Here is a 230686-nt window from a genome sequence, read left to right as displayed (position 1 = left end):
GCGCACGCCACCATTCAGGTGGAGCGTGCCGCACACGCAGGCCATGAGGGGCCGCAAAATGTCTGCTAAGGGCTCGGAAAACTGTTCACAATAGCGGCAAGTCTAGGATATAGGCTTACCTTGTTTAGGTAACCCTAAATCGGGTAGTGTCTGGGGAATGATGAATTCTCGAAAATCCCTGCGCGGCTCCCTCCGACGCGCCCTTGCCCTCATAGTCGCGACGATTCTAGGAGCCACAACTTTGGTTGCATGCGGTTCCGGTGGCACCAACGATAACGGCGCAAAAGATGGCGAGTTGCGGGTCGTTGCTCTGGACTGGCGCTATGAGGAAATCCTCGAGGCTCTGGGCGTAAAACCGGTAGGAATTGTCGAGATCGGCAAGTCATCCGGGCCGAAAACCCTGGAGGGCAAGCTCGAGGGCATCGATTCGGTCGGCCAGGCTAAGCAGCCAAACCTGGAGGTTATTCAGTCTCTTGAGCCCGATTTGATCCTCGCTAGCCCAACGCGTCAGGAATCGATCATGCCCCAGCTGGAGGAAATCGCGGAGACAAAGTCCTATAGCGACGCCAGCTACACAGACGTCCTCGATGCCATGGATGACATCGCAAAGAAGCTGGGCAAAGAAGACAAGGCAAAGGAGATCCGCGAGCGTATTGAAGGCAAAGTCTCAGAGGCAAAGAAGCTCGTTAAGCCGGACACTCGTGCTGCACTGGTTGGATGGTCGAAGGGCACTCTCTATGCGTGGATCAAGGATTCCTTCGCAGGATCCCTTCTTTCTGACGCCGGCTACGTCTACGGCTACGACGGTTCCCGCACCGCGATCGAATCCAAGACTGACGTTGCTGAAATGACAGGCGATAAGCTCCCGGCGATGAAGCTGGATCGAATGTACTTGTACAACGACATTGAAGGCTTTAAGTCCAGCCCATACAAGGACGTGGTCAAGGACATCGTGGACGTGGAGCAGGACACGTGGTCCCGATCTCGAGGTCCACTGGCCGCAGAAGCAATGCTGGATCAGATCATCGAAACGGAAAACGCTCGTAAATAAACGCACCTTCGAGCGTCAGCGACCGAGGGAAGTGAAGTGCAAAGAGAGCTACAACCACGCCGTACAACGCAGTGGATCCTGCTGGCGCTGGGGTTGGCCGTTATTCTCGCGACGTGGGTTTGGCGCATGAACAGTGTGGAAGTGCCTCCGAACGCGCCAGAACTGGCAGGGGAGGTGCACGCCGTCATGCGCGACCGGCTTTTGGCGGCGACAGTGATCGGCCTGGCCTTGGGTGCCGCGGGTGTGTTGCTGCGCACCGCTACTCGCAATCCACTAGCGGATCCGGAAATCACAGGCGTGAACGCTGGGGCTGCGTTTGGCGCGGTTCTGTGCACGACGATAACGGGATCGGTGTCCGGCGCCGCGGTGCTGCCGGGTGCACTGTGTGGTGCGGCGCTTGGAGCGCTGATAACGGTGGGCATTGGAATGCGTGTAACAGTAGGAGATCCGACCGGTGCTCAGTCGGTACAGAGGATGATTCTGCTGGGCATAGCTGTTTCTGCACTATTCTCAGCATGCACTGCGATCACTTTGGTGATCGATGAGGCCCAGCTTTCGACTGTCCTGTCGTGGCTTTCGGGCCGCTTGGGTGGGGTGCGTTTCGGGGACTCAATACCCAGCATGATTGCTGTTGCGGTGGTGTTGCCTCTCGCGATTGCTGTTGGTCGGGGGCTAGATACTCTCTTTGCTGGTGACGCCCTTTCGTCCTCCGTCGGAGCTAACCCCCACCGGCTACGAATATTTGCGGTCGTGGGTGCCGTGCTTCTGATCGCTCCGGCGGTTGCAGCTGCCGGACCGATCGGTTTTCTTGGCCTGATGGCAGCGGTTGTGGCGCATCGGGCGGCAGGTCCGCGACACCGGGCGGGGCTGGTAATTGCTCCCGTGGTGGGTGCAGCGGTTCTGTTGGTGGCGGATTCCGTGGCGCAGGCGCTGTGGGCTCCCGCGGAGACTCCGGTGGGCGTGGTAACTGCCATTGCCGGTGTGCCACTGCTGTTATGGGGGATTAATCGACTTCAACCGGGCGGTGCGCGCCGATGAACGACAGGAGGAATAGCAGGTTGAATCGCACGCTAATCTCTCGGCGTGGCTCCGGCTTCAAGGCGACTCGCGTTGTAGCGGTGTACATAGCTCTCCTGGGTCTGCTGGCGTTTGCAATAGTCTTGGGGCTCAGCGTCGGGGCTGTTATGAAGCCTCCAGCGGACACGATCCACGACCTTTTCACGGGCGGGAAACTTATTTGGCGCTATCGCATGCCCCGCGTGCTTGTAGGTATCCTCGCTGGCGCGGCCATGGCTGTCTCCGGTGCGCTATTACAGCTTGCATTGCGTAATCCGCTGGCAGCGCCGGATACTGTGGGCGTCACCGCGGGTGGCGGTCTTGCCGCCGTAGCGGCTCTGTTAAGTGTCGGAGCATTGCCGGCGCAGGCGCTTACTCCAGTGGCGTTCGTTGGTGCACTGGTAGGTGCAGGCCTGGTGTTACTGCTTGCCGGGCGGGGAGCAACTGATCCGGTACGGCTCACTCTCACAGGAGTGGCGGTCTCTGTTGGTTTGGGCGCGCTTACTCAGCTGCTACTGGTGAAAGCTGCCCCGGAAGCCGGTGCGGCAATGACGTGGCTCAAAGGCTCGCTTTACGCCCGTACTCTCGCAGATGCACAAGTCGTAGGCCCCGTGGTGCTGGTGGTCATCGCAGTAGCAGTCGTGCTCTCTAGGCATCTGGACATGCTGAACCTGGACTCTTCGGCAATGGCAGGAGTAGGTGTTAACGAGCGCACATGGCGTACGGTGGCAGTGTTGTTTGCGATTCTGCTGGGGGCTGCCGCGGTGGCCGCGGCGGGGGTACTGGGGTTTGCAGGATTGATCGTTCCGCATGCTGCGCGCTTGCTTGTCGGCGGGGTGGGAAGGCGAGTGTTGCCTGTATCCGCTTTGGCAGGTGCGGGACTTGTCGTTCTGTGTGACGCTCTCGGCCGCTGGGTATTCGCTCCCACCGAAATCCCTGTGGGGGCGTTGATCTCCATTGTCGGCGCCCCATATTTCATTTATCTCTTGTTACGTATGTCGCGAAGTCCAGCGGGCGCTTCCGCAATGCCCACCACGGATGAAAGGAGTTCCTGATGAGCGAGACTGCCTTGCGTACTGAAAACATCACGGTGGGTTACGGTGGCCCCGATGTCTTGAAAGATGTTTCCCTCCAGGTTCCGGAGGGGAAGATTACCGCCCTTATTGGCCCGAACGGCTGCGGAAAATCTACGCTGCTGCGAGCGTTGGGGCGTCAACAACCAATCGCAAAGGGGCAGGTCTACCTTGGTGATCGCACTATCCAAGAGATGAGCGCCCGAGAGTTTGCCCGGCATGTATCCTTCCTGCCGCAGCAACCCATTACTCCTGAAGGAGTGAGCGTCCGGGAGGTTATTGCTTATGGTCGATACCCATACACCGGTGCTTTTGCCTCGTTGAAGGCGGAGGATCACCGCGCGGTAGAGGAAGCGGCAGAGCGTGCTGGGGTTACCGCTCTCCTTGATGTACCAGCAACGGATCTGTCGGGTGGGCAACGCCAACGTGTATGGGTGGCGATGACGGTGGCCCAGCAAACTCCCGTGCTGCTCCTCGACGAGCCGACGACCTATTTGGACCCCGCGCACCAGATTGCAATTCTGGACTTGGTACGGGATCTCAATGCCGCCGGCCGGACTGTCGTGATGGTTGTGCACGACATGACGCACGCGGCTCGCTTCGCTGATTCCATCGTCGCTATGTACGACGGCAAGGTACTCGCGGCGGGGGAGACGGAAGAAGTTATGTCTGCAGGGCTCGTTGAAAAACTCTTTGGGATTTCCTGTTTGGAAGTGCGGGATCCGGAAACGGGTCGAGTGTTGCCAATCCCGTATCGTTAACCGCGACACACCCCTAATGAAAACGGATTCCAATAACGTGTAGTATCCCTACGCATGAGACACCTGCATAGCCATATTCACGATCACCCGACCGCAAGCGACCCAGAGGTGAGCAGCACACCGGTTACGGTTCTGTCCGGATTCCTCGGCTCAGGTAAAACCACACTGCTGAACGACCTGCTGGCCAATCGCGGGGGTCGCCGGATCGCGGTGATCGTCAACGATTTCTCGGAAATCAACATCGACGCCGCCCTGATCGCTGGCGAAGGTCATCTGACCCGCGGCGAGGACCGCTTCGTCGAACTCACCAACGGCTGCATTTGCTGCACACTTCGTGAGGATCTGGTGGAATCCGTAGGCACACTCGCACGCAGCGGTGACTTCGACCATATAGTCATCGAATCCACCGGCATCTCTGAACCCATGCCCGTCGCAGCGACCTTCGAATGGCGTTGGGAGGACGGCACTCGTCTTGCAGACGTTGCGCCGATCGACACAATGGTCACTCTTGTCGACGCCGCCCAGTTCCTGCAGCAAATAGGGCAGAAGAAGCTGCTCACAGAGGCAGACTTGCAGGCGACTGAGGAAGATGAGCGGACGATTGCGGATCTATTGGTCGATCAGGTCGAGTTCGCGGACATTATCTACGTCACCAAGGCGGACCTAGTTAGCGAGGAACACTATCGCGCTACCGTCGCCCTGTTGCGCAGGATGAACCCGCGGGCGCGTATCGAAAAGCTCATCCACGGCCGCATCGTCACCGCTGGATTGCTGGGCGGGAACGGGACCCCTGGTGGCTTGTCAGGCAGCGCGGCTGAGGTGACGGATACTGCGGACGGCGCCGGGCGGTCGGCCGTCGACGATATCCTCGGCGCCCAGCTTTATGACGAGGCCACAGCCCGCGCCTACGAGGGCTACCTCGATGAGTTGGAAAACCCCCACACCCCAGAAACTGAGGAATACGGCATCAGTTCCGTGGTCTTCCGCGGGGATCGCCCCTTCGATCGGGGTAGGTTGATCGAGGCTCTTCGCTCCACGACCGGATTGGTGCGCTCCAAGGGCTACTGCTGGATTGCCGACCGTCCCGAGCTAGCCCAGGTCTGGCATCAAGCTGGTCCCGACCTGCGGATTCAGCCCGTCGGTGGATGGCGGCAGGTCGGGCTCACCCCCTCCAGCGAAGTGGTGCTTATCGGCGTCAATTTCGATGCAGACAGAGCAGTACAGCGTTTCCGGAAGGCAATGCTGAGTGACGCAGAGGTAAAGGATATGCTGTAAGGGTCGCACGTCACATTTGGATGGCGTGGTCCCTTCCCGCGTCGGCGCGGTCGTTTCGGCGCGGGCGAGGCAACGCACGCACCTCAGGAGAAACATTCGTGAGTAACAACCGTCCGGTAGTCCTCATCGCCGATAAGCTGTCCCAGTCCACCGTCGACGCCCTTGGTGATTCCGTCGAGGTTCGCTGGGTCGATGGCCCGAACCGCCCAGAACTGCTGAAGGCAGTCGCAGACGCAGACGCGCTGCTGGTCCGCTCCGCAACCACCGTTGACGCCGAGGTGCTCGAGGCAGCACCGAAGCTGCAGATCGTCGGCCGTGCAGGCGTGGGCCTGGACAACGTCGACATCGAGACCGCTACCTCCCGTGGCGTGATGGTTGCCAACGCTCCGACCTCCAACATCCACTCCGCCTGCGAGCACGCCATCAGCCTGTTGCTATCCACCGCCCGTCAGATCCCGGCGGCGGACAAGACCCTGCGCGACGGAGAGTGGAAGCGCTCCTCCTTCAAGGGCGTGGAGATCCTGGGCAAGACCATCGGCATCGTCGGCTTCGGCCACATCGGCCAGCTGTTTGCGCAGCGCCTGGCCGCCTTCGAGACCGAAATCATCGCCTACGACCCGTACGCGAACCCCGCCCGCGCCGCACAGCTGGGCGTGGAGCTGGTGGAGCTGGAGGAGCTGATGGGCCGCTCCGACTTCGTGACGATCCACCTGCCGAAGACCAAGGAAACCGCGGGTATGTTCAACGCGGACCTGCTGGCTAAGTCCAAGAAGGGGCAGATCATCATCAACGCCGCCCGTGGCGGCCTGGTGGACGAGGCCGCCCTGGCAGAGGCCATCAAGTCCGGCCACATCCGCGGCGCGGGCTTCGACGTTTACGCTTCCGAGCCTTGCACCGACTCTCCGCTGTTCGAGCTGGAAGAAGTCGTTGTTACGCCGCACCTGGGCGCTTCCACTGTAGAGGCTCAGGACCGCGCCGGCACCGACGTTGCCGCATCCGTCTTGAAGGCTCTGTCCGGCGACTTCGTGCCTGACGCTGTGAATGTTTCCGGTGGCAAGGTTTCTGAAGAGGTTGCCCTGTGGCTGAACCTGGCCACCAACCTGGGGCGCGTGGCCGGCGAGCTGCTGAACGGCGCTCCGAGCACCGTGACTGTCACCGCCCGAGGTGAGCTGTCCACCGAGTCCGTTGACGCACTGGGCCTGGCTGGCCTGCGTGGCGTGTTCTCCGGTGTGATCGACGAGCAGGTCACCTTTGTTAACGCTCCGCAGATCGCCGAAGAGCGCGGCGTGGAGCTGGATGTACAGACCCACGACGAGTCCGTCAGCCACCGCTCCGTCCTGGAAGTTAAGGTTGTCGGCACTGATGGCGCTACCGCCTCCGTCGCAGGTGCGCTGACCGGCCTGCAGCACGTGGAGAAGATCGTTCGCATCAACGACCGCGGCCTGGATCTGCGCGCCACAGGCACCAACCTGTTCCTGGTTTACCCGGACCAGCCGGGAGCGCTGGGCAAGGTCGGTACGCTGCTAGGCGGCAAGGGCATCAACATCGACGCCGCCGCACTGTCCCCGACCAACGATGAGTCGCAGGCTACGCTGGTTCTGCGTGTCGCCCAGGATCTGGATCAAGAGCTGGTCGACGAGGTCAAGGCAGAGCTGAGCGCCTCCAACGCGTTCGTGCTGAACTTCTAATGGTTTAAGCGATAGTTGTTATCGCGTCAGGCCGGGCAGGATCTGCCCGGCCTTTTCTATTGACGCCCCACGCCGCGCAGCTACAGGTAGTGCTGTACCTTCTGCGCGATGTCCGGCCAGTGTAGATCGAGCTGACGGGAGGCGCGGCGGTTTAAGATCCAGGCGACGCCGATGATGATGACCCCGTGGAGCAGTACGCCTGCCCAGCTCAGAAGTGGGATGTCGGCAATGCTGTCGCTGTTGCCAGCGGAGGTCTCCAGTGGGATGAGCGTTAGAAGCGCACCCGGCAGGATGGATAGGCTCAAGGTCAGCATGATCACGAATGCGGAGATGATAGCGCTGGAACCACCGTTACGCTGCTTAAAGGCGTTGGTTCCCGGTGCAGTGGTCTGGGAGGGGAAGTAGGCGGCGCTGAAGTTCGCCATGGCGGAGGCGATAAAGACGGTCCCCAGCGTCAAGGCGCTGGCTAGAAGCCAGGCGGCGCTGAAGCTCTTGAAAGCTCCCGCGGCGATGCAAATAATCAGCCATATTGGGAGCAATACCGTCACGGTGGAAAGGGTGCGGCTGGTGACGATCTGCTTGCCGCGCACACCGGCGACCATGTGCACCCAGTTGGACGGCCCGTCCATGCCCAGGGAGTTGCCCGCCACCTGTTGGGGGCCAAGGGATACAAAGAACATCGCGAACCACAGCATCCAGCCACTGTCGCTATTGGTCATTCCCATCAGCATGTAAAAAGCGCAGAAGACGACCACGAACGTCAGGCTCATCACGAAGCGGTTATCGCGGCGCCAATAGCGAATCTCGCGGGAGTACAGTGCGCCAACGGGGGATGCGGGGACTCGCGGCAGTAGTAGGCTGTCTCCCTTCGCTGCCCGGGTGGCATGCTGAGGAGGGAGGGGATTGTTCAGGTCGTGCTTGACGGCCACGCGCAGCACAACAGTGACTGCAAGGATTGAAACGAGGCAGATCACACCCTTGGCGATGCCCGTATTGACGCCACCATTTCCGATGTCGGTCAAGTCAGCGGCAGCGCCAGCGGCGGCGGCGAAGGGAGTCCAGGACATGATCGTGGAGCTGGTCTCCACGGCGGCGGTGGGATCCGAGCCATCGGAAAGCAACTGTGGAGAGAGATACAGCGCCAAAAAGCCGAAAGTGACGACGAAACCGGCGACATTGCCCCAGAGTTCGCTGAACTTGGTGGCAATGCTGCTGAGCGCAGCCGCGAGAGCTTCTCCCGCCAGGAGGGTGAATACTAGTTGGAGTACGCACCCGAGGATCCACAGCGCACCGGCGCCGGGGGAAGCCATCTTCGCAAAGGCAAGGTAACCGAGCACAGACATGATGATCGTGTTGACCAGCGAGATCGCGGCGCGGGAGTTGAGGAACATTGCCGTGACCATGCCTGGCAGGAGGTCACGGTCGGATAGTGGCAACGAGCTAAACATGCGTGGATCTAGCATGCGTTCCTCGCTGGGAAAGATGGCTGATAGCGCGAGGTAGAGCACGCTGCCGAGCCCCATCGTCAGCACGAACATGGCCGGGTTGCCGTCGGACACGAGGATTCCGTAGCTGGTAAAGGCCAGACCAACACAGCCCATCACTGCGAAAATGGTGATGGCTACGGACGAAATGATCATCTGGATATTGCCTGTAAAGGCGTGTGCCCAGAGTGTGCAGTGGAGTTTGAGAAGGGTCTTGGTTTTCGACACTGGTCCTACCCTTCGTGGTGGTGGGCGGGCAGGTCGTGTCCGCTGTGCCCGGCTTGTCCACCGCGCAGCCAGCCGAAGGATTGCGTATCCAGCTGCTTGCCGCCCACGGCCTCCACGAAACGTTCGGAGAGGGACTTGCCCGCGCGCACCTGCTCGGTGGTACCGGCGGCAACGACGGTGCCCTGGTTGATGATTGCCACATGGTCGCAGAGTCCCTCGACCAGCTCCATCACGTGCGAGCTCATGATGACCGTGCCGCCCGCGCCGACATAGCGTCGCAGGATAGTGCGGATGACTTCGCCGGAAACGGGATCCACGGCCTCAAAAGGTTCGTCGAGGATGAGCACCTCCGGGCTGTGCAAAAGGGCACCGGCCAGCAGGATTTTCTTCTTCATGCCCGCGGAGTAGTCGGCGATGTACTTCTTTCCGGCATCCTCTAGATCGAGTGCCTGCAGCAGGTCTGCAATGCGCTGCTGCAGTTCGTCGCCGGGGATGTCGCGGAGGTACCCCAGATACTCGAGGTATTCCTTGCCGCTGAGGCGCTCGAAAACGGGAAGGCCGTCCACTAGCAGACCGTAACTACGCTTTGCCGCCAGTACTTCCTCTTCGGGTTGGGTGTTCTCGAGGTCGCTCCACAATGGGTGGCCGGCGATCCAGGAATTACCGCCATCGGGGCGAATAATGCCCGTAGCTGCGAGGATGGCGGTGGTTTTACCGGCGCCGTTAGGGCCGACAATTCCGTAGAAGCTGCCCTTTGGCACGGTGAGGCTGAGATTATTTACTGCCACCTTGCCAGGGAAGTTCTTATATAGATTGCGGATGACCAGCGCTGCGTCGCTGACCTCCGGATTTGTAGTTGTATGTGAGGGATATGGCTCGTAGGTCATGTCTTTCACACTAACAGCGGCGTCTGTTTACAGGTGTTAAGGAATGTTTTTATTGCCTCGGGTGCGTAAGCGCCTTGGATGTAATCCGTTTTTAGGTTGTTAGGCAAGTGCTGTCCGGGTGTCGTGCTATGGTCTTAATTGACCAGATAGTGAGACAAAGGAGTTCATATAATGAAACTCGCAGTGATTGCCGGCGATGGCATCGGCACCGAAGTAACCGCCGAGGCCCTGAAGGTTCTGCACGCTCTGCGTGACGACGTGGAGACCACCGAATACGACCTCGGAGCCCGCCGCTACCTGCGCAATGGTGAACTCCTGACCGACGCAGATCTGGAATCCCTGCGCGAACACGACACGATCCTGCTGGGGGCCATCGGGGATCCCCGCACCGTACCCGCTGGAGTGCTGGAGCGAGGTTTGCTGCTGCCACTGCGCTTCAAGCTGGACCACGCGGTGAACCTCCGACCGTCCAAGCTGTATCCCGGATCTTCCAGCCCGCTGGCGAACCCGGGTGATATTGACTTCGTCGTCGTGCGAGAGGGAACCGAAGGCCTCTACTGCGGCAACGGCGGCACTCTGCGCGAGGGTACTGACCACGAGGTGGCGTCCGAAGTATCCCAAAACACCTACTTCGGTGTGGAGCGCGTGGTGCGCGATGCTTTCGAGCGCGCACAGAGCCGACGCAAGAAGCTGACATGGGTGCACAAGACGAATGTGCTGGTGAATGCCGGTGGCCTGTGGCAGCGCGCGATCGAGACAGTGGGGCAGGAGTACCCCGAAGTTCAGGTGGATTACAACCACATCGATGCCGCGACGATCTACATGGTCACCAAACCACAGGAATACGACGTCATTGTGACGGACAACCTCTTTGGAGACATCCTCACCGACCTGGCGGGCGCAGTCACCGGCGGCATCGGCCTGGCAGCCTCGGGCAACATCGACCCCTCGCGAAAGAACCCCTCCATGTTCGAGCCGGTCCACGGCTCCGCACCGGACATCGCGGGCCAGGGGATTGCGGACCCCTGCGCGGCGATCCTGTCCGTCGCGCTCATGCTGCGCCATTTGGGCGATGACGCCAACGCAGAAGCCATCGAGGCCGCCGTCCTGGCGGAGGCAAGCTCACGCGACGGCGGCTCCGTCAAGACCGCGGAGGTTGGCGACCGCGTCGTCGCAAACCTGAAATAGGCAAAACAGCCAACCCGGTACTTAGGCCGGGCGGGTGCGCCGTGGTTTGCCGTCCTGCGCTGTGCTCTACTGTGCGCGCAGCGTCTTCGACCACAACTCCTTGCCACGGGTGGTGAACAGCCGGACGGTGAGATCCTTCGAACCACCGTCGATATCCACCTCTCCGAAGTGCTGGAAATCATCCAGTGGCGAGGAGTTTTGCTTATCCTTCGCCGGTGCGTGCACGTAAACAACCTCCGGGCCGAAGGTGCCGTCCATTTTGTTCGGGCCGAATCCGCCGGCGTTCAACGGGCCAGAGACGAACTCCCAGAACGGTGCGAAATCCTGGAAGTCCGCGCGATCCGGCGAGTAGTGGTGCGCAGCGGTGTAGTGCACGTCGGCGGTGAGCCACACAACATTGCGCACATCCTTGATGCCACTGAGGACGCGACCGATCTCCGCCTCGCGACCCACAGCCTTGCCACCCGCGCCATTTGATACGCCCTCCTGGTCATCCCCATCCGGCACGACGATGCCCAGCGGAAGGTCATTGGCGATGATCTTCCACGTAGCGGTGGAATTCTTAACTCCGTCGATCAGCCACTTTTCCTGCTTCGGCCCCAGAATGTGCCCCGGCTTGGTGGCAGACGCTCCGGCATCCGGGTTGCGATCCTTGTAGCTGCGCATATCCAGTACGAAGATATCCAGCAGCGAGCCGTAGGAAATCTTGCGGTAAACGCGACCATCCACCGCCATCTTCCGATCGAGTGGCTGCCACTCGTGGAAGGCCTGGAAGCCGCGCTGCGCAAGGAGGTTTACATCCTTGACCTGGTACTTGTCGTCTTCCAGGATCTCGCCTGGGTACCAGTTGTTCGTCGTCTCGTGGTCATCCCACTGCACCAGCTGTGCGACCTTGGAGTTGAACAGCTTGTAGTTCTCGTCCATCAGGTTATAGGCGTGCTGGCCGCGGAACTCCTCCAGAGTTTCGGCCACCTTGTTTTTATACGGGCTGGTGAGGTTCTTAAACACGCGACCGTCGTCTAGCTTGTGGTTCGCCTCGATCGGACCGTCGGCGTAGACCGTATCGCCGGAGTGGATAAACAGATCCGGGTTGCGATCCGCCATTGTCTTCCAGCAGTACATGCCACCGATGTCCGGGTTGATGCCGTAGCCCTGACCCGCCACATCGCCGGACCAGTGCAGGCGAATGTTCTTCGGCGCCTGGCTGGTGGAGGGCGCGGTGGTGAAGCTGCCGATCACCGGCACGGAACGCGCCGTAGTGTGCTGATCCTCCATGGTTACGCGATAGTGGATCTTCTGGCCGGGCTCCATGCCGATCAGGCGCAGCCGCCCAGTGCCGTCGCTATCCGGGGTGAGCGTGGCGCCGCGGAAAGTCTTGGTCTTGTGTCGCGGGAACGCTGGGTTCGTCGATGCTTCTACGACCATGCGCGCCGGTCGATCGACGCGCGCCCAGACGAGGCCGCCGTCGGGCCGTACATCGCCGGTAGCGACGCCATGAGTGATCACCGGCCGGGAGCGCTGCAACCCAACTGAGCCGATCGCCCCGCTGGAACCCACTGAGGATCCGGCGGCGGAGCCAGCCACACTGCCGGCGTGCGAGCCGAGAGCGTGCGCCACGCCCGTGCCCAGTAGGGCAGCGCCGGTGGCGCTGGCGCCGGCCAGGAACGTGCGGCGGGTGGTGCTGCGGGAGTTGGAAGGGGTTGAGGAATTAGGGAGTTGTGGATTAACGCTGCGATTCGTCATAGTGGCCAGGCTAACGGCTAAAACTGTCGCAGCCGTGGCAAGCGCGTAAACCGCGGATTACGTGAAAACAAATTCATGGTTAATGGTCGGGGAGCAGGCTGCGTCATAAAGAAGAACAAGGACAAGACCGCAAAGAAGGGGCATAGCAAGAGGTAGAAGGGGTAATGGAGTAGGGTATGGAAACATGCGTATTGCTCGAATTGCACACCCCGAGGGCATGGCCTTCGCGATCGTGGAAGGCGGCCAGCCGGACGGCACCGGCGCTACCCTCCGCGAGATCGCAGGCCACCCGTTCGGACAGCCCGAATTCACCGGAAAATCCTGGCCTATCGAAGACGTTCGACTGCTGGCACCGATCCTGCCGTCGAAGGTTATCGCCGTCGGGCGCAACTACGCTGACCACGTCGAGGAGGTGTTCAACAAGAGCGCCGAGCACCTGCCGCCGACGATCTTCCTGAAGCCCCCGACAGCCGTCGTTGGCCCCGAGGCTCCCATCCGCATCCCCGAATGGGCCACGCGCGTGGAGTTCGAAGGCGAGATGGCGATCGTTATCGGCCGCCCGTGCAAGGACGTCAACCGGAACAACTGGAAGGACGTAGTGCTGGGGTTCACCGTCGTCAACGACGTTTCCTCTCGCGACCTGCAGTTCCAGGACGGTCAGTGGTCCCGTGCGAAGGGGCTGGATTCCTTCTGCCCGCTGGGCCCATGGATCGAAACGGCTGTGGACAGCATCGACATCGACAATCAGCCGATCCTGGCGCACCTCACCCACGAGGGCAAGACGGAAACCAAGCAGGATTCCAACTCCAACCAGATGATCAAGTCCATCCCGGAGATCGTCGAGTGGGTTTCCTCCGCATTCACGCTGCTGCCGGGCGATGTGATCTGCACCGGCTCGCCCGCCGGCACCGCAGAGATGGTTCCGGGCGACCGGATTGAGGTGGAGATTCCGGGGCTAGGCAAGCTGGCCAACCCGGTTCAGGCCTACGGCAAATAAGCCCGCGAAACTTCCGGCTCCGCGCTAGATCTTCCGCAGCGCTGCAGGCACGTTAAGTGCCCGCAGCGCTGTTTGCAGCTTTGCGGACGTTTCCTCCGCCTCCATGGCGGGAATTGAATCCACGACAATTCCGCCGCCGGCCCAGGCGCGTGCAGTGTTGTCCTCCACGATGGCGCAGCGGATAGAGACCATAAACTCCCCGTCGCCGCTGGAATCGCACCAGCCCACGGCGCCGGAGTAGAACTCGCGCGGGGACTTCTCCTGCGCAATAACCCCCAGCGCATCGTCCGTCGGGGTGCCGCCGATAGCCGGGGTGGGGTGCAGCATCAAGGCCAGATCCAGTGCGGAATACTCGTCATCCTTCAGCGTGCCCGCGATCTGAGTTCCCAGGTGGATCATCTCGTTGGTCTCGTGGATTTCCGGGGTGGCGGGGATGTCCAGCGTCTCGCACAATGGCTCCAGCACACGACGGTAGTGCTCCACTACAAAGCGGTGCTCGCGTAAATCCTTGTCGGAACTTCCGAGTTCGCGGGCTGTGGCGTCATCAATAGAAAGACTTCCGGTGCGCGGTGCGGAACCGGCCAGGGGGAAGGCCGAGATCTCGCGACCATCGCGACGAATCAGCATCTCCGGTGAACTGCCGACGAACATCGCGCCCTGGTACTCGTCACGGCCGGTGGCAGAAAGATCCACGGCGAAGCCATCACGGTAAGCGGACAGGTCGATCAGGCGGGCGGCAATCAACAGCGGGTCCACGGTCTCGGCGTAGGTGATGTCCACGGCACGGGCCAGCACCACCTTCTCTAGACGGGACTGCTGGATTGTGGCGACGGCGGCGGCGACCATCGCAGTGTGTTCCTCTGTGGTGGTCTGTGGCTCCACGGATTCCACGGTGAGGTGGCGGGCGGCACCCTTGCCGCGAAAGAACGCGGGTGGCTCTAGCGGGCCTTCGGCACGGGTGACGGTCTCCGGTTCCATGAGCGCTGCACGGAGGGAAGTGTCGAAGGGGAAGGCGCCCACAATCAAGTCTGCATCCTTGTTTCGGAGTGCTGTGGATGCTTCAAAAGGATCCGGGAAGGTCGCTTTACGCCCCTGGGTGCGGATACTGCGATCTGGTCGGGAAAGCAGGAAATCCGGGGCGGTTGCCGGTCGCTGCTCGTGGGTCATGGCTGCCATTTTACTGCTTGTGGTTTTGGCAGGCCGCCTCGGTATGGGGTCGGCGCTACGGGGCGGAGGGGTAAGTTTGTCGTTGCATGTGGAGCACCGTGGGGTGCCAGCAGTGCTTTTGTGAATTCTGGATTGGACCACTCGCATGAAATGATGGTGCTTATGAATACAGAATCAGGTGCACAGTCGACATCGGATGCACAGTCTGTCGAGTTTGCCACGGCAATGAACTACTCTCTTGGGGCACACAGCGGTGCCGAGGCTCTTGAGGCTGTCGCGAATTCTCCCTTCGACAAGGTGGAACTGTGGTGGCCATGGGATACGCCGCACCCTTCTGAGCAGCAGATGCGCCAGCTCGTGGAAGCGCTAGCCAAGGGACGCCAGGAGAATCCGCGCCAGCTTGTCGCTTTGAACCTGTGGGCCGGTGACCTGGCCGCCGGCGATCGGGGAGTGCTGCACTTGGTCGGTTCGGAGGATCCTGAAGATGAGGGCGACTCCGCCATTACTGAGGAGCTCATCGAGCACCTCAATGTGATTGAGTATCTGCACCGTCTCACAGGTGTGCGTCGCTTTAATGTGCTTGTGGGGCGTGGCGGACGCGTGTTGCAACGCCGTCAGGTGCGGGCCTTCGCTGCGGTGGCGAAGCGCTTGGCTAGATTCGGCGGTATCGCGCTTATCGAGCCGCTTAGTGGCATTGAGAACTACCCTGTGACCAGTATTAAGGAGGCAGCGCCCCTCGTTGCTGCAGGTGGTCGCCTTCTTCTTGACGCCTACCACCTGGCCGCTAACGGTGAGGACTGGACTTGGCTTGCCGACCGTGGGCCGGGGTATGAATTGTGGCCGGAGCATATTCAAATCGCGGACTTCCCAGGTCGCGGTGTGCCGGGGAGTGGGGATACCCCGCTAGGCGAGTGGGTCAATGCGCTGCGTGAAGCTGGCTATGAGGGTGAGGTCGTCCTCGAGCACGTTTAGTGCGTGGCAAGGCTGTGTGTAGTGGGAACCTGATGAAGCTATAAGAGAATCGGCGTGTCACGAGAGTGATGGAGAGCTCATTGCCTCTACTGTTACTCTTGTGACTCATGTGACTTCTGTTAGAAATGTGAAAGCTGCGCGGTTTGCTGTTCTCGTGGCCGTTTCCATCGCAATGGCCGTGACGATGCTTGCTGCCATGCTTGTCGGGGGAGGGGGTGTGGCGCAGGCACAGCCGGCGCCAGCTCCCAAACCTGCTCCTGCGCCCGCTCCAGCACCAGCGCCTAAGCCCGCGCCAGCTCCAGCTGCCAAGCCTGCGCCCGCTCCTGCACTGGCTCCCAAGCCTGCACCGGCACTGGCGGGAAAGAAGGCGTCCACAATAGAAAAGGCGCAACCGGGACGACCAGAGAATATTGAGTTCACCCGTCCTGACGGCAGTGTCCGCAGTGCGATCGTGAGCGTTACCTCGAACTATGACCCGGCCAAACCTGTTCCGGTTCTCTTAGGTTTTGGAGGGCGCGACGATACGCCGGAGAATTACCGCAACTACTCGCGGTTCTCGAACACGGGAGCGGCCAATGAGGCGATTGTCGTGTACCCGCGCGGGGTAAACAATGCCTGGGAAGGTGCACCCTACGCCACGACGAAGCGTGGCCAGGATGTGGATTTCGTACGGCAGATCGTCCATGAGCTGGGTACGAAATTCAATATCGACCGCAACCGCATCTACGCTGCGGGCATGTCCAACGGTGGTGGGTTCGTGATGAACCTGGCTTGCCAGGCGCCCGACCTGGTTGCGGGTGTGGTGAGCGTGTCTGGAGCTTTCTATAACCCGGTGAACGAGGGTTGTGTGCCAGGGTCGGTGCCGACGTTCATGATTCATGGGCAGCAGGATGAGCTAACCCACTATGACGGTGGGATGCTGCACGATGCTCCGTATCTTCCTGCGCCAAGGCTGATTCACTCGCGTGCGATGCGCAATGGGTGCGCTCCGCAGCCGGTAGTGGAGCAGAAGCCCAGCAATGTTACCCAGTTTGGTTACCCTGGCTGCCGGGATGAAGCTGTCTTCTGGCGCATTAATGACCAGGGGCACAACTGGCACTTCGCGCCAGATGTTGCAAACGAGGCGTGGAACTTCCTTGCGCGTCAGAACAAAGCGTTGCCGCGAGCCGCTGGCTAGGGGGGATTGGTACCCCCGAAACGCCTCGCATGGGTCACACAAGTAGTCAACTTTTGATTTGTTTAACATGGGGTACACCCACTTTAAGTGTTTTGTAAGTAAAACTTTCTGATTTTTCGGATCAACGTGTATGTTTGAACGGTGCTTTTCAACTACATGCGTTCGAGTCTGACTAGCTCCGCAACAACCCACAGTAAAACCCACTCAACTGCAGCGACCCACAGTGGATCCGGCTCATTCAACCCGGCGTCCCGTCGCTCCAGTCGCTTCCGCAAGGCCACTCTCTCCCTGGCGGTAGCCCTTGGCCTCGGTATGGGCACCCTGGCAGGTCCAGCTTTGGACACAGTTGCCGGTACGGAAACTGCAACGCCCCAGGCTAGTGCCGCCCCGAACCTCGTCAGCAGACTTTCTGCCGGTTTTAGCGGCCTCGCAGGCTCGCTCTCCCCACGTCCGGCGAATAAATACCAGACCTTCAATGTCAAGGGAAAGACTCGCACCGCGATCGTCGACGTCCCTGCACACTCGGCGAACCGCAAGAAGCCAATCCTGTTCATGTTCGGCGGCCTCGGTGTCAACGCTGCTGCGACTAAGAGCCAGTCTCGCCTGAATGCCATCGCGGGCAAAAACGCGATTATCGTTCACCCGCAAGGAATCGACAACGCCTGGGAGGGTGCGCCGTACTCCAAGACCCGCCGCGGCGAAGACGTTGCTTTCGTCCGTGAGATGGTGCGTTCCCTGTCCAAGCGCTACAACGTTGACACTCATCGCGTGTATGCAGCCGGCATGTCCAACGGCGGCGGTATGGCAATGAACTTGGCCTGCCAGGCTCCCGATCTGGTCGCCGGTGTCGTATCTGTTTCTGGTGCTTACTATGACGCCACCATGAATGACTGCTCGGGGCGGAACGTACCGACCATGCTGATCCACGGCGCACACGATGACGTGGTCCGCTACGGCGGGGGTGTCCGCCACGGCATGCACTACTACGGTGCTCGCGCTGCCTTCGACAACGCGGCGCGCCGTAACTCTTGCAACATGCGTACGCTCCATGGGGTGCGCGCTCACGCATTGACCGCTGGGTTCACCTACGACGGCTGCCGTGCCTCCACCGTGCTGTGGCGTGCATATGCCGGTGGCCACAACTGGAATGCTTTTGCCCCGGACGCTCCAAAGGCTGCATGGCACTTCCTTTCCCGCCAACGTCACCTCTAGGCTTCAAGCCCTTTTGGTTTTTAGGTCTTTAGGCCTTTAGCTCCTTAATGGATCCGCACCCAGTGTGTGGCTGAACCCCCGCCTAACCCGCGGGGGTTTCTTTATACCGTCAGCAGATTCAGTTCTCTTCGCACCCGGCGCCCTAGCGACCGCGAAGCGCTGAACACGAAAAGGTACAGTTAAAGACCATGAGTGAAGTTAGCGAAGTTCGCGTTCGATTCTGCCCGTCACCGACTGGTACCCCGCACGTCGGCATGGTCCGCACGGCACTGTTCAACTGGGCTTATGCCCGCCACACTGGCGGCAAGCTCATCTTCCGCATCGAGGACACCGATGCGAAGCGAGACTCCGAAGAGTCCTACCAGGCCATCATCGACTCCCTGAAGTGGCTGAACCTCAGCTGGGATGAGGGCATCGAGGTTGGCGGCCCGCACGAACCTTATCGCCAGTCCCAGCGCATGGACATCTACGCCGATGTCCTAGAAAAGCTAAAGGAATCTGGCGACGTCTACCCGGCCTACTCCACCAATGAGGAGGTTCAAGCTCGCCACAAGGCCGCAGGTCGCGACCCGCAGCTGGGATACGATAACTTCGACCGCGACCTCACGGAAGAGCAGATCGCGCAGTTCCAGGCCGAAGGCCGCGAGCCGGTGTGGCGCCTGCGGATGCCCGATGATCGTATCTACGAGTGGCATGACCTGGTCCGCGGCGATATGAGCGTCGACGGCAAGACCGTCCCGGACTTTGTGGTTGCCCGCTCCAATGGCCAGCCGCTGTACACGCTTGTGAACCCGGTGGATGATGCGCTGATGGAAATCACGCACGTCCTGCGAGGTGAAGACCTGCTGCCGTCCACGCCACGACAGATCGCACTGTACGAGGCTCTGGTACGAGTAGGCGTCGCTAAACAAGTACCTACATTCGGCCACCTGCCGTTCGTGATGGGCGAGGGCAACAAGAAGCTTTCGAAGCGCGACCCGGAGTCGAACCTGTTTAACCACCGCGACAACGGCATCATCCCCGAGGGCATGCTGAACTATCTGTCGCTGCTGGGCTGGTCGCTATCTGCGGACGAGGATATCTTCACGATGCAGCAGCTCATCGACAACTTCGACGTGGCGGACGTGAAGCCCAACCCGGCACGCTTCGACCAGAAGAAGCTGGAGGCTATCAACGCCGACCACATTCGCCTGCTGGAGCTCGGCGACTTCACCCAGCGCCTGCGCGCCTACCTGGAGGAGTACAAGGACTTCCCCGCGGATTATCCTGCGGACAAGTTCGCGTTCGCCGCGGAGCTGGTGCAGACGCGCATCAAGACTCTTTCGGACGCCGACGGTCTGCTGCGCTTCCTCATTACTTCTGACGCCGATTTGTCCCTGGATGAGAAGGCTGCGAAGAAGAACCTGAAGGAGGACGCGGTGGAGGTTCTCGAGGTTGCCATCGCGCAGCTGGAGGCCATCGCGGACGGGGAGTTTAAGACTGACGTCATTGAGAAGGCTCTGCAGTCGAAGTTGATCGAGGAGATGGAGCTGAAGCCGCGTAAGGCCTATGGTGCCCTGCGTGTGGCCATCAGTGGCGCGGCTGTGTCTCCGCCGCTGTTTGAGTCCATGGAGCTTTTGGGTAAGGAGTCCACGCTGGCGCGCCTGCGATCCGCCCGCGAACAGACCCCGTTTGTGCCCTCGCAGCAGTAGGCGGTTACCCGCGCGGCGGGGAAGTGGCTGGCTGGAACCGAAAGCGGGTGGGCTGCCGCCAGGAGGGGTCGGTTGTCGCCGAAACGCGGTCGGTCACTGCCGGAAAAGTTGCGCTGAGCAGCTGATTTGCTTGTAATTCACTGTTCTGGTTATAGTATTCCTCGTTGCGAACGAGGTTCGCTGCGTTAAATGCTCTGCATTCAAAGGGTGTGTGACGTGCGAGTTTTGTTCGACGAACGATGGCCTATGGTGTAATTGGCAACACTACGGTTTCTGGTACCGTCATTCTAGGTTCGAGTCCTGGTAGGCCAGCGCCCCGTTCGTCTAGCGGCCTAGGACGCCGGCCTCTCACGCCGGTAACACGGGTTCAAATCCCGTACGGGGTACAAAATGGGACGCCCTCGGAGAAATCCGAGGGCGTTTTTGCGTTCGCCGGGAGAGGGGCTGTGGAGGATGCGGGGGATGGGGTGTGGCCAGGGGGCTGGAGCGAGTGTAAAGACTTCCCGCGGCGGGCGAAATGTCCAAAATTCCATATCTTAGAATATAACTATTCTATTCCTGCAGGTCACAGCGTCGCGAAAAAAGCTTCAGGTATGCTACTTTCATTAACTCGATAATTTTGGACAACGGCAGGGGACCGGGCAGGATTCGCCCGGTAATCGAGGCACTAAATCAGCATTGAACCGCGGCTGCTTACATGCAGAGCTTGCCCATCCCGAAGCAGTACAAGCTTCCATTCCTTGCCATACTTTTCCACTGTTTGGCTGATGATCTCAATGGGATACGAGCCAGTCGTGCCCTGGGCGTGGGGGACAATGACAAATTCAGTGAGGTTGAGGCCAGAATAGTCCGTGAGATGCGGAGCCACAGTCGGGTCGTCCATTACCGATGCCGGTTCGATGGATGGCCCAGCAATAATTGCGCCCGCGGAACTGCCTGCATAGGGCTTTCCGTTCCGCACCGCTTCAACGAGCAGCCGGTCAGCCCCGGTGGACTTCAATCCGTAGAGCAGGCGGAAGGATTCGCCTCCGGCCACGTAGATGCAGCCCGCAGCATCCAGTTCATCGAGGAAAGCAGCGGAGCTTGTCGCCGCTACCGTGATGGGAACCACCGTGTCGGCGACGTCCCTGATGGCATTGAGTTCTTCCTGTGCGAACGGGGCCTGCCGCATCTCGGAAGCGGCATCGTCAATATACAGAACCTTGCCGGACAAGAAGTCGCCAATGTTGGGGTGCAGAAATGAAGCGAGTAGAAGATCCATAATCTCCAGGTTACGGCCTTACACGGCGCCGAGTCCCGCTTCGCTACTTCAGCTTGCCCAGGCGCAGGAAGACGGTCTCGCCGGTGGCATCATCCAGCGCGTCGTTATCCGTCACCGCGTACATCTGGCCATCTGCCGCGATAGTGAAGCCCTCCAGCTTCTCCTGCGTCCAGCCGTTGGTGGCACGCAGTTTCGGCAGTACGTCCACGGCCAGCTCCTTCTTCACCATCGGCAGCGCGTTTTCGCCAGCGCCCGCACCCTCCGGCAGCGTCACCTTCATCACGCGCTTGACCTTCGCATCCGGGCCGTTCAGCTTGTCGCGCTCGATCACCAGCAGGTGCTTATCATCCAACGCGGTGATCTCCGACAGGCCCATCCAGTCGCCCTTGCCAGCGGGCTTCTCCAGCTCGTAGCCGAACCACTGCCACTGCTTGGTCTTCGTGTCGTACTTGCCGATGCGCGTGGTGTTCTCGCCTTCCAGCGCCTCGAGCTTCTTCGCCTCCGGGTCCTTCCACAGCGGTCGTTGCACGGCGACGTATAGCTGTTCCACGCCGTGGGCGTCCTTTGTGGAAGTGACGCCCTCTAGCCCCCACTTGCCGATGTGCTCAGCAACGTCGGCAGGTAGTTCGACCGTAGAGGTGATGTTGAGGTCTTTATCGGTGTGGAACAGGCGGTTATCCTTGCCCTTCTTGCCCTCGGAGGCAATCCAGAAGCCACCGTCGGCGGCTACGGAAATGCCCTCGATGTCCAGGCCTTCGGCCGGAGCACCGTCGCGCTTCACGGCGCGGCGTTCGGTGATCACGGCAGGCTGCTTGGAGGCGTCGATGGTGTACACCCAGCCGTTGGCGAATGCGGAATCGGAGGCTGCGTACAGGCGGTTGGCGTCCTTCGGATCGGCGGCCAGAGCACCCAGTGCGCCCCAGCCGATCGGCGCGTCGCCCTCATCGGCAGACACAATGGAAGGCTGAGATTCCTTGCCACCCAGGCGGTACAGCGTCACTGCGCTGCGCACACCGTTTTCCGGCTCGTCCACCTCACTGGATACAGCGAGCATGTTGCGCTCCGGGATTGGCAGGATGCCCTCGGGACCGTTGGTGGTGAACAGCATCTGCACGAACTGCGGGTTCGCCGGATCGTTGACGTTGTACACGGTAACGAAGTTGGAGCGTTCGGAGCCGACGAACGCATAAGTGGTGCCATTCATCTTGGCCGTGGCGATACCTTCGATCTCCACGCCCTTCTTCTTGGCGCGCTTGTTGTTGTGCAGGCCGTGGCGGATGGCCAGGTTCTCCACGGAGTTTCCGGCATCCCAGGTGATCTTGCCGTTCGTGTCGAAGACGGTCCAGCCGCGGGTGCCGCCCTTCCAATCGCCCTCGTTGGCCGTGGCCACGTGGTTATCGTCGATCCACGAGATGGCATCCGGCTCGCGCGGAGTCTCTGGCAGGGAATCGGTGGGGTTGATGATCTTGTCGGACTGCGTGTCCACGCCCTTAACCTCGGCGCTGCCCGCGCTGAACACGTTAGTGATGCGGTTGGTCTGAAGGTCGATGATGGCCACACCGTTGTTTTCTTGCAATGTGACGGCTAGCTGGTTCTTGCCGTTGATGCTGACGTACTCCGGTTCCAGATCCTCCGGGGTATCCAGTCCGGCCTTCTTCACGATGTCCAGCAGTTGGCCGCTTTCGTCCTCGAAGCGAATCGGGGTGGCCTTCCAACCCTTTGGCTCGCCGGATAGGTCAATGGTCTGCACAAAGCCGGTAGGCAGCTGCGGAAGGTTGCCGTCATTGAGCTCTTCATTGCGCTGGTTCTCCATGGCAATAGCAGCCTTGGGAGTGCCGGATGCGCCAGCGGGGGAGATAGCGATGGAGTCAGGCTGTCCCTTCAAATCGATGGAGGAAACACGGGTGCGGTCGGAGACTCGCACGATGTCTACGCGTCCCTTCGGATTGGCGAAGTCGCCTCCCGTCTCGTCGATGACCACCAGCAGGTAGTCGCCGTACACAGCTACGGAGGTCGGCTCGTCCTTGGCATGGCCCTGCGCCTTGAGGTCCAGGGTGCCGAGACCCTGTGGCGCGTTCGGGTTGCTGATGTCAATGAATCCGATGCGCTGCGCCAGCGCGTCGGTGTGGATCAGCGTCTTGCCGTCCTTCGACACAGTGGAGATCTCGGCAACGGTCGGGGTGGACTTGTCTTCGCCGTCAGGGCGGTTTTCGTACACAGGGAAAGTCGCGGTGCGCTCGAACGTGGAAGCGGCCCCCGGGGTTCCGGGCTGAGAAGAGCCAGGAAGAGAAGAACCAGGCAGGGAGGAGCCAGGAAGAGAAGAACCAGGTAGGGATGAGCCGACAGTAGACCCCGCAGAAGATCCAGCCGAGGAGCCGAAGCTGGAGGATCCCAGGGTAGAGCCGACCACGGTCTGCGAGCCGACCGTCGCGTTAGCTGCGGGAACCGCGCTGAAGGGAACTACCGCCAGAGCCAGCGAGATACCTGCGATCTTTCGCTTACCAGCCGAGTTAAAAGACTTCTTGCCGTTGGACTTAACGCTGTTGAGTTGCATGGAGCGCCTTACACCTATCTGTTCTTATAAATTACGAATAACCGAACAGATTTTTCCACGTAGTTTTTGCCGCAGGTTTAAGACAACATGGCGTTCAGGTGAACTCACAGCACCAAGCGGTAGCCGATTCCCGTCTCGGTCGTAAAGTACTGCGGGTTCGCCGGGTCGGCCTCCAACTTCTGCCGCAGCTGGGAGATGTAAACCCGTAGGTAGTTCGTCTCTTTCTTGTACGCCTGACCCCACACGGCCTGCAGCAACTCCACCTTCGTAACCAACGTCCCGCGGCGACGGATCATGTGTTCGGCAATGCCCCATTCGCGCGGGGTGAGGTGCACGTCCTCACCGTCCACTGTGACGCGCTTTTCAGGCAGATCAAACTTCACCCGCCCGTCGGAGGTCTCAACCACCGGCTCCTCGGGGATGCTCTCGCCGGGCGCCCTGCGCAACGCCGCCCGCAGGCGTGCCAGCAACTCGCCGACGGAAAAAGGTTTGGTCACGTAGTCGTCCGCCCCCTCGTCGAGCGCGTTGATCTTGCCCGATTCGTCGTGGCGCGCGGACACCACCAGCACCGGAATATCCGTCCAATTCCGCAGCGAGCGCAGGACCTCCAGGCCACTCAGGTCCGGCAACCCGAGGTCTAGCAGCACTGCCTGCGGGTGCCACTTCGAGGCCTTTTGAATCGCCGCCGTCGCGGTCGTGGCTACCTGTACGTCGTAGCCACGCGCCCGCAGGGTGACGAGCACCGCGTTTGCCAGGGCGACGTCGTCTTCTACCATCAAAATTTTCTCGCCGCTCATGGGGCTAGCTGTTCTCCTTCTTCTTTCTTTGTGACGCCAGGCGCCTCCCCGTCCTCCAGGGCTCCCGTTGCCTTCGGCAGGGATAGAACCAGTGTGGCGCCTCCACCTGGGGTTTCTCGGGCTTCAAGTGTTCCGTTCATGGCTTCGGCAAACCCGCGCGCAACTGCCAGGCCAAGCCCAAGGCCATTGTTGTTGGCAGTTTGATCGCCGAGGCGCTGGAATGGGGTGAAAATGTCGTTTAAGTGTTCCGAGGGGAATCCCGGACCGTGGTCGATAATGGCCAACTGCACAGTGCCATCAGCGCCAGCTGTGCCAGCGGTGCCACCAGCGCCAGCGGTCTCCTCAGCGCGCAGTTCAATGCGAGAGTGGGGAGCGTAGGTGCGGGCATTAATCACAATGTTTGCAATGATGCGCTGCACCAAACCTGCATCGCCCAAAACCGGCGGGACTGAGGCGTCGATAAAAGAGTCGATGTGCTGTGTGGCCTCCGGCAGTTCGGCGCGGACGGCCTCGACCACATTGGTGTAGAGCACCGGGGAATTGTGCACGGCGACGGCATTGGAGTTCACACGGCTCATATCCAGCAGGTTGCCGATGACGGTTTCCAATCGGTCGGTACTGGTCTCGATGGTGTCCAGCAGTAGAGCGCGGGAATCATCATCCAGCTGCATGTCATCCATGTTCAGAGCACTGACCGCGGCTTTGATACCGGCCAGCGGAGTGCGCAGGTCGTGCGAGACGGCCGTAAGCAGCGCGGTGCCCACCCGGTTGCCGGCCTCCAAAGCGGCGGTGGCTCGGCGCATTGCGTCGATCTGCTCACGGTCAATGATGGCGGTGATACGGGCGCCGTGCGCCTCGATCATCGCACTTTCGGCAGGGGAGAGATCGCGGCCGCCGAGCACGAAGCGCATGCCATCGCCCGCTCCCACGTGAGCCGGAGCCTTCTTGCTATTCCACGGTTCACCGATACCACCGGGGTCGGTGGTCTCCATCGTGAACCACTTCTTGCGTTCCTTCGAATATTGCTGCAGATCCACGCGGCGCAGATTAAAGGTCTCGCGCAGGCGCTCCAGCAGGCTACGGATATCGTCGCCCTCGTCCAGAGCACCGCGGGCCAAATCGGAGAGCACCACGGCCTGCCCCAGGCGCCGATTGGCGATGGCGCGCCGCCTTTCCGCAATATCCACCACCACGGCCACAGCCGCGGAGATCACAAAGAACAGGATAATCTGCACCACGTTGGCAGGTTCCGTGACAGTGAGCGTGTGGAAGGGGTGGGTAAAGAACCAGTTCGCCATCACCGAGCCGATGATCACCGCCACGATCGCCGGACCGAACCCACCAGCCAGAGCTGCGAACACCGCAATGGTCAGGTAGCCCAGCAGGATGGATCCCAAGGCACCGTCTTCGCGGTCGAAGGGCAGCATGGCGAAAGTCAGCAGCACAGGCCCTGCTATCGCTAACAGCCAACCGAGTAATCGGCGCGCCGGGCTGAGCTGCTTCGAGGTATCCAGACCCGACTTGCGCGCTCGCGACAGGCTAAAGAGCCTGGGTTTTTTGGCATCGGCAGACTTAGTAGACGCGCTGGACGTGGACACGATGTGCACATCGATACGCCCGGAACCGTCGATGATCTTGTGGCTGGTCGAGCTGAACAGGCGGCTCATTCGCGTGCCCAGACCAATCACCAACTGCGAGGCATTGACCGTGCGGGCGAACTCCAGCAGCGTATCCGCCACGTCATCACCCTCGATCACCCGCCACTGGCCGTCGAGGGATTCGGTAAGCTCCTGCAGCCGCCGCAGCCGCTGGGGCAGATCAGCCCCCAGCGCTTCGTCTGCGCCGGAGACATAAACCACCAGCATCTCGCGACCTGCCACGCGCCCGGTGATGCGCGCCCCGCGGCGGATCAGCGCCTCGGAAACCTCGTCGCCCTGTACAGCCACCACCACGCGCTCGCGGGTGGGCCAGTTTTCCTTGATCTTCTTGTCTTCGCGGTACTTTTCCAGTCCCTCGTCGACCTTGTCCGCCAGCCACAGCAGACTCAGTTCGCGGAGCGCCGTGAGGTTACCTACCCGGAAGTAGTTATTCAGCGCAGTTTCCGCCTGCTGTTGGCGGTAGACCTCACCGCGGGCGAGGCGGATACGCAGCGCGTCGGGGGAGAGGTCCACCAGCTCGATCTCGTCGGCGTCACGCAGCACCTGATCCGGCACCGTCTCAAGCTGGCGCGTACCGGTGACAGCAGAGACCACGTCGTTGAGCGACTCCAGGTGCTGGATGTTCATAGTGGAGATGACGTCGATGCCGGCATCCAGCAGCGCGTACACATCGTGCCAGCGCTTTGCTGTCTCGGCAGTGCGGGTACTGTCCGCGGCTTGCTCACCCACCACGGTGTGCGCCAGCTCGTCGACAAGGATGATCTCCGGGTGCGCCTCCAGCGCCGCTTCAAGGTCCAGTTCCGAGTAATTGCCGCCCCGGTGCGGAACCGTTTTGCGGGGCAACGTCGGCAGTCCCTTGGTGAGCTTACGGGTACGTTCGCGCCCGTGGTCCTCCACGATGCCAACCAGTACGTCGCGCCCGCGGTCATACAGGTCGTGCGCTTCGTTGAGCATGGCACACGTCTTGCCCACGCCAGGGGCGAAGCCGAGGTAGACCTTCAGCGTGCCACGCTTTGTCATCGTTGCTTGTGCTCCTTGCTTTCTTGCTGCACCCTGTTCGCGGTGCATATGTGGGTGACGCCACGTCTCCCAGCGTTAATTACTTTTTACACCGCCAGGCAGACCACGCTGGGACTTTTCCCAGCGCTACTGCTCGCTGAGTGCCTTGTTGAGCTTCACCACATTAACCGGTGCTCCGTCGGCGCTTCCGGTGTAGTTGCCCTCGGTAGCGTCATTGACAAGCTGTTCTACCTTCTGCTGGTCCAGGCCGCGTTCCTTCGCTACGCGCGGAGTCTGTAGCTTGGCGTAGGCAGTGGAGATGTGCGGGTCTAGGCCAGAACCGGAAGAGGTCACGGCGTCCACCGGAACATCCTCAGGCGAGACTCCTTCGCGCTGGGCGATTTCGTCTCGCTTTTCAGCGATAGCCTCCTGGTACTCCTTGCTATAGGGGGAGAGGTTGGTCGCGGAGGACGCCATGGCGTCATAACCATTGTCTCCCGCAGCAGAAGGGCGCGGGAAGAAGAAGCCCGGCTTGGTGACTTCCTGAGCGATCAGGGTGGAACCGGCGGGCTGGCCTGACGCATTGGTGATCATCGAACCGTCCGCCTTGGCGGGCATAATCCGCCCCACACCCACCATGAACGCAGGGTAAACGATGCCCAGGATCAGCGTGAGCAGGAAGAAAATGCGCACTGTTGTAGAGGCCAGACGCAGGCCATTGCCAGATGTTGCGCGTGCCATGGGATTACTGTGTTTCCTTTCAACAGGGGCCGGCAAAAGCAGACCCGCAGGGTTAGAGTCCGAAGACTCCGGAGATAATCAGGTCGATGATCTTGATGCCGATGAACGGCACGATCACACCACCGAGGCCGAAGATGGTCAGGTTTCGCGAGAGCAGGGAGGCTGCGGAACCCGCGCGATACTTCACGCCCTTCAAGGCCAGCGGGATCAGCGCGATAATCACCAGCGCGTTGAAGATCACGGCGGACAGGATCGCGGACTCGGGGGAGTGCAGACGCATGACGTTCAGCGCGGACAGGCCGGGGAAGGCAACCACAAACATCGCCGGGATGATGGCGAAGTATTTCGCAATATCGTTGGCGATACTGAAGGTGGTCAGCGCACCACGGGTAATCAGCAGCTGCTTGCCGATGGCCACCACGTCGATCAGTTTCGTCGGGTCAGAATCCAGATCCACCATGTTGCCGGCCTCCTTGGCGGCGGTGGTGCCGGTGTTCATGGCCACGCCCACGTCGGCTTGAGCCAGGGCAGGAGCGTCGTTAGTGCCGTCGCCGGTCATAGCTACTAGGCGACCTTTAGCTTGTTCCTTGCGGATCAGCTCTAGTTTCTGCTCCGGGGTGGCTTCCGCCAGCACGTCGTCCACACCGGCCTCGGCAGCGATGGCCTTCGCGGTCAGCGCATTATCGCCGGTGACCATGACGGTGCGAATGCCCATCTTGCGTAGCTGCTCGAAGCGCTCGGTCATGCCGGGCTTTACTACGTCTTTCAGGTGAATGACGCCCAAAACTCGGCCGGTGAGGTCTTCACCCTGGGAACCAAGGGCGATTTCGGCGACAACCAGCGCGGTGCCACCACTGTTGGAGATGTCGTTGACGACGTCGGTGATGGAAGGCGGGACGTCACCGCCCAGGTTGGTGACGAGCTTGGCAACCTCGGACGCAGCACCCTTAACGATCCTGCGGCTCGTGGCATTGCTGCGGGCGGACCATTCCGTGTGCTCCCCAGCGCCAGCGGGTAGCTGAATGCCACTCATGCGGGTCTGAGCGGTGAAGGGGATGAACTCGGCCTCGCGGAAGGTTTCTTCGGGAATGACAAATCCAGATTGCTTCTCGGCGAGCTGCACGATGGAGCGGCCTTCTGGAGTTTCGTCGGCCAGCGAGGACAACTGGCAGGCGTAGACGAGCTCTTTCTGGTCGATGCCTTCCATGGCGACGAACTCGCTGGCCTGGCGGTCACCGATGGTGATGGTGCCGGTCTTATCCAACAGCAGGGTGGCAACGTCACCTGCTGCCTCGACGGCTCGGCCGGACATGGCCAGCACATTGTGCTGCACCAGGCGGTCCATACCTGCGATGCCGATGGCGGATAGCAGCGCACCGATGGTGGTGGGGATGAGGCAGACAAGCAGGGCAACCAGCACCACCGGGGACTGTTCTGCGCCGTTGAAAGCAGCCATAGGAGCAAGCGCCAGAACCACGATCATGAAGATGATGGTCAGCACGATCAGCAGGGTGCCCAGAGCCAATTCGTTCGGAGTCTTCTTGCGCTCTGCGCCTTCGACGAGGCCGATCATGCGATCCATAAAGGACTCGCCCGGCTTGCTGGTGACGCGGATAGCGATGGCATCGGAGAGCACGCGGGTACCACCGGTCACGGCGGAGCGGTCACCGCCGGATTCCCGGATAACGGGTGCGGATTCGCCGGTAACAGCGGACTCGTCGACGCTGGCGGCGCCCATGATGACGTCGCCGTCGGCAGGGATCACGTTACCTGCGTTCACCAGAACAATATCGCCCGGCAAGAGGGACTCGCTGGAGACCTCTTCGCTGACGTCTTTAATGCCTGCGCCGGAGTCCTCGAGTGCGCGAGCCAGATGGGGGTCGTTGACGTCGGAACCGCCGAACTTAAGTGCATTGGATTGGGTGCGAGTGGAACGAAGGGCGTCCGCCTGTGCCTTACCGCGGCCTTCGGCAACGGCTTCGGCGAGGGTGGCGAACAACACGGTCAGCCACAGCCACACTGTGATTGACCAGGTAAACAGTGAGGGGTGCGCGATCGCCAAAATGAGGGTGAAAAGCGCGCCGACTTCTACCAGGAACATCACTGGAGTCTTGTACAGCAGGCGCGGGTCCATCTTCTTCAGCGCCAGCGGCAGAGCCTGCTTTAGCTGGGCTGCGGAGAACGCACCTTCGTTCTTCTTGTTGTGCTTGGCTGGAGCCGAGGCACGCTTCGCGGTGGAGCGGGAAGGGGCATTGAGGGTTGTCATGACAGGGCCTCCGTCAACGGGCCGAGAACCAGGGTGGGCAGGAAGGTCAGGGCACCAACGATGATGGCGATGCCGACCATCACTCCCACGAACTGCGGGCGGTGGGTGGGTAGGGTACCGGCGTTTTCAGCAGCCGGCTTTTGCTTAGCGAAGTCTCCTGCCAAGGCCAGAGCCATCACGATCGGCAGGAAGCGTCCCAGCAACATGCACAGACCCAGGGTGATGTTGAACCACGGGGTATCGGCACCGAAGCCGGCGAATGCGGAACCGTTGTTGTTGGAGGCTGATGTGTAGGCATAAACAATGTCGCTAAAGCCGTGCGGTCCATCGGCAGAAACCGATTCGCGGGTGTCCGGCAGCATGGCGGAAATACCTACGCCTGCCAGCACCAACGTTGGCATAACCAGGATGTACAGGCTCACCTTGGTGATCTCGGAAACGCCGATGCGCTTGCCCAGATACTCCGGGGTACGGCCGACCATCAGGCCGGCGACGAACACGCTGAGCAGGGCGATCATGAGCATGCCGTAGAGGCCGGTGCCCACGCCGCCGGGGGAGATCTCGCCCAGCATCATGTCCAGGATCAGCATGCCGCCCGCGAGTGGGTGGTAACTCGAGTGGAAGGAGTCCACAGCGCCTGTGGACGTCATCGTGGTGGTGACCGCGAAGAAGGAGGAAGGCAGCACGCCCAGGCGGTATTCCTTACCTTCCATACCGCCACCCTGGAATGCGGCCAGGGAGGTTTCGCTGGACATCACGACTGCCAGGGAAGAGAAGTACAGCACAGCCATGGCTGCGAGAACGGCCCAGCCCTGACGAGTGTCGTTCACCATCTTGCCGAAGGTGCGGGTCAGGCTGACCGGGATCACCAGGATGAGGAAGATCTCCAGCATGTTGGTCCATGCATTCGGGTTCTCAAACGGGTGGGCGGAGTTGGCGTTGAAGTAGCCACCACCGTTGGTGCCCAGCTCCTTAATGACCTCCTGCGATGCCACTGCACCGCCCGGGATGGTCTGTTGGCCACCCGTAATCGTCTCGACGGTGGTCGGGGCGTGGAAGTTCTGGATCGCACCCTGGGAGATCAGCAGGATCGCACCGATGATTGCCATCGGCAGCAGGATGCGGAACACAGCACGGGTCAGATCCACCCAGAAGTTGCCGATCTGGCCGTTGCCCATGCGGTTGGCCAGGCCACGAATCAGTGCGATAGCCACGGTAATGCCCACCGCGGCGGAAACGAAGTTCTGTACAGCCAGGCCAGCCATCTGGGTGAGGATGGTCATGGCCTCCTCACCGGAGTAAGACTGCCAGTTGGTGTTAGTCGTGAAGGAAACAGCGGTGTTCCATGCCTGGTCCCAGTGCACGGGTTCCTTACCGTGGTTCAGGGGAAGCCACTGCTGCACGCGCTGCAACAGGTAGACGAACACGACGCTGATAGCGGAGAAAGCCAGCAGGCTTGCACAGTAGCGAGTCCACTTCTGCTGGCCGTCGGGGTTTACACCGATGAGTCGGTAGAAGCCACGCTCGAAGCCATTGTGCTTCTTAGCAGTGAACGTGGTGGCCATGTAGTTGCCCAGCGGCACATAGAACGCTGCGAGGGCAATAATGACCGTGATGACAGGGATCCACCCTGTGATGCTGCCGCTCATGAGAACTTCTCCGGGTTCAACAGGGCAACCAAAAGGTAGATGATGGCAAGGATCCCCAGGACCCCACCGACGATCAGTTCCCAGCTCATAGCTTATCCACCGCCTTCAAGGCGGCACCCATTGCGCCGAACAGCGCGCAGGTTACTGCAACCATTACAAAGTCAAAAAGCATGGGAATATAACAACACCGTTGTCACCCCATGCTTATGACTCTTTACGCTTTCTTAACGCCCCTCCTTAACACCGCCTTTTGACGCCCCGACCTGCGCCGGTGCAGGCGGATGATTATTCGCCATCGATCGGCGTTGGCTGCAGCTTCCAGACCTCAGTGGCGTAGTCGCGGATCGTCCGGTCAGAGGAGAACCGTCCCGATTCGCAGATGTTCACCCATGCCTTCTGTGCCCAACCCTGTGGGTTCGCAGCGTAGTCAGCGGCCATGCGGTCGCGGACATCGCGGTAGTCTGCGAAGTCGCCCAGCACGTAATAGGTATCGGATGCGTCCTCGCCGAAGCCGTGGATCAGCGACTGCTTCAGATCGTAGAACCATCCCGTGTAGTCATCGTGCAGGGTGCCGTTATCCAGCGCATCGAGGGTGCGCTTCAGCCCCGGCACGGACTCGTAGAGCTCATAGGGCTTGTATTCAGCGCGCAGGGACGGCAGCTCCTCTTCGCGGGCGCCGAAAATGTAGGCGTTTTCTTCACCGACCGAGTCCACGATCTCCACGTTCGCGCCGTCCATGGTGCCCAGCGTCAGCGCACCGTTCATCATGAACTTCATATTGGAGGTGCCGGAGGCCTCCTTACCCGCTGTAGAAATCTGCTCCGACACATCGGAGGCCGGCAGGATGTGCTCGGCGGGGGAGACATTGTAGTTCTCGACGAACACGACCTTCAGCAGCGGGGAGACCACCGGGTCGTTGTTCACAAGATCTGCGATCGCGTTGATGAGCTTGATGATCGCCTTCGCCCGCGTATAACCCGGCGCGGCCTTCGCACCGAAGATCACCGTGCGCGGCGGTAGGTCGCGCTGGTGATCCTCCTTGATGCGGAAGTACAGATCCAGCACGTACAGGGCGTTGAGGAGCTGGCGCTTGTATTCGTGCAGGCGCTTGATCTGTACATCGAAGATGGAATCCGGGTCGATGACCACGCCCTGGCGCTCGGCGATCCACTCGGCGAAGTCGTGCTTGTTGGCAGCCTTGATCTCACGGAGCTCCTGCATGACCGCCGGGTCGGAGGAGTAGCTGCGCAGTTCCTTGAGCTTGTCGAGGTCGGTGACCCAGGCGCCACTACCCGAAAGGCGAGTAAGCAGCGCAGACAGGCGCGGGTTAATCATCCGCAGCCAGCGACGCGGTGTTACACCATTGGTCTTGTTGTTGAACTTCTCCGGCCACAGTGCAAACCAATCGCCGAGGGTTTCGCGCTTGATGATCTCCGTGTGGAGTGCGGCCACGCCGTTGATGGAATACGCGGCGTAGCAGGCGATCCACGCCATGTGCACCACACCGTGTTGGATGGGGGCCATTCTTTGGATGGTGACGCTATCCATTCCCTCCGCCGAGCGCTCGATGCGGAAGCGACGGTCGATCTCGGCGATGATCTCCCACACACGCCAGAACAACTGTTGGAAGATCTGCTGATCCCACTGCTCCAGAGCCTCGGTGAGGACGGTGTGGTTGGTGTAGGCGAAGGTGTTGGAAACGATCTCCCAGGATTCCTCCCAGCCCATGCCGTGCTCGTCCATCAGCAGACGCATGAGCTCCGGAATGGCCAGCACCGGGTGAGTGTCGTTGAGCTGCACGGAGTGGAAATCTGCGAAGTTCTTCAGGTCACCGTGCTGAGCCAGGTGGCTGCGAATCATCGCCTGCAGGGAGGCAGAGGTGAAGAAGTATTGCTGGCGCACGCGCAGCTTCTTGCCCTCGTAGGTGGTGTCGTTCGGGTACAGCACGCGGCAGATATCGCTGACGCGTTCGCGCTCGATGATGGCATCGGTGAAGCGCTGGGAGTTGAAAGCGTCGTAATCGAACTCCTCCCACGGCTCAGACTTCCACAAGCGCAGGGTGCCGACGTTGCGAGTGCCGTAGCCGGTGATGGGCATGTCATAGGGAATCGCGCGGACCTTCATATCATCGAAGTGCACGACCAACTGGTCGGAGGCACGGCGGATGGTGAAGGGATACTCTTCCTCACGCCATGGATCCGGGCGCTCGACCTGGAAGCCATTGTCGAAGGACTGGCGGAACAGGCCGAAGCGGTAGAGGATGCCGTAGCCGGTGACGGGGTAATCCTGGGTGACGGCGGAATCCAGGAAACAGGCCGCCAGGCGACCCAAGCCACCGTTTCCTAGTGCTGCGTCGTTTTCTACCTCCAGCACGTCAGCCAGTTCGTGGCCCAGCTCACGGGTGGCGGCCTGTGCTTCCTCCACCAGGCCTAAGTTGGTGAGGTTATTTAACAGCGCGCGGCCCATCAGGAACTCGGCGGAGAAGTAGTGCTGCTGGCGGGTTGCGGCATAGGCAGAGCGGGTACGCTCCCAATCGTCGGCGATGCGCTCCTGGATGCTGCGGGAGAGTCCCGTCCAGAACTTGCGGGTGGATGCTTGCTGGGGCGGTGTACCTGCGGCAGCGCGGACGTGGCCGCCAATGGCAGTGGAGTTTAGTTCGTGGCTCATAGGTACTGATTCTATGGTGCCGGTTGGGAACTCGCTGGTCGGGAATAGGGCAGGGGGCTAGTGCTCCAGGAACTTCCGCGCATCTTGCCGAAGCGAGTCCTGCAGCCGGTTGAACCCATCCACCGATTCGTCCGATGTCGGGGGAGCCTGGATAATCTCGCTGGAATCTAGCCCAGCTTGCAGCTCACGGGCGCGCGTGATCTCCGCATCCAGCTTCAACCCCATCAGCAGCAGGGTATTGGCCACGATCAACCCTAGGAACCCTGCGATGAGGCCACCCAAAGCGCCATACATGCCGAAGTGCATAAAGCCATTCAGGTACAGCTTTACGACCAGCGCCACCAGGATGATTCCAACAAAGGCGAACACCGAGCCGACTGTGAGCCAGCGGAAGCGCCCATAGCTCACGTTGGGCGCCACGTGGTAGAGCGCGGCGATGAGGAAGGTCGACAGTATGGCGATCACCGGCCACCGAAGGTAGCCCCAGATCGGAAGGAAGTCCTGGACAATAAAACGCTCCAGCCACTTCAGGTGTAGGGGTTCGGCAAAGCGGTCGAAGAGTGGCGTCAATAGGTCACCGCGGAAGAAGAAAGCCACCGCAACAAGTACGAGTCCCAGAATCAGAAGAAACGTCAGGCCCCACATGGCCAGCCACGTGCGCACGATATTGCGGCCCTCTCGCCGTCCGTAGAGGCCGTTGGCACTGCGCGAAAATGCGCGGACATAGGCCGAGGAGGAGAATAGGGCGATGATCACACTCACCGTCAGTGTGACAACTGATTGTTGGGTGGAACCGATAATGACGTCCACGATTGTGCGCGCGTTGTCGGCGAAAGTTTCGGGGACGTTCTCGTCGATGAATTGGTCGGTGAGGTCAGTAACCTGTTTGCGGTTCTGATCCAGCACCAGGGTGGTGATGGAGTAGAACGCGGTGAGGGTCGGGATCGCCGTCAGCAACGTAAAGAAGCTCAAGACCGCACCCCGATCCATCAAGGCGCGGAAGAAAAACTCGAAGTACAGGCGCTTGGCGATAAGCGGCCACGCCTTCGGGCCGACAAACCGGTTCTTGCTGGTGACCTTTTCGCGGTACTCCGCCCGGCTCAGCGCCACGATGCCCTCGCCACCTTCGGCGTTGACGATGCGTCGCGGGGTGTGTTTCTTTTCCCGCACCTTCTTAATGACGCCACCCGCGCCGTCCGTGCGCTCAGCGTCCGCGCGCGGGGTATCGCCGAGCACGTTGGCGGGGAAGTGCGAAGGTGTGGGTGAAGAGTTCATCAACGAACAAACTAGCAGGTGAAATTAGGGATTAGGTGGATTGGCACTGCGTTGTGTAGAGTTCTCCCTACTGCTTGAAGAAGCACGCGTGCCAGTTTTTGTGGCACACGCGCCCCGTTCGTCTAGCGGCCTAGGACGCCGGCCTCTCACGCCGGTAACACGGGTTCAAATCCCGTACGGGGTACAACATCAGCACGGCATACGGGTCGTGCTTTTTCCTTTTGCGGGTCGGCGGGCGGTAAAACCGTTTTGGCGCAGCAATCTTCCCCAAATTTTTTGCCGATGGCTTCGTTAATCCGCAGTGTATGTGATGGAATTAACGAATGACCTCTCAATCGAATACGGAGGATTCCCCCGCACCTAACGGGGCCTCCACAGCAACCGCGCAATCATCTAGCGCGAACCAGAACGAACGGACGTTCTTCGGCCACCCCTTCGGTCTAGCCAACCTCTCGGGCGTGGAGATGTGGGAGCGCTTCAGCTTCTACGGCCTCCAGGCGCTGCTGGCGTACTACCTGTACTACACCGTTGCTGACGGTGGTCTGGGGATGGAAAAGTCCACCGCCCTCTCTATCGTCGGCGCCTACGGTGGCTTGGTGTACCTGACCGGCGTGGCGGGCGCCTGGGTGGCCGACCGCATCCTCTCCGCGGAGCGCACTCTGTTCTACTCCGCAGTGCTAGTGATGCTGGGCCACATCAGCTTGGCGCTATTGCCGGGCTATGTCGGTGTGACCCTTGGCCTGGTGTTCATCGCCATTGGCTCCGGTGCTCTTAAGACGACCTCCCAGGTGGTCCTCGGTTCTCTGTACTCGCACGACGATCCCCGTCGTGACGGTGGCTTCTCTATCTACTACATGGGCGTGAACATCGGTGGCCTGCTCGGCCCGCTGATCACCAACGCGCTGTGGGGCTGGAAGGGCTTCCACTGGGGCTTTGGTGCCGCCGCCGTGATGATGGCCATCGGCTTGATCCAGTACACCGCTCTGCGTAAGCAGACCATCCGCGATGCGGGCCACGAGGTTGTGAACCCGCTGCCGCACAAGAAGTACCTCCCGGTCTTCCTCGGTGCTGTTGTAGCGGTGGCTGCTTTCGTTCTGTTGTTCGTCACGGGAGTGCTGAAGGTAGCGCAGCTGTCCAACATTGCAGCTCTACTGGCCGCGGTGATCGCCATTGTCCTGTGGATTCAGATGTACCGTTCCCCGCTGACCACGGATATTGAACGTTCCCGCCTCGTTGGTTTTGTCCCCATGTTCGTGGCATCCGTCGCGTTCTGGTCGCTGTTCCAGCAGCAGTTCACCGTGATTGCGCTGTACTCCGACGAGCGCCTGAACCGTAACCTGTTCGGCATCGAGGTTCCTCCGGGCATGGTGCAGTCCATCAACCCGCTATTCATTATTTTGTTCGCCGCCGTGTTTGGCGCTTTGTGGACGAAGCTGGGGGACAAGCAGCCTTCCTACGCAGTGAAGTTCTCCATGGCCCTTGGCTTGATCGGCGTGGCGCTGCTGCTGTTCATCCCGTTTGCCGGTGGTGGCGCGAACTCCACGCCGATGTGGGTGATGGTGCTGATTCTGTTCCTGTTCACCATGGGCGAGCTGATGCTCAGCCCGGTGGGTAACTCCATGGCCACCCGTTTGGCGCCGAAGGCGTTCCCCACCCGTATGTTCGGCCTGTGGCTGCTATCTATCAGCCTGGGTACTGCTCTTTCGGGCAGCCTGGCGGGTTTCTACAACCCGAACGACGCCTCCGCGGAGCGCACCTACTTCCTCGCGATGTTCGCGGTCATGATTGCCCTCGGCGCGCTCATCTTCCTGGCACGGAAGTGGATCGTTAAGAAGTTCGTGGACGTCCACTAACTTCCAACTAGGATTCCCTCTCACCCCACGCGCACTAGCTCGTGGGGTGTTTTGTTGATGGGCTCTACGTTTTTGGACGCCACAATCACAATGTCTTCGATGCGTGCGCCCCACTTACCGGGGATGTAGATGCCGGGTTCGATGGAGAAGGCCATGCCCTCCTCAATCACAAAGTCGTTGCCGGCGATGATGAAGGGTTCCTCGTGGCAGGACAGTCCGATGCCGTGGCCCGTGCGGTGAATGTAGTACTCGCCGTAGCCGGCCTCGTCGATAATGTCGCGGACGACCTTGTCCACCTCGCCGGCGGTGACGCCAGGCTTGGCGAACTCCAGCCCGGCTTCCTGGGCACGCTGCAGGATGTCGTAAATCTGCTGCTGCTCATCCGTGGGCTCGCCGACTACATAGGTGCGGGTGCAGTCGGAGTGGTAGCCGCTGGCCAGGGTGCCGCCGATGTCGACAACCACCACGTCGCCATCTTCGATGACGCGATCGGAATGGTCGTGGTGCGGGTCGGCGCCGTGGGGGCCGGAGCCGACGATGATGAAGTCCACCACCTCGTGCTCTTCGAGAATGAGGCGTTCCAGTTCCTTGGCCACGTTGTTTTCGGTCACGCCTGCGCGCAGCAGGTTTGGAACCTGGCGGTGAACCTCGTCGATGGCGGCACTTGCCCGGCGCAGCTCGGCAAGCTCTTCGTCGTCCTTGCGGATGAACGCCTGGGCCAGTACCTGGGTGGCGTTGACGGTGGAGATGCCGCGGGACTGCAGTTCCAGCAGGTGGTCGGCGGTCATGGCCGCGCTGACGGCGTAGGAGCCTTCGGCGATGTAGCCGTAGGGATCTTGGCCGTCGTTCCACCCGATGATCTCGATGCCGAGCTTGCCAGCGACGGACTTCTTCAGGTCAGCGACATCCACGCCGGGAACGATGATGCGGGTGGCGTCCTTAGTAAGAACCAGAGCCGTGAACCGCTCGTGGGTGCTGATCTTCGACGAGATCAGGTACTCCATGTCGGGGCCGGGCGTGGCGATGACGCCGTCCAGGCCGGCTTGCGCGGCGATGTCGCGGACGGTGGCGAGGCGCTTGCTAAACGTTTCGACTGGGAAGAATTCACTCATAGAATCCAGGGTACGCGCCTGGGTTTTGGCGGAGTGGTGGGGTGGCTGAGATCGAGAACGGTGTCAGTTTATGTGGCTAAAATCAAAATTATTCTGAGATTGTTAGGCGCGAATAAAAGATGTTAAGCGTGTAGAGTAAAAGCAGCATTGATTTAAGTCAATATTTTTCTAAATAAGAAGTAGGTTCCACTATTTTCTTTGTAAATGACTGGGAAGGTTATGATATGAAAGATGTTTTCGCAAAGATACTTTCAGAGTATCAGGACGCTAAAAAAGAAAAATTTGGAGGTCATCCCCTCGCTAAGTTCATGCGTGAAGCGGCGGTGAATACCATAATCAGCGAGGCAAGTATTGAAACGGATGTCTACAAGGTAGCGGGATCTCCTGGTCAAGGCGCCTGGGCGCAAATCCCGTGGTTGTCGGTATTAGATAAGTCTGTTACTCTGACGCCGACTCACGGTTACGACATTATCTACCTTTTTAGGGCTGATATGAGTGGCGTGTATCTGTCGCTTAACCAAGGCTGGACATACTTTAAAAATACGTATGGACCTATGCGTGGTGGAAAATATATCGAAGAAATTGCAAAATATTGGAGAGAAGAACTTTCGTCATCATTAAGTGATTTTGAAACCGAAGAGATTAATCTTATGGCGGGGGATAAAGGCCTACCGCGCGGATACGAACTTGGTCATATCTGTGGCGTATTTTATCCCGCAGGTAATCTACCGGATGCTGCGAAGATGACTAGCGATCTCCGTAACTTTATTGGGGTCTTCCGTGAACTCAAGGGAAAGATCGGCACGCAAGGATTCGATAAGAAGAATGCTGAGATCATAGCAAACAGCTTGATTGACTCGGAGGCTGGATCGGAGAACAATGAACTTCTAATAACGGAGAGTAACTCTAAAAAAGAAACTGAAGCGGGTGGCGGTGCTTTAGATGACCGTCTGAATGAAAGAGTACTTGCTGGAGTGCCAGCAGGTTTGAAGCTGCAGGAGCCTCCGGCTAGTTTGCGTCCCGTGCAGAAGGCTAGGGACCGAGTCGCGCGAAAGATTGATTTTGAGTCGAAGCAACGTCGTCAAAAGAAAATTGGATTGCTGGGTGAGGAAGCTGTCGTGGCCTATGAGCGGCGGAGGTTAACGATGGCGAATCGACCGGATCTGGCGCAGAAGGTCGTTCATGAATCTTCGGAGCACGGGGATGGTTCAGGTTACGACGTTCTTTCGTTCACGGTAGAGGGAGAGAAGCTCTTTATTGAAGTAAAGGCTACAACCGGATCAATTCAGGAAAGGTTTTTCCTTAGTAGCAACGAAGTAGATTTCTCTAGGGAAAATGCAGATAATTACGCTCTCTATAGAGTCTATGACCTATCTGTCGACACCGACGATTGGGGTCTATATGTTATCTACGGATCTATTGAAGATACTCTTGAATTAGCGCCAACCAGTTTCTTGGCTTCTGGTTCAATAAGCGCCAAAAGCTAACTTCATACACTGTTGCGACTAGCGCATTTTAATTTAACGTTTTACCGAAAACCGGTGAAAGATTTAGAAAATGTCAAAATATTGGACGTAAGATTCCGTGCTCATAACCGGATGGGCGGCATAGCGCCCGTCGTGTTGTCGCTACAGTAATCATTCGGCATCTTACGCAGAACGTTCTAGGTCAACGCAGCGCTTGTCCTTATAATCGCTCATAGATTCACCCTACGTCAGGAGGCTCCCATTCTCTCCCCATATCGCGTAAACCTGGACTGGCTCTGGGGCACCCCGCCCGGCAACGACGGCACGCCCGCCACGGTTCGCGCCGTTCTTTTTGGTGTGGACGCCCACACGTCAGCCGAAGCCTGGCTCCGTACCCTTTCGGCGGACGAGGACGGTCGGCGTGGGGAGGGCGGCTGGGGCGCCGAGCTCGCCAACGCTGGCGCGGCGGATGAATCGGCGATGGTGGACATCACCTCCGCGGGCGAGGATGTCGCCGATGGCATCGAGGACGGCACGGAAAACCTTTACAACTTCCTGGCCGCCCGTGTCGACGAGCTGGATTCCGAGCTGACGGTGGAGTGGCGGGAGCTGCCGCGTACCTAGTGCACGGCTAGTTGTCGTCTCCCTCCAGCGGGCCGAGCTCCGCCACCAGCACCTCCTGGGCAACCTTCATGGCCGACAGTGCCGCGGGTGCGCCGCAGTAGCCGGAGGCATGGATGATCGCCTCCGTGATCTCCGTGCGAGTCAGACCATTTTCCAACGCACCGCGGACGTGCCCGCGCAGCTCCTCAGTCGCGCGCAATGCCACCAGCATGCCGATGTTCAACAGGCTGCGGTCGCGGCGGGCCAGGCCGTCGCGCGTCCACACAGAACCCCAGACGGTTTCGGTGACATGCTTCTGCAGTGCCTCGCCATCAGAGCCCGCGTTGCGTTCCAGGGCGGCATCGACGAAGGCATCACCCATGACCTCCCGGCGGACTTGAATGCCTGCGTCGTAACGCTTGTCGTTTGTGGCAGGGTTTGTGCTTGCAGAATTGTCGCTGGTCATGGCGCAAGTTTCTCCTTAAATGTGCGGGCGACTGTGTTGTCCAAAAATTTTTGCTGGCAGCCGATGGCTACTTTCGCAGTAGGTCCTCCAGCAAACGAGCAGCTTCCTTGAGATCCGCGCCGAATTTCTTAGCCGGGTGTTCGCCCATGCGGGCGACGGGGCCAGAAATGGAAAGGGAGGCAATGACAGTGCGATTGTGTGCATCCGCTCCAAAGATGGGGACGGAGGCGGAAGCGAGGGAGGGGTCGCGCTCGGCGGAGGATTCCGCAATGCCATCGGCAGCGATCTGCTCTAGATCCTTGCGGGAGTAGGCGGCATGGGGGAGTACTTGGTTCTGGAATGCCTCCGGCGCATAGGCAACCAACAGCTTGGCTGCAGAGCCCGCGTTCAACGTCATCCGGTGGCCCACCGGAACCGTGTCCCGCAGACCTGTGGCGGGTTCGGCGTTGGCGATGCACACGCGTTCCATTCCGGAAAGGCGATATAGCTGCACGGACTCGCCAGTCTTTGCCATGAGGTCGGGGAGGATGAACTCTGCGGCGTCCTCCAAACGAGAAGAGGTAGACGGCGCCATCTCGGCCAAGGCTGGGCCAGTGACCCACGCACCGTCCACCCCGCGCTCGATCAACCTGTGCTTCTCCAGCGCGACGGCGATACGGTGCGCCGTGGCGCGTGGCAAGCCGGTGATGGCGCACAGATCGGAAAGGTTGCGAGGTTCTGCTGCGATGACCGTTAGAATGAAGATCGCACGGTCCAAAACTTGAATGCCGCTTGTTGCGGGAATTTCCGTATTGTGTCCCATGATTTGATACTATACATTCCATCCAGTGGAACTGTATAGCGGACACAGAGGAGAGACCGTGACGAACCAACCCTTAACCCTCGCGGAGAAAGTCTGGCGCGACCACATCGTTGCAGCCGGAGAAAACGGCGGCCCCGACCTGCTGTACATCGACCTGCACCTGGTACACGAAGTTACCTCGCCCCAGGCATTCGACGGCCTGCGCCAGGCCGGCCGCAAAGTCCACCGCCCGGACCTGACCATTGCCACCGAGGACCACAACGTCCCCACCGTCGGCGTGAAGACCGGCGACCTGCAGGAAATCCAGGAGCCCACCAGCCGCCTGCAAGTATCCACCCTGCGCGACAACGCCAAGGAATTCGGCATTCGCCTGCACTCCATGGGCGACATCGAACAGGGCATCGTCCACACCGTCGGCCCGCAGCTGGGCCTGACCCAGCCTGGCATGACCGTCGTCTGCGGTGACTCGCACACCTCCACCCACGGCGCCTTCGGCTCCATCGCCATGGGCATCGGCACCAGCGAGGTCGAGCACGTGCTGGCCACCCAGACCCTGCCGCTGAAGCCCTTCAAGACCATGGCCATCGAGGTCTCCGGCGAACTGCAGCCGGGCGTGACCTCCAAGGATCTGATCCTGGCCATCATCGCCAAGATCGGCACCGGTGGCGGCCAGGGTCACATCATCGAATACCGCGGCGAGGCTATCGAAAAGCTGTCCATGGAAGCCCGCATGACCATGTGCAACATGTCCATCGAGGCCGGCGCCCGCGCCGGCATGATCGCCCCCGATCAGACCACCTTCGACTACCTCGAAGGCCGCCCGCACGCGCCGAAGGGCGAGGACTGGGACGCAGCCGTGGAGTACTGGAAGTCTCTGCGTACCGACGACGACGCGCAGTTCGATACCGTCGTCCACATCGACGGCTCCGCGCTGACTCCCTTTGTCACCTGGGGCACCAACCCCGGTCAGGGCTTGCCACTGGCGGAATCCATCCCACAGCTGGAGGACTTCACCAACGACAACGACCGCCTCGCCGCCGAGCGTGCCATGGAGTACATGGATCTCAAGCCCGGCACCCCGCTGCGCGACATCAAGATCGACACGGTCTTCCTGGGCTCCTGCACCAACTCCCGCATCGAAGACCTGCGCGCCGCCGCGGAAGTCATCAAAGGCCGCACAGTTGCCGACGGCACGCGCATGATCGTTGTGCCTTCCTCCACGCGAGTGAAGATGCAAGCAGAAGATGAAGGCCTCGACCAGATCTTTATCGACGCCGGGGCGGAATGGCGCACCGCAGGTTGTTCCATGTGCCTTGGAATGAACCCCGACCAACTCGCTCCCGGCGAGCGCTCGGCCTCCACGTCCAACCGAAACTTCGAAGGCCGCCAGGGTAAGGGCGGGCGCACGCACTTGGTCTCCCCACCAGTTGCTGCCGCCACCGCCGTGACGGGCCACCTCGCAGGCCCAGCGGATCTGTAAACCGACCGCTAGATACCCGCACAAGACCTGCCCAAAAATTTTTTCGAGCCTCCCCGCCAGCGACCTAGACAGCAGGTGGGGGAGCAGAAAGCAGAGAAGAGCACTATGGAAAAGTTCAACACTCACACTGGCGTGGCGGCCCCCCTGAACCGCTCGAACGTCGACACCGACCAGATCATCCCCGCCGTCTACCTGAAGCGCGTGACCCGCACCGGCTTCGAGGACGTCCTGTTCGCCGGCTGGCGCAAGGATCCAGAGTTTATTCTGAACCAGGAGCCCTACAAGAACGCCTCCATCCTGGTGGCAGGCCCCGACTTCGGCACTGGCTCCTCCCGCGAGCACGCCGTCTGGGCGCTGATGGATTACGGTTTCCGCGTGGTTCTATCCTCCCGCTTCGCGGACATTTTCCGCGGCAACTCCGGCAAGGCGGGCCTGCTGGCCGCCCAGATGGAACAGAGCGACATCGAGCTGATCTGGAAGCTCCTGGAACAGCAGCCGGGCGCGGAAATCACCGTGAACCTGGAAGACCGCACAGTCACTCTGGGCACCCACACCTTCGGCTTCGACGTAGACGACTACACCCGCTGGCGCCTGATGGAAGGCCTGGACGACATCGGCCTGACCCTGCGCAACGAAGAGGCCATTGAGGCTTTCGAATCCCAGCGCGCCAGCTTCAAGCCACGCACCCTGCCCGCCAGCTAGCGCTTACTTCACAGCCAACGGGCTGGCCAAGTAGTCCAGCCCCAGCAGCTTATCGCCGGCGAAGTGCAGCACCCACGTGCTGGACTTCTTCACCCGCATATCCTCGATCTCCACGCCGTGCTCGCCCGCAACGCGGGCCAGCACACCCGGGATCACAGTCCCCTGGCCAACAACCATCGACACAGGCGCGGTCGTGGCGGCGTGGAACGCATCCACCGCTGCATCCGAATCGGCAGCCCAACCGGCATCGCCCAGGTTGGCGTCAGAAGTAACATCCAGCCCCAAGTCCTCAGCAATAGGCGCAGCCGTGTGCTCACAACGCACCGGCACGGCAGAGGAAATCGCCTCCGGGCGGTAACCCGACAACCCGGAAACCAGCAGCTCCGCTTGGCGACGGCCCTTCTTGCTCAAAGGACGCAGATCATCGTCACCAGCCCACCCCTCACGCGCATGCGCCTTCGCATGGCGGACATACAGCACTCGGCGATCGCAGCCCAACTTCAGCAGACCCAAAGCCGCATCCACGACCTTCAGATCCGCCTCATAGCTCAGCAGCTCCTTCGCCTCGGCGGGGGAAACCCAACGCAGCTCATCGGACTCATCATTGGCCTCGAACTCACCGGAAAGGTGCTGGGCAGTCCAGTAATAAACCACCTTCGTGCGGGAACCCACGGGGTAGTGGACATAGCCCAACAGCCAGCCCAAACGCACCTCAAAGCCAGTCTCCTCCAAAATCTCGCGCATGGCGGTACCCGGCAGATTCTCACCCGGATCAACCTTGCCCTTCGGCAACGACCAGTCGTCGTAGCGAGGACGGTGAATCAGCGCGATCTCCACGTCCGTGGACTCGGGGGCGGAAGGAGTGGAGTCTGCGGCGTCACCAGAAAAGCGCCAAATAACCGCGCCGGCGGCAAAGGTAGGGCGAGCGAACTCTTCGCTGGGACGGGATCCGATGCGGGTCACATGCCCCTGATCGTGCCGCGACATGGCCAGGGACGTAGAAAGATCGCCAGTTCCTGTGTGAGTGATCACTTTTAAAGGGATCCCTTTCGATAGACTATTGCCGACAATCGTATAACGAACCCAAAAATTATTTCGAACTGAAGCCACAGCAGACGGGAAGGCAACAAAGCGACATGGTGCAAGTAGCGGTGATGGGTGCGGGATCCTGGGGCACGACTGTTGCCAAAGTTTTTGCCGACGCCGGCAACGAAGTCCGTCTCTGGGCACGGCGCGACGAAGTCGCAGACGACGTGCGCAACAACCACCGCAACAGTGCCTACCTGGGGGACATTGAGCTGCCTGACTCGCTGACCGGCACGAGTGACCCCGCCGAGGCGCTCGACGGCGCGGAGATCGTGGTGCTGGGCGTGCCCTCACAGTCCCTGCGCGGGAACCTGCAGAAATGGAAAGAGCAGGATCTCATCGGCGCGGATGCCTCCCTGGTGAGCCTGGCCAAAGGCATCGAGCACTCCAGCGGGCTGCGCATGAGCCAGCTGATCTCCGAGGTGGCGAACGTGCCCGGCGAACGCGTGGCTGTGCTGACTGGTCCGAACCTGGCGCGCGAAGTTGCCGAACAACAACCCGCTGCGACCGTAGTGGCATGTTCGGATATGGACCGCGCGAAGTTGATCCAGGCCGCCGTGGCGGCGCCGTACTTCCGCCCGTACACCAACACGGACGTCATCGGCTGTGAAATCGCCGGCACGTGCAAGAACGTCATCGCTCTGGCGGCGGGCATTGCCGCTGGTATGGGATTCGGCGATAACACCGCCGCCACCGTGATCACTCGCGGCCTGGCGGAGACCACCCGTTTAGCGCTGGAAGTCGGCGCCGACGCGCGCACGCTCAGCGGCCTGGCGGGCATGGGCGACCTGGTGGCCACGTGTACATCGAAGCTCTCGCGCAACCGCAGCTTCGGCGAGCGTCTCGGCAAGGGCGAAAGCCTCGAAGAGGCCGCCAAAGCCACCAAGGGACAAGTCGCTGAAGGCGTGGTCAGTAGTCAGTCCGTGTTCGAGCTGGCGGGGAAAGTCGGCGTGGAAATGCCGATCACCGAAGCCGTGGTGGGAGTGTGCCACGAAGGCGCAGACGTGCAGCAGGTGATGATGGGGTTGCTCGGCCGCAGCCGGAAGGCCGAGTAAGTCACAGGCAGACTGGCAGTCGGGTCGAAGTGGCGGGGCGGTGGGAATGCGGCGTCAGAAAAACAGCTAAGGTAAAACACCGTGAGTAACCAAGCCAAGAAGCACGCACGTACCACTGTCGCCGTACTGTACGGAGGGCAATCGACTGAGCACTCCGTCTCCTGCATTAGCGCGGGCGCGGTGATCGACCACCTGGATCCGGAGATTTACGAGGTCGTGCCGGTGGGGATCACTGAGGCGGGCGCGTGGGTGCCGGGGACGACCGATACTTCCCGGCTGCGAGCCAATGGGCGCGAGATGCCACGCGTAGAGGATTCCGGCGTACACGTGCAGCTGACATTCGGTGGGGCTGGCTCGGCTGCGGCGGGGGAGATGCGCTACGTGACCGGCCCGCAGGCTGGCGAGGTATTTGCGCACGTAGATGTGGTGTTCCCGGTACTGCACGGCCAAAATGGCGAAGACGGAACCGTGCAGGGCGTGCTGGATCTGGCGGGCGTGCGGTACGTCGGCAATGGCGTGCTAGCTTCCGCTGCGGGCATGGATAAGGACTTCACCAAGCGGCTGGCACGCGAAGCTGGGATTCCGGTGGGCGAGGAGCTGATTCTATTCCAGCCACGCGATCTGACCGCTGAAGAAAAGCAGCGGCTCGGGCTGCCGGTGTTTGTGAAGCCGGCGCGCGGCGGGTCGAGCATCGGCATTTCCAAGGTGGATAGCTGGGAAGAACTAGGCGCGGCTATTGACCTGGCCTTTTCCCATGACAACAAAGTGATTGTGGAGGCGATGATTCACGGCGCCGAGGTTGAGTGCGGTGTGCTGCAATATGCGGATGGCTCGATCGTCTCGTCGGTTCCTGCCATGCTGAACGGCACCGAGGATGGAGCCGAAGGGTTCTATGGTTTTGACGCCAAGTATGTCGATTCGACCGTCTCCGCCACCATCCCGGCGCCGCTACCTGCGGACGTTGTGACGGAGGTGCGCAAACTGGCGATTCGCACGTTCAATGCGCTGGGGTGTGATGGCATCGCGCGCGTGGACTTCTTTGCCACGGAGAACGGGCCCGTGCTGAACGAAATCAACACCATGCCTGGATTTACGCCGATCTCGATGTATCCGAAGATGTTCGCGGCTGAGGGGATCAGCTTCGGCGACCTGGTCAGCGCGCTGATTGCCCGGGCGCTGGCTTAGGCCTGGGGAACCTTGTGGCGGGCTCCTTTTAACCTGCTCACGAGTCCCGAATGTCGCTAGATCGGGAATCTGTTACCGGTAATGGTTGTCTATAAAACAAAAGCCCAGGTCAGGGGCTTGCAGTTTGGTGGGCTACTTATCGGCGCGTGGGCACTTTCCCGTTTTAGCGACATCCCCCTGGGGCACCCACTCCTGAGGGGCCGGTGTCGCTGAAAGGGAAAGAGGTTAGCGCGACTGAGCAGAGCTCCCAGCCTTCTCCGTATTCTTCAGGGATGTAGAGATCGCACTTGAAACGGAAGAGATCACCTCGTTGCCAGCAGATTGCGGCATGGCTAGGCCGATGACCTGCTCGTGGCCCAGGGCAAACCAACGCCCCATGGTCGACCCGCGGGAAAGAGATGGATCAGAGAACCAGGGAACCTTGTTTACCTGCGTTAATTGTGCACCCGGGGCATAGGACTTAGGCATAGCCAGGCCACAGCGAATCACCACAGGTTCTTGCTCCTCGGCGAGATAGGTAGCCGATCCGCTGGGAGCCTTCTCCAACACAGACCGGTCCAGTCCATCGGGAAGGAGATCAGGCTTCACCAGGGCAGTACCCTGCTTGTCCTGGTCAGCACCCTTTTCCGATCCTCCAGCGGATCTGTGGACCAAACGCCAGTCGCCCAGTGCCTCCGGCAGAGATCCCAGGAACTTATGGCATGCAGGGGACTCGGTCGCGCCGCCGGAAGTGGGACCGCCGGCCTCGCGGGATCCGGAACCGCCAGCCACCGCAGCATCGGACAGTGGGTAGGGGGCGGGCTTTGCTGGAGAGTTGGCGTCATAAACAGAGGAAAGAGCAGACCCCACCGCACCGAGGGCATCGCCGACATCCGCCGACGCAGTCACCGCAACCGCAGGCGAACCGCCGACCGCGTACCACGTCCGCAGGTCAGACCCAGGAGTAGCATCCGAGACGGCGGTCCAGCGCGTATCGCCTTCCGACACCACGGGCGACAACTCCGAGTACTGGTCGGGCACGTTCACCCCACAGCGCACAGAAAGCTCCGAACCCGAAGAATCGCGGTACGCCGCCGTGCCGTCCGGCCTAGGATCCCGCACCTCAACGGCACGGAAGCGATCCATTTCCTCCGGCAACCCAGCCACAAAATCGGCGCAGACCTGCGACGACGCCTCCGGCGCATCCACCGGCCCCAGCGCCACCGGCGCGTACACCTTCCGATCCACCGTGATCTTCGCTGCGGTGATCACCGCAATAATCAGCACCACGGCAAGCACCGTCGACAGAATGATCAGGTACCGCGGGGTGGAGACGGGGGAGGAGGCTTCGTCACTCATAGCGCACCATCTTAATTAGACTAAGCGCGGGAACCCAAGCATTGGAACCCAAGCATCACCGCAACCACGGAAAGGTTCGCATGCGTACTCAACTTACTGTCGCCGAGGCAGGCGAGGCCGCTACCATCGCGGCGATCCGCAACGCCGCGCCGAGTTCTCTTAATGGCGATGACGCCGCAGTGTTGGAGCCAACAGGCACAAATTCACGCCACGTGTGCTCGACGGACATCCTCGTGCAGGGCCGACACTTCACTTTCGACTACTCAACTCCGTGGGAGGTCGGGGTGAAAGCGGTGACGCAGAACTTCGCAGATATTCAGGCGATGGGGGCACGCCCCACTGCGATCCTCATGGCTATTGCCACTCCGGGGGATCTGCCGTTGCAGACGGTTGCGGATATTGCCCGCGGCATCGACGAGGCGGCGTCGCCATGGGCTGCCGAACTCGTCGGTGGTGACGTGGTGACCAGCAAGGATCTGGTGATTTCTATTACCGCGCTGGGGGAGATCTCTGGCCCTGCCGATGCGTTGACGCTGGATGGCGCGGGCGTGGGCCAGCGCGTGATCGCCAGTGGGCCAATCGGCTACAGCGCGGCGGGGCTGGCAATCCTGCGCCACTATGGCTCGCGTAAGGCGATCCCTGTCGATGATCCGATCTTGCAGGAGCTGGCCAATTGGCACTGTGCCCCGCGCCTGCAGCCGGGGCGCGGCTCCGTCGCTAGGGCCACGGGCGCTAGTGCGATGACGGATAACTCCGACGGGCTGATCGTGGACCTCACCGATATCGCGGAGCGTTCCGGGGTGTGCTTGGACCTCGACAGCGCCGCCCTGGTGCCGGATGAAAAGCTACGCCATGCTGCGCAGATGACGGGCAAGAACCCGTTGGAATGGATCTACACCGGCGGTGAGGACCATACTCTCCTTGGAACTACGGACGCCCGCATGCCCAGTGGCTACCGCCGCATCGGGACTGTTCGCAGCCTCTCGGATGAGGTTGGGGAGGACTCGCCTGGCGGGGTGGACTACGTGCTGGTCGACGGCGGCCGCCCGCCGTTTTCATCTGGCTGGCAGTCGGTGTAAGGAGCAGGCATGAATTCCGTACGAGAACAAGCGCACCAGCTGATCGAGCGCATCCACCCGGCGTGGTACCTGCCGGGGCTGCAGTCGGTGCTGGAGGGTGCGCTGGCTGAGGGGCAGCTGGTGGCCCAGCAGGTGCAGGCGGGACAACGAGCGCAGGTCCTGCCCGCGCCCGAAAAAATTTTGCGGGCTTTCGAGTCCGACCCTACCCAGGTGAAAGTGCTGATCGTTGGGCAGGATCCGTACCCCACGCCCGGACATTCCGTGGGGCTGGCGTTCTCTGCGGAGCTGCCCGCGGGCGAGCCACTGCCGAAGTCGCTGAAGAATATCTACACCGAGTACACAGACGACCTCGGCCTGCCAGCCCCCTCCAACGGGGATCTTTCCCCGTGGGCCGACCGTGGGGTGCTGCTGCTTAACCGCGTGCTCACTGTGCAGGCGGGCAATGCCGGTAGCCACCGCGGTCGCGGCTGGGAGGCCATCACCGAGGCCGCTGTCCGCCAGGTTGCCGCCAACCCGCACTTCGCCGCCATCCTGTGGGGCAAGCAGGCCCAGCAGCTCGCTCCGCTGATCGGCGCGGAGCGCTGCGTGATGTCCCCGCATCCCTCGCCGCTGTCCGCCTATCGAGGCTTCTTTGGTTCGCGTCCCTTCAGCAGGGCAAATGCGATCCTCCAGGCTTCCGGCGGCGCGCCCGTCGACTGGCGGCTCTAGCGACGATGGCCGGGTCCGTTCGCTTCTTTGTCGGATTGTGCGGCCTCGAGTTTTCCGAGGAGTTCTTCCAAGTTGGTCAACTCTCTATGGGTGAGTCCCTGGAAAAATGAGTCACGTCCTTGACGTAGGGCAGGCTGAACATCGTCCCACCACTGCTGGCCAGCGGGTGTCAAACAGAGGAGTCGTGATCTCGCATCGGCGGGGTTTGATCGAGCTTGAACCCACCCCACCGCCGTGAGCTTTTTGATTGTGGCGCCGATGTTTCGCGGGTCAACGGCTGTAACCATTGCTACGTCGTTTTGCGTTCGTTCGCCTTCCGCGATCGCCGCCATGGCTGTGAACTGCGCGGTGGTAATTCCCTGCTCTGTGAGGAGAGCTGCCCATGCTCTCTCGGCGCGGCGTCCAAGTGTGGCCAACAGGAAACTAGCGCCTTGGCGGTACTTGACTTTGCTCGAATTATTCATATTTTATGTATACATGACTTCGTTGAAAATCCCGACTGGACACAACACAGTAAATCCCTTCGCTATCGTCCCCGACTCCGTGAGCTTCATCCACTTCGTGGAAACAGTTTTCGATGGTCGAGAAGCAGCGCATGTTCGCACGCCGGATCGAGATGGTTCGATCATCCATGCGGAAGTAATGGTTGGAGATGCCACAATCATGCTTTGTGATCGAAAGCAAGATTGGCCGTTCACGCCAGCCCTCCTGCAGGTCTACGTTCCTGACGCCCAGGCGTGCCTTGATAGGGCTGTAAAGGAAGGAGGCCGCGTCGTCACTCCAACTAGCGATTTCTACGGTGGCTATCGTCTCGCAAGACTTCTTGATCCGTGGCAAAACCTCTGGTGGCTCTACGAGCCGACGGCTCAACCGCAAAACCAGGACGAGCGCGACAGTGACACCGAGTGGCACGATAGCGAGCCGAGTGCCGTCTACAGCACTCTCATGGAGACTATGTGCTCTCTGGGTGAACGATAAACAAGTCAACCCCCCCCACCTGGATTCGCGTTGGATGCGGGAGATCTACATCACTGGCACGGAAGGAATAACGCGCCACGATCCCGTAAACCGCCCTGCTGTCCGGCTGGTTCGCTAGGGTAGTGGGAGTGAAATCCAGGAAGGCAGAGGCGCAACCGGTGGCAGAAGCACAACCGGCCAATCAGGCGCCCGCTCAGCTCGACGCGCGCATTGTCGCCCAGTGGGCTCGCCTTTCGGCCAGCCGGCTGCGCGAGCAGAGCCAGGCAATCAACGCCCTGAACGTCTTCCCAATCCCGGATTCCGATACTGGCTCCAACATGGCGCACACCATGACCACCGCAGTTTCGGCGGTCGATGCGCTGGAGGAAGGCGCAAGCCTCCCCGAGGTCACCATCGCCCTGGCCACCGGCGCGGTTCGTGGCGCCCGTGGAAACTCCGGCCTGGTGCTCAGTCAGGTATTGCGCGCGCTCGCCGAAGCAGCTTCGCAGGGGCACATCGATGGTCCCGCCGTGGCGGACACCCTTTCGCAGTCGGTGGGCTTCGTCCGCGCGGCGATTTCCTCGCCCGTCGAGGGCACCGTCATCACCGTCCTCGATGCCGCCGCAGCCGCCGCCCACAATGGTGATCCGCAGCTTTCCGCCGTAGCTTCCCGCGCGCTGCACGCCGCCGAGCAGGCCCTGGCCGATACCCCCAACCAGCTGCCCGTCCTCGCTGAGGCCGGTGTTGTCGACGCGGGCGGCCGAGGCCTGGTGGTGATCCTGCAGGCCCTGGTCGATGTGCTGGACGGTGCTGGTTTTACTGAGGACGCCCCCACGCCCGACCACGACCGAACCCAGCAAGAAGTCGAGGTGATGTTCTTCTTCGAGGGGAACCTGGATGCCCTGCGGGAACTCCTGGAGACCTACGGCAACTCCGTGATCGTTGGTCCGTTGAGCCCGGAAGCGGGCACTGCGCACGTGCACACTGACCAGGCCGGGGAAGTGATTGAGAAGGCCTTCGGGCTGGGCGCCGTCACCGAGCTGCGCATCGAGGTGCTCCCCGCAGCAGGGGAACCTGCCGCTTCGGGAACACAGAGCACACCAGCCCAGGCTCCCCGCCAGCACTCGACGGATAACCGCGCGCCGTCCATCGTGGCGCTCACGCCCACCGGTGGGGTTGCGCAGTTGTTTGAAGCTGCAGGTGCGGTGGCTGTGGCGTCACCAAACAGCACAACCTTGAAAGACGCGATGGATCAGCTAGGCAACGGCCCGGTGGCAGTGCTGACCAATGGGCAGGACGTCGCGGCGCTGCAGGGCCTCGACGGAACGCGGGAAATCGATATTATTGACACGAAATCGCTGGTCGGAGGGTTGGCAGCGCTGGCGGTCAACGATCCCACCGTGGATTGGGATGACAACGTCGAAGAGATGATCGACGCGGTCGACGCGCAGCGCTACGCCAATTGTCCGCCCGAGAGCATGGTTGAGACCTTGAGTGACATGCTGGCCGATGGCGGTGAACTAGTCACCCTGCTGTGGAGCCGCCCTGCCACCGACCAAGAAACCATCGACCACCTGAAAGCCACCTTCGCGGAGCTCTACCCGGACGTGCAGATCGACGATCACCGCATCGAGCTGCTGGGAAGCGACAGCGACCCGCGCCTGGTGCAGATCGGGGTGGAATAGCCCATGCTGGGGTGGCAGGATTCGCGTCCGCTTTCCGTGGCGATCTCCAACGACCGCGCCAAACGGCTGGCGGATAAGCCGGGCATCAAGACGATCTCCGATGCAGTACTGAATTTCCCCACAACGTACGCGCGCCTCGGCTCACCTCAAGGGCTGGATGAGTTGCGAGTGGGGGAGAAGTACACCTGCGCTGGGGAGATCCTCAGCGTGGAGGAAAGGGACAACCACTCCGGGCGCGGGCCGCGCAAATACCTGGCCTTTACCTTTACCGACGGCAGCAGGCATTTCCGCTCTGCACTATTTGGGAACGTGGCCTACCACCGCAGCCGCATAAAAAATGGTTCGATGCTGCTCCTGCACGGCAAGCTCTCCGAGTTCAATGGCCAGTGGGAGCTGAAAAACCCCAGCTATGTCTCCATCCTCCCTGCGATGGATGCCGAATTCGGCATGTTTGGACCGCTGAAGACCATCGTGGATGTCATGGGTTCCGAAACCGCTGCACAGGAGCTCTTGGCCAAGCCGTGGATGCCGGGCTACAAGCGTCGCCCCGGTACGTCCACCGCAGAGATGTTGGGGGTGATGGATCACGTGCTGCGGGTGATGGACGAACCCGGCGAATTCCTGCCGCTGCCACGCCGTAACCCCGGCGCGCCTGCCTGGCCCGTCGACGGAAAGGGGCGCCCGCTGATTAGCTTCGCGGATGCGCTCCGGCAGATTCACCAACCCAGTGAGGCCGGCCCCGCACCTGCCCGGAGAAGGTTGAAGTTCAACGAGGCGCTGGAACTGCAGCTGGTCATGGCTCTACGGCGCAATGACGCCACCAAGCGCACCGGCATGGCGCTCGCGCCGGGCGAGAACGTGAAAAAGCTGATTGCAGGGCTGCCATTTGACCTCAGTGCGGGACAGAAAATGGCGCTGGAGGATATCGGCTCCCGCCTTGGCGGAACCACCCCGGCAAACCTGCTACTGCACGGAGAGGTCGGTTCCGGCAAAACAATGGTGGCGCTGATCAGCATGCTGTGGGCGGTGGATTCCGGCTATCAGTGCGCCTTCGTTGCCCCGACGGAAATTCTGGCCGTGCAGCATGCCCGCAACCTGGTGAAGATGCTGGAGAACACCGATGTGCGAGTATCCGTGTTGGTTGGCTCCCAGAAGCAGGCCGATAAACAACGCACTTTGCTGGACCTGGTTTCGGGGCAAACGGACATTGTGGTCGGTACCCATGCGGTGATTCAGGACTCCGTGGAGTTTTATCGGCTTGGCATGGTCGTGGTGGATGAGCAACATCGCTTCGGCGTGCAGCAGCGCAACAAACTGCGGGAATCAGCGCCGGTGGATGCGACTCCACACATGATGGTGATGACCGCGACTCCGATTCCGCGGTCGGTGGGTATGACGATGTTCGGCGACCTGACTCCCATTACCTTGGTGGGCAAACCCGGTGGTCGGGGTGATATTGAAACCGTGGTGGTGCCCGCTGACAAAGCGCGCTGGGTGCGTCGCGCCTGGGAGCGCATGGGGGAGGAAATCCAAGCCGGAGGACAGGCCTATGTAGTGGCACCCCGAATCGACGGCTACTCCGGCGTGGAACAGTGGTGCGAGCGCATCGCTACGCAAGAGCTGCCTGGCTGCAGCGTGGCAATGCTGCACGGCAAAATGGACGCGGCCGACAAGGACGAGGTCATGCAGGACTTCGCTGCCGGGAAGATCGACGTTCTGGTTGCTACCACAGTCATTGAAGTCGGCGTGGACGTGCCCAATGCCTCCATGATGATGATTCTGGAGGCCGAGAACTTCGGCTTCTCCCAACTCCACCAGCTACGCGGGCGAATCGGCCGTGGACGGCGGGATTCGCTGTGCTTGCTGCACACCACCGCCGCACCGGATAGTCCTTCCTTCCATCGCCTCCAGGTGGTGGCCGACAGTAATGATGGATTCCGCCTTGCCGAAGAGGACCTCAAGATGCGCACCGAGGGGGATATCCTCGGCCAGGATCAGTCGGGACGCTCGGCGCGGAGGGCGCGTCTGCTAGACCTCAGCACCGACGGCGAGGTGATTGAGTCGGCCCGCGACTACGCCGAAGCATTGGTGGCTTACGACGAACAATTAGCGCGCTCCTTGGTGGTGGACATCGAGATCGACGATCAGGACTTCATCGAAAGGAACTAGTCACCCCAATTGCTAGACTCTGGGGCATGGAAATCTGTGCCCCATTTGCGGGAGTCGTGCACTTCCTCGTCGCCGACGGTGATGCCGTCGCCACGGGTGATGTTTTGTGCACGGTGGAATCGCTAAAGCTGGAAGCGCCCGTCCTCGCGCCGGGGCCTGGCGTGGTGCGCAGAAGCAACTCGCAGGACTATGTGGACGTGCACGGCGGGGACGTCCTGTTAAGGGTTGAAGCGCCAGAAGACACAGCAGTAAACAAATAGGCAGGTTGAACGCAAAGCAATGACACGCATCATCTCTGGAACGGCTCGCGGACGCAGTATCAAGGTTCCTCCGGCGGGCACGCGCCCCACCTCCGACCGCGCCCGCGAAGGATTGTTTTCCTCCCTGCAGGTTCGCTTCGGCTTTGTTGATGAAGTGGTGCTGGATCTTTTCGCCGGTTCCGGTGCCCTGGGTTTGGAGGCTGCCAGCCGTGGAGCCAGGGAGGTCACGCTGGTGGATAGTAGCGCCGTGGCGATCAAGGTGATTAGGGACAATGCGCACGTCGTGCCTGAGGCGAAGCTGCAGGTAGTGGAGGCGAAGGCGTCATCCTTCCTAGCCGCAGCACCGCGCAATCACTACACCATGGTGCTGGCCGACCCGCCCTACGAGCTCGCCGATGAGGCTGTTGCCGAGATGGTGGAAGCTCTCATTCCGGTTCTTACGAAGGACGCCGTGGTGGTGGTCGAACGCAATAGTGCCTCACCGGAGACCGCGTGGCCGGAGGGCTTTGAGCCGACTGGGCAGAAGTTGAAGAAGCGTACCTATGGCATCGCCCGCTTCGACATGGCGATTTGGCGGGGCGAGGGTTAGGTTAGGTGCCATGCGAGTAGTTTGCCCTGGATCTTTCGACCCCATCACGCTGGGTCACCTGGATATCTTCACCCGTGCTGCGGCCAACTGGGAAGAGGTCGTTGTTCTGGTGACATATAACCCGAACAAGAATGGCCTGTTCACCGCTGAAGAGCGTATCGAGTTGATCGAAAAATCGATCTCCGCTATCCCGAACGGCCCGCAGAACATCACTGTGGATACCTGGGACAAACTGCTGGTGGATTACCTAAAGGAAAACAATATTCAGGCGATGGTCAAGGGGCTGCGCAGCTCCCTGGATTACGAGTACGAGCTGCCGATGGCGCAGATGAACCAGCGCCTTTCTGGGGCGGAGACGTACTTCCTGCTGACCTCCCCGGAGTATGGGTATGTTTCGTCCACCTTGTGCAAGGAAGTGGCGAAGTACGGCGGTGATGTTTCCGGTCTGCTGCCCGAGCCGGTGGTTTCTGCGGTGGAGGAGAAGTTCCGCGGCTAACGCACGCAAAGCCGTGTCTAAACCTGTACTTGAGGTCAAGTGATGGCACAGTGGAGGCCATGTACAAGACATTCCAGGGTATGGATGACCTACAGCAAATGGTGGAGCAGGCCTATGGCGTGCCCATGACCTCTAACTGCATGGTTCCGCGCCGCGAGGTGCTGGACATTCTCGACGAAATGCGCAACGCAATCCCCATCGAAATGGATGATGCGCAGGACGTCCTAGACCACCGCGATGACATCATCGCCGACGCCCGCGACCAAGCCGATGCGACTATCGCCGACGCCAACTCCGAAGCTAATGCCATCGTCCAGGACTCCCAGGATCAGGCTGATCAGATTCTCAACGACGCCCAGACGCGCGCTACCAACACCGTCGCGCAGGCTGAGGATCAGGCAGATCGCCTTGTCAGCGATGCCCGTCGCGAGTATGACCAGGTAACCAGCCGTGCCGCCGACGAGGCCGAGCGCCTGGTCAGCGAAGGTAACGCCAGCTACCAACGCTCCGTCGACGAAGGCCTGGCCGAGCAGCGTCGCTTGGTTTCCGAGTCGGAAGTCGTGCGCAATGCACAGGCCGAAGCCAAGCGCATCATTGAATCCGCCCACGCGGACTCCGACCGCCTGCGCACCGAATGCGACCGCTACGTCGATTCCACCCTGGCAGACTTCGAGGAGACCCTCACCACCACACTGCGCACCGTCAATCGTGACCGCTCCGCCTTGCGCAAGGGCGCCGGCGCCTCCGGTTATCAGAACGACGGCGACCCCCACGGTTACCGTCAACAGCTTTAGACGGGTAGAAATAGGGGTATGAGTAACCCCTTCGTTCTTGCAGTCGGCGACATCCCAACTGGACTCAGCGAGCCGGTCGACGCCCAGGGGGCGTCACCAGTACCGTGGGGCGGCAACATGCTGGGCGTAGCCGAGGGCGCGCCCGTCGAAGTTCATGGAACCCTGGCGAACTTGGGCGAGGCGATTATGGCCACCTTGCAGGTAAGCGGTGAAGCCACGGGCACGTGCTCCCGTTGCCTGCAGAAGCTTTCCACCACCCTGGAATATTCCATCAGCGATGTGTTCGGCCTGACCCCGGACTTCATCACCACCGACGACAGCTCCGATGATGAGGACGACGTCGACGAACCGCTGTTGGTGCACGACAATGCCATCGATATCTCTCAGCTGGTGATCGACGAAGCCGGCCTGAATGCACCCTTTAGCCCCGTGTGCACGGACTTTGGCGCCGAATGCCGCGAGGATACCCCGGCACCGGATGGCATCAGCGAGGAAGCTGAGGAAGAGGACCGGCCGGACCCGCGCTGGGCCGGGCTGGAAAAATTCAAGAACCTCTAAAGCATCGAGAAAGGCAATCTAAAACCACATGGCTCGTAAACGCCGACTAACCGGCGAAGCCGCCCTCAACGCCGCCTACGGCAAGTCCGACCACACCCCGCTGCTTGCAGCCTGGGGTGTAGATCTTCCGGATGACCTTTTGTGCCTGGCGCTGACGCACCGTTCCTTCGCCAACGAAAACGGTAACCTGCCCAACAATGAGCGTCTGGAATTCTTGGGCGATGCCGTGCTTGGCCTGGCCGTTGCGGAGCAGCTGTACCGTCAGTTCCCCGATCGCTCGGAATCCGACATCTCCAAGATGCGCTCCGGAGTGGTCAACATGTACGCCTTGGCCGGTGTGGCCCGCCGCCTGGGAATGGGTGAGTACATCCTGCTCGGACGAGGCGAAATGCTGACCGGAGGAAAGGACAAGCACTCCATTTTGGCGGACTCCGTAGAGTCCATGCTCGGCGCGATCTACCTGCACCACGGCTTCGAAGTCGCCCGCGCCACAGTGCTGCGTATTTTCTCCGACATGATTACCGAGGCCCCCACGACTGGCCTGAACATGGACTGGAAGACCGTGCTGCTGGAGAAGCTCTCCGACATGAAGCTGCCCCTGCCCACCTACGAGGTGCGTGGCGAAGGCCCGGAGCACGACAAGACCTTCTTCGCCACCGTCACCATCGACGACCTGGTTGCCCACGGCGAAGGCCACACCAAGAAGGTCGCCGAGCACGCCGCCGCCAAGCAGGCCGTGCAGAAGCTTAAAGAGCGTGCCTGAGCTACCCGAGGTTGAGGTCGTCCGCCGCGGCCTCGAAGAGCACCTCGTCGACCGTCGCTTTACCGACGTCGAGGTCTGTCACCCGCGCGCCGTTCGCTCCGGCGACCCGGATGTGCTTGTTTCTTTTCTTCGTGACGCCACCTGTACCGCCGTTCACCGCCGCGGAAAATTTTTGTGGCTGGATTTTGGCCAAGATCTCCTCGTGCAAGTGCACCTGGGTATGAGCGGCCAGATGCTCGTGGCCGAACCCGGCCAGGTGCAGTCCCGACATGTGCGCATTCGGGCCGGACTTTCGGACGGCCGCGAGCTATGTTTCGTGGACCAGCGCACTTTCGGCGAGTGGCGGCTGGAAAAGGCCGTGCCAGACCCGTGGGCAAAGGAGACCGAGGGGGCGTCAAAAAAATTTTTACCCCGCAATGTCCAGCACATTGCCGCAGATCCTTTGGAACCTGCGTTCGATGCCGCGCTGGCGGCGGAACGGATGAAGGCTAAACGCGCGGCTATTAAGACGGTGTTGCTTAACCAAGAGGTCGTCTCGGGAATCGGCAATATCTACGCGGACGAGGCGCTGTTTCTGGCTGGGGTGCGGCCCCGACGCAGTGCCGCGCTGCTTAGCCGACCGACACTGCACCGCATTCTCAATGCAGCAGCAGAAGTGATGGAACGTGCCCTTGAACAGGGCGGAACCAGCTTTGATGCGCTGTATGTGAACGTTAACGGTGCGTCGGGGTACTTTTCGCGCTCATTGAATGTCTATGGCCGCGGCGGTAAACCGTGCAGGAAGTGTGGGGCGCCGATCAAGCGCGTGGTCGTCGGTGGGCGTTCCACACACTATTGTGCGGCATGTCAGAGCTAGGGGAGTGACGAAACTTAGAACTTCCTGAACTGCGGTGATGGGTGGAAAAGTAGGCGCGTGCATTTATTTTTGGCACTCGTTTCAGGTAAATTTCTCGCCATGGAAACAATTGAAAATTTCGTGGCGAATACGCTCAACGAAAATGTGTGGAAGATCATCCCCGTCTTCCTCCTCGCAGCCGGCGCGTACTTCGGCATCCGCACTCTGGTAGTGCAAATCCGCATGGTTCCGGACATGTTCCGCTCAGTCAAGGAACCTGCGGTGGGCAAGAGTGGAGAGAACATCTCTGCTTTCCAGGCATTCAGTATCTCTGCGGCGTCTCGCGTGGGTACAGGCAATGTGGTGGGTGTGGCCATCGCGATTACCCTCGGCGGACCAGGTGCAGTGTTCTGGATGTGGATAGTCGCCCTGGTCGGCGGCGCAACCGCTTTTGTTGAGGCCACTTTGGCTCAGCTGTGGAAGTCCCGCGACAAGGAGGGGTATGTCGGTGGCCCGGCGTACTACATGACGAAGGGACTGGGAGCGAAGCCGCTGGCGCTGATCTTCGGCATCGCCATCACCATCACCTACGGCTTTGTGTACAACGCGGTGCAGACCAACTCCATCGCAGAGGCCGCGGGCTCCTCGCTGCACTCCCTGAACCCGAGTATCGCCGCTGACGCTACCTGGCTCAAGGTGACCGTTGGCCTGGTGGTTGCAGCACTGACCGCCATGGTGATCTTCGGTGGTGTGAAGCGTATCGCCAACGCCACCCAGGTGATCGTTCCGCTGATGGCTACTGCTTACATTCTGCTGGGTGTGGTGGTGCTGTCCATGAATATCACTGAGGTTCCGGGCATGTTCGGAACGATCGTCGAGCACGCGTTGGGCATCAAGGAGATCGCCGGTGCCACCCTGGGGGCGGCCTTCATGAACGGCATGCGTCGTGGTCTGTTCTCCAATGAGGCCGGCCAGGGCTCCGCCCCGAATGCAGCCGCCACCGCAGCGGTATCGCACCCGGTCAAGCAAGGCCTGGTGCAGACCCTGGGCGTATATTTCGACACTCTGGTGGTTTGTACCATCACGGCCTTCATCATTCTGCTGTCCAACCCGGCCTATGGCGAGGGCGTGCAGACGGCCAACTTGACCCAGAGTGCACTGTCCGCCGAGGTAGGCGAGTGGGGTACTCACTTCATCACGATCATTCTGTTCTTCCTGGCGTTTTCCTCTGTGCTGGGCAACTACTACCTTGCCCAGGCCAACGTGGAGTACTTCACCAAGTCCAAGGCGAAGCTGAATACCTTCCGTGTGCTTGTTGTCCTCTGTGTCTTCGGCGGTGCCATCGGCACGGTGCCGCTGGTGTGGTCCTTGGCTGACACTTTTGCGGCCACGATGGTCCTGATTAACCTCTGCGCAATCGTTCCGCTGGGCGGTGTGGCCATCAAGCTGCTGCGCGACTTCTCGCAGCAGAAGGCGGCAGGCCTGGATCCGATCTTCCACCGCGACAGCCTGCCGGAGCTTAAGAACGTCGAGTGCTGGGATGGTACGGACCCGGAGTGCCAGCGCGCCGAGGCTCATAACGGAGCAACCGCCTAGCGCTCTGATAGCATCAAGCAATGCACTTAAAGTCGTTGACGCTCAAAGGATTCAAGTCCTTCGCGTCCGCGACGACCCTGAAACTAGAGCCAGGCATTTGCGCCGTGGTGGGGCCAAATGGCTCCGGAAAATCCAATGTCGTGGATGCCTTGGCATGGGTCATGGGGGAGCAGGGGGCGAAGACCCTGCGCGGCGGGAAGATGGAAGACGTCATCTTCGCTGGAACGGGGGACCGCAAACCACTGGGGCGCGCGGAAGTCACGCTGACTATCGACAACTCCGATGGCAAGCTGCCTATCGAATATTCGGAGGTCTCAATCACCCGTCGCATGTTCCGCGACGGGGCCTCGGAGTATGAGATCAACGGAGCTAAAGCCCGTTTGATGGACATCCAGGAGCTACTCAGCGATTCCGGTATCGGCCGAGAAATGCACGTGATTGTCGGACAAGGCCGACTATCGCAGATCCTAGAATCCCGCCCTGAAGAGCGCCGTGCCTTCATCGAGGAGGCCGCGGGTGTGCTGAAGCATCGGCGTCGAAAAGAAAAGGCGCAGCGCAAGCTCGTTAACATGCAGGCCAACCTCGACCGCCTGCACGACCTGACCGATGAGCTGCGCAAACAGCTCGGGCCACTCGCGCGGCAGGCAGAAGCTGCGCAGAAGGCGTCTGCGGTACAGGCCACCATCCGCAGTACGCGCGTGCAGCTGGCCGCGCATAACGTCAAGCAGCTATCAGAGGAACTCAACGATTCCACGCGCCGCAGTGAGCTACTGGCCGAACAGCGCGCCGAAGTACAGGCGGAGCTGGAGGAACACAGCGAAACACTCGCCGTGACGGAAGAGGAACTACGCACAGCCCTGGAGGAAGCCGAGGCGGCGAAAAACCTCTGGTACCGGCTGTCCGCAGTGCAGGAGAAGAACTCCGCCACCTTGCGCATCGCCACCGACCGTGCGGAACAGGCACAGGTCGCCGAATGGTCCGGCCCAGACCCGCAAGAGCTGCTGGAACGCGCCGAGCGCGCCGCCGAGGAGCAGTCGGAACTGGAAGAAAACGTGGAGATCGCCGCCGAGAAGCTGGAGACGATCGCCGAGCAGGTCGCCGAGGCAGAGGAGGCCGCCCGCGCCGCCGAACAGGAACACTTCGCCCAGGTCCGTGCTATTGCCGACCGGCGCGAGGGCGTGGTGCGCCTGCTGGCCCAGCACGAGGCTGCCGCCACCCAGCGCGACAACGCCGCCGCGGAGGTCGAGCGCCTGCAAGAAAATGCCACCGAACAGCAGGAAGCCCTCGACGGCCTGCTGGAGGACATCACCGAGGCAGAGGAAGCCTTGCGCGAGACCGAAGCCTCCGGTGGTGACCTGGAGGAAACCCGCGCCCAGGCCGACCGCGAGGCCGCAGGCGCGGAGGAGCGCGCCGAACAGTTGCGCGCCGAACAGCTGCAGCTGGAGCGCGACATCGCCACCGCCGAGGCCACCATTGCCGCCTGGCAGGACCGACTGACCCCCACTGACGGTGCTGCGGTGGTCGTCCGCGCCGCCGACAAGGCGGGCATTGCCACCCGCCGCCTAGCCGAGCAGCTGCATATTCGCGACGGATGGGGCGCCGCCGCGGCCGCAGTGTTGGGCGATGCGGCGAGCTCGGGAATTGTTGCCCCTCTTTCTGACGCCCTCATCTCCGCTCTCACTGATGCCCGCGAAGGCCGCGCGGTGCTGTTGGACCCGACGGCTCCGGAAGGGGATGCGAGCGCGACGTTCCGCCTGGATACGGACGTTTCTGCGGGTAAGTGGCTGCTGGACTTGATGGACGTGCCCGCCGACTTGCTGCGCCCCCTGACCGCCCTGCTGGTGGACGTTGTGGCCGTGGACAGTGCGGCGGAAGCCAGGAAGGTCGTGGCCGCGGACCCGCGCCTGCGAGCCGTGACGAAGGACGGTTCCGTCTACGGCGCCGGCTGGGTCGCCAGCGGCTCCGGCGGCACGACCCCTGTCGAGTTGGCCGATAGAATCGCGGCGGAAACAGAGGGCGTCACCAAGAAAAAGAAGGAACTAGACGACCTGCAGGCAGCGCTGTCTGGCGCACTCGATGCGGCAAGTGATTTACGTACTGCCGCGGCTGCGGCGCGCGCGGCGGAGCAGGAACACCGGGCTCTGCGCGACGCGGCAGCCAAGCGCCTGGGCGCGCTGCAAAAGCAGGGCGACGCGGCACAGAGGCAACTCGAGCGCAGTACCGCCGAACAGCAATCGGCCGAGCAGCGCTTGGCGAAGGCCACCGAGGAACTCGACGAGCTGGCCGACCGCGTGGCGCGCGTGGACGACGAGGAACACACCACCGAACCCTCGTCGGCCGAGCGCGATGCCGCAGCGCTTCACCTATCCCAGGTCAAGGCCATGGAAATGGAAGCTCGCCTGGCGCAGCGCACCGCCGAGGAACGCGCACAATCCACCCGCGGCAAGGCCGAGAACCTGCGCCGACAGGCTCGGGCGGAAGAAGCCGCGCGTAAACACCACCAGCAGCAACAAGCCCGTCGCGCCGCCGCCCGGGAAATGGCGACCTGCGTGCGCGAACAATCCCAGCGCATCGCCGACCGCATCGCCGACGCGCTGGCCACCGCCGAAGCCAACCGCTCGCAGACCGAGCACGCACACAAGCAGTGGCAGACCACGATGGCGCAGCAGCGCGACAAGGTCTCTGCCCTGACCGCGCAGCTGGGGCGAATGAACGACAACGCGCACACCGCCGAGCTGGCGCGCACTCAGGCGCAGGTGAAGATCGAGCAAGCCGTGGCGGGTGCAATGGAGCAGCTGGGGCTTACCGCCGAGCAGCTACTGGCCGAAGAACTGCCAGAAGATTTCGACGCGACCGCCACCAAGGCCGAGCTAAAGAAGGCGGAGAAGGCGCTGAACTCGCTGGGCAAGGTGAACCCCCTGGCACTAGAGGAGTTCAAGGCATTGGAGGAACGCTACAACTTCCTCGCCCAGCAGCTAGATGACGTCGAGCGTGCCCGCAACGATCTGCACGAGGTGATCGCAGATGTCGATGCGACCATTCTGCAACTGTTCACCGAAGCATGGAACGACGTTGAGGTGGCCTTCCCGCAGGTATTCAGCACCCTGTTCCCGGGTGGCGCAGGCCGGTTAGTGCTGACCGACCCGGATGACATGCTGACTACCGGCATCGAGGTCGAAGCCCGTCCGCCGGGCAAGAAGGTCAAGCGACTATCGCTTCTCTCCGGCGGTGAGAAGTCTCTGACGGCACTGGCGATGTTGGTGGCCATCTTCAAGGCGCGTCCGAGCCCGTTCTATGTGATGGATGAGGTCGAGGCCGCCCTGGATGACGTGAACTTGCGCCGTTTGATCGCGCTGTTCGAGGAGCTGCGGAAGGATTCGCAGCTGATTGTCATTACCCACCAAAAGCCCACCATGGATGTGGCGAATGTTCTCTATGGTGTGACCATGCGCGGTGACGGTGTGACCAGGGTGATTTCGCAGAGGATGGCTCCCGAGAAGACCGGCTGAGCCCTCGCGTAGGATGGTCGCGTGAGTTCCAGTGAGAAGATTCCAGCCAGTCCAATCTCCGACCTACAAGATTCCCTCTTGCCATGGGCCTCGTCTACCGAGGCGGCTCTCGCCGGGAAGCTGGCGGAGGTGGAACTCTTCGTAGAACTGGATATCGACGGCGACGAGCTGGAGCGACTGAGTCGCTTCTTTGGCACGTTTATCGCCCGCCAGGTCGCTGCTGGTTCCACCGAAGAGGCTTTGCTGCAGGCATGTCCCGCGCTGACGATTGCCACGTTGCTGTCCCGCGCCGCGCGGTTCAATGAGGTCTCGGAGCTGCCCGCGGAGTACTGGTACGGCCTTGGTTTGGAGCCGACGCCCACACGTACCCAACTGATCGAGGGACGCTTCGCGGAGCTGCTTTCCGCCGCCGGGCTGGATCCGATGGATGCCGTATCCGGAGGGCCAGATGGCGAACTCGGACGTTTGTTCGCTCACGTTGGCATCGCCTCGGACTGGGTGCCCGAGTTGATCGAGCTGGTGGAAACTCGACGGGCAGAAGACACCGATGCAACCCCTTCCAGCATCGCCGAGGGGATCGTCGCTGAGTTGGCTGACGAACCCCGCCAAGTTGGTCCACTGTGCGCTACGCTGCCTCAGACCGCAGAGAAACTGATCGCTCCGATCGTGGAGATCGTCTCCCATGCCGCTGCCCACCCCGATACTTGGGAATACACCCTCCCGCCGGTGGAGTTACCGGCACTCATCCAGGAGGATGTAATTGAGGAGCTGCGGGAAAGGCCGGTAGGCACGCAGGATCGGCGTCATAGCGTGGGAGTGGCGCACCGCGAAGATCAGCCGCGCCTACAGCTAGACACACTTCGACAGCGCGTTGTGCTGCGACTTCCCGCACAGTCCCTGGAAACCGGGGGACAGGTACACACTGAGGTGCGTTGGCGAGTCGACTTCGATGGTGCGCCAGCGGCGTTCCGCACGATGCACGCCGACAATGCCGGGAGGGCGGTTTCCGAGATCCTGGATATTCCCGTCCGCCAGCCGCTGCGTAAGGTGAGCGTTCGCAACGCCAACGACGGCCAGCACTGGCAGCTGCCGCTGGTCGATACCGAAGATCCAGTACTGGTATTCACCATTCGCGGCGCGGACCTGACAGGGCGCGTGTCCCTGCACCACCAACAGGTCTATGTAGTCGTGCCCGCCGAGACCACGGCGGTGGATCCGGTGACCGGGGCGGACATCCCGGTATTGGAAGAACAACCCATGAAGAGTTGGAGCGGCTGGGTTATTCGCCTGCTGGACCTCAGCGAATGCCTGAGCCTGCACATCGCTAAGCCCGGTGAACATAGCCCCTCCATGGCTGGAGTGCGTGCGGTGGATCCGCGCCAGCGCGCCCAGTTCGTGGAGCCCGATGACGTGGTCGGTGGCGTGGAGACCACTAGCGGTAAGGTCATCCACTCCGAAAGCCTGCAAGTAGAGTTCCCACCGACAATCTCCGGTGCGGAGGAGATCTGGTACCTGTCGGTATCGTCTTATGCGGGACCAGGCGAAACCGGCGAGGCGGTGTCTGAGGAAGAACCGCTGGAAGTGCCAGCGGAAGGCGGCGTATTCGACGTCTTCGACCCCGAGGCGTGGGATAGCCCTTGGGTGGGCGAGTACCTGGTGCGTCTGCGTGGCCCCCGCAACGAATCCTTCCGTCACGAATACGCCCTGGTGGAGGGGCTTTCCCTGGAGATGGAGTTTGGCGGCCCCAGCACCCAAACCCGCCTGCCCATGGCGGGAGGCTTAAGCCCCGTGACGGTGCGCTTGATGCCAGGGGAAAAGCCCTTCGAGAAAATTTCGCCGCAGAAACTCGGCCCCACGGATCGCTTTAGCACGACCGTCGTGGAGACCGAGGCTGGCGATGCGTTGCCCGTCATCGTGAAGCCTTCCCGACTGCGCTACCAACTGACGATGCGGGGCGAAGCTCCGATGTGGCGCACCGATCCCATTGAAATCTCCGCCCGTGCGATCGACACCCAAACCCGGTTCCGCGTGCGCCCCGGGTTGCGCCCAGGTATGGGTTCGAAGGCGGAAAACCTGGCTCTCATGGGGGACGCACGCGTAGTGATCCGCAACCACCACGGCGCGCCGGTGCGCACCCTGAAACTACAAACCATCGACGAGGTGACCTGGTTCGTAGACCTCGCCAGTGCAGAAGCCTCCCTAGCCACGATGGCCTCTGGATCCATCGAGCTGGAGTTTGTCGAAGACCGTCGCGTGAGTGTGCGTTTGGCGCGCATCGTGCCTGCCTTTGACTACACAGCCGACGTCGATGGCTCCACGCTGCGTATTCTGAGTGATTCCGAGGACGTGCCCGTGCAATTCGGCGCCCCAGGTTCCGGAGCTTGGGTATGGCCAAACACCGCCCCCTGGCAAGCGGCATCCTTCGTGGAATTGACTGCCGCCCCCAAGGGGAGCGCGGCCATCGCACACGGCGAGCTTCCCGCAGATCTAGTGGGCGCAGGTCCTTTGAGCGTGCAGCTATTCGGCCGGGATCGCTTTAACTACCTTCGCGCACCCGTCGCCGCCGGCCCGCACAGTGCAGTTGCCGAGGCCGAGGGCTACTACGGTGCTGGCGCCGAAGGCAGTGGACTAGATGGCGAAACTGATCCGTGGGTGCAGCTCTCTGCCTTCCTGGCGGGGGAGTCCGACCAGCTTCCCTGCGACGCAGCCACCTTGTCCACACTGTGGGACGTACAGGCCGGCTGGCTGCGCGGACGCTTCGACGTGCTGGATAAGCTGCGTACGGCGCTGACGAATAATCCCCGCGAGTCCGTCCACGCCATGTCCCAATCCCTCGTGTCCGCGGCGGATCGTCCCGCCCAGTTCATCCTGTCCGGGCTAGTTCACTCCACCTTGGTGGGAGCCGACGTAGAACGCTCGAACACCCCGTGGATCGCAGCCCTTGAGGTTTTGGGCGACCTATCGCTGGTGGATACCGAGGGGGCGTCAGAAGAGAAAGAACAAGACAAGCGCCTAAAAGAAGAGCTTAAGAAGATCGCCGGGCAACCTGTAGTGCAAACGGTGGATACCGGCCGCGATGTGTCCCTGGATACAGCCTGCATCGACAACACGACCGTGCAGATCGCGCACATGGACCCCGCGCAGCAAAAGGCCGTGCTGGATATGTTCTTCGGTAAGGCCGGTGTGGTGCCTGGAGCTTTGAGTGAAGAAAATAGTCGCCTGATCGCTGTGTTTGAGACTTTCAATAAGCGGCAGGAGCTCTCCGAGCTGCTGGGTGACCCGGAGCTCATGAAGACCGCCGTAACCCTGCTGCGCAAGGTCAAGGCAGCCAACCGCCAGCTGTACTTGTCTGCACGCGTGCGCTTCGACAAACTCGACGGGGTAGATACCGACAACCCGGAAAACCGTTGGGCATTGGCTCCCGTGATTTCCATGGTGTTCGCTCTGGCTACGCGCATGTACGCACACAAGAAGATGTCCAGCCTCGGCAAGCTGCTCAGTGCCTACCCCGGGTGGGCCGCCATGGCGCGCTTGGTTCCGGACCTGGTAACCGGAGATATTGTGATGGCAGATGCGATGGTTCGCGGCGTGTTTGGCCCAACCGTATAGGTGGAAGTGCATAATTCGTTGAGTGAATGTTTATCGCAGAAACGCTCAATGGAGAAGCGATAGAACACAGGTTGACGCAGCAACCCCGGAGTTCTTCCCGCGTTTTATCGGCACCATCCTGTGCGCCTATGCCCTGATAGCACTGGTGCTCAGCATATCCACAGCAGCGCGCGTGCACGTCCGCCACCTGCTGGTGGTGATGGACAACGTCTTTCTCCCCGTACCAGTGCCATCCGTCGCATGGTCTGCTGCACTATTTGTGCTGGGAGTCGGGCTATACAAAGCAAAGCGCGCCGCCTGGGTGGTGGCGGTTGCCGCGCTGCTGGTTCTCAACGTTAGTAACGTCATCCTCCTGTGCCTGCCGCAGTACTTCGACGAAGGCCCGCAGTGGGCGCACTCGCTGTTTATTACTGGCATGGGCGTGCAGCTCCTGCTGCTAATTTTGATGCTGCGGCAGCGCAGGGACTTCTACACCCACACCGTGAAGGGAGCAATCCTCACTGCGTTCCTGGTGTGGCTTGGAGGCACCGTTGCGGTATTCCTTATTGCCCTGGTGCTGGTGCACTTCTTCCACGGCGACCTAGCACCGGAATGGAGCGCCCTGTGGGCTTTGAACCACTCCGCCGGTTTCTCCCTGTTTAACCACACCTACGTAGTCGGGCATCCGCCGAAGCTCGTGAGCTTCCTCGTTTCCGCCCTCGCGGCACTGGTGTTGCTGGTGGCCGGGCTGCTGTTGCTGCGCTCGCACCGCGACGAGTTCGGTATCAGCGCCGAGGATGAAAAAGCCATACGCGCCCTCATTCGACGCTTCAACGCCAACGACTCCCTTGCATACTTCGCTACCCGGCGTGACAAGTCAGTTGTGTATGAGCCAAAAGGTCGGGCAGCGGTGACGTACCGCATCGAGGCTGGCGTCTGCTTGGCGTCAGCCGACCCGATTGGCGATCCGAGGTACTGGAATGAGGCAATCGTCGCCTGGCTGGAACGCGCACGGTCATTTGGATGGGTGCCCGCTGTGATGGGGGCGTCCGAACCAGGAACCAGAGCCTACGAAAGACACGGGCTGAGCTCGATCCACCTGGGGGACGAGGCCGTCATCGATACGCAGCACTTCCACCTATCCGAACTGCGTGAGGTTCGGCAAGCGCGGGCGCACGCGCACAAGGCTGGGGTGCGCGTGCGGATTCGCCGCCACGGCGAGCTCAGCACCGAAGAGATGCAGCACGTCGAAGAACTTGCCGACAAATGGCGCGACACCACCGACGAACGTGGTTTCTCTATGGCGCTGGGAAGGTTAGGCGATCCGCAGGATAAAGACTGCTTGCTGGCTGAAGCGCTGGTGGGTGAAGAAACAGTGGCGGTGCTTTCGTTTATCCCGTGGGGTCTAAGCGGTGCCTCTCTGGACCTTATGCGCCGCAGTCCTAAGGCACCGAATGGCACGGTCGAGGCAATGATCGTCGCGCTGTGTACAGAGGCGAACCTGCAGAAGCTCTCTCTTAACTTTGCTGTTTTCCGTGAGCTGTTCGCCAGCGAAGATGCCGTGGCCGTGGGGCCGATTCGCAGGCAGGCGCGCCGGGTGCTGTCCTATTTGTCGAAGTGGTGGCAGATGGAAACGCTGTACCGCTCTAACCAGAAGTACAAACCCGTCTGGATTCCGCGTTATGTGTGCTATCCGGATTCGCTGTCGATGGCGCGCGTCGGTTTCGCCTCCGGCATTGCCGAGGGCTTCGTGCCGACGGTGGGTGCACTCTTTGGCCGCGATGAAGAGACACACCGTGAGCAGACGGCCACCGGCCAACCGGAGGCTGCCCAGGCGTTGAACTACGTGGAGCAGCTCACGGATGCCAATAAAAAGTCCGCCAGTGAGCAAACTGCGGTGCGTATCAGGAAGGCCATGGCGCTGCGGGTGGCAGGCGCGGAGCCGTGGCCTGTCGCGGAGCGGGCCGATGATGGTTCTGCCCTTGCCCTTACTCAGTGTGTCGAGGTTGCCGAGGGTAGTGACGCCACCGGTGCCGGGGAATTGCGGGTGGCAGGAAGGATCGTGGCGAAGCGCGACTTCGGTGCGCTGACGTTTATTGACCTCCGTGATGCGTCGGGGAAGTGCCAGATCATTGTGGAGGCGCCGGAGGAGAAACTCAGCGCACGTGTCCGGGCACTGGATTTAGGTGACCTGATTGCGGCGACGGGTACTCGCGGGCAGTCGCGTTCCAGTGAGCCTTCGCTGCTGGTGCGCAGTATCGACATTGAGGCAAAGGGGCTGCACCCCTTGCAGCGCCGGGGCGCTGGCATTGTGGAAGTCAATGAGCGTCTGGGTGCTCGCAGCGTGGTGAATGCCGCGATCCGCAGTACCTTGGATGAGCTGGGTTTTGTGGAGGTGGAAACACCGATCCTGCAGCGTGTCCACGGTGGCGCCAATGCGCGACCTTTTAAGACTCGTAGTAATGCGGCCAACCAGGATCTTTATCTGCGCATTGCACCGGAGTTGTACTTGAAGCGGTTGCTGACCCAGGGAGCGGAGCGGGTATACGAGCTGGGGCGCGTGTTCCGTAACGAAGGGGTGGATGCAACGCACAACCCGGAGTTCACCACGGTGGAGGCGTATGAGGCGCACGGTGACTATGAGACGATGCGGGTGGTGGCCCAGCGGATCATCCAAGCCGCCGCGACTGCCTACCGGGGCGAGCCAGTGGTGATGGATCCGCAGGGCAATGTGGTGAGTATCGCTGGGGACTTCCCAGTGAAGACTGTCTACGGGGCTATTAGCGAAAAAGTCGGCCAGGCTGTCACCCCGGATACTGAGTTCGAGACGCTGTTGGAGCTCTGCGCGGCCCATGGCATTGCCACCCAACCGGGGTGGGATGCAGGCGAAATTGTGCAGGAAATCTATGAACAGTTGGTGGAGTGCACAACCACAACGCCCACGTTTTACACGGATTTTCCGACGAGTGTATCCCCATTGACTCGCCAGCACCGCAGCCAGCCTGGCGTGGCCGAGCGCTGGGATTTGGTGGCCTGGGGAGTGGAACTTGGCACAGCGTATTCGGAGCTCACCGACCCGCTGGAACAACGCGATCGCCTGGAAGCTCAGTCATTGAAGGCAGCAGGTGGCGACCCGGAGGCGATGGAAGTCGATGAGGCCTTCCTGGATGCCCTGGAAAACGGCATGCCACCAACTGGTGGCCTGGGCCTGGGCGTGGACCGGCTCATCATGCTGCTGACCGGCCGCCCGATCCGCGGAGTGCTTAGCTTTCCAGCCCACCCCGGCGGACAATAAACGGAAAGGCTAGTTTGAGGCCGGATCGCCAGGTCTTGAAGTTATGCCCGCCGTCGACCTCGCTGTAGCTCGCTTTCATTCCCGCGTTCACTGCCACTTTGTGAAGGTGCTTGAGGTCGCTGGTGGCCTCCGAGTCGGCGCGCCCGGCAATAAACATGCCCGCGGTGCGCGGGTACTTGCGTTTCTTCATGAGGTCCTCGGGGTTGTGCGCCTTGAACTTCACTTCCGATCCACCGAAGAAGTCCTGCACAGTGGAGTCGTGTCCGATCCCGTCGTCGGGAGTCCGCTCGCCGGAGATGTCGACGAAACTGCCGTAGACATCCGGGTGGTTTGTTATGACCTGCAATGAGCAGGTTCCCCCGTAGGAAAGCCCACCGAGGGTCCAGGTGTGCTGGTCGGGGTTGGGGGAGAGGTTCTGTTGGATCCAGTGGGGCAGATCCACCGTCAGGTAGGTTTGCACTTTGCCCTTGTTCGAGTCGGTGCACACTGGATTTTCCCATGTTCCACCCGTCGCATCGGCAGAAATGATGATCGGTGCCACACCATCGTGCTGCTGTTGGTATTTGCGGGCGACGGTGTTGGCGTCACCGGTGTCGAACCATTGGTCGGGATCTCCTGGAATGCCCGCCAGCAGCACGAGCACAGGCAGTTGCGGCCGCGGGGAGCTGAACCAGGCCGGTGGCAGGTACACGCGCATGTCGCGTGCGTGAAACTGAGATTTTTCCTTCGGCGCCGAGACGTTGAGCATGCTGCCCTCCGTAGGGAGGTTGTCATGCCTTGCCTTGAGCCATTCCTTCAGCGGGATTGACTGCGCTTTCGGGAGTTCGTCCACGCTATTAAAGGTTCGCAGCTCGACTGGGTCTACCTCTCCGACGTCTGGATAGAGTTCATAGGACTGATTTGCCACTGCCGCGCCGCCGACGGCGAGTACCGCGACGAGCAGTAGCGTCCAGATCTTTTTTATTGACGCCTTTACGCACCATGCGGCCATGTTTCCAGCAAGGATGATGGCGGCTGCGCCTAGCACGAGGCGTATTCCTATTTCTGACCACGGAGTGGTGGTGCCCCACAGTAACGCCGCGAGGCCGCCACAGGTCAGAACTACGGTCACGATAATGGACCAGATAATTGCCCTCTTGCGGCGCCCCGGGGGATCGTCGGGAAGCGAAAAGTGAAGCGCAATGAGGGTACTGAGAATCAGGAACCAAGTGACTACTTCCGGCCAGGTTCCGGTGAGGGGGATGCTGCGAACATACTCAGGCACGAAGTCACATCTTAGACCGAAAGTGGAAAAACAAGATATGAGTCGGCATCGATGCTGAAGTTCTGATTCACTGGAGGCTATGAATACTGTTGTGATGTGGGTCCTTATTGGACTTTTGGTTCTTGCCATTATCGTGGCGATTCTCGTTGTTCTGGGGCTACGCCGGAAGAAGGCGAAGCAGGTCTCCTTTGAAAAGAAGGAGGAGATCGAGCAGAAGAAGCCAAGCAGCGGCGATTACAAGGCGCAGGGTGGCTTCAACTTCACCGCTGGTGGTGGGGAAGCCAAGCAGCCGGAGTTGCGGCCTGACCAGGAGCTGAAGCAGTCGGCACCAACTCCGGCACCAACCCCCGAACCGGCACCAACCCCAGAACCTGAGCCAACCCCAGAACCGGAAGCTCCGAAGTCGGTGCCCACCCCGGCACCTGTGGCAGAACCTGAGCCAACTGAAGAGCCGGAGCCCACTAAGGAACCAGAACCCACTGAGGAACCAGTAGAAACGCCCGAGCCGGAACCGGTTCCAGAACCGGAACCGGTGGAAGAAACCACACCAGAAGAGCCCGCACCAGAAGAGCCCGCACCAGCGGAGCAGCGCGAGGAGATCGCCCCAGTGCAGGGGCGCCTGGGCAAGCTGCGTGGCCGCATGTCCAAGTCCCAGAACGTCATCGGTCGTGGCGTGCTGGGTATCTTGAGCGCCGGTGACCTAGACGAAGACGCATGGGAGGAAATTGAAGACACCCTCCTTATGGCCGACTTGGGTACCCCGACGACCATGAAGGTTGTTGACGACCTCCGCGAGCGCATCGCAATCAATGGCGTATCCAGCGAGCAGGAAGCTCGCGCTATGCTCCGTGAAGCGCTCATTGATGCCTGCAAGCCGGACATGGATCGCTCCATTAAGGCCATGCCCTACGACGGCAAACCAGCTGTGATCATGGTGGTGGGCGTCAACGGAACTGGCAAGACCACCACCACAGGCAAGCTGTCGCGTGTGCTCATCGGTATGGGACACAAGGTGCTTCTGGGTGCGGCCGATACGTTCCGTGCGGCTGCAGCTGATCAGCTAGAGACCTGGGGGCGTCGAGTAGGGGCAGAAACAGTCCGTGGCGCCGAGGGCGCAGACCCCGCATCCGTGGCCTTCGACGCAGTGGCGAAGGGCATCGACGCGGGCGTAGACGTCGTACTTGTCGATACCGCCGGTCGCCTGCACACCAGCGTCGGCCTGATGGATCAGCTGGGCAAGGTCAAGCGCGTGGTGGAAAAGAAGGCCAAGGTCGACGAAGTACTGCTGGTGCTGGATGCAACTGTCGGCCAGAACGGCCTCATGCAGGCGCGCACGTTCCGCGAGGTTGTGGACATCTCCGGCGTGGTTCTCACCAAGCTCGATGGCACTGCCAAGGGCGGCATTGTCTTCCAGGTGCAAGAAGAGCTCGGCGTGCCCGTGAAGATGGTGGGCCTTGGCGAGGGCGCGGACGACCTTGCCCCCTTCGAAGTGGAAAGCTTCGTGGACGCACTCTTGGGCTAGAACCTTTATGGGCTAGAACCCCGCTGGGGTAGAAAATCCACCCCGCCGGGCAGCTTCCATACAAAAAATTTTTTAAGTCAACCCCGCATGTGTGACGCGTGCGGGGTTGATTGCGTTTTTGGGTCAGAAAACCAGTGATCTGCGTCTCAAAAAATTTTTAAGCTACCGAATGCGTCATCGGGACTGCTTAGTCTTGTGCTTCACAAGTGCTGAGACTCACAGATATGGATGAAACCATGACCCCAGACCAACTTGTACTTTCCTCCGGCAATTCAGCGTGGATGCTCATCAGCGCGTCGCTGGTGCTGCTCATGACCCCCGGACTCGCATTGTTCTACGGCGGAATGACGGGACGCCGCCAAGTCCTGAACATGATGATGATGTCCTTCGGCGTGATGGCCCTCGTCCCCGTCCTGTACGTACTGTGGGGCTGGTCGATGTCTTACGCGGGCGAGGACATCGCGGGGTTGTTCGGTAACCCCTTCACCGCATTCGGACTTTCTGGCCAATTTTTTGACGCCGCGGGCCAGCCCATCGAAGGTGCGAACGGCTACCCGAATGCCATCGACATTGGCTTCCAAGTAACCTTCGCCATCATTTCCACTGCAATCATCTCCGGTGCGCTAGCGGGGCGCGTGAAGTTCGCCGCTTGGTTGGCCTTCGCAGGCGCCTGGGTCACGTTGGTGTACTTCCCTCTGGCCCACATGGTGTGGGGCGGTGGCCTGCTTGGCGATGGTGAGCGTTCCATCGCCGCATGGATGTTCGGCACGACCGAAGGGGAGGCCACTATCGCCCCGATCGACTTCGCCGGTGGCACTGTAGTGCACATTTCCGCGGGTACGGCAGCGTTCGTTTTGGCGCTGATCGTCGGTAAACGAGCCGGCTTCCCAACGAAGGTGGGGCGCCCTCACAATCTGCCGATGGTGATGCTCGGCACGGCGCTGCTGTGGTTCGGATGGTACGGCTTTAACGGTGGCTCGGCGTTCGCCGCGGATGGTATTGCGGGGATTTCCTGGGTGAACACTACTGTCGCGGCCTCAGCTGCGATGCTCGGATGGATGTGCTGTGAGACGATCCGCGACCGCGCCGCAACGTCGCTGGGCATCGCCTCTGGCGCCGTCGCAGGCTTGGTCTCGATCACTCCGGCAGCGGGAACGTTGACGCCGCTGACCTCCATCATTCTCGGATTCGTAGGTGGCGTCATCGCATGTATGGCTATCGGTCTTAAATACCGCTTCGGGTACGACGATTCCCTCGATGTCGTCGGCGTACACCTAGCCGCCGGACTGTGGGGAACCGTTGGGTTGGCACTATTGTCCAAGGACAATGGGCTGCTCACCGGCGGTGGGAAGGATGGCCTCAAGCTACTGGCTGTGCAGATCGTGATCGCTGTCGTGGCGATGGTAGTTTCCAGTGTGATTACGTATCTGCTGGCGCTGCTTATTAAGGCCACCATCGGCTGGAGGGTCGACGACGGAGATGAGGATACGGGCATCGACTTGGTGGAGCACCGCGAGTCCGCCTACGACCTCAAAGTCACATCCAGTTCGCACATCCGTAGTCTGTACAACGCCCCGCGCAAGGGAGAAGAAGAATGAAACTCATCACTGCAGTGATTAAGCCTTTCACACTGCCTGATATCCGGCAGGCACTCGAGTCCATAGAAATCCACGGGTTGACCGTCAGCGAAACTCAAGGCTTTGGCCGTCAGCGCGGACACAGCGAGGTATATCGCGGCGCTGAGTTTGCGTCGGACTTCGTGCCGAAAGTCAAGCTAGAGATCGTCGCGGCAGACGCGTCAGTGGATCGCATCGTCGACGCGATCGTCGGCGCGGCCTGCACCGGAAAAATTGGCGATGGCAAGATCTGGGTCACACCGGTAGACGAGGTGATCCGCGTACGCACCGGCGAGCGCGGGGAGGCCGCACTGTAACATGGCCGGCTGAATGTGACTGTTCCGTTGGCCTCTGGCTAAGCTGGGAGAGTTAAAAGCCACCTTTCGATACCTACAAGGGAGCACTCACTAGTGTTTGAGTCTTTGTCAGACCGCTTGCAATCTGCCATGAAGGGCCTTCGTGGCAAGGGCAAGTTGTCCGAGGCTGATATCAATGCCACCGCTCGCGAGATCCGCCTTGCGCTGTTGGAGGCAGACGTATCCCTACCGGTGGTGCGTGCCTTTATTAAGCGCATTAAGGAACGCGCCGCGGGGGCAGAGGTATCCGAGGCTCTCAACCCCGCCCAGCAGGTCATCAAGATCGTCAACGAGGAGCTCAAGGAGATCCTAGGCGGCGAAACCCGTCGCTTGAACCTGGCCAAGCACCCGCCGACAGTCATTATGCTGGCGGGTCTGCAGGGCGCTGGTAAGACGACCCTGGCCGGTAAGCTAGCTCTGCACCTAGCCAAGCAGGGCCACACTCCGATGCTTGTGGCTTGTGACCTGCAGCGTCCAGGTGCGGTGCAGCAGCTGCAGATCGTCGGTGAGCGCGCCGGAGTAAAGACTTTCGCCCCGGATCCGGGAACCAGCTTGGATTCTCACGAGCACGAGATGGGCACCAGCCACGGCGATCCCGTCGACGTTGCCCAGCGCGGTATCGAAGAGGCTTATCGCAGCCAGCACGACATCGTCATCATCGATACCGCGGGTCGCTTGGGCATTGACGAGGAGCTCATGCGCCAGGCGCGCAATATTCGCGATGCGGTGGAGCCCGACGAGGTGCTCTTTGTTATTGACGCCATGATCGGCCAGGATGCCGTTACGACGGCCGAGGCATTCCGCGACGGCGTGGACTTCACGGGTGTCGTCCTGACGAAGCTGGACGGTGACGCCCGCGGTGGTGCCGCCCTGTCTATCCGCGAGGTCACCGGCAAGCCGATCCTGTTCGCCTCCACCGGCGAGAAGCAGGAAGACTTCGACGTCTTCCACCCGGACCGCATGGCCAACCGCATCCTCGGCATGGGTGACGTGCTCACCCTGATTGAGCAGGCCGAGCAGGTATTGGACGCCGAAAAGGCCGAAGACTCTGCCATGCGCATGGCCTCCGGCGACCTGACGCTCGAGGACTTCCTCGAGCAAATGTTGATGATCCGCAAGATGGGTCCCTTGGGCAACATCCTGAAGATGATGCCCGGTGGCTCCCAGATGTCGAAGATGGCCGACATGGTGGATGAAAAGGAACTGGACCGCATCCAGGCCATCATCCGCGGCATGACCCCGGCCGAGCGCCAGGACCCGAAGATCCTGAACGCCTCCCGCCGTAAGCGCATCGCCAACGGTTCTGGCGTGAGCGTTTCCGACGTGAACAAGCTGGTGGAGCGCTTCTTTGAGGCCAAGAAGATGATGGGCAAAATGGCTGGCCAGTTCGGCATGGGCGGCCGGTCTGCAACCAAGAAGCAAAAGGTGCACCGCAAGGGCAAAAAGGGCAAGAACGCCAAAAAGAAGAAGCAGAACATGCGCAAGGGCATGGGCGGCGGAATGCCTGGAATGCCGGGAATGGGTGGAATGCCGGGTATGGGTGGCGGCATGCCCAGCATGAAGGATCTGGAAAAGATGCAGGAGCAGCTGCCCCCAGGCTTCGAGGGGATCGATCTGTCGAAGATGAACTTCCCCAAGAAGTAGCGGTTCATTAGCCCGGTGGGATATCGCCTAAGTCGGTAACTTGGGCTACATGGAATTTGAGCTTCATTTCATCCGGCCCCCTTCGCGCATCGCCAACAACCACGAAGTTCAGGCGGCGTTGTTGCAGGACGCAGATCTCGAGGAACTGCGACGCACGCCGGATCCAGCAATGAAGCACTTTGCCCAGGATTTGGGGGACATCCTGGAAGCAGACTTCCCAGCCCGCCGGGTGATCAGCGCCACCGTAGATACCGAACATCCATTCGCGGTACACGACATTCGACTCGCAGCGGTTAAGCACCGCGTAAATGCCTATGTGGGTACCAGAGATCTTCTCGTCGACGCCAGCGGTATCAACGGTGCAATTGCTCCAGAGTTTTATCTGACGAACTCCCTGGGCACGGTGTGGACTCAGATCAGCGAGCACACCGTGGATCGTGCTTTCGCAGATGCGTTGCGTGCCAGCACCACCGAGGGGGTATGGGTGAGAGTCACCAGTTATGAGCCCCGCCCCGATGAATTCGGGCATTCGATGCGTTTTCACCTGCTGGAAAACGGCGAGATCGAAGTGGTATGGGCAAAAACCAGCAGTGAGCTTGTTGATGTGCAATGGCGTCGGGCTGGCGGGTATGTGGATGCGCGCGCGATGCTCCTCGCCTTCGCGGATCGCTGCCCGACAATTCTCCAGCATTACTGGTCGGTTCCTTCGCAGCGATTGAGGAGTGTGCTGAGACCTGAACTATGTATTGCGACATGCGACCTTAAGCAGCGCATGCAATACAGACTGCGACGGCTCGGGGCATTCCGCGATCTTCCCGAAAAATCCATGCTGTGTCTTCATGACCAGCCCGAGTTTTCGCTGGAGCTGGGAAGAGCCCCTGAAGGAAAATGGCGTGCGGCTCTGAAACGGTCTACGTCAGGTGGCTTGGAAAAGACCTTTGATAACTCCGAAACTTTGTTGGAGATCGCGGAGGCCTATACCCGCAATGAGCGAGGCATGTTCCTTGACTACTTTCCAGAGACCGCCGAGATACCTGAACCGCCGATGCACACTGTGAGTGCGGTGGTTCTTCCAGAACGTGATGAGCCGTGGACCAACTCCTCAGTCTGCAGAATCCATGAGTTTGCGATGAGCCGTAGCTTTCAAGCTGTCGGCTCCGTGGAGAGTTTTCTGCAGGAGATAATGCGGGACTTTGCTTCGTGGTTTGAAGTCATCGACCCAGAAACTGCAGAGCGTGGGCAGATCATGATGAAGGTTCCACAAGAGGAATCGGCTCGTACCTTCGACCTTCTGACGGCCGTCGCCATGCGGCACGGTGTTTCTCTGGTTGTTGATGGGAATTGGGTATTGCTCAATCCGTCCGGACGGCGCGGTGAAGGGGAGTGGCGAAGTACAGCAGAACTTTTCGGGTCGAGCCAGTGCCGAAACCGGTGGGAAATCGCCACACTGCAGGCGATGGAAGAAGCAATGACACTGAGCTACTCGGATTGGCAACTGCGGCTAACCTACACATCCGAAGAACACCCTGGGTGTCGGCAAATTCTCATTGTTGAGCCGGACAGCCAGATTCTCGACAACTTCAGCATTAAGGCCTATACATCCGAGATTGTAGAGGAAGGGCGTTTTCATGGCTGGTCTTTGAAGGAAGCTAAAAAGCTGTCGCAAGGACAAGTCCTCGACCTTTTCGAGCAGGTAACGAAGCAACCGCTAGAGCTTGACGAGTTCATTGACTGGGACATACATTCCGGGGATATAAGGAGTGCTAGTAACCTTCCATTCGAGATCAGCACCCCGACCCTGAACCACCCCATCCGCTTGGATGACCGAAAGTTCTCTCAGTCGCTTAAAGAGTTTGCGTCTAATGACCCAGGCGGCTGGATCGAGATAACGGATGTGCGCACTCCCGGAGACTTCCTAAGGATCGAGCATGCCGATAACCCCGGCTGGGTCATGACGACATGGGGTTACAACAACGGCGAAACCGAACGCGGCGCTGTCTACGCCAGCGATGTCGACGAGACCACCCAGATCTACAAGGAGTTCGTCGGCGATCACTGGACAATGCTGGAAAAGAGGAAAATTCGGGTAGAGCCTAGGAGGGCACAAACCCCGCTTTTTGTCTATCTCCCCAAGCCCCAGACACACAAAAATCACCACGAGCTTGTCCAAGAGTTCAATGCCAACGATCAAATGGATCTGCGTGTTCCGCCATCAGAGATGGAGGACATTTGCCGAGATCTCGAAGAGCTCTTTAAACAGAAGTTTGTGTCACAGCTACGAGTAGAGGTTCCGGTAGATCCGCTTGATACGGAACGTATCCGAGGCATCTGCAAAATCGCATTGAAGCACCATGCGCTTGTATTCGATGCCGATGGAGGACTACTTGCTAATGGTGTCGGCTCCGACATTCAGGTCGGAAGTGGAGCAAGATTAACGAACTCGCTCGGCAGTTACTGGCGTGAGGTCTCGCCAAGAACCTTGGACATAGCTTTTGAAGATGCCCTGCGGAGCCCCCATCTGAATGACGCATGGCTGAGAGTTGAAATCGGGCGGAGTTTCTTCCGTCCTAGTCAAGCGTTGTCCGCCCAGCTCCAGCACGACGGCAGTTGGTTGCTAAAGTGGCAGTTTGCGAAGCCCGTCCTTGGCGACCCTAAAAAGAACCTCGAGCTTCGTGCCCGGAACTTTGACGAAGCACAAGAGCTGTTGCTCGCATTCGCGGATCGCAGCCCATACCTCGGTCAGCTCCCTTGGCGTGAGGACGAAGCAGTAGGCGCGATGGAGAAAGTAACTCTAGAAAAGCGACAGGCTTTGCCGCTTCGCCGCTTCGACGCCGTGATCGAACTTCCGCGGGGAACCATGATGCCACTGCAGGATAAGCCTGGGGAGCGCTTGACATTCGGCCAAACCCATCAGGGTCAATGGCTCGCCACATTGAGCCGGGACAACGGTTTTGCTGCGACTCGAACATTCACTAGTGGACAGGAAACAGTCGAGTTTGCCCGTTGGTACGTGGCTGCCGATGCAGCCGCAGTGAATAGTGCCTTCCAGGCATTCGTGCCGTCCATGGAGGAGCGTTTTGCTCCACAAGGCGTGGCTGAGGTGAGCCTCTTGGTGCTACCGGAACGCGAAGCACCCTGGGCAGATTCGACCGTTCTGCACTTTCAGAGGTGGCTAGCGCAGAACAATCATTTAACGTCCGGCGACATGGAGGCATTTGTCTATGCCCTGCAGGCAGAGCGGTCTGACAGCGTGCGATTCTCAGGGCCGCAGGGCGCCGCTTTAGAGTCGTTTGCCGTGACGCGCGTGTGGGTGGAGCGGGCGGTGTTTGTCGGAACCTTTGCCACGATTCTGCACCTTGCAATGAAGTACGGGATATCCGTCGTTCTTAACGGCAGGCATGTCTTCTTGAATCATGCTCGAACCGGGACAGATTCCTTGGAATACAGCATGATGATGAAATCGAACCATAGCTCCGTTACCCAGATTTGGGTACAACCATCGGGCGCGGCGTTCGCGGAATCAGTAAGGAACCTGGCACTCGACGAAGTGGTGGAGGTGAGCAAGCACATCCAAATGGCGGCAGGAACGCCAGCTGTAGAGGCCAACGCCGCGCTTCAAGAATTTGCACTTACCGTGAAGAAAAGTAGAAAAGGGTACCGGCTGACTTATGAGGTGCCGGGTGGAATGAACTACGCGGTGAATGGTCTGACGGATGGAGAGACTTGTGCGGCCTTTGAGATCTTTATCCAAGCGCCGTCGGCACTTCTAGGCTCTGTGAAATGGCATGGCTTTGGCCAATCCCCGGTACCGTGGCAGGGGAACACGCGTTTCGAAATGCAGTCGAACCTCTTCGAGCCTGTTCCCCTTGGCCCAGAGAACCTTCACGTTCTGCGGGCTGTGAAGCTGCGAAAGAACGGCGATTTTATCCAGGTGCTCGATTCGCAGGTAGAGGGCGATTACATTCGAGTTTACAACGACGGTGGAAGGTTTCGTACCAGCTTTATTGTCGGATGGGGCCACGATTTCGGACAGATCGAAAACTTTCAGCGGAAGACCAAGAGCCTCGACGAAGCACTGAGACTGGTCGAGCACTATGTCGCTGGAGATCGCCGGGAGTTTATCGCACTCGGCTGGAAGAAGCAGACAGTAAAGGGGCACTAGACGGATTTGGTTCCAGTCGGTAACCGCTACTACACTTATCCAGGTTGTCTGTGTAACACTGTCCCCGACCACGGTCGGCCGGTGGTCACGCGCAGCAAAAATACCAAGGGTTGAACCGGCTCCGTTGACATTGACGGAGTGTCTGAACTGCCCAGTGACCAACTAGAAGAAAAGGAGCCATCACATGGCCGTCAAGATTAAGCTGCAGCGCCTGGGTAAGATCCGTACCCCGGAGTACCGCGTCGTTGTTCAGGATTCCCGCACCAAGCGTTCCGGCAAGGTTATTGAGAACCTGGGCATCTACCAGCCGACCCAGGAGCCTTCCCTGATCCGCATCGACTCCGAGCGTGCACAGTACTGGCTGGGCGTTGGTGCTCAGCCGACCGAGCCTGTTCTGGCTCTGCTGAAGGTCACCGGTGATTGGCAGAAGTTCAAGGGCATCGAGGGTGCAGAGGGCACCCTGAAGGTGGCCGAGGAGAAGAAGTCCAAGCTGGATCTATTCAACGAGGCTCTGGCTGAGGCTGCCGATGGCCCGACCGCAGAGGCTATCACCGAGAAGAAGCGCAAGGCTAAGGAAGAAGCAGAGGCCAAGGCTGCTGCCGAGGCTGCCGCTGCTGAAGAGGCTGCTGCTAAGGAAGCTGAGGAGGCCGAGAAGGCTGAGGCTGAGGCTGCTGACTCCGAGGGCGAAGCTGAGGCTGAGTCCGCAGAGTAAAAGCGCAGGCGATTCTGCCGCCAATCGCTTTTTCACCCCCAGGTATGAGCATTCATTGCTCGCCTGGGGTTTTCTCTTGGGCTTTTCTTTGATCTTGGCCGAAGGTAGTGCCCCCATAACTACCGCTTGAATGTGTTGTCGGTCATGGGGAGTAGACTCAATGACTGTCATCACAGAAACGGCTGCAAGCCCGGATGTGGAGTTTTCGCTAGAGGCAAAGAAGGCATCCCTCAATGAACGTCGAAGAAACCGTCAGTGGTTACTACCAGCAGATCATCCAGCGCAACGCTGGTGAACCCGAATTTCACCAGGCTGTCGCCGAGGTGCTAGACAGCCTGACGTATGTGCTGAAGAAGGACGACCACTACGCTGACTACGCGCTGATTGAGCGCATGTGCGAGCCAGAGCGCCAGGTCATCTTCCGCGTGCCGTGGATCACCGACGAGGGTGAAGTTCGCGTCAACCGCGGCTTCCGCGTGCAGTTTAACTCCGTGCTGGGGCCCTACAAGGGCGGCCTGCGGTTTCACCCGTCTGTAAACCTGGGCATCATCAAGTTCCTGGGATTCGAGCAAATCTTTAAGAACTCCCTCACCGGACTGCCCATCGGTGGCGGCAAGGGCGGTTCCGACTTCGACCCGAAGGGAAAGTCGAACCGCGAGATCATGTCGTTCTGCCAGTCCTTTATGACGGAGTTGCACAATCATATCGGCGAAGAAGTGGACGTTCCTGCCGGCGATATCGGCGTGGGCGGCCGGGAAATCGGCTACCTGTTTGGCCAATACCGTCGCATGACGAACCGTCACGAGTCCGGCGTACTCACCGGCAAGGGGCTGACTTGGGGTGGATCCCTCGTGCGTACTGAAGCTACCGGCTTCGGCACCGTGTACTTCACTCAGGAGATGATGGGTGCCCACGGTGATCGCTTCGACGGTGCGAAGGTGATTGTTTCCGGTTCCGGTAATGTTGCGATCTACGCAGCTCAGAAGGCTCAGGAGCTTGGTGCGACCGTCGTGGCTATGTCCGATTCCTCTGGATATGTATTCACCCCGGAGGGCGTGGACATCGAGCTGCTGAAGGACGTGAAGGAGGTTCGTCGCGCCCGCTTGTCCGATTACGCCAAGGAGACCGATGGCGTGACCTACCACGCTGGCGGCAATATCTGGGAGGTCGAGGCAGACGTAGCCCTACCATGTGCCACCCAGAATGAGCTGGACGGTGAAGCCGCAAAGATACTGGCGGACAACGGCTGCCGCTATGTTGCCGAGGGCGCAAACATGCCCTGCACTCCGGAAGCCATTGAGGTATTCCGCAAGCGCAAGATCTTTTTTGCCCCGGGCAAGGCAGCCAACGCTGGTGGTGTCGCAACCTCCGCACTGGAGATGCAGCAGAACGCCTCCCGCGATTCCTGGAGTTTCGACTACACGGATAAGCGACTACGCGACATCATGCGCGGCATCTTCAAGTCCTGCGACATCACAGCCAAGGAATACGACAAGGAAGACGACTACATCATCGGCGCTAACATTGCTGGCTTCCGTAAGGTGGCAGACGCTATGCTCGCCCAGGGCGTCATCTAGCCAATGGAGCTGCAGATCGGTCGGGTAATTAAACCCCATGGAGTGCGTGGAGAGGTCGTTGTCGATCCCACGACGGACACTCCGGCTCAGCGTTTCGCCACCGGCGAGGTCCTCACAGGTAAGCAGGCGGGTAAAGAGCTGAAGCTCACCGTGCGCGCCTATCGCCCTCACCAGGGGCGCCTCCTGGTCACGTTCGAGGAAATCACTGACCGCACCACCGCCGAATCGCTACGCGGCGTACGCTTCTTTGCCGCTCCGATCCACGACGAGGATGATGACGGTTTCTACGACCACGAACTCGAGGGTTTGAACGCCTATCTTCTCGCGCCCGGCACGGATGCCGAAGGAGACGCGATCGAGCTCGGGGATCTGGTCGGCGAGGTCGTCGGCGTCGAGCACACCCCAGCCGGGCAGTTGCTCGCTATTCTTATTGACGCCGAATCCCAGCTGCCCACAGCTGGAAAGCAAGTACTAGTGCCCTTCCGTCATGAGATCGTCCCGGTGGTGGATCTGGAAGAAGAAGTAATCGTACTGACCCCGCCAGAGGGGCTTTTGGAGCTGAGCTAGCTGTGCGCCTGGATGTTGTAACGATCTTCCCCGAGTACCTCGAACCTCTGCGCCATGCTCTGCTGGGCAAGGCCATCGAGCAGGGAATCTTAAGCGTCGGCGTGCACAACCTGCGAGCCTGGACCAACGACGTACACCAGTCGGTGGATTCCACCCCCTGCGGCGGTGGTCCGGGCATGGTGATGAAGCCCGAGGTGTGGGGGCCAGCACTTGATGATGTGGCGGCGGGAACCGGTCCGGCAGCTGCCACAGCCGACCTGGAAACCTCCGCGGAACACAAACGCAACCTGCTGTCCGCAACCCCCGAGACCGATGCTGGGGTGGCAGGCGGGGGAACAGGTGGCGTCACAAAACCGCTGCTTATCGTGCCCACACCGGCAGGGCGACCGTTTACCCAAGACATGGCTGAACGGTGGAGTAGGGAAGAGCATGTCGTGTTTGCCTGCGGCCGCTATGAGGGCATTGACCAGCGCGTAGTGGAGGATGCACAGAACCGCTATCGCGTGGAGGAAGTCAGCATCGGTGACTATGTACTGATTGGCGGCGAGGTAGCGGTGCTCGTCATGGCGGAAGCCATGGTGAGGCTGATCCCTGGCGTGTTGGGTAACCAAGCTAGCCACCAGGAGGATTCCTTCCAAGATGGTCTCTTAGAAGGGCCTAGCTACACGCGTCCCAGGCAGTGGCGTGGTCTGGACGTGCCCGACGTATTGTTTAGCGGCAACCATGCCAAGATCGCCCAATGGCGCCGGGAGCAATCCCTCGCCAGGACCAAAAAAATACGCCCTGACTTGCTGGGTAGCGTGGAGCTATCCGAAGCAGACCGGGCGTACCTTGACGGCCTAGAAGGCTAAACGCTCCTAGTGGTCAGCGCCGGGGATGGCGTTGACGTGGTCGCGAACCTTCTCGCCTTCCGCGTACAGCGGCATGTCCTGCTTGGCGCGGTAGAAGGGAGCGTCGATCGGATCCAGTGGCTTTTCACCCTTGATCAGGTCGGCAGCCTTTTCCGCCAACATGACGACAGGAGCGTAGATGTTGCCGTTGGTAATGATCGGCATGACCGATGCATCGGCAATGTACAGGCCGTCAACGCCGTGCACCTGCATGGTCTCCGGGTCGACAACGGCCATCTCGTCGTCTGCCGGGCCCATCTTGGCGGTACAGGAGGGGTGCAGGGCAGTCTCTGCGTCATTGCGAACCCACTCCAGGATCTCCTCATCGGTCTGCACAGCAGCGCCGGGGGAGATCTCGCCGTCGGTGAACTCCTTCATTGCCGGGGTATCAAGCAGCTTGCGGGAGGTACGCACTGCCTCGACCCACTCGCGGCGATCTTGCTCGGTGGCCAGGTAGTTAAACAGGATCTCCGGCTTTTCCTTCGGGTCATTGGACTTGATGTGTACGTGCCCCAGGGTATCGGAGTACATCGGGCCGACGTGGAACTGGAAGCCGTGCTCGCCTTCCGGCTGGGAGCCGTCGTAGCGGATCGCCATCGGCAGGAAGTGGAACATCAGATTCGGGTAGGCCTCGTCGTCGTTGGAGCGGGCGAAGCCACCGGCCTCGAAGTGGGAGGAAGCAACCGGGCCACGGCGGGTCAGCAGCCACTGCAGACCGATGAACGGGCGGTTGATCATCTTGTAGTAGGGCTGGGAGCTGACCGGCTGGGTGCAGTTGTACTGCACGTAGACCTCGAGGTGGTCCTGCAGGTTGTTACCCACACCGGGCAGGTGCTTCTTGACCTCGACGCCTGCCTTCTCCAGCACTGCGCGGTCGCCGATGCCGGATAGCTCAAGTAGCTGCGGGGTGTTGAAGGCGCCGCCGCAAAGGATGACCTTGTCGGCGAAGACACGGTGGGTCTGACCCTTCCACTGGTATTCCACGCCCACGGCCTTGCCGTTTTCAATGATTACTTGGGTGGTGAATGCGCGGGTGCGCACGTCGAGGTTCTTGCGGTTCATTACCGGGTGCAGGTACGCACGAGCCGCGGAGAGGCGCTTGCCCTCGAAGATGTTGCGGTCGAAGGGTGCGAAGCCCTCCTGTCGGTAGCCATTTACATCGTTGGTCAGGTTGTAGCCGGCTTCCTGGACGGACTTAAAGAAGGCCTGGAATAGTGGGCTGGTTGCCGGGCCACGGGTCAGCTTCAGCGGACCGTTGTGGCCACGACGTGGGTCATCAGGGTCAGCGGCCAGCGCGGTTTCCATCTTGTTGAAGTAGGGCAGGACGTGGCTCCAGCCCCAGTTGGACATGCCTGGCAGGTTGCCCCACTTTTCGTAATCCATCGGGTTGCCGCGCTGGAAGATCATGCCGTTGATGGAGGAGGAGCCACCCAGCACCTTGCCGCGGGCGTGGTAGATACGGCGACCGTTCATCTCTGGCTCCGGCTCGGACTCGTACTCCCAGTCGTAGTGCTTGTCGCCGATAGGGAAGGAGAATGCGGCGGGCATATGGATGAACAGATCCCACAGGGAGTCGGGGCGTCCGGCCTCTAGAACCATGACGTCCTTGGTGGAGTCTTCGGAAAGTCGGTTGGCCAAAACCGAACCTGCGGATCCGCCGCCGACGATGACAATATCGCGACGACGATCTTCGACGACCTGGCCTTCGGTGTCGTTCTTCTTACCTGGAATCAGCTTGTCGATGAAGCCCATCTATTCACTTACCTCCTAGTTAAATGACTGAACAAAATCTAGTATGCCAGTTTCTTAATAGGATTTCTAGGCAGCAGGTAAAGCCTAATTTTGGCACACCTCGCTAGTGAGGTGAGAATGGCACCTATATGAGGGGTTCGGCTGGCATATTAGAAATAGCTGTGTAGTCTAGAAAATTGTATTTCTTAGAAAATGAACTCCCTTTGGCGGGAAGTAATCGAGGAGAATTACATGACCAATTCCGACAACGACTCCCGGCCCGAATCGACTGACGGTGCCACAAGCACCGGGCCGCCTGCACAAAACGACCTCAAAGCCCGGCGCATCGTGGGAAGGAAGAAGGCCTCCGGTCCGCGTGTCATTGTCGGCTCTTTTGATGTTAATGACCGCGATAGCTATTCGCCCGGTGAAGTAACGCCCCCTAAGACCAATTGGCCTGTGTTCATCATCTCCGCCTTGGGCATCCTCGCAGTTGCGCTCTATGCCTTCGTGGGGCGGGAGCAAGCCAAGGACACTTTGGCGTCGGTGACTGGCTGGATCTCCACCAACCTCGGCTGGTTTTACATCGTCACCGCAACAGTCGCTGTGATCTTCGTCCTCGTGGTCGCCTTTTCCAAGTCCGGTTCGATCCGCCTTGGGCCAGACCACTCTCGCCCGCAATTCCGCCTATTCTCCTGGTCGGCGATGCTCTTCGCCGCTGGTATCGGTGTAGACCTGATGTTTTTCGCCGTAGCCGAGCCTGTCACTCAGTACATGGCTCCGCCCGTCGGCGATGGACAAACCCGGGAAGCTGCCGAGCAAGCCGTCGTGTGGGCTCTCTTCCACTACGGCATCACCGGTTGGGCTCTCTACGCCCTGATGGGCATGGCCTTCGGCTACTACGCCTACCGCCTGAACATGCCTCTAGCTATCCGTAGCGCCCTGTACCCGTTGATCGGCAAGCGCATCCACGGTCCCATCGGAGGTGCGGTGGACATTGCCGCAGTTCTGGGCACCGTCTTCGGCATCGCCGCCTCTCTCGGTATCGGCGTGGTGCAGCTGACCTATGGCCTGCACCTCATCTTCGGCTGGGACGAAGGTGTCGCCGTACAATCCGGCCTGATCATTTTCGCCGTCGGCGTGGCCACTCTCTCTGCGGTCTCTGGCGTGGACAAGGGCATCAAGCGACTGAGCGAAATCAATGTGTTGCTCGCCATTGGCTTGGTCGTTTACGTCACGGTGACCGGCCAGACTGCCTTCCTTCTTGACGCCCTCGTCATGAATATCGGTTACTATGTCTCGTCATTCCCAGGCATGACCATGGACACGTTTGCTTTCTCCGAGGATCCGGAATCCACCAAGGCCTGGATGGGCGCCTGGACCCTGTTCTTCTGGGCCTGGTGGGTGGCATGGGCTCCCTTTGTCGGTCTATTCCTGGCCCGCATCTCCCGTGGCCGCACCCTGCGACAGTTCGTCGTCGGCGTGCTGACCATTCCCTTCCTATTCATCCTGCTGTGGACGAGCCTGTTTGGTAATACCGCTTTGCGTCGCGTTATCAGCGGAGATATGGACTTCGCCAACAACACGATGGAGTATCCGGAACAAGGTTTCTATGCCTTGCTGCAGGACATGGGTGGCGGCACGGTACTGATCGTTCTCTCCACACTGATCGGCCTGCTGCTGTACATCACCTCTGCCGACTCCGGCGCTCTAGTGACCGCCAACTTCACCTCCAAGATCGAAGATTCCCGCCAGGACGGGGCGAAGTGGTCCCGCATTTTCTGGGCTGTATTGGTCGGTGTACTGACGCTTGTCATGTTGCAAGTTAATGGCGTCGAAACAGTGCAGTACGCAACCATCGTGATGGGGCTTCCGTTCACCATCGTGATCTACCTCATCATGCTTGGACTATGGCGCTCGCTGCGCCTGGAGAGCTACGCGACAGAAGCCCGCAGCGTTTCCCTGCACAGCGCCATGTCCGGCCGCTCGAGTGGATCTGGGGACAATCAGTCTTGGCGCAAGCGCCTCTCGCGAGCCTCCACGTGGCCCAGCGCTTCCAAGGCCAATGAATATCTGGTCAACGTCGCCCAGCCCGCTTTGGCATCCGTCGCCCGCGAACTGAATGACAAGGGAATCGAGACTACGCTGGTGGCTGCCGAAGTGCCCAACCTGCCGGTAAACCAGCTGGATCTCACCCTGCACCTGGGCGAAGAACAAGATTTCCGCTACCAGATCTACCCAATGGAACATCCGGTGCCGAGCTTTACTCGCAGCACTAGCAATGGGGAGAACTACTACCGCTTGGAGGTCTTCGATAACACGGGCTCCCTCGGCTACGACATTTACGGCTACACGACCGAGCAATTGATCGATAACGTCCTGGATCTCTACGAGCGTCACCTAGAGTTCCTGCACATGCAGCGCGACTTGCCAGGTACCTCGGACATGTCCGACGGTGCCGACCCCGTGCGTGCCTGGACCGAAGACTAAAACCTTTCACTCGACTGTAAGAACAATCGGAAAGCGAGAACCTCAAATATGAACGCTGCACTCTTCGACCCGACTACCTGCGATCTGCTGGCCGGGGTACACCACAATGAAGGCGCCCCCGCTTCGCTGTTTATCAACGGCAAGTGGGTGCCAGCCAACAACGGTGAGACCCGCACCATCATCAACCCCGCTGATAACACCACGGTAGGAGTGGTCTCCGAGGCCTCCGACGAAGATACGAACAAGGCCATCGCTGCCGCCCGCGCTGCCTTCGATTCCGGTGTATGGGCGGATGTTCCCGCTGTCGAGCGTGGCAAGTTGCTGCTGAAGGTCGCTGAGAAGATCCGCGAGAACAAAGATGACTTCGCCCGTGCAGAAGCAGCCGACACCGGCAAGCGCCTGGCCGAAGCAGAGATCGACATGGATGACATTGCCAACTCTTTTGAGTTCTTTGGCACTCTCGTCCAGCACCAGGCGGGTCGTGTGGTCGATCCGGGTGATGCGAATGTTCGCTCTCGTATCGACGCCGAACCCGTCGGCGTGTGCGGCCTGATCACTCCGTGGAACTATCCACTGCTGCAGGTGGCCTGGAAGGTTGCACCGGCATTGGCGGCGGGTAACTCCTTTGTGCTGAAGCAGGCGGAACTGACGCCACACACCGCGATGATGCTGATGACAGTTCTGAATCAGGTGGGACTGCCCGCAGGCGTGGCGAACCTGATCACCGGCGCGGGCGCCAATTGCGGCAACCCCCTCTCGCAAAGCCCGGACGTGGACATGGTCAGCTTCACCGGTGGCCTTGTTACCGGCAAGCTAATCGCCCGGAATGCGGCGGAGACCGTCAAGCGCGTGGCTTTGGAGCTGGGCGGCAAGAACCCGAATGTCATTTTTGCCGACTCAGACTTCGACGCGGCAGTGGATAACGCGCTCAACGGTGCATTCGTGCACTCGGGCCAGGTGTGCTCCGCGGGTTCTCGCATCGTGGTGGAGGAGTCCATCCACGACGAATTCGTCAAGGCACTCGTGGCCAAGGCTGAGCAGATCAAGATCGGTGGCCCGCTGGATGAGGCTGCCGAGACCGGCGCCTTGATTTCTGCCGACCACCGGGACAAGGTCGCCGCTTACGTCGATCATGCACGTGAGCAGGGCGCCAACATTCTCTGCGGTGGCCGGATCCCGACTGCTGAGGACAACGAGGGTAGCCACGCGACGGGCAACACCGACCTGACCAAGGGCGTGTTCTACCTGCCGACGATCATTGATGGCTGCACTCAGGAGATGGACTGCGTTCACGATGAAGCCTTCGGCCCCACCGTGACCATCGAGACCTTCACCACTGAGGACGAGGCCGTCGCCATTGCCAATGACACGGAGTACGGCCTGGCTGGCGCCGTGTGGACCACGGATGGCGGAAAGGCTGAACGGGTCGCGCGCAAGCTGCGTCACGGTACCATTTGGATTAATGATTTCCACCCCTACCTGCCCCAGGCAGAGTGGGGCGGAATGAAGCAGTCCGGCAATGGCCGAGAACTTGGCCCCACCGGACTGGCCGAGTACCAAGAGCACAAGCACGTTTACACGAATATCGCCCCTGCGGTAACGGGGTGGTTTAAAGGATAGGGTCTGCAGCCGGAGCTGACTGAGTTCACCAACGACGCCCCGGAGTGGGGCGAGGACTTCGGCAAGCAGTAGCCCCTCTAGAATGTGGGGAATGACCGATAGCATCGCTAGCAGCATTGCCCACGAACTTGGGGCGGAAGTTTCTCGCGTCCAAGCGACCATCGATTTGCTCGACGGTGGGGCGACCGTGCCTTTCATCGCCCGCTACCGTAAGGAAATCACCGGTGGCATGGATGATGGCCAGTTGCGCCAGCTTGAGCAGCGCCTCGATTACCTGCGCGAGCTGGCCGCGCGCAAGGAAACAGTTCTGAAGAGCATTGACGAGCAGGGCAAGCTGACCGATGAGCTGCGGCAAAAAATTTTGGAAGTGGACACGAAAGCAAGACTCGAGGACCTCTACCTGCCGTTCAAGAAGTCCCGTCGCACCAAGGCCGCCATCGCGCGGGAGGCGGGGCTTGGGGAACTGGTCGAAAAGCTCCTCACCGGCGGTAGTCCCGAACTGGCGGAAAGCTATGTTCAAGAAGGTTTTGATGACACCGCCGCAGTGATGGCGGGCGCCAGAGCCATCGTGGTTGAGGACATTTCCACCGACGCCGATGTGGTGGGGGAGATTCGCGAGGAGTACTTCCGCCGGGGCCGCGCTGAATCCGCGGTCATCGAGGGCAAGGAGGAGGAAGGCCAGAAGTACCGCGATTACTTTGAGTTCAACGAGCCTTTCGGGGATTTGCCAAGCCACCGCGTGCTAGCACTGCTGCGCGGCGAAAACGAGGGCGTGCTGCGTGTTAACTTCGCCCCGGGGGAGAGCGACGAGTTCTACCAGGGAATCATCGCTGACCGCACTGGGTTGGGGGCGCAGGGGGACGCGGCGGATAAGTTCCGTGCAGAGTGTGTTCGCTTCGGCTGGCGCACCAAGCTGGCCGTGAGCTCTGCGGTGGATGCGCGGATGCGCCTTAAGGAAAAAGCAGACGAAGCGGCAGTCAATGTTTTTTCCAAGAACCTGAAGGATCTGCTCTTGGCGGCACCTGCTGGCCACCGCGCGACCTTAGGGCTCGATCCGGGCTATCGCAATGGAGTGAAATGCGCCGTCGTGGACAGCACCGGCAAGGTTTTAGATACGGTTGTGGTCTATCCACACTCCGGACAGTGGGATAAAGCTCGCACCATTTTGAGCGCCCTCGTGAACAAGCACGGCGTGGAACTGCTAGCCGTGGGCAATGGCACTGCCAGCCGCGAAACCGAGAAATTGGCAAAGGAAATTGCCGGGCTGGCCGAGGGAACGAAGCCCCAGACGGTCGTCATCTCCGAAGCCGGCGCATCGGTGTACTCCGCCTCAGAGGTGGCCGCACAGGAGTTCCCCGATATGGATGTCTCCCTCCGTGGGGCTGTCTCCATCGCTCGACGTCTGCAGGATCCCTTGGCGGAATTGGTGAAGATCGACCCGAAGTCGATCGGTGTCGGGCAGTACCAGCACGATGTGAACCAGGCTCTGCTGGCCGCCGGGTTGGATAGCGTGGTGGAGGATGCAGTGAACTCCGTGGGTGTGGATGTCAACCTTGCCAGCGCCCCGTTGCTCAGCCGAGTCGCAGGTGTTACGCCCACATTGGCCGAAAATATTGTGGCCTACAGGGACGAATACGGGGCGTTTAAGTCCCGCAAGGAGTTGCTGAAGGTTCCCCGTCTGGGGCCGAAGGCTTTCGAGCAGGCCGCGGGCTTCCTCCGCATCAATGGTGCGGCTGATCCGCTGGATGGGTCGGCAGTCCACCCAGAGGCTTATCCATTGGTTCGGCGCATTGTTGAATCCACGGGCGTGCAGGTGCCACAGCTTGTGGGCAACACCGCCGTGCTAGGCAAACTGCGCGCCAAAGACTTCGCCGATGACACATTCGGAATTCCCACAATCACGGACGTTTTAGCGGAATTGGACAAGCCCGGGCGCGATCCACGCCCGACGTTTAAGACCGCCACGCTGGCCGAAGGGATTGAGACCATCAAGGATCTACGCCCCGGCATGGTGCTGGAAGGCACCGTGACGAATGTTGCCGCCTTCGGTGCATTCGTGGATGTCGGCGTCCACCAGGATGGCCTTGTCCACGTCTCCGCAATGAGCAATCAATTCGTCAAGGATCCACACGACGTGGTGAGCTCTGGCGAGGTTGTAAAGGTGCGCGTGGTCGACGTGGATGTGCCCCGCAACCGCATCGGGCTTTCCCTACGCTTGCAGGATGAGCCAAAGGCCAGCGGCAAGCAGGGCAGAAAGAAGCGCCAGCCACAGGGCAGCATGGCCGCTGCACTAAAAAACGCCGGATTTGGTAAACGCCGCTGATCGATGGCATACTACTCAAGTTAATTTCTGTTGTGGGTACGAACCCGTAGGCGCGTGGAACAAGCGAAAAGCCGCGAGGATCCTCTATCCAGACGAGCAAAAGGATTTTATCCATGCACATTCTTGACAAGGTTGACGCAGCTCAGCTGCGCGATGACATTCCTGATTTCCGCCCTGGCGACACCCTGGACGTTCACGTCAAGGTTATCGAGGGCAGCAAGTCCCGTCTGCAGGTTTTCCGCGGCGTTGTAATCCGTCGTCAGAACTCCGGCATCCGCGAGACCTTCACCATCCGTAAGATCTCCTTCGGCATTGGTGTGGAGCGTACCTTCCCGGTTCACTCCCCGAACATCGACCACATCGACGTTCTGTCCCGCGGTAAGGTTCGCCGTGCGAAGCTGTACTACCTGCGCGAGCGTCGCGGCAAGGCAGCCCGCATCAAGGAGCGCCGCTAGTACTTACCCTCTAAGTGCTAACTACCCAGCCACAGTTTCGTGGCTGGGTTTTTTGCTTTTCCTGCCACTGGTATCCTGGCTATTTGTGACTCATCGACAGGAACCGAACGATCCCCAGCAGCTCCCTGGCCAGCCGGGCGAGTACCCCACCCAGCGCCCAGCCCCGGAAGACGCCAATGGTGAACCGAAGGCCGCTGCGCAGCCGGAGGATGGGGCGTCACCTAACAAAAAGAAGAAAGAGAAGCAGAAGAAGACCTACCCATGGTGGGTCGAAATGCCGATCATCATCCTGGTGACGATGCTAGTGCTAGGAGCGTTCAACAACTTCGTTGGCCGCATGTACTTGATTCCTTCCGAGTCGATGGAACCCACTCTCCACGGCTGTCAGGGATGTACGCCCGACCGCATCTTCGTCAACAAACTGGCTTATCGTGGCAACAAGATGCCCGATCCGGGCGACGTAATTGTCTTCGTGGGCACCGAGTCGTGGAATGAAGAATACACTTCCCGTCGCAGTTCCAATGGTGTCGTGCGTGGCCTGCAGAACCTCGGCGCCACCATCGGCATTGTCGCTCCCGATGAAAATACCCTGGTCAAGCGCGTAATTGCCACCGGTGGGCAGACGGTGCAGTGCCAGGAGGGCGACCCGGGAATCATGGTCAACGGTAAGAAGGTCGATGATTCTTACACGATGGATCCGCCCGTCAACCCGATCGACCCCACCATGGGATCTAAGGAATGCCAGGGTAACTACTTCGGCCCGGTTACCGTGCCAGACGATGCCGTCTGGGTCATGGGCGATAACCGCACCAACTCCCTGGATTCTCGCGCGCACATGGGGGATGAGCACCAGGGCACCATCCCGGTGGAAAACATCGTCGGCGAGGTCGAGTCCATTCTGTTGCCAGTTAACCGTATCGGTGGCGTGGACTCCCTGCCGATCCAGGGCTAAAGCTCCTTGGAACGCGAGTTAGAAGCCGCGGGGCTGGGGCCCGTAGCGGGGGTGGACGAGGCCGGTCGTGGCGCCTGCTGCGGGCCGATCTCCATTGCGGCGTGCATCCTCCCCGCTGATTTAGACGGTGCGGGGCTGGAGCGGCTCACCGATTCGAAGAAGCTGACTGAGAAGACCCGCGAGCGCCTCTTTGAGGTCATCAAGGACGTCGCCGTGGCGTATTCGATCATCCACATCAGCGCTGCGGATATCGACAGTTTTGGTATCCAGCACGCCAATGTTTCCGGTATGCGTCGCGCAGTCGCGGCATTGGACGTTCAGCCGGGGTATGTGTTGACCGACGCGGTCAAGGTGCCGGGACTTCCTATGCCACACCTGCCAGTGATCAAAGGCGACCAGATGGCGAAATGCATTAGTGCGGCAAGCGTGCTGGCAAAGGTTTCCAGGGATCGAGTGTTGCGAACCCTCGACGAAGAGTTCCCGGGGTATGGTTTGGCTAGTCACAAGGGCTATGGCACCAAGGCACACATGAACGCGGTGAGTCTGCATGGTGGCACCCCTTATCACCGCTACAGTTACAAGAACGTGGCCGCTGCGCATCGGCAGTGGCTAGAGGGAAAGGATCGAGGGTAAGTCCGTGAGCGCTGAGGAACTAGACGACTACGAAGCTAACGTCGAACTGTCGATGTACCGCGAGTACCGCGACGTGGTCAGCCAGTTTTCCTATGTGGTGGAAACCGAGCGCCGCTTCTACCTGGCCAACGCCGTCGAGCTGATTCCCCGTAACTCCGGCGGCGAGGTGTACTACGAAGTCCGCATGTCCGATGCCTGGGTGTGGGATATGTACCGGCCTGCCCGCTTTGTCCGTTATGTTCGCGTCATCACCTACAAGGACGTCAACATCGAGGAACTCGACAAGCCCGAGCTGCAACTGCCGGACTAACCGTTAACATTCCCTTCTTATTCACAGCCCAGAGGTTATCCACAGACCCCTGGGCTTTTGCTTTTCCCTTCTTGTTTGGCGACGCCCCCTCGCGTGGATAATGCTCCACACTTGTGAACCAGGTGCTGGCCGTGAAAGAGCCGGTGCCGATTGAAAAGGTAGGGGACGCGAGGAAGTGAGGGGAAGCGACAGTGCCAACGGTGAACAAGCGGCGGGTGGGTAACGCAGGGGAAAACCTAGCCGCGGAGTATCTGCAGCGGGCGGGATATGAGGTACTGCAACGCAATTTCCATACTCGTTACGGGGAGTTGGATATAGTTGCACGCACGCCTGAGGGCGATCTCGCCTTTATCGAGGTGAAGTATCGCACCTCGGACTCCGATGGGGGCGGAGTGGCAGCAGTCGGTCCGCGGAAGCTGCGGCGGATACGCACCGTGGCTGGCCTGTGGCTGGAACAGAATCGCGAGGGGGTGCGCTTTTCCGGGGGAATGCGCGTGGATGTGATCGACGTTGGTCCGCAGGGCGTGCGGGAGCATGTCCAGGGGGTGTGGTGACCGATGGCCGTAGGGCATGCGCAAGCGCTGGCGTTGGAGGGGACGCGGCGGACGGTTATTACCGTCGAATGTGATGTGAGCAGGGGGCTTCCCGGCATCTCGATTGTGGGTATGGGGGATACCGCGGTGGTGCAGGCGAAGGATCGCATCCGCTCGGCGTTAAAGAACTCGGGCGTGGCGTGGCCGGGGTCGAGGACGGTGATGAGTCTGTCACCAGCTGGGTTGCCGAAGCAGGGGGCGGGATACGACCTGGCGATGGTGTGTGCGATGCTCTCCGCGGTTGCGGAGGACGCAGTGGTGGCTGGCAGACTGTCTGCAACTGTCCTAGTGGGGGAGCTGGGACTCGATGGGCAGATTCGCCCAGTACAAGGGGTGTTTGCTCTCGTATTGGCCGCGGCGATGGAGAGATTTTCCACGGTTGTGGTTCCGGCGGGCAATGAGGCAGAGGCTGCCGCTGCGGCGGAGGCAGCGGAGTCAGCGGAGTCGGTGGTAACGGTGCGGATAGCCCGCAATCTCGCTAGCGTTATCGAGTGGTTAAGAGGCGGAGACTTACCGGAAGCACAACCAGGGCAACAGGTGCCTCCCCGTGAGGTGGGGGATCTGGCGGAGGTGTTGGGACAACCGGCGGCACGCCGGGCAGTAGAGGTTGCTGCGGCAGGCGGACATAACCTGTTGCTTATTGGACCTCCGGGAAGCGGCAAATCCATGCTGGCTGAGCGGTTGCCAGGAATCTTGCCGCCAATGAGCGATAGCGAGCGGGTGGAGGCTGCCATCGTGCATTCTTTAGCGGGGGTCAAGGGGAATCTTTCGGAGGTGCTTGCCGGTCGAAGGCCTTTCATCGCCCCGCACCATTCTGTGACTCCAGCGGCATTGATTGGTGGAGGACGTGTGCCAGTTCCCGGAGCGGTGAGTCTCGCACACCACGGTGTTCTATTTCTCGATGAGGTCAGTGAGGCGCGCCGGGACTGCCTCGACACTCTGCGCGTGCCCATGGAGCTGCGCCGGGTAGAGCTTGTGCGTGCACAACGGATTTCGACTTTTCCCGCGGATTTCCAGCTGGTATTAGCCGCGAATCCCTGTCCGTGCGGGGCAGAGCTGGCCATTGACTGCACATGTCCTTCCGGAACCCGGCTCAGATATCAGGCGAAGCTTTCTGGCCCGCTTCGCGATCGGGTGGACGTGTTTGCCCGCACTACGGGGCGACCGCAGATAGCGGGGCTTAAAAACTCGTCTGAGTCCACCGCGGTGGTGGCAGAGCGGGTAGCTGCAGCGCGGGATCGTGCGCGTCAGCGGTGGGGCACAGCCAGCAACGCCCTGGTACCCGGAAAGGATTTGCGGGAGGTGGGAGTAGATGAAGCCGGTGAGTTGCTGCTCGAGGACATGCTTCGAACAGGCACTATCACCCAGCGGGGTGTTGACCGCACCATCCGTGTGGCGTGGACACTCGCGGATTTGGAGTCTGCACCCGCGCCACATCTGGGGCATATCAGCGACGCGGTGGAGCTCTTCGGCGCAGACCAGGAACTAACGGAGGTGGCATAAGCCATGACAACCACTGACAATCTCTATGAGTGGGCCTATCTGCGACGCGTCGTAGAAGCTTCCCGGACTGATGTGCTGGACTTGCTCTGGCCGGAAGGATGGGAAAAGGCTGGGGCGTCGCAGGTTAAAGCGGTCGCCGAGGCATTGGCGCGCCGGGGTGGCAGACTGCCCGATGAACTGGCCGACGCGACTTCACAGCGATATGAACAGGATCCATCAAAGGACATTGAGCTGGCTGCTGCGCGCGGCTGGCGACTTGTCACACCCGAGGACGATGAATGGCCGGAGGAACTTAGCGCCAGCTTCATGCGCATGGCCAATTCAGGTGCAGACCATGATTCTTCCGTGCGCGGACAGGCCGCCGCGCCGTTTGCGCTGTGGGTGCGTGGAGATATTCGCCTGGATGTTGCCGTGCGACGCTCCGTCACCGTCGTAGGCACACGCGCGGCGACGCGCTACGGCGAGCAGGTCACGCAGTCTTTCACTGGAGATCTGGCCGATGCGGGTTTTAGCCTGATCTCCGGGGGTGCGGTGGGAATCGATGCACTTGTCCACCGGGCGGCTCTGCAGTCTAAAGCGCCTACGGTGGCGGTGATGGCCTGCGGTTTGGATATTCCTTATCCCAAGGCTCACACAGAGCTATTCGAGCACATCATTGCCGCAGGGGGACTGGTGATCAGTGAGTATCCTCCTGGCACTCCGCCTGCGCGCCACCGTTTCCTTACTCGTAACCGCATCGCCGCAGCACTTGGCCAGGCGACTTTGGTGGTGGAGGCGCCCCTTAGGAGCGGGGCGCTCAACACCTTGAACTGGGCGGAGGCCTTCGTTAAACCAACTTTCGCGGTGCCTGGGCCGGTGACCTCGCATGCGTCGTTGGGGTGCCTCGACCGTATTCGCACCTCGCGGGCCACGCTGGCAGTCAGCGCCCGAGACCTGATTGAAGACCTAAGCCCCCTGGGGGAGCAGATGAGTCTGGGGTTTGCCGAAGAAGATCGCTCGTCTCTTCTGAGCTGGGAGCAGACAGCCATTTTTGACGCCGCAGGTTTGCCCTCCGGCCGGGGGAGTGAAGGTCGGCTGTCTCAATTGGTGGAGGCCACCGGTTTGCCAGCTCGTACGGTGATCCGCTGCCTACGCGACTTGGAAGCGATGGGCAGGCTTCGCAGAGAGGCGGATTGCTGGATTAGGGTTGAGTGACCGGCTACATTAGTCACATGAGCAACTCCCGTCCCGTCGGCAACAAGGCATCGTTGAGTGCCGCACTGGACGATTATGAACAGCACCTCCGCCATGTGGTGGGGCGCAGCGAAAACACCATTCGCGCGTATCGCCGAGACCTTGATAACGCCCTGGAGGGGCAGGAGCGGATCGAGGAGTTTGATCTCGACCGAGCTCGTGATGTTCTCGGCTGGGCGGTAGACAGCGGGGCAAGTCGAGCAAGCCTTTCCCGTCTCGCTTCCAGTATGCGGGGCTTTGGAGCCTTCCTGGCACACCGTGGGTTCGTTAGCGCCAATCCCGTTGCCGCACTTAAAGCCCCGAAACCGCAGCGCACGCTCCCGCGAGTTTTGCGCGCCGACCAGGCCTCCGAGCTGCTCGACGGGCTGCGCGCCGAGCCGGAAGATGCCACACCTACCGGCATTCGCGACTGGGCCATGGTCGAGCTCCTCTACGCCACGGGTATCCGCGTCTCTGAGCTGACAGGGTGTGATGTCGACGACGTTGACTTTTCCAACAACCTCCTGCGTGTCACGGGTAAGGGAAAAAAGACGCGGGTCGTTCCTTTCGGAGCCACAGTGGTGTCAGCGCTGGAGCAGTGGCTATCCGTGCGCAAAGAAATGGCAAAAGAAACTTCGGCGCTCTTCGTCGGAGTGCGCGGCAAGCGCATCGACCCCCGTCAGGTTCGCAATGTGGTGAACAGGGTCACTCAGGCAGGACCCGGTCCGAAACTTTCCCCCCACGGTCTGCGACATTCTGCAGCCACTGCAATCCTTGAAGGCGGAGCTGATCTGCGCGTCGTCCAAGAACTGTTGGGGCATGCGAATATGTCCACCACGCAGATTTACACCCACGTAGGTACCGAACGTTTGAAGGCTGTTTTTAACCAGGCACATCCCAGAGCCTGACGCGCACACTGCCGAGCAGCGTCATCGGGTCTATATACTTTCGCTCCTTGCCCTCAATACGCGCGCCCCACGACAGTCCTGGTGATGTACGGGCATAGTCCGGCAGGGCTGTGGCATCCGCAAGCACGCCGATGGGCTCACCCCGGTGTACCTGTTGTCCTGCTTTTACCCGAGCCAGCACCGGTTCATACGTCGTGCGGATACCGTCCGAGTGACTAATGGAAACCACAGGAGTGCCTGCCACCACGCCGGCAAAGGCTACAATGCCGCCCCGGCTCGCCACGATGACTTGCCCGGGAGTCGCCTGGAGATCCACACCCCGGTGCCCGGGCTTCCACGCCTGATCGGGTATGTCCGCAGTACGGAGAACCGTCGCATCCTTGGAAGTGGGTAGACGATGAGAACGCACAATCTGGGTGGAATGCTCCGGAAATGAAGCACTGGGGACGGCAGGAGACAGGGGAGCGGCATACAACAGGGAAACCGTTGCAAAAGCGCTGTACAGAACACGTGAGAACCAAGGGGTCATGGTTAGAAATGATGCGTGGGGGCGTCACCAAAAAGAAAGAGTAAGCGAACGAGTTTGTGGATAAGTCAAAGTTGTCCACAGATTGCGTGCGACGCGCGGTGTAGTGGACTTGTTTTAGCTGCGTGAGAGGGGGTAGTGTTGCAAGCGCAGTATGTCCGGATTCGTCTCTGCACCGCTCAAGGAAGTGCAAGTGGTTTCGCGAAGACCGCGGGGTGAAGTAAGGCTACTGACTACGCGTAGATAATTCGCACCCCACATAATGGCTCACCAGCACGGTCCCGTAAGCGGGCGAACATGGCGAGCCACAGCTACATCGGGGAATATCTGCCAGGATGGTGCATAAGCCACCCACGTACAGTGAGTGTCGAGTGCATCGTGAAGAAAACCGTCAAACCCTAAACTTTGAAAGCGAGGAAGGGGCGGCGCCGGCCACATGGTCGGCTAGAAGAAGATACGCCCCTGTAACACCATGGCTGTTGTTACTATGCGCGAGCTGCTGGACGCTGGTGTCCACTTCGGTCACCAGACCCGTCGTTGGAACCCGAAGATGAAGCGCTTCATCTTCACCGACCGCAACGGCATCTACATCATCGACCTGCAGCAGACCCTGACCTACATCGACGAGGCATACGAGTTCGTCAAGGAGACCGTTGCCCACGGCGGCAACATCCTGTACGTCGGCACCAAGAAGCAGGCTCAGGAAGCCGTTGCTAACGAGGCAGAGCGCGTGGGCATGCCTTATGTCAACCACCGCTGGCTCGGCGGTATGCTCACCAACTTCCAGACTGTTGCTAAGCGTCTGCACCGCCTCAAGGAGCTGCAGGCAATGGACGCAGCTGAGGACGGCTACAAGGGCCGCACCAAGAAGGAAGTTCTGATGCTGACCCGCGAGCGCAACAAGCTGGAGCGCGTTCTGGGCGGTATCGCGGACATGACCAAGACCCCGTCCGCACTGTGGATCGTCGACACCAACAAGGAGCACATCGCTGTCTCCGAGGCACAGAAGCTGAACATCCCGGTTGTTGCCATCCTGGACACCAACTGCGACCCGGACGTTGTCGACTACCCGATCCCGGGCAACGACGATGCAATCCGTTCCGCAACTTTGCTGACCAGCATCATCTCCTCCGCTGTTGAAGCTGGCCGCCAGGCCCGCGCTGAGCGCCAGGAGGCTGCTGCTAAGGAAGCCGCTGGCGACGCTGAGAAGGCACCGGCCGAGGCTACCGAGGCAGAGGCTGAGAAGACCGAGTCTTCCGAGGCATAGGCTGCTTTTGGCCAGCGAATAGCGCCCACCCCCGTATGGGACACAGTTTTAGACCCGTGTCCGACGGGCGTGGGCGTTACTTGTAACCTAGGCTGGAAAACAGGACTGATTTTAAAAACTGTTATTTCAGCCACTATGAAACACTTCCACCAGAAGGAGGATCGCCCCACATGGCGAACTACACCGCTGCAGACGTAAAGAAGCTCCGCGAGATCACCGGCGCCGGCATGATGGACTGCAAGAAGGCCCTGGAAGAAGCCGCAGGCGACTTCGACAAGGCCATCGAGATCCTGCGCATCAAGGGTGCTAAGGACGTCGGCAAGCGCGCAGAGCGCTCCGCTTCCGAGGGTCTGATTGCCGTTTCCGGCAACACCATGATCGAGGTTAACGCTGAGACCGACTTCGTCGCTAAGAACTCCGAGTTCATCGAGTTCGCCGACAAGGTCGCGGCCGCCGCTGCAGAGGCTAAGGCTAACTCCCGCGAAGAGCTCGAGGCAGTCGAGGTTGATGGCCAGAAGGCAATCGACGCCCTGCAGCAGCTGTCCGCAAAGATCGGCGAGAAGCTGGAGCTGAAGCGCGCCACCACCATCGAGGGTGACAAGGTTGCCGTCTACATGCACCACCGTTCCGCAGACCTGCCGCCGGCAGTCGGCGTACTGGTCTCCTACGAGGGCGATGACGAGGGCGCAGCTAAGGCTGCCGCTATGCAGGTTGCCGCTCTGAAGGCTAAGTTCCTGAGCAACGACGAAGTTCCGGCCGAGACTGTCGCCAAGGAGCGCGAGATCGCCGAGGCTACCGCTCGCGAGGAGGGCAAGCCGGAGAAGGCTCTGCCGAACATCATCGAGGGTCGCCTGAAGGGCTACTTCAAGGACGTTTGCCTGCTGGATCAGCCGTCTGTCACCGAGTCCAAGAAGTCTGTTAAGCAGGTTATGGACGAGGCTGGCGTGACCCTGAAGGGCTTCAAGCGCTTCGAGGTTGGCCAGGCTTAAATAGCCACCAGGCTTAGCTACAAAAGTCCCCGCACCGATAGGGTGCCGGGGACTTTTTCTGTTGTAGAGGTGGGGTAAACTGGCCACCAGTTTGAACCACGTCGAAAAATCGAAACTGTCGAAACTAAGGAGCAACTACGGTGACTACAGCCGAAAACCGTGAAGGCTACAAGCGCGTCATGCTGAAGCTGGGAGGTGAGATGTTCGGCGGTGGCAAGGTCGGCATCGATCCCGATGTTGTGCAGAATGTCGCGCGTCAGATCGCCGAGGTCTCCAAGTCCGGCGTGGAAGTAGCGGTGGTAATCGGCGGTGGCAACTTCTTCCGTGGCGCTGAATTGCAGCAGCGGGGTCTGGATCGTTCCCGCTCCGATTACATGGGCATGCTCGGCACGGTCATGAACTGCCTGGCTCTGCAGGATTTCCTGGAGCAAGAAGGCGTGGACTGCCGCGTACAGACCGCTATCCAGATGACGCAGGTGGCGGAGCCGTACCTCCCGTTGCGCGCATCTCGTCACCTGGAGAAGGGGCGCGTTGTTATCTTCGGTGCAGGTATGGGTATGCCGTACTTTTCCACTGACACCACCGCTGCTCAGCGTGCCTTGGAGATCGGTTGTGAGGTGCTGCTTATGGCTAAGGCCGTCGACGGCGTATACAGCGACGATCCGCGCACGAACCCGGATGCGGAGTTGTTCCACGAGATCACTCCGTGGGAGGTTATCGAGAAGAGCCTAAAGGTTGCCGACGCCACCGCGTTTTCCCTTTGCATGGACAACAAGATGCCGATTCTGGTGTTCAATCTGCTGACCGAGGGCAATATTGCCCGTGCCGTCGCCGGCGAGCGTATCGGCACCCTCGTCGACAGCAATGTCAGCACAAGCTAGTGCCAACACGACCCCGACACCTCAACACTTTCCCCACTATAGGCTGGTAAATTCTTAAACATGATTGACGATATTCTGCTTGAGTCCGAAGAGCGCATGACCAGCTCTGTGGAGCACGCCCGCGAAGACCTGACGACCATTCGTACCGGTCGCGCGAACCCGTCTATGTTCAACGGCGTGGTAGCTGAGTACTACGGGGTTCCCACTCCGATCACCCAGATGGCTACCATTAGTGTGCCGGAGCCGCGCATGCTGCTGATCAAGCCCTACGAGCAGTCCACCATGGGAGAGATCGAGAACGCTATCCGCAACTCCGACTTGGGCGTCAACCCCACCAACGATGGCCAGGTGCTGCGGGTGACCATTCCGCAGCTTACCGAGGAGCGTCGTAAGGACATGGTTAAGATGGCTAAGTCTAAGGGCGAGGATGCAAAGATCGCCATCCGTAATATCCGCCGCAAGGGCATGGAACAGCTGGGGAAGATCCAGAAGGACGGCGAGGCCGGCGAAGACGAGGTTCGCGCAGCCGAGAAGGATCTGGAGAAGATCACTCACAGCTACGTCGAGCGCGTCGATGAGCTGGTTGAGGCTAAGGAAAAGGAACTGCTGGAGGTTTAGCTCTCCTGCACTCTTTTGTGCCCGCGCAAGAAAGGCTCTGTACCCATCTCTGCTCGCCCGAAACCAAAGAACGGTCCCGGCCGTGACCTCAAGCAGGCTATAGCCGTTGGAGTTTTTCTAGGGGCCATTGCCATCGCGGGGTTGTTCACTCCCTTTGCGTGGTACCCCCTGGTCGCCCTTGCCATGTCGCTGGCCGTCTACGAAGTATGGCGACGTCTGTACGAGGGCGGGTATGTACTGAACCTTCCTGTGCTCTTCCTAGGCGCGCAGGTGATCGTGTGGCTATCCTGGCCTTTCGGACCAACGGGAGCCCTGGCGGGCTTTGTTATCAGTGTGCTGATGGTAATGGTCACGCGTCTTTTCCACTATGGGCGCTCCTCACCACCGCATAACTACCTGCGGGATACCGCGGTCGGCATTTTCGTTCTGACCTGGATCCCGCTGTTCGGCAGCTTCGCCGCGATGCTCTCGAGAATGCAGCGCGATCACATTGACGGTTGGGCTTTCATTGTCACATTCATGCTGTGCGTTGTCGGCTCCGACGTGGGTGGATATATCGCTGGTGTGCTCTTCGGATCCCACCCAATGGCGCCTGCCGTCAGTCCGAAGAAGTCCTGGGAGGGCTTCGTCGGTTCGCTTATTCTATCCACCGCCATTGGCGTGGCGTGTGTGACCTTGCTTCTTTCCGGCCCGTTCTGGATCGGCTTGTTACTCGGGCCCGGCCTTGCCTGCTGCGCCACGCTCGGTGACCTCGTGGAGTCGCAGTTCAAGCGCGATCTCGGCATCAAGGACATGTCAGGAATGCTGCCGGGACACGGTGGCCTCATGGATCGCCTGGATGGCATGCTGCCATCGGCGATGATCACCTGGGTCGTGCTGAATATGCTCAGCGGTGTGTAGAAGGCGGAAGTGTAGTTACTCCCGAACCTGCTTTCGTAGCTGTACGATGCGCACGCCTCCAACCAGCGCCATAATCAGTGCTCCGATGATCGCTGCGATCAGCATGCCCACGCCAATTGGGAAGGTCATCGTCCATGCAAAGAGCTGCAGCTCGGCGGATTCTTGATTCTGGAGGATGAAAACGAGCAACACAATCAGCAGCAGCACACCGACGATCAATCCGACCCACGTGGTGCCCGCCAGGGATTTCTTAACCTCGCGATGCTCTGGCTTTTGTACCGGTGCTGGAGTTGGTGTTGGAGTTGGTGTTGGAGTTGGTGTTGGGGTCGGTGCCGACGTTGGTCGTTGTACCGGTTCTGGCGTCTTTTCTGGTGACGCCGACTGCGGTGTCGGCTCGGGCTGCTGATTTAGGTTCTCGTTCATACCCACCATTCAACGGCAAAAGCACCCTGGGTTCAGATTTCGGCGATGTGAGGGTTACCCCCGGCCCGTGCAATAATGGGGCGCATAATGGCTACACCAGTGAAACTTCAGTTTGCAGCACCCAAAAGGGGAATGCCGCCGGCGCATATGGCGGATTTTGATTCGGAGACCTTGCAGCAGAAGGTCCAGGAGCTCGGTTTGCCGAAGTTCCGGGCAGATCAGATTCGGCGTCAATACTTCGGCCGCCTGCAGGGCGACCCGATGAAGATGACGGATCTGCCCGAGGCGAAGCGCGCAGCGGTGAAGGAGGCGCTGTTCCCAGAGCTTATGCAGCCCATCCGCAACATGGAGGCCGACGACGGGGAGACGCGGAAGACCTTGTGGCGCTTGCACGATGGCACGATGCTGGAAAGCGTTCTCATGCGCTACCCGGATCGGGCGACGTTGTGCATTTCCTCTCAGGCCGGCTGCGGTATGGCCTGTCCCTTCTGTGCGACGGGGCAGGGAGGACTGGACCGTAACCTATCCATCGGTGAAATGGTGGAACAGGCTCGCGCAGCTGCTGAGGTAATGCAGGACGAGGGCGGGCGCCTCTCCAATATTGTTTTTATGGGTATGGGTGAGCCGCTGGCGAACTATAAGCGCGTGGTGGAGACGATCCACAAGATCTCCGCTCCAGCTCCGGATGGCTTTGGCATTTCCCAGCGCAACATCACTGTCTCGACGGTGGGGCTGGCCCCGGCGATTCGCAAATTGGCGGACGAGCAGATGAAGGTTCGTCTGGCGGTTTCCCTTCACACTCCGGACGACGAGCTGCGCGATGAACTCGTTCCCGTCAACAACCGTTGGTCGGTGGAGGAGGTACTGGATGCTGCCCGTTATTACGCCGACATCTCCGGGCGCCGCGTTTCCATCGAGTACGCCTTGATCCGCGATATGAACGATCAGCCTTGGCGCGCCGACCTACTGGGCAAGAAATTGCGTGGGGCGCTGGGCACGAAGGTGCATGTGAACGTTATTCCACTGAACCCAACTCCAGGCTCGAAGTGGGATGCCTCGCCAAAGGAAAGGCAGGATGAGTTCGTCCGCCGTGTGGAGGCTCAAGGTGTGCCCTGTACGGTGCGTGACACCAAGGGGCAGGAAATCGCCGCTGCCTGTGGCCAGCTAGCGGCAGAAGAACGGTAAAAAAACTGCGCAGGCTGTTGGGAGCCTGCGCAGTGTAAGGGGGGAGCTAAAACTAGCGGGTTACCGATGCCGGATCGATGTTCTGTGCACGCAGCTCATCGTCGGACAGGTTGGAGTATGCGCCCGTGAGGTTCAGCTGGTCAGCGGACCATACCGGCTCTACGTGACCCTCAGGCTTGTTGCGAGCGGTCACAGTCTTGCTGGGCTTGCCCAAAGACGGACGAGCAGCCCACAGACCCACACCGAGAAAGACCGCAACTGCCAGGGCGATCAGCCAGATGTTTTCCACATTGCCCTTGTGGTTGCCGAACAGCATGCCCAGCAAGAACAGGCCGCCGATAACACCGGCGGTGATGATTCCGCGACGCGGAAGCTCGCTCCAGCCCCAAGCCGCAGACGGAACGTCCGCGGTGGATACGCCGTTGTAAACTTCAGCTTCCTTAGAGTGGTGCGCCACCGTTTCCTCCTGAAGGTCAAAAAAATCTATCTCTCGTATTTTGACACATCGCGCCCGGTTTTTCCCTATCCGGACGTGTGCGTGCCCAGGAAAGTACCCAATTTAGGTGTGGAGGCGGGGCGTCCAGAAGAAAAGAAATAGAATAGGCCGCGTGAAAAAGCGAGTAATAGTCCTTGGCAGCACCGGTTCCATCGGCACACAGGCACTAGAGGTCATAGCGGATAACCCGGAGCGATTCGAGCTTGTAGGCATCTCCGCACACGGCTCCAAACCCGACGTGTTGGCGCAGCAGGTGCGCGAGTTTGGCCTGGACCTGCAATGCGTTGCTGTGGCCTCGGCGCGCACGGCGGATTGGTTGGACGGGGAATTCGGCAGCCGTTGCATCCGCGGGAAGGACTCCGCCCGCATGCTGGTCGAGGAAATCGGCCCGACGCTGGGGGAGAGCGACGTCATCCTTAATGCCCTCGTCGGCTCTTTGGGGCTTGACGCCACGTTGGCGACACTCGGCACGCAGGCCAAACTCGCCCTTGCTAACAAAGAATCGCTCGTCGCTGGCGGCCAGCTCGTGTTGAAAGCCGCGGACTCGGATCAGTTGATTCCCGTGGATTCTGAACACTCTGCAATGGCTCAGTGCCTCCGTTCAGGGCGGGTAGATGAAGTGGACTCCCTAGTTCTGACAGCTTCCGGCGGCCCGTTCCGTGGCTATACGCGTGCGCAGTTGGAGGACGTCACTCCGCTGCAGGCCGCCAACCATCCCACCTGGTCTATGGGGCAAATGAATACTCTGAACTCGGCCACCATGGTGAACAAGGGCCTGGAGCTCATTGAAGCAAGCCTGCTGTTCGGTATTCCCGCGGAAAAGATCGAAGTGACCGTTCACCCGCAGTCGATCGTGCACTCCATGGTTACTTTCATCGATGGTGCGACCATCGCTCAGGCCTCCCCACCATCGATGAAGCTGCCGATCTCGCTAGCTCTCGGCTGGCCGGATCGAATTGCCGACGCCCAACCCAAGCTGGACTTTTCCGGTGCCACCGACTGGCACTTCGAGCCCTTGGACGATGATGTCTTCCCGGCCGTGATGTTGGCGCGCCAGGCAGTCACTTCCGGCGGCACCATGCCTGCGGTCTATAATGCAGCGAACGAGGAAGCTGCTGTCGAGTTCCTAAACGGCAGGCTTAGCTTCCCCCGCATCGTGGATACGGTCGCAGCAACCATGGAGGCCTGCCAGCACCTGTCCGCCGAACCCAATGACTTGGAGGATGTGCTGGCCGCGGAGCGCGAAGCTCGGGCGAAGGCACACGAAAGGATGGCCACGTGGCTTTCGGACTAGGGGTACTTCTCTTCGCTCTAGGCATTGCCCTTTCCATCGCCCTGCACGAGGCAGGGCACCTTATCGCTGCCCGTATGTCCGGCATGCGGGTGAGGCGCTACTTCATCGGCTTTGGCCCGACGCTCTTTAGCTTCCGCAAGGGACACACTGAGTACGGGCTGAAAGCCATACCCCTCGGCGGCTTTTGTGACATCGCCGGCATGACGAAGCTGGATGAAATGACCGACGAGGAGCGCCCGTACGCCATGTACGACAAACCGGCGCACCGTCGCATCTTCGTGATGCTCGGCGGCATCATCATGAACATCCTTCTGGCACTGGGAATTCTCTATGGAGTGGCTCTGGCCTGGGGACTGCCGGATCGCAGTGTGGTCTTCACCCCCACCGTCGAATCCACCCAGTGCGCCCCGGCAAAGCAAAATGCGGACGGCACATTGCAGAAGTGTACGGGTGACGGTCCGGCGGCGGAGTCGGGCGTCAAGACCGGCGATACATTCCTTTCCGTCAACGGCGAAGAGACAGAAGATTTCCAAGCCTTCACCAAGGCCATTGCTACCGAGGCCGAGCGCGCAAGCGACGACGGCAAGAAGGTCGGGGATCGCATTACCGTCCCCGCAGTCGTCGATCGCGGTGGTCAGCACAAGAATTTGGATCTCCAGATTCAACTTGTTGAGCGAGTAAACTCCGCGGGCAACACCATGACCTCAGGTGCTGTCGGCATTCGGGCGAAGCGTCCACAGCTCGTGATGAATCACTACAATCCCGCCAGCGCAGTCGGCGGAACCCTGGCCTTTACCGGGGGAATGGTCAATGACACTTTCCACGGACTCATTGAGCTGCCACAGCGCGTGCCCGGCGTGGTCGAATCCATCTTCGGTGGCCACCGTGCCGATGATTCTCCCATGAGTGTGGTGGGTGCTTCTCGCGTTGGTGGAGAGTTGGTGCAGTACCAGCAGTGGATGAGCTTCCTTTTGACCTTGGCGAGCCTGAATCTCTTCCTCGCCGCCTTTAACCTGGTGCCGCTGCCCCCGCTGGACGGCGGTCATATTGCCGTAGTGATCTACGAAAAGATTCGGGATTTCTTCCGCCGTTTGCGCGGTAAGCAGCCGGGTGGTCCTGCTGACTACACCAAGCTCATGCCCCTGACCTATGCGGCCACAGCGGTTTTGTTGGTATTCGGCATCATTGTCATCATCGCCGATGTAGTGAACCCAATCCGGATCTTCTAGATTCTCGCGGTAGAATCGGAAGGCAGTTTAACGGCATTCACGACTGAAAGGTTGTCTTCGTTCATGTCTGGTATTTCCCTGGGTATCCCCGACGGTCCGCCTCCGGTTTTGGCGCCGCGCCGCAAGACGCGCCAACTGATGGTCGGCGGGGTAGGGGTCGGCAGCGATCACCCTATCTCGGTGCAGTCGATGACCACGACGAAGACGCACGACGTCAACGCAACACTGCAGCAGATCGCTCAGCTGACCGCTTCCGGTTGCGATATTGTTCGCGTGGCGTGCCCGAAGACCGTCGACGCTGAGGCTCTGCCCGCTATTGCTAAGAAGTCCCCGATCCCGGTGATTGCGGATATTCACTTCCAGCCGAAGTACATCTTCAGCGCTATCGACGCTGGTTGTGCTGCGGTGCGCGTGAACCCGGGCAATATCAAGGAATTTGACGGTCGAGTTAAGGAAGTTGCCAAGGCTGCTGGGGACGCTGGCATTCCGATTCGCATTGGCGTTAACGCCGGCTCGCTGGACAAGCGCATCATGGAAAAGTACGGAAAGGCCACGCCCGAGGCTCTTGTGGAGTCTGCACTGTGGGAGGCCAGCCTGTTTGAGGAGCACGGTTTCGGCGATATCGCGATTTCCGTCAAGCACAACGACCCGGTCGTGATGGTGGAGGCCTACCGCCAGCTTGCCGCTAAGTCGGATTACCCGCTGCACTTGGGAGTCACGGAAGCAGGCCCGGCTTTCCAAGGAACTATCAAGTCCTCCGTGGCTTTCGGTGCGCTGCTGGCCGAGGGTATCGGCGATACGATCCGCGTGTCTCTCTCCGCCGACCCTGTGGAGGAGATCAAGGTGGGCGACCAGATCCTGCAGTCGCTCAACCTGCGCCCCCGCAAACTGGAGATCGTGTCCTGCCCGTCCTGTGGCCGCGCCCAGGTGGATGTGTACAAGTTGGCCGACGAGGTCACTGCGGGCCTCGAGGGCATGGAGTTCCCGCTGCGTGTGGCCGTTATGGGCTGCGTCGTGAATGGCCCGGGCGAGGCCCGTGACGCCGACCTGGGCGTGGCCTCCGGCAACGGTAAGGGACAAATTTTCGTCAAGGGCGAGGTCATTAAGACCGTGCCCGAGGATCAGATTGTGGAAACCCTCATCGAGGAAGCTATGCGCATCGCCGATGAGGAGGGCCTTGAGGCTGTCGAAGGCCAGAAGGCCGATGTACGAGTGACTAAATAGTCGCTATTTCTACCTCGCGGACCTTGCCGTCGACTAGCTCGATGCGGCGGTTCAGCGTGGCCAGCTGCTCCCGATCGTGGGAGACATAGAGCACAGGCGTGTTTCGCTCGCGCGCCAGATCCACGATCAATTCGGTGACTCGCTGTGCATTGGTGGTATCCAGGGCCGCGGTCGGCTCATCAACCAGCAGCAGGGAGGGGTCATTCATTAGCGCGCGAGCCAGGTTTACACGAGCTTGCTGGCCGCCGGAAAGCTCGGAGACTTTCCCATCCTCGCGCCCTTCCAGGCCCACTTCCTTCAGCAAACGCTCGGCCTTTTCTTCCTGTTGACGCCACCTTTTCCCGCTGATACCGAATGGCTTATCCAGACGGTTCATCACCATGAGCTGTTCCTTAGCCGTCAGCGACGGCAGCAGGTTTGGCTGCTGGAACACGATGCCGAGGTGGCGACGACGGATTTCCGCAGCCTGGCGCCCCGCGACGGTGCCAAGTTCCAAAGTGGTTTCACCATGCAGAACGGCGGAGCCGGAGGTAGCGGTTTCCAGGCAGCCGATGATGGACAGCAGGGTAGATTTACCGGAGCCGGAGGGGCCGGTGATGCCTACGACCTCACCGGGGTCAACGTTGAAAGAAACGTCCGTGAGTAGGTTGCGCTTTGTGGTGCCGTCGGTGATCTCGAGGGAGATGTTCTTTACTTCAAGTGCTGGGAAGATCATGAGTTCATTGCCTTTCGCGGATCGACCTTCATGACGGGGATGATGGATAGGCCGGCGCCGAGCAGACCCGCAAGCAGCAGGATGGCAGCCGGAATAAGAGTGGTGTTGGTGGAGACATCCATGGGGATTCCCTCCAAGAACCCACCGACACCGACGGTGAGCAGGGTGCCCGCGGAAATGCCGACGATAAGGACGACCAATGCTTGGCCGACGGCGTCGGTCAGGATGCTGGAGCGGGTACCACCCAGGGCGATGGTGATCGCTACGCCGCGTAGGCGCTGCATTGTCCACACCGTGAAGAATGCGCCAAGCACCAGTGCGGAGATGACATAGAGCAGTACGATCATCAGATTCAGGGAGGACTGCTCGCCCTTGTATGAAGCGCTGGCATTCAGCGCCTCCTTGCCCTTCAACATGACCGTGCCGGTGATTGGCTCCGCGTCGCTGGAGACCACGCCAAAGGTGGAGCTGCCGGGCAGCTTTTCTACCTCTTCGGTGCTCATCCAGTGGATGGGCTGGTGCTCTAGGTAAAGCTCTTCGCTGGGCTTGTTGCCGTTATCGGACATGGCGATGAATGACTGACCATCTGCATCTTTCGAGCGAGCCATAGCGACAACCTCGCCGTCGCGGCTTTCAACCTCGCGGGCTTGGGCGTCACTAAGTGAACCAGTGCTGAGGGAAACAGTGCCGCCAGCATCGTTGAGCACGAGCTGTTGGTTGCTACCGACCTTGTACTCCAGTGCAGAGGCGGATTGGAAGCTCAGACCTGCGGACAGGGAGCTCAGCAGAGTGACCATAGCGGTGATCAGCAAAACGGTGGTGATGATGAGCGCCGTCTTGCCGCGGGAACCGCGCAGTTCGCGTATCCCTTGGAACATGAATCCCCGGGTTGGGGTTAACGACTTATTGCTTAACATGCTTCTAATTCTGCGCGGGCAATAAGAAAAGCACATCGGGCAAAGTAGTAGTCCTCGACTCATACTTTAGGTGGAGGCGGGCTACACCCTGCGCTCGCTAAACTTAGAAGCGATTATGATTCACCAAGCTAAATCGAACAAGGTCGTAGCGCTGAATCGTGCGTGGTCCTACCTGGGGGTGGGCATACATCTGCTGATGGTGCTGCTGATGGCCGTGACGGTCATTAGGGACGGCTGGTCGTGGAATGCCGCCGCCCTGTGTTTTATTTATGTGATGGGTCTGTGGCTGCGCCCCACTTGGCTGTGGCTGACTTTGGTTATCGCCACCTGGGCGTGCCTACTACTAGTTGCTCCGAGCGCGGCATTTATGGCGTTTGCGCTGTTCTTCCTATGCGTTGGTGTGCTACCAATGTGGCCAGCAATCGTCTGCAATGTAGTGGTGACGTTCCTGTCTATCTACCAGAGTGGCGAGGCCCTGGGGCCTATCGTTGCCGCAGTGGTGGCCACTGTCGTTGGCCTGGGCTTTAAGGAATTGCGCGACGAGGCCAGTGCCCGGGAGGCTGCGAGCCGACATGCCGGGGAGATGGGTGAGCGCACGCGCCTGGCAGGGGAGATCCACGATACGGTCGCACAAGGCCTAAGCTCCATTCACATGATTCTGCAGGCCGTAGAAAAGCGGGTGGAAGATCCGGAGATCCTGGAAGATCTTCGCCTCGCCCGCACAACTGCCGAGGACAACCTGGCGGAAACTCGGCGCATTATCGCAGCCCTGCAGCCCGGCCCGCTGGTCGGCGGTGACCTGCCTATCGCATTGGCTCGAGTGTGCTCCGGCACGCCGATGGGGGAATCCCTAAGCTTTGAGGTCGAGGGGGCGCCCTACGATCTGGATGAAAAGGCTGAACAGGAGCTGACGCGTATTACGCAATCGCTGGTTTCCAATGTGGTGAAGCACTCCGAGGCCACGCAGGCGCGAGTGACCTTGACCTACCAGGAGGATCTGCTGAGCCTGGATGTTGTCGACAATGGTCGTGGCATGGATGAGGAGCAGGTTCGCAAGATCGCCGCTGAAAAGCTGAGCCTCTCGCCGGTAGGTCTAGCCGGTGTACGCCGCCGCGCTAACCTCATCGGTGCGACCATGCATGTAGAAAGCGCGCCCGACGCCGGCTGCGGCGTGTCTATCCAAATGCCGATCCGTTAGGAGTAGAGGATGCCCGGAAATCTTCGCGTTCTGATCTGCGATGATCACCCGGTTGTTCGCGCTGGGATCGAGGCTATGCTGCGGGGAGCGAGCGATGTGGAGATCATCGGCTCTGTCGGTGAACCCGAGCAAGCCGTCGCAATTGCTGCCGCAGAGCAGCCCGATGTTGTGCTGATGGATCTGCGTTTTGGCGAAGGCCCCGGCAGTGAGGGCGCCGAGTCCGGGGGAGTGTGGGCAACCCGTGCAATCCGCAAGAATAGACCTGCCCCGCAGGTGTTGATTCTGACCAACTACTCCACGGACAGTGACGTGCTCGGCGCTATTTCCGCTGGCGCAGTTGGTTACCTCCTTAAGGACTGTGCCCCAGAAGAACTGGCCGAGGGAATCCGCCAGGCCGCTGGCGGACAAACAGTGATGAACAATAACATCATCGGCAAGCTTCGGGGTCGCCTGGCCAATCCCTTTGAGTCCCTGACGAACCGCGAGCAGGAGGTCCTTACGCTTGCTAGCCAAGGCCTGTCGAACCGCGCAATTGCGAAGAGCTTGATCCTCACCGAGGCAACGGTGAAGTCCCACATGGCGCATGTCTTCTCCAAACTCAACGTAAAAAATAGGACAGCTGCGGTTGCTGTGGCGAGGGAGCGCGGAATTATCGATTAGCCCTGTTAATCTCTGGGGCTATGCGCACCACCTCTTGGACTCCTCGCCGCGCCATCACCGCCGCCGTCACGACGGCTGGGCTCGCTCTGGGCGTTGCTGCCTGCACCCCGAAACCCGATGTTGCTGATGACGCCGCACAGGCCTTCCTAGCGGCTCTTTCCAATCCCGGCGAGGCTTCCTCCGCGGGAGGGGAGACCGATAACCCCGACAAGGCCATGCAAGCTATCTCACAGGCGTGGTCGTCTCTGCAGGCCGAAGGCCTGCAGACCGAACTGAAGGGCGTCAATACCCAGGACAATCAGGCAACCGCACAGTACGAACTGCGCTGGGACCTGCCCGGCGGACGTAAGTTCGCCTATGAGTCCTCCATGACTCTTACTCGCACGGGGAACGATTGGTTCGTACGCTGGCAGCCGGCGGTTCTCCACCCGGAGCTGGGTGCGAACCAACACCTGGAGCTGCGTAGCGTGCCGGCGAAAGTGGCAAATGTCGTAGGGTCCGATGGTGCGGTGCTGTTGGAACCTGGTACGCAGTACCGCATTCTTGTCGACAAGGACAAGGTAGCCGATGTTCTCGGAACTATGCGGCGCATTGCCGGCGAGCTCGACGCTTTGCGTGGTGCCGATAAGTCGGTTCCGAGTATCGACCCGGTGAAGAAGGCCGACGAGGCCGAAGACGTAGATGGTGAGTACTCGGTACTGACGGTTAATCAGACCCAAGGCAAGCGTTTGCAGGGTGCCCTTGGTGGCGTTGAGGGCGTGCGGATGAACGAAGAGCCTTCCCTGGTGCGCCCGGATCCATCCTTTGCGCCGGACATCATGGCCCGCGTGCGCAGCGTTGTTGAAGAAGACCTGCAGGGAGAAAATGGCTGGAAGGTAGTCGCTGCTACCAGCGAGGGGAATGAAGTTGCGAAGGTCGGGGGAGAGGACCCGAAGGCTTCTCCGAGCGTGCACGTCTCTCTGTCGCGCAAGGTGCAGGAAGCAGCGCAGAAGGCAGTGGATACTCGCGCCGATTCGAAGACGATGATGGTTGTCATGCGTCCTTCCACCGGCGAGGTGTTGGCCGTCGCGCAGTCGGAGAAGGCCGACGAAGATGGAAACGTCGCCCTCATGGGACAGTATCCTCCGGGCTCGACGTTCAAGATGCTCACGGCCTATGCGGGTCTGCAGAAGCAGGGCCTGACCCCGGATTCCATTGTCGGCTGCCCCGGCACTCAGGATATTGGCGGGCGTATCGTGACGAACTACAACAGTTTCTCTCTGGGAAGCACGCCACTGGAAAATGCTTTCGCTAAATCGTGCAACACTACCTTCGCGGATATCTCTACCAAGCTGAAGCCTGGCGAACTGAAGGACGTTGCCTCGCAGTTTGGCCTGGGAGCCGATTACGACATTGAGGGGCTAGATACCATCACCGGTTCCGTGCCCGAGGGCGAAAAGATGCTCGACCGTACTGAGGCGGGGTACGGTCAGGGTCTCGACCTGGCAAGCCCGTTTGGTATGGCCATGGTGGCCTCCAGCGTGGCTGCGGGACGGGCTCCGACCCCTTATCTGATCAGCGGTGAGAACCATCACACGAAGGCTCAGAACGAAGAGGCCAAGAAGGATGCTAAGAAGAAGCTGGATCCCAAGGTCATTGAACAGCTGCGGCGGATGATGCGCGCCGTGGTCACGAACGGCTCTGGATCTGGCGTAGCCGATGCCGGCGAGGTGTACGCCAAGACTGGTGAGGCGGAAATCAATGGGGGTTCGCACAGTTGGCTTGCCGGTTATCGCGGTGACCTGGCTTTCGCCACTCTGGTTGTGCTGGGCGGCGGGTCCGAACATGCCACGGCGGTAACGTCCAACTTCTTCAAGAACCTCGACGGGTCAGGAGCCAAGCGCCCGGAGTAGAATGGTGCGACATGACTCGAGCACCATTGACCCCTGGAAAGCCCACCCCCATCCGCAGCGTGCCGGCCAATATTGAGCGCCCGGAGTACGCATGGAAGGACAGCGTTCAAGAAAACATTGGTGAGCCGTGGGTGCAGACGCCCGAGACCATTGAGAAAATGCGCGAGGCGAGCCGCATCGCCGCCGATGCCCTGCAGGCAGCCGGCGCTGCTGTAGCTCCGGGCGTCACAACCGACGAGATCGACCGCGTGGCCCACGAGTACATGTGTGACCACGGTGCGTATCCTTCTACCTTGGGCTACCGGCACTTCCCGAAGTCCAGTTGCGTGAGCCTCAACGAGATTATCTGCCACGGCATTCCCGACAGCACCGTCATCCAAGACGGCGATATCGTCAACATCGACGTCACCGCCTACAAGAACGGCGTGCACGGCGATACCAACGCCACTTTCCTTGCCGGCGACGTCTCCGAGGAGCACCGCCTGCTGGTTGAGCGCACGGAGAAGGCAATGTGGCGTGGAATCAAGGCCGTGAAGCCGGGGCGCCAGATCAACATCATTGGCCGTGTTATCGAAAGCTATGCCAAGCGTTTCGGCTACAACGTCGTAGAGGACTTCACCGGTCACGGCGTCGGTACCACCTTCCACAATGGCCTTGTTGTGCTGCACTACGACCGCCCAACCATGTACACCGACCTGCTGGAACCGGGCATGACCCTGACAATCGAGCCGATGATCAACCTCGGCGGCCTTGACTACGAAGTCTGGGACGACGACTGGACCGTCCAGACCAAGGACCGCCAGTGGACCGCGCAGTTCGAGCACACCCTGCTGGTCACCGAGGACGGCTACGAGGTTCTCACAATTCCCAGCGAGTCCTAGCCCGACCGACTAACCTCCCAGAAGTATGGGAGACAAAACTACACCTCTGGGGCCCGGCCCTGTATCGCGTAAGCAGCACCTGCGCCGCCTCGGCCCGTTCGGCGCCTTCGCCACGCGCATCGGGGCCCGCGTAACCAAGAAGAAGAACCTCGGAGTGTTCGCCACCATCGGCCGCGCCCCGCGGTTGTTCTTCTTCTGGCTGCTCTACGGCGGCTCGATGATGCCCTTCGGCTACCTTTCGCGCGTCGAAACCGAAATGATCATCCTCCGCGTCGCCTACCTGCGCGGCAGCGCCTACGAAGCCGACCAGCACCGTGCCCTCGCGGCGAGGGTTGGGGTTAAGGATATTGACGCCCTGTTCCAGCCCGACCACGGCTTCACCGGCCGCCATGGCACCCTACTGGACGCCGCCGAGCAGCTAGTCCGCGACCGTGGACTGACCGCCGACATGGCCCAGCGCGTGCGGGATCTGCTGAACGAGCGGGAGCAGGTTGCGTTCGTCATGCTAGTCACCAACTATGACGGTCTGGCCACGGCGCTGGATGTTATGGGAGTCCCAGTCGATGAGCCGCGCTAGGCTGCCCGTCGACGATTCTCCGCTCGCTGGGCGAAGGTTTCTCGCCCCAGTGGCCCGTTGGGAGCCGTCATCACCGTGTGCCCGTCGCCGTGGCTTGTCCAGGTCTCGTTGCCGTCGGGGTGGATGGTGACGTCCCAGGAGCCAGTCGTCTTCGCGTTGTGGTGCTTGGCGCACAGACAATGCAGGTTTGACGTCGCCGTTGGCCCTCCGTCCTGCGGGTTTTCGTGGTCGTAGCGCTTCACATGGTCCAGCTGGCACTTGTGCGCGGGAACCGAACATCCTGGGAACCGGCAGGTTCCGTCACGCCCCTCCACGCTTGCTCGCACCAATGGTGTGGGGGAATAGCCCTCGTTGCTCGCGGCACCGGGGAACTGGACGTGCGTGACGCGGTTCATCCACTTCTGTGTTGTCTGCGAGCCGACCCAGCCACCTGCGGCCCAAATCTGCGCGTCCGGTTCGTCCATACTGCGATACAGGTTCAGTGTGATGTCTGCCGTGGTCTGCCTGCGTACTAAGCGCATTAGCGCTTCGGCGCGGGAACAGGAGTTGTTGTTCACCACGTTGTTGAGTGTCCGTTGAAGTTCTAGCCCTTCGAGCTTGGGTAGCGTCAAGAAGAAAACAGTGGTGGTATCCGGGCGATCGTCGATTTCTAGGCGCTTGTTGGAGCCGTCTTCGGTGTCGGCCGAGTCTTCCGGGAGTGCAAGGGGGTCGTACTTGCGAATGATTCTTTCTAGCCGGCTGCGGATCGTGGCCCTGGCTAGCATTGCCTGGTTGGGCACGGTGGGGGAGATCGCTTGAAAAATTTTTTCCTCGAAGATTTCAGGGATGTTCTGGCTGACCGGGCTGAGGCATTCGGCCATGCATCGAAGCAGGTCAAGAGAGTAAGCGCCCGTATTTGCTGCCTCACGGATAGTGGGGAATCGGCGGAACATGTGGCCGATCTCAACCAGAGTGAGTGCCCTGTATTCCGTTAAACCCAAGCGCACTGCGAGGCGTGTGGAAACGTCGATAACGCACTCGTCTATCTCGGGAGTGCAGGCCACGGCGAGTTTGACGTGGCCGCGGTTGATTTCGCATGTTGCGGCACTCAATGGATCGCACGGATCGGTGACGCGCCAGCAGGGTGTGGTGGTGGAATGCTCGAACACGGTATTGCCCCTTTTTGCCTGTTCGCAGGTGGTGTGGTGGTGTTGCCAAAAAATTTTTCTTGGCTTGTGTGGGCAGTATATAAACCGCTCCGGACAACCCCTTTGCGTAGAGGAGTAATTAATCGAACAGCGAACTAGAAATTTTTTTGTATTACCCGTAGTAACACAGTGTGTGTTAGTATATGTAATACAGATTCTGAAGGAGGCTTTCCGCACCGTGTATCTCACAGTGGATCCTGACTCGCCTGTACCGATCGCCCAGCAGATCCACGACGGTATCGTGGCGGGGCTCGTCTCCGGCGAACTGCAGGACGGGCAACCTTTGCTTTCGGTGAGACGGCTGGCGGTGGAATATGGCGTCAATCCCGCAACCGTGAAGAAAGCATATGACCAGCTACAAGAAGACGGATTAGTACGCACGGCCGCGCGATCAGGCACTGTGATTACGCGCCCTGAGCAGCCGAGTGTGCAACAACGCGAACGGTTGCGCGAGGATTTGCGAGCTACTGTACGGCGAGCACTCGCGCAAGGGTTCAACGTAGGCGACATTTGCGCGACGGTTGACGACCTCACGGTGGAGTGGGAATAGGAGAACCATCATGATTGCATTCGATCCATTCCTTGCAGGAGTGTTCTGCGTGACAACGCTGCTTGTGGGGCTGATCCTGGTGTACACGCCGAAGCTGTCGTCGCCGAGTGTACGGTTGGGCGTGCGCGTGCCGGAGACACATTGGGGCGACGATGTTGTGCGGCGACAAGAGGGTACGTTCCTTAAACGCCAGGTTGCAGCGACTGTGGTTTCTGCACTGCTGGCGATACCAGCCGCTGTGGTGCCAGTGGTTGGCGCAGTGCTGACCCTCGTGCCGGTGGGTTTCTTTATGTGGAACCTCAACCAGGCTGGGCAGCCAATACGCGAGGCCAAGCAGCGGGAAGGCTGGTTCGACGGCGTGCGCACGGTCGTGGCCGGGGAGATCACGCCGGTAGAGGACACATCTCCGCAGCGTGCATGGGCCTTCACCTGGGCAGCACTGGCTGTGCTTGCTGTCGCGGCCGGGTACGTGGCCGCGCGGTGGGGTGATATTCCGGAGCGCTTCGCCACTCATTTCGGCAGTGGCTTCGAACCAGATAGTTGGGATAACAAGTCTGTGGGTTCGGTGTTCTTCCCGACGTTCTTTGGTGTGGGAATGGTGCTGCTTTTTGCGCTGATTACGGTCGTATTGTTGCGCGTTAGCGTGCCGGCCCGAGCTGATACGTCGCTGCGGGGGAAGGTCTCGCAGAAGATCATTTGGCGTCATACGGCGATGTGGCTGGCGGTGATGAACGTTGCGGGGGCCATCATGCTCGCTAGCCTGCAGGTTGTGACCGTGCTGCACACGGACTGGGTGGCTCCGGCCATAATCGGTTCGCTCGTGCTCGTGTTTGCGGTTTGTCTGGCCATGGTCGTGGCTCTGGCGAGGAAGCAGTCCGCGCTAGCGAACACGAGTGGCGAGGGGCGGGACAACGACGAGCACTACAAGTGGGGCATGTTTTACCACAACCCGGAGGATCCGGCCGTGATGGTCGACAAGCGCTTCGGGGTCGGCATGGACTTCAACTACGCCCACTGGCAGGGCAAGGCGTTCCTCGCTTTTATTGCGCTCGTGTTGCTCGCCTCGATCTCGTTGCCGTTCTTACTTTGACGCCCATCGGAACCCAGCGTTAAGCGCCTTCATCGCGCCCTTGTAGGCCCAGGGGGCGTTTACTTGCGCCCACCGGGCTACAGGGATGTCCCCGCTGGTGTTGATTAGGTACTTACCCTTGTCCACGCCCTTCAAAATTTTTTGAGCGGCCTTGGCAGGGGTTACGGCGTGGCCCTGGAACACGGCCGTTGCCTTCTGGATGCGCTTCTTGGAGCGGTCCACGCCGTGGATGTCGATGGTGCGAACCAGGGGAGTGTCCACCGCGCCCGGGGCGACGGCGTGCACGTCCACGCCATAGGGGGCTAGGTCGAAGCGCAGCACCTCGCACATGCCGAGCACGCCACCCTTAGAAGCAGAATAGGCCGCGTGCCACGGCAAGCCGATAATGCCCGCGGCGGAGGAGACGAATACGAGCTTCCGGCGGTCGCGGCGGCGACGGCGAACCGGCTGGCTCTCCATGAGCTTCGGCGCGAAGGCTTCCACCATGTGCACAGACCCCATGAGGTTCACGTCGATCACCCGCTGCCACTTCTCGTGTGGCATTTCCCGCACATCACCCCAGATGGCGATGCCCGCCACGTGATGCACCTGGTCAGGCGTTCCATGGGTGGCGATGATGTCCTCCGCCCAGGCCTTTACAGCGTCCACGTCCGTGACGTCGACAGTGCGTTGATCGGCGACGGTGCCACCACGAGTGGAGATGTCACTGGCGGTGGAGGCGAGTCCTTTCTCGTCGCGGTCGCTGATGGCGACTGCATAGCCCCGTTCTGCCAGTTGCAGTGCTACCTCCCGACCGATTCCCGAGGCGGCTCCAGTGACGACTGCGAACATGGCGAAGGCTCCTTCATTAGTTTTCGAGATCTAACCCCAGCAGGGCGTTCTCGACCAATTCTGTCAGAGCAGGGTGGGGCCAATACTGCTTTTCGGCGAAATCGCGTGCAGTGATGCCAAAGGTCATGGCGGTGACAAAGCTTTGGATCAACGAGCTGGCCTCTGGCCCCATTATGTGTGCGCCGAGGATCTCGCCGGTGGTGCGGTCGGCAATGACCTTGCAGAAACCAGTGGTGTCTTCCATTGCCCAGCCGTAGGCCACGTCGCCGTACTTTTGGATCTTGACGCTAATAGGGCGACCAGTTTCACGCGCTTCGGCCTCGGTCATGCCCACCACGCCGATCTGCGGATGTGTGAACACACCGCTTGGAACCACCTCGTGATTGAACTTCCGCAGGTCGTCGGGGTGTGCGAGATTGTGCGCCACCACGCGTGCCTCGGCGTTGGCGACGTGCTTGAGCTCGAAGTCGTTGCACGCATCGCCTAGCGCCCACACACCCTCGGCGCTGGTTCGCCCGTTTTCGTCGACCATGATGCGGCCGTTCTCGGTGGTATTGACGCCACCCTTTTCACAATCCAACGTGTCCGAATTATTGACCCGACCCATCGCTACAAGAACCTCCTCGCCAGTGACGATGGTTCCATCGTCCAGGGTGAGAGAGACCTGCCCGTCGGCGGTTTCCTCGGCGGCGGTAATGGTGCGCCCGAGGTGGTTAGTCCACTGAGAGTCTGCCTGAGTTGTAAATGCCTCGGAGATGTCGGCGTCCAACTTCCGCAACAGCTTGTCCGAGCGATTGATAAGCGTGACTTGGGTGCCGAGGCCAGAAAACATCGCTGCGAACTCGACGGCGACGATGCCACCGCCGACGATGATGAGGGACTTAGGCAGTTCGGCGAGACGCATGATGTCCTCGTTCGTGCGGTAACGCACATTGGCTAGCGCGGGGTGGGGGCGTGGGCGACCACCGGTGGCGAGAACGATATTGGTGCCCGTGATGGTGGGGCCATCGTCGATCTGCAGAGTGCGTGGGCCGACGAAACGGGCAGTGCCTTCGAAGAGGGTAATATTTGGGGTTTCGTTCCCTGCGCGGTACTCCGCACCGGCATGGCTAATGGGATCAATGCGGTCGCCGAAGACGCGCTGCTGGATACCCTTCCAATCGACGTGCTCGAGCGAGCCGGTGAGGCTTAGGCGGGATGCCTCGGAGAAACCGCGGGCGACGTCGGCGGTGTGGACGAACATCTTGGTAGGGATGCAACCGACGTTGATGCAAGTGCCGCCGAAAGTGCCCTTTTCAACGATGGCGATTCTTTGGTGCTCGTTGGCTGGGCTGGGCAAAGAGTTACCAGAGCCCGTGCCAACGATGATGAGGTCAAAATTATCCATGATGGATCTTCCTTTCGTTGAAGACATCCGTGAGCCACTCGTCGGCGGCGGCGAAGGCTCGCGCGCGAACCGAGGGCCGGGAGAGGAAAACATCGTGCAGGGCACCCTCGATGACAATGGTGGTGGAAAGGGATGCGGCATTGGAAGCCTGCTGCCACATCTGGCTGGGCATAAGGATGAGGTCTGCGTTATAGGACTGCCGGGAGAGCTTCTTGGAAAAGTGGTGAGTGTGGCTAGTGAGGATCAGCGTAGGAACGCCGGTGTCACCCTTGCCAGAGTGCAGGCGGCGGATTTCTCGGGCGACGCCGAGTAGCCATTGGATGTACTTGGGGCGGGGTTCTAGAGGCTTGAGACGCAGGTTGTAGTTCCACTCACCGGCCTCGGTGACGTGCAGAGATTTGCCGTAGACCGGGTTGATGCCACCGGGAAGCAGGAGGTTGGGCCTTAGCTTGTTGATGACAGGCAGCACGCGGTTAATGGCGAAGCGGACCACCGGATTGAACTGAAGACCAAACCACGGCGAGTTCAAGACGACGGCGGCGATGGAGTTGTGGAGAGGGGATTTGGCGTCATAAAGGCGATGAGCCCACATCGTCACATCCAACCCGCCAGTCGAGTGTCCGACAGGAACCACCGTGCCGTGGGCGGCGGCCAAGAGCGCGGCGGCGGTAGAGAGATCCTCGTCGTAGAGCGACTGATCGCTGACATGGTGCCATGTCTGGCCTTCGCGCCAGGAGCGGCCGCACTTGCGAAGATCGATACCGTAGACGGCGAAGCCACGTTCATGGAAATGACGGGCGACGTGATCTTGAAAGAAATAATCCGTCATTCCATGGACAAAAAGCATGGCGGGGCGAGCGAAAAAGGAATCGTCGGCGGCGCCCGGGCAGTAACGCACCAGGGTGCAGCGAATGGGGGATTCGCCATCCGGGTCTGCGCCTAGTTCAAGGAAGCATTGTCCAAAGCCTTCGCCCAGTTCATCGGGCAAAAATGTGAGATCTGCGGCGGATGGTGGAATCGCGGGACTAGTAACCATGCCCTCATGCTAGCGCCACAGGTAGGCGGATATCGTTGAAACCTCGGCCTATAGGCGTAGAGTAAATATGACGCAATAACAGTCTAACTTTGACGCCTCCGAAGGAATGAATACATAGTGGCAAATAAAGATTCTGTGGATGTAGCACTAATTGGTGCAGGTGTTATCTCCACCACGCTGTCCGTCATGCTGAAGCAGCTGCAGCCGGACTGGAGCCAGGTGATCATCGAACGGCTGGACACCCCGGGCGCGGAATCCTCCGATCCGTGGAACAACGCAGGCACCGGGCACTCTGCACTGTGCGAGCTGAACTACACCCCAGAGGTTAATGGGAAGATTGATATTTCCAAGGCCGTTGGTGTGAACGAGAAGTTCCAGGTTTCTCGCCAGTTCTGGAGCTACCTGGTGGAGCAGAATGTGCTGGGCGACCCGTCTGAGTTCATCAACAAGGTGCCGCACGTCTCCTTCGCTCAGGGCATGGATCAGGTCGACTACCTGAAGGCTCGCTACGAGGCGCTGAAGGATCACCCGCTGTTCCCGAACATGCAGTTCAGCGATTCCGATGAAAAGTTTGCCGAGTTCCTGCCGCTGATGGCTAAGGGCCGCGACTTCAACAACCCAGTCGCCATCTCCTGGTTCGATGAGGGTACCGACATTAACTACGGTGCGCTGACTCGCCAGTACCTGGATGCTGTCACCGCCCAGGGCGTGGAGGTGCGCTACGGCAACGAGGTCAAGAACATCTCTCGCGACGGCGAGAAGTGGAAGATCACTTCCAAGAACCTGCACACCGGCGACACGTCTGTGATCACCGCGAACTTCGTCTTCGTCGGCGCGGGCGGCATGGCCCTGCCGCTGCTGCAGAAGGCCGGTATCCCGGAGATCAAGGGTTACGGTGGCTTCCCGGTATCCGGCCAGTGGCTGCGCTGCACCAACCCCGAGCTTGTGGAACAGCACCAGGCGAAGGTCTACGGCAAGGCTTCCGTGGGCGCCCCGCCGATGTCAGTCCCGCACCTGGATACCCGCGTGATCGACGGTAAGAAGGGACTGCTGTTCGGCCCCTACGCAGGGTGGACTCCGAAGTTCCTGAAGAAGGGCAGCTACCTGGATCTGTTCAAGTCCCTGCGTGTGGGCAACATCCCGTCCTACCTGGGTGTGGGCGTGCAGGAGATGGGCCTGACGAAGTACCTCATCGAAGAGGTTCTGAAGGATCAGGCGGCTCGCGTGGAATCCCTGCGCGAGTACATGCCGCAGGCTCGTGCGGAGGATTGGGAGCTGGTTACCGCTGGCCAGCGTGTGCAGGTGATTAAGCCGATCGGTGCGCCGAAGTTCGGCTCCCTGGAGTTCGGTACTGCACTGATTAACTCCAACGACGGCACCATCGCCGGCCTGATGGGCGCATCCCCGGGTGCTTCCATTGCGCCGTCCGCGATGCTGGAGGTTCTGGAGCGCTGCTTCGGCAACCGCATCGCCGACTGGGCACCGAAGTTGAAGGAGATGATTCCTTCCTACGGCACCCGCCTGGCCAAGGACTCCAACCTGTTCAACGAGCAGTGGGATCGTTCCCAGAAGGCTCTGAAGCTGGTCTAAGTACCGCAGTAGGTCGTGAACTCGGCTTCCTCGCGCGGCACTGCCGCATGGAGGCCGAGTTTTTCGTATTTATCGTCCCATTCAAAGGGATTTTGCAGCGCCTCCAGCGCCAGTAGATAGCGGGTCATGTCACCCTTTTCGGCCTGTTCCAGCGCTGCCTGCATGCCGTGATTGCGCGGTAGGTAGATCGGGTTACGAGGATGCGGGGCGTACTCCGACCAGCGCTCAGTCCACTCAACGGCGCCGGGAGTGGACTCCAGACCCTGAGGAATAACACCGGGGGTCAACTTCGCCAGCATTGCGTTGTAATCGGGCGCGGCGACCTGCAACAGGTCCAGCAATTGCTCTGCACAATCCGGCGCTCCTAGTGCAGCTGCCATCTGCGCGTCCCACGCCTCGGCATATTGCGGCTGGAAGCGGTAAAGGCGCTCTGTAAATTTTTTGACGCCCTCATCCACCAGTGGGACCAGCGCCTCAGCTAGGCGTGCGAGGTTCCACATCATGACAGCGGGCTGCTGGCCGTATGCGTAGCGACCACGGGTATCGATCGAGCTATACACCGTGTCGGTGGCGAAGTAGTCCATGAAAGCGCAGGGACCGAAGTCTATCGTTTCGCCGGAAATCGCGACGTTGTCGGTATTCATCACACCGTGGATAAAGCCGAAGCGCATCCACTGGGCGACGAGTTCGGCTTGGCAGGTGACGGTGGCGTCAAAAAGGTCGAGGGGAGAAGCACCATCCGGAAAGTGACGGGCAAGTGTGTAGTCGACGAGGCGCTCGGTGACTGTCGGCCCCATCAGGGCGGCGTATTGGAAGGTACCGATACGGATATGGGAGCTGGCGACGCGCACGCCAATGGCACCGGGGTGAAGTCCATTGCGCATGATGGTGCCGCCAGTGGTGAGGACTGCCAGCGAGCGGGCGGTAGGCACACCGAGAGCGTGGAGAGACTCGGCGAAGGCATACTCCTTCAGCGCCGCATCGAGGGGATAATGGCCGTCACCGCCGCGTGAGAAGGGGGTGCGACCAGTTCCTTTGGCATGGATATCCCGGCCGTCTTCGCGCAAGAGAAGTGCACGACCATCGCCCATGCGGGGATTGAATTGACCAAATTGATGGCCCGCATAGCCGAGTGCAAAGCACTTCCCCTGGCCAGTAAGGAAATCGATGCCCGCGGGGCTGCGGAGCCACCCTGGATCTAAGCCGAGGTCCATAGCCAACGGTTCGTTAAGCACCAGTACCTGCGGATCGGGGAAGGACTCACCGACGCAGGGCAGTGCGAGTTCCGGGAATTCTTCAGCGAAGGTATTCATGGTGCTGACCATTGTAGGGGTAGGCTGAGAACTCATGAGTGAGACAGGCAAAGTGGTGCTCATTGGCGGCGGACCAGGGGCGTGGGACCTTATTACGGTGCGCGGCATGCACGCGCTGCAAGAAGCCGACGTGATCTTGACCGACCACCTGGGGCCAACCAACGAGCTGGACAAACTCTGCGACGTGGGGGCTAAGGAGGTCATCGACGTCGCCAAGCTGCCCTATGCCAAGCAAGTGAGCCAGGAGAAAACCAACGAACTGCTGGTGGAACACGCGCGGGCAGGTAAGAACGTTGTTCGCCTCAAGGGTGGGGATCCGTTTGTGTTCGGGCGGGGGTTCGAGGAGGTTCAGGCATGCGCGGCCGCGGGGATCGCGTGCGAGGTGATCCCCGGCGTGACCAGTGCAGTGAGCGTTCCTGCTGCTATCGGTGTGCCGGTTACACAGCGCGGAGTGGTCCATGCGTTTACCGTGGTCTCCGGCCACGTGGCGCCGGATAGCCCTCGTAGCCTAGTGGACTGGCGAGCGCTCGCGGCCTCTAAAGCCACACTGTGCGTAATCATGGGCGTGCGCAATGTCGCAGCCATTGCTGCAGAACTCCAGGCCGGGGGCTTAAGCGCAGACACTCCGGCAGCTGTGATTCAGGAGGGCACCACGGAACAGCAACGCGGGTTCCGCTGCACACTCGGCACTCTGGCGGAAACCTTCGAGGTTAACCATGTGACCTCCCCGGTGGTGTATGTGATCGGCGAGGTGGCAGGGCTCTAGACCACCAGGGTGAGTTCCGTGGACGTTTCCTCGACGTTAAACCCGGCGGTACGGGCTATGTCGGCGACTTCACTAGGCGAGGAAGCTACGGGGTTCTGAACTAGGGCGCGAGCCAGCAGCCCCTTGTAATGCTTGTTGAAGTGGCTGACGACCTTGCGGCTGCCGTCCGGACGCACTGACTCGACGCGCACAGTGACAGCCGACTTTAGCTTCCCCAGTTGCTGGTACGCCCCGGAGCGCAGATCGACCACCAGGCCGTGTTCCTCCTCCGCGCGTTCGAGCGCCTCGGTAATGGCGGAACCCCAGCGCTTCTTCAACGTGGTTCCCGGCGGCAGCTTGGTGCCTCCGGAGAGTCGGTAGTGGGGGATCGGATCCTCAGCCATCACTAGGCCGAACAGCGCGGAGCCGATAGCTAAATGAGGTGTGGTGGCGTCGCTTAGAGAAGACGCATCGAGCGCATCGTAGAGCACACCCGTGTACCGGTGTACCGCGGGCATCGTCGGGGCGGTGCGGAGAATCTGATTGGCATCGACTTCACCGCGCAGCTTTTCGGACAGCCCGAGAACCTGCAGGGCAACGTCCGGTTCAGCGGTGCACAGGTCTACCAGATCCTCGGTTAGCTCTTCGCGGATCGGGTTGAGCTCCGGGAAGTGCAGCGGTGCGCCGGCGGGCAGAGTACCACCAGGAGCCTTGGTTTCGGATGGGGGAAGCACAACCAGCATTCCCAAAGACTAGCTAAACCCCCACCGATCGACACAAGTCAAAGGGGGAAAAGGTAAAGTCTTGATTCATGATTACTCGGATGTCACAACTATTCTTGCGGACCCTGCGTGACGACCCCGCAGACGCAGAGGTGCCCAGCCACAAGCTGCTGGTACGCGCGGGATACATCCGCCGCGTTGCCCCCGGCGTGTACTCGTGGTTGCCGCTGGGTCTACGGGTTCTGCGCAACGTTGAAAAAATCGTGCGCGAGGAAATGAATGCCATCGGAGCGCAGGAACTTTCCTTCCCCGCGCTGCTGCCCCGCGAGCCCTACGACACAACCGGACGCTGGGTCGAATACGGCGACGCATTATTCAGGCTAAAGGACCGCAAAGACGCGGATTACCTGCTGGGACCGACGCACGAGGAAATGTTCGCCTCCATCGTGAAGTCTGAGTACAACTCCTACAAGGACTTCCCGGTAATCCTTTACCAGATCCAGACGAAGTACCGTGACGAAGAACGCCCGCGCGCTGGCATCCTGCGCGGCCGCGAGTTCATTATGAAGGATTCTTACTCCTTCAATATGGACGACGAGGGGTTGGAACAGTCCTACCAGCTGCACCGCAAGGCCTACCAAAATATTTTCGATCGTCTGGGTATCGAATATGCGATCTGCTCGGCGACCTCCGGCGCCATGGGCGGATCCGCTTCCGAGGAATTTCTGGCTGTGGCTGTCAACGGTGAGGACACGTTCGTGCGCTCTACTGACAGCGACTATGCCGCGAACGTAGAGGCTGTGGTGACGCAGGTGCCGCCGACTCGCCCGATTGAGGGTCAGCCGGAGGCCAAGGAATACGACACTCCCAATGCCGAAACCATTGAAGCTCTGGTGGAATGGGCCAATAGCGAGGGCGTCACCATTGACGGTCGTGCCGTGGAGGCTGGCGATACTCTGAAGTGCATCGTCGTCAAGGTTAACGATCCGACGCTGGACGAGGAAGGCAACCCGCGTGGTGAATCCCTGGCCGGTGTGTTGGTGCCCGGTAACCGCGAGGTAGATATGAAGCGCCTCGAAGCAGCCATGGAACCGGCACAGGTTGAGCTGGCCGGTGAGGAAGAGTTCAAGAAGAACCCCTTCCTGGTTAAGGGATACGTTGGGCCGAAGAGCCTGGCGGACAACGGCGTACGAATGTTGGCTGATCCGCGCGTGGTGGAGGGCACTTCCTGGATCACCGGCGCAGACGCGAAGAACCGCCACGTCGTGGGGCTGGTTGCAGGCCGCGACTTCACTCCGGACGGGTACGTCGAGGCCGCCGAGGTGTTGGAGGGCGACCCGTCGCCGGATGGCAAGGGCACTCTGACCCTGGCTCGCGGCATTGAGATTGGCCACATCTTCCAGCTGGGGCGTAAGTACACCGAGGCCTTTGATGTGAAGATTCTAGACGAGGCAGGCCGCCAGTCAGTACCGACCATGGGCTCCTATGGCGTGGGCGTGTCCCGCCTGGTCGCCGTGATTGCCGAGCAGATGTTGGACGATTCCGGCCTGCGTTGGCCCGCAGCGGTTGCGCCCTTTGACGTGCACGTGGTCATCGCCAACAAGGATGCCGCCGCAGGTGAGGCTGCGGTGGAACTGGTGGAGACCTTGTCGAACGATGGTCTCGAGGTGCTGTTCGACGACCGACCGAAGGTTTCCCCGGGCGTGAAGTTCAAGGACTCCGAACTGCTGGGTATGCCTTTGGTAGTCGTCGTAGGCCGTGGCTTTGCCAATGGCAAGGTGGAACTCCGCAACCGGATGACGGGGGAAACCTTCGAGGTCGACTATCCGGATGCGTTGGCTGAGGTTAAGCGGGCTCTCCGCGGAGAGTAATCTTTCGCGGATCCTTGCCCTGGAGTCGTTCCAGGACAGCCTCGTCGCAGGCAGTCGCCTTGAGCCAGCCAGTGGCGAACTCCACGGCCTGGGGGTTGGTTGCCTGGGCTGATATGCGCCGCAGCTCCACGGAAATGGGCAAGATAGTGGGGTAGAGATACCCCGCCGCGGCTGTCATGTTATCTGCCTTGCCCTGGGTGTATCCGGGCTCCGGTGCGGGGACTTCCGCCCCCAGCTCCTCGAGAACGTCGATGCATTGATCCCGTAGCGTGCGGAGTTCATTGGCGATCTCCTGAATGCTGGCGCTGCCATCGGGGGTGGCGTCCTTCGCGAGAGCTACTCCAGTAGCAAAAATGGCGCCATAAGTGAGCGTCAAGACAGTGCCGAACTCGGCAGCGGCGTCAGAAAACCCATCTGCGATTTCTTTGGAAACGCGCGGGGGATGGGCGTTGATCTGAGACATTTTCTGATTTGCGGCAACATAGGCTGCGTAAAGACCTGCGACGAGCCCCTTCTGATCGCCATCCAGCGCGCGCTCGTAGGCCTCCTTCAAGGAGATACCCTGGTCAGCCTGTGAGCTATCGGCGTCTAAAAATTTTTCCTTGCACTGTTGAGGTGCATTACCGTCCTTGTCTACACCGCACTGTCGAAGCGCTTCTTGCTGTACAAGGTCATACTGCTTGCCGAGGAACTTTGACCATTTCGGGTCTCGCTGTGAGTTCTTGATCGCGGCGGCCAATCGCACAAGCTGTTCGTTGGGCTCTGGCTCTTTGGAAAATGACGCCAACCCGGTTTCACAGGCGGACAGTGTCAACCCCGCCCCAAGAAGTGCGCTGGTGCCGAGGAAACGACGGCGAGAAAGGGGCTGGCGGGGAAAGCGAGAGCTGGTCTTATTCATCAGAACTAGAAGTCTACTAGAAGGTGTTGCCTGCTAGACTCCGTGGTCATGGCATTTCCACACAAAGAGCAGCTGGAAAGCTCGCTGGGCGGGCTGGTTAAAGAATTCGGATTGGTGATCGAGGACATCAAGATCACCAAAGCCGGGGCAAAATCGGCGATCCGCATTGCGGTGGATACTGCCGACCCACGTGCAGAACGCCCGGATCTGGATCAGCTGGAGGAACTCAGCCGGGAGGTGTCGACCCACCTGGATGAGTCGGAAGCGAAAGGCGAGATGAGCTTCGGGCCGGGGTATACCCTGGAGGTATCGACACCTGGCGTCGACTTTCCATTGACAGAACAGCGCCACTGGGTGCGCAACATTGGGCGCCTTGTGCGTACACAGCAGGGACTGCGCCGCATCGCGCAGGTCGATGGCGAAGATGTCATATTGATCACACCTGATAAGAAACAGCCCAGCGTAAGCCGCGTGCGATTCGCAGATGTCGCCGGTGCGGTGGTAGAAGTGGAATTCTCACCAGCTCCGGCAGCAGAAGCCGACCTCGTTGGACTGACGATCGAGGCCTATGGATTGTCGGGTGCGGAAGACCAGCAGGATAGTCCGGCCGAAAACTAGGAGAAACAAGTGAATATTGATATGGCAGCGCTGCGCGCAGTCGAAAAGCAGGAGTCGGTTGATTTCGATGACCTGCTAGAGGGGGTTAAACGGGGTCTGCGCGAGGCATATCGCGCAAACAGCCACTTCACGGGGCCAGTCGACGTGGACATTGATCCTATTAGCGGCGAGGTCACCATCTACCAGGTGGAAAAAGACGAAGAAGGCAATGTCACCGGTCGTATCGATGACACCCCGAAGAACTTCGGTCGCGACGGCGCGCTGGCGGTCCGGGAGGCAATTCGCTACCGCATCAACTCCGCTCGCGTACAGAGCCGCTACGACGAATACGCCGAGCTGCGTTACCGTGTGGTCTCCGGAGTGGTCTCTGCTGATGCTCGTGCGAATGAGCGCGGCGTGACCGTCGTGCACCTGGGCACCGAGGCGCGAGGCCAGGACGGGCAGATCCTGCCTGCCGAGCACATCCCCGGCGAGAAGCTGGAGCACGGCATGCGCGTCAAGGCCTTCGTCACGGACGTGATTAACAATGCCAACCGCATGGTGCAGATCAACCTTTCCCGCACTCACCCAGAGCTGGTGAAGGGACTCTTCGCTCTCGAGGTGCCGGAAGTGGCCGATGGTTCCGTGGAAATTGTCTCCGTGGCACGCGAGGCTGGCCACCGCACAAAAATCGCCGTGCGATCCACTGTAAAGGGGCTCAACGCGAAGGGAGCCTGCATTGGGCCTCGCGGACAGCGCGTCTCCAATATCATGCACGAGCTGGGAGGGGAGAAGATCGACATCATTGACTTCTCTGATGATCCGGCAACGTTTGTCGGCAATGCCCTGTCCCCATCCAAGATTGTCAGCGTGAAGGTTACCGACCCGGAGATGCAGATCGCCCGCGCCGTTGTTCCGGATTATCAGCTCAGCCTAGCCATTGGTCGGGAAGGGCAGAACGCTCGCCTCGCAGCGCGTCTGACCGGTTGGAAGATCGACATTCGTTCGGAGACCGACGCAGCCGCGGAGGACACACCCAGTTAACCGTTTCCGCGGGCGGCGCGATACACTGGACAGGTGGTATCCCATGAGTGCCCCACAAACAAGCACCTTCCGCTAAGGACGTGCATTGCAACAAAGCAGGTGATGGGAATAGATCACCTGCTCCGTTGCGTTGTACATCAAAGCGCGGAAGGGATTCAGGTCGTGCCTGATCCGGAAAAGAAATTGCCCGGGCGAGGCGCATGGATCACGCCGACTGTGGAGGCATGGGAAATCGCCGTCAAGCGTAAGGCTTTCAGCCGTGCGCTGAGGGTATCCGCCAACGTGGATGCAGACCCTGTACGTGACTACATCGTCACACTGCCAGTAACAGTGGAGAATACGTGACGACCGCGAAAGTGGGCGTCAACGAAAAGGACGAGGAACTTACGTCGACATGAAGAACAACGAACACTGATGAGAACGCGATGAAGCAGCATCAGCGATGAGTATCTACAAGTACGGGAGTCGTACGTAGCCCGGCTGCAGGTGAGCCTGCACGCTTGAGCGCACTACGGCTCCGCAAACATGAAGGAGAGTAGTGGCCGGAAAGCTACGCGTACACGAGTTGGCCAAGGAACTCGGAGTGACGAGCAAGGAATTGCTCGCCACCCTGAAGGAACAGGGCGAGTTCGTTAAGACCGCTTCCTCAACGGTGCAGCCGCCCGTTGTGAAGAAGATGAAGAAGCACTACGGGGTAGGACAGGAGTCCGCTAAGGAGCCTGCTAAGCCCGCAGCAAAGCCCGCTGCCAAGCCAGGCCCGAAGCCGGGGCCGAAGGCAGCATCGAAGCCTGTTGCGAAGCCTGGCCCCAAGCCGGGACCAAAGCCGGTTAAGAGCACCAACCCGGTTGCTAACGCTGGCACCAAGCCCACCTCCACCGTGAAGCCGGGCGATAAGCCGGCACCCAAGCCCGCTCCAAAGCCGAGCCCAAAGCCGGGGCCGAAGCCCGGTGCCAAGCCAGGACCAAAGCCGGGGGCTAAGCCAGGCCCGAAGCCGGGTGGTCGCGCACCACGCGTGGCCAACAACCCGTTCTCTTCCGGTGAACCTGCTCCGCGTCCGCGCGGTGGACAGGCAGCGCCTGGGGATATGCCGCGTCCGGGTAGCCGACCGGGCAACAAGAAGCCCGGCCCGAAGCCAGGTGCAGGTAAGACCGGTGCAAAGCAGGGCGGTGCAAAGCAGGGCGGCGGTCGTCGTCCGTCGCCGGCCATGATGCCGAGCCACCCGAATCCCGCACAAATGCCGTCGAAGTCGGACAATAGCTTCGGCGGCGGACGCGGTCGTGGTGGACGCCATGGTGGACCGGGCGGCCCCGGTGGCCCTGGTGGTCCGGGAGGCCCGCGCGGTGGACGCGGTGGGCGTCGCGGCGGCACCGCAGGTGCATTCGGCCGTCCAGGCGGTGCCCCGCGTAAGGGACGCAAGTCGAAGCGTCAGAAGCGCAACGAGTACGAGGCAATGCAGGCGCCGAGTGTCGTTGGCGGCGTGAAGCTGCCTAACGGCAAGGGCGCAAAGATTCGCCTTGCACGCGGTGCATCCTTGATGGACTTCGCAGAGAAGATCGACGCAGATGCAGCAGCACTGGTCCAGGCTCTGTTCAACCTGGGCGAAATGGTGACCGCTACTCAGTCGGTCTCCGACGAGACATTGATGCTGCTCGGCGAGGAAATGGATTACAAGGTCGAGGTCGTCTCCCCAGAGGACGAGGACCGCGAGCTGCTGGAATCCTTCGATCTGCAGTTCGGTGAGGACGAAGGCCAGGATGAAGACCTGGCTCAGCGTCCTCCGGTGGTTACCGTCATGGGTCACGTCGACCACGGTAAGACTCGACTGTTGGATACGATTCGCAAGGCGAACGTCGGTAGCGGCGAGGCCGGCGGTATTACCCAGCACATCGGCGCCTACCAGGTCTCCGTGAACATGGAGGGCGAGGATCGCCTGGTCACCTTCCTGGATACCCCGGGTCACGAGGCCTTTACCGCCATGCGTGCTCGCGGCGCGAACTCTACCGATATCGCGATCCTGGTGGTCGCTGCGGATGACGGTGTAATGCCGCAGACCGTAGAGGCGATTAACCACGCCAAGGCCGCTGACATCCCTGTCGTGGTTGCGGTGAACAAGATCGATAAGGAAGGCGCCCAGCCGGACAAGATCCGTGGTCAGCTGACCGAGTACGACCTGATTCCGGAGGAGTACGGCGGCGACACGATGTTCGTGGATATCTCTGCAAAGCAGGGCACCAACATCGACCAGCTGCTGGAGTCTGTTCTGCTGACCGCAGATGCTTCGCTGGATCTGCGCGCAAACCCGGACATGGACGCTCAGGGTGTGGCTATCGAGTCTCACCTGGATCGTGGTCGCGGACCGATCGCTACCATCATCGTGCAGCGCGGTACGCTGCGCGTGGGTGATTCGATTGTCGTTGGTGACGCCCACGGTCGTGTGCGCCGCATGATCGACGAACACGGTCGTGACGTTACCGAGGCAGGCCCGTCTTGCCCGGTACAGGTTCTGGGTCTGACCAGCGTGTCCGGTGCCGGCGACAACCTGTTGGTTGTTGACGAAGACCGCACCGCTCGCCAGATTGCCGATCGCCGCAATGCACGTCGCCGTAACGCCATGCAGGCCAAGAACCGCAAGCGTGTATCCCTGGAAGATCTGGATGCGGTGTTGAAGGAAACCAACACCCTGAACCTGATCCTGAAGGGCGACAACGCAGGTACGGTCGAGGCTCTGGAAGACGCGCTGCTGAAGATCGAGGTCGACGACGAAGTGGATCTGAACATCATCGACCGCGGTGTCGGTGCGGTGACGGAAACCAACGTCAACCTGGCTGCGGCGTCGGACGCAGTTATCATCGGCTTCAACGTACGCGCTGAGGGTAAGGCTACCGAGGTAGCGAACGCCGAGGGCGTGGATATTCGCTACTACTCGATTATCTACAAGGCAATCGAAGAGGTTGAGGCAGCGCTGAAGGGCATGCTGAAGCCCATCTACGAGGAGCGCGAGATCGGCAAGGCGGAAATCCGCCAGATCTTCAAGGCTTCTTCCGTGGGCCTCATCGCAGGTTGCATGGTGGAAACCGGCAAGGTTCGCCGCAATGCACAGATCCGCCTCATCCGCGACGGCAGTGTCGTGGCGGAGAAGGCGACGATCGAGTCACTGCGCCGCGAAAAGGACGATGTCACCGAGGTCTCCGCAGGTTACGAGTGCGGTATGGTGCTGTCGTACCCGGATATCCAGGTCGACGACATCATCGAGGTCTTCGAGCTGGTCGAGATCCCGCGCACTTAAGGGTGCTCGAGTTACAAGGAGAAGTTCATGGTTGATCACGCACGTGCTGCACGCATGGCCAAGCGCATCCAGCAGATTGTTGCCACGGCTATCGAGCGGCAGATTAAGGATCCGCGCCTGGAGTTCGTGACCATTACGGACGCGCGCCTCACCGGCGACCTCCACGACGCGACGGTGTTCTACACCGTGCGTGGTAAGACCGTGGACGCGGAGCCGGATACCGCTGCGGCGGAGGAGGCCTTGACCAAGGCGAAGGGACAGCTGCGTAAAATCGTTGGCGATCAGCTGAGCGTGCGCTTCACCCCGACCTTGAGCTTTAGCCTGGACACTGTGCCGGAGGCGTCAGCGCACTTTGAGGAGCTGCTGGCCAAAGCGAAGGCTCAGGACGAGGCTCTGCGTGCGCAGTCCGCCGGCGCCCGTCCGGCGGGTGACGAGGATCCGTACAAGTCTTGATTAAACAAGACGCTACTGCCGGCCCGGCCGATGCCCGAAAAATTTTGGGATTGGCCTGGCCGGCCCTTGTTGTTTTGGCGGCCACACCGCTGTACTTGCTGTTAGATACGGCGGTCGTTGGTCGGCTGGGCGCTACCGACCTTGCCGCATTGGCTGCGGGCGCCACTGTTCTTAGCACTGTTACTACTCAGCTAACCTTCCTTTCGTATGGTACGACGGCTCGCGCTGCGCGTCATTACGGTGCAGGTCGCCGCGCTGCCGCTATCTACGAGGGGTTGCAGGCCACGTGGGTCGCGCTGGCGGTAGGAGCCGTGCTGGCGGTGTTGGTTTTCGCCTTTACTCCGCAGATTATGGGGTTGTTTACTAGTGACGCCGCCGTGGTCTCCGAGGCCACGAAGTGGATGCGAGTGACCTGTGGATCCATCATCCCGGTGTTGTTCACCATGGCAGGCAATGGCTGGTTGCGCGGGATGTCGAATACTAAGCTGCCGCTGTGGTTCACGCTTGCTGGCGTGATACCGATGGCCGTGATCGTCCCACTTTCGGTGCAGCGCTTTGGGCTGGTGGGATCTGCATATGCGAATGTCCTGGGGGAGAGTATTACCGCGGCGTGCTTCCTCGGTGCTCTGGTCGTGCATTGGCGAGCGGAGGGGGATGGGAAGTCTCTAGCTCCCAATTGGCTGGTGATTCGTTCTCAACTGGCGATGGGGCGTGATCTTATTTTGCGCAGCCTGAGCTTCCAGGCGGCGTTTATCTCTGCGGCTATGGTGGCAGGGCGTATGGGGCCTGCGCCTTTGGGCGCCCACCAGGTGTTGCTTCAGCTGTGGAATTTTCTCACCTTGGTTTTGGACTCCGTCGCAATCGCGGCGCAGGCACTGGTGGGTGCGGCCCTGGGAGCTGGGTCGTTTGCGGCGGCCCGCAAAGTAGGCGTGTCCGTGCTGCGGTTTTCCGTGGCGGCATCGCTGATTCTGGCCGCTGGTTTGGCGGCGGGGGCGCACGTCATCCCGCGCATCTTTACGACGGATGCCGATGTGCTCGCTACCATTGGCGGTCCGTGGTGGCTGCTGGTGCTTTTGGTCTTGGCCGGGGGCGTGGTTTTTGCGCTGGACGGCGTGTTGTTGGGCGCTGCGGATGCGGCATTCCTGCGTACCGCAACGATCATCTCGGTACTAGCGGGTTTCCTCCCTTTAGTGTGGCTGTCCTGGGCGTTTGGCTGGGGTTTGGTAGGCGTGTGGTGGGGCCTTTTTGCCTTCATCGTGATCCGTTTGATGTTCGTCAGCTGGCGCTTTAGTGGCGATAAATGGGATAACTAGTGTTACGCTTGTTAACACTTGTGACTTGAGCTGGAGAGGGGAGTACCCGATGCCCCGCACGCTGTGGGCGGTGAGCGACCTACACGTCCGTGCTCCCGGCAACAAGGACCTGGTATGTGATCTCGTTCGCCCCACGGATCCAGCAGACTGGCTGATCGTCGCCGGCGACATCGCCGAGGATCTGCCGTCCATCGAACGCACTCTCAGTCTGCTTCAAAGTCGGTTTGCACAGGTGATTTACACCCCTGGCAACCATGAGCTGTTCAGTCGCACGAGTGACCGCGTACATGGCCGCGCCAAGTACGATGCCGTCATCGCCACGGCGCAGCGCCTGGGAGTCCTTACACCGGAAGATCCTTTCCCGACATTCGCCGGTCGCACTGTCGCACCCCTGTTCACCCTTTATGACCATTCATGGCGTGATTCTTCTATGACGCCCACTGCAGCGTTGGCCGCAGCTCGGGACAAAGGCATAGTGCTCATGGATGATTTTGCGATTGCCCCTTACGAGGACATCGTGCTCTGGTGCCGCGAGCGACTGCGTTACTCGGTGCGGCGCCTGGCGGCAGTGGAAGGGCCAACAATCCTGGTCAATCACTGGCCTTTGGTGCGCGAGACGATGGTCAACGTAAAGCACGAGGAGATCGGCCTTTGGTCCGGTACACGGCACACACAGGAATGGCCGCAACGCTATGAAGCGGATGTTGTGGTTTATGGGCATTTGCATATTCCGGTAGAGTTTTCGCTCGGCAATGTAACGCACACCGAGGTCTCACTCGGTTACCCGAGAGAGCGGAAGATCACACTTCCGCCCCGCTTGGAAAAGAAACTATGGCCCTATCCGGTAGCCGTAGATAGCAGTTGGCGCTAGCAGTTAGAGGAGGTGACAGCATGAGGCAGAACGGAACCCTAATTACGGATCTCGACGATGTAGCCGTCGTGGAGAGTTTCGGCGCACAGCAGCCGACCATTCCGCGCGGATTGTTGCCTCGCGGTGCTGCGTGCGCCGAACTGCATAACGAGGCCGGGGATCTAAGCCAGTTCCATGCACTCTCAGCTGAGGAGCAAGAGCTGGTGTGTGGAGCTGTGGATCGTCGCAAGGCTGACTTTGGCGATTCCCGGTGGTGCGCCCACCAAGCCTTGAAGAACTTTATGGATGCCCACCCGCCGATTCTGCGCGGCCCCCGGGGCATGCCGTTGTTCCCCGAAGGCGTAGTTGGTTCACTCACGCACACAGCGGGCTTCCGCGCTGCGTTGCTGGCACCTGCCCGCCGCTGGGCCTCAGTGGGAATTGACGCGGAAAAGGCGATTCCTCTACCCGAGGGCGTGTTCAACACCATCGCCCGGCCGGGGGAACAACGGCGCATTCGCCGCACAATGCGTGCCAACGATCTTCAGCTTTTGGACACGGTGCTCTTTAGTGCGAAGGAAGCCACCTACAAGGCGTGGTTCCCTCTGACACATCGCTTCTTGGATTTCGACCAGGCCGATATTGATCTGCGCGCCGACGGAACCTTCACCTCGTATCTGCTGGCTCGTCCGGTTCCGGTGCCGTTTATTCAGGGGCGTTGGATCATCCGCAACGGCTTGGTCATCACTGCGGCAGCTGTGCCGGCAAACTAGGCAAGGCCCGCAGGGCGGGCGACGAAGACACTGGCGGCACGCTTTCCTTTCTCCTCAATCAGCGCGATTGCGTGCCCGGATGGGGTGACCGCTGCGGTAACGCCCTTGTTACCCACCGGCTCGAGCCATTTGCCCAGGGAAAGGTCGACGCCTTCGGACTCGCTGATCTCTCGTGTGGCGAAGCAGCGAACCATAGCTTCGTCCAGGTTTAGCGTGAGCGAGGGGTTCGCGTCGAGTTGCTCCAATGTGCGAGCCTCTGAAATGTCGAAAGGCCCCACCGATGTGCGACGCAACATTGTCAGGTGACCGCCCATGCCCAAGGCAGCACCCACGTCCCGTGCAATCGCCCGAATATAGGTACCACTCGAACAGTGCACGGAAATGCGGACGTCGATGCAAGAGGGGGCGTCATTAACAACTACGTCGTGTACCTCCAGCGAGAAGATGGTAACGGGGCGCTCCGGCAAAACGACCTCGTGTCCCTCGCGAACTAATTCATGGGCGCGCTTGCCGTCGATCTTGATGGAGGAGACTGACGTTGGGCGTTGCATGATGTCACCGGTCTGAGTAGCGAAGGCCGCGCGGATCTGCTCCTCGGTAAGAGTCGCCAACTTCTCCGGCGAGGCGGTAAAGGTTATGTCGCCCTGTGCATCGTCGGTGTGCGTTGCCATACCGAGACGCACGGTCGCCTCGTAGCGCTTATCGTGCGCGACGACATGAGCCAAAAACTTTGTTCCTCTTTCGACGCCCACAACTAGCAGCCCTGTGGCCAGGGGATCGAGGGTGCCCGAATGGCCAACCCGGCGCGTACCCATGATCCGGCGGAGCTTGGCCACCATGTCGTGTGAGGTGGGTCCGGAAGGCTTATCGACCAAAACCACGCCGGAGCGGCTCAGGATGGAAGGGGTACTGCGTTGATTCATACTCACAGAGTATCGACTAGCATGCTTGACGTGAGTATCTGGTACGGACTGGACAGAATTCCCGAGCATCTAGCCGCTGGTGGCACCGTCGTGACCATCGGCGTGTTTGACGGTGTGCACCGTGGGCACCAAGAACTAGTAAAGCGCGCCGTTGCGCTGGCACATGAGCGAGGAGTGCCGAGCGTGATGTTCACCTTCGATCCACACCCGACGGTCGTGTTCAGGCCGTCTGCCGTTCCGCCGTTGCTGTCTAGCGTGCGGCGACGCGCCGAATTGGCCCATGAGTACGGTATCGATCATGTAGTCGTCGTCTCGTTCACAAAGGAGATCGCCAGCTGGTCCCCCGAGGAATACGTAAACAAAGTACTGGTCGAGCTTCTGAACGCGAAGGCCGTGGTGGTGGGGGATAACTTCACTTTCGGGCACAAGGCCGCGGGCACTTCAGCAATGCTGCAGGAGCTGGGCGAGGCGCGCGGAATGCGTGTGGACGTTCTGGGGCTCTTGGAGGATGGCGACCATGTGGTGTGCTCTACCTGGATCCGCCAGGCGCTTGCCGAAGGCAACGTGGAGGGGGCGAATGAGGCGCTAGGTCGCAACTTCCGGGTGTCTGGGGAAGTAACTCACGGGGCAGGCCGCGGTGGACGGGCTTTGGGATTCCCTACGGCGAACTTGTACTTTGCCGAGAAATTCGCCTTGCCTGCCGATGGTGTCTACGCCGGCTATGTGACGGTGCTGCCTGGTCATGGCATTGCCGCTGGAGCCACCGTGGGCACCATGCCGGTGGGTGAGCGCATGCCCTCCGCGATTTCTGTGGGCACTAACCCCACGTTCGGTCACGAACCGCGCAGCGTCGAGAGCTTTATCCTCGACCACGAAGCTGACCTATATGGTCTCGACATCGCCGTGGAGTTTGTCCACCGCCTGCGGGGGATGGAAACCTACAACTCGTTGGACCAGCTAATCGAGGCCATTGGCCGCGATGTCACCCAGACGCGCAAGGCGCTGGGCTAGGCATTTAAGGCTAGCATTTTGGGTTAGCACTGAACCACGTGCTAACATCCCCCAGGTTGAGCGACTGTGGTCTGCGGTAGTCGCCACTGTAATTTTTCGCGCGGACTGAAATAACTATCAAGGAGATTAATCCATGGCACTGTCCAAGGAAAAGAAGACCGAGACTCTCAAGGAGTTCGGCCTGCACGAGACCGATACCGGCTCCCCGGAGGCTCAGATCGCACTGCTGACCGTTCGTATCCGTCAGCTGACCGAGCACCTGAAGTACCACAAGCACGACCACCACTCCCGCCGCGGCCTGCTGCTGCTGGTTGGTCGTCGTAAGGGTCTACTGAAGTACCTGGCCGAGAACAACGTTGATCGTTACCGCTCCCTGATCGAGCGCCTGGGTCTGCGCCGCTAAGGCTCACTCCTAGATCACACGCCCGCCACCTCAAAGTCGCTTCTACCGCGACGAGGTGGCGGGCGTTTGTGCTACTTCGTGCTAGTCTTGGTGCCGGTTAAATACTAAAAGCCAATCGAATAGTGAAATAAATCTCCACGGTGGTGGCGTCGGCACCGAAGACCAGACGAAAAGTGAGCCGCCGTGGTGTGCAACGCAAGGTAACGCAGAAAGGCGATTGCGAAACTCCATCATGAGTACGAAGAAGCAGAACATTCAAGCAGAGCTCGTCGACCCGGACGCCGGGGTGTGGGAGGCAGAGGCCACCATCGACAACGGCGATTTCGGTACCCGCACCGTCCGCTTCGAGACCGGGCTACTGGCTCGCCAGGCAGACGGCGCAGTGACGACGTACCTGGATGAGGACACGATGCTGCTGTCCACCACCGCAGCGTCCCGCCAACCACGCGAGGGCATCGACTTCTTCCCGCTGACTGTCGACGTGGAGGAGCGGATGTACTCCGTCGGCCGCATTCCCGGAAGCTTCTTCCGCCGTGAGGGTCGACCGGGTACGGATGCGATCCTGGCTGCTCGACTGATCGACCGACCTCTGCGTCCGACCTTCGTACGTGGCCTGCGCAATGAGGTGCAGGTCATCGTCACGGTACTGTCGATGGATCCGCAGGATCGTTATGACGTGCTGGCTATCAATGGCGCGTCGGCCTCCACTCAGCTGTCCGGTTTGCCGGTTTCCGGGCCGGTTGGCGGCGTGCGCATGGCACTGGTTGTGGATGAGGATCATGCAGAAGGTCAGTGGATCGCTTTCCCGACGCGTGAGCAGGAAGAGAAGGCAATCTTCGAGCTGGTTGTTGCTGGTCGCGTCACCGAGCCGATGAAGCCTTCCCGCGGGCGTGGTCGCGGTCGTGGCAGGAACGCCAATGCCGGTGAGCCGAACGTGGCCGTCATGATGGTAGAGGCTGGCGCGACCGACACGGTTGTCGAGCGCATCGCCGAAGGTGCACCGGCTCCGACCGAAGAAGTCGTGGCGCAGGGTATCGAGGCCGCGAAGCCGTTCATCGCCACGCTGTGCGAGGCACAGACTGCGCTGGCGAAGGCAGTGGACGCCGAGACGCGTGAGTTTGAACTATTCCCGCCCTATGGCGAGGACGTCTATGCCTCGGTTGAGGCGGAGGCAAAGGACGCACTCGAAGACATCATGGCCATCGCGGATAAGCAGGAGCGCGATGAGGCTCTGGCCACGAACATGCAGGAAAATGTCGACGAGTTGCTGGCGGAGTTCCCGGAGCGAGAGGCGGAGATTCGAGCCGCTCACAACGAGGTAACCAAGGCAGTGGTTCGCCGCCGCATCCTGGAGGAGGGCTTCCGCATCGATGGCCGCGATAGCACCACGATCCGCGACCTGGGTATCGTCGTGCAGCTCATTCCGCGTGCTCACGGTTCCGCGCTGTTTGAGCGTGGCGAAACCCAGATCCTGGGCGTGACCACGCTGGACATGCTGAAGATGGAGCAGCAGATCGACTCGCTGGGTCCGGAGACTACGAAGCGTTACATCCACCACTACAACTTCCCGCCGTACTCCACTGGTGAGACTGGCCGGGTGGGCTCCCCGAAGCGTCGCGAGATCGGCCACGGTGCTCTGGCGGAGCGCGCATTGACGCCCGTTATCCCCAGCCGTGATGACTTCCCGTACACGATCCGCCAGGTGTCTGAGGCTCTTGGTTCCAACGGTTCGACCTCCATGGGATCCGTGTGTGCCTCTACACTGAGCCTGTACAACGCGGGTGTGCCGCTGAAGGCTCCGGTGGCAGGCATCGCTATGGGCCTAGTGACGGGCAAGGTCGGCAAGAATGGCAAGGACAAGTACGTCACCCTGACCGATATCCTGGGCGCCGAGGATGCCTTCGGCGATATGGACTTCAAGGTCGCCGGTACGAGCGAGTTCGTGACGGCTCTGCAGCTAGATACGAAGCTGGACGGCATCCCCTCTGACGTCTTGGCGGAGGCACTGCAACAGGCCCGCACCGCGCGCCTGGAGATCCTGCAGCTGATGAATGAGGCTATCGACGCGCCTGATGATATGAGCGACCTAGCTCCGCACATCTCCAGCATCTCCATCCCCCAGAACAAGATCGGTGAGGTTATCGGCCCGAAGGGTAAGACGATCAACCAAATCACCGAGGAAACTGGTGCGAATATCACCATCGAGGACGATGGTACGGTATTCATCTCCGCTGTCGGCGGCGAGTCTGCACGTCAGGCAGAAGAAAAGATCAATGCGATCGCTAACCCACAGCAGCCGAAGGTCGGCGATCGCTTCTTGGGTACCGTCGTGAAGACCACTGCATTTGGTGCTTTCGTTTCCTTGTTGCCGGGTAAGGACGGTTTGATCCACATCTCCAACCTGGGTGGCGACCGTCGCATCGAGCGCGTCGAAGACGAAGTCTCCGTGGGCGACAAGCTCGAAGTGGAGATCGCGGACATCGACAACCGCGGCAAGATCTCCCTGGTTTTGGTCGAAGAGAACTAGTCGCAAACTAGCTGGAAAGAGTGATTATTTCATGACTCGCATTGGTGTATTGGGCGCTCGAGGCCGCGTGGGCAGTGCCGTTGTGGCTGCCGTGGAGGCTGACGAGAACCACGAGCTGGTAGCTGCCATCGACCATGGCGATGACCTCCAGGCGTTGGTGGACAACAAAGCTGAGGTCGTGGTGGACTTCACTGTTCCCGATGCAGTGATGGGCAACCTCGAGTTCTGCATCAAGAACGGCATCCACGCGGTAGTAGGCACCACCGGCTGGACCGAGGAGCGCTTCGACACCGTTCGCGGCTGGCTCCAGGATGCTCCGCAGACTGGTGTGCTGGTTGCCCCGAACTTTGCTATCTCCGCTGTGCTGACTATGAAGTTTGCGGAGATTGCCGCGCCCTTCTTCGAATCTGCCGAGGTTGTAGAACTGCACCACCCGAACAAGGTGGATGCTCCGTCCGGCACGGCTGTGCACACCGCAGAAGGTATTGCCCGCGCCCGCAAGGCCGCAGGTCTTGCTGAGCAGCCCGACGCCACAACACAGTCCCTTGACGGCGCACGTGGCGCAGACGTCCAGGGCGTGCCTGTCCACGCTGTACGTATGACCGGCATGGTTGCCCATGAGCAGGTCATCTTCGGCACGAAGGGGCAGACCCTGACCCTCAAGCAGGATTCCTACGACCGTGAGTCTTTCGTACCCGGCATCATGATCGGCGTGGAAAAGATTGGTGCAAACCCTGGCCTGACAATTGGGCTGGAAAAGTTCCTAGGCCTCGACGGCGGTGCAGAGGCCTAGTTCATGGCTACCGTTGCACCCCTACAGATAGATCTGGTTGGCCACACGGCTTTTCACCCTGTGGCAGAACTGGATTGGCACACCGACGCTGAAGACAGCGCGGCCTTAGTCGAGTTTGCAGGAAGAGCCTGCTACGAGACATGGGATAAGCCCAATCCTCACACAGCCACGAATGCGGCCTATGTGCGACACATCATGGACGTCGGCCACACCACCTTGCTGGAACATGCCAGTGCATCGATGTACCTGCGGGGAGTTTCGCGTTCCTGCAGCCATGAGATTATGCGCCACCGGCACTTCAGTTTTAGCCAGCTCTCGCAGCGTTACGTGCCAGCGGATGAGGCACGTGTGGTGGTGCCCGAGGCTGTAGCTAACAACGAGGATCTCAAGAAGCTGTTTTTGCAGGCCGCTGATGTGGCCTATGACGCCTACAGGGAGATTTTGGACGGCCTCGGCGAGGACTTCGCGGAGGAACCAAACGCGATACTGCGCACCAAGCAAGCGCGACAGGCGGCCCGAGCGGTGCTGCCGAATTGCGTTGAGACTCGTTTCGTTATGAGTGGTAACTTCCGCAGCTGGCGACACTTCATCGCCATGCGCGCCGCCGAGCACGCCGATCCGGAGATTCGCCGGATTGCGGTGGCATGTCTCCGGCAGCTGCAGGCAGTGGCGCCGAATGTGTTCGAGGATTTTTCGATCACCCAGCTGCACGATGGCGGGGAAATGGCAACGAGCCCTTATGTAGGGGAGTCTTAGGGTAATTCGCCTCATTTGGCGCACAGCGAGTGCAAGACAATATCTAAACGCAAGGAAAAGCACCCAAATACGTGAGATTCTCGCGAAGGAAGGTAGTCTGGGAAGTCATGAGTACAGGTAACGCAGCAACAAGGGGATCCGCGCACTTCGGAACTATCTCTCTTGCGATGGTGACCCCTTTTAAGAAGGACGGCTCCGTCGACTTGGACGCGGGCGTGGCACTAGCAGGCCACTTCGTGGATGAGGGCTGCGATTCTTTGGTCTTGGCCGGTACCACCGGTGAGTCACCCACCACGGGTGCGACCGAGAAACTTGACCTGCTCAGAGCAGTACGATCCGAGCTCGGCGACCGCGTTAAGCTGATTGCCGGAAGCGGGTCTTATGACACAGCTGTCACCGTAGAAATGTCTCGCGCCTCGCAGGAGGCCGGTGCTGATTCTCTTCTGGTTGTGACCCCTTATTACTCCCGTCCCAGCCAAGAGGGTATTTACCAGCACTTCACGACTGTTGCGGACGCAGTGGATATTCCAGTGTGTGTCTATGACATTCCCTCCCGTTCCGTCGTTCCGGTGGAGCCAGAAACCCTGCGCCGACTGGCCGATCACCCGCAGATCGCCGCTGTGAAGGACGCCAAGGGCGACCTGGCCGCAGCCATGGAGCTCATCGAGAACACTGACCTGGCGTGGTACTCGGGCGATGACCCGCTGAACCTGCCGTGGCTGGCCGCAGGTGCCACCGGCTTTATCTCCGTGATTGGTCATGTGGCAACGCGACAGCTTAAGGAACTAAGGGATGCGTTCGACGCTGGCGATATCGCCACTGCCCGTAGCATTGCAGTGCAACTGCAGCCGCTGCAGAAGGCACAGGCTCGCCTCGGGGGCGTGACATTTGCGAAGGCAGCACTAAAGCTAAAGGGAAAGGACGTGGGTGCACCGCGTCTTCCCATCATCGAACCAACTGCCGCTGAGATGGATCAGCTGGCTCAAGACCTGCAGGCAGCAGGGGTATAGGGAAAATATGACTGAACAACGTTCCCGAGGCCGCAAGGTGACTCGGAAGGCCGCTCCGCCGAGCGCGGAAGCGGAAGCACAATCGGATAACACCGCTGTCTCCAACGCTGAGGCTGCGACCGTTTTCAACGACGGTGGCGTCGCTAAGAACAACGGCGACAACAGCGAAAGCAATGGCGAAAATAATGGCGGTAACAACGGTGGCGGCAACAAGAACAACAACCGCAACCGGAACCGTCGCTCCCGCGGCCGTGGCCGTGGTGGCAATGGTGGTAACGGCGGTAATGGCGGCAACAATAAAGGCCGTGGCCGCGGTGGCCGTGGGGGCGACCGTCGCAAGGGCGCTCTGAAGGCTATGCAGGGTGCTGACTTGACACAGCGTCTGCCGAAGCCGCCGAAGCAGCCAAAGGGCAGCCTGCGCATCGTTGCGCTGGGCGGTATCTCCGAAATCGGTCGCAACATGACCGTCTTCGAGTACGAGGGTCGCCTGCTGATTATCGACTGTGGTGTGCTCTTCCCGAGCTCCGGCGAGCCTGGCGTGGATCTGATCCTGCCGGACTTTAGCTACTTGGAGGACAAGTGGGATCGCGTGGAAGCGCTGGTCATCACCCATGGCCACGAGGATCACATCGGCGCTATTCCATGGCTGCTGAAGCAGCGTGCCGATATCCCGATCATTGCCTCCCGTTTCACGTGTGCTCTGATCGCGGCGAAGACGCAGGAACACCGTCAGCGTCCGAAGCTCATCGAGGTTGATGAGAACTCGCACGAGAGTCGCGGACCATTCGATCTGCGCTTCTTCGCTGTGAACCACTCGATCCCGGACTGCCTGGGCATTGCCCTGAAGACCGGTGCTGGTCTACTGGTTCACACCGGTGACATCAAGCTGGATCAGACCCCGCTGGACGGTCGCCCGACCGACCTGCCGGCGCTGTCTCGCTTTGGCGACGAGGGCGTAGATCTGTTCCTGTGTGACTCGACGAACGCGACTACCCCGGGCGTATCCGGCTCCGAGGCAGATATTGCGCCGACATTGAAGCGCCTGGTGCGTGACGCCAAGCAGCGCGTAATTATCGCCTCCTTTGCCTCTAACGTTTCCCGTGTGCAGTCCGCTGTGGACGCTGCCGTGGCAGCCAACCGCAAGGTTGCTTTCAACGGTCGCTCGATGATCCGCAACATGGAAATTGCCGAGCGCATGGGCTACTTGAACGTGCCACGCGGCACTATCGTCTCTATGGACGACGCCGCAAGGATGGCTCCCCACAAGGTCGTGCTGATTACGACCGGTACGCAGGGCGAGCCGATGGCGGCTCTGTCTCGCATGGCACGCCGTGAGCACCGTCAGATCACCGTTCGCGATGGCGACCTGATCATCTTGTCCTCCTCCCTGGTCCCGGGTAACGAAGAAGCGGTATTTGGCGTAATCAACATGCTGTCTCAGATCGGTGCAACCGTCATTACTGGTCGTGACGCTAAGGTGCACACCTCTGGCCACGGTTACTCCGGTGAGCTTCTATTCCTGTACAACGCTGCCCGTCCGCGCAACGCTATGCCCGTACACGGCGAGTGGCGGCACCTGCGTGCCAACAAGGAACTGGCGATCAGCACTGGTGTGAACCCGAATAACATTCCGCTGGCGCAAAACGGTGTGGTCGTGGATCTCCACAATGGTCACGCCAAGGTTGTTGGCCAAATTACCGTCGGTAATCTCTACGTCGACGGCACCCGCATGGGTGACATTGACAGCAGCGTGCTGGAAGACCGCACGACGATGTCCGAGGGTGGCCTGATTTCGATCACCACTGTCATCGACAACCGCACCGGTCGTCCGCTGGAGGCGCCGAGCGTCCAGGCCAAGGGATTCTCGGACGACGCGCGCGACATGCTGAAGGAAATCCAGGAGAAGGTCGATAATGTGATGATCGACCTGGCTGGCGAGGGAGAGAACGATCCCTATCGCATGGCCCAGGCTATCCGCCGTAAGGTGGGCAAGCTCATCTCTGATAAGTGGAACCGCAAGCCGATGATCGTGCCGACCGTCGTCCCGATGAGCTCCGAGATTGTTGAAGAGCTCGAGGAGGAAGAAGCCCGCGAGTCCATCTAGCTTTTCGCTACGCTTGGGTGGCATGGAACCTTATAACTTAAGTACCTCCCAGGCAGAGCGCGAAGCGCTGGCAGATCTTCTACAGCAGTCCGGTTCTGATGCACCTACGTTGTGCGAGGGCTGGACTGCACGTGATTTAGCGGTTCATTTGGTGATCCGCGAGTATCGTCCGGATGCCGCTGCCGGCATGTTCTTTAAAGGGCTGGCGAATCGACTGGATACCGTAAGTCACGACTACGAGTCCAAGCCATTTGCCGAGCTGGTGGAGATGTACCGCAATGGCCCGCCCACGTGGAATCCAATGCGTTTGGCAGACAAATACGCCAACCTGGCCGAGAACTTTATTCACCATGAGGATCTGCGACGTGGGGGAGGGGATAACTCTCCGCGTGATTTGGCAAATTCTGCCCGAGAGAGCCTGTGGAAAGCCGTAAGCAAGATGGCGAAGTTCTGCTTGCGCTCCTCACGCATTCACGTCGTTATAGAGCGAACGGATGGCGCGGAGGCAGCAGTGGTGCGGGCTGGAGCCGATACCCCCGACGAGGTACGGGTGAGCGGTGACGCCGGGGAGCTGTTGCTATGGCTCTATGGGCGCGATTCTGCGGCTAGCGTCACGCTCACTCCGGGGGACGAGGCTACTGTAGCTCGCATTAAGCGACACATCTTCTAGCGATCTTTTTAGAACAAAGCGCGTGTTGCTCATGTGACTACTGTGATTGCTGCGACTAAAGTGGTGGCCATGTCTGTCACTAGTCGCTCTCGTAGCTCAGCGCCCCGCAGTAGGGGTTCGCACGCCAATCGACCGAGCTCCAGCCGGCGCGGTGGGTTCGAGGACACGCGTGCCGTTTCGCCGGTCAGCTCAGGCTACTCTGGCTTCGGTGACACGGGGGACTTTGAACGCACCGGCAGTGCCTTTGGTGTGGTGGGTCATTCCCTTGGCTCGGCCTTTAGCGGTGCAGCGCGCGGGATTGGCGGCTTGACTCGTCGCCTCGCTTCCCGCGGTAACGCAAGCGACCTTGACACTTTTGACGATGCAGATTTTCTAGAGGAGGCGGAAACGCAGGTGATCTCCAAGCGGGGTGGCCAGCGAGGATCTCGATCGAGTCAAGCGAAAAGGCTTGACAAGCGTCGTGGTGCTCGCGCCAGCGACGACTGGACGCAGGATACTGAGGACGATGGTTTCGACGCCGACTTCAGTGCCGAAGATCCCAACATGAGCAACGAGCCAGCGCGCATTGGAGGTTCCTACGACGGCGCCGCGATTGGAGTGTTCGCGGTAGCTCTGATCCTTGCCGGAACCTTGTGGTTCGGCGTTGGTGGTGCAGTGGGTAATGGAATTGCTGGACTACTGACTTGGATCATTGGCGCGGGTGGATACGTCGTCCCCATCGCCATGGCTTTTGCCGCCTGGGTACTGATGGTGGGCGTCGAAAGAACCCAACGCTCGACGGCTCGTCTGTGGCTGGGGACGGCTCTCATTGTGCTACCGATGCTGGGGTTGATTCACCTCTTTGCCGGACAGCCCACGGACGCTTCGGGCAAATCCGCTGCGGGCGGTCTGGTCGGTCAGGCCATTGGTACGCCGATGGCAGTCGGCTTCAGCACCTACCTCGCTATTCCGTTGCTGCTTCTGGCCATTGTTTATGGTGCGCTGCAGCTCACAGGACTGACCGTAAAGCAGATCTACAACCTGGCTGCTGATTTCCTGGGGGTCGGAAATCGGCGGAGTACTGGCAATGTCGACAGCTCCGAGGACTATGACTCCTTTGACGAGGATGACCAATACGGTCACGTAGATCACGAGATCACACGCGCGGCACGTCGAACCCCGATGGATAATTACCCGGTTCAGACTAGACAGGATGAAGACGACTCGAATGAGACTCTCGTCCTGGATACGCCGAAGAAGCGCAAGCGTAAGCCCCAGCCGAAGAAGCCCGCACCCCAGGTGCAGGATGTTGCGGAGCTACTGGATGACGACGAGACGGAGGCTCCAGCACCAGCACCCACGCCTAAGTCTGAGCCCAAGTCTGAGCCCAAGAAGGAGCCACAACCCAAGCCACGGGCGAAGAAGGATCCGGTCGCCAATTCTCGCGATTCTGTGCGACAGGCTATTGTCGCTCGTTCCGGCATAGACGCATCGGCCATTCCAGCCTCGACGCCCAAGTCGGAATTGGAAGAGGATGTGCCTGAGGGCGTCGTAAAGAAGGACAGCGACTACGCCTTGCCTTCAACGGACCTGCTGCTCAACGGCGACGCGCCGAAGACCCGCAGCGAAACGAATGATCGGATGATCGAGGCGATCTCCGATGTATTCGAGGAATTTAATGTCGATGCGCAGGTGACTGGCTTTAGCCGTGGACCGACAGTAACGCGCTACGAGGTCGAACTGGGCCCGGGTGTGAAGGTTTCCAAGATCACCAACCTGCAATCCAACCTGGCCTATGCAGTAGCCACTGACAACGTGCGCCTGCTCACCCCTATCCCCGGCAAGTCTGCCGTGGGTATCGAGGTGCCCAACTCCGACCGCGAGATGGTGCGTCTAGGCGACGTGCTGGAAGCACCTAAGGTGATTTCCGACCACGACCCGATGGTCATTGGCCTGGGTAAGGATATCGAGGGCGACTTTGTGGCGCACTCTATTCAGAAGATGCCGCACCTGCTCGTGGCCGGTTCTACGGGCTCCGGTAAGTCGGCTTTTGTGAACTCGATGCTGGTGTCACTGCTGACCCGTGCGACTCCGGACGAGGTTCGCTTGATCCTGGTGGACCCGAAGATGGTGGAGCTGACCCCTTACGAGGGCATTCCGCACCTGATCACGCCCATCATCACCCAGCCGAAGAAAGCCGCCGCGGCCCTCAACTGGCTGGTGGAGGAGATGGAGCAGCGGTACATGGACATGAAGGCCAGCCGCGTGCGCCACATCAAGGACTTCAACCGCAAGGTCAAGTCCGGTGAGATCACGACTCCTTTGGGATCCGAGCGTGAGTACCGTCCGTACCCCTACATCGTGTGCGTGGTGGACGAGCTCGCCGACCTGATGATGACTGCCCCGCGCGAGATCGAAGATTCGATCGTGCGCATTACCCAGAAGGCCCGCGCTGCAGGTATCCACCTCGTACTTGCGACGCAGCGTCCTTCCGTCGACGTGGTCACCGGTTTGATCAAGACGAATGTGCCTTCCCGCTTGGCGTTCGCCACTAGTTCCTCGACGGACTCCCGCGTGATCCTGGACCAGGGTGGTGCCGAGAAGCTGATCGGCATGGGCGATGGTTTGTTCATCCCGCAAGGAGCCGGCAAACCACAGCGCATTCAGGGTGCTTTTGTCACCGATGAGGAAATCAGCGCTGTTGTCGAGGCCGCAAAGACCCAGGCTGAGCCCGACTATAGGGAGGGCGTGACTGAGGACAAGGCCGCAGAGGCGAAGAAGGATATTGACCCGGATATCGGCAACGATCTGGAAGATCTGTTGCAAGCCGTGGAGCTGGTTGTTACCAGCCAGTTCGGTTCGACGTCCATGTTGCAGCGTAAGCTGCGCATTGGTTTTGCCAAGGCCGGCCGCCTAATGGACCTTATGGAGACCCGCGGTGTGGTCGGACCTTCTGAAGGCTCCAAGGCACGCGAGGTGCTGGTGAAGCCGGAAGAGCTTGAGACGATGCTGTGGATGATCAAGGGGGCTAACCCCGAGGATGCGCCTAAGGAGGTCATGGACGCCGAGGCGTCTGCCGCCGTTGAATCCGACGCTGCCGACGACTCAGATTCCGACACTCGCGTGGTCTCTGCGAACCCGCCGAGCGGACTCGTGTAAGGTTATCGACTGTTGGAGGGGAGTACCCTAGCGCCAGATTCTTCGGCGCCCTCGACATTGATCGTCAACACGGCAGGTTTCATCCTCCCGGTCATGTCGGCTCGTCACTTCGGTGGAACGGGCAGGGGAGACCTCCGGTCTTTTTAGTGACGCCATTTAACGACCGGAGGATTCTTAATGGAAGTAAATGCTCTTACTTGGATCATCACCATTGTGGTGGTAGCCGGATTCTTTGTCTTCGACTTTTATAGTCACGTCAAGACGCCCCACGAGCCATCGATGAAAGAGTCGGCGCTATGGAGCCTTTTCTATATCGCGCTGGCCTGCTTGTTCGGTGGGTTCCTGTGGCTGACATGGGGTGAACCGGGCAATCCACACCAGCATGGCATGGAGTTCTTCGCAGGCTATATCACCGAGAAGGCCTTGAGCGTCGATAACCTCTTCATCTTTGCGCTGATCCTGAGCTCGTTTAAGATCCCCCGCAAGTACCAGCAAAAGGTACTGCTCATCGGCATCGCCCTGGCGCTGATCCTGCGCGGTGTTTTCATCGCCCTCGGTGCAGCGATTATTGAGGCTTGGTCCGATGTGTTCTACCTCTTCGGCTTTTTCCTGCTGTGGACGGCCGCCAAGTTGCTGTGGGATGAGATCTCCGGTGAGGAGGAGCAGGATCCGCAAGACATGATGATTATCAAGGCAGTGCGCAAGTTTATTCATGTCTCGGATCACTACGAGTCGGATCGCCTGTGGTTCAAGGAAAATGGCAAGAAGGTATTGACGCCACTTTTCATTTCCCTGGTGGCCATCGGATTCGTAGACGTGCTGTTTGCACTCGACTCCATCCCTGCCATCTACGGCATTACGAGCGAACCGTACATTGTGTTCACGACTAACGCCCTGGCACTACTGGGATTGCGGCAGCTGTACTTCCTGCTGGATGGCTTGCTGGATCGTCTGGTGTACCTGTCCTACGGTCTATTCATCATTCTGGCCTTCATTGGAACGAAGCTGATTTTGCACGCTCTTCACGAAAACAACTTGCCGTTTATTAACGGCGGCCAGGGGCTGTCGGTTCCTGAGGTTTCCGTGGAAGTATCGCTGCTGACGATTGTGGGCGTGCTGATTGTGACAACAGTGCTGAGCCTTACGGTGGGCAAGAAGGCACAGGAAAACGAAGAGACCTCCGCGGTAGGATAGGTATCTGTGAATACTTCAGCACCGCGATCTTCGTTTGGAACGTTTGTCCATAGCGTGAGTTTGCCGAATGTCCTCACGTGCGTTCGCATTGCTCTGATCCCGGTGTTCCTATGGTTGATTCTGACTTCGGGGGATTGGGAGATCGCCGGGGCAGAAAGCGATCGGGCGCACCGCTGGTGGGCACTGCTGGCTTTTTGCCTGTTGATGTTTACCGACCAGCTGGATGGCTTTCTAGCGCGGCGTTACGAGGTCATCACCGACTTCGGAAAGCTCGCGGATCCAATTGCCGATAAGGCATTGATGATTTCGGCTTTTGTCAGCCTGAATATTCTCGGCGAGCTGCCGTGGTGGGTAACGGCAATTGTTGTTGTACGCGAGTTGGGAATTACCGTCTGGCGAATGGTGTTGGCTCGTCAGGGCAACGTCGTTCCCGCCTCGAAGGGCGGCAAGCTAAAGACCGTGCTGCAGACTCTGGCTGTGTTCCTCTATATCCTCCCATTCGGCGGGGTGGTACAGACCATTGCGATGATCGTTATGGGTGTGGCCGTTGTCCAAACAGTCGTCACTGGTGTGCAGTACATCCTCGACTCACGCAAGGAAAACGCCTAAATGCCCGTGAACCTGGCCGCACAGCATTTGGTCACTGAGTTCACCCGCAGTGGGCGAACCATTGCCACGGCTGAATCCCTCACTGCAGGTCTATGCGCGGCCACTATTGCAGAGGTACCGGGGGCATCAGCGGTTCTGCGAGGTGGCGTCATTGTTTATGCGACCGACACCAAACACGACCTAGCGGGAGTGAGTGAACAGACTCTCAAAGAGCACGGGCCGGTGTCTGCGGAGACGGCGGCTGAGCTCGCAGAGGGTGTAGCTGGGCGATGCAGTGCCGATGTGGGAGTAGCACTCACAGGAGTGGCCGGGCCGGATCCCCAGGATGGTCATCCGGTGGGCGAGGTGTTTATTGGCATTTTTGATAGCTCGCGGGGCGTGCGGGTGGAGAACCTGTATGCGGAATTCATCCAAAGGCGTGAGACTGGCGAGTTCGCCGGATTGGATTCTGTGGAGTTAAGGGCGAAGATTCGCCAGTTCAGCGTAACCCGCGCGATGGAGTTAGCGAGCGAGTAGACTGGCGGGAACAAATTCGCCGCCAGAGACGTTGGGATGATTGATGAGTCACAATACGATGGTCATGGATACGGTAGCGGTTGAGCGTCCGAGCGAGCGGATGCCGGCGGATGAGCCACTCCTGCGTGAAGCGTTGGGGGCGACGCTGAAGGAATACCGCACAAACAACGGTTTCACCCTGCGGCAATTGGCTGCGTTGGCGAACGTCAGTCCGGGATATCTTTCCGAATTGGAACGCGGACGCAAGGAAGTTTCCTCTGAGCTGCTGGCCAGCGTGTGCCACGCGATGGCGGTATCGGTGGCTTCGGTGATTTTGGAAGCAGCGTCGATGATGGCCCTGGATGCCGCAGCGGCAGAGCTGGCCGCGAACATGGCGACGAGTGCAGGGGAACGGGCACGTACATAGGGCGAGACGACCCCTAAACTTGTTAGAATCATTCGCGTAAAACGAAAATTTTTTTAACCCTTAAACCCCTTAAAAGGAGCCAGAACCCCTATGGCTAATCCGTTTGTGAAGGCGTGGAAGTACCTGATGGCACTCTTTGACAACAAGATCGAAGAGAACGCCGATCCGAAGATTCAGATCGAACAGGCCATTGCCGAAGCACAAAAGCAGCACCAGGCTCTTTCCCAACAGGCCGCTGCGGTGATTGGAAACCAGCGTCAGCTGGAGATGAAGCTGAACCGCCAGCTCGAGGAAGTTGAGAAGCTGCAGGCTAACACCAAGCAAGCGCTGAACCTGGCCGATAAGGCTCGCTCGCAGGGCGATGAGCAGAAGGCAACGGAGTACGAGAATGCTGCCGAGGCTTTTGCGGCCCAGCTGGTGACCGCCGAGCAGTCGGTAGAGGATCTGAAGAGCTTGCACGATCAGTCCTTGCAGCAGGCGGCACAGGCCAAGCAGGCGGTTGAGCGTAACTCCATGCAGCTGCAGCAAAAGGCGGCGGAGCGTACTAAGCTGCTAAGCCAGCTGGAGCAGGCCAAGATGCAGGAAAAGGTCGCTGACTCCCTGAAGTCGATGGATGCCGTTGCTGCCAATGGCACCCCGAACCTGGATCAGGTGCGCGAGAAGATTGAGCGCCGTTATGCCAATGCCCTCGGACAGTCCGAACTCGCACAGAACTCCGTTCAGGGACGTATGGCTGAGGTAGAGCGTGCAGGTATCCAGATGGCGGGTCATTCCCGTCTGGAGCAGATTCGCGCGGAGATGAATAGCGGCCAGAAGCAGCCGCAAGCCATTGAACAGGCCCAGCCACAGGCAGGGGCCGTCAGCCAGGACGCTGTCGCCGAACGTATGCGTCAGCTACGTGGCGAGAGCTAGTTACCCACCCCACGGGATTTCAGTGCCTCGCCTAGACGGCGGGCGCGCAAGAGGCTGCGGACTATCACCGGCACGCCGAAGGCCAGCACGGAGCGCGATGCGCCCCGTGCTTTTCTTGCGTCTAACACTTCGTTGACCGTTAGAGCGGTCAAGGGAATGAGGCGGATAGTCAGCGCCATGAGAAGGCTGATAGTTTCCACCGGCAGGCCAATCCGGCCCAATGGGCGAAGTCCTGCTTCCACCGCGTCCATGAGTGCCACGATGGTCGTGGTCAATGTTAGAAGCGTGGCCATCGATACTGCGGAGAGGATCACGACAAAATAGGTCAGCGCTGTGGAGAAGTCACGTTGCCACCACAGCAATAGCGCGAAGGCGACCAGCAGCAGCGACGGTGCAACAAGCTGTCGCAGCACGAGTTTGAAGGGAATCTGCGCCACCAGAAAGCACAGTGCCGTGATGCCCGCGACCACTGTGGCTTGCCATAGCTCGGTAGCCCAGATGGCACTGCCGACCAGGAAAATGAGCAGCAAAAAAATTTTTAAGCCCGCAGGTGCGCGGTGAACTGGGGAGTTCCCAGGGTGATAGACGGATAGTGGCACATGGATGTGCAGTGATTTTGCCATCGATTGTGCCTCTATCCGCCGAAACTGGCCACGTAGTCGGCGATAACTTTGTCCGCAGGTCCATCCCCGCGTACCGTCCCCTCATCGATCCATAGCACTCGTTCCATATCCTCCAAAAGCTCCAAATCGTGGGAAACCACAATCAGCTGCTGTGGGAGATTAGCCAGGGTGGCGGCGATCATGCGCCTATTGCCGAGGTCGAGCAGAGTCGTGGGTTCGTCAGCAATCACCAGCTCCGGCTCGACGATCAGTACGGAAGCGAGAGCTAGCAATTGCTTTTCACCGCCGGAGAGAAAGTGTGGCGAGGCATCAGCCAGGTGCTCCAGTCCCATGTCATGCAGCATTGCCTCGACTTTTTCGCTTCGCTCGCGGCCGTTCTTGGAGATCGTACGCAGCGAAAACGCGATATCTTCGGCAACCGTCGGCATGATGATCTGGTTGTCGGCGTCGCTAAATACAAAACCGACCTTCTTGCGCACCTGGCGTCCGCGTTTGGTGACATTGAGGCCATCGACGAGAACCTGTCCGGTTGTTGGATCGGCCAGGCCATTAATGAGCCGGACTAGCGTGGATTTTCCGGAACCATTGGAGCCGATAATGCCGATGCGTCGTTCGCTTAATGTCAGGGTGATGTCGTGCAGAACGGTACGTTGACCTGCGGTGCCGTCGAAAGTGACGCCCACCTGGTCAAACTCAATGACGGGCATTTTAGGCCTTGCGCTTGGTCGGCAGCAGGTCGGGGACTGCCTTGGTCACAGCCAGGGCTATGGCGACGGCTAGCGTTACCTTGATTAGGTCTCCGGGGATGAACGGGCCATTGGTAGCGAGCGCGGTGCCGAGGCCGTAATCGAGGCGAACCATGAGGCCGACGGTACCGCAGATGTATTGGATGATCACGCCTACGATGCCAGCAAGGAAGAACACTGTGGCGCGGCCCTTAGAGTTGCGCGGCGCGTATTGGGCAATAAGGCCGATTACGAAGGCGGCGATGACGTAGCCGACGATGTATCCGACAGTGGGGCCGGCGACGGCAGCTGCGGCGGGTTTCCATCCGGCCATGTTGGGAACACCAACGAAGCCGACGGCGATGAACAGGGTGGTGGCCAGGCCGCCGCGCCAGAAGCCGAGAATGAGAGAGGCGAGGACGATACCCATGTTTTGGAGAACGATAGGTACGCCGGAGATACCGACGGGAAACTGTACGCCACCGAGGACGATGATAAGTGCGGCGAAAACAGCGATGTATGCGAGGTCTACCGCTTTGAATTTTGTAGTTTCGGAGGTTGACATAAATGCCATATTAATCGGTATTGCGTTCAGACTTGAACGCTGTTCAAGAAGTGTGGGGGGACGGGGGTGTAGATTGGGGAGCTATGCGCAGAACAGAGTTTGACCGACTAACCGAGGGGGAATTCGGCGATAGCTTCCGCGCCTTTATCGCAGATACCCATGTGCTGAGTTCCCTGGGGGATACGCCCGCAGCGCTAATCGAACAGGGGTATGATCTGCGCGATATATGGATTGCTTTATGTGAGGACTTCGATGTTCCGGAAGAGCGCCGTTTAGGTGAGGATATCTAGTGTTGCTGGTTGTTTCTTATTGACGCCTACGTTGTGAGTCGCTAGGGCAATTGATTAAACAATCGAACAAAGGTTCGTGTAGGGTGTGTGTCGGAACGATGGTTGTCCGCATGGTCGAGTACAACTATCTATGAACCTTTTCGAAGCACCCTCGGTCTAAGGGGATCGGGGGTGCAAAGAAGATGGTAGCTATCACGCAAGAAGCGCAGGATGCGCAAATAAAACAAGGCAATCTAGACACAGCAGATGTAAGGAGTAGCAACTCTATGCCACCGAAGAAGAAGCAGACTGCCGCGGCGGGGAAGGATCGGTCTAAGGCTCTGGAGCTTGCAATGGCGCAGATCGAAAAGGATTTCGGTAAAGGCGCCATCATGCGTCTGGGCGACGATACCCGCCCGCCGATTCAGGCGATCTCCTCCGGCAATATCGCTATTAATGCGGCTCTGGGTATCGGTGGATTTCCGCGTGGTCGCGTGGTTGAGATCTATGGCCCAGAGTCCTCCGGTAAGACGACCGTGGCGCTGCATGCGATTGCGGAGGCACAGCGTGCAGGCGGCATTGCGGCTTTCGTCGATGCTGAGCATGCGCTCGACCCGGAATATGCCCGCGCTCTAGGTGTAGATACTGACGCGCTGCTGGTATCGCAGCCGGATACTGGCGAACAAGCGCTGGAGATTGCGGATATGCTGATCCGCTCCGGCGCGATCGACATTATTGTTGTGGACTCGGTAGCGGCATTGACGCCCAAGGCGGAGATCGATGGCGAGATGGGCGATTCTCACGTCGGCTTGCAGGCTCGCCTTATGAGCCAGGCGCTGCGCAAGATGACCGGTGCGCTATACCAGACAGGCACGACGGCGATCTTTATCAACCAGCTACGCGAGAAGATCGGCGTTATGTTCGGCTCCCCGGAGACCACCACCGGCGGTAAGGCCCTGAAGTTCTACGCTTCCGTACGCTGTGACATTCGCCGGATCCAGGCGCTAAAGGACGGCCAGGACGTAGTGGGTAACCGCACCCGTTTGAAGATCGTGAAGAACAAGGTTTCGCCGCCATTTAAGATTGCAGAGTTCGACATCCTCTACGGTGAGGGTATTTCGCGCGAGGGCTCGATCATTGACCTAGGCGTGGAGACCGGATTGATCAAGAAGTCCGGGTCTTGGTTTACCTATGACGGAGACCAACTGGGCCAGGGCAAGGAGAAGGCCCGTGAGTTCTTGAAGAACAACCCGGATCTTTCGGCCGAGTTGGAAGATCGCATCGCCCGCGAGTTGAAGATTGGCCCGTACGCGAAAATGAAGGACGAGTCGGGCGAAGGTGCTACCGACGAGCAGTTGGATGAAGATAAGCCGATCGAACTGAGCCCGAATTTCGACGATGACGGCGAAGAGTAGCGAGCGCGAACAGAAGATCGATGCCCTACGGCAGGCAATTGCCAACTATTCGCCCAGCGAAGGCGGGGGATTGGTAGATGCCGCGGAAGAGGAAAGACTTGCGCCGATCAAAGCCAAGGCTGTTCGCCTAATAAACCACCGAGCCAGATCTACTGAGGAGCTACGACGTCGACTGCTGGATGCTGACTTCGAGCCTGAGGGCGTAGAGGAGGTCATCCGCCGCTGTACCGAAAGCCGCATGCTCGACGATGCTGCCTTCGCTTGCGAATGGGTGCGCCAGCGGGAGAGAAATCAGAAAAAGTCCGTCGCTGTGCTGCGCCGAGAGCTGCAGCGCAAGGGTATTGCCCCCGCTGTTATCGAGGAAGCGCTGGATCAGGTAGACGATGACTCCCAGGAACAGATCTTGCAGGAACTAGTGACGAAGAAGGCGGCCACCATCAAACACCCGCCCGCAGATCGCAAGGAATACGACAAGGCACTGCGCCGTGTGGTCGGGGTGGCGGCCAGGCGAGGGTTTCCGGAAGGCCTAGCTCTGCAGTTTGCGCGCCACGCGCTGGATGCCCGAGTGGCGGACCTGTAGCGCGGCGTCGCCAAGCGAGCATCTGCCCTTTCGTAATCGCAGTGATCAAAGGGGTAGGGTAATCCACGTGACTCAGACGATTCAGACGCAAACGAGCCAGCCTCGCACCTACGAAGTGCGCACTTTTGGCTGCCAGATGAACGTCCACGATTCCGAGCGGCTATCCGGACTGCTGGAGGACTCGGGATACGTCCCCGCAGACGAGGGCGCAACGCCGGACGTGGTGGTGTTTAATACCTGCGCCGTCCGCGAAAACGCAGACAAACGGCTCTACGGCACGCTCGGCCAGATGAAAGCCATTAAGGACGAGCATCCGGGGATGCAGATTGCGGTTGGCGGCTGCATGGCGCAAAAGGACAAGCAAACCGTCGTGGAGAAAGCCCCGTGGGTAGACGTAGTATTCGGCACCCATAACCTGGGATCGCTGCCGACCCTGCTGGAGCGTTCCGCGCACAATCACAAGGCAGAGGTCGAGATTTTCGACTCGCTGGAAGAATTCCCCTCTGTGCTGCCCGCTAAGCGCGAGTCCGCTTATGCCGGGTGGGTATCAGTCTCCGTGGGCTGCAACAACACCTGTACTTTCTGCATCGTTCCCTCACTGCGTGGCAAGGAGCAGGATCGCCGTCCGGGGGAGATCCTCGCAGAGGTTAAGGCTCTCGTGGACCAGGGCGTAAGTGAAGTTACACTGCTCGGTCAAAACGTCAATGCTTATGGCGTTAACTTTGCCGACGAGACCCTCGAGCGCGACCGCACCGCATTCTCCAAGCTGCTGCGCGCCTGCGGAGAGATCGAAGGGCTCGAACGCCTACGCTTTACTAGCCCTCACCCAGCCGAGTTCACCGATGATGTCATCGATGCCATGGCCGAGACCCCGGTAGTATGCCCGCAGCTGCACATGCCGCTGCAATCCGGCTCGGACAAGGTGTTGAAGGACATGAAGCGCTCGTACCGATCCAAGAAGTTCCTGGCAATCCTGGATAAAGTGCGCGAACGAATCCCACATGCCGCGATCACCACCGACATCATCGTTGGCTTCCCAGGGGAAACTGAGGAGGACTTCCAGGCCACCATGGACGTGGTTGAAAAGGCGCGGTTCTCCAGTGCATTTACCTTCCAATACTCCCCGCGCCCTGGAACTCCAGCTGCAGAGATGGAGAACCAGGTGCCCAAGGCAGTTGTACAAGACCGCTACGAGCGCCTGCTCGCGCTGCAGGAGCGCATCAGCGAAGAGGAAAACCGCAAGCTAATTGGCACTACACAAGAGCTGCTTGTGCAAGCCGATGGACGCAAGAATGACCGCACTCACCGTCGCTCGGGCCGTGCCCGCGATGGTCGACTCGTGCACTTCACCCCTGAGGGTGATATTCGTGCCGGTGACGTTGTGGAAGTCGTTATTAGTGACGCCGCGCCGCACTTCCTCATCGCCGACGGCGGAGTAGCGAACCATAGGCGCACCCGGGCAGGGGATATGACGGAGCTCGGCGAAACTCCGACGACGGCGCCGGTGGGCGTCGGACTAGGAATGCCGAGTCTGAAGAAGCCCGAGCCGACAACAGCGGGCGGATGCAACACGGGAGGATGCGGCTGTGAGTAGCCAAAACGAAAGCTCGAACACACCAGAGCAGGTGGATGAGCTGGCGCAGTACCGCGACGACTTGCGCGGTGCGGAACGTCGGATCGCAGGGCGAGTGGTATTGGGAAGCTACCTGCCCATGATCATCTTTGGTTTCGCTGTGCCACTCGTAACGATCTTCCTGCCTCACGCAGGCGAGGCGCGCGGCTTCGACGTGCTTTTTAGCACCCCGGTGGCGCAGAATGAGCAGACGGCAATGCCGGAGATTATTTTCTCCTGGCTGCGCCTGACCGCCATATTGCTGACCATCGGCACGATCGTTTCGAAGTCGTGGCTGGTGGCATGGGCTAACTGGGCTTTTGCTGGCGTTGCCTGGTGGTACAACGTGTTTGCGGTGTGGGTCCGCCAAACCCAGCCGCCAACTGTATCTGGCGAGGGGCCGGCTGTGCCATTGCTGTTTAGTCTGCTTGGCCTGACGGTACTGTTTATTGCACTATCCGCGGTGGTGTTTCAGAAGAACCCGCTACAGCGAGCTTTGGCAGCAGCTCGCCGTGAGGAAGCTCACAAGGACGAGGAATCCCGTCTCGCACAGCAGCGGTTGCGCATGGGAATTGAAGAACGCGAGGATGCAGTCATCGTGGATGATCGACGTGCCCGCGCGAAGGCTCGCCGCCAGCGCAAGGCCGAACAAGAATCCGCGCGGGAATCTGGGCAGGAAGACTAATCCTCTAAGGCAGCGGCAGCAGTGTCTGCCCACTCCTGCCACTGGGCAGCTTGGCCGCGGAGCTTTTCCGCCTTGGCAGACTTGCCAGCCTTGTCGGCTTCCTCGGCCTCGCGGTTGAACTGGTCGGCCTTCGCCTGGAACTGTGCTACGCGCGCCTGTGCCTCCGGGTCGGTGCGACGCCATTCGGCATCCGCGGCCTCCTCTACGCGCGATTCGAGGGACTTGATCTTGTCCTCAAACTCGCGGACGCGACCGCGGGGAACGTAGCCGATCTGCTCCCACTTCTCCTGTAGTTCGTGGAGAACCTTGCGAGCTTTGTCTAGACCGTGAGCCTGCGGATCGATCTTGGGGGAATACTCGTCGATGAGCGACTGCTTGGCTTCCGCGTTTGCCTCGAATTCTTTGTCGCGCTCGGCACTGTCGGCCTTACGGGCGGCGAAGAATACGTCCTGAGCCTTGCGGAAACGCTCCCATAACTGATCGTCGACGTCGCGGGGTGCACGGCCAGCGGCTTTCCATTGGCTCATGAGCTCCCGGAACTTGGCGCTGGTCGCACCCCACTCCGTGGAATCCTGTAGCGCCTCAGCCTGCTCAATGAGTTCTTCCTTCTTCAGCCGTGCTCGCTCGCGATTGCGGTCCAGCTGATCGAAATGCGCCTGGCGATTGCGATTGAATTCGGAGCGAGCCTTGGAGAATCGCTTCCATAGTTCGTCATCGGTGGAGCGCTCGACGCCCTTGATGCCGCGCCATTGCTCAACGATGGCGCGGATGCGCTCACCGCTGCGCTTCCAATTCACAGTGGTCGGATCCGCCGCGGCAATGCTCTCGACCTCGCCGAGCAGCTCTTCTTTTTGCGCCAGGGCGGAATCGCGGCGCTGCTGCTTAGCTTCTGCAACCTGCTGTTCCGCGGTCTCGGTGCGCTGTGAAATTTTTTCCAGGCGTGCATCGAGCGCCGGAATATCCCCGATGACTGCGGCAGTGCTGAGCGACTGCTGCAGGATCTTCGCGTCATGGCGAATGGTCTGAGCCTGTTCCGGGTGGCTTTCCAGACGAGCCTCAAGCATTTTGACCTCGGTGCTGAGGTCATCGTATCGGGCGCCGAAGTGCGCCAGCCCCTCCTGCGGAGTGCCTGCCTTATACTCACCAATCTGGCGTTCACCGTCGGCGGTCTTTACCCACGCCACACCATCCTGATCCACGCGGCCGAACTTCGCCGGATCGTTCTTGGGGATGGTGACACGCCCAGGCTGAGTTACCTGCAGACCAGGCTTCGGGCCAGGCTTTGGGCCGGGCTTGGGAACCGGACGCGAATTCGTGGGGTCAGTCATGCGGGAATACTCCTACCTAAAACCAAAACATGCCAATCGCCTACATTGAAGGCAATGAAGCAATTATTACACCAGCCGCAGCGCTACACTATGTTTCTATGAGTTCTTCTACTCAGATCCGTCCTGTTGCCCGTCCTGTAGCCGTCGTCGGCCCCACTGCTTCCGGCAAAACGGCAATCTCCTTGGACCTTGCACAGCAGCTGGACGGGGAGGTGGTGAACATCGACTCTATGCAGCTGTACCGGGGGATGGACATTGGTACCGCAAAGGTTCCAGTGGAAGAGCGACAGGGGATTCCGCACCATCAACTGGATATCTGGCCGGTCACTAAACCTGCGAGTGTGGCGGAGTACCGGGCGGGGGCAATCGAGACGGTGGAAGATATTCTGTCCCGGGGAAAAACACCCGTCATCGTCGGTGGATCCATGATGTATGTACAGGCATTGGTAGACGAGTGGGACTTCCCGCCGACGGATCCGGTTGTGCGTGAAAAATGGCAGCGCCGTTTGGATGAACGTGGCGTCGCCGCTATGCATCAACACCTCGCGACGATAGATCCCGAGGCGGCCCGCGTTATCGAAGACAACGATCCGCGACGCACGGTCCGCGCCTTGGAGGTCATCGAACTTACGGGCAAACCTTTTGCTGCTTCCCAGCCTCCGAAGGACTCGGTGCCCCGGTGGAACATGCGCCTGCTGGGGTTGAATGCCCCCGCTGAATGGCTTAATCCCCGCATCGAGTTGCGCGTGCGCCAGATGTTTGACCACGGGCTGGTGGAAGAGGTTCGATCGCTGGTCGGCGAGGGGCTGATTCGCGAGTCCACAGCCGGACAGGCTATCGGTTATGCCCAGGTTTTGGACTATTTCTCCGGCGAGCTCACCTTAGAGGAGGCCATCGAGCGAACCATCACTGGCACCCGGCGCTATGCTCGACGGCAGCGTTCCTGGTTCCGTAGGGATCAAAGAATTTTTTGGATTGACGCCTTTTCTCCCGACCCCGTCCGCGAAGCCACCGAGGCATTGGGAATGAGCAGCTAATAAGGAGTGTTCTGCATGATCGACTTTTTTAAAGCCCACGGCACGGAAAACGACTTCGTTGTCCTCATGGATGAGTCCGTCGAGGTGGATCTCACGGAGAATCGTGTTCGACAGCTCGCCGATCGGCGAGCCGGAATTGGCGGTGATGGGGTGATCCGCATAGCCACTGGAGACGCACTCATTGGTGCGGGTGTGCTGGATGCACTTCCGGAGGGTGTAAAAGGCGAGGAATGGTTTATGGATTATCGCAACACCGACGGTTCCCTGGCCGAGATGTGCGGTAATGGAGTGCGAGTCTTTGCCCATGTGCTGTGCTCTCAGGGAAAGGTACAGGCCGGTGAGCAGTTCGGTATTGGCACTCGCGCCGGCCGCAAGCTCGTAGAGGTGCATGAAGTTAGCGGCGAAAAACAGGAACACGCCATTGTGAGCGTGGAGATGGGCTCCCCGGAGGTATTGGGTGTGTCCACCGCGCAGGTAGGCGAAGTGAAGGTTGCGGGACTCGGAGTGGATATGGGCAATCCACACTTAGCCGCTGTGGTGCCGAACCTGACAGCGCAGATGCTTAGAGAGCTGCCGATCGAACAGCGAGTGCAGTTCGACCCAGAGTTCTTCCCGAACGGCGTGAACCTAGAGGTGCTCACTCCGCTGGACGATGCGGGAGCAGTGCACATGCGCGTTCACGAACGCGGGGTAGGAGAGACTCGCTCGTGTGGAACCGGAACTGTCGCTGCCGCTGTGGCTGCCCTTGCCGACGCCGAACGGGCCACCGGTACCGTGATCGTGCACGTTCCAGGCGGTGAAGTGCAGGTAGAGATCTCCGCGGAAGGATCCGTGCTACGCGGCCCTGCGGCGATCGTGGCGTGGGGCCAGACGATCCTTTAGTGGCCTCCGCAGCCACAGCTGCCGGAGCCACAGGCTCCGCCACACCCAGCGGCATCGACTGTGCTGGCGGTGAACTGCACGGTACCTGCGACGATCAGCGGTGACGTGGCGCTGGCGGGGTTTATGTCCTTGCCCACGGCATCTGCTGGTAGCACGACGGTGAATTCAAAAGGCGAGCTCACAGTGGCAGTCCAGAACTCTTGCTCGGTCAACGCATTGACCTTCTTGACCCATTGGGAAGCTTCAACAGCAATCTCCGCCGTTGCGTGAGGAGGCGTAGCCGGGGAATTGATGTCTTTGAGGCCGCTTGAATCGACCACGCCGACCTTGAGGCCGCCGTCCTTGGCAAACTCCGTGGAATCTGCGTAGACCCGGACGGAGCTAGCTAAAGCCCCAATCTGGAACTGGTGGTACTCCAACGAAGGGGCGTCCACAAGTAACGGGCCCTGAGCGATCGTTGCTGTAAGGGAAGAGATAGTGGGAGCTTGCTGCCCAGCGATCTGCAACATCGGACTGTCGTCAACCACATCGAGTACTCCGATGATGTCATTCAGCATCGAGAGGTGAGCAGTGGTGGCAGCCCCGCCGGAGTAGCTGGCGAAGGAGCCGAAGGGCTCGACGGCCAGGACGACCATGCGGGCGCCTGAGGGGTCATCGAACTGCAGAACCTGGCCGCCGCGAACCTCGCCTGATACACCGAGGCTGCCGGAGCCGTAGGCGGCCTCCAGCGCTTCTTGCCACTTCGGGAAATCCATGCCAATGCTGCGAAGTTCAGGAATCATGCAAACCACTCTAGTCCGCTGCACCAAATTTCCTATTTAGTGCCCCTGACAGGTAAAAATAGTCCTTAATGACGGAACAGACCGAACACACTACACACTCCTTCGCCCCTACACCTGACCCGACAGTCGGCGAGCTCGATCTCGAAGCACGCTCTAGCCTGCGGCGGCTTTCCCGCGGCGTAAGCACCTACACCGACGAGCAATCGGACGGCTACGACGTTGAGTACCGAAAGCTCAGACTGGAGAAAGTCGTGCTGGTCGGCGTGTGGACCTCTGGCACGATTGCGCAGGTGGAAGCGAACCTAGAGGAGCTGCGCGCACTGGCAGAAACAGCGGGCTCCGAGGTGACGGAGATGCTGTACCAGCGGCGCGACAAGCCGGATTCTGGCACCTATATCGGGCGCGGCAAGGTCGAGGAACTGAAGGCTGTCGTATTGGAGACCGGCGCTGATACCGTCGTCTGCGATGGTGAGTTGAGCCCCGGCCAAATGATCGCGCTGGAAAAGGCGCTCGACGTCAAAGTTATTGACCGCACCATGTTGATCCTCGATATCTTTGCCCAGCACGCGAAGTCCAAAGAGGGCAAGGCACAGGTAGCGCTTGCGCAAATGGAGTACCTCATTACGCGCGTTCGTGGTTGGGGTGGTGCGCTTTCCCGCCAGGCCGGTGGACGCGCTGGCTCCAATGGCGGTGTAGGTCTGCGCGGTCCCGGTGAGACGAAGATCGAAGCCGACCGTCGCCGCCTGCGCTCCGAGATGGCGAAGCTGCGCAAAGAAATTGCTGCAATGAAAACCTCTCGAGAGGTAAAGCGCGAGCGACGCGATTCTTCTGCGATTCCGCAGATCGCGATCGCCGGGTACACCAATGCTGGTAAGTCTTCGCTCATCAACGCATTGACGGGTGCGGGAGTACTGGTAGAAGACGCACTATTTGCCACCCTGGATCCGACCACCAGGCGGGCAAACCTGGCTGATGGTCGGTCCGTGGTTTTTAGCGACACGGTTGGATTCGTGCGTCACCTCCCCACGCAGTTGGTTGAAGCTTTCCGCTCGACCTTGGAGGAGGTTCTGGCAGCCGACGTGGTTTTGCACGTTGTGGATGGTTCCGATCCTTTCCCACTGGAGCAGATCAAGGCTGTGAACACAGTGATCGGCGGGATCGTCGAGGAATCCGGACAGGAGGCGCCACCGGAAATTCTGGTGGTGAACAAGATCGATACCGCGGATCCACTGGTGCTCGCCGAACTACGTCACCGAGTGCCGGATGCCGTCTTTGTATCGGCGAAAACAGGTGAAGGGATTGCCGAGCTGGAGGCTCAGCTGGAGTTGTTCCTGAATTCCCTGGATTCCCATGTCACGTTGCACGTGCCTTTTCACCGCGGCGATATCGTGGCCAAAGTCCACGAACTGGGAACGGTAATTGCAGAGGACTATGACGCAGAGGGAACGAAACTAGAGGTTCGTTTGCCGAATGTAGTGGCAGGGGAGTTGCAGGAGTTCAGAGCCGCAGACTAGCTGCCAAAGCTGACGTCGATACCGAGATTGCGCAGCTCGGAAACGTAGGGCTGTGGAGCGTCCTCGTCGGTCACGACGGCACTGATGTCCTGGATAGTTGCGAAGCTCACCAGGTAGTCCAGGCCAAACTTCGTGGAATCGCACAGTGCGACCACGCGGTCGGAGTTTGCCACCATAGAGCGCTTGATTGCTCCTTCTTGGGCATCGGGAGTGGATAGCCCGTGAACGATAGTAAGGGCATTGGTTCCAATGAATGCAACATCGGCATGGAGGACGCCGAGCGCGCGGGTGGCAAGGTCGCCAACGACAGCCTGAGACAGGGCGCGGACGTGCCCACCGATTAGTTGGACATCGCAACGGGGGGATTCCGCCAATGTGGTGGCAATAAAGAAAGAGTTCGTGACGATATTGAGCTTCGGTGCCATCAGCTTGGGATCGTTGGTGGCATTGGCTTCGGCGATGGCCTCGGCAAAGACGCCCGTGGTGGTGCCTGCATCGATGAAGATGGTGCTGCCTGTTTCCGGAAGGAGTGTTACTGCAGCTTTGGCGATTGCTCGCTTGGCTCCGAGAGATGCCTTTGAACGTGTGGCAAGAGTGGTGAAGTCTGTACGGAAATTCTGTGCCGGAACCGCTCCGCCGTGGATGCGGAAGAGCTCACCGCCGTCAGAGAGAATCGCGAGGTCGCGGCGAATTGTTTCCGCGGTGACGCCGAACTTCTCCGCCAGTTCATTCACAGTAACCCTGCCGTGAATGGCGGTGAGGGAGGCTATTTGACGGCGCCGTTCTGCTGATTCCATAGGCGCTACTTTAGTGCCAAGTGGGTCGGAGACGGCGGCGTCAGAACCAATAGGGGGGGAGCTAAATCTTGCGCAAAACCGCTGCGACCTTACCCAGGATGGTCGCCTCTTCGGCAGGAATAGGTTCGAACAGGGGGTTGTGGGGGATAAGCCACAGCCCGTCGGCATCCTTTTGGAACTCCTTTACGGTCGCCTCACCGTCGATCATGGCGGCGACGAAATCGCCGAACTCGGCGACGGCCTGGGAGCGAACCACGACCCAGTCTCCGTTGAAGATGCCGGCATCATGCATAGACTCGCCCACGACCTGCAACAAGAAGAGCTCTCCGTTACCTACCAACTCCTGTGGTAGTGGGAAGTGAGCCTCAACATTTTGCTCTGCAAGGATCGGGGCGCCAGCGGCGATCTGCCCCACAACCGGGACGTAGGTGGCCTCTGGCATGAGCTCTCCGTCGTCGGAAGTCGGGGGCGGAGTAGCTGCTTGCGGCGTGGGTTTAGTCTGGGCTGGGAGCTGCCCACCGTCGAAGGAGCGCACATCAACCGCGCGAGGTCGCTTGCCATCGCGGCGTAGATGTCCGCGCTTCTCCAGCTGGGTGAGATGATAAGAAACCGATGACGTCGAGTGCAGTCCTACAGCATCGGCAATTTCGCGAATACTTGGCGGGTAACCGCGGATGACCGTCGAATCGCGAATGACTTCGAGAATGCGGCGCTGGCGAGTGCTTAGGGCTGGCTTCTTGCCGTCCTTCTGAGCTTGCTTCTCCGCACGCTTGTCAGCCTCGGACTTCGGAGGACGCCCAAGCTTGGGGCGAGGGGAAGGACTTTCGGTGGGTTGGTCGGTGGACACGGTTATACCTCATTCCGGCGGGGTCTCTTTATCGGTATTTCGCGATCTGCTTCCACACTACCCGAAATAGAACGCATTTCTAGTATATGTGTTCGAAAAAGTTTAGATTTGTCTAGACATGTTCGAACATGCGTGCTAAATTCTGTACTGTGTTCGAGATTCGAACAGATGATCTAGAAATCAGAATTTTTGAAGTTCCCTGTCGGGCGTGAATGGTTCACTAGGGTAACAGCCAAGGGAATAAGACGTAGGCGCTAAGAGGCTTTGCTGATTAGCCTTACGTCGCATTGTAAAGGAGTAGCCACATGACCACCTCGATCATCCGTCCCGCAACTACTGTCCAGTCTGCATCGCATGTCCGTGTGCTTCCTGATGATCGGGTTGCGCCACCGCGTAGGCCTCAAGTTCTTAAGCCTAATTGGGAAGCACTGGATTCTAGGGGTAATTCGAACACCTTTGGGTATTCTTCTGCACCTGTTGCGCGTTCGATTCCGCGCCGCAAGATGGATCGCATCTCCGGCGCAAACGAATGCCTGTTCGACAATCAAATGGGGTGGGTAGATAGAGTTCGCGCACGAACGGAGCGAATCATTCACTCGCCTGGTGGAACTGCGGTCTCCCTTGGAGTGATGTCCACGCTGCTTGGGTTTGCGCCTCTTCTCATCCCATAGTTCAGCTTCTGCGTCGGGGGAGGGGCGACTAAGCTGAGAAGGGTGTTGTGCCCCTCCTGTAGCTCAGATTCATCCCGCGTTGTTGATTCGCGATCCATTGAGATGGGTGTTTCTATCCGACGTCGTCGCGAATGCAGTCAATGCCAGACCCGCTTCACCACTATTGAAAGGTCTGTTCTGTTGGTAGTGAAGCGCAATGGCGTGACCGAGGAATTCAGTAGAGAAAAGGTTATCAAGGGCGTGCGTCGGGCATGTCAGGGGCGCGATGTCTCCGACGACGCATTAAAGCGTCTGGCACACGAGGTGGAACAAGCCGTCCGAGTGACACATGGTTCCCAAGTACCCGCAAACCAGATCGGCCTGGCGATCTTGGATCCACTCCGAACCTTGGACGAGGTGGCTTATCTCCGTTTCGCCTCCGTGTATAAGTCTTTTAACTGTGCCGAAGACTTCGAGCAGGAAATCGAATCGCTGCGTGCCCACCGCCAGTCTCTAGCCCAGCATCCTGAAGTGTCTGAAGGCGACGACAGCTAACGGATCTTCTCCAATTTCTTACGGATACGCTGCAGGGATACCGAATGCGCTGTGCCTAGGTTCTGCGCAAAGAGGCTGACTCGAAACTCCTCGATCATCCAGCGCACCTCCTTGATCTGTGGGGAGGCAGCCCTCGCCGTTGGGAGCCGCTTCTTCGTCTTTTCCAAGAGATCAAAAGCCTCTTGAACCTCTTCGTCCAGATCCTCTTCCTTGTCTGGATCCGTCTTCATCATTTCCAATCGAGCGCGCATGGCCTCCACATAGCGCGGAACATGGCGCATGTGCTCAATGCCATTGCGGGCGATGGCATGCTTGCCCAGGAAGAAATCGAGTTGACTGCGCATATCTTCGATGGCATCTCCCGACCAACCCTTCAATTCCGCTGACATGTCCGCAACGGCCAGCACAGCGGGTGCTAGGGCTACCACGTATTGTCGCACGCGCCCGGGCCCTTGAGAGCGAGCTACACCCACCACCTCTTCGCACTTTTCTGGGTCGCGCACCACAGGCCCCAGCTTCATAAGCATGTCTCGGCAGGCCAGAGCCACCACATCGCTGACTAGCCCATCGACGCCCCCGTCGATCTGCTCCATAGCCACGCGTTGACGTAGCGGCAAGCCCTTAATCATTTGCTTTGGGGACACCGAACAAGCGTTGACCATCATGTTCAGCACGGTCGTAAACTGCTGCCCATCCGCAGCCTGCTTGGTGGGGAAGGCTTTCAATGTCACGCCACTGTGTGAAGCGACGATAGCGGGATAGGTGTGCAGAGTTTGCCCGTCGACCACCGTTTCCACTGTCTCGGGAAGCACCCCGATGCCGTCCACTGTCCATGCCTCGGCGGTAGCCAGCACACCGCTCGACGTGCCGCCACGCTTCTTTTGTCGTTGAGGTGAATGCTGTGCAGCATCGCTGGGAGCTGCAGGCTTCGTCCGAGCTGCCGCCTGAGCAATCGCAGAAGTGACCTGGCCAGAAAGTTTGTTCTGGAGATATTGCAGGTCACGAGACTTCTCGATCACCTTTCCCCGCCGGTCAATGGCGGCAAATTGCATACGCAAGTGCTCCGGGACTCGGTTCCAATCGAAGTCCTGAGCCGTGATGCCCCGGCCTCCTAATTCGCGTAAAGCCTCTGCAAGTGCAAAACCAAACTCGCCGTCGAAGGGAACCATCTTCTTAAGGGCAGCGGCAGCAAAATTGCTGGCTGGCACGACGCTGGTGCGCAGTGGCTTCGGCAAGGAGCGGATCAGTGCGACCGCGAGTTCCTCACGCATACCGGCGACCAGCCAGCGTGTTTCGGGTTCGGAGACATTCGCCAGCAGCGGCAGGGGTACGCGCATGGTTATTCCATCGTCGGGGTCTCCCGGCAAGAACACATAGGATAGCTCGAACTCCAAGCTCCCCTGGCGCCACGCATCAGGAAACTCGTCGGCGGCCTTGGCAGCCTCCTGCGAGTCGATTAGCGCCTCAAGGGTGAAGTCCAACTGGTGTGGATCCTTGTGGCGAGTTTTCTTCCACCAAGAATCGAAATGTCGAGAGGAGACGATCTTCTCGGGCAAGCGGGCGTCATAAAAATCAAAAAGAGCTTGATCGTCGACAACGATATCGCGACGACGAGCCTTATCCTCCAGATCAGTAGCTTCGGCCAGCAGGTTTTGGTTGTGGGAGAAAAAGTGGTGGCGAGTCTTCCAATCTCCCTCCACGAGGGCATGGCGGATAAAAAGCTCGCGGGCCAAAGGCCGGTCCACCTTGGAGGCATTAACCATCCTGTCCGCGACAATGGGTAGGCCCAAAAGCAGAACCTTTTCATGCACCATCGCCGCACCCCGCGAGGACGACCACACCGGCTCGGAGTAGTTGTACTTCACCATGTGTGGAGCAATTGATTCGATCCAGCTGGGGTCAATCGGCCCCACTGTGCGGGCAAAGACCTGCGACGTTTCCACCAGTTCAGCGGCCATAAGCCACTGTGGGGGCTTCTTTGACACATGCGAGGAGGGGTGCACGACGAAATGTGAGCCGCGAGTGCCGGTGAACTGTTTGGAATTTCCCTCCCGCATTCCCACGTGGGTGATCAGGCCGGTAAGAACTGCCTGGTGAACCAGATCCTCGTCGATGGCTTCCGGCTCAAAGACGAGCTCGCGCACATGGCGAATATTCGGAATCTTCCAGCCGAGATCTTGCACGACGGAGAGCATTTGGCGCACCAGATCCATCCATTCGCGCACGCGAACATAGTGAATGAACTCGCGCTGACACAGCTTTCTAAACTTATTGGCCGAGAGATCCTGACGTTGCTGTTGCAGGTAGTTCCACAGCTTCAGCAGGCTAATAAAGTCGGAGTTTGCTTTGAAACGCGCGTGCATTTCGTCGGCCTGTTGCTGCTTTTCCAAAGGTCTTTCGCGCACGTCCTGAATCGACAGTGCGGAGATAATAACCGCGATCGTCTCAATGATGTTCTGCGCATGCCCCGCAACCAGCATGCGGGCTAGTCGCGGATCGGTGGGGATACGCGCCATGTCCCGGCCGATGTCTGTTAGCGTTGCTTCCTTTGTTGACGCCAACGCTCCAAGCTCCTGGAGTAGTGCTACACCGTCCCGGATCGACTTATTATCGGGTGCTTGAAGGAATGGGAAGCGTTGAATATCACCCAACCCAAGGGCGGCCATCGACAGGATGACGCTGGAAAGGTGAGTGCGCAGGATTTCCGGATCCGTGAACGCCGGACGAGCCTCGAAATCCTCCTCGGAGTACAAACGAATCGCGATGCCGTCGGCAATTCGACCCGAGCGACCCGAGCGTTGCTTGGCGCTGGCCTGGCTGATGGGCTCCACCGGCAAGCGCTGTACTTTTGTGCGGTGGGAGTAGCGGGAGATACGTGCAAAACCGGTATCCACCACGTAATGAATACCCGGCACAGTCAGGGAGGTTTCCGCGATATTGGTCGCCAGGACGATGCGGCGGCGCGGGCCGGTACGGAAGACTCGATGCTGTTCTGCATTCGACAAACGGCCGAACAACGGCAGCACATCCACCTTGCGTGCCCCTGAGGCTCCGGCGAATTCACCTTCTAAGGCTTCAGCAGCATCCCGAATTTCGCGCTCGCCGGAGAAGAAGCAAAGAATGTCGCCGTCGCCGGCGCGCATTAGCTCCTTGCACGCCGCCACGATTCCGTCCAAGGGGTCGGTCTCGACTTCCGTGATTTCGCCTGTCTTCGGGTTTTCGCGCTCGGTGATCAGGGGGCGATAGCGAATCTCTACGGGATAGGTGCGGCCAGAGACTTCGATGATGGGCGCGGGGGAGCCGTCGGCGTCAGCAAAGTGCTTGGCGAAGCTTTCCGGGTCGATCGTGGCCGAGGTGATGATCACCTTTAGATCCGGTCGCTTCGGCAGAAGCTGCTTGAGGTAGCCGAGAAGGAAGTCGATATTGAGGCTGCGCTCGTGTGCCTCGTCCACGATGATTGTGTCGTATTCGCGGAGTAGCCGGTCGCGCTGGATCTCGTTGAGCAACACGCCGTCTGTCATGAGTTTGACCGCGGTGTGCTTGGAAATTGTGTCGTCGAAGCGGATTTTGTAACCGACCAGGGAAGAATCCTCGCCGATTGTCTGGTCGAGTTCCTCGGCGATGCGTTCGGCTACGCTACGAGCCGCAATGCGACGCGGCTGGGTGTGGCCGATGACCTTGGTGCGGCCGCGGCCGATCTCTAGACACATCTTCGGAATCTGCGTGGTCTTACCCGAACCGGTTTCACCGGCGATGATGACCACCTGGTTTTCCTCAATGGCCTTTATGATGTCCGCGCGGCGTTCCGAGACAGGAAGGTCGGGGTAGGTGATCGGCGGGATCGTGCGGACAAACTTCGGACGTCGCTTGCGTGGACGTCGACGGGGGCGCCCCTTATGAGATGAGGAAGTCGGCCCTTTCGCGTCCGTCATTGTTAAAAATCACCCGTCTTGCTTGCCGGAGAAACCTGGAATGCCCATGTTTATATGGCTCGAAAAGGTTGATTTTAGCAGCGAGTGGGGTAGGGGAAGAACTCGATCTTTTGGGGCGCTTGCACCCCCAAAAGAACTTAGATTGAGGTAAATGTTTGCTTAAAGTATGAAAACCATCACATTTTTCCACGGGGCGAGTCTAAAGTTTCGTTCGTCAAAACCATTTATGAACATACGTAGTTTTCAGAAACGAGATACCTATGTGCGAACACGCCCATCACAGCATCACTGATAACTCGCTGAACCCTTTGCAATCCCAACTGAGTCGTCGCAGCTTTTTCCGCGGCATGGCAGCGGTCACCGGCACCGTCGTGTGGGCGTCTGCCGCCACGTCGGGCGCAGGTGCCCAAGAGGGAACAACCTCTAGCGGAGGGGGCTTCCATGTAGGCCGAGGCTTGGCGGACATGACCGGCGAGCCCTGGGGAGCGGGCATGTTCGGATATGCCGTCGATGAGCAAAAGACCGTAGGCATTCAACGCCGTCAATACGCCCGGGCGTTTATTTTTGTCGACGCCGCCCGCGAGAATTCCCGCCTCGTGCACGTCACCTGCGATGTCGGGCTGATGTTCCAGTCGATCCACTTGGAGGTATTGCGCCGTCTGAAGGAAAAATACGGCGATCTCTACAACCAATCCAATGTGCTACTCGCCGCCACTCACACACACGTGGCGCCGGGTGGTACGTCGCAGCACCTCATGGTTGATATCACGCACGGTGGATTCCGTCCGAAGACTTTCGAGGCAACGGTCGAGGGCATCGTGACTGCCATCATCCGAGCGCATGATGACATCCAGCCATCAGAAGTGACGGTGGCGGAATCCACGGTCACTGATGCGGGCGTCAATAGATCCAAAACCTCGTGGGACCGCAACCCCGAAGAAGATAAGAATGAACTCCCGAATGGCGTGGATACCCGCAGCGTCACCTTGCACGTCTCGCGCGGTGGACAGCAGGTGGGGTTGATCAACTGGTATTCGCTGCACCCGACGAGCTTTGGGCATAAGTACAAGCACATCGCTGGCGATAACAAGGGATACGCCGCATGGGCCACAGAGGAGGCTCACGGCGTGGTGCACCGTCACCCAGAAGAAGCCCCGTTTGTCGCGGCGTTTGCAAACATGACTCCGGGAGATATCACCCCGAATATGGGTCTGACGCCTAACTCTGGGCCGGGCGCAAGTGAGCGTGAATCCGCGCAGATCCTGGGTGAGCGGATGATGGAGGCCACGAAGACTGATGGCAAGGATTGGTCGGCTGGTGGCATCGATGGACGGATGAGGTGGGTGGACTGTCCCAAACTGGTCGCAAGCTCACGCTTCACCCCGGATGGCAAGGAACACAAGCTCGGTCCGGCAATCTTGGGTGCCGCCTTCGCGGCGTCTTCTCAAGAAGATGGAGGTGGAGTGCCGCTGTTGGGGTTCAACGAGGGAGAACGGGGCGGTAACCCGTGGGTGCGAGACCTCAACAAAGCGTTGGCGACACAGGAAGTTAAGGACATCCACGGTGCTAAAGAGTGCCTGCTGCCGATGGGGTACATCGACGGAATGATTCAGCAGGTGCACCCATTTACGATTCACCGTCTCGGTGGGTTCGTTCTAGTTTCGCTGGGATTTGAGCCGACAGTGACTAGCGGCTTGCGAATCAAGCGGACGGTGGCCGCGGCACTAGGCGTGCCTGAGAACACAATTGTCGTGCAGGGCTACACCAACGCTTATGGCCACTACATCACCACTCCGGAGGAGTACGAGGCCCAGAACTACGAGGGTGGGGCGACGATCTTTGGGCACTATCAACTCTCAGCTTTCCAGGATGTCTTTGATGAAATGGCGCGAGCCTTGAAGGAGGGGAAGGAAGTTGAGGTAGGAGAGCCTGCGGGAGATCTCACAGGCTTGATCCCGAATGTGCCCGGAAGTGATGGGTGGATGGATACCCCACCTATGGGGAAGAAATTCGGTGATGTGCTGGAGGCTCCCGCAGAGGTAAAGAGTGGTACGAATGCGCGGGTTATCTTCGTCGGCGCCAATCCCAATAACAACATGCGTCATGGAGAGGGCTATGTCACGATCGAGGATGGAAGTGGCAAGGTAGTGGCAGACGATTCCAGCGAAAACACGCTCATCACTTTCGAGAATAACTTTGGGCAGACCCGCACAACGATCGAGTGGGGTACACAGGACGTTCCGCCGGGGACTTACACCGTCCGCCTACGGGGAGATTCCAAGGCGTTCTTGGGGAACCTATCGCCCTTCGAAGGTACCGCTGAACTGCGCGTAAGCTGATTTATAGTCGACTATATTTATTTTTCCAGGTGTAATTATGCTTTTCTAAGAATGTCTGTAGAATCGCAGATGTGGTTCAAAGAGAGTATCGCCCGACCGTTGCCCAATTGCGCACCTTTGTGACCATTGCCGAACATGGTCATTTTGGTACCGCAGCCTCCCATTTAGGTATCTCCCAACCTTCCCTTTCCCAAGCGCTCGCTGCGCTCGAGGCAGGTTTGGGAGTGCAGCTTATCGAACGATCCACTCGCAAGGTTATTGTCACCCCAGTGGGGCGAGGACTGCTGCCATTTGCACAAGCCACCCTGGAAAGCCTCGAAACTTTCGTCTCTCACGCGCGGGGTGCTCACGGCGGCCTCGTGGGTTCGATGGCAATAGGAATGATCCCGACCGTCGCCCCGTATATCCTGCCGGAGGTTTTACACTCTGTAAACGACGTTGCCCCGGAGCTCGAACCGCGCATTGTCGAAGAGAAGTCGCCACTTCTTATTGATGCGTTGCGACAGGGCAAGATCAACGTCGCCGTCCTTGGTATGCCGGGCGAAGGCGGCGGGCTCAACACGGTAGATCTCTACACCGAAGAGTTCGTGCTGGTTGTGCCTGAGGGGCACCCATTGGCCGGTCGCAAGGATTTGGCAGTCGACGAACTCAAGGATGTTGATCTCCTGCTGCTAGATGATGGGCACTGCCTGCGCGACCAGATTCTGGAACTGTGCCGGACGGTGGAAATGGCCAATGATCCGCGCCATTCTGTCACCAGGGCGGCCAGCCTTTCCACCGTAATTCAGCTGGTGTCGGCGGGTTTGGGCGCAACCTTGGTACCGCTGTCCGCAGTATCAGTCGAGTGTCAACGGCCGGGCATCGCCCTGGCGACGTTTGCCGGAGGGGCCGTGCGAGCGGGACGCACGATTGGCATGGCGTACCGCTCCAGTTCCACGCGGATCGACGACTATGCGTCGTTGGGGGAGATCGTCGCACAGTCCTTCAATCATGTGGCACAGGAAAGCCGTCGCGTTCTGGAGTCGTACTTCTAGAACCTGCCAGCTAGCCCTGAACGACGGTGAGCTCCGAGAGCCGGATCTCGCCGGCTCCATCCGTTGCAGCAAGGTCTACCACGCCCTCTAGCGCCCAACCATGGTCGCCTTCGGGATCGTCGATGATCTGGCGCACGAACCAACTACCCGACTCGGGGCCTGTGCCGCGCTTGATGAGAATGTATTTATTTGAACGCGCGGCGGCGTCAACACCTATATCGGCATATTCCTCAAAGTAATCGTCCATCGCGGCAGGCCAGTCTGGTGGCGAATCCAGGTATTCGTCCATTTCCGCGAGCTCGCGCTCTTTTTCGAACGCGAAGAGTTCCACGTGGCGGAAGAAGTAGTTACGCACCATACGGGTCAGGGCCTGCGGGTTGGCAGAGAGCAGGTTTGTGTTTACCACGCCGTAGGCATGCTCGGCTACCTGATCCTCGGTCAGCGGGGCATCCGGATCCGACATCTGTACCCACTCATCAATGAGTGAGGAATCCACTTGGCGAATCAACTCGCCCAACCACACGAGGATGTCGTCGAACTCCTCCGAGCGGTAGGAATCGGGCACGGAGTGCTCCAGCGTCCGATATGCATCGGTGAGATAGCGCAGCACCACACCCTCGGAGCGTCCCAGCCCATACGTGGCCACGAAGTCGGAGAAGGTCATTGCCTTTTCCACCATGTCCCGCACAACGGACTTCGGGCTAATCTGAAAATCGCGAGCCCACGGGTTGCCCTCACAGAACGTGTCATAGGCCTGCTCTAGCTCGTCTGCCAGCGGCATAGGCCAGGTGATGTCTTCGACGATGGCCATTCGCTCGGTGTAATCGACGCCCTCAGCCTTCAGCGCCGCAATCTCCTCGCCCCGTTCAGCCTTCTGCTGGGCGATAAGCACCTGTCGGGGGTCTTCCAAAACCGCCTCAAAAGTAGAGATCACGTCAAGCGCGAACGTGTCAGACTCCGGATCCAGTAGTTCCAGAGCTGCCAGGGCGAAGGGAGACAGTGGCTGATTGAGGGCAAAATCGCGGTTGAGGTCGGCGGTCAGGCGGGCATCCTTGCCACTAGGAGTTTGTGCCTTGAATTCTTCAACGACTTCAGCGTTGATAAGCCCCCGGTACAGCTCGATGGTGCGCAAGATGGCCTTGTTCTGTTTAGTGCGCGTGTCGTGATTGGTGCGCAAAAGATGCCGTAGCGCTTCAAAGGTCCACTGGTCACGAGCGATGACATTGAGCAGCATGGAGTTGCTCATGCGGAACTGGCTGGAAAGCTCCTCCGGCTCAGCATGGGTGAGGCGCTCATAGGTGGATTCACTCCACGTTGCCTGCCCCTCGGGGGCAGAGCGTTTGCGTAGCTTCTTGATCTTCTTCGGATCACTACCGGCTCGTTGGCGGAGGCGAAAGTTTTCAATCTCATGCTCGGGAGCCTGTACCACGACAGTCCCCTCCGTGTCATACCCTGCGCGACCCGCACGACCCGCGATTTGATGGAACTCGCGGGATTTCAGCACGCGGTGCTTCACACCGTCGTACTTGGTCAGTCCCGTCATCAGTACGGTACGAATCGGCACATTGATACCTACTCCGAGAGTATCGGTACCACAAATAATTTTTAGAAGCCCCTTCTGCGACAATCGCTCGACGAGGCGACGGTACTTCGGCAGCAAGCCGGCATGGTGCACGCCGATTCCCTTGCGCAGCAGGCGGGAGAGAGTTTTGCCGAAGGCAGAGGTAAAGCGGAAATCACCGATCTCCTCGGCGATAGCAGCCTTGGCTTCGTCATTAACTAGCTTCATGCTGGTCAGAGCCTGGGCGCGCTCGATAGCTTCGCGCTGGGTGAAGTGAACAATGTAAATGGGCGATTTGCCGTCGCTTATTAGCTCCTCCACCGTTTCGTGGACGGGAGTGTAGACATAGTGAAAGTCGAGCGGCACTGGCCGTGTGCTGCCCGTCACCAATGTGGTTTGGCGACCAGTGCGTTCGCTTAGATCATCCTCCAACCACTTGGTGTTGCCCAGGGTGGCGCTCATCAGAAGAAATTGTGCCTTAGGGAGTTCCAAGAGCGGAACCTGCCAGGCCCAGCCACGGTCGGGTTCAGAGTAGTAGTGGAACTCGTCCATCACTACCTGATCAATTTTCGCGTTCGCTCCGTCGCGCAGGGCAATATTGGCAACGATTTCAGCAGTGGCGCAGATGATCGGTGCGCCGCCATTCACTGTGGCGTCACCCGTCATCATGCCCACATTTTCCGGGCCGAAGGTTTGGCACAGATCGAAGAATTTCTCACTGACCAGAGCTTTGATGGGCGCGGTGTAGAAACTGCGCTGCTTGCGAGCCATGGCAATGAAGTGGGCAGCGATGGCCACCATGGACTTACCGGAGCCCGTGGGCGTAGCAAGAATCACGTTGTCTTCAGCCACGAGGGCTGTGGCTGCCTCTTCCTGGGCAGGGTAGAGGGTAATGCCGCGGTCACGCGTCCAACCGAGAAAAGACTCTAGGATCGCGTCATCAATCAGAGATTCCGGTACCTCGTCCAGATCTGGCAACAGTTCCGCGAGTTCGGCAGCAATACCCACTGTGTTTTATTTGTCCTCTTGCTCGGTATCGGTTGGATCGTCGGCATTATCGGAGCCATCTGACATGTTCTGCAAGAATGCCTCGAACTCTGCGCCCAGCTCTTCGCCGGTTGGGATGTCCTGTCCCGGTTGCAGCAGGTTGTTCTCCCGCTTACGACGCATCCGTTCCATCTCGGCATCGTACTGGTGCTCCAATGCACTGACGACGGTAGCGATCTCCTGGGACTCCTCAACCTGGTCTTGCAGCTGGCGCTGTACGCGTTCCAACTCCTTTTCCAGAGCTTTAAGGGGCAGCTCGCGGTCTGCGACTTCGCTGAATGCCTCCAATAGGCGCAAAGTCGCCTCCGGGTAGTCGGAGGCCGCGATGTAGTGCGGCACATGGGCGGTAAAGCCAACCGTTTCGAACCCGTGGCGGTTTAACTTCTTTTCCGTTTCCAAAGCCGCGGCGCCGGGAACGATCATTCGCGAATCCCACGTGTGGTAGTCCTTGATCAGCGAAGATTCCGAGGCATGCGCAGAAATCACCAAACGGCGAGTGTGCGGCACCGTCATCGGCGCCGAGTACAGAGAGGCGACCATGCCGACCTGACCACGCCGGGCGAGATCCACCACAGCGTCGCTAAAGGCTCCCCACTTAAGGTCTGGCTCCAAGCCACTGAGCAGCAGGAAGGGGCGTCCCTGGGTGTCCTTTATCAGGTGTAGATCCAGGCGAATATCATCCGTATCCACAACCTTGGAGTTCTCGATGGTCACACCGGGGCGTCGCGAACGATAATCGATCAACTCATCGACCTTGAACGACGCAACCGGGCTATGCTCCAAGGCAGCCAGGATATGAGAGCTGGCGTTTGAGACAGCTTGTCCGGCATCCGCATAGCCTTGCAATGCCACCAACATTGGCAGCTCCTCAGCACCCTCAGCACCCTCAGCATCGCTCAACCCCATGGGCTCGTCGGCAATCGAGGGGCGATCGAACTGGATCGGAGCCGGGTACTCCAGCTCGTACATCCGGCCACCTAGCTGCCGCTCACGCCGCTCGCCATTGCCACGATGGTCGTTGTTGTCGAAGTGCTCATGCATAGTTTCGCTCTCCCTTCCGGCGGAACCTGTGTCCAACCAAGCACCGTCTGCCTAGCCTATCAGCCACTTCGGACAAGCCAGGTTGAGACGGCACCATTTCTGGGACCCATATTCACAGTTTCAAGTTATCCACAGACCCCTGGGGCTTCGCCGCACCGTTTGGGACTCGTCGCCGCAAAAAAACTTTGGTTCGGCAACGATCTGTGGCATGAGGAACTCACCAGAACACAACGAAAAGAAACCCCAGTCTATTCCCGCAGATTCCGCACTTAGTGCACCTACTACGCGCCCGCCATCCGTTCATTTGGGAGCGGACAAAGGCAAGCTGATCGCTGCCATTCCCTCCCTTCTTGGATTCCCACCCGTGAACTCGCTGGTCATCATCGGCCTAGTCGCTTCCACCGAGCACACCAGTTCCGCACCGCTGCCCGCGCATCACCGGCGCTTTCGAATCGGTCCGGTCCTACGATGCGACTTGCACCCAGCGGCTATTGACGAGGCAGTGCGGGGGATTACCAAGATTCTTTGCGACGCCCCAGCGGCCGAGGCAATCATTCTCACTATCGGCGACATGGATGAAGATCTGCGTGCCTGTGTGGCTTCTGCCGTCAGCCAACTGGAGGATGCATGCGTCGATGTTCAATCGGCCCTAGAAGTCGAAAGCATCACGACGGGAATGCCTTGGATCGACGTATTGGACGGCGAGACGGGCACGGTAGACAGCGTGGAGTCCAATGAGCTGGCCGATATCAGTGCGCTGAGTGGGGCTCGCCGTATGGGTAACCGGGAGGAAATGGAGCGCTGGCTGGATCCTGCCAACCTGAGCGAGCCGGAATGGATGCTCCAGGAACGTGCGGAGGCCACCACAGTCGATCTGATCCAAGTCCTGATTGGTATAGCCGCCGTAGCGGAGGGAACAAGGGTGTTGGAAGAGGAATGTGAAAACGAATACCTCATCGACAGCCTTGCCGCGATTTGCAGTGACGAGTTCCTTCATACGGTCGTTATTGCCTGGTCTTTGGGCACGAACAGCGCCATTCTACGCGAGATGCTTGCCAGTGCTGCGCGTCGAACGACGGGGTCGGTACGTCGACGGGTGATGTTGATCCTGGCACTGGTGGCGTCGGCTAACGACGAAGGAGTCCTGGCGTATCACACACTTACGCGACTGTTGGAGGAACTTGAAGCCGATCTATACACCGAGGATGCATGTGCGCGGCTCGATAGTATCGAGCGTGCTCAGGGGATAGGCACGGAGGATATGGAAGGCACAGAAGATCAGGTTGCGGAGGCAACGCTGGAGGAAATGCTTTCCGATATGGAGAAAATGGATGATTCTGCGGTCGAGCCGCAGCTGAGTGCATTCGATGAGTTCACTGCTGACATTGCGGTTACGGCGTTGGACGCCCATCAAAAAGGAAAGATCAAATTGCTTTTGGCTAAAGCAGTGCAATCCGCCTGCACCGTTATGGCAAATGTGCAGATGGATCTGGATGCCGCAGAAGACCCCACGGAGGAGGACAGGCTTCCAGAGCGAACCTATGTCACAGTCCGGGAATATGCGGGACTCGATATCGCATGGGAGTACGAGCGACTCATGCAGATTGTGGACTGGGACGCAGTTAACGCTGTGCGGAATGCAACCTATCACCCAGTTGTCCGCTAAAGGCCCATGCGTCGGAGATAATGGTGTGCAAATCGGAGCGGGTGGGGTTCCATCCGAGCTCAGACTTAGCCTTCGCCGACGAAGCGATCAGAGTTGCAGGGTCGCCCGCGCGACGTGGCGATTCGATCGCGGGAATTGGGTGGCCGGTGACTTCGCGGCAGGTGTCGATGACTTGACGCACGCTAAAACCATCGCCGGAGCCGAGGTTAAAGATGCGATGCTTGCCCGCAGTGTTCGACGCAGCGGCCAGCAGGTGGGCATCCGCCAGATCTCGAATATGGATGTAATCGCGGACGGCAGTGCCATCGGCAGTGGGGTAGTCAGTGCCGAAAATCGAGATGTGCTCTCGATGACCAAGGGCAACTTGTAGCACCAAGGGAATGAGGTGAGTTTCGACCTTGTGGTTTTCACCAATATTTCCGTGTGCGCCAGCGACGTTGAAGTATCGCAGGGAGGTAGCGGCCAGTCCATAGGCATTGGCGTACGAGGTGATCATGTGATCAATCGCCAGCTTGGAGGCGCCATAGGGGTTTGTCGGTGCCGTCGGCATGTCTTCAGTGATTGGAACCTGCTCTGGTTCGCCGTAGGTCGCAGCAGTGGAGGAGAACACGAGGTTATCTACCCCGTGCTCGCGCATCTGATCCAGGAGGTACAGACTGGTACCTACATTGTGGTGCCAGTAGATATCGGGTTTCTCTACGGACTCGCCGACAAGCGAACGGGCGGCAAAGTGCATGACGGCTGCTACGTCGCGAGCGGCAAAGACATCGGAGATGACATCGTGGATGTCCCCCTCAATAAAGGTCGCGCCTTCTGGTACTGCATAACCATTGCCGGTTGATAGATCGTCCACCACCGTCACGCGGAAACCGTGTTCGAGAAGTACGCTGGCACAGACGCTACCGACATAGCCGGCGCCGCCAGTCACGACGATGTGGGCGGAAGGGGATAGGGCAGAGGAAGATAGATCGATGCTTGTCACAGCCCCCACGCTACCCCACGTCCTTAGTTGAGCTTTTCTACGCGTACGGCGTGGCCAAGCTCCTCCGGAACAACCATGGTGCCGTTGTCGTTGCCGAACTCCAAGCCGTCCTCGGTGGCCACCAGCGTTACGACGCTGCCTGGGCGCATGTCCAACGCGTGGAACTTCGCCATCAGCTTGTGCTCCACCTGCACGATTTCGTTGATACTGAGGATCTTCACCTCGATCGGCTCCGGCGATTCGATATCAGAGGCGCGCTGTGAGGAACCTGTCTGCAGAGAATAAATCTTTTCCTTCAGCTCCGTGCGCTCAGCCTCCGGCACGCTTTCTACCAACTCCTCCAGTCCCGGAATCGGATTGCCAAATGGGGAGGTGGCATATTCGCTGAGTACCTTTACCAGCTGAATCTCAACCTCGTCGCCCATGACGTGTTCCCAGCGACAGGCTTCGTCGTGAACCTTTTCCCAGGGAAGACCGATGACGTCGGTGAGCAAGCGCTCGGCCAGGCGGTGCTTGCGCATGACCGCGGTGGCTAAAGCTCGGCCTTGAGGACTGAGTTTAAGAGAACGATCCTTCTCAACCGTGAGTAGTTCGTCGCGCTCCATACGCGCAACGGTCTGGCTCACCGTCGGGCCGGACTGATCAAGTCTTTCTGCGATGCGGGCGCGGAGCGGCAGAATGCCTTCTTCTTCCAACTCATAAATCGTTCGGAGATACATCTCAGTGGTATCGACGAGATCCCTCACGTGCGCTACGCCCTTTCTTTGTTCATTGACTTGAAACGATTATAGCCCCGTCCGCAAAGGGAGCGGGGCAGAAGCTTAAGTACTGATGCTATTTAGCGATGATGAGTCTCTAAACAGCGTATTCACGCAGCTTGTTGGCTCGGTCACCCTCGCGGAGCTTGGCCATAACCTCACGCTCGATTTGGCGGACGCGTTCGCGGGAAAGCCCGAAGCGGCGACCAATCTGATCCAGCGTGCGCGGCATGCCATCATCCAGGCCATAGCGCAGCTTGATGACGTCCTGCTCGCGCTCCTCCAGGGTGCCCAACACAGCGCGGACATCGGAGTGGCGCAGGGATGCAACCACAGCGGTTTCCGCATCCGTTGCCTCGGAGTCCTCGATAAAGTCGCCCAGCGGGGCTTCTTCGTCGCTACCGACGGGCATATCCAGGCTCACCGGATCGCGGGACTGCTTGAGCAGCATTTCGATCTTCGATTCCTCGATTCCGGATTCCTCAGCCAGCTCCTCGTTCGTCGCTTCGCGCCCAAGCTGCTGGTACATCTCGCGCTTGATACGGGAAAGCTTGTTCACCTGCTCTACCAGGTGGACGGGAAGGCGAATGGTGCGGGATTGGTCGGCCATGCCACGGGTAATGGCTTGGCGAATCCACCAAGTTGCATAGGTGGAGAATTTAAAGCCCTTGGTGTAATCGAACTTTTCCATTGCGCGGATCAAGCCCAGGTTGCCTTCTTGGATCAGGTCCAGCAGAGGCATGCCACGGCCGGTGTAGCGCTTCGCCAGCGATACAACGAGGCGCAGGTTGGCCTCCAGCAGGTGGCTCCGGGCTGCCTTGCCTTCACGTGCCAGTACCTTAAGATCGCGCTTCTTCGCACGGGTCAGCTTCTCTGCGGTGGCTAGAAGGTGCTCCGAGTACAGCCCGACTTCGATTCGCTTGGAGAGTTCTACCTCGTCCTCTGCAGTAAGCAGGGCGGTCTTACCGATGCCGTTGAGGTAGACGCGAACCAGATCTGCCGACGGGTTCTCGTTGTTTCCGCGGCGCCGCCCCTTGTCTTCTTTCTTATCGCTATCGTCGGCCGAATTGCCGGTACCCTCTTGACCGTGGCTGATGCCGTTGTATTCGTCATCAATCATGGAGTTACTCATAGTGCTGGTGTGCCTCCCATGGCTCGATAGCGTTCAAGCGCTTCAAGAATTTTCTCGTTGTGTGCCGAAGCTCTACGGGGTCAACGAATCTCTTGGAAGAATTGTTCCCCACCGAACCTGAAGAAGGAACTTGGTTCACCCCCGCACAGGGGTTAGCTATTTTTCTCTCTGTCGCGACTCTGCAGAGGGGAAGAGCTTTACCTGCAGTTTTTGTTGAACAAGCTCTCGTTCTTAGGTCTCCACAAGCACTGTGAATGGTCCCTCATTGACGCTGGCGACTTTCATCATGGCGCCGAATCGTCCTGTTTCTACAACTATGCCGCGCTCCCGGAGCAATTCTGCAATACGTTCGTAAACCGGTTCGGCAGTTTCTCCCGGAGCCGCGTTAACCCACGAGGGGCGTCGTCCCTTTTTCGTCTCGCCCATGAGAGTGAACTGACTTACCAACAGAACTTGCCCGTTTACTTCTTCTACGGAGTGATTGCGTGGACTATCCCATGGTTGCCCCGACGCGGGGAGCAAACGCAGTTCCGCAATTTTCCGCGCCATTTTCTCTGCGGCTTCGGGTTCATCGTTTACACCGACTCCCACGAGTGCTAAGAGTGCGGGTCCGGTTACTTCTCCCACAACTTCGCCGGCAACCGACACTGTGGCACTGCTGACGGTGCTAATCACTGCCTTCACTGGTCTTCCCTCACTTGTTTTCCTTACTGGGTTTTTTCCTTACTGGGTTGTCTTCATTGGTTTTCTCTAACCGCGCTGGCCTACATTTTGCCCTCGTACACCTCGCGCAGGTCTCGCGGCACAATCATCCCGTGCCTCACCAGAGCCACAGCTAGAGGAACAAGCTGATCCACAAGCTCTGCGGCATCCATTCCCAGATCTTCTCCATTAATTGCGTGGTAGAGCTCCGCTACGTCACGCAAGCAAAGTCCGTCCCAGCTAAGACCAGCCAGAATTGCCGCTAATGTCGCATCGATTTCGTGGGTCCAACCCGGCCCATCGGTCCGTATCAACTGTATTGTTTCTTCGCCGAACCCTTGGTCGATGGACCTGGCGGTTTTTTCTAGAATGACGCCGCGTCGCAGTCGGTAGTGCGCATCCGCAATGGCTTCGGCGGCCGGGCGGCCGGGAACCTCCAGCTCCTCGAGCCAGCGGCAGCGTGCGAACCATTCGCCGACCTCTTGTCCCAAGAAGGCTCCATCGGGCAGGGCGTGTTCGAAAGTTTCGACTGTGAGCTCGGTGGCAGCATCGATCTTCTCGATATGAATCCACCCGAGCCCGATCTGCGTGACATCGTGGTGATCGAAGAACTCGAGCCATTCTGTCGCCCGCTGCTGACCGCTGTCGCTGCGTGGGTCGATGCTTTCGTCGCGCAACCAGGTGGTGACATAGGTGGCCACATCCACCACATCACGCTGAAGAACCCATGCACGAACTCCTTCGTCCGGCAACCAGCTCAAGATTCGCTCGGCGGCGGAATCCGCCGTACCTTCGCCGAGTGCCCAGCCGATTAACAGGTGCGCATGCCCTCCCGGTGCTAAGTGTTCAACGGCTTGTTGAACCACCAGCTTGCTGGCTGCGTCCAAGGGCAGACCGGAATCGCGATATACGTGCCCCTCGCGGGCATCGAGGTCGATGGAGGGGCCGATGACGAACGGCGGATTGGAGACAATCACGTCGAAAAGCTCGCTGGCGAAGGGACCAAACCAGGAGCCCTGAACCCACTTGACCTTAGGCAATTCCAATCCTTGCGCAGCGGCGGCAACTTGTGCATAGGCCAGCGCACGACTGTGAATGTCACTGCCGAAAAGTGTTGCCTCGCTGTTGGCTGCCAATAGCAACGCCAAGACTCCCGACCCAGTACCCAGGTCAAGAACTCGGGCGTTCGCCGACAGGCGGGGAATGGAATTCAGTAGGGATAGGGGTGCGTTTCCTATACCGGGAACGTGTTCCGGTCCGGGGATGCGCGGCTCCAGGGAAGCATCCGGGTCGGAGAGAACCAGCACCTCCGCGTTCCCATGCGCGGGGTGGTGGATCGGGCGGATGTCGAGGTTGAGCTGCAGCGTTTCATGTGAACCTTCTGACGGGATAAGAGCCTGTTCTGCTACGAGCTCGGAGGTGGACTCAGCCCCGACGAGAGATTGGAAGAAGGTGGCGGGCTGGGGGCGTCGTAAATAAACAGCGGCGACGAGCTGCGATGCCACAGAGTCCCGGCTCGTCAGGTGCCATTGAGCGGCTGCGGGAGAGCCGGATTGAGCGGCGGCGATACCTTCGACGCCGAGAGCCTCCATAATCAGCGATGAACCATAGCCTTGCGCGACGAGGGTACGGACGAGGTGCTCGGTGGCAACGCCAGGGGTGCAGAACGGACGGCCGGGCGGGGTAGAGGTGGGCATGTCGGTTCCTTGTTAGTCGGAGTGCTGATCGTTGTCGGTGCTGTCAGGCTGAGTGGGGGTGATGTCGATAACCTGCGGAGTGGATGCCCCGGGAGAATCTGACTCGAGCATCGGGCGAGATGTCTCGCCCGCAAGCGCGGCCCGTTCGGCACGGCGTTGTTCGCGGACGAGAGCAGGTTTGTACACCTTATTTGTGGTCTCATCGACCTGCCCGGTCTCGTTGGCTAGCAACACGGCCACCCACGGTAGCGGGAGGCTAATCAAAGCGATGCACACGGACAATGCTGCGTTGTGGGTAATGAGCATAACTACAGCGGCAAGGGCGAGGAGCGGGATGCGCAGCAGCTGCAGCACGGTGTACACCTTGCGGCGATGGTGCCAGCCTTGCAGAGGGGAGCTTTTTGCATCAGTGATGATCTCCACTTGCGAGGCGCGCTTGGCACGGGATTCACCTCCCGTTTTCCTTTTTCGTGCATCAGCCATAGAGCCAACGCTAGTACGCAGCTGGAAAACAGGCAGATTCAGGGGCATGATGGTGAACTGTGAGTAACCCAAGTACGACAACGATTGAGCGCCCAGAAGTCAATACGGACACGACGACGGACGATGATGTTCCGAAGTTCTTCCACTATGTGAAGAAGGATCAGATCGTCGAATCCGCTGTGATGGGCAAGCTTGTCGTGGCTCTCTGTGGGGAGACTTTCCCCGTACGCAAGCAGGCCAAGCCGGGGTCGCCCGTCTGCCCGGATTGTGAGCAGATCTACAAGGGGCTGCGCAAGAAGTGAAGCACCTCCGCCTATGGCAGCAGGAGGCACTGAACAAGTACGTCGAGGCCAGTCCGAAGGACTTCCTGGCTGTGGCGACGCCAGGCGCAGGAAAGACAACCTTCGCCCTGACGATCGCACGGCTGCTCTTGGATACCCGCGCGGTGGATCGCCTCATCATCGTTGTGCCCACCGAGCACCTAAAGGTGCAGTGGGCTCAGTCCGCCGCCGGACAGGGGATTGCGCTCGACGCAGAGTTCACAAACTCCTCGCCATTTAATAATTCCTACGACGGCGTGTGCGTAACCTACGCGCAGGTCGGTATGAAGCCGACTAAGCACTACCAGGTGGCCACGGCGAAGAAGACGCTGGTGATTCTGGATGAGATTCACCACGCAGGTGACGCAAAGAGCTGGGGCGATGGTGTGCGCATGGCCTATGAGCACGTCGAACGCCGCCTGGCGCTTACGGGTACGCCATTCCGTTCTGATGATTCGCAGATCCCCTTCGTGCGCTACGAGGCTGTAGACGGTGCTGAGGGAGCACTCGTCTCGTCCGCCGACTACACCTATGGATACGCGAATGCGCTGAAGGATGGTGTGGTTCGCCCGGTGGTTTTCTTGGCGTATTCGGGCCAAGCCCGGTGGCGCAACTCTGCCGGAGAGGAATTTGAGGCTCGCTTGGGCGAACCTCTTAACGCAGAACAAACTGCCAGGGCTTGGCGTACTGCGCTCGACCCGAAGGGCGATTGGATCCCAGCGGTGCTCAATGCCGCACAGACTCGATTGCATCAGTTGCGTGAAACGACACCGGATGCAGGTGGTCTGGTGATCGCAACCGATAAAACGACGGCACGTGCCTACGCGCGCATCCTGGAAAGAATCAGTAACACTCCCGTTACCGTCGTACTGTCCGATGAGGCCGGAGCCTCGGAGCGCATTAAAGAATTCTCCGCCAGTAGCGACGAGTGGATGGTGGCCGTGCGCATGGTGTCTGAGGGCGTGGACGTACCCCGCTTGGCTGTGGGCGTGTATGCCACATCATCCTCCACACCACTGTTCTTTGCGCAGGCCATCGGCCGTTTCGTGCGCTCGCGGCGCCCGGGGGAGTCGGCGTCAATCTTCCTCCCCAGTGTGTCTGTCCTCCTCGAGTTGGCCTCGAAGATGGAGCAACAACGCAACCACGTCCTCGGTAAACCCGACCGCCCAAATGAGGGCTGGGATGACGAGCTGTTGCGTCAGGCCAACAAGGAACAGAATGAAGTGGAGGACGACAAGGGGTATGAGTCTGTCGGTGCAGAGGCAGAACTCGACAGTCTGATTTTCGACGGCTCGACTTACGGTACGTCCACATTAAGCGGATCCGAAGAAGAGCAGGCATACCTTGGCTTACCGGGGCTACTTGACGCCGACCAGATGCGTACGCTCCTGCGTCAAAGGCAAGCCGAGCAATTGGATGCGCGGGCGAAGCAGGAAGAGCAACGCCGTAAGAAGGAACAGCAGGCCACTGCCCCGGAGGGCAGCGGCGCGGATTTGCGCAATAAGCGCGTAGCCAGCGAAGAGATTCCAGCGCTGCGTAAAGAACTGAATGCGCTGGTGTCCATGAAATCAGCGCGGACGGGCAAACCCCATGGGCAGATTCACAATGATGCGCGGCGGAACTGCGGCGGGCCGGCTACCGCGCTGTGTACAGCCCAACAGCTGCGGGATCGCATTGCCTATTTGAGAGACTGGTAAGCATGGAGCGGTGGGGTAATATACACCGCGACATGAGCATTGGGAGTGCACGTAGCTACAGTGCACACAGGATGAGGGAAGGCGGGCACACCGTGGCTCGAGAAGACTACACCGATCTGGATAAGTCGAACGCAGAGGAAACTGAGCTTCAAAAGGTTGCGCCCCGCAAGGTCAGCGGTTTGAGCATGGCTGCCCTAATCGTCGGAATCCTGGCCATTCCAGCGGCAATGTTCCCCTTGATTGGTCTGGTCGTCGCTGCGATTTCCATCATCGTAGGAATTTTTTCCGTCCTCAATGCGAATCGGAAGGGGACACAGCGTAGCTATGCGATTATTGGATTGGTTCTGGGGGTCGTCGCGATGGCGGTGGCAATTTTCTTCACCCAAGCGGCAATGCAGAGCGTAAAGGGGTGCGAGGATCTGCGCGGCACGGAGTTCCAGGACTGCGTGCAGAAAAACCAAAAATAGCCCGAAGCCTTCTTGGCCTCGGGCTATTCGTTTTCTTGGGGGCTAATCCAGGTAGTCGCGCAGCACCTGAGAGCGCGACGGGTGGCGTAGCTTGGACATCGTCTTCGACTCGATCTGGCGGATGCGTTCACGGGTCACACCATAAACCTGGCCAATCTCGTCTAAGGTGCGGGGCATTCCGTCGGTAAGGCCGAAGCGAAGCTTCACCACGCCAGCCTCGCGCTCCGACAGCGTGTGCAGAACATCTTGCAGCTGATCCTGCAGCAGAGTGAACGAGACCGCATCGACGGCAACGACGGCCTCGGAATCCTCGATAAAGTCGCCCAGCTGGGAATCTCCCTCATCGCCGATCGTCTGATCCAGCGAAATCGGCTCACGGGCGTACTGCTGGATTTCCAGCACCTTGTCGACGGTGATGTCCATCTCGCGTGCGAGCTCCTCCGGGGTGGGCTCGCGTCCCAGATCCTGCAGAAGCTCGCGCTGGATACGTCCCAGCTTGTTGATGACCTCCACCATGTGTACCGGAATGCGGATGGTACGAGCCTGGTCGGCCATTGCGCGGGTGATGGCCTGGCGGATCCACCACGTAGCGTAGGTGGAGAACTTGTAGCCCTTTACATAGTCGAACTTCTCCACCGCACGGATGAGACCCAAGTTGCCTTCCTGAATAAGGTCGAGGAAGGCCATGCCACGTCCGGTATAGCGTTTCGCCAGCGACACCACTAGTCGCAGGTTTGCTTCCAGCAGGTGGTTCTTTGCACGGCGCCCATCGCGCTCGATTTCGCGCAGGTCGCGACGGTTCATCGGGGAAAGTTTCTCGCCCGATTCCTTGATCTCCTGCAGACGATACGCCGCGTACAAGCCCGCCTCAATGCGCTTAGCCAGCGATACCTCCTGCTCAGCGTTGAGCAGTGCGACCTTACCGATTTGCTTGAGATACGCGCGAACGGAGTCGGCAGATGCCGTCAGCTCTGCGTCCTTGCGAGCCTGACGCAACGCTGCGGACTCGTCCTCGTCCCACACGAAGCTACCGTCGTTCTTATCGGTACCGTCTTCGTCGTCGTCCGAGTCATCGTCGTCATCGTCCTCGAGATCATCTTCGAGGTCATCGTCTAGATCATCGTCATCGTCATCGTCGAGGTCATCCAGATCGTCTAGATCATCGAGGTCATCGTCCTCGTCAAGATCATCCAGATCGTCGAGATTGTCCGGTTCGCTGTCGAAATCGTCTGGCTCGTCGGGGGTCTCCTGAGCATTCTGTTCCGCTGAGGTTGCGTCGACAGCAGCCTCATCAACCTCAAGCAGTTCCTCGGCTGCCTTTGCTGCCTTGGTGCCCCGTTTTGCAGTGGTCTTCTTAGCGCTGGTTTTCTTCGTGGTCTTGCGAGCTGCCTTTTTGGCAGTCTTCTTAGCTGTCTTGCGCGCCGTCTTCTTGGCAGCCTTCTTGGCGGTCTTCTTCGCTGCTTTCTTCACCGGGGTGGACGCCTGCTCCTCCGGCTCAGCAGCAGTGTCAGAGACGTTGACGGCAACAACCTGCTTCGGAGCGGTCTTCTTTGCAGCAGTCTTTTTAGCGGCGGTTTTCTTTGCCGTGGCTTTCTTCGCCACAGTCTTCTTCGCCGTGGTCTTGCGAGCGGTTGCCTTCTTGGCAGTCGCCGACTTCTTTGCCACCTTTCGGGCAGTCTTCTTCGCTGCCGTCTTTTTAGCAACCTTTCGGACAACACCCTGGGCGTTGTCGTCGCTGGTGGTGGTCGAGTCGTTCGCTGCCACTGAAGCCCTTTCGCTCGTATCGCATGGTGCAACAAAATAGCCACATGACGTGGCCACATTCCGAAAAGGAATTGGATCGCACCGGGTTGCGTTAAGCCCGCAACCGTTGGTCTTTGGGGTTAGTCAAACCCTTTACGTGGGAATCGACCGCCCATTATAACTCAAAACGAAATGCGGTGTGGTTTGGGTCCCTAGGGTTTGATGCCGTCGCGCACAGCCATAGCGGCTCCAATGATGCCCGCTTGATTGCGAAGCTTCGCCGGAATGACTTCCTGTTCCACGGTCAAAAGCGGTACCCACTTGTCGGCCTTGCGCGAGATGCCGCCGCCCACGATGTATCGCTGCGGGCTAAATAGGGCGCTGTAGGCATGCAGTACCTCGTCCACGCGTGCCGCCCACTTCTTATAGGACAGCTCTTCGCGATCCTTTGCAGCGGAGCTGGCATACCGCTCCACGTCACCGTTTTCGTCGTGAGGCAGGTGCCCCAGCTCCGAGTTGGGGAATAGATGACCATCGCATAGCAGTGCCGAGCCAATCCCGGTGCCAAAAGTTAGCATCAGAACGGAACCCTGTTTCGCACTCGGATCGCCATACTCAACCTCGGCCAGGCCTGCCGCGTCGGCGTCATTCAATACGGCAATTTCGCGCTCGCCGAGATGGCGCTTGAACAGTTCCTGCATATCAGTGTCGATCCAGGACTTGTCGATATTAGCTGCAGTCCGCGCCTTCTGGTTCTTAACAACCGCGGGGACGGTCACTCCGACAGGACCATCCCACTCGGCCATTTCCATCAGTTTGCGTACGACCTCGGCGACCGCATCCGGGGTCGATGGCTTTGGAGTGAGGATCTTGAAGCGTTCTGTCACCAGCTCGCCAGTGTCAAGGTTAACGACTGCTCCCTTAACTCCGGAGCCGCCGATATCCACGCCAAAACTTAGGTTCTGTGCTGCTTTGTCCTCAGTCATGAACACAACCCTACCTTGACGCTGTGAGGTTTAGCTCGCCGAAAAGTGGCACAGTGGAGGGCATGCAAACCACGGTTAATCCACATGCAGGTAAGACGGCCCAGGCCGTCTCGGAGGTTCTTAACTCCCACTCGGGAAGCTCTGCGCCTCCCAAGCCGGTGCTACTGCGAGTGTTCGATGAGACCTCGACAGCGGGGGAAGACGGGGCGTCACAAAGTAAAGAAAGGCCAACTCCTAAAGACCTGGAGGCCATCGCACTTGTGGTGGGGCGTGAGGCTGCGGGTTTAGTTCGACGCCGCCGTGGCGAACTAGCCGATGATCACGGGCACATTGGCGTGCTGGCGACGAAGACCTCCGAAGTAGATCCGGTAACGGAGGTGGATGAGGCTAGCGAGAGGCTGATTTCCCAACGACTTTTAGAGCACGTGCCGGGGTCGCGGATTCTTGGCGAAGAAGGTGGGTTCAGTGGGGTGTCCGATGAGCTAAGCTCCAGCGATGAAGTGCTGTGGATTGTTGATCCCATCGATGGCACCGTGAACTTCCTCTATGGAGTACCGGCCTATGCAGTCAGTATTGCCGCTGTAATAAACGGTGAGCCGGTGGCGGCTGTGGTCGTGGACGTAGCGGCACACGTTGCTTATGCGGCACATGCAGGCGGTGATGCACGGCGCCTAAGCTACGACGACCACGGGAAATTGGCGCAGATCGAAACTTTGAGGGTCGTGCCTGAAGACAGCGATGAGGCATTGCACAAGGCTCTGGTAGCCACTGGATTTTCGTACGTGGCGGAGGATCGTCGCAGCCAAGCCGAGCGCCTAGTAAGGCTCTTGCCGAAGGTACGGGACATCCGGCGGATCGGGTCGGCAGCATTGGATCTCTGCCGGGTGGCAAGTGGAGAAGTGGACGCATATTTTGAGCATGGTTTGGGGCCCTGGGATCATGCTGCGGGGTGTTTGATTGCCGCCCGCGCGGGGGCAATTTCCGTAGCTCCTGACTATGACGTAATGAAGGAAGAAAAAGCCCTGGTCATGACTGCGAAGCCGGGGATTGCAGTAGAGCTTGCTCGGCTGCTTGGAGAATAGGTGCGGGGGGAGGTCAAATACCCCAAAAGGCAGCCATTGCGCGCGTGAAGGTGACAAGTGGCACGCATGTGCTCTACGATCCGCGACAGCGAGACGTATTTAAGTGAATTTTAGCTAGTGGTTCGGCAGGGCTGCTGGCTCGAAGCGACTGCACAAGATCGACACGAAGGACCCCACATGGCGACTGACTACGACGCACCACGCCGACGCTCCGAGGACGACATTGAAACCGACTCCCTGGAGGGGCTGAAGGCAGCGGAGAAGGCCGAGCCGGCTGTTTCCGACACGGACGATGGAGAGATCGTCGAGCCTTTTGACGTACCTATGGCGGATCTGTCGGGCGAAGAGCTCTCCGGTTCGGTAATCCCACGCCAGAGCGATGAGTTCACGTGCAGCGTCTGTTTCTTGGTGCAGCACCGCAGCTGCATCGGTGAGACCGTCGGTGACGGCGAGTACATCTGCAAGGATTGCGCATAAGTGGGCTTAATCGAGCCCAGAGGTTAAAAAGACTGTAACGTCTTACAAGGCTTCATTGTCTTAGTAGATTGGGCGACCGAGCTTTTCCAGAACCTCTTGCGGTTCCTTGGTGGAAATGAGCCAGTAGGGGGTGGGGTCGTCCGGATCATCGAGGACGAGCATCGCCATTGTGGGGATCCAACCCTTATGAACAACATAGGCAGCAGGGTCGAGCTGACGACCCATAGCGGCGCGCTTGGCGGTCGGGGGGATTACTAGGCTGCGGCTTACGACGTGAGCGGGAAGCTTTGCCGGCCCCACGTGGAGCCACCGTTCACCAGAACTATCCTCCGTAACTTCTACCTTGGTTCGGGAGAAGTAGATCAACGCCCACACTGCCAATGAGCCGGCGATAGCGAGGGCTACAAACGATGCCCACATCGGTCGGCCCATCTGCGCCTGCCACGAAATAATGGCTACCACTCCGGCGGCAAATAGCCACCAGACGAGGGGGACTCGCTGATGCTCCGTGTACAGCAGCTTTTCGTGCTGAGTGCCCGATGCCAATTCAAAACTCCTGTTTGCGTGTCTGCTTTGAGTGCTGCCTAGCAATTCTAGCCCTTGGCGGTTCGCACATCGTAACTTCGCCCGTGGACTTGTAGTCTTGGTGACCGTGACCCCTAATCAGACAGCAACAAATAACACTGATTCTTTTGGCAATGACGCCCCGCTGCGTATCGTTCGCCTTGACAAGGATCTGCCCTTGCCACGCCGTGCTCACCCAACGGATGCAGGCATTGATCTCTATACCACCACGGACGTGACCATCGCTCCGGGCAATCGAGAATTGGTTGGCACTGGCATCGCCATCGCACTTCCCGTGGGAACCGTGGGGTTAGTACACCCACGCAGCGGATTGGCGCTGAAGAAGGGGCTTTCCATTGTGAATGCGCCAGGCACAATTGATGCTGACTATCGCGGAGAAATCAAGGTGTGCTTGATTAACCTGGATCCCGAGCAGCCGATCGAACTGACCCGTGGAGAAAGGATTGCGCAGCTGCTGGTGCAGGAAGTGAGCTTGTGTGAGGTCGAAGAGGTTGCCAGCGTAGAAGAATTGGGAGCAACCGTCCGGGGAGAATCCGGTTACGGCTCGACTGGCGTGTAATCCAGCTGGACAGAGCAGTTCAGAAGACATAGCTCAGAAGACATAGGGTAGAAGATAAAAAAGACGGAGTTTGAGGATGTTTGGGCGCAAGAAGAAGAACACAAGCAATACCAATAAGGATGCCCGTGATGCCGCGAAGGCTGCAGCGGAAGTACAGGAGCAGCCGACCGTGGCGAGCCAGGCGAATTCAGCCGACAATGACTTTGGTCCCTTTGATGGGGATACGGTGAATGTCCACGACTTCGACTTCTCCGATTTCGCCAGAGGCTTCCTAAAACTGGGCTCCATGCGGGTTCCAGTACCCCACGGCGGCCATGTGAGTGTGGAAATGGGGCCGGAGGGGCCCCAGATGATCCACCTAGAGGTCGAAGGCGGTCGCTTCACCCCAGTGGCCTTTGCCGCCCCACGTAGCGGCAACCTGTGGGAAGAGTCCGTCGACGAAACCGTAGCGGGCATGACGAAGGATGGGCTCGAAGTCCACCTGGAAGACGGACCGTGGGGGCCGGAGATCTGCGCGGTCGCTGGTGAGGGCCAAATGCGTGTAATCGGTGTGAACGGTCCCCGCTGGATGTTCCGCGTCACTCTTGCGGGAGAGAAATCCCGCGCGGATGAGATTGCCAGGATCGGCCGGGAGATCATCGCTCGCAGCTTTATTTACCGCGGGAACGATCCGATCCCAGCTGGCCAGCCACTGCCTGTGCAGATGCCGCCGGAAATGTATGAGGAACTGCAGGAGCAACTGCAGCGCATGGCCGCCGAACAGAATGGCGTACCGAAAAGCAATCCGCATGCGCCCGTCGAGAACCAGTAGAAAATGGCAGAAGTTAGCAAACAAGCTTCTCAAGGTAAGCCGGATGAGCAAGGTACCTTGCTGGAGCAAATGGGAGGCCTTTCTGGCCTTGTCTCCTCGACCCTTCCCGTATTGGTTCTTGTACCAGTCAATAGCCAATGGGGGTTGACCCCCGCCCTCATCTCGGCTCTCGGAGTCGCGGTACTCATTTTTGTATGGCGGTTGATCCGCAAGGAGAATCTGCAGCCTGCAATTTCCGGATTCCTGGGTGTAGCGCTATGCGCTGCTATCGCGTGGTTCATGGGAGACGCAAAGGGGTATTTCGCCTATGGAATCTGGTACTCCCTGGTGGCAGGCATCGCTTTCGTGATATCTATCTTCGTACGCTGGCCACTTGTGGGTACGATTTGGCGCGGAATTAACGGGGACGACCACCGCTGGCGAACCAACCGACGGGCCGTGCGTGCATTCAACGTGGCCACATTTGCGTGGGCGCTGGTTTTCTTCGCTCGCTTTGGCGTGCAGCAATGGCTCTATGCCGCAGATAAGACTGACGCTTTGGGTTATACCCGAATTGCTATGGGTTGGCCTTTAACACTGGTCGTCGTTGCCGTGACCGTCTGGGCTGTGAAGGCCGCGAATGAGGCCGAGGGGCGCCACTTGGAAAAGCAAGACATCTCTGAAACTGGCGAAGAAGTTGGAGCCGATGAGCGTCACTAACAAAGAAGAAGTAGTGATGGACCTGGCCGGTCCAGCCAACGGCGGCACCGTGATCGGTCGGATGGACGGGCAGGTTGTGTTCGTACGAGGCGCGCTGCCCGGCGAAAAAGAGGTAACAGTAGAGCTGGATCCGGCGCGCAACACTAAAGCGAAGAAGGGCTTCCGCAGCGGGGTGGCAACGAACATCGGCCAGCCTAGCCCTCACCGAGTAGCGCCGTTGTGCCCGGCAGCCAAGGTTGGTGCAGGATGCTGCAACCTGGACTTTGTCAACGCCGCTGGTTCGTTGGATTATAAAAAGCAAGTGGTGATGGATCAGCTGTCGCGCGTAGGAAAAATCAGCGCGGAGGCTCTGGAGAAGATCACTGTGACCGCCGACAGCCTTCATCCTTTCGCAGGCTCTCGTACGCGAGTCCGGCTGGCGGTTGATGGCGAAGGGAAAGTTGGACAGCGTTCCCGGGGGTCCCACAATGTCGTGCCAGTGAACAACGAATGTGCCCAATGGAGCGCGGAGCTGAAGAACGGTCTGGCAGCAGATATTGAGCAGCTCAGGGAAGCGGGTTTGCTCACTCCACACTCGGAGATTGCCGTTGCTGTCGGCGACGATGGCGCGCGGCACATGGTGCAGTTGCAAGGCTCGCCAGCTAATCAGCGAGTGGCGGCCTTTGGAGACGAGGTACCTACGGTTACCCGCACCGTGCATTACGGGGCGGGGCTTGACCGGGAGTTCGATGTGCAATGGGAAAGCCAGGTACAAGACTTCTGGCAGGCTCACAGCGCGGCTCCGCAGTTCTATTCCTCGTGGATTGCGCGGCATATTCCACCGGTAGCGCAAGGAGAGAAGCTGCAGGGGGAGAGGGTTAAGCGAACTGTCGCTTGGGATCTCTACGGCGGCGCGGGCGTGTTCAGTGCTGCGCTTTCTCGAAAGGTCGATCATGTGGTGTGCGTGGACGTCGCGGGTAGCGCCAGCGAGTCGGGTAAGAAAGCACTTGCCACGGCCGGTATCGGCAATGTCGAATTCATTAGTGGCGATGTATCACGGCAAGTGCTGAGCCTGCCGCGGGGTGATGACGTACACGCTGTAGTACTTGACCCTCCGCGCACCGGTGCGGGAACGCAGACCGTATCCGATATCGCGAAGGCTCGACCGCGGCACGTTGTGCACGTAGGGTGCGATCCTGCCACCGCCGCCCGCGATCTTGGGGCGTGGATCCGCAACGGCTATGAGATCAAGGAGTTGTGCGTAGTGGATGCCTTTGGGCTGAACCATCACGTTGAACTTCTTGCACACCTCGTTCCCGTACGTGGGTCACGCCGTGAGCGACGTAGCTGAGAACGCAACGAGCGACGTAGCGGACAACACGCAGGAACGTAACCTCGAAGGGGATTGTTTTAATTCGCTCACGCGCCGTTAGAATGGACTGAAAATACCATTCGGCGCGAGCATAGGACGGAGAAGAGTAGCTTCACATGGGAATTCTCGACAAGGTGTCCTCGCCCGCAGACCTTAAAGGCTTGGACGCGAACCAGCTAGAACAGTTGGCTTCGGAGATCCGCGAGTTTCTTGTCCAAAAGGTCTCCGCCACGGGTGGCCATCTAGGTCCGAACCTGGGTGTGGTGGAGCTGACTATCGCGATGCACCGGGTTTTTGACTCACCGTCGGATCCACTGATCTTTGACACTGGCCACCAGTCCTACGTGCATAAGATCCTCACTGGCCGTCGCGATCTCTTCGATACGCTGCGCCAAAAGGATGGACTGTCTGGCTACCCAGATCGGGCGGAGTCGCCCCACGACTGGACCGAATCCTCTCACGCTTCGGCCTCGTTGTCCTACGCCGATGGCCTGGCTAAGGCCTTCGAACTCACTGGACAGGTTCACCGGCATGTCGTCGCTCTCGTTGGCGATGGTGCTCTGACCGGTGGTATGACGTGGGAGGCGCTGAATAACATCGCAGCAGCCAAGAAGCGCAGCCTGGTGATCGTTGTCAATGACAACGGCCGTTCTTATTCGCCAACCATTGGTGGCCTTGCCGAAAACTTGGCGGCGCTGCGCCTGCAGCCAATGTATGACCGGGTTATGGATACCGGAAAGAACGCGCTGGGGCGCATGGGCTGGGTCGGTGATCGTGCGTTCCAGGTGATTCATGGCTTCAAGGAAGGCGTGAAGCACACCGTCATTCCGCACGAGATGTTCCCCGAACTCGGCTTGAAGTACATCGGTCCGGTGGATGGCCACGACCTAAACCAGGTGGAAAACGCGCTGCGCTATGCCAAGGACTATGGTGGGCCAGTCATTGTCCACACGGTCACTCAAAAGGGCAAGGGCTTCGACCCTGCCGAGCAGGACGAAGCCGACCAGATGCACTCCACCGGCGTGATCGATCCGATCACCGGTGAGTCCATGGCTAAGAAGACCGAGGGTGCGATCAGCTGGACCAAGGTGTTCTCCAACCACTTGATAGACATCGCCAACGAGCGCGAGGACATTGTCGCCATTACCGCCGCGATGGCTGGCCCCACTGGTTTGGCCGATTTCGCGAAGGTTCACCCCAGTCGTACCTATGACGTCGGAATTGCCGAGCAACACGCAGTGACTTCCGCTGCCGGTTTGGCTCTCGGTGGTTTGCACCCGGTGGTCGCGGTCTACTCGACATTTCTTAACCGAGCATTCGACCAGCTCTTGATGGACGTTGCACTGTTGAAGCTGGGTGTAACTCTGGTGCTCGACCGTGCCGGCATTACGGGTTCTGATGGCGCCAGTCACAACGGCATGTGGGATCTTTCCATCACCGGCATCGTCCCTGGTATCCACGTTGCCGCCCCGCGCGATGCGCACACCCTCGAACGTGCACTCGATCGCGCAGTCGCCATCGACGATGCGCCGACGGTGGTGCGCTTTCCCAAGGGTAATGCCCCGGCAGATGTCCCAGCCATCCGCGAGGAAGCTGACTACGATGTGCTCTTTGAGCAGGAGGGGGATGGTTCCGGAAGCGGTGAGACTGCTCGCCGCAAGGTACTCATCGTCTCTTTCGGAGCGTTGACGCAGCAGGCGCTGGGTGCTGCGCAGGCGCTGTGCGACGCCGACTTCTCCGCTACTGTAGTAGACCCGCACTGGGTATTTCCCACCGCAGATAGCCTGCTGGAATTGGCTCGCGGCTATGACTTGGTAGTGACGATCGAGGACAACGGCGTGCACGGTGGTGCTGGCAGCCAGCTACACTACGACCTCTCTCAGGCAGGAATCGATGTGCCGGTCCGAAACCTCGGCGTACCGCAAGAGTTCCTGGCGCACGCTTCGCGTGGTGAAGTTCTAGAAGAGCTCGGCTTGGATGTAGACACGGTCGTAAAGACCGTCGTTGGCTACGCCGAGAAGCTATAGGAGCGGGCAAAGACGTCGGCAACAGCTGGCACAGCTGCGTCGAGGAGAAGCTCCACTTGCCAAGGACGCAGGCCGAGGCCTGCCCACGAGTCGCCTAGGAGTTCTTCCCAACAGGCGATCGGGTCGGCTGCATTGGTGTATTCGCCAGAGTCCTCGAATAACCAGCAAGCCCAGGCTGCCTTGCGTAGATTTTTCCGCGTCGCGATCGTGTCTAGACGGATCTCAAGTGTGTCGGCGAGATCGAGGGCTGAGTTGAGGATCGCATCGGCGTAGGCCGCAGCGCGTGGAAATTCCTCTGGCCATACCTTATGATCCGGAATCCGGGGGCCACAGTACTGCGGAGCACGGTATTGCTCCATTTCGAGGTCGGAGGGGGCGGAGCTGAGGGCGTCAGAAAAAGCTTCGATGAAGTGCTTATGGGTTCGTGAAGGCAGGTGCGCGCGAGAGCGGCGGAGGGACATCTTCAGCTCCCGTAGGGCAGCGGCGCGATTGTCCTCGGCGCCTCCGGCGATAGATATGAGATCGCGACTGCGCAGAATCGATTCGGGGGAAATATCGCGCTGAAGAGCGATCTGGTCACGCTTCTCCCACAGGTCGTGGGCGAGTTTGCGGGCGCTCGTCCGACGCACTGAATTCAGGCCTTTGAGACCGGTCCAATCATTGTGTGCAAGGGGTGTGGCGGTTGCCAGAATGTGGGCGCATTCCTGGGTGTACCAGTCGATGCGGCCTGCATCGGCAACGTCGTTCAATGCGGTTTCCAATAGTTCCACAAGCCATTCGACGTCCAGGGCCGCATAGTTCAACATGGCGGGGGACAGTGGACGACGCGACCAGTCGGCGTTTCCTTTGTCCTTTGGAACCACAATGTCGAAGTAATCCTCCAACATTGCAGAGAGGCCGATACGTTTTTTGCCTAGGATCTGGGCTGCGACTTGCGTGTCGTGGATAGCCGGTGGGGTCCAGCCGAGAGCCAGGAGACAAGGCAGATCGGTGTGCGCGGCGTGGAGCACCCACTCAGACTGGTTAACTACTTGCGACAAACGGCGCGTGGCAGAGGGCTCAGCCTCGGGGTCGATGAGGAAGGTTTCTGTACCTCGGCGCCGCAGCTGAATCACAAATGCGCGGTCATCATAGCGAAATGCTGATGCGCGTTCAGTGTCGATGGCGATGGGGCCGGTGCCCGCAGCCAGTGCGCGACCCGCCGCAGCTATGTGCTCTGGGGAGTCCAAGAGCACTGGGGTACCGGCGGCGGGAACGGACACAAAACTCACAGCAACAACGATACGTCAATAGCAATAAGTCGTTGCCTTAAAAGGCTGCGCGAGGCTTTAAGAGTCGTTTGCTGCGGCGGCGGTACCAGCGGTCCGGGTGCCGAAGGGTAATGCGGTGACGCCTTCTGGAGGCAGGCCAGCTACATTAGCCAGCACCTCTGCAAAGGCCTTGACATGTCCGGTGAGGTCAGATCCATTAGCGGTCCATGAGGCGCGAAGCTCAAGTTGGAAGGCTCGTGGAGGGCCGCCGATATCGCCGTAGCGGACGGACGCCGTGGAAGTTACCGTGCCACCGAGATCGGTGTATTCACACTCAGGGGAATCGAGCTGCTCCTTGAGCCAATCCCAGGCCACGTCGGGTAGCAATGGGTCAGAGGCGACGGCTGCATCCATGTCGGCTTGGATGTAGGCGACCATGCGCATCTTCTTGCCTTTCCACTGCTCATCGCCTTGCGGGTCATGCAGCAGAATCAGGCGGCCGAAAGCGTCACCGGCGGGGGTGCCGGTACCGTCTTCGGGGTCTTCTTCGGCGGGTAGCACCTCGAGGCCGATGGCGTGGCTGAGGGGTGCGAGGTTGCGGGGCGGGCGGATGTCTCCGACGCTAATGCCGCGACGCACTTGTGCTTCCGACATGGAGCGCACGGCTTCGTGGAAGTACTTTGGAATCTCAGTCTCTTGGCTCACAAGGCCTAAACCTAGCCTTTAAGGTTTGTCCCATTTGTGAGGCGCGCCGACAACGGTTGTGAATGTCTGCCGGCTATTGGTCGCAGGGGTGTCCCCGAGATTCCCGAGCTTTAGTGAGGCGCTGGCATAATGGCACTTATGACGAGTGAGCTTAGCGATTACACCATCCAGCCTGATATTGCTGCCGCGGAGGCGCGGCGTCGAGCCCACAAGGACGCACCGTTTCTCGCCGCCGCGCGGGGAGAGACCCCGAGCCGTCGTCCGATCTGGATGATGCGTCAAGCCGGACGCTCGCTGCCCGAATACCGTGAGATCCGCAAGAACCATGGAATGTTGGAATCCTGCTTTAACCCTGAGCTGCTGGCAGAAATTACTCTGCAGCCAGTGCGCAGGCACGATGCCGATGCAGCGATTTTGTTCTCCGACATTGTGGTGCCGCTGAAGGCCGCAGGCGTGGATCTAGACATCGTCGCCGGACGCGGGCCAGTCGTGGAACACCCGGTGCGTACCGCGGCGGAAGTTGACGCTTTGCCGATTGTTGAACCCGACCAATTAGAACAAATTGTTGAGGGCATTGGGGGCGTTCTGAACGGCTTGCGAGACGACCAGGTTCTCATTGGTTTCGCGGGTGCGCCTTTTACTTTGGCCTCCTACCTAGTTGAGGGCGGACCGTCCAAGAACCACGAGGTCACGAAGTCTCTTATGCACTCGAACCCCGATGTGTGGCATGCCTTAATGCGCCGATTGACGCCCACTATTATCCGCTTCCTCCAGGCTCAGGCGGAGGCCGGCGTGGATGCTTTGCAGCTCTTCGACTCCTGGGCTGGTTACCTTTCTGCACGTGACTATCGAGAGTTTGTGCGTCCTTACTCCACCCAGATTTTCGATGCGATGCGCCCCTATGGCATTCCGATGATTCATTTCGGTGTGGGGACGGGGGAGTTGCTGGGGGATATGGCGCTGGCGGGGCCGGATGTCGTGGGCGTGGATTGGCGAGTACCAATGGATTCCGCCGCTACCCGTATCAGCGCTGCATTGCAGGAAGCGGATCCGACCGCGGAACCCGGCAGTCGCGCCAAGGTTCTCCAGGGCAATTTGGACCCGGCGATGTTGTTCGCCGGACCAGAGGTGGTTGCCCGCGAGATCGCCCGCATTTGTGCCGAGGTTGACCGAGCCATCGAACGAGGTCAGGCGCGGGGCCACATCTTTAACCTCGGCCATGGAGTTCTGCCGAATACCGACCCCGATGCCATCACCCGTGCCTTTGAGGAGGTTCACAAGCGATGAAAGCCAATGAGTTTTCCAGCCACTTTGAAAAGCTAGATACGTCCGGGTTGGAGGGACTTCGAGTAGCTGTCATCGGCGGCGGCATCGCCGGGCTTTCCGCAGCCTGGGAGTTGCGACGCCAGTTGGGGCCGAACGCGCGAATCTTGCTTACTGAGGCCTACGACCGTCTGGGCGGCAAGCTGAAGACCGTGAATTATGCCAACGGTCCGGTGGATATGGGAGCTGAGGCGTATCTGGGTTTCCGTGGCGACTTTACGGAGCTGATTGAATCCGTGGGCTTGGGAGATCAGTTGTGCGTTCCCTCCGGCCTGCCCAGCGGCTTCTTTGTAGATGGGGCGCTGGTGGACATTCCACGTCGGACGCTAATGGGGATTCCCTCGCGTGGCGAGGATGTGGTGGAGGTAGTCGGTGCCGCCGGCGCTGCGCGCGTCGACGCGGAGCGCAATGGCCAACCGATGACGTGGACGCCGGGACAGGACGCCTCTGTGGGGCAGCTTGTGGAGGCCCGTCTAGGCCGCATCGTGGTTGATCGTTTGGTGTCCCCTCTATTGGGCGGGGTGTACTCCTGCAATGCTTTTGACTTGGGTGTGCGCGCTACGTTGCCACAGCTGGCGGAGGAACTCGATAGGCGCGGTAGTGCCGGGGAATCCTTCTTCCTAGTCGACGCCGTCGACTCCATCCTGTCGCAGCGCCCAGCCCCGCAGAAGGAGGCGAATGGGACAAAGCCCAAGCCCGTTTTCCGCAGCCTCAAGGGTGGCTATGCCAGCCTGGTAGACGCGCTCGTGCGTCACGCCGACCCGGAGGTGCTGCGCAACACCGGCGTCGAATCCATTGGCCGAACCCGCAACGGCTATTACATCGACCCGATCGGAGAGTTCGACGCGGTGATCGTTGCCACTCCCGCCCCTACGGCATCGGCGATCCTGCAGTACATGGCGCCCACGGCCGCGGAAGTGTTGGGAGAAATCGATCTTGCCAGCAGCGTTGTCGTTGGCATGCGCATGGCATCTTCCCACGGCATTCCAGAACGCTCCGGTGTGCTGCTGGGCAATGATGCTCCCACTGAGGCAAAGGCTTTCACGTTCTCGTCTCGTAAGTGGCCGCACCTTGCCGAACGCGGGGGAGCTTTCGTTCGCGCAAGTTTCGGCAGCTTCGATAATCCCTGGCACTTAGACGTCGATAACCGTGCACTGCTCAGCTTTGCCGTGGAGGATTTAGAGCGGATTACCGGTGAGCGGAAGAACCCAGAAGAGTATTTCGTCCAGCGATGGTGGGGTGGCCTGCCACGCTACGGAGTGGGATATATGGAGGCTATCTCCCAGGCCTACGACGAGGTATTGGGCATTCGCGGACTGGCGCTGGCTGGCTCCATGCTTAACGGTGTGGGCGTTCCGGCGTCCGCAGCGTCCGGTGTGGAGGCCGCGCGGGAGATTATCCGCGAGATGGCATGACCCCGGCCACGGCCAAGCCCTTGAGCCACAGAAGTGGCGTAAATTGGATTTCACATGCGTCTGTCCCGCGTCATGCGGGCAGCGCGCGAGCACATATCAAGAAAGGCTAAAGAGGCTAAACACCATGACTGAACTGAACGCGCAGGAAATCAAGCGTCTCAACGCCGTCGTTCGCTTCGCCACCTACTCGGTCTTCAAGATCGAGCCTGGCGTGCTGGGGGATCGCTCGGAGGTAGCTGCTGATTTTCAGGCATTCATTGATTCCTTTGAGGATGAGGACCTGGTGATCCGTGGCGTCTACGACCTGTCCGCACTGCGCGCCGAGGCTGACGTCATGATTTGGTGGCACGCAGAAAAGATGGAGGATCTGCAGGTTGCCTACCGTCGCTTCCTCAAGGAAACCAAGCTAGGACAGGCTTGCGAGCCGGTGTGGTCCAACACTTGTCTGCACCGCCCGAGCGAATTCAACAAGGCCCACCTGCCGTCCTTCATCATGGGCGAGGAGCCGGGCGATTGGATCTGTGTCTACCCATTCGTCCGCAGCTACGACTGGTACACCATGGAGCGCGCCGAGCGTTCCCGCCTACTGCGCGAGCACGGCAAGGCCGCTCTCGGCTTCGACGAGGTGCGTGCGAACACCGTCCCGGCCTTTGCACTGGGCGACTACGAGTGGATTCTGGCCTTTGAGTCTCCGACATTGGAGCGCATCGTCGAACTAATGCACAAGATGCGCTACACGGAGGCGCGCCACCACGTGCGCGAGGAAATCCCGTTCTTTACGGGACGTCGCATTAATGGCTCCAAGGAAGAGCTGGCAACCTTCGTGGAATCGCTGGCCTAAAGTCCACTGAGAAGAACCCGGTAGCCTGTGGCTAGATCGGATCGGCCTAGATTAGCCCAACCTGAACCAGGCTAGCCGGGACTAGTGCGCAGCTGGCTTCAGGGTCAGTGCGATGCTGTTAATGCAGTAGCGCAAATCGGTGGGGGTGGGATAACCCTCACCTTCAAACACGTGACCTAGGTGGCTTTCGCACCGGGCACACAACACCTCAATGCGGCGCATCCCCAAGGAGTCGTCGACGCGGGTGATGACCGCGTCCGAGTCCTTTGGATCGAAGAAACTTGGCCAACCGCAGTGCGAGTGAAATTTCTCGGTCGAGCGGAAAAGCTCCGCGCCACAGCCCTTACAGGCATAGATACCTTCGGTTTCGGTATCCGTGTATTCGCCCTTGAAAGGCGCCTCTGTGCCGGCTTGGCGCAGTACTGCAAATTCCTCAGGGGAGAGACGATCGCGCCACTCCTCGTCGGTAAGAGCGCGGAAATCAGTGGTGGGGTTGAGTTCAACCATGAGTCTTTTCTTCTGCTTCCTTCTTGACTGAACCTGTGGCTTTTCTGTTGTGCTTTTTTACCGAGGTGCGGGGGGATTTATCCCGGTAGAAAAGGCCATTGGTGTGTAGATCTCCCAAGGGGTGGACGTTGTGGCGTCGATCCCCAATAAACCAGAGCACCGAAACCACCGCGGCAGTGAAGATCAATAGAGACCAACCAATTGTGCCGCGCGTGTATTCCGCCACGCGTCCGTAGTTCACCCAACGGTCGGAGGACCAGGTATCGAGGCTGAAGAAGAAATAAACGCCTAGCCAGGCCATGGGGCTGTGCATGATGGAGCGGGAACACAGCACGGTGAAAATCATCGGAAGGAGCAGCATGGAGTAGTACATCTGTCCCAGGCCGCTGATAAGGAATACACCGGTAAGCAACACCCCAGCCGTAGTGGTCGCCCACATTACCGGCTCGCGATCGCGGAAGCGCAGCAGCATGGCGACGGCGACGACCACGCAGATAGCGGCGAGAATTCGCCACAACCAGATTGTCCAGTCGGGGAACCCGAAATACACGCCGACGCCGGGAATGGAGGAGTTCGCGAAATCGCGTACGCCACCGAGATAGGGCAGTAGCTTGTCGAAGTAATCGCCACCGTTATTGGTCAGAGGGAAAGCAACAACATTGAGAATGATCGGAATTACCACGCCACCTGTAATTGCAGAGAACTGACGCCGCATAAGCGGGATGAACAGTAGGGGCAAGAACTGTGGTTTCACGGTGATGGCCAATCCGATAACTAGCCCAGCCAGCAGACCGCGGTTGTTAAGTAACAGCCACAGAAAAAGGGATTGTGCCAGAAGTAGTACGCCGTTGATATTGCCGAAGCTCAGGGTGTTGGAGATTGACTCGGTGCTAAAGAGAAAGAAGATGCCTACCGGCAGCACCCAGGAACTCCAGCGGAAATTAAACAACTTCGTGAGCACCATTACCGCCAGCACCGCCGCCACACCATTGGCGAAGACATACAGTGCACGCGCAGCATCGACGTTGGACACTATCGACAGCGGACTCAGTAGCAACGTAGCCCCGGGGGAGTAGAGGTAGTGCGGATCCGTTGACGAATAGTCCTGATCATAGATGGCCTCGTGAGCACGGAACTTGTACAGAGCCGAGATGACCGTCCCAAAGTCATCAGTTGCCCGCGCATTCCATGGGAGCACAAACACCCGGTGGATAAAAGTCATCACGGCCAAAGGCCAGAAGACCCAGCACAACAGCCGGGAAGTGTCTACGCGGGTGGAGCTTGTTTTTTCGGCGTTCATCGCCGGTAGATTTTAGCCTCGGATACTACACCAAGCTCCCTGCCACGCCGCAGGTAGTAAACGAAAAAAGGGGCTCGAGACCCCTTTTAAAAAAGTGGAGCGGATGACGAGACTCGAACTCGCGACCCTCACCTTGGCAAGGTGATGCGCTACCAACTGCGCTACATCCGCATTGATCAACCACCGTAACAGTACGGCGACTGCTCGTGCGCGATACTGGGATCGAACCAGTGACCTCTTCCGTGTCAGGGAAGCGCTCTCCCGCTGAGCTAAACGCGCCTTTAAAGTTCACTATGTGTAAAGAATGTGGAGGTGGAAACGGGAATCGAACCCGTGTACACGGTTTTGCAGACCGTTGCCTAAGCCACTCAGCCATTCCACCGCGACAAGAAAGAATCTTGCTCGTGGCCCACTTTAGTGAACCGTGGAGCGGATGACGAGACTCGAACTCGCGACCCTCACCTTGGCAAGGTGATGCGCTACCAACTGCGCTACATCCGCATTGATCAACCACCGTAACAGTACGGCGACTGCTCGTGCGCGATACTGGGATCGAACCAGTGACCTCTTCCGTGTCAGGGAAGCGCTCTCCCGCTGAGCTAAACGCGCTAAAACGACAACCCAAGCCGCCTGAAAGGGCTTGAGCGTGGAGCGGATGACGAGACTCGAACTCGCGACCCTCACCTTGGCAAGGTGATGCGCTACCAACTGCGCTACATCCGCATTCACAGTCACTCTGCTTTGCATTCAAGAGCAATGCATCGTTGCTGCGACAACAAACACTAGCCTGTTAGTCTTGCAGTTCACAAATCACCAGGTAGATAAGCCCTCTGGTGGAGGTTTAGGAGGCATACTAGGTGCGCTAGAACTACATAGATGAAATTTACGGCCAAACCGCTTTTGGTCTTGGCGGTTCGCTAGTGGTAACTTTCATTCCCAGCGGTCAGCAAGGTCGCTTAAGGTTTCCGCTTAAAGTGGCATAGCCTAAAGGTTCCATAGCTCAGTGGAAGAGCATTCCGTTCACACCGGAAAGGTCGCTGGTTCGAACCCAGTTGGGACCACCATGCACACCGCCTAGCGCAATCTCGCTGGGCGGTTTTTGCATTCCTACCCCCAGCATTCGCCCCCATGCGTGCATGCTTGGGAACCGTTGCGGCTACACACACGACTATCTCTGCAGCGATCGAAGCGTGTGCCCGGCAAAAGGGTTTCAGGCTTCGGCGCTAAGGTGTAAGCAGTGTCGTGACAGAAAGGTTCACCGTTTACATGCCTCGCCGTGTTTCTTCTTTTGGACGCCCGCTCGCCCGCGCCCTCGCAGTTTCAGGTGCGGTCGCAGTCGCTTCCGTTGGGGTCAGCTCTCCAGCTTTGGCCCATGATGTGGTGCTGAAGTCCACCCCGGAGGCCAACTCCACGGTTGACCATCTGCCGGAAAAACTCGTTTTGGAGTTTTCTGGCGAACCGCAGGACGGTTTCAACACCCTCGCGTTGTCCCGCGATGGTGAGGTGCTGTTCCGTGGAGAGCCGAAAGCGGATGGTCGCGAGCTGAGCCTGGACGTCCCGCAGGACCTGCAGGCTGAGAAGGAAAACGGGAAGTACATGGTGGGCTACCAGATCACTAGCTCCGATGGTCACTCGACCCGCGGCAGCGTGGAGTTCACTCTCCAGGCTGAAGGTGGCGACAACAATTCCGATACGGGGAGTGAATCAAAGGAGGGGGCACAGGGGGAGCAGTCCCCGAGTGTTCCTTCCTGGTTAATGCCCCTGGGCGGTATCGTCGTAATTGTAGGTGCTTTGGCAATCGCCATCGCACGCTTTCGTGATGTGAAGAAAGACTAGAAGTTCTTTGCCTCATGAATAGTTGACGATTACCTGATCAGGAGAATTCCCGTGAAGAAGTTCCGCTCTGCAACCGCCGCCGCACTGGCTCTGACTACTGCCCTTGCACTTTCCGCCTGCACCCCTCCGCATGAGAACGATGGCGGCACGCGCGAGGACACCGCAACCACCGGCCCGGCCACCCCGAGCATTCAGTCCACACAGGAAGCAGCGACGGACTCCAATGAATCTGAGTCCGCTACGGAGTCTGCTTCTGAGTCTGATCTCCAGACTGAAGAGTCTGAGATGAACGGTATGGCCACCGATTCCGCCGAGGCAACCGCCTCCGGCGCAGCATCCGCGTCGGGTGCTGCCAACCAGCACGCGAACCACTAGGGTTCGCACAACTTGTCCGTCCCGGGGCGTACCCCGGGTCGGGGAGTGATGGTGGCAGGCTCCCAACGCCTTTTTGAACGAAAGGTTCGTTATGTCTCTGACCTCCCTCAACGCTTCCAAGAAGCGCGCTGCATCCATGGTTGCCATCGCACTAAGTGGTGCTTTGGTTTTGTCCGCATGCTCCGATAGTGGGGAAGACAAGAAGGATTCCTCTACAGCGACTTCAGCGGCTGAGTCCTCCGCAGCTAAGGACGGTGCGAGTGAAGCGAATGATAATCAAGAGCTAAAGATTAGCGATGCGTACGTCACCGCTAAGAGCACTGAGAAGTCGATGACCGCAGCCTTCGGCACCCTGCACAACGGCAGCGACAAGGCCATTTCGATTTCCGAGGTGAAGGGTGACATCGAAGGAGCCGACTATCAACTGCACACCGTCGATAAGGACGGCAAGATGAAGCAGGTCTCCGAGTTCGTTATTCCAGCTGGCGAGGACAAGGTGCTCGAGCCAGGTGGCGACCACATCATGATCATGGAGGTCAAGGAAGAACTCTCCGCCGGTGATTCTCTAAATCTGACCCTCGTGGACAAAGACGGTAAGGAATACAAGCTCGATAACATTCCGGTCCGCGTCCAGCAGTCCACCCACGAGCACTACGACCACAGTGGTGGCGAGAAAAGCGGCGAGAATGGTGCCGAGAAGAGCGGCGAAATGGACGGCATGCATGATCACGAGCACATGCACGAGCACAACCACTAATCGCCATGTCTGACCCCGTACATTCGCGCTCTATTTCTTTTGATGCTTCGAATCCCGAGCCCACAGCTTCTAAGCCCGCCATGAGCCATAAGCTCTCCCGACGGGGCTTCTTTGCAGGGCTGGGAGTCACCGGCGCCGCATCGGTACTGGCAGCCTGCAACACTACGGATAACTCCAATGCTTCGACTGGAAGTGATTCCGCTGGAGACAAGGCGTCAATAAGAAAGATCACCTTCGACGGCCCGCACCAAGCAGGCATCCAGGAAGATTCGCAGACCCACGCACTGGTTGTGGCCTTCGATCTCAAGAGGGAGGGCTTGCCGAACGGCGGACTCAAGAAAAACCTGAATCGCTTGATGCGGATTTGGACTGGTGATGCGCGCTCAATGACGCAGGGCGAGACCGCTCTGGCAGATCTTGAGCATGAGCTAACCGTCGCCCCGCAGAACCTAACGGTGACAATGGGGTGGGGGCCGAAGCTGATCAAGGATGCAGGCTTGATGGGTGAGGCGCCTTCCTGGGTGAAGAAGAACCTCAACGGGCTTCCCAAATTCAAGGGCGACAAGCTCAATGAGGATTTTGGTGCCGCCGACGTCGTACTGCAGATCTGCGGTGACGACTTAACGGCGGTCAGCCATGCAGCGCGCGTACTTACTCGCGGCGGACGCGATTATGCGACGCCGAAGTGGACCCAGCGCGGATTTGTCGATTCGCCTACCGGCGAAACCCCCCGCAATCTGTTGGGATTCAAGGACGGCACTGCCATCCCCCGAACAGACAAGGAATACGACGAATCCATTTGGGACGACCAGGGCGGCAGCGCCATGGTAGTACGTCGCATTGTCTTCGATATGCCCGCATGGGAGATGCTGGATCGCCAGTCGCGCGAGATCGTCTTTGGGCGCCACGTAGATACCGGCGCACCCCTGGGCGGCAAGGATGAATTCGACCCAGTGGACCTCAACAAGACTGGTGAAGACGGCCTGCCGTTGATTGACGAGCGCAGCCACGTCGGAATCAGTGCCGGTGAGGGGACGCGTATCCGACGTCGCGCCTACAACTGGGACAACGAGATCACCCCTCTGGGCAACAGCGGATTGATTTTCATCTGCTTCCAGGCCGATCCCGACGAAGCTTTTACGCCGCTGCAGAAGCGGTTGGCGGAGAAGGATCGCCTGAATAAATGGATTACTCACGTGGGTTCGGCGGTGTTCTGGGTACTACCTGGCACCCAAAACGGGGCGTACTGGGGCCAGCAGTTCTTAGAGGGGTAGAATCTACGGTCGTTGAGGACTGTCACCAGGTATGTGACCGTCACTGAAAGCCCGAGAAGGAGCGCGATCTACAAGTGAGTACCCCCGCAAACAACCCAGCCGCTGAAGCGAATCAAGCACCCGTTACCTTCCGGGTGCCAGCCGGCACACCCGCCGGCGCCGCAATGCGCGAGCTGGGGTTGCCGAACAAGGGGCCAGAGGCCATTGTCTGTGTCAAGGAAGCTGAGGGGGACAACGCGGGCCAGTTGCGCGACCTTTCGTGGGCCCCGGAGCAGGACCTTGAAGTTACTGCCGTTCCGGCCAACACCGACGAGGGGCGAGGGGTCATTCGCCACTCTTGCGCCCACGTTTTGGCGCAGGCTGTGCAAAAGGAGTTCCCTGGTGCGAAGCTAGGTATCGGCCCTGCCATCGACAACGGCTTCTACTACGACTTCCAGGTTCCAGAGCCCTTCACTCCGGAGGATTTGAACAAGCTGGAAAAGACGATGAAGAAGATCATCAAGTCTGGCCAGAAGTTCGAACGTAAGGCATATGGAGATGTCGAGCAGGCCCGTGCCGAATACACGGAAGAGCCTTTTAAGACCGAGCTGATTGCCGATAAGGGCAATGTGGATCCGGATTCCGACGAAGCTGTCGAGGTCGGGTCTGGTGAGCTGACCGCGTACAGCAACGTCAACCCGCGCACCGGCGAGGTTGAGTGGTACGACCTCTGCCGTGGCCCGCACGTGCCCACCACTCGTTACATCCCGGCCTTTGCATTGACGCGTTCCTCCGCTGCCTACTGGCGAGGTGACCAGTCCAAGGCCGGTCTGCAGCGTATTTACGGCACCGCGTGGGAATCGAAGGAAGCGCTGGCCGACTACCAGACGATGATGGCCGAGGCAGAAAAGCGCGATCACCGTCGCCTGGGCCAGGAATTGGATCTATTCAGCTTCCCGGATGAGATCGGATCGGGCTTCCCGGTATTCCACCCAGCTGGCGGAATTGTGCGTCTGGAGATGGAGGAGCACTCCCGAAAGCGCCACATTGCCTCCGGCTATAGCTTCGTTAATACCCCGCACATCACCAAGGGCGACTTGTTTAAGAAGTCCGGCCACTTGGACTTCTACGCCGACGGTATGTTCCCACCCATGCAGCTGGACGGGGAAACCGACGAGGAGGGCAATGTCACCAAGCCGGCGCAGGATTATTACGCCAAGCCGATGAACTGCCCGATGCACAACCTGATCTTCGCCTCACGCGGTCGCTCTTACCGAGAGTTGCCATTGCGTTTGTTCGAGTTCGGCACTGTGTATCGCTACGAAAAGTCCGGCGTGATCCATGGCCTGACTCGCGCTCGTGGTTTTACTCAGGATGACGCCCACATCTACTGCACTGAGGATCAGCTAGAGCAAGAGCTGACCACGGTGCTGGAGTTCATCATTTCCCTGCTTCGCGACTACGGCTTGGACGACTTTTACCTAGAGCTATCCACTAAGGATCCGAACAAATTCGTCGGCAGTGATGAGATCTGGGAGCGCTCCACCGAGATCCTGGAGCGTGTGGCCACCAAGTCGGGTCTGGAGCTGGTTCCGGACCCGGCAGGTGCAGCCTTCTACGGCCCGAAGATTTCTGTACAGGCTCGCGACGCCATCGGACGTACCTGGCAGATGTCCACCGTGCAGTTGGACTTCAACCTGCCGGAGCGTTTCAACCTCGAGTACACCGCCCCGGATGGTTCTAAGCAGCGCCCGATCATGATTCACCGTGCCCTCTTCGGTTCCATTGAGCGTTTCTTTGGCGTGCTGCTGGAGCACTACGCAGGTGCTTTCCCGGCCTGGCTCGCCCCACACCAGGTTGTGGGCATTCCCGTCGCGGACGAGTTCAACGAGTATCTCGAGGACTTCTCCGCCGAGCTGCGTGCGAAGGGCATTCGCGCCGAGGTTGATACCTCCGATGATCGCATGCAGAAGAAGATCCGTAACCACACCACCGGCAAGGTTCCTTTCATGTTGCTGGTCGGTGGCCGGGACGTAGAGGCGGGAGCAGTGAGCTTCCGCTTCCTGGACGGCACTCAGGTCAACGGCGTTCCGCGCGATGTTGCGTTGCGCATCATCTCCACCTGGATCAGCGAACGTCGCAACGATCAGCCCAGCGCGGAACTGGTTCAGCCGTTGGCGGAGGCATAAGGAGGAAGGCCGCAGTGGCAGACGCGTACATCGACGAGGGCGCTGGCTCTCAACCGAACCTGCAAGGCGGCTTGGAGCGGCTGTGGGCGCCGTACCGCTCCCAGTACATTGCGAAGACGACACGCTCTGCAGATCCTTTTTCGACGCTGCCCGAGCAGTCGGATGAGGACGCCCTGATCGTCGCCCGTGGTCAGTCGGTGTACTGCGTTTTGAATCTGTACCCCTATAACCCCGGGCACATGCTGGTGGTTCCTTATCGCCAGGTTGCCGACTACACCGAGCTAACGGATGAAGAAACCGCGGAGCTAGCGGAGTTTACGAAAACTGCGCTTAAGGCTCTGCGAGCTGTATCGAAGCCCGATGCAGTGAATGTCGGACTCAATCTGGGCAAAGCTTCCGGCGGCTCAATTCCGACACACCTGCACCAACATATAGTGCCCAGGTGGGTCGGTGATGCTAATTTCATGACAGTCATGACGGGTGCCAAAGTGCTGCCGCAGACGCTGCGGGAGTCGCGCGCACTGTTGGCCGAAGCTTGGGAAAGAATCACTCGTTCCGCCGACTAGCGTGTCACGATTTTTAAGGGAGAAAAACTTCAGCGATGCTTAGTGTGCACGGCCGCGGTCCCGCCGCGGTCATCATTGAACCGATCGCCCGGACACTGCACAAGCTGGGGATCTCCCCAAATGCAGTGACAATCTTCGGAACCCTCTTGGCGATTGGTTTCGCACTCTGGCTCATCCCCACGGATCACCACTTCGCGGCCGCGGTACTGATCGGGCTCACCGTCGCCACCGATATGGTGGACGGCACTATGGCGCGCATGCGCGGGGGAGGTACCCGCTTCGGCGCTACCCTTGATGCCACTTGTGACCGTCTCAGCGACGGCGCCATCTTCGGTGCACTGGTGCTGTGGTTTGGCCTGCAGGATCCCACCAACGAGGTCATGATGGCTGTCTGTCTGGTGATCCTCGTTGCCAGCCAAGTCACCAGCTATGTAAAGGCGCGCGCCGAAGCCTCCGGGATCAAGGTTGTTGGCGGCCTTGTTGAGAGGCCGGAACGCCTCATCATCTCGTTGGTGGCCGTGGGCCTCGGCGGGCTAGGGATACCCCATGTATTGGCGTGGGGACTGTGGATCCTAGCTGCCGGCTCGCTGTATACGGTCATCGAGCGTTTGGTTATCGTCGCTCGTTCCGACGCCGCATCTCAGACCATCGCCGCACCCGAGGGAGCCCGGGAATTTCCGTCGGATGGGGGTGGAAACAAGTGAAGGAGAAGCTCACTGCCGCGGCATATATCGCGGGTTGGAAGGTGACCTCCAGGTTGCCGAAGCCATTGGCGAAGGTTTTGTTTGAATGGGGCGCAGACGTGGCGTCCAAAAAAGGCAAGGGGCCAGAACAACTCCGCCGCAACCTCGCCCGCGTCGTCGGACCAGAAAACGTGACGCGCGACCTCGTTCGTCGCTCCATGCGCAGTTATATGCGCTATTGGCGCGAAGCCTTCCAATTGCCTGCGATGGCGGGGCGCGAGCTGGCCGAGGAACTCAACCGCAACTTCGTTCCGGGGTCCCTTGAACTATTGCATGCCAGCGCGCAATCGGGGCGCGGGACGGTGATCGCACTGCCACACGCCGGTAACTGGGATATGGCCGGAGTATGGCTGGTCCACCACTATGGCACCTTCACAACTGTGGCTGAACGGCTGAAGCCGGAGAGCCTCTTCGAGGCATTTGTGGAGTACCGGGAAACTCTTGGGTTTAAGATCATTGCGCTGACCGGATCGGCGGTGCCGCCGCTGGAGCAGATGGAGGAAGTCTTGCGCGGCGGTGGGACGGTGTGCCTCATGGGGGAACGGGATCTGACTGGGCGCGGGGTGGAAGTGGAGTTCTTTGGGGAAAAGACCTCCATGCCAGCTGGTGCTGCATTGTTGGCACAGCGCACCGGGGCGAATCTGTTCACTGCTCGAGTTGCCTTTCGCGGGGGCTCGACGGATCCCTCTCCGGTACGGCGCGGTGGCCCCGAAACCTGGGAGCACGAGGTTACACCGGTAGCAGTAGAAGGGCAGACTCTGCAGCAGATAGTGCAGGAAATGGCCGATAATTTTGCTCGCGGAATCGCCCAGGATCCGCAGGATTGGCACCTGCTACAGCCACTGTGGTTTGCGGATCTCTCACAGTCTCGGCGACAGCGTCTCGGGTTGGAAGAGGCACCAGGGGAGGACGCATGAGAATCGGGATGGTGTGCCCGTACTCCTTTGACGAACCGGGCGGCGTGCAGATTCACGCCATTGACCTTTGCACTGAGCTGCGGAAGCGCGGCCACGAGGTAAGTCTGATCGGGCCGGGTAAGTCAGCTGATGGATTGCCGGATTTCGTGGAATTGGGCGGTTCCAGTATTCCTATCCGCTATAACGGTTCCGTTGCGCGTTTGAGTTTCGGTCCGCGTACAAAGAAGCATCTAAAGCAGTGGATCCGTGACAATCAGTTTGATTTGCTGCACATCCACGAGCCGAATTCGCCGTCCTATTCGATGATGGCTATGGCGGTGGCCGAAGGGCCTATCGTAGCGACGTATCATGCGTCGGCCAGTGAGTCGAAGGTTCTTAAAATGGCCCTGCCGTTTTTGCGCCCGTACCTGGAGCGTATCCACGGTGGCATTGCGGTGTCTGAGGAGGCACGGCGCTGGCAGGTCGAAAACCTGGCTGGCGACCCGGTGCTTATTCCAAATGGGGTGGAAACCAGTGTTTACCGCGCTGCACAACCTCTGGCCGGTTTGGATTCGCCGGGGGAGCACCGCCCGCGTCTGATGTTCCTCGGCCGCTTTGAAGAGCCCCGTAAGGGACTGCAGATTTTGCTTGAAGCGATGCCGCGCATCGTTGCGGAAGTTCCACAGGTAGAGCTGATAATCGCAGGTGGTGGAGATATGGATGCCCTGGTGGAGCGTGTGAGGGATTTGGGGCTGTCGGCCACCGTAGGGCTTGGGCCTAGTGACGCCCACGTGCGGGTGCTCGGGCGTGTGAGTGACGCAGACAAAGCCAGTGCGCTCAGCGCCAGCGATGTTTATGTGGCGCCGAACACCGGCGGTGAGAGCTTTGGAATCGTCCTTGTTGAAGGTATGGCAGCCGGAGCCGCGGTGCTTGCCAGTGATATCCCCGCTTTTGAAGCCGTGGGGCAGCACGGCGCTTCCGCACGCCTATTTAGTAATGGCTCGGCAGCTGATCTAGCAGACAAGGCCGTGGGGTTGCTGCGCGATGACGCCGCCCGGAATTCGTTGGTGGCAGCGGGTTCGACGCGAGCGGTGGATTTCGACTGGCAGACGGTGACCGATCAGGTGGAACAGGTCTATGACACTGTGACCGTCAAAGGCAGAAAGGTGACTTTGGCATGATCACTCTCCCCGTGTGGGTATTTATCGCCGCGCTGGTGCTGATCTTGGTTGTCTGCATCGCTATTTGGGCATCCGGAATGGCTAGCAGGCTGAATCGACTGCACATTCGCACAGACTCGGCTCGCGTCAGCCTGGAGGGCGCGCTGCACTCTCGTTCTAGCGTTATCGCTGCGTTGCAGCCGGAACTGGGGCAAGAAGTAGCAAAGGTGAACCGGGTGGCGCTGCGAGCTACCGATATGGGGGCACGCAGTGAGGTGGAAAACGAACTACTTGGCGTGCTCAAGCAGGAGGTATGGTCCAACCCCAGTTTTCTGGAAGCCTCCGCAAAGGTAGACCTGGCCGCGCGTTTCTACAATGACGCAGTATCTGACACCCTAAGCGTGCGCACTCGTCCTTTGGTGCGTGGACTTCGGTTGGCAGGTCGTGCGCCGCTTCCGGAGTACTACGAGGCATTACTCTCTAGTCCTGCGCCCTCCCAAGGTTCGTCTTCACAAGGCTCTTCACGGGGCTCTTCACAAGACGCTTCTCAGGATTCTCCGAAAGAGACTGGCAGCGGGGAAGACCAATAAGCCAATCCCCAATAGCGGGATCGGGAACTAGACAGGTTAGACTAGAACCGATCTAACACTCTTCAAAGATGGGACATTAAGCATCGTGACTACTAATTCTCCTGTTGCGAACACCGGCACCGCTCGCGTGAAGCGTGGCCTGGCTGACATGCTCAAGGGCGGCGTCATTATGGACGTCGTTACCCCGGAGCAGGCAAAGATCGCCGAGGATGCCGGCGCAACCGCCGTCATGGCGTTGGAGCGCGTGCCCGCCGATATCCGCGCTGAGGGTGGCGTTTCTCGTATGTCCGACCCGGACATGATCGAAGGAATCATTAACGCCGTTTCGATCCCGGTAATGGCTAAAGCACGCATCGGTCACTTCGTCGAGGCACAGGTTCTGCAGTCCCTGGGCGTCGATTTTATCGATGAGTCCGAGGTACTGACCCCCGCCGACTACAAGAACCACATCGACAAGTTCGACTTCGAGGTTCCTTTTGTCTGCGGTGCTACGAACCTGGGCGAGGCTCTGCGTCGCATTAACGAGGGCGCAGCAATGATTCGTTCCAAGGGCGAAGCTGGCACCGGAGACGTGTCCAACGCTGTGACACACATGCGCACCATCCGCGCGGAGATTAACCGCCTTACCTCCATGGCTGAAGATGAACTGTACGTTGCAGCCAAGGAACTGCAGGCTCCTTATGAGCTGGTTCGCGAGGTCGCCGCAAATGGCAAGCTTCCGGTAGTACTGTTCACCGCTGGCGGCATCGCCACCCCAGCCGACGCAGCGATGATGATGCAGCTAGGCGCAGAGGGCGTATTCGTTGGCTCTGGCATCTTTAAGTCCGGCAACCCGGAGCAGCGTGCTCGCGCTATTGTGCAGGCCACCCAGAACTACGACGACCCGGCAACGATTGCCAAGGTATCTCGTGGCTTGGGTGAGGCTATGGTGGGCATTAATGTCGACGAGATCCCGCAGCCGCACCGACTGGCAGAGCGCGGCTGGTAATGAGCCCGCACCGTCCGAAGATCCTGGATGTCCTGGATCTGGAGCGCATCGACCGCGACATCTTCCGCGGCAGTCCACTGCCGTCGAAGTTGGCACGTACCTATGGTGGACAGGTTGCCGCGCAGGCTCTGGTTGCGGCTACTCGCACAGTGAGTGACGAGTTCAGCGTGCATTCACTGCATGGCTACTTTGTAGGTCCTGGTAATCCCGACGTGCCGACGGTGATGGTGGTTGACCGCGTACGCGACGGTCGCTCTTTTGTCTCCCGCTCTGTCAAGGTGTTGCAGGACGGTAAGGCAATTTTCATTATGCAGGCCAGCTTCCACATCCGGAACGATCATGGTCCGCAGCACTCCGACGAGATGCGGGCAGTGCCAGATCCGGAGTCCATTGTGGTGGATACCGATTCTCTGAGTCGAGTGCAGCGCCTTTTCCGCGACGAGTGGGCTGATTGGGATGTTCGCATCGTTCCTCCGGAAGACTACGAGCACAACAAGTACACGGCTTCCCAGCAGGTGGTGTGGTTCCGTACTAAAACCTGGTTGCCGGATGTGGACACCTTGCACGTGTGCACCCTGGCCTACATGTCGGATATGACGTTGTTGTCCTCGGCGCTGGTACCGCACCGTCCGGCGGAGTTCCAGGAGGCCTCGTTGGATCACGCCATGTGGTTCCTGCGGCCTTTCCGCGCTGATGAGTGGCTGTTGTACGACCAGATTTCCCCGTCCGCACACGGCGGACGAGCACTAACCCACGGAAGAATCTTTAACCAGCAGGGTGACCTTGTGGCTGTGGTGACCCAGGAGGGGCTGACCCGCAGTCTGCGCGAAGGTGCCCAGTCGGTTCCGTTAAAGGAGCAATAGAACATTGATTATTGGCGTGCTAAGCGTTCAGGGCGGCTTCGTTGAGCATATGCGCAGCATTGAACGTTTGGGTCATGAGGCTCGCGCTGTGCGTCGAACCGAACACTTAGAGGAGCTGGATGGTCTAATCCTTCCCGGCGGCGAATCCACCACCATGTCCAAACTGCTAGAACTTGGTGGAATGCTGGAGCCCTTGCGCGCCGCGATTGCCGACGGCCTGCCGGTGTTCGGTACTTGTGCTGGATTGATTCTTTTGGCCGACCGGGTTCTTGATACTCGTGCTGACGCCCATAGTCTGCACGCAATGGACATCACAGTCAGACGCAACGCGTTCGGTCGGCAGGTGGACTCTTTTGAGACGCAGCTGCCGTTCGGAGATATCGACACGCCCGTGGAGGCCGTGTTTATTCGCGCTCCCAAGGTGGAGGAAGTGGGCGATAGTGGCGAGGTTGTGTCCTCCTTGCCAGATGGAACGATTGTCGGCGTACGCCAGGGGCATGTACTGGGATGTAGCTTCCACCCGGAACTTTCCGAGGATGACCGGGTGCACAGCTACTTTGTGCGGATGGTCGAGGAACACCGCGCAGCAGGCTAACTGTGGTGGTGCGGTGAGGGGACATCACCAAAAAATACGATGCGTGTGACAGTGCCGGTGCGGAAGGGGTCTAGTATGGACTCGATAAAGACAAACCCGACTACCGAAAGAGGAACATGTCCGGCCACTCCAAATGGGCAACAACTAAGCACAAGAAGGCTGCCAACGACGCGAAGCGTGGTAAGGAATTTGCCAAGCTGATTAAGAACATCGAAGTGGCGGCTCGCACCGGTGGTGGCGATCCCAGCGCGAACCCAACGCTGCAGGACGCAATCACGAAGGCCAAGAAGTCCTCGGTACCCAACGACAACATTGAGCGTGCCCGTAAGCGTGGTTCCGGTGAAGAGTCCGGTGGCGCGAACTGGGAAACCGTCATGTACGAAGGTTATGGGCCCAATGGTGTAGCGATGCTGATCGAGTGTCTGACTGATAACCGCAACCGCGCTGCAACCGATGTACGTACCGCTATGAATAAAAACGGCGGCAACATGGCCGATGCGGGCTCGGTGTCCTACTTGTTTACGCGCAAGGGTGTGGCCGTGCTCGAAAAGGGCGAGTATAGCGAGGACGATATTCTGCTGGCCGTGCTGGATGCCGGGGCGGAAGAGGTTAACGACATTGGCGACAAGTTCGAAGTCGTGTGTGAATCCAGCGATATGAATGCGGTGCGCGACGCGCTAAAGGCAGCAGAAATCGATTACGACTCGGTTGAGCTCGACTTCCGTGCCTCCATGGAGGTTCCGGCGGATGCGTCCACCGCAAAGAAGGTATTTAACCTGATTGATGCTCTGGAAGATTCCGACGATGTACAAAATGTGTTCACCAATATGGATTTGAGCGACGAGGTACTCGCGGAGCTTAACGACTAGTTTTGGAACACCTGTGCTATTCTTGGTGGCACGATGAGTATTCCACACAATTCAGCCTGGGGTAGTCCCGCCGGCGGTCCGACTTCGCTGGCGGGACTGCGGGTTATGGGAATCGACCCTGGGCTGACTCGCTGCGGACTTTCCGTAGTGCAAGCGGGGAAGGGGCGGGCTGTGTACCCTGTAGCTGTGGGGGTGGTGCGCACTCCAGCGGACATGCCGCTGGAGCGGCGCCTGCACAAGCTTTTTGAGGCGGTAGAACAATGGTTCGACGACTACCAACCACACGTTGTAGCACTAGAGCGCGTGTTTGAACGGTCAAATGTGTCTACGGTGATGAATACTGCCCACGCCTCCGGAGTGTTGATGCTGGCGGCGGCCAAGCGTGGGGTAGAAGTGCACATGTACACACCTAGTGAGGTGAAGAAGTCTATCAGCGGCAATGGGCGGGCTGATAAGGGGCAGATGACGCGCATGATTACCCGCATCCTGGGGCTCGGTGAACCGCCAAAGCCACCGGACGCGGCGGATGCATTGGCACTGGCCGTATGCCACTGCTGGAGGGCACCGTTGAACCATCTAGTAAAGGGGAAACCATGATCGCATCGCTGCGCGGAACCGTCATTGACAAAGGTCTCGATTTTGTAGTCATCGAGTGTGGCGGTGTGGGCTATGAGTGCATGGGCACGGCCACAACCATTGGCGACTTGCCACGCGGTGAGGAGGTGTTTGTGACCACCGCTATGGTGGTGCGCGAGGATTCCCAAACCCTCTACGTGTTTAAAGATCGCGACGAAAAACGTGCCTTTGCTACGTTGCAGTCCGTCTCCGGCGTGGGAGCACGGCTCGCATTGGCCATTTTGTCGGTGATTTCGCCACAGGAACTAGCTTTGGCTGTTTCCAATGGTGACCACAAGACGTTGCAAAAAGCTCCTGGCGTGGGCAAGCGCTTGGCAGAGCGCATGGCGGTGGATCTCAAGGGCAAGGTTGCAGATCTCGGTGAGATTGCCGACGGCATTGCTGCGGGTGCTGCTGGGGCTTCCGGGGTCGCCGCCGCGGATGTGCAAGCGGTTTCTTTCGGCGTGCGTGAACAGGTCATCGAGGCGCTCACGGGTTTAGGATTCACCGAATCCAAGGCGCAGAGTACGGTCGAGAGCGTAGTGGCGCAGTGGCCAGAACAGTCGGCTCCGGATGCCTCCGCACTTCTACGAGCCTCACTGGCAGCTATCAAATAGGCAGCCGGACAAGCTGGACAAGCCCGACAATAGGGAAGGCATCAAAGAATCATGAGCGACATCGAGCGGACAGAATTCAAACTACCGCCAGGTATTGGCATGAGCTCAGCCCCCGGAAATGCATCGGGAACTGCAGCTACCGCACAAGGTGGCTTCGTTCAAAACGCCGATCTGAACCCCCAGGAAACCTCTGGGGACACCGATATCGATACCTCGCTACGACCTAAGTCTTTGGACGAGTTCATCGGTCAGCCGAAGGTGCGCACTCAGCTGGATCTGGTGCTCGGCGGCGCCCGCTCTCGCGGAGTCACACCGGATCACGTGCTGCTGGCTGGACCGCCCGGTCTTGGCAAAACTACGATGGCGATGATTATTGCCCAGGAACTTGGCACCTCCCTGCGCATGACCTCCGGTCCGGCATTGGAACGCGCGGGCGATCTGGCCGCCATGCTTTCTAACCTCATGGAGGGCGATGTTCTCTTTATCGATGAGATCCACCGCATGGCTCGTCCCGCCGAAGAGATGCTGTACATGGCGATGGAGGACTTCCGCATCGACGTGATCGTGGGCAAGGGGCCAGGAGCTACTTCTATTCCCATTGAGATCGCCCCGTTTACCCTGGTCGGCGCAACAACCCGCGCGGGTATGCTGACCGGGCCGCTACGAGATCGCTTCGGCTTCACTGCCCAGATGGAGTTTTACGACGTCGCGGATCTCACCCGCGTTGTCACACGTGCCGCGGGGATCCTCGGCGTTGATATTAACGGTGACGCCGCAGCGGAGATTGCCTCGCGCTCCCGCGGAACGCCGCGAATTGCCAACCGCTTGCTGCGCCGAGTGCGCGACTTCGCGGACGTAAATGCGGACGGAAAGATCACCCTGGAGGTGGCGCGAGCTGCCCTGCTGGTGTTCGACGTTGACGAGTCCGGACTGGATAGACTCGACCGAGCCGTCATCGAAGCCCTGGTGAAGGGCCATGGTGGTGGACCGGTGGGCGTCAACACCCTAGCCCTAGCGGTAGGGGAAGAACCGTCCACGGTCGAAGAAGTGTGCGAACCCTACCTTGTGAGGGCAGGCATGGTGAGCCGTACCCCACGAGGGCGAGTGGCTACTGCGGCGGCATGGCGCCACATTGGACTAGAACCGCCGGAGGGCACGATCGGGCTGTAGCCGAACGAGTAAGGCGATATGGCAAGATTGTCTCTATGCCAATTGACATTATTCTTATTGTCCTCGTCCTTCTGGTCTTTGTCGGCTTGCCGCTGATTCAGATCCGCAAGCAGAACAAGCGGCTACAGCAGGTTCGTGACTTCCAAGAGCAGCTGGGCCCGGGCATGGTTGTAAAGACGACTTCGGGTTTGCACGGTCGCGTAGCGCACGTGGGGGAGACCACCGTTGATCTGGAGATCGCCAAGGGAGTCGTGACGACCTGGGAAAAGATCTCGATCCTGGAAACCGTGGATGCTGTGGAACCAGGTTCCCAGCAGGAAACCCAATTGACTGACCGCCACGTAGAAAAGTCGGATAACCACACCGACGACTAAGGAAATTCGTGGCAAAAATCCCCCAAGAGTTGGCGCTTTAAGCAGTGTCTGATGTTTAAAACACCCCTGGCAAGGCGCTAGTATCACGGGGTTGGATGTTTTACTACACCGGCGGCAACCCATGCGCGGCCGGATTGCAGGAGTAATTTAGCGGTGGCAAAGAAGAAAAAGAGAACAGCAGCGCGGAGCGGATTCGCGTGGCCGAAGCGGGCGATTGCCGCATTTGTGGTGATCGTCCTCATCGTGCTGGGCTTAATCATGTTCACGGGCAATAAGTCTTTCGGTCCCAAGCTGGGCATTGACCTGCAGGGCGGCACCCGCGTGACACTGGTTCCGCAGGGAGGTACGCCCACCCCGGAGCAACTGAATCAAGCGCGAACCATTTTGGAAAACCGTGTGAACGGCATGGGCGTTTCCGGCGCTTCCGTGGTGACAGACGGCAATAACCTGGTCATTACTGTGCCAGGCGAGGATGCGGGTGAAGCCCGCACTTTGGGTAAGACCTCACAGCTGCTGTTCCGTCCGGAGTCCCAGCCGGGTGCACCAACCAAGGACTTCCCGAAGGTTCTGCAGAAGATGGCTAACTCTTGGGTGCAGCAAGGCATCATTAGTGAGGATCTTGCCAACGAGCGCCTGGATCGCATGGTGAAGGCTTTCCCGCAGCTGGGGCTGAAGGATGCACCTAAGAAAATGAAGGTAACGTCCAAGCCCCTGCCGGAACCAAAAGATTCCGTCGAAGAGCAGGAACGCCGTGATAAGCAGGTAGAAATTCTCAAGGCAGACCGCCAGAGCACGGATGGCAACAAGCAACAGGCCGCCGGATCCCTGATGGACTGCGAGAAAAACGATCCGATGGCAGGCTCCGATGACCCGGCCAAGCCGTTGGTTACGTGTAGCGACCAGGGACCGATGGTTCTGGGGCCGGCGCCGCTGCTGAAGGGCGAAACCGACGAGAAGAACGGTGAGCGCCTGACCGGCGAAATGATTGATACGAACTCGCAGATTACTGGCGGCCTGCAGCCGAACTCGGCACAGATGGCCATCACCTTCAAGTTCAAGACCGGTGACCAGACCCCGGGTGGCGAGACCTGGTACGCGCTTGGTCAGCAGATGATGGGCAAGCGCGTGGCTATTACCCTGGACTCCAAGGTCATCTCCGCACCACAGATCCAGTCGCCAACACCTCCGGGGGAGGTCTCCCAGATCACCGGTAGCTTCTCTGAAAAGGAAGCTCAAGACCTCGCCAACAACCTGCGCTACGGTGCGCTCCCGTTGAGCTTCGTCGGTGAAAACGGCGAGCCAGGTGGTACCACCACTACGATCTCGCCTTCACTGGGTGCGGCATCGCTGAAGGCTGGCGTGATCGCTGGCCTGGTCGGACTGGTGCTCGTGGGGCTGTACGCCCTGGCTTACTACCGGGGCCTGGGCTTTGTCGCAATTCTCTCTCTGATTGCCGCTTTCTCTCTGGTGTACGGATTTATCGTGCTGCTCGGCCGCTGGATCGGCTATAGCCTGGATCTTTCGGGCATCGCTGGTCTGATCATCGGCCTCGGTACCACCGCGGACTCCTTCGTCATCTATTTCGAAAGGATCAAGGACGAGATCCGCAATGGATCGACCTTCCGTTCGGCTGTGCCACGCGCCTGGCAGCGGGCCCGGAGCACCATTGTTACCGGTAACATCGTCTCCCTGATTGCCGCTGTGATCCTGTACTTCCTGGCGATCGGCGATGTTAAGGGCTTCGCATTCACCCTGGGGTTGACGACATTGTTCGACCTCTTGGTCGCATTCCTGTTGACTGCGCCGCTGCTGATCCTGATGTCCCGTCGACGTTTCTTCGCTTCGCCGAAGCTCAACGGCCTCGGTGCCGCCTACCGCGCGGCGGAGCGAAAATACGGCCGCAAGCCGCACGAACACGCTCTCCGTTCCAAAGCCGCAAAGACTTCGAGCAAATCCTCTGAGACTTCCGCTGATGAGGACCCTGAGCAGGACAGTCAGGAAGACACTCGAACAGAGGCTGAAAAGGCTGACGAGACAGACGTAAAGGCGTCAACAGATAAAGACAGCGACGAGAAGGTTACCCCGACCTCCGAGAAGAAGGAGGGGAAGTAAATGAGTAAGGCTGACACCTTGAGCGCTAAAAATGCCCCGGAGCTTTCCGCCACAGAAACCAAACCGGTAGACGCTCCCGATGCAAACGCTGGTGGTTTCTTCGAAAAGCTATACAACGGCAACGGCGGATTCCGTATCGTACAAAACCGCGGGCGCCTCTATGGCGTACTCGTTGCGGTTCTCGTAGCCTGCCTGGTTTCGATTGTGGTGCGCGGCTTCAGCCTGGGCATCGACTTCGAAGGCGGCACGCGCATGACCATGCCACCGGCTGGTGGCGCCACCGAATCCAGCGTGGCCGAAGTTTTTGAACAGGCCACGGGAATTGCCCCGCAGGCTACTCAAACCGTGGGTAGCGGCGACGCTGAATCCATCGAAATCACCTCGGAGCGCCTGTCCGAAGAGCAGATCCGCGAGGCTCGTTCTGCACTGTTCAACGAGTATCACCCGAAGAACAACGCCGGAGAGGTAACCCAGGACGCAGTTAGCGATTCCACCGTCTCCGAGTCGTGGGGCGACAGCATTACCAAGAAGATGCTCATTGCACTGGGCGTGTTCTTGCTGGTGGTCTTCCTGTACATTGCCGTGCGCATGGAGCGCGACATGGCGATCTCCGCGATCCTCTGTCTGCTGATTGACCTTACGGTCGTGTCCGGCATTTACGCACTGATCGGCTTCGAAGTATCGCCGGCTACGGTGATCGGCCTGCTGACGATTCTGGCTTACTCGCTATATGACACGGTCGTCGTGTTCGACAAGGTGCACGAGAACACTTCTGGGCTATTCGGCTCGACGCGTGCGACCTATGCCGAGGAGACAAACCTGGCGATCAACCAGACCATTATGCGCTCCATCAATACCTCCATCTTCTCGCTGGTTCCGATCGCCTCTCTGCTGATCGTTGCTGTGGGAATCATGGGCGTGGGTACGCTAAAGGACCTGGCATTGGTGCAGTTCATCGGCGTGATCGCGGGTACGCTTAGCTCGATCTTCTTCGCCGCACCTTTGTTGGTTACCTTCAAGATGCGTCAGAAGAAGTACAAGCAGCACGAGGTTCGCGTGGAGCGCGCTCGTTCCCTTGCAGCGGAGGAAGACGATGTTGTGGTTGCCGAAGAAGCTGGGGAAGCTGAAAGCGCCATGGACAAGGAGAGCGCTCACGATACGGTAGATGATGACGCCGCAGCGGCAACTGCAGTTAGCTCCAGCGAAAGGATCAGTAGTTCTGCCAAGCGTGGGGTTTCCAGCCCGAACGCTCGAATGGAGTCCGCACGTCGCAGCTCGCACAGCGCCGAGGACTCCATGGAGGACTACAAGCGCGAAGCCGGGAACGAGGACGCCGGGCGATCTTGGCGTCCGGGCATGTAGTTAGCACTGACCTCAATCATCCACAACTTGTCTACGGGGAGGCGACCAGTGAACCGCAAATGGCACACAGGCGGGTCGACGAAAGCGACCATGGTGCTGGCTCTATCCGCCGCTCTGGCAGCTGCGGGTCTTGCCGGCTGCGGCAAGGACGCTGGGGTTGCTAACACTCCCGAGCAGTTCGGCTATGTCCTGTCGAGCGACCTGGTCACCTCCAATGCGGGCACAGGTGTTGGCGTGGCAACGGACGCAGCGAAGGTATCCGCCCGCCTATACCCGGGCGCATTCATTTCCGGGCCACGTGGTCAGATTCTGCCGAATGGCGACTTAGTCACTGCAAAGCCTGCGCCGGGCAACCCGCGGCGCGTGGACTACACCATCAATGAGAAAGCGACCTACTCCGATTCA

The 230686-nt window shown here is 59.6% G+C and carries 201 protein-coding genes, 10 tRNA genes and 1 pseudogene (2 of these 212 only partly in view); 148 read left to right on the top strand and 64 right to left on the bottom strand.

Annotation, left to right across the window (positions count from 1 at the left end):
• The 8 genes and pseudogenes from AC06DS_RS09385 to serA all read left to right on the top strand — a co-directional run.
• Nucleotides 1-69, top strand: the final stretch of a protein-coding gene (locus tag AC06DS_RS09385; protein ID WP_293789884.1) for a cation diffusion facilitator family transporter. The gene continues 897 nt to the left of window position 1, outside the view; 69 of the gene's 966 nt are visible here — the last part of the coding sequence; its start codon lies off the left edge, out of view; its stop codon occupies nucleotides 67-69.
• Between the two features lie 88 nt (nucleotides 70-157).
• Nucleotides 158-1051 carry an ABC transporter substrate-binding protein gene (locus AC06DS_RS09380; RefSeq protein ID WP_293789886.1) on the top strand — a complete coding sequence of 298 codons (894 nt, stop codon included), beginning with the start codon at nucleotides 158-160 and terminating at the stop codon, nucleotides 1049-1051.
• Between the two features lie 126 nt (nucleotides 1052-1177).
• On the top strand, nucleotides 1178-2089 hold the full coding sequence (locus tag AC06DS_RS09375) for a FecCD family ABC transporter permease (protein WP_476727721.1): 912 nt from the start codon (nucleotides 1178-1180) through the stop codon (nucleotides 2087-2089).
• Between the two features lie 20 nt (nucleotides 2090-2109).
• Nucleotides 2110-3162 (top strand): iron ABC transporter permease, encoded by a 1053-nt coding sequence (locus tag AC06DS_RS09370; RefSeq protein WP_477100610.1) that lies wholly within the window; start codon nucleotides 2110-2112, stop codon nucleotides 3160-3162.
• Nucleotides 3162-3941 carry an ABC transporter ATP-binding protein gene (locus tag AC06DS_RS09365; RefSeq protein WP_293789888.1) on the top strand — a complete coding sequence of 260 codons (780 nt, stop codon included), beginning with the start codon at nucleotides 3162-3164 and terminating at the stop codon, nucleotides 3939-3941. The genes AC06DS_RS09370 and AC06DS_RS09365 overlap by 1 nt, the downstream gene beginning before the upstream one ends.
• Before the next feature lie 54 nt (nucleotides 3942-3995).
• Nucleotides 3996-4695: pseudogene (locus AC06DS_RS09360) on the top strand (GTP-binding protein); the annotation flags it as partial.
• Between the two features lie 65 nt (nucleotides 4696-4760).
• The gene (locus AC06DS_RS09355; protein WP_477101199.1) at nucleotides 4761-5216 is read left to right on the top strand and encodes a GTP-binding protein; all 456 of its coding nucleotides are present in this window, start codon (nucleotides 4761-4763) and stop codon (nucleotides 5214-5216) included.
• A 98-nt stretch (nucleotides 5217-5314) separates the two neighbouring features.
• A complete protein-coding gene (gene serA / locus AC06DS_RS09350) occupies nucleotides 5315-6904 on the top strand; it encodes a phosphoglycerate dehydrogenase (protein ID WP_293789892.1) in 1590 nt (529 codons plus the stop codon).
• An 80-nt stretch (nucleotides 6905-6984) separates the two neighbouring features.
• On the opposite strand, the gene AC06DS_RS09345 is transcribed toward serA, so the two are convergent.
• Together AC06DS_RS09345 and AC06DS_RS09340 are read right to left on the bottom strand one after the other, a co-directional pair.
• Nucleotides 6985-8616, bottom strand: a complete 1632-nt coding sequence (locus AC06DS_RS09345; RefSeq protein ID WP_476727515.1) for an ABC transporter permease — start codon at nucleotides 8614-8616, stop codon at nucleotides 6985-6987.
• A 5-nt stretch (nucleotides 8617-8621) separates the two neighbouring features.
• The gene (locus AC06DS_RS09340) at nucleotides 8622-9503 is read right to left on the bottom strand and encodes an ABC transporter ATP-binding protein (RefSeq protein ID WP_476727516.1); all 882 of its coding nucleotides are present in this window, start codon (nucleotides 9501-9503) and stop codon (nucleotides 8622-8624) included.
• 171 nt (nucleotides 9504-9674) lie between these two features.
• On the opposite strand from AC06DS_RS09340, the gene AC06DS_RS09335 reads away from it, so the two are divergent.
• Nucleotides 9675-10691 carry a 3-isopropylmalate dehydrogenase gene (locus AC06DS_RS09335; RefSeq protein WP_477100609.1) on the top strand — a complete coding sequence of 339 codons (1017 nt, stop codon included), beginning with the start codon at nucleotides 9675-9677 and terminating at the stop codon, nucleotides 10689-10691.
• 66 nt (nucleotides 10692-10757) lie between these two features.
• Here AC06DS_RS09335 and AC06DS_RS09330 read toward each other — a convergent pair whose 3' ends face one another.
• Nucleotides 10758-12434, bottom strand: a complete 1677-nt coding sequence (locus AC06DS_RS09330) for an alkaline phosphatase D family protein (protein ID WP_477100608.1) — start codon at nucleotides 12432-12434, stop codon at nucleotides 10758-10760.
• A 184-nt stretch (nucleotides 12435-12618) separates the two neighbouring features.
• Between AC06DS_RS09330 and AC06DS_RS09325 the strand changes: the two genes are divergently transcribed.
• Nucleotides 12619-13431, top strand: a complete 813-nt coding sequence (locus AC06DS_RS09325; protein ID WP_034985515.1) for a fumarylacetoacetate hydrolase family protein — start codon at nucleotides 12619-12621, stop codon at nucleotides 13429-13431.
• A 24-nt stretch (nucleotides 13432-13455) separates the two neighbouring features.
• Here the strand turns inward: AC06DS_RS09325 and AC06DS_RS09320 are convergent, their stop codons facing one another.
• A complete protein-coding gene (locus tag AC06DS_RS09320) occupies nucleotides 13456-14598 on the bottom strand; it encodes an isochorismate synthase (RefSeq protein ID WP_477100607.1) in 1143 nt (380 codons plus the stop codon).
• Between the two features lie 162 nt (nucleotides 14599-14760).
• Between AC06DS_RS09320 and AC06DS_RS09315 the strand changes: the two genes are divergently transcribed.
• The 6 genes from AC06DS_RS09315 (at nucleotide 14761) to AC06DS_RS09290 (ending at nucleotide 20036) form a co-directional block, all read left to right on the top strand.
• Nucleotides 14761-15570, top strand: coding sequence for a TIM barrel protein (locus tag AC06DS_RS09315; RefSeq protein ID WP_293789906.1), 810 nt, complete (start codon nucleotides 14761-14763; stop codon nucleotides 15568-15570).
• 109 nt (nucleotides 15571-15679) lie between these two features.
• Nucleotides 15680-16747, top strand: coding sequence for a CE1 family esterase (locus tag AC06DS_RS09310; protein ID WP_477100606.1), 1068 nt, complete (start codon nucleotides 15680-15682; stop codon nucleotides 16745-16747).
• Nucleotides 16748-16903: 156 nt separating this feature from the next.
• Nucleotides 16904-17959: a CE1 family esterase gene (locus tag AC06DS_RS09305; protein ID WP_477100605.1), complete on the top strand. Its 1056-nt coding sequence runs from the start codon at nucleotides 16904-16906 to the stop codon at nucleotides 17957-17959.
• Nucleotides 17960-18147: 188 nt separating this feature from the next.
• The gene (gltX, locus tag AC06DS_RS09300) at nucleotides 18148-19650 is read left to right on the top strand and encodes a glutamate--tRNA ligase (RefSeq protein ID WP_477100604.1); all 1503 of its coding nucleotides are present in this window, start codon (nucleotides 18148-18150) and stop codon (nucleotides 19648-19650) included.
• Nucleotides 19651-19890: 240 nt separating this feature from the next.
• Nucleotides 19891-19962: transfer RNA gene (locus AC06DS_RS09295), tRNA-Gln, on the top strand.
• Nucleotide 19963: 1 nt separating this feature from the next.
• A tRNA-Glu gene (locus tag AC06DS_RS09290) sits at nucleotides 19964-20036 on the top strand.
• A 281-nt stretch (nucleotides 20037-20317) separates the two neighbouring features.
• Here AC06DS_RS09290 and AC06DS_RS09285 read toward each other — a convergent pair.
• The 10 genes from AC06DS_RS09285 to AC06DS_RS09240 form a co-directional block, all read right to left on the bottom strand.
• On the bottom strand, nucleotides 20318-20911 hold the full coding sequence (locus AC06DS_RS09285) for a Type 1 glutamine amidotransferase-like domain-containing protein (protein ID WP_477100603.1): 594 nt from the start codon (nucleotides 20909-20911) through the stop codon (nucleotides 20318-20320).
• A gap of 43 nt (nucleotides 20912-20954) precedes the next feature.
• The gene (locus AC06DS_RS09280; protein WP_477100602.1) at nucleotides 20955-23465 is read right to left on the bottom strand and encodes an esterase-like activity of phytase family protein; all 2511 of its coding nucleotides are present in this window, start codon (nucleotides 23463-23465) and stop codon (nucleotides 20955-20957) included.
• 104 nt (nucleotides 23466-23569) lie between these two features.
• Nucleotides 23570-24262, bottom strand: coding sequence for a response regulator (locus AC06DS_RS09275; RefSeq protein ID WP_296215818.1), 693 nt, complete (start codon nucleotides 24260-24262; stop codon nucleotides 23570-23572).
• Nucleotides 24259-26940, bottom strand: a complete 2682-nt coding sequence (locus AC06DS_RS09270; protein ID WP_477100601.1) for a sensor histidine kinase — start codon at nucleotides 26938-26940, stop codon at nucleotides 24259-24261. Before AC06DS_RS09270 ends, AC06DS_RS09275 begins: the two co-directional genes overlap by 4 nt.
• Before the next feature lie 126 nt (nucleotides 26941-27066).
• Nucleotides 27067-27660, bottom strand: coding sequence for a K(+)-transporting ATPase subunit C (kdpC, locus tag AC06DS_RS09265; RefSeq protein ID WP_477100600.1), 594 nt, complete (start codon nucleotides 27658-27660; stop codon nucleotides 27067-27069).
• Nucleotides 27661-27712: 52 nt separating this feature from the next.
• Entirely contained in the window at nucleotides 27713-29926 is a 2214-nt protein-coding gene (gene kdpB, locus AC06DS_RS09260) for a potassium-transporting ATPase subunit KdpB (protein WP_293789924.1), read from the bottom strand.
• Entirely contained in the window at nucleotides 29923-31575 is a 1653-nt protein-coding gene (gene kdpA, locus AC06DS_RS09255; protein WP_043012171.1) for a potassium-transporting ATPase subunit KdpA, read from the bottom strand. The genes kdpB and kdpA overlap by 4 nt, the downstream gene beginning before the upstream one ends.
• Nucleotides 31572-31664, bottom strand: a complete 93-nt coding sequence (gene kdpF, locus AC06DS_RS09250; RefSeq protein ID WP_034992682.1) for a K(+)-transporting ATPase subunit F — start codon at nucleotides 31662-31664, stop codon at nucleotides 31572-31574. The genes kdpA and kdpF overlap by 4 nt, the downstream gene beginning before the upstream one ends.
• 196 nt (nucleotides 31665-31860) lie before the next feature.
• Nucleotides 31861-34242, bottom strand: a complete 2382-nt coding sequence (malP, locus tag AC06DS_RS09245) for a maltodextrin phosphorylase MalP (RefSeq protein WP_293789931.1) — start codon at nucleotides 34240-34242, stop codon at nucleotides 31861-31863.
• A 57-nt stretch (nucleotides 34243-34299) separates the two neighbouring features.
• Nucleotides 34300-35517: a YihY/virulence factor BrkB family protein gene (locus tag AC06DS_RS09240; protein ID WP_293789933.1), complete on the bottom strand. Its 1218-nt coding sequence runs from the start codon at nucleotides 35515-35517 to the stop codon at nucleotides 34300-34302.
• A gap of 111 nt (nucleotides 35518-35628) precedes the next feature.
• Here AC06DS_RS09240 and AC06DS_RS09235 point away from each other — a divergent pair.
• Both AC06DS_RS09235 and AC06DS_RS09230 read left to right on the top strand, forming a co-directional pair.
• A tRNA-Glu gene (locus AC06DS_RS09235) sits at nucleotides 35629-35701 on the top strand.
• Nucleotides 35702-35840: 139 nt separating this feature from the next.
• Nucleotides 35841-37370, top strand: a complete 1530-nt coding sequence (locus AC06DS_RS09230; RefSeq protein ID WP_293789935.1) for a peptide MFS transporter — start codon at nucleotides 35841-35843, stop codon at nucleotides 37368-37370.
• Nucleotides 37371-37390: 20 nt separating this feature from the next.
• Here AC06DS_RS09230 and AC06DS_RS09225 read toward each other — a convergent pair whose 3' ends face one another.
• Nucleotides 37391-38482: a M24 family metallopeptidase gene (locus AC06DS_RS09225; RefSeq protein ID WP_477100599.1), complete on the bottom strand. Its 1092-nt coding sequence runs from the start codon at nucleotides 38480-38482 to the stop codon at nucleotides 37391-37393.
• 224 nt (nucleotides 38483-38706) lie between these two features.
• On the opposite strand from AC06DS_RS09225, the gene AC06DS_RS09220 reads away from it, so the two are divergent.
• Both AC06DS_RS09220 and AC06DS_RS09215 read left to right on the top strand, forming a co-directional pair.
• Nucleotides 38707-39969 carry an MrcB family domain-containing protein gene (locus AC06DS_RS09220; RefSeq protein ID WP_477100598.1) on the top strand — a complete coding sequence of 421 codons (1263 nt, stop codon included), beginning with the start codon at nucleotides 38707-38709 and terminating at the stop codon, nucleotides 39967-39969.
• A 336-nt stretch (nucleotides 39970-40305) separates the two neighbouring features.
• Nucleotides 40306-40572, top strand: coding sequence for a hypothetical protein (locus AC06DS_RS09215; RefSeq protein ID WP_477100597.1), 267 nt, complete (start codon nucleotides 40306-40308; stop codon nucleotides 40570-40572).
• Nucleotides 40573-40579: 7 nt separating this feature from the next.
• On the opposite strand, the gene AC06DS_RS09210 is transcribed toward AC06DS_RS09215, so the two are convergent.
• Both AC06DS_RS09210 and AC06DS_RS09205 read right to left on the bottom strand, forming a co-directional pair.
• Nucleotides 40580-41017, bottom strand: a complete 438-nt coding sequence (locus AC06DS_RS09210) for a carboxymuconolactone decarboxylase family protein (protein WP_034973013.1) — start codon at nucleotides 41015-41017, stop codon at nucleotides 40580-40582.
• Nucleotides 41018-41084: 67 nt separating this feature from the next.
• Nucleotides 41085-41819 carry an IclR family transcriptional regulator gene (locus AC06DS_RS09205; RefSeq protein WP_477100596.1) on the bottom strand — a complete coding sequence of 245 codons (735 nt, stop codon included), beginning with the start codon at nucleotides 41817-41819 and terminating at the stop codon, nucleotides 41085-41087.
• Nucleotides 41820-41877: 58 nt separating this feature from the next.
• On the opposite strand from AC06DS_RS09205, the gene leuC reads away from it, so the two are divergent.
• Together leuC and leuD are read left to right on the top strand one after the other, a co-directional pair.
• Nucleotides 41878-43299, top strand: a complete 1422-nt coding sequence (gene leuC / locus AC06DS_RS09200; RefSeq protein WP_477100595.1) for a 3-isopropylmalate dehydratase large subunit — start codon at nucleotides 41878-41880, stop codon at nucleotides 43297-43299.
• Nucleotides 43300-43404: 105 nt separating this feature from the next.
• Nucleotides 43405-44001 carry a 3-isopropylmalate dehydratase small subunit gene (leuD, locus tag AC06DS_RS09195; protein WP_477100594.1) on the top strand — a complete coding sequence of 199 codons (597 nt, stop codon included), beginning with the start codon at nucleotides 43405-43407 and terminating at the stop codon, nucleotides 43999-44001.
• A gap of 3 nt (nucleotides 44002-44004) precedes the next feature.
• Here leuD and AC06DS_RS09190 read toward each other — a convergent pair whose 3' ends face one another.
• Nucleotides 44005-45033, bottom strand: coding sequence for an NUDIX hydrolase (locus AC06DS_RS09190; protein ID WP_477100593.1), 1029 nt, complete (start codon nucleotides 45031-45033; stop codon nucleotides 44005-44007).
• A gap of 104 nt (nucleotides 45034-45137) precedes the next feature.
• Here AC06DS_RS09190 and AC06DS_RS09185 point away from each other — a divergent pair, with 104 nt between their 5' ends.
• Nucleotides 45138-46142, top strand: coding sequence for an NAD(P)H-dependent glycerol-3-phosphate dehydrogenase (locus AC06DS_RS09185; RefSeq protein WP_477100592.1), 1005 nt, complete (start codon nucleotides 45138-45140; stop codon nucleotides 46140-46142).
• Nucleotides 46143-46223: 81 nt separating this feature from the next.
• A complete protein-coding gene (locus AC06DS_RS09180) occupies nucleotides 46224-47327 on the top strand; it encodes a D-alanine--D-alanine ligase family protein (RefSeq protein ID WP_477100591.1) in 1104 nt (367 codons plus the stop codon).
• Nucleotides 47328-47552: 225 nt separating this feature from the next.
• Here the strand turns inward: AC06DS_RS09180 and AC06DS_RS09175 are convergent, their stop codons facing one another.
• Nucleotides 47553-48665 (bottom strand): DUF3515 domain-containing protein, encoded by a 1113-nt coding sequence (locus tag AC06DS_RS09175; protein ID WP_477100590.1) that lies wholly within the window; start codon nucleotides 48663-48665, stop codon nucleotides 47553-47555.
• Between the two features lie 80 nt (nucleotides 48666-48745).
• Here AC06DS_RS09175 and AC06DS_RS09170 point away from each other — a divergent pair, with 80 nt between their 5' ends.
• Both AC06DS_RS09170 and AC06DS_RS09165 read left to right on the top strand, forming a co-directional pair.
• Nucleotides 48746-49744: a thiamine-phosphate kinase gene (locus tag AC06DS_RS09170; RefSeq protein ID WP_477100589.1), complete on the top strand. Its 999-nt coding sequence runs from the start codon at nucleotides 48746-48748 to the stop codon at nucleotides 49742-49744.
• 9 nt (nucleotides 49745-49753) lie between these two features.
• Entirely contained in the window at nucleotides 49754-50452 is a 699-nt protein-coding gene (locus tag AC06DS_RS09165; protein WP_408925559.1) for a uracil-DNA glycosylase, read from the top strand.
• Here the strand turns inward: AC06DS_RS09165 and AC06DS_RS09160 are convergent.
• Nucleotides 50449-50916: a MarR family winged helix-turn-helix transcriptional regulator gene (locus tag AC06DS_RS09160; RefSeq protein ID WP_408925560.1), complete on the bottom strand. Its 468-nt coding sequence runs from the start codon at nucleotides 50914-50916 to the stop codon at nucleotides 50449-50451. The two genes, AC06DS_RS09165 and AC06DS_RS09160, sit on opposite strands and share 4 nt — an antisense overlap.
• Before the next feature lie 13 nt (nucleotides 50917-50929).
• Here AC06DS_RS09160 and AC06DS_RS09155 point away from each other — a divergent pair, with 13 nt between their 5' ends.
• The 14 genes from AC06DS_RS09155 to lysX all read left to right on the top strand — a co-directional run bounded on the left by AC06DS_RS09155 (nucleotide 50930) and on the right by lysX (nucleotide 71546).
• Nucleotides 50930-51430, top strand: a complete 501-nt coding sequence (locus tag AC06DS_RS09155) for a VOC family protein (RefSeq protein ID WP_448307573.1) — start codon at nucleotides 50930-50932, stop codon at nucleotides 51428-51430.
• A gap of 158 nt (nucleotides 51431-51588) precedes the next feature.
• Nucleotides 51589-53094 carry a DAK2 domain-containing protein gene (locus tag AC06DS_RS09150; protein WP_477100588.1) on the top strand — a complete coding sequence of 502 codons (1506 nt, stop codon included), beginning with the start codon at nucleotides 51589-51591 and terminating at the stop codon, nucleotides 53092-53094.
• Between the two features lie 3 nt (nucleotides 53095-53097).
• Nucleotides 53098-55263, top strand: coding sequence for an ATP-dependent DNA helicase RecG (locus tag AC06DS_RS09145; protein ID WP_477100587.1), 2166 nt, complete (start codon nucleotides 53098-53100; stop codon nucleotides 55261-55263).
• Nucleotides 55264-55289: 26 nt separating this feature from the next.
• A complete protein-coding gene (locus tag AC06DS_RS09140; protein WP_448307576.1) occupies nucleotides 55290-55523 on the top strand; it encodes an acyl-CoA carboxylase biotin carboxyl carrier protein subunit in 234 nt (77 codons plus the stop codon).
• 19 nt (nucleotides 55524-55542) lie between these two features.
• A complete protein-coding gene (locus AC06DS_RS09135; protein WP_477100586.1) occupies nucleotides 55543-56112 on the top strand; it encodes an RsmD family RNA methyltransferase in 570 nt (189 codons plus the stop codon).
• Between the two features lie 10 nt (nucleotides 56113-56122).
• On the top strand, nucleotides 56123-56608 hold the full coding sequence (gene coaD, locus AC06DS_RS09130) for a pantetheine-phosphate adenylyltransferase (protein WP_477100585.1): 486 nt from the start codon (nucleotides 56123-56125) through the stop codon (nucleotides 56606-56608).
• A gap of 59 nt (nucleotides 56609-56667) precedes the next feature.
• Entirely contained in the window at nucleotides 56668-57402 is a 735-nt protein-coding gene (locus AC06DS_RS09125) for a DivIVA domain-containing protein (RefSeq protein ID WP_293789973.1), read from the top strand.
• An 18-nt stretch (nucleotides 57403-57420) separates the two neighbouring features.
• Nucleotides 57421-57960 carry a YceD family protein gene (locus AC06DS_RS09120; RefSeq protein ID WP_473963159.1) on the top strand — a complete coding sequence of 180 codons (540 nt, stop codon included), beginning with the start codon at nucleotides 57421-57423 and terminating at the stop codon, nucleotides 57958-57960.
• 28 nt (nucleotides 57961-57988) lie between these two features.
• Nucleotides 57989-58723: a ribonuclease III gene (gene rnc, locus AC06DS_RS09115; protein ID WP_476727547.1), complete on the top strand. Its 735-nt coding sequence runs from the start codon at nucleotides 57989-57991 to the stop codon at nucleotides 58721-58723.
• Nucleotides 58716-59579 carry a bifunctional DNA-formamidopyrimidine glycosylase/DNA-(apurinic or apyrimidinic site) lyase gene (gene mutM / locus AC06DS_RS09110; protein WP_477100584.1) on the top strand — a complete coding sequence of 288 codons (864 nt, stop codon included), beginning with the start codon at nucleotides 58716-58718 and terminating at the stop codon, nucleotides 59577-59579. Before rnc ends, mutM begins: the two co-directional genes overlap by 8 nt.
• Before the next feature lie 99 nt (nucleotides 59580-59678).
• Nucleotides 59679-61154: an alanine/glycine:cation symporter family protein gene (locus AC06DS_RS09105; RefSeq protein ID WP_476727549.1), complete on the top strand. Its 1476-nt coding sequence runs from the start codon at nucleotides 59679-59681 to the stop codon at nucleotides 61152-61154.
• Nucleotides 61155-61174: 20 nt separating this feature from the next.
• Nucleotides 61175-64663, top strand: coding sequence for a chromosome segregation protein SMC (gene smc / locus AC06DS_RS09100; protein ID WP_477100583.1), 3489 nt, complete (start codon nucleotides 61175-61177; stop codon nucleotides 64661-64663).
• 21 nt (nucleotides 64664-64684) lie between these two features.
• Entirely contained in the window at nucleotides 64685-68272 is a 3588-nt protein-coding gene (locus AC06DS_RS09095; protein WP_477100582.1) for a hypothetical protein, read from the top strand.
• A 22-nt stretch (nucleotides 68273-68294) separates the two neighbouring features.
• Entirely contained in the window at nucleotides 68295-71546 is a 3252-nt protein-coding gene (gene lysX / locus AC06DS_RS09090; RefSeq protein WP_477100581.1) for a bifunctional lysylphosphatidylglycerol synthetase/lysine--tRNA ligase LysX, read from the top strand.
• Here lysX and AC06DS_RS09085 read toward each other — a convergent pair.
• Nucleotides 71515-72810, bottom strand: a complete 1296-nt coding sequence (locus AC06DS_RS09085; protein ID WP_477100580.1) for an alpha/beta hydrolase — start codon at nucleotides 72808-72810, stop codon at nucleotides 71515-71517. The genes lysX and AC06DS_RS09085 overlap by 32 nt on opposite strands.
• Nucleotides 72811-72889: 79 nt before the next feature.
• Between AC06DS_RS09085 and ftsY the strand changes: the two genes are divergently transcribed.
• The 9 genes from ftsY (at nucleotide 72890) to trmD (ending at nucleotide 85817) form a co-directional block, all read left to right on the top strand.
• On the top strand, nucleotides 72890-74332 hold the full coding sequence (gene ftsY, locus AC06DS_RS09080; RefSeq protein WP_477100579.1) for a signal recognition particle-docking protein FtsY: 1443 nt from the start codon (nucleotides 72890-72892) through the stop codon (nucleotides 74330-74332).
• A gap of 236 nt (nucleotides 74333-74568) precedes the next feature.
• Nucleotides 74569-75930 carry an ammonium transporter gene (locus AC06DS_RS09075; protein ID WP_477101198.1) on the top strand — a complete coding sequence of 454 codons (1362 nt, stop codon included), beginning with the start codon at nucleotides 74569-74571 and terminating at the stop codon, nucleotides 75928-75930.
• Nucleotides 75927-76265, top strand: coding sequence for a P-II family nitrogen regulator (locus tag AC06DS_RS09070; RefSeq protein WP_448307585.1), 339 nt, complete (start codon nucleotides 75927-75929; stop codon nucleotides 76263-76265). Before AC06DS_RS09075 ends, AC06DS_RS09070 begins: the two co-directional genes overlap by 4 nt.
• 93 nt (nucleotides 76266-76358) lie before the next feature.
• Nucleotides 76359-77948 carry a signal recognition particle protein gene (gene ffh / locus AC06DS_RS09065; protein ID WP_477100578.1) on the top strand — a complete coding sequence of 530 codons (1590 nt, stop codon included), beginning with the start codon at nucleotides 76359-76361 and terminating at the stop codon, nucleotides 77946-77948.
• A 49-nt stretch (nucleotides 77949-77997) separates the two neighbouring features.
• Nucleotides 77998-82110, top strand: a complete 4113-nt coding sequence (locus AC06DS_RS09060) for a hypothetical protein (RefSeq protein WP_477100577.1) — start codon at nucleotides 77998-78000, stop codon at nucleotides 82108-82110.
• A 184-nt stretch (nucleotides 82111-82294) separates the two neighbouring features.
• Entirely contained in the window at nucleotides 82295-82822 is a 528-nt protein-coding gene (rpsP, locus tag AC06DS_RS09055; RefSeq protein WP_448307588.1) for a 30S ribosomal protein S16, read from the top strand.
• Between the two features lie 233 nt (nucleotides 82823-83055).
• Nucleotides 83056-84399 (top strand): NADP-specific glutamate dehydrogenase, encoded by a 1344-nt coding sequence (gene gdhA / locus AC06DS_RS09050; protein WP_293790001.1) that lies wholly within the window; start codon nucleotides 83056-83058, stop codon nucleotides 84397-84399.
• Nucleotides 84400-84402: 3 nt separating this feature from the next.
• The gene (gene rimM / locus AC06DS_RS09045; RefSeq protein ID WP_477100576.1) at nucleotides 84403-84966 is read left to right on the top strand and encodes a ribosome maturation factor RimM; all 564 of its coding nucleotides are present in this window, start codon (nucleotides 84403-84405) and stop codon (nucleotides 84964-84966) included.
• A 2-nt stretch (nucleotides 84967-84968) separates the two neighbouring features.
• Nucleotides 84969-85817 (top strand): tRNA (guanosine(37)-N1)-methyltransferase TrmD, encoded by an 849-nt coding sequence (trmD, locus tag AC06DS_RS09040; protein ID WP_477100575.1) that lies wholly within the window; start codon nucleotides 84969-84971, stop codon nucleotides 85815-85817.
• A gap of 6 nt (nucleotides 85818-85823) precedes the next feature.
• Here the strand turns inward: trmD and betA are convergent, their stop codons facing one another.
• Nucleotides 85824-87608, bottom strand: a complete 1785-nt coding sequence (gene betA, locus AC06DS_RS09035) for a choline dehydrogenase (protein WP_473963172.1) — start codon at nucleotides 87606-87608, stop codon at nucleotides 85824-85826.
• A gap of 231 nt (nucleotides 87609-87839) precedes the next feature.
• Here betA and betT point away from each other — a divergent pair, with 231 nt between their 5' ends.
• The 11 genes from betT (at nucleotide 87840) to AC06DS_RS08980 (ending at nucleotide 100586) form a co-directional block, all read left to right on the top strand.
• On the top strand, nucleotides 87840-90077 hold the full coding sequence (gene betT / locus AC06DS_RS09030) for a choline BCCT transporter BetT (RefSeq protein WP_477100574.1): 2238 nt from the start codon (nucleotides 87840-87842) through the stop codon (nucleotides 90075-90077).
• A gap of 48 nt (nucleotides 90078-90125) precedes the next feature.
• Entirely contained in the window at nucleotides 90126-91697 is a 1572-nt protein-coding gene (locus AC06DS_RS09025) for an aldehyde dehydrogenase family protein (RefSeq protein WP_448307592.1), read from the top strand.
• Between the two features lie 91 nt (nucleotides 91698-91788).
• Nucleotides 91789-94020, top strand: a complete 2232-nt coding sequence (locus AC06DS_RS09020) for a Tex family protein (RefSeq protein ID WP_476727558.1) — start codon at nucleotides 91789-91791, stop codon at nucleotides 94018-94020.
• Nucleotides 94021-94133: 113 nt separating this feature from the next.
• Nucleotides 94134-94475 carry a 50S ribosomal protein L19 gene (rplS, locus tag AC06DS_RS09015; RefSeq protein ID WP_293790022.1) on the top strand — a complete coding sequence of 114 codons (342 nt, stop codon included), beginning with the start codon at nucleotides 94134-94136 and terminating at the stop codon, nucleotides 94473-94475.
• Between the two features lie 85 nt (nucleotides 94476-94560).
• On the top strand, nucleotides 94561-95427 hold the full coding sequence (gene lepB, locus AC06DS_RS09010) for a signal peptidase I (RefSeq protein WP_448307594.1): 867 nt from the start codon (nucleotides 94561-94563) through the stop codon (nucleotides 95425-95427).
• A 6-nt stretch (nucleotides 95428-95433) separates the two neighbouring features.
• Entirely contained in the window at nucleotides 95434-96060 is a 627-nt protein-coding gene (locus AC06DS_RS09005) for a ribonuclease HII (protein WP_477100573.1), read from the top strand.
• Between the two features lie 4 nt (nucleotides 96061-96064).
• Nucleotides 96065-96370 carry a DUF2469 domain-containing protein gene (locus AC06DS_RS09000; RefSeq protein WP_005295294.1) on the top strand — a complete coding sequence of 102 codons (306 nt, stop codon included), beginning with the start codon at nucleotides 96065-96067 and terminating at the stop codon, nucleotides 96368-96370.
• A 200-nt stretch (nucleotides 96371-96570) separates the two neighbouring features.
• Nucleotides 96571-96924 (top strand): YraN family protein, encoded by a 354-nt coding sequence (locus tag AC06DS_RS08995; protein ID WP_477100572.1) that lies wholly within the window; start codon nucleotides 96571-96573, stop codon nucleotides 96922-96924.
• 3 nt (nucleotides 96925-96927) lie between these two features.
• A complete protein-coding gene (locus AC06DS_RS08990; protein ID WP_477100571.1) occupies nucleotides 96928-98466 on the top strand; it encodes a YifB family Mg chelatase-like AAA ATPase in 1539 nt (512 codons plus the stop codon).
• A 3-nt stretch (nucleotides 98467-98469) separates the two neighbouring features.
• On the top strand, nucleotides 98470-99660 hold the full coding sequence (gene dprA, locus AC06DS_RS08985; protein ID WP_293790040.1) for a DNA-processing protein DprA: 1191 nt from the start codon (nucleotides 98470-98472) through the stop codon (nucleotides 99658-99660).
• 17 nt (nucleotides 99661-99677) lie between these two features.
• The gene (locus AC06DS_RS08980) at nucleotides 99678-100586 is read left to right on the top strand and encodes a tyrosine recombinase XerC (protein WP_477100570.1); all 909 of its coding nucleotides are present in this window, start codon (nucleotides 99678-99680) and stop codon (nucleotides 100584-100586) included.
• Here AC06DS_RS08980 and AC06DS_RS08975 read toward each other — a convergent pair.
• Nucleotides 100561-100995, bottom strand: coding sequence for a peptidoglycan DD-metalloendopeptidase family protein (locus AC06DS_RS08975; RefSeq protein ID WP_477100569.1), 435 nt, complete (start codon nucleotides 100993-100995; stop codon nucleotides 100561-100563). The genes AC06DS_RS08980 and AC06DS_RS08975 overlap by 26 nt on opposite strands.
• Before the next feature lie 589 nt (nucleotides 100996-101584).
• Here AC06DS_RS08975 and rpsB point away from each other — a divergent pair.
• The 5 genes from rpsB to AC06DS_RS08950 all read left to right on the top strand — a co-directional run bounded on the left by rpsB (nucleotide 101585) and on the right by AC06DS_RS08950 (nucleotide 105767).
• Nucleotides 101585-102379 (top strand): 30S ribosomal protein S2, encoded by a 795-nt coding sequence (gene rpsB, locus AC06DS_RS08970; RefSeq protein WP_293790048.1) that lies wholly within the window; start codon nucleotides 101585-101587, stop codon nucleotides 102377-102379.
• Between the two features lie 170 nt (nucleotides 102380-102549).
• Nucleotides 102550-103368: a translation elongation factor Ts gene (gene tsf, locus AC06DS_RS08965; protein WP_293790051.1), complete on the top strand. Its 819-nt coding sequence runs from the start codon at nucleotides 102550-102552 to the stop codon at nucleotides 103366-103368.
• 179 nt (nucleotides 103369-103547) lie between these two features.
• The gene (gene pyrH / locus AC06DS_RS08960; protein ID WP_293790351.1) at nucleotides 103548-104249 is read left to right on the top strand and encodes a UMP kinase; all 702 of its coding nucleotides are present in this window, start codon (nucleotides 103548-103550) and stop codon (nucleotides 104247-104249) included.
• Nucleotides 104250-104309: 60 nt separating this feature from the next.
• On the top strand, nucleotides 104310-104867 hold the full coding sequence (gene frr, locus AC06DS_RS08955) for a ribosome recycling factor (protein ID WP_293790054.1): 558 nt from the start codon (nucleotides 104310-104312) through the stop codon (nucleotides 104865-104867).
• 45 nt (nucleotides 104868-104912) lie between these two features.
• On the top strand, nucleotides 104913-105767 hold the full coding sequence (locus tag AC06DS_RS08950) for a phosphatidate cytidylyltransferase (protein WP_293790354.1): 855 nt from the start codon (nucleotides 104913-104915) through the stop codon (nucleotides 105765-105767).
• Nucleotides 105768-105782: 15 nt separating this feature from the next.
• Here AC06DS_RS08950 and AC06DS_RS08945 read toward each other — a convergent pair whose 3' ends face one another.
• Entirely contained in the window at nucleotides 105783-106190 is a 408-nt protein-coding gene (locus AC06DS_RS08945) for a LapA family protein (protein ID WP_448308213.1), read from the bottom strand.
• Between the two features lie 87 nt (nucleotides 106191-106277).
• Between AC06DS_RS08945 and rlmN the strand changes: the two genes are divergently transcribed.
• Nucleotides 106278-107375 carry a dual-specificity RNA methyltransferase RlmN gene (rlmN, locus tag AC06DS_RS08940; protein WP_477100568.1) on the top strand — a complete coding sequence of 366 codons (1098 nt, stop codon included), beginning with the start codon at nucleotides 106278-106280 and terminating at the stop codon, nucleotides 107373-107375.
• Nucleotides 107376-107427: 52 nt separating this feature from the next.
• Here rlmN and AC06DS_RS08935 read toward each other — a convergent pair whose 3' ends face one another.
• Nucleotides 107428-107832 (bottom strand): DUF2631 domain-containing protein, encoded by a 405-nt coding sequence (locus AC06DS_RS08935; RefSeq protein WP_477100567.1) that lies wholly within the window; start codon nucleotides 107830-107832, stop codon nucleotides 107428-107430.
• 106 nt (nucleotides 107833-107938) lie between these two features.
• On the opposite strand from AC06DS_RS08935, the gene dxr reads away from it, so the two are divergent.
• From dxr to ispG, 3 genes are all read left to right on the top strand, one after another.
• Nucleotides 107939-109165, top strand: coding sequence for a 1-deoxy-D-xylulose-5-phosphate reductoisomerase (dxr, locus tag AC06DS_RS08930; protein WP_476727564.1), 1227 nt, complete (start codon nucleotides 107939-107941; stop codon nucleotides 109163-109165).
• On the top strand, nucleotides 109150-110394 hold the full coding sequence (locus tag AC06DS_RS08925) for a M50 family metallopeptidase (RefSeq protein ID WP_476727565.1): 1245 nt from the start codon (nucleotides 109150-109152) through the stop codon (nucleotides 110392-110394). Before dxr ends, AC06DS_RS08925 begins: the two co-directional genes overlap by 16 nt.
• Before the next feature lie 63 nt (nucleotides 110395-110457).
• The gene (gene ispG, locus AC06DS_RS08920; RefSeq protein ID WP_473963184.1) at nucleotides 110458-111618 is read left to right on the top strand and encodes a flavodoxin-dependent (E)-4-hydroxy-3-methylbut-2-enyl-diphosphate synthase; all 1161 of its coding nucleotides are present in this window, start codon (nucleotides 110458-110460) and stop codon (nucleotides 111616-111618) included.
• Here ispG and AC06DS_RS08915 read toward each other — a convergent pair.
• Complete coding sequence (locus AC06DS_RS08915; RefSeq protein ID WP_477100566.1) at nucleotides 111611-112333, bottom strand: ABC transporter ATP-binding protein; 723 nt, start codon at nucleotides 112331-112333, stop codon at nucleotides 111611-111613. The two genes, ispG and AC06DS_RS08915, sit on opposite strands and share 8 nt — an antisense overlap.
• Nucleotides 112330-113250, bottom strand: a complete 921-nt coding sequence (locus AC06DS_RS08910) for an FtsX-like permease family protein (protein WP_477100565.1) — start codon at nucleotides 113248-113250, stop codon at nucleotides 112330-112332. The genes AC06DS_RS08915 and AC06DS_RS08910 overlap by 4 nt, the downstream gene beginning before the upstream one ends.
• 115 nt (nucleotides 113251-113365) lie before the next feature.
• Between AC06DS_RS08910 and AC06DS_RS08905 the strand changes: the two genes are divergently transcribed.
• The 5 genes from AC06DS_RS08905 to AC06DS_RS08885 are packed head-to-tail and all read left to right on the top strand — an operon-like array spanning nucleotide 113366 to nucleotide 118458.
• Nucleotides 113366-114448, top strand: coding sequence for a sensor histidine kinase (locus tag AC06DS_RS08905; RefSeq protein ID WP_473963187.1), 1083 nt, complete (start codon nucleotides 113366-113368; stop codon nucleotides 114446-114448).
• A gap of 9 nt (nucleotides 114449-114457) precedes the next feature.
• Entirely contained in the window at nucleotides 114458-115108 is a 651-nt protein-coding gene (locus AC06DS_RS08900; RefSeq protein WP_448308221.1) for a response regulator, read from the top strand.
• Nucleotides 115109-115128: 20 nt separating this feature from the next.
• Nucleotides 115129-117000 (top strand): penicillin-binding transpeptidase domain-containing protein, encoded by a 1872-nt coding sequence (locus tag AC06DS_RS08895; protein WP_477100564.1) that lies wholly within the window; start codon nucleotides 115129-115131, stop codon nucleotides 116998-117000.
• A gap of 11 nt (nucleotides 117001-117011) precedes the next feature.
• Nucleotides 117012-117881, top strand: coding sequence for a type I methionyl aminopeptidase (gene map / locus AC06DS_RS08890; RefSeq protein ID WP_477100563.1), 870 nt, complete (start codon nucleotides 117012-117014; stop codon nucleotides 117879-117881).
• Between the two features lie 25 nt (nucleotides 117882-117906).
• A complete protein-coding gene (locus AC06DS_RS08885; protein ID WP_477100562.1) occupies nucleotides 117907-118458 on the top strand; it encodes a carboxymuconolactone decarboxylase family protein in 552 nt (183 codons plus the stop codon).
• Here the strand turns inward: AC06DS_RS08885 and AC06DS_RS08880 are convergent.
• Entirely contained in the window at nucleotides 118455-119606 is a 1152-nt protein-coding gene (locus AC06DS_RS08880) for an HNH endonuclease signature motif containing protein (RefSeq protein WP_477100561.1), read from the bottom strand. The genes AC06DS_RS08885 and AC06DS_RS08880 overlap by 4 nt on opposite strands.
• 172 nt (nucleotides 119607-119778) lie before the next feature.
• On the opposite strand from AC06DS_RS08880, the gene AC06DS_RS08875 reads away from it, so the two are divergent.
• Both AC06DS_RS08875 and AC06DS_RS08870 read left to right on the top strand, forming a co-directional pair.
• Complete coding sequence (locus AC06DS_RS08875; protein WP_477100560.1) at nucleotides 119779-120195, top strand: GntR family transcriptional regulator; 417 nt, start codon at nucleotides 119779-119781, stop codon at nucleotides 120193-120195.
• 10 nt (nucleotides 120196-120205) lie between these two features.
• Nucleotides 120206-121285 carry a DUF5808 domain-containing protein gene (locus tag AC06DS_RS08870; RefSeq protein WP_477100559.1) on the top strand — a complete coding sequence of 360 codons (1080 nt, stop codon included), beginning with the start codon at nucleotides 120206-120208 and terminating at the stop codon, nucleotides 121283-121285.
• Here the strand turns inward: AC06DS_RS08870 and AC06DS_RS08865 are convergent.
• From AC06DS_RS08865 to AC06DS_RS08855, 3 genes are read right to left on the bottom strand one after another with little or no spacing between them, the layout of a single operon-like run.
• On the bottom strand, nucleotides 121277-122116 hold the full coding sequence (locus tag AC06DS_RS08865; protein ID WP_477100558.1) for an SDR family oxidoreductase: 840 nt from the start codon (nucleotides 122114-122116) through the stop codon (nucleotides 121277-121279). The genes AC06DS_RS08870 and AC06DS_RS08865 overlap by 9 nt on opposite strands.
• Before the next feature lie 16 nt (nucleotides 122117-122132).
• Complete coding sequence (gene mtr / locus AC06DS_RS08860) at nucleotides 122133-123503, bottom strand: mycothione reductase (protein ID WP_477100557.1); 1371 nt, start codon at nucleotides 123501-123503, stop codon at nucleotides 122133-122135.
• On the bottom strand, nucleotides 123496-124539 hold the full coding sequence (locus AC06DS_RS08855; protein WP_477100556.1) for an alpha/beta hydrolase: 1044 nt from the start codon (nucleotides 124537-124539) through the stop codon (nucleotides 123496-123498). The genes mtr and AC06DS_RS08855 overlap by 8 nt, the downstream gene beginning before the upstream one ends.
• A gap of 117 nt (nucleotides 124540-124656) precedes the next feature.
• Between AC06DS_RS08855 and mqo the strand changes: the two genes are divergently transcribed.
• On the top strand, nucleotides 124657-126129 hold the full coding sequence (mqo, locus tag AC06DS_RS08850) for a malate dehydrogenase (quinone) (protein WP_293790108.1): 1473 nt from the start codon (nucleotides 124657-124659) through the stop codon (nucleotides 126127-126129).
• Here the strand turns inward: mqo and AC06DS_RS08845 are convergent.
• A complete protein-coding gene (locus tag AC06DS_RS08845; protein WP_477100555.1) occupies nucleotides 126126-127493 on the bottom strand; it encodes a protein adenylyltransferase SelO family protein in 1368 nt (455 codons plus the stop codon). The two genes, mqo and AC06DS_RS08845, sit on opposite strands and share 4 nt — an antisense overlap.
• On the opposite strand from AC06DS_RS08845, the gene cobA reads away from it, so the two are divergent.
• Nucleotides 127477-128208, top strand: coding sequence for a uroporphyrinogen-III C-methyltransferase (gene cobA, locus AC06DS_RS08840; RefSeq protein ID WP_477100554.1), 732 nt, complete (start codon nucleotides 127477-127479; stop codon nucleotides 128206-128208). The two genes, AC06DS_RS08845 and cobA, sit on opposite strands and share 17 nt — an antisense overlap.
• Here the strand turns inward: cobA and yaaA are convergent.
• The gene (gene yaaA / locus AC06DS_RS08835) at nucleotides 128205-128930 is read right to left on the bottom strand and encodes a peroxide stress protein YaaA (RefSeq protein ID WP_448308231.1); all 726 of its coding nucleotides are present in this window, start codon (nucleotides 128928-128930) and stop codon (nucleotides 128205-128207) included. The genes cobA and yaaA overlap by 4 nt on opposite strands.
• Nucleotides 128931-128998: 68 nt before the next feature.
• Between yaaA and AC06DS_RS08830 the strand changes: the two genes are divergently transcribed.
• Nucleotides 128999-130780: a proline--tRNA ligase gene (locus AC06DS_RS08830; RefSeq protein ID WP_477100553.1), complete on the top strand. Its 1782-nt coding sequence runs from the start codon at nucleotides 128999-129001 to the stop codon at nucleotides 130778-130780.
• On the opposite strand, the gene AC06DS_RS08825 is transcribed toward AC06DS_RS08830, so the two are convergent.
• On the bottom strand, nucleotides 130755-131678 hold the full coding sequence (locus AC06DS_RS08825; RefSeq protein WP_477100552.1) for a twin-arginine translocation signal domain-containing protein: 924 nt from the start codon (nucleotides 131676-131678) through the stop codon (nucleotides 130755-130757). The genes AC06DS_RS08830 and AC06DS_RS08825 overlap by 26 nt on opposite strands.
• Nucleotides 131679-131720: 42 nt before the next feature.
• Between AC06DS_RS08825 and rimP the strand changes: the two genes are divergently transcribed.
• The 8 genes from rimP (at nucleotide 131721) to AC06DS_RS08785 (ending at nucleotide 139994) form a co-directional block, all read left to right on the top strand.
• Entirely contained in the window at nucleotides 131721-132296 is a 576-nt protein-coding gene (rimP, locus tag AC06DS_RS08820) for a ribosome maturation factor RimP (protein ID WP_293790124.1), read from the top strand.
• Nucleotides 132297-132305: 9 nt separating this feature from the next.
• Nucleotides 132306-133319 (top strand): transcription termination factor NusA, encoded by a 1014-nt coding sequence (gene nusA / locus AC06DS_RS08815; RefSeq protein WP_473963202.1) that lies wholly within the window; start codon nucleotides 132306-132308, stop codon nucleotides 133317-133319.
• A gap of 102 nt (nucleotides 133320-133421) precedes the next feature.
• Nucleotides 133422-133664, top strand: coding sequence for a YlxR family protein (locus tag AC06DS_RS08810; protein ID WP_477100551.1), 243 nt, complete (start codon nucleotides 133422-133424; stop codon nucleotides 133662-133664).
• Nucleotides 133665-133857: 193 nt separating this feature from the next.
• The gene (gene infB / locus AC06DS_RS08805; RefSeq protein WP_477100550.1) at nucleotides 133858-136605 is read left to right on the top strand and encodes a translation initiation factor IF-2; all 2748 of its coding nucleotides are present in this window, start codon (nucleotides 133858-133860) and stop codon (nucleotides 136603-136605) included.
• A gap of 27 nt (nucleotides 136606-136632) precedes the next feature.
• The gene (rbfA, locus tag AC06DS_RS08800) at nucleotides 136633-137058 is read left to right on the top strand and encodes a 30S ribosome-binding factor RbfA (RefSeq protein ID WP_293790135.1); all 426 of its coding nucleotides are present in this window, start codon (nucleotides 136633-136635) and stop codon (nucleotides 137056-137058) included.
• Complete coding sequence (locus AC06DS_RS08795; protein WP_477100549.1) at nucleotides 137055-138371, top strand: MATE family efflux transporter; 1317 nt, start codon at nucleotides 137055-137057, stop codon at nucleotides 138369-138371. The genes rbfA and AC06DS_RS08795 overlap by 4 nt, the downstream gene beginning before the upstream one ends.
• A gap of 49 nt (nucleotides 138372-138420) precedes the next feature.
• A complete protein-coding gene (locus tag AC06DS_RS08790) occupies nucleotides 138421-139242 on the top strand; it encodes a metallophosphoesterase family protein (RefSeq protein WP_477100548.1) in 822 nt (273 codons plus the stop codon).
• A 20-nt stretch (nucleotides 139243-139262) separates the two neighbouring features.
• Nucleotides 139263-139994, top strand: coding sequence for a 4'-phosphopantetheinyl transferase family protein (locus tag AC06DS_RS08785; RefSeq protein ID WP_448308239.1), 732 nt, complete (start codon nucleotides 139263-139265; stop codon nucleotides 139992-139994).
• Here the strand turns inward: AC06DS_RS08785 and truB are convergent.
• Nucleotides 139991-140917 carry a tRNA pseudouridine(55) synthase TruB gene (truB, locus tag AC06DS_RS08780; protein WP_477100547.1) on the bottom strand — a complete coding sequence of 309 codons (927 nt, stop codon included), beginning with the start codon at nucleotides 140915-140917 and terminating at the stop codon, nucleotides 139991-139993. The two genes, AC06DS_RS08785 and truB, sit on opposite strands and share 4 nt — an antisense overlap.
• A gap of 30 nt (nucleotides 140918-140947) precedes the next feature.
• Here truB and AC06DS_RS08775 point away from each other — a divergent pair, with 30 nt between their 5' ends.
• The 14 genes from AC06DS_RS08775 (at nucleotide 140948) to AC06DS_RS08710 (ending at nucleotide 156966) form a co-directional block, all read left to right on the top strand.
• Nucleotides 140948-141928 (top strand): bifunctional riboflavin kinase/FAD synthetase, encoded by a 981-nt coding sequence (locus AC06DS_RS08775; RefSeq protein WP_477100546.1) that lies wholly within the window; start codon nucleotides 140948-140950, stop codon nucleotides 141926-141928.
• 133 nt (nucleotides 141929-142061) lie between these two features.
• Entirely contained in the window at nucleotides 142062-142331 is a 270-nt protein-coding gene (rpsO, locus tag AC06DS_RS08770) for a 30S ribosomal protein S15 (RefSeq protein ID WP_034970619.1), read from the top strand.
• Nucleotides 142332-142563: 232 nt separating this feature from the next.
• A complete protein-coding gene (locus AC06DS_RS08765; RefSeq protein ID WP_477100545.1) occupies nucleotides 142564-144858 on the top strand; it encodes a polyribonucleotide nucleotidyltransferase in 2295 nt (764 codons plus the stop codon).
• A gap of 31 nt (nucleotides 144859-144889) precedes the next feature.
• The gene (gene dapB / locus AC06DS_RS08760) at nucleotides 144890-145651 is read left to right on the top strand and encodes a 4-hydroxy-tetrahydrodipicolinate reductase (protein WP_473963208.1); all 762 of its coding nucleotides are present in this window, start codon (nucleotides 144890-144892) and stop codon (nucleotides 145649-145651) included.
• A gap of 3 nt (nucleotides 145652-145654) precedes the next feature.
• Nucleotides 145655-146407, top strand: coding sequence for an FAD-dependent thymidylate synthase (gene thyX, locus AC06DS_RS08755; RefSeq protein ID WP_477100544.1), 753 nt, complete (start codon nucleotides 145655-145657; stop codon nucleotides 146405-146407).
• Between the two features lie 107 nt (nucleotides 146408-146514).
• The gene (gene dapA, locus AC06DS_RS08750; RefSeq protein WP_477100543.1) at nucleotides 146515-147417 is read left to right on the top strand and encodes a 4-hydroxy-tetrahydrodipicolinate synthase; all 903 of its coding nucleotides are present in this window, start codon (nucleotides 146515-146517) and stop codon (nucleotides 147415-147417) included.
• Between the two features lie 7 nt (nucleotides 147418-147424).
• A complete protein-coding gene (locus tag AC06DS_RS08745; RefSeq protein ID WP_448308245.1) occupies nucleotides 147425-149521 on the top strand; it encodes a ribonuclease J in 2097 nt (698 codons plus the stop codon).
• Between the two features lie 22 nt (nucleotides 149522-149543).
• A complete protein-coding gene (locus tag AC06DS_RS08740; RefSeq protein WP_477100542.1) occupies nucleotides 149544-150191 on the top strand; it encodes a TIGR03085 family metal-binding protein in 648 nt (215 codons plus the stop codon).
• Between the two features lie 69 nt (nucleotides 150192-150260).
• Nucleotides 150261-153329, top strand: a complete 3069-nt coding sequence (locus AC06DS_RS08735; RefSeq protein WP_477100541.1) for an FtsK/SpoIIIE family DNA translocase — start codon at nucleotides 150261-150263, stop codon at nucleotides 153327-153329.
• A 177-nt stretch (nucleotides 153330-153506) separates the two neighbouring features.
• Complete coding sequence (locus AC06DS_RS08730) at nucleotides 153507-154523, top strand: TerC family protein (RefSeq protein WP_477100540.1); 1017 nt, start codon at nucleotides 153507-153509, stop codon at nucleotides 154521-154523.
• A gap of 6 nt (nucleotides 154524-154529) precedes the next feature.
• Nucleotides 154530-155132, top strand: a complete 603-nt coding sequence (gene pgsA / locus AC06DS_RS08725) for a CDP-diacylglycerol--glycerol-3-phosphate 3-phosphatidyltransferase (protein WP_293790174.1) — start codon at nucleotides 154530-154532, stop codon at nucleotides 155130-155132.
• The gene (locus tag AC06DS_RS08720) at nucleotides 155133-155648 is read left to right on the top strand and encodes a CinA family protein (protein ID WP_477100539.1); all 516 of its coding nucleotides are present in this window, start codon (nucleotides 155133-155135) and stop codon (nucleotides 155646-155648) included.
• A 58-nt stretch (nucleotides 155649-155706) separates the two neighbouring features.
• A complete protein-coding gene (locus AC06DS_RS08715) occupies nucleotides 155707-156054 on the top strand; it encodes a helix-turn-helix domain-containing protein (protein ID WP_448308288.1) in 348 nt (115 codons plus the stop codon).
• Between the two features lie 90 nt (nucleotides 156055-156144).
• Nucleotides 156145-156966 carry a PspA/IM30 family protein gene (locus tag AC06DS_RS08710; RefSeq protein ID WP_293790180.1) on the top strand — a complete coding sequence of 274 codons (822 nt, stop codon included), beginning with the start codon at nucleotides 156145-156147 and terminating at the stop codon, nucleotides 156964-156966.
• Here the strand turns inward: AC06DS_RS08710 and AC06DS_RS08705 are convergent.
• From AC06DS_RS08705 to AC06DS_RS08695, 3 genes are read right to left on the bottom strand one after another with little or no spacing between them, the layout of a single operon-like run.
• Entirely contained in the window at nucleotides 156963-157589 is a 627-nt protein-coding gene (locus tag AC06DS_RS08705; RefSeq protein WP_477100538.1) for a CbiQ family ECF transporter T component, read from the bottom strand. The two genes, AC06DS_RS08710 and AC06DS_RS08705, sit on opposite strands and share 4 nt — an antisense overlap.
• Before the next feature lie 11 nt (nucleotides 157590-157600).
• Nucleotides 157601-158296 (bottom strand): energy-coupling factor ABC transporter ATP-binding protein, encoded by a 696-nt coding sequence (locus tag AC06DS_RS08700; RefSeq protein WP_293790186.1) that lies wholly within the window; start codon nucleotides 158294-158296, stop codon nucleotides 157601-157603.
• A 1-nt stretch (nucleotide 158297) separates the two neighbouring features.
• Complete coding sequence (locus tag AC06DS_RS08695; protein WP_293790189.1) at nucleotides 158298-158888, bottom strand: biotin transporter BioY; 591 nt, start codon at nucleotides 158886-158888, stop codon at nucleotides 158298-158300.
• 74 nt (nucleotides 158889-158962) lie between these two features.
• On the opposite strand from AC06DS_RS08695, the gene AC06DS_RS08690 reads away from it, so the two are divergent.
• The 5 genes from AC06DS_RS08690 to AC06DS_RS08670 all read left to right on the top strand — a co-directional run bounded on the left by AC06DS_RS08690 (nucleotide 158963) and on the right by AC06DS_RS08670 (nucleotide 163440).
• The gene (locus AC06DS_RS08690; protein ID WP_477100537.1) at nucleotides 158963-159169 is read left to right on the top strand and encodes a DUF3046 domain-containing protein; all 207 of its coding nucleotides are present in this window, start codon (nucleotides 158963-158965) and stop codon (nucleotides 159167-159169) included.
• 266 nt (nucleotides 159170-159435) lie between these two features.
• Nucleotides 159436-160563 (top strand): recombinase RecA, encoded by a 1128-nt coding sequence (gene recA / locus AC06DS_RS08685; protein ID WP_473963215.1) that lies wholly within the window; start codon nucleotides 159436-159438, stop codon nucleotides 160561-160563.
• Complete coding sequence (gene recX / locus AC06DS_RS08680; RefSeq protein ID WP_448308251.1) at nucleotides 160547-161143, top strand: recombination regulator RecX; 597 nt, start codon at nucleotides 160547-160549, stop codon at nucleotides 161141-161143. The genes recA and recX overlap by 17 nt, the downstream gene beginning before the upstream one ends.
• A gap of 67 nt (nucleotides 161144-161210) precedes the next feature.
• Nucleotides 161211-162737 (top strand): tRNA (N6-isopentenyl adenosine(37)-C2)-methylthiotransferase MiaB, encoded by a 1527-nt coding sequence (gene miaB, locus AC06DS_RS08675; protein ID WP_293790201.1) that lies wholly within the window; start codon nucleotides 161211-161213, stop codon nucleotides 162735-162737.
• On the top strand, nucleotides 162730-163440 hold the full coding sequence (locus tag AC06DS_RS08670; protein WP_477100536.1) for an Rv2732c family membrane protein: 711 nt from the start codon (nucleotides 162730-162732) through the stop codon (nucleotides 163438-163440). Before miaB ends, AC06DS_RS08670 begins: the two co-directional genes overlap by 8 nt.
• On the opposite strand, the gene AC06DS_RS08665 is transcribed toward AC06DS_RS08670, so the two are convergent.
• A complete protein-coding gene (locus tag AC06DS_RS08665; protein ID WP_477100535.1) occupies nucleotides 163437-164768 on the bottom strand; it encodes a DUF349 domain-containing protein in 1332 nt (443 codons plus the stop codon). The two genes, AC06DS_RS08670 and AC06DS_RS08665, sit on opposite strands and share 4 nt — an antisense overlap.
• Before the next feature lie 98 nt (nucleotides 164769-164866).
• Between AC06DS_RS08665 and miaA the strand changes: the two genes are divergently transcribed.
• Together miaA and dapF are read left to right on the top strand one after the other, a co-directional pair.
• The gene (gene miaA / locus AC06DS_RS08660) at nucleotides 164867-165805 is read left to right on the top strand and encodes a tRNA (adenosine(37)-N6)-dimethylallyltransferase MiaA (protein ID WP_477100534.1); all 939 of its coding nucleotides are present in this window, start codon (nucleotides 164867-164869) and stop codon (nucleotides 165803-165805) included.
• A 15-nt stretch (nucleotides 165806-165820) separates the two neighbouring features.
• Nucleotides 165821-166687 (top strand): diaminopimelate epimerase, encoded by an 867-nt coding sequence (gene dapF, locus AC06DS_RS08655; RefSeq protein WP_477100533.1) that lies wholly within the window; start codon nucleotides 165821-165823, stop codon nucleotides 166685-166687.
• Here the strand turns inward: dapF and AC06DS_RS08650 are convergent.
• Nucleotides 166684-167469, bottom strand: a complete 786-nt coding sequence (locus AC06DS_RS08650; RefSeq protein WP_477100532.1) for a hypothetical protein — start codon at nucleotides 167467-167469, stop codon at nucleotides 166684-166686. The genes dapF and AC06DS_RS08650 overlap by 4 nt on opposite strands.
• 68 nt (nucleotides 167470-167537) lie before the next feature.
• On the opposite strand from AC06DS_RS08650, the gene hflX reads away from it, so the two are divergent.
• A complete protein-coding gene (gene hflX, locus AC06DS_RS08645; RefSeq protein ID WP_477100531.1) occupies nucleotides 167538-168983 on the top strand; it encodes a GTPase HflX in 1446 nt (481 codons plus the stop codon).
• Here hflX and AC06DS_RS08640 read toward each other — a convergent pair.
• Both AC06DS_RS08640 and lexA read right to left on the bottom strand, forming a co-directional pair.
• Nucleotides 168980-169780 (bottom strand): DeoR/GlpR family DNA-binding transcription regulator, encoded by an 801-nt coding sequence (locus AC06DS_RS08640; protein ID WP_477100530.1) that lies wholly within the window; start codon nucleotides 169778-169780, stop codon nucleotides 168980-168982. The genes hflX and AC06DS_RS08640 overlap by 4 nt on opposite strands.
• A 61-nt stretch (nucleotides 169781-169841) precedes the next feature.
• On the bottom strand, nucleotides 169842-170627 hold the full coding sequence (lexA, locus tag AC06DS_RS08635) for a transcriptional repressor LexA (RefSeq protein ID WP_477100529.1): 786 nt from the start codon (nucleotides 170625-170627) through the stop codon (nucleotides 169842-169844).
• Nucleotides 170628-171340: 713 nt separating this feature from the next.
• On the opposite strand from lexA, the gene nrdR reads away from it, so the two are divergent.
• Entirely contained in the window at nucleotides 171341-171832 is a 492-nt protein-coding gene (nrdR, locus tag AC06DS_RS08630) for a transcriptional regulator NrdR (protein WP_477100528.1), read from the top strand.
• Here nrdR and hrpA read toward each other — a convergent pair.
• Nucleotides 171829-175764 carry an ATP-dependent RNA helicase HrpA gene (hrpA, locus tag AC06DS_RS08625; RefSeq protein ID WP_477100527.1) on the bottom strand — a complete coding sequence of 1312 codons (3936 nt, stop codon included), beginning with the start codon at nucleotides 175762-175764 and terminating at the stop codon, nucleotides 171829-171831. The genes nrdR and hrpA overlap by 4 nt on opposite strands.
• 347 nt (nucleotides 175765-176111) lie before the next feature.
• On the opposite strand from hrpA, the gene AC06DS_RS08620 reads away from it, so the two are divergent.
• On the top strand, nucleotides 176112-178103 hold the full coding sequence (locus tag AC06DS_RS08620) for a neutral/alkaline non-lysosomal ceramidase N-terminal domain-containing protein (protein WP_366789122.1): 1992 nt from the start codon (nucleotides 176112-176114) through the stop codon (nucleotides 178101-178103).
• Nucleotides 178104-178174: 71 nt separating this feature from the next.
• Nucleotides 178175-179137: a hydrogen peroxide-inducible genes activator gene (locus AC06DS_RS08615; RefSeq protein WP_477100526.1), complete on the top strand. Its 963-nt coding sequence runs from the start codon at nucleotides 178175-178177 to the stop codon at nucleotides 179135-179137.
• 10 nt (nucleotides 179138-179147) lie between these two features.
• Here the strand turns inward: AC06DS_RS08615 and AC06DS_RS08610 are convergent, their stop codons facing one another.
• Together AC06DS_RS08610 and AC06DS_RS08605 are read right to left on the bottom strand one after the other, a co-directional pair.
• Entirely contained in the window at nucleotides 179148-181706 is a 2559-nt protein-coding gene (locus AC06DS_RS08610) for a DEAD/DEAH box helicase (protein WP_477100525.1), read from the bottom strand.
• 6 nt (nucleotides 181707-181712) lie between these two features.
• Nucleotides 181713-182786, bottom strand: coding sequence for a PAC2 family protein (locus tag AC06DS_RS08605; RefSeq protein WP_477100524.1), 1074 nt, complete (start codon nucleotides 182784-182786; stop codon nucleotides 181713-181715).
• Nucleotides 182787-182994: 208 nt separating this feature from the next.
• Between AC06DS_RS08605 and AC06DS_RS08600 the strand changes: the two genes are divergently transcribed.
• Nucleotides 182995-184452 carry a DUF4192 domain-containing protein gene (locus AC06DS_RS08600; RefSeq protein ID WP_477100523.1) on the top strand — a complete coding sequence of 486 codons (1458 nt, stop codon included), beginning with the start codon at nucleotides 182995-182997 and terminating at the stop codon, nucleotides 184450-184452.
• Here AC06DS_RS08600 and galE read toward each other — a convergent pair.
• The 6 genes from galE to AC06DS_RS08570 form a co-directional block, all read right to left on the bottom strand.
• Nucleotides 184409-185443 (bottom strand): UDP-glucose 4-epimerase GalE, encoded by a 1035-nt coding sequence (gene galE, locus AC06DS_RS08595; RefSeq protein ID WP_477100522.1) that lies wholly within the window; start codon nucleotides 185441-185443, stop codon nucleotides 184409-184411. The genes AC06DS_RS08600 and galE overlap by 44 nt on opposite strands.
• A gap of 14 nt (nucleotides 185444-185457) precedes the next feature.
• On the bottom strand, nucleotides 185458-186180 hold the full coding sequence (locus AC06DS_RS08590) for a metal-dependent transcriptional regulator (RefSeq protein ID WP_293790252.1): 723 nt from the start codon (nucleotides 186178-186180) through the stop codon (nucleotides 185458-185460).
• A gap of 109 nt (nucleotides 186181-186289) precedes the next feature.
• Complete coding sequence (locus AC06DS_RS08585) at nucleotides 186290-187324, bottom strand: sigma-70 family RNA polymerase sigma factor (protein WP_293790254.1); 1035 nt, start codon at nucleotides 187322-187324, stop codon at nucleotides 186290-186292.
• Nucleotides 187325-187555: 231 nt separating this feature from the next.
• Nucleotides 187556-188008 carry a D-aminoacyl-tRNA deacylase gene (gene dtd, locus AC06DS_RS08580; protein ID WP_477100521.1) on the bottom strand — a complete coding sequence of 151 codons (453 nt, stop codon included), beginning with the start codon at nucleotides 188006-188008 and terminating at the stop codon, nucleotides 187556-187558.
• Nucleotides 188009-188088: 80 nt separating this feature from the next.
• Nucleotides 188089-189723, bottom strand: coding sequence for a DUF7782 domain-containing protein (locus AC06DS_RS08575; protein WP_477100520.1), 1635 nt, complete (start codon nucleotides 189721-189723; stop codon nucleotides 188089-188091).
• Between the two features lie 12 nt (nucleotides 189724-189735).
• On the bottom strand, nucleotides 189736-190206 hold the full coding sequence (locus tag AC06DS_RS08570; protein ID WP_448308270.1) for a DUF3099 domain-containing protein: 471 nt from the start codon (nucleotides 190204-190206) through the stop codon (nucleotides 189736-189738).
• A gap of 59 nt (nucleotides 190207-190265) precedes the next feature.
• Here AC06DS_RS08570 and AC06DS_RS08565 point away from each other — a divergent pair, with 59 nt between their 5' ends.
• From AC06DS_RS08565 to AC06DS_RS08555, 3 genes are all read left to right on the top strand, one after another.
• Nucleotides 190266-190508, top strand: coding sequence for a DUF3039 domain-containing protein (locus AC06DS_RS08565; RefSeq protein WP_005295046.1), 243 nt, complete (start codon nucleotides 190266-190268; stop codon nucleotides 190506-190508).
• Nucleotides 190505-192223 (top strand): DEAD/DEAH box helicase, encoded by a 1719-nt coding sequence (locus AC06DS_RS08560; protein ID WP_293790267.1) that lies wholly within the window; start codon nucleotides 190505-190507, stop codon nucleotides 192221-192223. Before AC06DS_RS08565 ends, AC06DS_RS08560 begins: the two co-directional genes overlap by 4 nt.
• A gap of 92 nt (nucleotides 192224-192315) precedes the next feature.
• Nucleotides 192316-192690 carry a DUF308 domain-containing protein gene (locus AC06DS_RS08555; RefSeq protein ID WP_448308272.1) on the top strand — a complete coding sequence of 125 codons (375 nt, stop codon included), beginning with the start codon at nucleotides 192316-192318 and terminating at the stop codon, nucleotides 192688-192690.
• Between the two features lie 42 nt (nucleotides 192691-192732).
• On the opposite strand, the gene AC06DS_RS08550 is transcribed toward AC06DS_RS08555, so the two are convergent.
• On the bottom strand, nucleotides 192733-194454 hold the full coding sequence (locus tag AC06DS_RS08550) for an RNA polymerase sigma factor (protein WP_477100519.1): 1722 nt from the start codon (nucleotides 194452-194454) through the stop codon (nucleotides 192733-192735).
• Between the two features lie 191 nt (nucleotides 194455-194645).
• Nucleotides 194646-195419: a polyphosphate--glucose phosphotransferase gene (gene ppgK, locus AC06DS_RS08545; RefSeq protein ID WP_293790275.1), complete on the bottom strand. Its 774-nt coding sequence runs from the start codon at nucleotides 195417-195419 to the stop codon at nucleotides 194646-194648.
• A gap of 62 nt (nucleotides 195420-195481) precedes the next feature.
• On the opposite strand from ppgK, the gene AC06DS_RS08540 reads away from it, so the two are divergent.
• Nucleotides 195482-196501, top strand: coding sequence for an inositol monophosphatase family protein (locus tag AC06DS_RS08540; RefSeq protein WP_477100518.1), 1020 nt, complete (start codon nucleotides 195482-195484; stop codon nucleotides 196499-196501).
• Nucleotides 196502-196678: 177 nt separating this feature from the next.
• Entirely contained in the window at nucleotides 196679-196978 is a 300-nt protein-coding gene (locus AC06DS_RS08535) for a DUF4193 domain-containing protein (RefSeq protein ID WP_293790281.1), read from the top strand.
• Nucleotides 196979-197038: 60 nt separating this feature from the next.
• On the opposite strand, the gene AC06DS_RS08530 is transcribed toward AC06DS_RS08535, so the two are convergent.
• Nucleotides 197039-197524 (bottom strand): DUF3093 domain-containing protein, encoded by a 486-nt coding sequence (locus AC06DS_RS08530; RefSeq protein ID WP_477100517.1) that lies wholly within the window; start codon nucleotides 197522-197524, stop codon nucleotides 197039-197041.
• Nucleotides 197525-197630: 106 nt separating this feature from the next.
• Here AC06DS_RS08530 and dut point away from each other — a divergent pair, with 106 nt between their 5' ends.
• From dut to dxs, 5 genes are all read left to right on the top strand, one after another.
• Nucleotides 197631-198122, top strand: a complete 492-nt coding sequence (gene dut / locus AC06DS_RS08525; protein WP_473963238.1) for a dUTP diphosphatase — start codon at nucleotides 197631-197633, stop codon at nucleotides 198120-198122.
• A 76-nt stretch (nucleotides 198123-198198) separates the two neighbouring features.
• A complete protein-coding gene (locus AC06DS_RS08520; protein ID WP_476727603.1) occupies nucleotides 198199-198933 on the top strand; it encodes a DUF3710 domain-containing protein in 735 nt (244 codons plus the stop codon).
• Between the two features lie 3 nt (nucleotides 198934-198936).
• Nucleotides 198937-199632 carry a DUF3159 domain-containing protein gene (locus tag AC06DS_RS08515; protein WP_476727604.1) on the top strand — a complete coding sequence of 232 codons (696 nt, stop codon included), beginning with the start codon at nucleotides 198937-198939 and terminating at the stop codon, nucleotides 199630-199632.
• The gene (locus AC06DS_RS08510; RefSeq protein WP_476727605.1) at nucleotides 199619-200962 is read left to right on the top strand and encodes a class I SAM-dependent RNA methyltransferase; all 1344 of its coding nucleotides are present in this window, start codon (nucleotides 199619-199621) and stop codon (nucleotides 200960-200962) included. The genes AC06DS_RS08515 and AC06DS_RS08510 overlap by 14 nt, the downstream gene beginning before the upstream one ends.
• Nucleotides 200963-201099: 137 nt before the next feature.
• Nucleotides 201100-203010: a 1-deoxy-D-xylulose-5-phosphate synthase gene (gene dxs, locus AC06DS_RS08505; RefSeq protein WP_293790295.1), complete on the top strand. Its 1911-nt coding sequence runs from the start codon at nucleotides 201100-201102 to the stop codon at nucleotides 203008-203010.
• On the opposite strand, the gene AC06DS_RS08500 is transcribed toward dxs, so the two are convergent.
• Both AC06DS_RS08500 and AC06DS_RS08495 read right to left on the bottom strand, forming a co-directional pair.
• Entirely contained in the window at nucleotides 202992-204281 is a 1290-nt protein-coding gene (locus AC06DS_RS08500; RefSeq protein WP_477100516.1) for a ribonuclease D, read from the bottom strand. The genes dxs and AC06DS_RS08500 overlap by 19 nt on opposite strands.
• A 57-nt stretch (nucleotides 204282-204338) precedes the next feature.
• Complete coding sequence (locus AC06DS_RS08495) at nucleotides 204339-204965, bottom strand: DUF3000 domain-containing protein (RefSeq protein ID WP_293790300.1); 627 nt, start codon at nucleotides 204963-204965, stop codon at nucleotides 204339-204341.
• Nucleotides 204966-205094: 129 nt separating this feature from the next.
• Here AC06DS_RS08495 and hemE point away from each other — a divergent pair, with 129 nt between their 5' ends.
• From hemE to hemQ, 3 genes are all read left to right on the top strand, one after another.
• Nucleotides 205095-206252, top strand: coding sequence for a uroporphyrinogen decarboxylase (hemE, locus tag AC06DS_RS08490; protein ID WP_477100515.1), 1158 nt, complete (start codon nucleotides 205095-205097; stop codon nucleotides 206250-206252).
• Nucleotides 206249-207703 carry a protoporphyrinogen oxidase gene (gene hemG, locus AC06DS_RS08485; protein ID WP_477100514.1) on the top strand — a complete coding sequence of 485 codons (1455 nt, stop codon included), beginning with the start codon at nucleotides 206249-206251 and terminating at the stop codon, nucleotides 207701-207703. Before hemE ends, hemG begins: the two co-directional genes overlap by 4 nt.
• A gap of 124 nt (nucleotides 207704-207827) precedes the next feature.
• Nucleotides 207828-208544, top strand: coding sequence for a hydrogen peroxide-dependent heme synthase (gene hemQ / locus AC06DS_RS08480; protein WP_448308283.1), 717 nt, complete (start codon nucleotides 207828-207830; stop codon nucleotides 208542-208544).
• Between the two features lie 81 nt (nucleotides 208545-208625).
• Here the strand turns inward: hemQ and msrB are convergent, their stop codons facing one another.
• The 8 genes from msrB to AC06DS_RS08440 form a co-directional block, all read right to left on the bottom strand.
• Nucleotides 208626-209051: a peptide-methionine (R)-S-oxide reductase MsrB gene (gene msrB, locus AC06DS_RS08475; protein WP_293790312.1), complete on the bottom strand. Its 426-nt coding sequence runs from the start codon at nucleotides 209049-209051 to the stop codon at nucleotides 208626-208628.
• Nucleotides 209044-210351: a glycosyltransferase family 87 protein gene (locus AC06DS_RS08470; protein WP_477100513.1), complete on the bottom strand. Its 1308-nt coding sequence runs from the start codon at nucleotides 210349-210351 to the stop codon at nucleotides 209044-209046. Before AC06DS_RS08470 ends, msrB begins: the two co-directional genes overlap by 8 nt.
• Nucleotides 210352-210446: 95 nt before the next feature.
• Nucleotides 210447-210522 (bottom strand) — tRNA-Gly (locus tag AC06DS_RS08465).
• 36 nt (nucleotides 210523-210558) lie between these two features.
• Nucleotides 210559-210630 (bottom strand) — tRNA-Val (locus AC06DS_RS08460).
• A gap of 28 nt (nucleotides 210631-210658) precedes the next feature.
• Nucleotides 210659-210733, bottom strand: a tRNA-Cys gene (locus AC06DS_RS08455).
• Between the two features lie 43 nt (nucleotides 210734-210776).
• Nucleotides 210777-210852: transfer RNA gene (locus AC06DS_RS08450), tRNA-Gly, on the bottom strand.
• 36 nt (nucleotides 210853-210888) lie between these two features.
• Nucleotides 210889-210960: transfer RNA gene (locus tag AC06DS_RS08445), tRNA-Val, on the bottom strand.
• Nucleotides 210961-210998: 38 nt separating this feature from the next.
• Nucleotides 210999-211074: transfer RNA gene (locus tag AC06DS_RS08440), tRNA-Gly, on the bottom strand.
• Nucleotides 211075-211340: 266 nt separating this feature from the next.
• On the opposite strand from AC06DS_RS08440, the gene AC06DS_RS08435 reads away from it, so the two are divergent.
• The 22 genes from AC06DS_RS08435 to AC06DS_RS08330 all read left to right on the top strand — a co-directional run.
• A tRNA-Val gene (locus AC06DS_RS08435) sits at nucleotides 211341-211415 on the top strand.
• 178 nt (nucleotides 211416-211593) lie between these two features.
• Nucleotides 211594-212187, top strand: a complete 594-nt coding sequence (locus AC06DS_RS08430) for a copper resistance CopC family protein (protein ID WP_477100512.1) — start codon at nucleotides 211594-211596, stop codon at nucleotides 212185-212187.
• A 51-nt stretch (nucleotides 212188-212238) separates the two neighbouring features.
• Nucleotides 212239-212562 (top strand): hypothetical protein, encoded by a 324-nt coding sequence (locus AC06DS_RS08425; RefSeq protein ID WP_293791563.1) that lies wholly within the window; start codon nucleotides 212239-212241, stop codon nucleotides 212560-212562.
• Nucleotides 212563-212653: 91 nt separating this feature from the next.
• Entirely contained in the window at nucleotides 212654-213319 is a 666-nt protein-coding gene (locus AC06DS_RS08420) for a copper chaperone PCu(A)C (RefSeq protein ID WP_477100511.1), read from the top strand.
• 5 nt (nucleotides 213320-213324) lie between these two features.
• Complete coding sequence (locus AC06DS_RS08415; RefSeq protein WP_477100510.1) at nucleotides 213325-214593, top strand: Dyp-type peroxidase; 1269 nt, start codon at nucleotides 213325-213327, stop codon at nucleotides 214591-214593.
• A gap of 164 nt (nucleotides 214594-214757) precedes the next feature.
• Nucleotides 214758-216761, top strand: a complete 2004-nt coding sequence (thrS, locus tag AC06DS_RS08410) for a threonine--tRNA ligase (RefSeq protein ID WP_477101197.1) — start codon at nucleotides 214758-214760, stop codon at nucleotides 216759-216761.
• Nucleotides 216762-216775: 14 nt separating this feature from the next.
• Nucleotides 216776-217327, top strand: a complete 552-nt coding sequence (locus AC06DS_RS08405; protein ID WP_477100509.1) for an HIT family protein — start codon at nucleotides 216776-216778, stop codon at nucleotides 217325-217327.
• A 35-nt stretch (nucleotides 217328-217362) separates the two neighbouring features.
• Entirely contained in the window at nucleotides 217363-218031 is a 669-nt protein-coding gene (pgsA, locus tag AC06DS_RS08400; protein ID WP_293791559.1) for a phosphatidylinositol phosphate synthase, read from the top strand.
• Nucleotides 218028-218987 (top strand): phosphatidylinositol mannoside acyltransferase, encoded by a 960-nt coding sequence (locus AC06DS_RS08395; protein WP_477100508.1) that lies wholly within the window; start codon nucleotides 218028-218030, stop codon nucleotides 218985-218987. Before pgsA (AC06DS_RS08400) ends, AC06DS_RS08395 begins: the two co-directional genes overlap by 4 nt.
• On the top strand, nucleotides 218984-220147 hold the full coding sequence (locus AC06DS_RS08390; protein WP_477100507.1) for a glycosyltransferase family 4 protein: 1164 nt from the start codon (nucleotides 218984-218986) through the stop codon (nucleotides 220145-220147). Before AC06DS_RS08395 ends, AC06DS_RS08390 begins: the two co-directional genes overlap by 4 nt.
• Nucleotides 220144-220716, top strand: coding sequence for a hypothetical protein (locus tag AC06DS_RS08385; protein ID WP_477100506.1), 573 nt, complete (start codon nucleotides 220144-220146; stop codon nucleotides 220714-220716). Before AC06DS_RS08390 ends, AC06DS_RS08385 begins: the two co-directional genes overlap by 4 nt.
• Nucleotides 220717-220864: 148 nt before the next feature.
• Nucleotides 220865-221704, top strand: a complete 840-nt coding sequence (pdxS, locus tag AC06DS_RS08380; protein WP_049780546.1) for a pyridoxal 5'-phosphate synthase lyase subunit PdxS — start codon at nucleotides 220865-220867, stop codon at nucleotides 221702-221704.
• Nucleotides 221704-222567 carry an acyl-CoA thioesterase gene (locus AC06DS_RS08375; protein WP_477100505.1) on the top strand — a complete coding sequence of 288 codons (864 nt, stop codon included), beginning with the start codon at nucleotides 221704-221706 and terminating at the stop codon, nucleotides 222565-222567. Before pdxS ends, AC06DS_RS08375 begins: the two co-directional genes overlap by 1 nt.
• A gap of 4 nt (nucleotides 222568-222571) precedes the next feature.
• Nucleotides 222572-223162 (top strand): pyridoxal 5'-phosphate synthase glutaminase subunit PdxT, encoded by a 591-nt coding sequence (gene pdxT / locus AC06DS_RS08370; protein ID WP_477100504.1) that lies wholly within the window; start codon nucleotides 222572-222574, stop codon nucleotides 223160-223162.
• Between the two features lie 116 nt (nucleotides 223163-223278).
• Complete coding sequence (locus AC06DS_RS08365) at nucleotides 223279-224031, top strand: YebC/PmpR family DNA-binding transcriptional regulator (RefSeq protein ID WP_477100503.1); 753 nt, start codon at nucleotides 223279-223281, stop codon at nucleotides 224029-224031.
• Nucleotides 224032-224064: 33 nt separating this feature from the next.
• Nucleotides 224065-224628: a crossover junction endodeoxyribonuclease RuvC gene (gene ruvC, locus AC06DS_RS08360; protein WP_477100502.1), complete on the top strand. Its 564-nt coding sequence runs from the start codon at nucleotides 224065-224067 to the stop codon at nucleotides 224626-224628.
• Nucleotides 224625-225263 carry a Holliday junction branch migration protein RuvA gene (ruvA, locus tag AC06DS_RS08355; RefSeq protein ID WP_477100501.1) on the top strand — a complete coding sequence of 213 codons (639 nt, stop codon included), beginning with the start codon at nucleotides 224625-224627 and terminating at the stop codon, nucleotides 225261-225263. The genes ruvC and ruvA overlap by 4 nt, the downstream gene beginning before the upstream one ends.
• A 51-nt stretch (nucleotides 225264-225314) precedes the next feature.
• A complete protein-coding gene (gene ruvB / locus AC06DS_RS08350) occupies nucleotides 225315-226433 on the top strand; it encodes a Holliday junction branch migration DNA helicase RuvB (RefSeq protein ID WP_476727619.1) in 1119 nt (372 codons plus the stop codon).
• 35 nt (nucleotides 226434-226468) lie between these two features.
• A complete protein-coding gene (gene yajC / locus AC06DS_RS08345) occupies nucleotides 226469-226807 on the top strand; it encodes a preprotein translocase subunit YajC (RefSeq protein ID WP_477100500.1) in 339 nt (112 codons plus the stop codon).
• A gap of 153 nt (nucleotides 226808-226960) precedes the next feature.
• Entirely contained in the window at nucleotides 226961-228919 is a 1959-nt protein-coding gene (gene secD / locus AC06DS_RS08340; protein ID WP_477100499.1) for a protein translocase subunit SecD, read from the top strand.
• A complete protein-coding gene (gene secF, locus AC06DS_RS08335) occupies nucleotides 228920-230281 on the top strand; it encodes a protein translocase subunit SecF (protein WP_477100498.1) in 1362 nt (453 codons plus the stop codon).
• Nucleotides 230282-230329: 48 nt separating this feature from the next.
• Nucleotides 230330-230686: the 5' end (the start) of an ABC transporter substrate-binding protein gene (locus AC06DS_RS08330; protein ID WP_477100497.1), read on the top strand. Its footprint extends 1344 nt past the window's final position; the window shows 357 of its 1701 coding nt (coding positions 1-357); its start codon is at nucleotides 230330-230332; its stop codon lies off the right edge, out of view.

This window comes from Corynebacterium sp. TUM25015 (assembly GCF_056393505.1).
Note: the sequence above shows the minus strand (reverse complement) of the source record. Positions and strands in the feature narration are given on the sequence as shown.

Coding starts and splice junctions, on each gene's coding strand:
- AC06DS_RS08520 (WP_476727603.1), top strand. CDS start 198,199: ATGTTTGGGCGCAAGAAGAAGAACACAAGCAATACCAATAAGGATGCC.
- AC06DS_RS09120 (WP_473963159.1), top strand. CDS start 57,421: ATGAGTAACCCCTTCGTTCTTGCAGTCGGCGACATCCCAACTGGACTC.
- AC06DS_RS09330 (WP_477100608.1), bottom strand. CDS start 12,434: ATGACGAATCGCAGCGTTAATCCACAACTCCCTAATTCCTCAACCCCT.
- hemG (WP_477100514.1), top strand. CDS start 206,249: ATGAAAGCCAATGAGTTTTCCAGCCACTTTGAAAAGCTAGATACGTCC.
- rimM (WP_477100576.1), top strand. CDS start 84,403: ATGGAGCTGCAGATCGGTCGGGTAATTAAACCCCATGGAGTGCGTGGA.
- dxs (WP_293790295.1), top strand. CDS start 201,100: ATGGGAATTCTCGACAAGGTGTCCTCGCCCGCAGACCTTAAAGGCTTG.
- AC06DS_RS08390 (WP_477100507.1), top strand. CDS start 218,984: ATGAGAATCGGGATGGTGTGCCCGTACTCCTTTGACGAACCGGGCGGC.
- pyrH (WP_293790351.1), top strand. CDS start 103,548: ATGCTGAAGCTGGGAGGTGAGATGTTCGGCGGTGGCAAGGTCGGCATC.
- AC06DS_RS08415 (WP_477100510.1), top strand. CDS start 213,325: ATGTCTGACCCCGTACATTCGCGCTCTATTTCTTTTGATGCTTCGAAT.
- hflX (WP_477100531.1), top strand. CDS start 167,538: ATGACGGAACAGACCGAACACACTACACACTCCTTCGCCCCTACACCT.
- ruvA (WP_477100501.1), top strand. CDS start 224,625: ATGATCGCATCGCTGCGCGGAACCGTCATTGACAAAGGTCTCGATTTT.
- yaaA (WP_448308231.1), bottom strand. CDS start 128,930: ATGCTGGTTGTGCTTCCCCCATCCGAAACCAAGGCTCCTGGTGGTACT.
- betT (WP_477100574.1), top strand. CDS start 87,840: ATGACCAATTCCGACAACGACTCCCGGCCCGAATCGACTGACGGTGCC.
- map (WP_477100563.1), top strand. CDS start 117,012: ATGACTCGAGCACCATTGACCCCTGGAAAGCCCACCCCCATCCGCAGC.
- msrB (WP_293790312.1), bottom strand. CDS start 209,051: ATGGTTGAACTCAACCCCACCACTGATTTCCGCGCTCTTACCGACGAG.
- AC06DS_RS08585 (WP_293790254.1), bottom strand. CDS start 187,324: ATGAGTAACTCCATGATTGATGACGAATACAACGGCATCAGCCACGGT.
- coaD (WP_477100585.1), top strand. CDS start 56,123: ATGCGAGTAGTTTGCCCTGGATCTTTCGACCCCATCACGCTGGGTCAC.
- AC06DS_RS09270 (WP_477100601.1), bottom strand. CDS start 26,940: ATGACAAAGCGTGGCACGCTGAAGGTCTACCTCGGCTTCGCCCCTGGC.
- AC06DS_RS09075 (WP_477101198.1), top strand. CDS start 74,569: ATGACCCCAGACCAACTTGTACTTTCCTCCGGCAATTCAGCGTGGATG.
- AC06DS_RS08790 (WP_477100548.1), top strand. CDS start 138,421: ATGCCCCGCACGCTGTGGGCGGTGAGCGACCTACACGTCCGTGCTCCC.
- rbfA (WP_293790135.1), top strand. CDS start 136,633: ATGGTTGATCACGCACGTGCTGCACGCATGGCCAAGCGCATCCAGCAG.
- AC06DS_RS09185 (WP_477100592.1), top strand. CDS start 45,138: ATGGTGCAAGTAGCGGTGATGGGTGCGGGATCCTGGGGCACGACTGTT.
- hrpA (WP_477100527.1), bottom strand. CDS start 175,764: ATGACGGACGCGAAAGGGCCGACTTCCTCATCTCATAAGGGGCGCCCC.
- AC06DS_RS09165 (WP_408925559.1), top strand. CDS start 49,754: ATGAATTCCGTACGAGAACAAGCGCACCAGCTGATCGAGCGCATCCAC.
- AC06DS_RS09240 (WP_293789933.1), bottom strand. CDS start 35,517: ATGAACTCTTCACCCACACCTTCGCACTTCCCCGCCAACGTGCTCGGC.
- AC06DS_RS09175 (WP_477100590.1), bottom strand. CDS start 48,665: ATGAGTGACGAAGCCTCCTCCCCCGTCTCCACCCCGCGGTACCTGATC.
- AC06DS_RS08810 (WP_477100551.1), top strand. CDS start 133,422: ATGGGAATAGATCACCTGCTCCGTTGCGTTGTACATCAAAGCGCGGAA.
- AC06DS_RS08710 (WP_293790180.1), top strand. CDS start 156,145: ATGGCTAATCCGTTTGTGAAGGCGTGGAAGTACCTGATGGCACTCTTT.
- AC06DS_RS09280 (WP_477100602.1), bottom strand. CDS start 23,465: ATGCAACTCAACAGCGTTAAGTCCAACGGCAAGAAGTCTTTTAACTCG.
- AC06DS_RS08945 (WP_448308213.1), bottom strand. CDS start 106,190: ATGAACGAGAACCTAAATCAGCAGCCCGAGCCGACACCGCAGTCGGCG.
- truB (WP_477100547.1), bottom strand. CDS start 140,917: ATGAATCAACGCAGTACCCCTTCCATCCTGAGCCGCTCCGGCGTGGTT.
- dapB (WP_473963208.1), top strand. CDS start 144,890: ATGACTCGCATTGGTGTATTGGGCGCTCGAGGCCGCGTGGGCAGTGCC.
- AC06DS_RS08740 (WP_477100542.1), top strand. CDS start 149,544: ATGGAACCTTATAACTTAAGTACCTCCCAGGCAGAGCGCGAAGCGCTG.
- rpsB (WP_293790048.1), top strand. CDS start 101,585: ATGGCTGTTGTTACTATGCGCGAGCTGCTGGACGCTGGTGTCCACTTC.
- AC06DS_RS09025 (WP_448307592.1), top strand. CDS start 90,126: ATGAACGCTGCACTCTTCGACCCGACTACCTGCGATCTGCTGGCCGGG.
- AC06DS_RS08870 (WP_477100559.1), top strand. CDS start 120,206: ATGATTGCATTCGATCCATTCCTTGCAGGAGTGTTCTGCGTGACAACG.
- AC06DS_RS09315 (WP_293789906.1), top strand. CDS start 14,761: ATGAATACAGAATCAGGTGCACAGTCGACATCGGATGCACAGTCTGTC.
- kdpF (WP_034992682.1), bottom strand. CDS start 31,664: ATGAGCTGGGAACTGATCGTCGGTGGGGTCCTGGGGATCCTTGCCATC.
- ruvC (WP_477100502.1), top strand. CDS start 224,065: ATGAGTATTCCACACAATTCAGCCTGGGGTAGTCCCGCCGGCGGTCCG.
- recX (WP_448308251.1), top strand. CDS start 160,547: ATGACGGCGAAGAGTAGCGAGCGCGAACAGAAGATCGATGCCCTACGG.
- leuD (WP_477100594.1), top strand. CDS start 43,405: ATGGAAAAGTTCAACACTCACACTGGCGTGGCGGCCCCCCTGAACCGC.
- AC06DS_RS08735 (WP_477100541.1), top strand. CDS start 150,261: ATGTCTGTCACTAGTCGCTCTCGTAGCTCAGCGCCCCGCAGTAGGGGT.
- AC06DS_RS08600 (WP_477100523.1), top strand. CDS start 182,995: ATGAGGAACTCACCAGAACACAACGAAAAGAAACCCCAGTCTATTCCC.
- AC06DS_RS09140 (WP_448307576.1), top strand. CDS start 55,290: ATGGAAATCTGTGCCCCATTTGCGGGAGTCGTGCACTTCCTCGTCGCC.
- gltX (WP_477100604.1), top strand. CDS start 18,148: ATGAGTGAAGTTAGCGAAGTTCGCGTTCGATTCTGCCCGTCACCGACT.
- AC06DS_RS08515 (WP_476727604.1), top strand. CDS start 198,937: ATGGCAGAAGTTAGCAAACAAGCTTCTCAAGGTAAGCCGGATGAGCAA.
- recA (WP_473963215.1), top strand. CDS start 159,436: ATGCCACCGAAGAAGAAGCAGACTGCCGCGGCGGGGAAGGATCGGTCT.
- mtr (WP_477100557.1), bottom strand. CDS start 123,503: ATGGATAATTTTGACCTCATCATCGTTGGCACGGGCTCTGGTAACTCT.
- AC06DS_RS09210 (WP_034973013.1), bottom strand. CDS start 41,017: ATGACCAGCGACAATTCTGCAAGCACAAACCCTGCCACAAACGACAAG.
- AC06DS_RS08470 (WP_477100513.1), bottom strand. CDS start 210,351: ATGAACGCCGAAAAAACAAGCTCCACCCGCGTAGACACTTCCCGGCTG.
- AC06DS_RS08385 (WP_477100506.1), top strand. CDS start 220,144: ATGATCACTCTCCCCGTGTGGGTATTTATCGCCGCGCTGGTGCTGATC.
- AC06DS_RS08990 (WP_477100571.1), top strand. CDS start 96,928: ATGGCCGTAGGGCATGCGCAAGCGCTGGCGTTGGAGGGGACGCGGCGG.
- AC06DS_RS08855 (WP_477100556.1), bottom strand. CDS start 124,539: ATGGTTACTAGTCCCGCGATTCCACCATCCGCCGCAGATCTCACATTT.
- pdxS (WP_049780546.1), top strand. CDS start 220,865: ATGCTCAAGGGCGGCGTCATTATGGACGTCGTTACCCCGGAGCAGGCA.
- AC06DS_RS08915 (WP_477100566.1), bottom strand. CDS start 112,333: ATGATCTTCCCAGCACTTGAAGTAAAGAACATCTCCCTCGAGATCACC.
- AC06DS_RS08980 (WP_477100570.1), top strand. CDS start 99,678: ATGAGCAACTCCCGTCCCGTCGGCAACAAGGCATCGTTGAGTGCCGCA.
- malP (WP_293789931.1), bottom strand. CDS start 34,242: ATGAGCCACGAACTAAACTCCACTGCCATTGGCGGCCACGTCCGCGCT.
- AC06DS_RS08605 (WP_477100524.1), bottom strand. CDS start 182,786: ATGCATGAGCACTTCGACAACAACGACCATCGTGGCAATGGCGAGCGG.
- AC06DS_RS08570 (WP_448308270.1), bottom strand. CDS start 190,206: ATGGCTGATGCACGAAAAAGGAAAACGGGAGGTGAATCCCGTGCCAAG.
- AC06DS_RS09155 (WP_448307573.1), top strand. CDS start 50,930: ATGACTTCGTTGAAAATCCCGACTGGACACAACACAGTAAATCCCTTC.
- thrS (WP_477101197.1), top strand. CDS start 214,758: ATGCGCGAGCTGGGGTTGCCGAACAAGGGGCCAGAGGCCATTGTCTGT.
- AC06DS_RS09105 (WP_476727549.1), top strand. CDS start 59,679: ATGGAAACAATTGAAAATTTCGTGGCGAATACGCTCAACGAAAATGTG.
- AC06DS_RS08695 (WP_293790189.1), bottom strand. CDS start 158,888: ATGGCATTTATGTCAACCTCCGAAACTACAAAATTCAAAGCGGTAGAC.
- AC06DS_RS09325 (WP_034985515.1), top strand. CDS start 12,619: ATGCGTATTGCTCGAATTGCACACCCCGAGGGCATGGCCTTCGCGATC.
- kdpB (WP_293789924.1), bottom strand. CDS start 29,926: ATGACAACCCTCAATGCCCCTTCCCGCTCCACCGCGAAGCGTGCCTCG.
- AC06DS_RS09305 (WP_477100605.1), top strand. CDS start 16,904: ATGCGTTCGAGTCTGACTAGCTCCGCAACAACCCACAGTAAAACCCAC.
- AC06DS_RS09335 (WP_477100609.1), top strand. CDS start 9,675: ATGAAACTCGCAGTGATTGCCGGCGATGGCATCGGCACCGAAGTAACC.
- AC06DS_RS09225 (WP_477100599.1), bottom strand. CDS start 38,482: ATGAGTGAATTCTTCCCAGTCGAAACGTTTAGCAAGCGCCTCGCCACC.
- secF (WP_477100498.1), top strand. CDS start 228,920: ATGAGTAAGGCTGACACCTTGAGCGCTAAAAATGCCCCGGAGCTTTCC.
- AC06DS_RS09060 (WP_477100577.1), top strand. CDS start 77,998: ATGGAATTTGAGCTTCATTTCATCCGGCCCCCTTCGCGCATCGCCAAC.
- AC06DS_RS09365 (WP_293789888.1), top strand. CDS start 3,162: ATGAGCGAGACTGCCTTGCGTACTGAAAACATCACGGTGGGTTACGGT.
- rlmN (WP_477100568.1), top strand. CDS start 106,278: ATGGCTACACCAGTGAAACTTCAGTTTGCAGCACCCAAAAGGGGAATG.
- AC06DS_RS08650 (WP_477100532.1), bottom strand. CDS start 167,469: ATGATTCCTGAACTTCGCAGCATTGGCATGGATTTCCCGAAGTGGCAA.
- ftsY (WP_477100579.1), top strand. CDS start 72,890: ATGAATACTGTTGTGATGTGGGTCCTTATTGGACTTTTGGTTCTTGCC.
- AC06DS_RS09275 (WP_296215818.1), bottom strand. CDS start 24,262: ATGAGCGGCGAGAAAATTTTGATGGTAGAAGACGACGTCGCCCTGGCA.
- betA (WP_473963172.1), bottom strand. CDS start 87,608: ATGGGCTTCATCGACAAGCTGATTCCAGGTAAGAAGAACGACACCGAA.
- rnc (WP_476727547.1), top strand. CDS start 57,989: ATGGCTCGTAAACGCCGACTAACCGGCGAAGCCGCCCTCAACGCCGCC.
- smc (WP_477100583.1), top strand. CDS start 61,175: ATGCACTTAAAGTCGTTGACGCTCAAAGGATTCAAGTCCTTCGCGTCC.
- AC06DS_RS08885 (WP_477100562.1), top strand. CDS start 117,907: ATGGGAGACAAAACTACACCTCTGGGGCCCGGCCCTGTATCGCGTAAG.
- rpsO (WP_034970619.1), top strand. CDS start 142,062: ATGGCACTGTCCAAGGAAAAGAAGACCGAGACTCTCAAGGAGTTCGGC.
- AC06DS_RS08865 (WP_477100558.1), bottom strand. CDS start 122,116: ATGTTCGCAGTCGTCACTGGAGCCGCCTCGGGAATCGGTCGGGAGGTA.
- AC06DS_RS08365 (WP_477100503.1), top strand. CDS start 223,279: ATGTCCGGCCACTCCAAATGGGCAACAACTAAGCACAAGAAGGCTGCC.
- dprA (WP_293790040.1), top strand. CDS start 98,470: ATGACAACCACTGACAATCTCTATGAGTGGGCCTATCTGCGACGCGTC.
- AC06DS_RS08830 (WP_477100553.1), top strand. CDS start 128,999: ATGATTACTCGGATGTCACAACTATTCTTGCGGACCCTGCGTGACGAC.
- ruvB (WP_476727619.1), top strand. CDS start 225,315: ATGAGCGACATCGAGCGGACAGAATTCAAACTACCGCCAGGTATTGGC.
- AC06DS_RS09220 (WP_477100598.1), top strand. CDS start 38,707: ATGAAAGATGTTTTCGCAAAGATACTTTCAGAGTATCAGGACGCTAAA.
- AC06DS_RS08730 (WP_477100540.1), top strand. CDS start 153,507: ATGGAAGTAAATGCTCTTACTTGGATCATCACCATTGTGGTGGTAGCC.
- AC06DS_RS08905 (WP_473963187.1), top strand. CDS start 113,366: ATGATTCACCAAGCTAAATCGAACAAGGTCGTAGCGCTGAATCGTGCG.
- AC06DS_RS08510 (WP_476727605.1), top strand. CDS start 199,619: ATGAGCGTCACTAACAAAGAAGAAGTAGTGATGGACCTGGCCGGTCCA.
- tsf (WP_293790051.1), top strand. CDS start 102,550: ATGGCGAACTACACCGCTGCAGACGTAAAGAAGCTCCGCGAGATCACC.
- AC06DS_RS08665 (WP_477100535.1), bottom strand. CDS start 164,768: ATGACTGACCCCACGAATTCGCGTCCGGTTCCCAAGCCCGGCCCAAAG.
- AC06DS_RS09135 (WP_477100586.1), top strand. CDS start 55,543: ATGACACGCATCATCTCTGGAACGGCTCGCGGACGCAGTATCAAGGTT.
- kdpC (WP_477100600.1), bottom strand. CDS start 27,660: ATGGCACGCGCAACATCTGGCAATGGCCTGCGTCTGGCCTCTACAACA.
- AC06DS_RS08540 (WP_477100518.1), top strand. CDS start 195,482: ATGCAAACCACGGTTAATCCACATGCAGGTAAGACGGCCCAGGCCGTC.
- AC06DS_RS09020 (WP_476727558.1), top strand. CDS start 91,789: ATGACCGATAGCATCGCTAGCAGCATTGCCCACGAACTTGGGGCGGAA.
- AC06DS_RS08720 (WP_477100539.1), top strand. CDS start 155,133: ATGCCCGTGAACCTGGCCGCACAGCATTTGGTCACTGAGTTCACCCGC.
- AC06DS_RS09160 (WP_408925560.1), bottom strand. CDS start 50,916: ATGAATAATTCGAGCAAAGTCAAGTACCGCCAAGGCGCTAGTTTCCTG.
- AC06DS_RS08575 (WP_477100520.1), bottom strand. CDS start 189,723: ATGCCCACCTCTACCCCGCCCGGCCGTCCGTTCTGCACCCCTGGCGTT.
- AC06DS_RS08745 (WP_448308245.1), top strand. CDS start 147,425: ATGACTGAACAACGTTCCCGAGGCCGCAAGGTGACTCGGAAGGCCGCT.
- cobA (WP_477100554.1), top strand. CDS start 127,477: ATGAGTGAGACAGGCAAAGTGGTGCTCATTGGCGGCGGACCAGGGGCG.
- AC06DS_RS08705 (WP_477100538.1), bottom strand. CDS start 157,589: ATGGCAAAATCACTGCACATCCATGTGCCACTATCCGTCTATCACCCT.
- AC06DS_RS08640 (WP_477100530.1), bottom strand. CDS start 169,780: ATGGAATCAGCAGAACGGCGCCGTCAAATAGCCTCCCTCACCGCCATT.
- yajC (WP_477100500.1), top strand. CDS start 226,469: ATGCCAATTGACATTATTCTTATTGTCCTCGTCCTTCTGGTCTTTGTC.
- rplS (WP_293790022.1), top strand. CDS start 94,134: ATGCACATTCTTGACAAGGTTGACGCAGCTCAGCTGCGCGATGACATT.
- hemQ (WP_448308283.1), top strand. CDS start 207,828: ATGACTGAACTGAACGCGCAGGAAATCAAGCGTCTCAACGCCGTCGTT.
- AC06DS_RS09205 (WP_477100596.1), bottom strand. CDS start 41,819: ATGGGACACAATACGGAAATTCCCGCAACAAGCGGCATTCAAGTTTTG.
- AC06DS_RS08620 (WP_366789122.1), top strand. CDS start 176,112: ATGGCAGCGGTCACCGGCACCGTCGTGTGGGCGTCTGCCGCCACGTCG.
- ispG (WP_473963184.1), top strand. CDS start 110,458: ATGTCTGGTATTTCCCTGGGTATCCCCGACGGTCCGCCTCCGGTTTTG.
- hemE (WP_477100515.1), top strand. CDS start 205,095: ATGGCACTTATGACGAGTGAGCTTAGCGATTACACCATCCAGCCTGAT.
- AC06DS_RS08895 (WP_477100564.1), top strand. CDS start 115,129: ATGCGCACCACCTCTTGGACTCCTCGCCGCGCCATCACCGCCGCCGTC.
- AC06DS_RS08785 (WP_448308239.1), top strand. CDS start 139,263: ATGAGGCAGAACGGAACCCTAATTACGGATCTCGACGATGTAGCCGTC.
- AC06DS_RS09340 (WP_476727516.1), bottom strand. CDS start 9,503: ATGACCTACGAGCCATATCCCTCACATACAACTACAAATCCGGAGGTC.
- AC06DS_RS08715 (WP_448308288.1), top strand. CDS start 155,707: ATGGTCATGGATACGGTAGCGGTTGAGCGTCCGAGCGAGCGGATGCCG.
- AC06DS_RS09320 (WP_477100607.1), bottom strand. CDS start 14,598: ATGACCCACGAGCAGCGACCGGCAACCGCCCCGGATTTCCTGCTTTCC.
- AC06DS_RS09145 (WP_477100587.1), top strand. CDS start 53,098: ATGCTGGGGTGGCAGGATTCGCGTCCGCTTTCCGTGGCGATCTCCAAC.
- kdpA (WP_043012171.1), bottom strand. CDS start 31,575: ATGAGCGGCAGCATCACAGGGTGGATCCCTGTCATCACGGTCATTATT.
- AC06DS_RS08420 (WP_477100511.1), top strand. CDS start 212,654: ATGTCTCTGACCTCCCTCAACGCTTCCAAGAAGCGCGCTGCATCCATG.
- AC06DS_RS08375 (WP_477100505.1), top strand. CDS start 221,704: ATGAGCCCGCACCGTCCGAAGATCCTGGATGTCCTGGATCTGGAGCGC.
- AC06DS_RS08825 (WP_477100552.1), bottom strand. CDS start 131,678: ATGAATAAGACCAGCTCTCGCTTTCCCCGCCAGCCCCTTTCTCGCCGT.
- AC06DS_RS09375 (WP_476727721.1), top strand. CDS start 1,178: ATGAACAGTGTGGAAGTGCCTCCGAACGCGCCAGAACTGGCAGGGGAG.
- AC06DS_RS08910 (WP_477100565.1), bottom strand. CDS start 113,250: ATGTTAAGCAATAAGTCGTTAACCCCAACCCGGGGATTCATGTTCCAA.
- AC06DS_RS08765 (WP_477100545.1), top strand. CDS start 142,564: ATGAGTACGAAGAAGCAGAACATTCAAGCAGAGCTCGTCGACCCGGAC.
- rpsP (WP_448307588.1), top strand. CDS start 82,295: ATGGCCGTCAAGATTAAGCTGCAGCGCCTGGGTAAGATCCGTACCCCG.
- frr (WP_293790054.1), top strand. CDS start 104,310: ATGATTGACGATATTCTGCTTGAGTCCGAAGAGCGCATGACCAGCTCT.
- gdhA (WP_293790001.1), top strand. CDS start 83,056: ATGAACGTCGAAGAAACCGTCAGTGGTTACTACCAGCAGATCATCCAG.
- dapA (WP_477100543.1), top strand. CDS start 146,515: ATGAGTACAGGTAACGCAGCAACAAGGGGATCCGCGCACTTCGGAACT.
- miaA (WP_477100534.1), top strand. CDS start 164,867: ATGAGTTCTTCTACTCAGATCCGTCCTGTTGCCCGTCCTGTAGCCGTC.
- AC06DS_RS09380 (WP_293789886.1), top strand. CDS start 158: ATGATGAATTCTCGAAAATCCCTGCGCGGCTCCCTCCGACGCGCCCTT.
- AC06DS_RS09285 (WP_477100603.1), bottom strand. CDS start 20,911: ATGGATCTTCTACTCGCTTCATTTCTGCACCCCAACATTGGCGACTTC.
- AC06DS_RS09230 (WP_293789935.1), top strand. CDS start 35,841: ATGACCTCTCAATCGAATACGGAGGATTCCCCCGCACCTAACGGGGCC.
- thyX (WP_477100544.1), top strand. CDS start 145,655: ATGGCTACCGTTGCACCCCTACAGATAGATCTGGTTGGCCACACGGCT.
- dapF (WP_477100533.1), top strand. CDS start 165,821: ATGATCGACTTTTTTAAAGCCCACGGCACGGAAAACGACTTCGTTGTC.
- AC06DS_RS08690 (WP_477100537.1), top strand. CDS start 158,963: ATGCGCAGAACAGAGTTTGACCGACTAACCGAGGGGGAATTCGGCGAT.
- ppgK (WP_293790275.1), bottom strand. CDS start 195,419: ATGACTGAGGACAAAGCAGCACAGAACCTAAGTTTTGGCGTGGATATC.
- AC06DS_RS09170 (WP_477100589.1), top strand. CDS start 48,746: ATGCGTACTCAACTTACTGTCGCCGAGGCAGGCGAGGCCGCTACCATC.
- AC06DS_RS08900 (WP_448308221.1), top strand. CDS start 114,458: ATGCCCGGAAATCTTCGCGTTCTGATCTGCGATGATCACCCGGTTGTT.
- AC06DS_RS08535 (WP_293790281.1), top strand. CDS start 196,679: ATGGCGACTGACTACGACGCACCACGCCGACGCTCCGAGGACGACATT.
- pgsA (WP_293791559.1), top strand. CDS start 217,363: ATGCTTAGTGTGCACGGCCGCGGTCCCGCCGCGGTCATCATTGAACCG.
- AC06DS_RS09070 (WP_448307585.1), top strand. CDS start 75,927: ATGAAACTCATCACTGCAGTGATTAAGCCTTTCACACTGCCTGATATC.
- AC06DS_RS08700 (WP_293790186.1), bottom strand. CDS start 158,296: ATGCCCGTCATTGAGTTTGACCAGGTGGGCGTCACTTTCGACGGCACC.
- AC06DS_RS09125 (WP_293789973.1), top strand. CDS start 56,668: ATGTACAAGACATTCCAGGGTATGGATGACCTACAGCAAATGGTGGAG.